General features: G+C 50.8%; 181 protein-coding genes, 2 tRNA genes and 1 pseudogene (2 of these 184 cut by a window edge). 114 read left to right on the top strand and 70 right to left on the bottom strand.

The genetic code is table 11. The annotated features are described in order from the left end of the window. From C7W93_RS10550 to C7W93_RS10540, 3 genes are all read right to left on the bottom strand, one after another. Positions 1-434: the 5' portion of a DUF1993 family protein gene (locus C7W93_RS10550; RefSeq protein WP_108439958.1), read on the bottom strand. 76 nt of this gene lie to the left of the window's left edge; 434 of the gene's 510 nt are visible here — the first part of the coding sequence; it begins with the start codon at positions 432-434; its stop codon lies off the left edge, out of view. A 241-nt stretch (positions 435-675) separates the two neighbouring features. After that, complete coding sequence (locus C7W93_RS10545; protein WP_108439957.1) at positions 676-1,092, bottom strand: hypothetical protein; 417 nt, start codon at positions 1,090-1,092, stop codon at positions 676-678. 333 nt (positions 1,093-1,425) lie between these two features. After that, positions 1,426-3,222, bottom strand: coding sequence for a glutamine--tRNA ligase/YqeY domain fusion protein (locus C7W93_RS10540; protein WP_108439956.1), 1,797 nt, complete (start codon positions 3,220-3,222; stop codon positions 1,426-1,428). A 305-nt stretch (positions 3,223-3,527) separates the two neighbouring features. Here C7W93_RS10540 and C7W93_RS10535 point away from each other — a divergent pair, with 305 nt between their 5' ends. The 9 genes from C7W93_RS10535 (at position 3,528) to C7W93_RS10495 (ending at position 13,992) form a co-directional block, all read left to right on the top strand. Next, a complete protein-coding gene (locus C7W93_RS10535; RefSeq protein ID WP_108439955.1) occupies positions 3,528-4,493 on the top strand; it encodes a hypothetical protein in 966 nt (321 codons plus the stop codon). 78 nt (positions 4,494-4,571) lie between these two features. After that, on the top strand, positions 4,572-5,348 hold the full coding sequence (gene ugpQ / locus C7W93_RS10530) for a glycerophosphodiester phosphodiesterase (RefSeq protein WP_108439954.1): 777 nt from the start codon (positions 4,572-4,574) through the stop codon (positions 5,346-5,348). Positions 5,349-5,623: 275 nt separating this feature from the next. Further along, positions 5,624-5,851, top strand: a complete 228-nt coding sequence (locus tag C7W93_RS10525; RefSeq protein ID WP_108440606.1) for a hypothetical protein — start codon at positions 5,624-5,626, stop codon at positions 5,849-5,851. Positions 5,852-6,091: 240 nt separating this feature from the next. Next, positions 6,092-8,716 carry an alanine--tRNA ligase gene (alaS, locus tag C7W93_RS10520; RefSeq protein ID WP_108439953.1) on the top strand — a complete coding sequence of 875 codons (2,625 nt, stop codon included), beginning with the start codon at positions 6,092-6,094 and terminating at the stop codon, positions 8,714-8,716. Between the two features lie 80 nt (positions 8,717-8,796). Beyond that, entirely contained in the window at positions 8,797-9,324 is a 528-nt protein-coding gene (locus C7W93_RS10515; protein ID WP_108439952.1) for an NUDIX domain-containing protein, read from the top strand. 320 nt (positions 9,325-9,644) lie between these two features. Continuing rightward, positions 9,645-9,878: a sulfurtransferase TusA family protein gene (locus C7W93_RS10510; protein WP_108439951.1), complete on the top strand. Its 234-nt coding sequence runs from the start codon at positions 9,645-9,647 to the stop codon at positions 9,876-9,878. Positions 9,879-10,266: 388 nt separating this feature from the next. After that, on the top strand, positions 10,267-11,016 hold the full coding sequence (locus C7W93_RS10505; protein WP_108439950.1) for an electron transfer flavoprotein subunit beta/FixA family protein: 750 nt from the start codon (positions 10,267-10,269) through the stop codon (positions 11,014-11,016). A 153-nt stretch (positions 11,017-11,169) separates the two neighbouring features. Further along, the gene (locus C7W93_RS10500) at positions 11,170-12,099 is read left to right on the top strand and encodes an electron transfer flavoprotein subunit alpha/FixB family protein (RefSeq protein WP_108439949.1); all 930 of its coding nucleotides are present in this window, start codon (positions 11,170-11,172) and stop codon (positions 12,097-12,099) included. A 102-nt stretch (positions 12,100-12,201) separates the two neighbouring features. Continuing rightward, positions 12,202-13,992: an acyl-CoA dehydrogenase gene (locus tag C7W93_RS10495; protein ID WP_108439948.1), complete on the top strand. Its 1,791-nt coding sequence runs from the start codon at positions 12,202-12,204 to the stop codon at positions 13,990-13,992. A gap of 104 nt (positions 13,993-14,096) precedes the next feature. On the opposite strand, the gene C7W93_RS10490 is transcribed toward C7W93_RS10495, so the two are convergent. Beyond that, positions 14,097-14,513 carry a hypothetical protein gene (locus C7W93_RS10490; protein ID WP_108439947.1) on the bottom strand — a complete coding sequence of 139 codons (417 nt, stop codon included), beginning with the start codon at positions 14,511-14,513 and terminating at the stop codon, positions 14,097-14,099. A 386-nt stretch (positions 14,514-14,899) separates the two neighbouring features. Between C7W93_RS10490 and rpsP the strand changes: the two genes are divergently transcribed. The 14 genes from rpsP (at position 14,900) to C7W93_RS10420 (ending at position 33,027) form a co-directional block, all read left to right on the top strand. Beyond that, entirely contained in the window at positions 14,900-15,154 is a 255-nt protein-coding gene (rpsP, locus tag C7W93_RS10485) for a 30S ribosomal protein S16 (RefSeq protein ID WP_108439946.1), read from the top strand. A gap of 107 nt (positions 15,155-15,261) precedes the next feature. Continuing rightward, positions 15,262-15,777 (top strand): ribosome maturation factor RimM, encoded by a 516-nt coding sequence (gene rimM, locus C7W93_RS10480; protein WP_108440605.1) that lies wholly within the window; start codon positions 15,262-15,264, stop codon positions 15,775-15,777. A gap of 120 nt (positions 15,778-15,897) precedes the next feature. Next, the gene (gene trmD / locus C7W93_RS10475; RefSeq protein ID WP_108440604.1) at positions 15,898-16,653 is read left to right on the top strand and encodes a tRNA (guanosine(37)-N1)-methyltransferase TrmD; all 756 of its coding nucleotides are present in this window, start codon (positions 15,898-15,900) and stop codon (positions 16,651-16,653) included. A gap of 199 nt (positions 16,654-16,852) precedes the next feature. Beyond that, positions 16,853-17,236 (top strand): 50S ribosomal protein L19, encoded by a 384-nt coding sequence (gene rplS / locus C7W93_RS10470; protein ID WP_108439945.1) that lies wholly within the window; start codon positions 16,853-16,855, stop codon positions 17,234-17,236. Positions 17,237-17,430: 194 nt separating this feature from the next. Then, on the top strand, positions 17,431-18,102 hold the full coding sequence (locus C7W93_RS10465) for a CoA pyrophosphatase (protein ID WP_225869803.1): 672 nt from the start codon (positions 17,431-17,433) through the stop codon (positions 18,100-18,102). A 293-nt stretch (positions 18,103-18,395) separates the two neighbouring features. After that, a complete protein-coding gene (locus tag C7W93_RS10460; RefSeq protein ID WP_108439944.1) occupies positions 18,396-19,352 on the top strand; it encodes a CobD/CbiB family protein in 957 nt (318 codons plus the stop codon). A gap of 388 nt (positions 19,353-19,740) precedes the next feature. After that, positions 19,741-20,103: a DUF3579 domain-containing protein gene (locus C7W93_RS10455; protein WP_108439943.1), complete on the top strand. Its 363-nt coding sequence runs from the start codon at positions 19,741-19,743 to the stop codon at positions 20,101-20,103. A 186-nt stretch (positions 20,104-20,289) separates the two neighbouring features. Then, on the top strand, positions 20,290-23,190 hold the full coding sequence (locus tag C7W93_RS10450; protein WP_108439942.1) for an EAL domain-containing protein: 2,901 nt from the start codon (positions 20,290-20,292) through the stop codon (positions 23,188-23,190). Between the two features lie 124 nt (positions 23,191-23,314). Continuing rightward, complete coding sequence (gene fumC, locus C7W93_RS10445; RefSeq protein ID WP_108439941.1) at positions 23,315-24,706, top strand: class II fumarate hydratase; 1,392 nt, start codon at positions 23,315-23,317, stop codon at positions 24,704-24,706. Positions 24,707-25,036: 330 nt separating this feature from the next. Next, positions 25,037-26,827: an autotransporter assembly complex family protein gene (locus C7W93_RS10440; protein ID WP_370446420.1), complete on the top strand. Its 1,791-nt coding sequence runs from the start codon at positions 25,037-25,039 to the stop codon at positions 26,825-26,827. Positions 26,828-26,889: 62 nt separating this feature from the next. Continuing rightward, positions 26,890-30,975: a translocation/assembly module TamB domain-containing protein gene (locus C7W93_RS10435; RefSeq protein ID WP_225869802.1), complete on the top strand. Its 4,086-nt coding sequence runs from the start codon at positions 26,890-26,892 to the stop codon at positions 30,973-30,975. A 109-nt stretch (positions 30,976-31,084) separates the two neighbouring features. Continuing rightward, the gene (locus tag C7W93_RS10430) at positions 31,085-31,609 is read left to right on the top strand and encodes a M48 family metallopeptidase (protein ID WP_108439939.1); all 525 of its coding nucleotides are present in this window, start codon (positions 31,085-31,087) and stop codon (positions 31,607-31,609) included. Positions 31,610-31,751: 142 nt separating this feature from the next. After that, positions 31,752-32,312 carry a TVP38/TMEM64 family protein gene (locus C7W93_RS10425; protein WP_108439938.1) on the top strand — a complete coding sequence of 187 codons (561 nt, stop codon included), beginning with the start codon at positions 31,752-31,754 and terminating at the stop codon, positions 32,310-32,312. A 100-nt stretch (positions 32,313-32,412) separates the two neighbouring features. Continuing rightward, entirely contained in the window at positions 32,413-33,027 is a 615-nt protein-coding gene (locus C7W93_RS10420; RefSeq protein ID WP_108439937.1) for a DUF938 domain-containing protein, read from the top strand. Positions 33,028-33,054: 27 nt separating this feature from the next. Here C7W93_RS10420 and C7W93_RS10415 read toward each other — a convergent pair whose 3' ends face one another. Next, complete coding sequence (locus tag C7W93_RS10415; RefSeq protein ID WP_108439936.1) at positions 33,055-34,446, bottom strand: MFS transporter; 1,392 nt, start codon at positions 34,444-34,446, stop codon at positions 33,055-33,057. 251 nt (positions 34,447-34,697) lie between these two features. Between C7W93_RS10415 and pabB the strand changes: the two genes are divergently transcribed. Beyond that, entirely contained in the window at positions 34,698-36,629 is a 1,932-nt protein-coding gene (gene pabB, locus C7W93_RS10410; RefSeq protein ID WP_108440601.1) for an aminodeoxychorismate synthase component I, read from the top strand. A 72-nt stretch (positions 36,630-36,701) separates the two neighbouring features. Here pabB and C7W93_RS10405 read toward each other — a convergent pair whose 3' ends face one another. Continuing rightward, a complete protein-coding gene (locus tag C7W93_RS10405) occupies positions 36,702-38,066 on the bottom strand; it encodes an MgtC/SapB family protein (RefSeq protein WP_108439935.1) in 1,365 nt (454 codons plus the stop codon). Between the two features lie 336 nt (positions 38,067-38,402). Next, the gene (locus tag C7W93_RS10400) at positions 38,403-39,350 is read right to left on the bottom strand and encodes a LysR family transcriptional regulator (protein ID WP_108439934.1); all 948 of its coding nucleotides are present in this window, start codon (positions 39,348-39,350) and stop codon (positions 38,403-38,405) included. A 222-nt stretch (positions 39,351-39,572) separates the two neighbouring features. Between C7W93_RS10400 and C7W93_RS10395 the strand changes: the two genes are divergently transcribed. Continuing rightward, complete coding sequence (locus C7W93_RS10395; RefSeq protein ID WP_108439933.1) at positions 39,573-40,364, top strand: SDR family NAD(P)-dependent oxidoreductase; 792 nt, start codon at positions 39,573-39,575, stop codon at positions 40,362-40,364. A gap of 35 nt (positions 40,365-40,399) precedes the next feature. Then, positions 40,400-41,299: an SMP-30/gluconolactonase/LRE family protein gene (locus tag C7W93_RS10390; RefSeq protein ID WP_108439932.1), complete on the top strand. Its 900-nt coding sequence runs from the start codon at positions 40,400-40,402 to the stop codon at positions 41,297-41,299. A 76-nt stretch (positions 41,300-41,375) separates the two neighbouring features. Here the strand turns inward: C7W93_RS10390 and C7W93_RS10385 are convergent, their stop codons facing one another. Next, a complete protein-coding gene (locus C7W93_RS10385) occupies positions 41,376-43,541 on the bottom strand; it encodes an FUSC family membrane protein (RefSeq protein ID WP_108439931.1) in 2,166 nt (721 codons plus the stop codon). A gap of 1,014 nt (positions 43,542-44,555) precedes the next feature. On the opposite strand from C7W93_RS10385, the pseudogene C7W93_RS10375 reads away from it, so the two are divergent. Continuing rightward, positions 44,556-45,404, top strand: a pseudogene (locus C7W93_RS10375) (crotonase/enoyl-CoA hydratase family protein); the annotation flags it as partial. 365 nt (positions 45,405-45,769) lie between these two features. Here C7W93_RS10375 and pdeR read toward each other — a convergent pair. After that, on the bottom strand, positions 45,770-47,782 hold the full coding sequence (gene pdeR, locus C7W93_RS10370) for a cyclic di-GMP phosphodiesterase (protein WP_370446449.1): 2,013 nt from the start codon (positions 47,780-47,782) through the stop codon (positions 45,770-45,772). An 827-nt stretch (positions 47,783-48,609) separates the two neighbouring features. On the opposite strand from pdeR, the gene C7W93_RS10355 reads away from it, so the two are divergent. From C7W93_RS10355 to kdpC, 5 genes are all read left to right on the top strand, one after another. Then, positions 48,610-53,847, top strand: a complete 5,238-nt coding sequence (locus tag C7W93_RS10355; protein WP_161539917.1) for a hypothetical protein — start codon at positions 48,610-48,612, stop codon at positions 53,845-53,847. A 246-nt stretch (positions 53,848-54,093) separates the two neighbouring features. Then, positions 54,094-54,183, top strand: coding sequence for a K(+)-transporting ATPase subunit F (gene kdpF, locus C7W93_RS10350; RefSeq protein WP_108439924.1), 90 nt, complete (start codon positions 54,094-54,096; stop codon positions 54,181-54,183). Further along, positions 54,183-56,006, top strand: coding sequence for a potassium-transporting ATPase subunit KdpA (gene kdpA, locus C7W93_RS10345; protein ID WP_108439923.1), 1,824 nt, complete (start codon positions 54,183-54,185; stop codon positions 56,004-56,006). Before kdpF ends, kdpA begins: the two co-directional genes overlap by 1 nt. A 37-nt stretch (positions 56,007-56,043) precedes the next feature. After that, a complete protein-coding gene (gene kdpB / locus C7W93_RS10340; protein WP_108439922.1) occupies positions 56,044-58,134 on the top strand; it encodes a potassium-transporting ATPase subunit KdpB in 2,091 nt (696 codons plus the stop codon). Between the two features lie 102 nt (positions 58,135-58,236). Then, positions 58,237-58,800, top strand: a complete 564-nt coding sequence (kdpC, locus tag C7W93_RS10335) for a potassium-transporting ATPase subunit KdpC (protein ID WP_108440600.1) — start codon at positions 58,237-58,239, stop codon at positions 58,798-58,800. 82 nt (positions 58,801-58,882) lie between these two features. On the opposite strand, the gene C7W93_RS10330 is transcribed toward kdpC, so the two are convergent. After that, entirely contained in the window at positions 58,883-61,951 is a 3,069-nt protein-coding gene (locus C7W93_RS10330; protein WP_161539916.1) for a hypothetical protein, read from the bottom strand. Positions 61,952-63,170: 1,219 nt separating this feature from the next. Here C7W93_RS10330 and C7W93_RS10325 point away from each other — a divergent pair. From C7W93_RS10325 to rpiA, 4 genes are all read left to right on the top strand, one after another. After that, entirely contained in the window at positions 63,171-66,032 is a 2,862-nt protein-coding gene (locus tag C7W93_RS10325) for a DUF4118 domain-containing protein (protein ID WP_108439920.1), read from the top strand. 9 nt (positions 66,033-66,041) lie between these two features. After that, positions 66,042-66,740: a two-component system response regulator KdpE gene (kdpE, locus tag C7W93_RS10320; protein ID WP_108439919.1), complete on the top strand. Its 699-nt coding sequence runs from the start codon at positions 66,042-66,044 to the stop codon at positions 66,738-66,740. Between the two features lie 453 nt (positions 66,741-67,193). Next, positions 67,194-67,442 carry a hypothetical protein gene (locus tag C7W93_RS10315; RefSeq protein WP_108439918.1) on the top strand — a complete coding sequence of 83 codons (249 nt, stop codon included), beginning with the start codon at positions 67,194-67,196 and terminating at the stop codon, positions 67,440-67,442. Positions 67,443-67,626: 184 nt separating this feature from the next. Then, entirely contained in the window at positions 67,627-68,298 is a 672-nt protein-coding gene (gene rpiA, locus C7W93_RS10310) for a ribose-5-phosphate isomerase RpiA (RefSeq protein WP_108440599.1), read from the top strand. A gap of 134 nt (positions 68,299-68,432) precedes the next feature. Here rpiA and C7W93_RS10305 read toward each other — a convergent pair whose 3' ends face one another. From C7W93_RS10305 to argA, 3 genes are all read right to left on the bottom strand, one after another. Continuing rightward, positions 68,433-71,195, bottom strand: a complete 2,763-nt coding sequence (locus C7W93_RS10305) for a M16 family metallopeptidase (RefSeq protein ID WP_370446419.1) — start codon at positions 71,193-71,195, stop codon at positions 68,433-68,435. Between the two features lie 233 nt (positions 71,196-71,428). Continuing rightward, positions 71,429-71,701 (bottom strand): oxidative damage protection protein, encoded by a 273-nt coding sequence (locus C7W93_RS10300; protein WP_108439917.1) that lies wholly within the window; start codon positions 71,699-71,701, stop codon positions 71,429-71,431. 80 nt (positions 71,702-71,781) lie between these two features. Next, a complete protein-coding gene (argA, locus tag C7W93_RS10295; protein WP_108440597.1) occupies positions 71,782-73,092 on the bottom strand; it encodes an amino-acid N-acetyltransferase in 1,311 nt (436 codons plus the stop codon). A 216-nt stretch (positions 73,093-73,308) separates the two neighbouring features. On the opposite strand from argA, the gene C7W93_RS10290 reads away from it, so the two are divergent. From C7W93_RS10290 to dcd, 4 genes are all read left to right on the top strand, one after another. Further along, positions 73,309-74,334 carry an XdhC family protein gene (locus tag C7W93_RS10290; RefSeq protein ID WP_108440596.1) on the top strand — a complete coding sequence of 342 codons (1,026 nt, stop codon included), beginning with the start codon at positions 73,309-73,311 and terminating at the stop codon, positions 74,332-74,334. Between the two features lie 365 nt (positions 74,335-74,699). Continuing rightward, entirely contained in the window at positions 74,700-78,026 is a 3,327-nt protein-coding gene (locus C7W93_RS10285) for a S8 family serine peptidase (RefSeq protein WP_161539915.1), read from the top strand. A gap of 255 nt (positions 78,027-78,281) precedes the next feature. Then, the gene (gene hrpA / locus C7W93_RS10280) at positions 78,282-82,463 is read left to right on the top strand and encodes an ATP-dependent RNA helicase HrpA (RefSeq protein WP_201747187.1); all 4,182 of its coding nucleotides are present in this window, start codon (positions 78,282-78,284) and stop codon (positions 82,461-82,463) included. Positions 82,464-82,601: 138 nt separating this feature from the next. Then, positions 82,602-83,168: a dCTP deaminase gene (dcd, locus tag C7W93_RS10275; RefSeq protein ID WP_108439915.1), complete on the top strand. Its 567-nt coding sequence runs from the start codon at positions 82,602-82,604 to the stop codon at positions 83,166-83,168. Positions 83,169-83,251: 83 nt separating this feature from the next. Here dcd and C7W93_RS10270 read toward each other — a convergent pair whose 3' ends face one another. Beyond that, entirely contained in the window at positions 83,252-85,516 is a 2,265-nt protein-coding gene (locus tag C7W93_RS10270) for an arginine/lysine/ornithine decarboxylase (RefSeq protein WP_108439914.1), read from the bottom strand. A 263-nt stretch (positions 85,517-85,779) separates the two neighbouring features. Then, the gene (locus tag C7W93_RS10265) at positions 85,780-86,289 is read right to left on the bottom strand and encodes a dihydrofolate reductase (protein ID WP_108439913.1); all 510 of its coding nucleotides are present in this window, start codon (positions 86,287-86,289) and stop codon (positions 85,780-85,782) included. 554 nt (positions 86,290-86,843) lie between these two features. Between C7W93_RS10265 and C7W93_RS10260 the strand changes: the two genes are divergently transcribed. From C7W93_RS10260 to C7W93_RS10245, 4 genes are all read left to right on the top strand, one after another. Then, positions 86,844-88,322, top strand: a complete 1,479-nt coding sequence (locus C7W93_RS10260; protein WP_201747186.1) for a glucan biosynthesis protein G — start codon at positions 86,844-86,846, stop codon at positions 88,320-88,322. Further along, positions 88,295-90,979 (top strand): glucans biosynthesis glucosyltransferase MdoH, encoded by a 2,685-nt coding sequence (gene mdoH, locus C7W93_RS10255; RefSeq protein ID WP_370446417.1) that lies wholly within the window; start codon positions 88,295-88,297, stop codon positions 90,977-90,979. The genes C7W93_RS10260 and mdoH overlap by 28 nt, the downstream gene beginning before the upstream one ends. A 382-nt stretch (positions 90,980-91,361) precedes the next feature. After that, complete coding sequence (locus C7W93_RS10250) at positions 91,362-92,789, top strand: efflux RND transporter periplasmic adaptor subunit (RefSeq protein ID WP_225869800.1); 1,428 nt, start codon at positions 91,362-91,364, stop codon at positions 92,787-92,789. Between the two features lie 11 nt (positions 92,790-92,800). Next, the gene (locus tag C7W93_RS10245) at positions 92,801-94,255 is read left to right on the top strand and encodes an efflux transporter outer membrane subunit (protein ID WP_108440592.1); all 1,455 of its coding nucleotides are present in this window, start codon (positions 92,801-92,803) and stop codon (positions 94,253-94,255) included. 106 nt (positions 94,256-94,361) lie between these two features. Here the strand turns inward: C7W93_RS10245 and C7W93_RS10240 are convergent, their stop codons facing one another. Further along, positions 94,362-95,336: a thymidylate synthase gene (locus C7W93_RS10240; RefSeq protein ID WP_108439911.1), complete on the bottom strand. Its 975-nt coding sequence runs from the start codon at positions 95,334-95,336 to the stop codon at positions 94,362-94,364. Positions 95,337-95,870: 534 nt separating this feature from the next. Between C7W93_RS10240 and C7W93_RS10235 the strand changes: the two genes are divergently transcribed. After that, complete coding sequence (locus tag C7W93_RS10235; protein WP_108439910.1) at positions 95,871-96,425, top strand: polymer-forming cytoskeletal protein; 555 nt, start codon at positions 95,871-95,873, stop codon at positions 96,423-96,425. A gap of 229 nt (positions 96,426-96,654) precedes the next feature. Beyond that, entirely contained in the window at positions 96,655-97,524 is an 870-nt protein-coding gene (gene purU, locus C7W93_RS10230) for a formyltetrahydrofolate deformylase (protein ID WP_108440591.1), read from the top strand. A gap of 135 nt (positions 97,525-97,659) precedes the next feature. Here the strand turns inward: purU and C7W93_RS10225 are convergent, their stop codons facing one another. The 5 genes from C7W93_RS10225 to C7W93_RS10205 form a co-directional block, all read right to left on the bottom strand. Next, complete coding sequence (locus C7W93_RS10225; protein ID WP_225869799.1) at positions 97,660-98,031, bottom strand: copper-binding protein; 372 nt, start codon at positions 98,029-98,031, stop codon at positions 97,660-97,662. A 331-nt stretch (positions 98,032-98,362) separates the two neighbouring features. After that, positions 98,363-98,818, bottom strand: coding sequence for a DUF411 domain-containing protein (locus C7W93_RS10220; protein WP_108439909.1), 456 nt, complete (start codon positions 98,816-98,818; stop codon positions 98,363-98,365). 47 nt (positions 98,819-98,865) lie between these two features. After that, positions 98,866-99,366, bottom strand: coding sequence for a plastocyanin/azurin family copper-binding protein (locus C7W93_RS10215; protein WP_225869798.1), 501 nt, complete (start codon positions 99,364-99,366; stop codon positions 98,866-98,868). 56 nt (positions 99,367-99,422) lie between these two features. Continuing rightward, positions 99,423-99,812, bottom strand: a complete 390-nt coding sequence (cueR, locus tag C7W93_RS10210) for a Cu(I)-responsive transcriptional regulator (RefSeq protein ID WP_108440589.1) — start codon at positions 99,810-99,812, stop codon at positions 99,423-99,425. 4 nt (positions 99,813-99,816) lie between these two features. Continuing rightward, on the bottom strand, positions 99,817-102,309 hold the full coding sequence (locus tag C7W93_RS10205) for a heavy metal translocating P-type ATPase (RefSeq protein ID WP_108439907.1): 2,493 nt from the start codon (positions 102,307-102,309) through the stop codon (positions 99,817-99,819). A 159-nt stretch (positions 102,310-102,468) separates the two neighbouring features. Here C7W93_RS10205 and C7W93_RS10200 point away from each other — a divergent pair, with 159 nt between their 5' ends. Continuing rightward, entirely contained in the window at positions 102,469-102,681 is a 213-nt protein-coding gene (locus C7W93_RS10200) for a heavy-metal-associated domain-containing protein (protein ID WP_108439906.1), read from the top strand. Positions 102,682-102,805: 124 nt separating this feature from the next. On the opposite strand, the gene C7W93_RS10195 is transcribed toward C7W93_RS10200, so the two are convergent. Genes C7W93_RS10195 through yjgA form a run of 3 tightly spaced genes read right to left on the bottom strand, consistent with a single transcriptional unit; the run spans position 102,806 to position 104,739 of the window. Beyond that, the gene (locus C7W93_RS10195) at positions 102,806-103,477 is read right to left on the bottom strand and encodes an alpha/beta hydrolase (protein WP_108439905.1); all 672 of its coding nucleotides are present in this window, start codon (positions 103,475-103,477) and stop codon (positions 102,806-102,808) included. A 25-nt stretch (positions 103,478-103,502) separates the two neighbouring features. Further along, the gene (mog, locus tag C7W93_RS10190; RefSeq protein WP_108439904.1) at positions 103,503-104,159 is read right to left on the bottom strand and encodes a molybdopterin adenylyltransferase; all 657 of its coding nucleotides are present in this window, start codon (positions 104,157-104,159) and stop codon (positions 103,503-103,505) included. Beyond that, entirely contained in the window at positions 104,140-104,739 is a 600-nt protein-coding gene (gene yjgA / locus C7W93_RS10185) for a ribosome biogenesis factor YjgA (RefSeq protein WP_108439903.1), read from the bottom strand. Before yjgA ends, mog begins: the two co-directional genes overlap by 20 nt. A gap of 535 nt (positions 104,740-105,274) precedes the next feature. Here yjgA and pmbA point away from each other — a divergent pair. Beyond that, positions 105,275-106,639: a metalloprotease PmbA gene (gene pmbA / locus C7W93_RS10175; protein WP_108439901.1), complete on the top strand. Its 1,365-nt coding sequence runs from the start codon at positions 105,275-105,277 to the stop codon at positions 106,637-106,639. 214 nt (positions 106,640-106,853) lie between these two features. Here the strand turns inward: pmbA and C7W93_RS10170 are convergent, their stop codons facing one another. The 14 genes from C7W93_RS10170 to wrbA form a co-directional block, all read right to left on the bottom strand. Further along, on the bottom strand, positions 106,854-107,576 hold the full coding sequence (locus tag C7W93_RS10170; protein WP_108439900.1) for an ABC transporter ATP-binding protein: 723 nt from the start codon (positions 107,574-107,576) through the stop codon (positions 106,854-106,856). Beyond that, positions 107,576-108,334: an ABC transporter ATP-binding protein gene (locus C7W93_RS10165; RefSeq protein ID WP_108439899.1), complete on the bottom strand. Its 759-nt coding sequence runs from the start codon at positions 108,332-108,334 to the stop codon at positions 107,576-107,578. Before C7W93_RS10165 ends, C7W93_RS10170 begins: the two co-directional genes overlap by 1 nt. Then, positions 108,334-109,221: a branched-chain amino acid ABC transporter permease gene (locus tag C7W93_RS10160; protein ID WP_108439898.1), complete on the bottom strand. Its 888-nt coding sequence runs from the start codon at positions 109,219-109,221 to the stop codon at positions 108,334-108,336. Before C7W93_RS10160 ends, C7W93_RS10165 begins: the two co-directional genes overlap by 1 nt. A gap of 4 nt (positions 109,222-109,225) precedes the next feature. Continuing rightward, the gene (locus tag C7W93_RS10155; RefSeq protein WP_108439897.1) at positions 109,226-110,107 is read right to left on the bottom strand and encodes a branched-chain amino acid ABC transporter permease; all 882 of its coding nucleotides are present in this window, start codon (positions 110,105-110,107) and stop codon (positions 109,226-109,228) included. A 173-nt stretch (positions 110,108-110,280) separates the two neighbouring features. After that, positions 110,281-111,438: an ABC transporter substrate-binding protein gene (locus C7W93_RS10150; protein WP_108439896.1), complete on the bottom strand. Its 1,158-nt coding sequence runs from the start codon at positions 111,436-111,438 to the stop codon at positions 110,281-110,283. A 336-nt stretch (positions 111,439-111,774) separates the two neighbouring features. Then, positions 111,775-114,438 (bottom strand): carboxypeptidase-like regulatory domain-containing protein, encoded by a 2,664-nt coding sequence (locus C7W93_RS10145; protein ID WP_146177542.1) that lies wholly within the window; start codon positions 114,436-114,438, stop codon positions 111,775-111,777. 372 nt (positions 114,439-114,810) lie between these two features. Next, a complete protein-coding gene (gene argH, locus C7W93_RS10140; protein ID WP_108440588.1) occupies positions 114,811-116,205 on the bottom strand; it encodes an argininosuccinate lyase in 1,395 nt (464 codons plus the stop codon). A gap of 386 nt (positions 116,206-116,591) precedes the next feature. Then, positions 116,592-117,065 (bottom strand): hemerythrin domain-containing protein, encoded by a 474-nt coding sequence (locus C7W93_RS10135; protein WP_108439894.1) that lies wholly within the window; start codon positions 117,063-117,065, stop codon positions 116,592-116,594. 41 nt (positions 117,066-117,106) lie between these two features. After that, entirely contained in the window at positions 117,107-119,521 is a 2,415-nt protein-coding gene (locus tag C7W93_RS10130; RefSeq protein WP_108439893.1) for a catalase, read from the bottom strand. A gap of 396 nt (positions 119,522-119,917) precedes the next feature. Beyond that, positions 119,918-121,255 (bottom strand): DUF1501 domain-containing protein, encoded by a 1,338-nt coding sequence (locus C7W93_RS10125; RefSeq protein ID WP_108439892.1) that lies wholly within the window; start codon positions 121,253-121,255, stop codon positions 119,918-119,920. A gap of 17 nt (positions 121,256-121,272) precedes the next feature. Further along, on the bottom strand, positions 121,273-122,724 hold the full coding sequence (locus C7W93_RS10120; protein WP_225869796.1) for a DUF1800 domain-containing protein: 1,452 nt from the start codon (positions 122,722-122,724) through the stop codon (positions 121,273-121,275). Positions 122,725-123,126: 402 nt separating this feature from the next. Further along, the gene (locus C7W93_RS10115; RefSeq protein ID WP_108439890.1) at positions 123,127-124,569 is read right to left on the bottom strand and encodes an FAD-binding oxidoreductase; all 1,443 of its coding nucleotides are present in this window, start codon (positions 124,567-124,569) and stop codon (positions 123,127-123,129) included. Positions 124,570-124,584: 15 nt separating this feature from the next. Beyond that, positions 124,585-125,058, bottom strand: a complete 474-nt coding sequence (locus tag C7W93_RS10110; protein WP_225869795.1) for a DUF2069 domain-containing protein — start codon at positions 125,056-125,058, stop codon at positions 124,585-124,587. Positions 125,059-125,071: 13 nt separating this feature from the next. Next, positions 125,072-125,704 (bottom strand): NAD(P)H:quinone oxidoreductase, encoded by a 633-nt coding sequence (wrbA, locus tag C7W93_RS10105; protein WP_108439889.1) that lies wholly within the window; start codon positions 125,702-125,704, stop codon positions 125,072-125,074. A 399-nt stretch (positions 125,705-126,103) separates the two neighbouring features. Here wrbA and C7W93_RS10100 point away from each other — a divergent pair, with 399 nt between their 5' ends. Next, positions 126,104-127,381, top strand: coding sequence for a YihY family inner membrane protein (locus C7W93_RS10100; RefSeq protein ID WP_108439888.1), 1,278 nt, complete (start codon positions 126,104-126,106; stop codon positions 127,379-127,381). Between the two features lie 130 nt (positions 127,382-127,511). On the opposite strand, the gene C7W93_RS10095 is transcribed toward C7W93_RS10100, so the two are convergent. From C7W93_RS10095 to C7W93_RS10080, 4 genes are all read right to left on the bottom strand, one after another. After that, positions 127,512-127,970, bottom strand: coding sequence for a DUF3761 domain-containing protein (locus C7W93_RS10095; protein WP_108439887.1), 459 nt, complete (start codon positions 127,968-127,970; stop codon positions 127,512-127,514). 286 nt (positions 127,971-128,256) lie between these two features. Continuing rightward, complete coding sequence (locus C7W93_RS10090) at positions 128,257-128,574, bottom strand: DUF962 domain-containing protein (RefSeq protein WP_108439886.1); 318 nt, start codon at positions 128,572-128,574, stop codon at positions 128,257-128,259. Positions 128,575-128,846: 272 nt separating this feature from the next. Then, positions 128,847-129,707: an alpha/beta fold hydrolase gene (locus C7W93_RS10085; RefSeq protein ID WP_108439885.1), complete on the bottom strand. Its 861-nt coding sequence runs from the start codon at positions 129,705-129,707 to the stop codon at positions 128,847-128,849. Between the two features lie 13 nt (positions 129,708-129,720). Further along, positions 129,721-131,040, bottom strand: coding sequence for an O-acetylhomoserine aminocarboxypropyltransferase (locus tag C7W93_RS10080; RefSeq protein ID WP_108439884.1), 1,320 nt, complete (start codon positions 131,038-131,040; stop codon positions 129,721-129,723). Positions 131,041-131,219: 179 nt separating this feature from the next. Between C7W93_RS10080 and C7W93_RS10075 the strand changes: the two genes are divergently transcribed. The 9 genes from C7W93_RS10075 (at position 131,220) to C7W93_RS10035 (ending at position 142,100) form a co-directional block, all read left to right on the top strand. After that, the gene (locus tag C7W93_RS10075) at positions 131,220-131,675 is read left to right on the top strand and encodes a CBS domain-containing protein (protein ID WP_108439883.1); all 456 of its coding nucleotides are present in this window, start codon (positions 131,220-131,222) and stop codon (positions 131,673-131,675) included. 291 nt (positions 131,676-131,966) lie between these two features. Next, positions 131,967-133,862: an MFS transporter gene (locus C7W93_RS10070; protein WP_108439882.1), complete on the top strand. Its 1,896-nt coding sequence runs from the start codon at positions 131,967-131,969 to the stop codon at positions 133,860-133,862. After that, entirely contained in the window at positions 133,862-134,947 is a 1,086-nt protein-coding gene (locus C7W93_RS10065; protein WP_225869875.1) for a DUF2157 domain-containing protein, read from the top strand. Before C7W93_RS10070 ends, C7W93_RS10065 begins: the two co-directional genes overlap by 1 nt. After that, complete coding sequence (locus C7W93_RS10060; RefSeq protein ID WP_161539913.1) at positions 134,944-136,086, top strand: DUF4401 domain-containing protein; 1,143 nt, start codon at positions 134,944-134,946, stop codon at positions 136,084-136,086. The genes C7W93_RS10065 and C7W93_RS10060 overlap by 4 nt, the downstream gene beginning before the upstream one ends. Beyond that, positions 136,079-136,651, top strand: a complete 573-nt coding sequence (locus C7W93_RS10055) for a GDYXXLXY domain-containing protein (protein WP_108439879.1) — start codon at positions 136,079-136,081, stop codon at positions 136,649-136,651. Before C7W93_RS10060 ends, C7W93_RS10055 begins: the two co-directional genes overlap by 8 nt. A 59-nt stretch (positions 136,652-136,710) precedes the next feature. Then, positions 136,711-137,799 carry a chorismate synthase gene (gene aroC / locus C7W93_RS10050; protein WP_108439878.1) on the top strand — a complete coding sequence of 363 codons (1,089 nt, stop codon included), beginning with the start codon at positions 136,711-136,713 and terminating at the stop codon, positions 137,797-137,799. 221 nt (positions 137,800-138,020) lie between these two features. Then, positions 138,021-138,782 (top strand): sulfite exporter TauE/SafE family protein, encoded by a 762-nt coding sequence (locus C7W93_RS10045; RefSeq protein ID WP_108439877.1) that lies wholly within the window; start codon positions 138,021-138,023, stop codon positions 138,780-138,782. A 235-nt stretch (positions 138,783-139,017) separates the two neighbouring features. Beyond that, positions 139,018-139,602, top strand: coding sequence for a DUF4126 domain-containing protein (locus C7W93_RS10040; protein ID WP_108439876.1), 585 nt, complete (start codon positions 139,018-139,020; stop codon positions 139,600-139,602). Beyond that, positions 139,599-142,100, top strand: a complete 2,502-nt coding sequence (locus C7W93_RS10035; protein WP_108439875.1) for an ABC transporter permease — start codon at positions 139,599-139,601, stop codon at positions 142,098-142,100. The genes C7W93_RS10040 and C7W93_RS10035 overlap by 4 nt, the downstream gene beginning before the upstream one ends. Positions 142,101-142,260: 160 nt before the next feature. Here C7W93_RS10035 and C7W93_RS10030 read toward each other — a convergent pair whose 3' ends face one another. The 3 genes from C7W93_RS10030 to C7W93_RS10020 form a co-directional block, all read right to left on the bottom strand. Beyond that, complete coding sequence (locus C7W93_RS10030; RefSeq protein WP_108439874.1) at positions 142,261-142,725, bottom strand: hemerythrin domain-containing protein; 465 nt, start codon at positions 142,723-142,725, stop codon at positions 142,261-142,263. 218 nt (positions 142,726-142,943) lie between these two features. Next, the gene (locus C7W93_RS10025; protein ID WP_108439873.1) at positions 142,944-143,213 is read right to left on the bottom strand and encodes a hypothetical protein; all 270 of its coding nucleotides are present in this window, start codon (positions 143,211-143,213) and stop codon (positions 142,944-142,946) included. A 149-nt stretch (positions 143,214-143,362) separates the two neighbouring features. After that, positions 143,363-143,719: a hypothetical protein gene (locus C7W93_RS10020; protein WP_108439872.1), complete on the bottom strand. Its 357-nt coding sequence runs from the start codon at positions 143,717-143,719 to the stop codon at positions 143,363-143,365. A 332-nt stretch (positions 143,720-144,051) separates the two neighbouring features. Between C7W93_RS10020 and C7W93_RS10015 the strand changes: the two genes are divergently transcribed. Next, positions 144,052-144,474: a group II truncated hemoglobin gene (locus C7W93_RS10015; protein WP_201747244.1), complete on the top strand. Its 423-nt coding sequence runs from the start codon at positions 144,052-144,054 to the stop codon at positions 144,472-144,474. A 77-nt stretch (positions 144,475-144,551) separates the two neighbouring features. After that, positions 144,552-146,030: a DNA recombination protein RmuC gene (locus tag C7W93_RS10010; protein WP_201747185.1), complete on the top strand. Its 1,479-nt coding sequence runs from the start codon at positions 144,552-144,554 to the stop codon at positions 146,028-146,030. 112 nt (positions 146,031-146,142) lie between these two features. Here the strand turns inward: C7W93_RS10010 and glp are convergent, their stop codons facing one another. The 3 genes from glp to moaA form a co-directional block, all read right to left on the bottom strand. Next, positions 146,143-147,489, bottom strand: coding sequence for a gephyrin-like molybdotransferase Glp (gene glp, locus C7W93_RS10005; protein ID WP_108439871.1), 1,347 nt, complete (start codon positions 147,487-147,489; stop codon positions 146,143-146,145). Next, on the bottom strand, positions 147,489-148,097 hold the full coding sequence (gene mobA, locus C7W93_RS10000; RefSeq protein ID WP_201747243.1) for a molybdenum cofactor guanylyltransferase MobA: 609 nt from the start codon (positions 148,095-148,097) through the stop codon (positions 147,489-147,491). Before mobA ends, glp begins: the two co-directional genes overlap by 1 nt. Positions 148,098-148,218: 121 nt before the next feature. Further along, entirely contained in the window at positions 148,219-149,328 is a 1,110-nt protein-coding gene (moaA, locus tag C7W93_RS09995; RefSeq protein WP_108440584.1) for a GTP 3',8-cyclase MoaA, read from the bottom strand. A gap of 30 nt (positions 149,329-149,358) precedes the next feature. Between moaA and C7W93_RS25255 the strand changes: the two genes are divergently transcribed. Next, positions 149,359-149,490: a hypothetical protein gene (locus C7W93_RS25255; RefSeq protein ID WP_255419124.1), complete on the top strand. Its 132-nt coding sequence runs from the start codon at positions 149,359-149,361 to the stop codon at positions 149,488-149,490. Between the two features lie 87 nt (positions 149,491-149,577). Here C7W93_RS25255 and C7W93_RS09990 read toward each other — a convergent pair whose 3' ends face one another. Next, on the bottom strand, positions 149,578-152,844 hold the full coding sequence (locus C7W93_RS09990) for an Rne/Rng family ribonuclease (RefSeq protein WP_108439869.1): 3,267 nt from the start codon (positions 152,842-152,844) through the stop codon (positions 149,578-149,580). Between the two features lie 605 nt (positions 152,845-153,449). Between C7W93_RS09990 and C7W93_RS09985 the strand changes: the two genes are divergently transcribed. From C7W93_RS09985 to C7W93_RS09970, 4 genes are all read left to right on the top strand, one after another. After that, positions 153,450-154,604, top strand: coding sequence for an RluA family pseudouridine synthase (locus C7W93_RS09985; RefSeq protein ID WP_370446416.1), 1,155 nt, complete (start codon positions 153,450-153,452; stop codon positions 154,602-154,604). 105 nt (positions 154,605-154,709) lie between these two features. Continuing rightward, entirely contained in the window at positions 154,710-155,369 is a 660-nt protein-coding gene (locus C7W93_RS09980; RefSeq protein WP_108439868.1) for an HAD-IA family hydrolase, read from the top strand. Positions 155,370-155,392: 23 nt separating this feature from the next. Beyond that, positions 155,393-155,785: a Rieske (2Fe-2S) protein gene (locus C7W93_RS09975; RefSeq protein WP_108439867.1), complete on the top strand. Its 393-nt coding sequence runs from the start codon at positions 155,393-155,395 to the stop codon at positions 155,783-155,785. Positions 155,786-155,850: 65 nt separating this feature from the next. Continuing rightward, the gene (locus tag C7W93_RS09970) at positions 155,851-156,801 is read left to right on the top strand and encodes a S49 family peptidase (RefSeq protein WP_108439866.1); all 951 of its coding nucleotides are present in this window, start codon (positions 155,851-155,853) and stop codon (positions 156,799-156,801) included. Between the two features lie 505 nt (positions 156,802-157,306). Here C7W93_RS09970 and C7W93_RS09965 read toward each other — a convergent pair. Together C7W93_RS09965 and C7W93_RS09960 are read right to left on the bottom strand one after the other, a co-directional pair. Further along, complete coding sequence (locus tag C7W93_RS09965) at positions 157,307-158,059, bottom strand: SAM-dependent methyltransferase (RefSeq protein ID WP_108439865.1); 753 nt, start codon at positions 158,057-158,059, stop codon at positions 157,307-157,309. Between the two features lie 67 nt (positions 158,060-158,126). Further along, positions 158,127-158,786: a Maf-like protein gene (locus C7W93_RS09960; RefSeq protein ID WP_108439864.1), complete on the bottom strand. Its 660-nt coding sequence runs from the start codon at positions 158,784-158,786 to the stop codon at positions 158,127-158,129. A gap of 115 nt (positions 158,787-158,901) precedes the next feature. Here C7W93_RS09960 and C7W93_RS09955 point away from each other — a divergent pair, with 115 nt between their 5' ends. The 28 genes from C7W93_RS09955 (at position 158,902) to C7W93_RS09820 (ending at position 183,924) form a co-directional block, all read left to right on the top strand. Next, positions 158,902-159,396, top strand: coding sequence for a DUF177 domain-containing protein (locus C7W93_RS09955; RefSeq protein WP_108439863.1), 495 nt, complete (start codon positions 158,902-158,904; stop codon positions 159,394-159,396). Between the two features lie 212 nt (positions 159,397-159,608). Then, the gene (rpmF, locus tag C7W93_RS09950) at positions 159,609-159,791 is read left to right on the top strand and encodes a 50S ribosomal protein L32 (RefSeq protein ID WP_014006864.1); all 183 of its coding nucleotides are present in this window, start codon (positions 159,609-159,611) and stop codon (positions 159,789-159,791) included. A 149-nt stretch (positions 159,792-159,940) separates the two neighbouring features. Beyond that, complete coding sequence (gene plsX / locus C7W93_RS09945; protein ID WP_108439862.1) at positions 159,941-161,044, top strand: phosphate acyltransferase PlsX; 1,104 nt, start codon at positions 159,941-159,943, stop codon at positions 161,042-161,044. Further along, a complete protein-coding gene (locus C7W93_RS09940) occupies positions 161,041-162,027 on the top strand; it encodes a beta-ketoacyl-ACP synthase III (protein ID WP_108439861.1) in 987 nt (328 codons plus the stop codon). Before plsX ends, C7W93_RS09940 begins: the two co-directional genes overlap by 4 nt. Before the next feature lie 115 nt (positions 162,028-162,142). Next, on the top strand, positions 162,143-163,075 hold the full coding sequence (gene fabD, locus C7W93_RS09935; protein WP_108439860.1) for an ACP S-malonyltransferase: 933 nt from the start codon (positions 162,143-162,145) through the stop codon (positions 163,073-163,075). A 53-nt stretch (positions 163,076-163,128) separates the two neighbouring features. Next, the gene (gene fabG, locus C7W93_RS09930; RefSeq protein ID WP_370446414.1) at positions 163,129-163,899 is read left to right on the top strand and encodes a 3-oxoacyl-ACP reductase FabG; all 771 of its coding nucleotides are present in this window, start codon (positions 163,129-163,131) and stop codon (positions 163,897-163,899) included. A 214-nt stretch (positions 163,900-164,113) separates the two neighbouring features. Beyond that, a complete protein-coding gene (gene acpP / locus C7W93_RS09925) occupies positions 164,114-164,353 on the top strand; it encodes an acyl carrier protein (protein ID WP_108439859.1) in 240 nt (79 codons plus the stop codon). 30 nt (positions 164,354-164,383) lie between these two features. Continuing rightward, positions 164,384-165,625, top strand: a complete 1,242-nt coding sequence (gene fabF, locus C7W93_RS09920; protein ID WP_108439858.1) for a beta-ketoacyl-ACP synthase II — start codon at positions 164,384-164,386, stop codon at positions 165,623-165,625. Positions 165,626-165,679: 54 nt separating this feature from the next. Beyond that, a complete protein-coding gene (locus C7W93_RS09915; protein WP_146177541.1) occupies positions 165,680-166,240 on the top strand; it encodes a hypothetical protein in 561 nt (186 codons plus the stop codon). 42 nt (positions 166,241-166,282) lie between these two features. Next, positions 166,283-166,912 (top strand): RNA polymerase sigma factor RpoE, encoded by a 630-nt coding sequence (gene rpoE / locus C7W93_RS09910; protein ID WP_108439856.1) that lies wholly within the window; start codon positions 166,283-166,285, stop codon positions 166,910-166,912. 59 nt (positions 166,913-166,971) lie between these two features. Beyond that, the gene (locus tag C7W93_RS09905; RefSeq protein ID WP_108439855.1) at positions 166,972-167,613 is read left to right on the top strand and encodes a sigma-E factor negative regulatory protein; all 642 of its coding nucleotides are present in this window, start codon (positions 166,972-166,974) and stop codon (positions 167,611-167,613) included. Position 167,614: 1 nt separating this feature from the next. Beyond that, positions 167,615-168,637, top strand: a complete 1,023-nt coding sequence (locus tag C7W93_RS09900) for a MucB/RseB C-terminal domain-containing protein (protein ID WP_108439854.1) — start codon at positions 167,615-167,617, stop codon at positions 168,635-168,637. A gap of 16 nt (positions 168,638-168,653) precedes the next feature. Next, entirely contained in the window at positions 168,654-170,147 is a 1,494-nt protein-coding gene (locus C7W93_RS09895) for a DegQ family serine endoprotease (protein ID WP_108440581.1), read from the top strand. A 180-nt stretch (positions 170,148-170,327) separates the two neighbouring features. Next, positions 170,328-170,609 carry a glutaredoxin family protein gene (locus C7W93_RS09890; protein ID WP_108440580.1) on the top strand — a complete coding sequence of 94 codons (282 nt, stop codon included), beginning with the start codon at positions 170,328-170,330 and terminating at the stop codon, positions 170,607-170,609. A 339-nt stretch (positions 170,610-170,948) separates the two neighbouring features. Beyond that, the gene (gene lepA, locus C7W93_RS09885; protein ID WP_108439853.1) at positions 170,949-172,742 is read left to right on the top strand and encodes a translation elongation factor 4; all 1,794 of its coding nucleotides are present in this window, start codon (positions 170,949-170,951) and stop codon (positions 172,740-172,742) included. Next, positions 172,739-173,656 carry a signal peptidase I gene (lepB, locus tag C7W93_RS09880; RefSeq protein ID WP_108439852.1) on the top strand — a complete coding sequence of 306 codons (918 nt, stop codon included), beginning with the start codon at positions 172,739-172,741 and terminating at the stop codon, positions 173,654-173,656. Before lepA ends, lepB begins: the two co-directional genes overlap by 4 nt. 33 nt (positions 173,657-173,689) lie before the next feature. After that, positions 173,690-174,082: a DUF4845 domain-containing protein gene (locus tag C7W93_RS09875; protein ID WP_108439851.1), complete on the top strand. Its 393-nt coding sequence runs from the start codon at positions 173,690-173,692 to the stop codon at positions 174,080-174,082. Positions 174,083-174,102: 20 nt separating this feature from the next. Then, positions 174,103-175,116 carry a ribonuclease III gene (rnc, locus tag C7W93_RS09870; protein ID WP_108439850.1) on the top strand — a complete coding sequence of 338 codons (1,014 nt, stop codon included), beginning with the start codon at positions 174,103-174,105 and terminating at the stop codon, positions 175,114-175,116. A 45-nt stretch (positions 175,117-175,161) separates the two neighbouring features. Beyond that, the gene (era, locus tag C7W93_RS09865; protein ID WP_108439849.1) at positions 175,162-176,073 is read left to right on the top strand and encodes a GTPase Era; all 912 of its coding nucleotides are present in this window, start codon (positions 175,162-175,164) and stop codon (positions 176,071-176,073) included. Positions 176,074-176,161: 88 nt separating this feature from the next. After that, positions 176,162-177,031: a DNA repair protein RecO gene (gene recO, locus C7W93_RS09860; protein ID WP_108440579.1), complete on the top strand. Its 870-nt coding sequence runs from the start codon at positions 176,162-176,164 to the stop codon at positions 177,029-177,031. Positions 177,032-177,213: 182 nt separating this feature from the next. Beyond that, on the top strand, positions 177,214-178,458 hold the full coding sequence (locus tag C7W93_RS09855; protein ID WP_108439848.1) for a benzoate/H(+) symporter BenE family transporter: 1,245 nt from the start codon (positions 177,214-177,216) through the stop codon (positions 178,456-178,458). 216 nt (positions 178,459-178,674) lie between these two features. Next, positions 178,675-179,436, top strand: coding sequence for a pyridoxine 5'-phosphate synthase (gene pdxJ / locus C7W93_RS09850; RefSeq protein WP_108439847.1), 762 nt, complete (start codon positions 178,675-178,677; stop codon positions 179,434-179,436). Between the two features lie 10 nt (positions 179,437-179,446). After that, the gene (gene acpS / locus C7W93_RS09845) at positions 179,447-179,839 is read left to right on the top strand and encodes a holo-ACP synthase (RefSeq protein WP_108439846.1); all 393 of its coding nucleotides are present in this window, start codon (positions 179,447-179,449) and stop codon (positions 179,837-179,839) included. 71 nt (positions 179,840-179,910) lie between these two features. After that, positions 179,911-180,924, top strand: a complete 1,014-nt coding sequence (gene nagZ / locus C7W93_RS09840; protein ID WP_108440578.1) for a beta-N-acetylhexosaminidase — start codon at positions 179,911-179,913, stop codon at positions 180,922-180,924. Positions 180,925-180,970: 46 nt separating this feature from the next. Further along, on the top strand, positions 180,971-182,827 hold the full coding sequence (gene uvrC, locus C7W93_RS09835; RefSeq protein ID WP_108439845.1) for an excinuclease ABC subunit UvrC: 1,857 nt from the start codon (positions 180,971-180,973) through the stop codon (positions 182,825-182,827). 135 nt (positions 182,828-182,962) lie between these two features. Continuing rightward, a complete protein-coding gene (pgsA, locus tag C7W93_RS09830) occupies positions 182,963-183,535 on the top strand; it encodes a CDP-diacylglycerol--glycerol-3-phosphate 3-phosphatidyltransferase (protein ID WP_108439844.1) in 573 nt (190 codons plus the stop codon). 122 nt (positions 183,536-183,657) lie between these two features. Beyond that, positions 183,658-183,733 (top strand) — tRNA-Gly (locus C7W93_RS09825). A gap of 117 nt (positions 183,734-183,850) precedes the next feature. Continuing rightward, positions 183,851-183,924: transfer RNA gene (locus C7W93_RS09820), tRNA-Cys, on the top strand. A gap of 474 nt (positions 183,925-184,398) precedes the next feature. Here the strand turns inward: C7W93_RS09820 and C7W93_RS09815 are convergent. After that, entirely contained in the window at positions 184,399-184,842 is a 444-nt protein-coding gene (locus tag C7W93_RS09815; protein WP_108439843.1) for a hypothetical protein, read from the bottom strand. 397 nt (positions 184,843-185,239) lie between these two features. Here C7W93_RS09815 and C7W93_RS09810 point away from each other — a divergent pair, with 397 nt between their 5' ends. Beyond that, on the top strand, positions 185,240-186,034 hold the full coding sequence (locus C7W93_RS09810) for a MetQ/NlpA family ABC transporter substrate-binding protein (RefSeq protein ID WP_108439842.1): 795 nt from the start codon (positions 185,240-185,242) through the stop codon (positions 186,032-186,034). A 191-nt stretch (positions 186,035-186,225) separates the two neighbouring features. On the opposite strand, the gene C7W93_RS09805 is transcribed toward C7W93_RS09810, so the two are convergent. The 6 genes from C7W93_RS09805 to C7W93_RS09780 all read right to left on the bottom strand — a co-directional run bounded on the left by C7W93_RS09805 (position 186,226) and on the right by C7W93_RS09780 (position 191,015). Further along, positions 186,226-187,803, bottom strand: coding sequence for an IS66 family transposase (locus C7W93_RS09805; protein ID WP_108438190.1), 1,578 nt, complete (start codon positions 187,801-187,803; stop codon positions 186,226-186,228). A 29-nt stretch (positions 187,804-187,832) separates the two neighbouring features. Beyond that, on the bottom strand, positions 187,833-188,180 hold the full coding sequence (gene tnpB / locus C7W93_RS09800; RefSeq protein WP_108438191.1) for an IS66 family insertion sequence element accessory protein TnpB: 348 nt from the start codon (positions 188,178-188,180) through the stop codon (positions 187,833-187,835). Then, positions 188,177-188,572 carry a transposase gene (locus tag C7W93_RS09795; protein ID WP_161539841.1) on the bottom strand — a complete coding sequence of 132 codons (396 nt, stop codon included), beginning with the start codon at positions 188,570-188,572 and terminating at the stop codon, positions 188,177-188,179. The genes tnpB and C7W93_RS09795 overlap by 4 nt, the downstream gene beginning before the upstream one ends. A gap of 63 nt (positions 188,573-188,635) precedes the next feature. Then, the gene (locus C7W93_RS09790; protein WP_108439841.1) at positions 188,636-189,292 is read right to left on the bottom strand and encodes an aspartate/glutamate racemase family protein; all 657 of its coding nucleotides are present in this window, start codon (positions 189,290-189,292) and stop codon (positions 188,636-188,638) included. 56 nt (positions 189,293-189,348) lie between these two features. Beyond that, complete coding sequence (locus C7W93_RS09785; RefSeq protein WP_108439840.1) at positions 189,349-189,864, bottom strand: hypothetical protein; 516 nt, start codon at positions 189,862-189,864, stop codon at positions 189,349-189,351. Positions 189,865-189,902: 38 nt separating this feature from the next. Then, positions 189,903-191,015, bottom strand: coding sequence for an FAD-binding oxidoreductase (locus tag C7W93_RS09780; protein WP_108439839.1), 1,113 nt, complete (start codon positions 191,013-191,015; stop codon positions 189,903-189,905). 495 nt (positions 191,016-191,510) lie between these two features. Between C7W93_RS09780 and C7W93_RS09775 the strand changes: the two genes are divergently transcribed. The 9 genes from C7W93_RS09775 (at position 191,511) to C7W93_RS09735 (ending at position 201,676) form a co-directional block, all read left to right on the top strand. Beyond that, a complete protein-coding gene (locus C7W93_RS09775; protein ID WP_161539912.1) occupies positions 191,511-193,124 on the top strand; it encodes an ABC transporter substrate-binding protein in 1,614 nt (537 codons plus the stop codon). Continuing rightward, complete coding sequence (locus tag C7W93_RS09770) at positions 193,121-194,113, top strand: ABC transporter permease (protein ID WP_108439837.1); 993 nt, start codon at positions 193,121-193,123, stop codon at positions 194,111-194,113. The genes C7W93_RS09775 and C7W93_RS09770 overlap by 4 nt, the downstream gene beginning before the upstream one ends. Further along, the gene (locus tag C7W93_RS09765; protein WP_108439836.1) at positions 194,110-194,955 is read left to right on the top strand and encodes an ABC transporter permease; all 846 of its coding nucleotides are present in this window, start codon (positions 194,110-194,112) and stop codon (positions 194,953-194,955) included. The genes C7W93_RS09770 and C7W93_RS09765 overlap by 4 nt, the downstream gene beginning before the upstream one ends. An 8-nt stretch (positions 194,956-194,963) precedes the next feature. Then, a complete protein-coding gene (locus tag C7W93_RS09760) occupies positions 194,964-195,983 on the top strand; it encodes an ABC transporter ATP-binding protein (RefSeq protein ID WP_108439835.1) in 1,020 nt (339 codons plus the stop codon). Next, the gene (locus C7W93_RS09755; RefSeq protein ID WP_108439834.1) at positions 195,980-196,930 is read left to right on the top strand and encodes an ABC transporter ATP-binding protein; all 951 of its coding nucleotides are present in this window, start codon (positions 195,980-195,982) and stop codon (positions 196,928-196,930) included. Before C7W93_RS09760 ends, C7W93_RS09755 begins: the two co-directional genes overlap by 4 nt. A gap of 55 nt (positions 196,931-196,985) precedes the next feature. Next, positions 196,986-198,320 (top strand): LLM class flavin-dependent oxidoreductase, encoded by a 1,335-nt coding sequence (locus C7W93_RS09750; protein ID WP_108439833.1) that lies wholly within the window; start codon positions 196,986-196,988, stop codon positions 198,318-198,320. Between the two features lie 380 nt (positions 198,321-198,700). Continuing rightward, complete coding sequence (locus C7W93_RS09745; protein WP_225869792.1) at positions 198,701-199,828, top strand: ABC transporter substrate-binding protein; 1,128 nt, start codon at positions 198,701-198,703, stop codon at positions 199,826-199,828. Continuing rightward, positions 199,815-200,852 (top strand): ABC transporter permease, encoded by a 1,038-nt coding sequence (locus C7W93_RS09740; protein ID WP_108440577.1) that lies wholly within the window; start codon positions 199,815-199,817, stop codon positions 200,850-200,852. Before C7W93_RS09745 ends, C7W93_RS09740 begins: the two co-directional genes overlap by 14 nt. Then, positions 200,846-201,676: an ABC transporter ATP-binding protein gene (locus tag C7W93_RS09735; RefSeq protein ID WP_108439832.1), complete on the top strand. Its 831-nt coding sequence runs from the start codon at positions 200,846-200,848 to the stop codon at positions 201,674-201,676. Before C7W93_RS09740 ends, C7W93_RS09735 begins: the two co-directional genes overlap by 7 nt. Positions 201,677-201,725: 49 nt before the next feature. On the opposite strand, the gene C7W93_RS09730 is transcribed toward C7W93_RS09735, so the two are convergent. After that, the gene (locus tag C7W93_RS09730) at positions 201,726-203,390 is read right to left on the bottom strand and encodes an isovaleryl-CoA dehydrogenase (RefSeq protein WP_108439831.1); all 1,665 of its coding nucleotides are present in this window, start codon (positions 203,388-203,390) and stop codon (positions 201,726-201,728) included. Between the two features lie 207 nt (positions 203,391-203,597). Between C7W93_RS09730 and C7W93_RS09725 the strand changes: the two genes are divergently transcribed. The 7 genes from C7W93_RS09725 to C7W93_RS09695 all read left to right on the top strand — a co-directional run bounded on the left by C7W93_RS09725 (position 203,598) and on the right by C7W93_RS09695 (position 210,289). After that, entirely contained in the window at positions 203,598-205,742 is a 2,145-nt protein-coding gene (locus C7W93_RS09725) for a DNA polymerase III subunit gamma/tau (RefSeq protein WP_108439830.1), read from the top strand. Positions 205,743-205,864: 122 nt separating this feature from the next. After that, positions 205,865-206,185 (top strand): YbaB/EbfC family nucleoid-associated protein, encoded by a 321-nt coding sequence (locus tag C7W93_RS09720; RefSeq protein ID WP_108439829.1) that lies wholly within the window; start codon positions 205,865-205,867, stop codon positions 206,183-206,185. 8 nt (positions 206,186-206,193) lie between these two features. Further along, positions 206,194-206,505 carry an antibiotic biosynthesis monooxygenase gene (locus tag C7W93_RS09715; RefSeq protein ID WP_108439828.1) on the top strand — a complete coding sequence of 104 codons (312 nt, stop codon included), beginning with the start codon at positions 206,194-206,196 and terminating at the stop codon, positions 206,503-206,505. 8 nt (positions 206,506-206,513) lie between these two features. After that, complete coding sequence (gene recR, locus C7W93_RS09710) at positions 206,514-207,110, top strand: recombination mediator RecR (protein ID WP_108439827.1); 597 nt, start codon at positions 206,514-206,516, stop codon at positions 207,108-207,110. Positions 207,111-207,277: 167 nt separating this feature from the next. Beyond that, complete coding sequence (locus C7W93_RS09705; RefSeq protein WP_108439826.1) at positions 207,278-208,315, top strand: ABC transporter substrate-binding protein; 1,038 nt, start codon at positions 207,278-207,280, stop codon at positions 208,313-208,315. Positions 208,316-208,504: 189 nt separating this feature from the next. Next, positions 208,505-209,314 carry an ABC transporter ATP-binding protein gene (locus C7W93_RS09700; protein ID WP_108440575.1) on the top strand — a complete coding sequence of 270 codons (810 nt, stop codon included), beginning with the start codon at positions 208,505-208,507 and terminating at the stop codon, positions 209,312-209,314. Between the two features lie 123 nt (positions 209,315-209,437). After that, the gene (locus C7W93_RS09695) at positions 209,438-210,289 is read left to right on the top strand and encodes an ABC transporter permease (RefSeq protein WP_108439825.1); all 852 of its coding nucleotides are present in this window, start codon (positions 209,438-209,440) and stop codon (positions 210,287-210,289) included. A 148-nt stretch (positions 210,290-210,437) separates the two neighbouring features. Here the strand turns inward: C7W93_RS09695 and tal are convergent, their stop codons facing one another. From tal to C7W93_RS09680, 3 genes are all read right to left on the bottom strand, one after another. Further along, a complete protein-coding gene (gene tal / locus C7W93_RS09690) occupies positions 210,438-211,373 on the bottom strand; it encodes a transaldolase (protein WP_108440574.1) in 936 nt (311 codons plus the stop codon). Positions 211,374-211,781: 408 nt separating this feature from the next. Then, positions 211,782-212,918, bottom strand: coding sequence for a porin (locus tag C7W93_RS09685; RefSeq protein WP_108439824.1), 1,137 nt, complete (start codon positions 212,916-212,918; stop codon positions 211,782-211,784). A 156-nt stretch (positions 212,919-213,074) separates the two neighbouring features. Continuing rightward, the gene (locus C7W93_RS09680) at positions 213,075-214,583 is read right to left on the bottom strand and encodes a sodium:solute symporter family protein (RefSeq protein ID WP_108439823.1); all 1,509 of its coding nucleotides are present in this window, start codon (positions 214,581-214,583) and stop codon (positions 213,075-213,077) included. A gap of 613 nt (positions 214,584-215,196) precedes the next feature. Here C7W93_RS09680 and C7W93_RS09675 point away from each other — a divergent pair. Then, positions 215,197-215,895: a FadR/GntR family transcriptional regulator gene (locus tag C7W93_RS09675; protein ID WP_108439822.1), complete on the top strand. Its 699-nt coding sequence runs from the start codon at positions 215,197-215,199 to the stop codon at positions 215,893-215,895. 346 nt (positions 215,896-216,241) lie between these two features. Beyond that, entirely contained in the window at positions 216,242-217,723 is a 1,482-nt protein-coding gene (locus C7W93_RS09670) for a hypothetical protein (protein WP_146177540.1), read from the top strand. Between the two features lie 147 nt (positions 217,724-217,870). On the opposite strand, the gene C7W93_RS09665 is transcribed toward C7W93_RS09670, so the two are convergent. The 4 genes from C7W93_RS09665 to C7W93_RS09650 form a co-directional block, all read right to left on the bottom strand. Beyond that, positions 217,871-219,022 carry an ABC transporter ATP-binding protein gene (locus C7W93_RS09665; protein ID WP_108439820.1) on the bottom strand — a complete coding sequence of 384 codons (1,152 nt, stop codon included), beginning with the start codon at positions 219,020-219,022 and terminating at the stop codon, positions 217,871-217,873. A gap of 98 nt (positions 219,023-219,120) precedes the next feature. After that, positions 219,121-220,014 (bottom strand): carbohydrate ABC transporter permease, encoded by an 894-nt coding sequence (locus tag C7W93_RS09660; protein WP_108439819.1) that lies wholly within the window; start codon positions 220,012-220,014, stop codon positions 219,121-219,123. Beyond that, positions 220,004-220,966, bottom strand: a complete 963-nt coding sequence (locus tag C7W93_RS09655; protein ID WP_108439818.1) for a carbohydrate ABC transporter permease — start codon at positions 220,964-220,966, stop codon at positions 220,004-220,006. The genes C7W93_RS09660 and C7W93_RS09655 overlap by 11 nt, the downstream gene beginning before the upstream one ends. 336 nt (positions 220,967-221,302) lie before the next feature. After that, a complete protein-coding gene (locus C7W93_RS09650) occupies positions 221,303-222,568 on the bottom strand; it encodes an ABC transporter substrate-binding protein (protein ID WP_108439817.1) in 1,266 nt (421 codons plus the stop codon). A 447-nt stretch (positions 222,569-223,015) separates the two neighbouring features. On the opposite strand from C7W93_RS09650, the gene zwf reads away from it, so the two are divergent. Together zwf and C7W93_RS09640 are read left to right on the top strand one after the other, a co-directional pair. After that, complete coding sequence (gene zwf / locus C7W93_RS09645; RefSeq protein ID WP_108439816.1) at positions 223,016-224,491, top strand: glucose-6-phosphate dehydrogenase; 1,476 nt, start codon at positions 223,016-223,018, stop codon at positions 224,489-224,491. Between the two features lie 115 nt (positions 224,492-224,606). Then, the gene (locus C7W93_RS09640) at positions 224,607-226,580 is read left to right on the top strand and encodes a glucokinase (protein WP_108439815.1); all 1,974 of its coding nucleotides are present in this window, start codon (positions 224,607-224,609) and stop codon (positions 226,578-226,580) included. 111 nt (positions 226,581-226,691) lie between these two features. On the opposite strand, the gene C7W93_RS09635 is transcribed toward C7W93_RS09640, so the two are convergent. The 4 genes from C7W93_RS09635 to C7W93_RS09620 all read right to left on the bottom strand — a co-directional run. Beyond that, positions 226,692-227,222 carry a cytochrome b gene (locus C7W93_RS09635; RefSeq protein ID WP_108439814.1) on the bottom strand — a complete coding sequence of 177 codons (531 nt, stop codon included), beginning with the start codon at positions 227,220-227,222 and terminating at the stop codon, positions 226,692-226,694. A gap of 272 nt (positions 227,223-227,494) precedes the next feature. Next, positions 227,495-228,595, bottom strand: a complete 1,101-nt coding sequence (locus C7W93_RS09630) for a porin (protein WP_225869791.1) — start codon at positions 228,593-228,595, stop codon at positions 227,495-227,497. Positions 228,596-229,039: 444 nt separating this feature from the next. Further along, positions 229,040-230,017, bottom strand: a complete 978-nt coding sequence (locus C7W93_RS09625) for a carbohydrate kinase (RefSeq protein WP_108439813.1) — start codon at positions 230,015-230,017, stop codon at positions 229,040-229,042. Positions 230,018-230,074: 57 nt separating this feature from the next. After that, positions 230,075-230,686, bottom strand: the 3' portion of a protein-coding gene (locus tag C7W93_RS09620; RefSeq protein WP_108439812.1) for an AGE family epimerase/isomerase. It continues 600 nt past the right edge of the window; only the last 612 of its 1,212 coding nucleotides appear in the window; its start codon lies beyond the right edge, outside the window — the gene reads right to left on this strand; its stop codon occupies positions 230,075-230,077.

Genomic DNA, 230,686 nt, shown 5'->3' with positions numbered 1-230,686 from the left:
TGGAAAAAGAATTGCGGCAAACCGTATTGCAGCAAATATGCTTGTCCGGTCAGTTTCTTTTCTTTTGGTGTGCCAGGGCGCAGAACGACTTCTAGCGTAGCGCTGCCGTCAATTTGTTCTGCGGTCAAGCCATCGATGAACGCGATTGTTTTGGCGATACGAGCTTGTAATTCAGCAAAAGTTTGTTCGTTGTCTTCGTACGCTGGTACTTCGATACCGGCCAGACGCGATGTCACGCTTTTAGCAAAATCAGCAGCGATTTGAACCTGGCGTGTCAGCGCAAACATGTCTGGAAACAGGCGCGCCTGCAACAACGCATTAGCGTCGATTTTCTTTTCGGTGGCGTGGTTTTCAGCGATAGTCAGAACATTGCTTAAACCAGTGAGGATTTGTTTGAAAACAGGAACGGACGCGCTGTACATGGAAATAGTCATTGAGGGGTCTCTCGTGGTGAAATCAGGGAAAAGTGGCGAAAGTATATACGGTTAGCTGAGTCCATGAAAAATCTCGCCCACTTCTGCTTTCGCCAAAGCTCCTCGCACCTTACCGCAGCGGTTAACCTTCGTATTTCGGGTTTTTTGCTGCGGTAATTAAGCAAAGTAATTGCATTTATCGAGCCGCATAATATTGCCAAATTGCAAGTAATTAATTACGTACCTTCCGAGCGCCTCATCATTATGGACCGTCAGGCACCACTTGTAACCAGCCAGTAGGACATGCATCAACGTCGGGATAATAGCCTGCCGGGTTTCTGCAGTAAAAACTATAGTTGATGCCCGGTTGCGCGTAGATCAATTGATTACCATAGTAGCCGTAGCCATCGTAGAAGAATGGGTCGAAGAAGAAAGGCCCACCTGCTATAAAGATACCGCGACCATGAAAATCACGGAAGTGAGCGCCGCGACGACCAACGAAATCACGATGACCGTGAAATTGTCCGCCGCTTGTTTGCGCGGCATTATTGCCGCGAAAGCCGCCACCGCCTCCATGGAAGCCGCCACCAAAACCACCGCCGTGTTGCGCTATCGCCTGAGTGCATCCAAGCGACAACATGACTGCTGCAAGGCAGACAGAAATTGTTTTGTTACGCATGTCTCCACCTCTTTAAAAGTTGCTTTCAGGTCTATAGTCAGGCCTTTTTTCCTCCTTAATTTCATTCTAGGAAGCGAAAACGAAAGCACTAATACAAGTTGGTAATGCTTGAAACAATTTGTATCAAAAGTGGTGCAAAAATGGGAGTGTCAGAACAACGGAAATGGGTGATGCGGAGATGTGGATGCAGAGTTGCATCAAGGAAATAATTGCGCTAAAAGTACCGCTGCCATGCCATGGCAGCGGTACTTTTTAGCGGTCTGTTAACTCAAGCCAAATGTTGACGTAGTTCGCTAAAGCTGGTTTACATTTTGCGTAAGTCTGAGGCAATAATTACTTGCCCCAACTGTCTTTTAGCGTGACGGTGCGATTGAATACTGGCTTGCCTGCAACCGCATCGACCCGATCCACGACAAAGTAACCGTGCCGTTCAAATTGATAGCGATCATCGGGCATTGCTGTCGCTAAGCCGGGTTCCAGATAGGCCGTGATGACTTCTTTGGAGTGTGGGTTTAGCGCGAGTTTAAAGTCTTTACCGCCAGCATCAGGATGAGGATCGCTGAACAAGCGGTCGTATAAACGCACCTCTGCTTCCAGTGCATGGGCTACGCTGATCCAGTGGATATTGCCTTTGACTTTATAGTTGGCGCTGCCTTCGGTCCCGCTTTTGCTGTCTTCAAAATAGTTGCAATGTACCGCAGTGACGTTGCCGTCTGCATCTTTATCGAAGCCGGTACATTCAACGACATAACCATGGCGCAAGCGAACACGGCTGCCGGGTTTGTCTGCCGTCGGCGGCGTCAGGCGGAAATAGCCTTTGACCGGCGTTTCCATGAAATCTTCGCGTTCAATCCAGACATTTTTACTGATTGGAAAATGGCGTAACGCTGTGGCGTGTTCAGGATGCGCAGGGGGATATACCGGCGCGTGACATGCGACGATGTGGCCGTCTGGGAAATTGTCGATGATCAGTTTTAGCGGGCGCAATACGGCGGTAGCGCGCGGGGCTTTTGGGTCTAGGTCTTCGCGTAAAGCGCCTTCCAGTGAACTCATGTCGATCCAGCCGTCGGATTTGGTCACACCGGTGCGCTCACAAAATAGTTGAATCGCTTCTGGCGTATAGCCGCGCCGACGAATGCCGACTAGCGTGGACATGCGCGGATCATCCCAGCCATCGACAATGCCTTCGTCCACCAGTTGCCGCAATTTGCGCTTGCTGGTGACGACGTAGGTAATATTCAGGCGAGAAAATTCGTATTGACGCGGGACTGGCTTTGCCAGGAAGCCACCATCGCTCAACTTCTCCAGAACCCAGTCGTAAAACGGTCTATGGTCTTGAAATTCCAGCGTACAGATTGAATGCGAGATGTTTTCCAGCGCATCCGAAATCGGATGTGTGTAGTCGTACATCGGATAGATGCACCATTTGTCGCCAGTGCGGTGATGGTGCGCATGGCGGATACGATAGATGGCCGGATCGCGCAGGTTCATGTTGGGCGATGCCATATCGATTTTGGCACGGACGATGTGTGCACCGTCCTTAAATTCTCCGGCTTTCATACGACGGAAGAGGTCTAACGATTCTTCTGGCGAACGTCCGCGAAACGGCGAATCCTTGCCGACTTCGCCAAAATTACCGCGATTGGCGGCCATGTCTTCGGCGCTTTGGCTGTCTACGTAGGCCAGGCCAGCGGTGATCAGATACTCGGCCATTTGATAAAGCTGGTCGAAATAATTACTGGCAAAGTACAAATGATCGCCAGAAGTATCTTTCCAGTCGAAACCCAGCCATTTGACGCTGTCAATAATGGTGTCGACGTATTCTTGCTCTTCTTTTTCAGGATTGGTGTCGTCAAACCGCAGATTGCAACGGCCTGCGTAATCCCGGGCCAGACCAAAATTGACCCAAATCGACTTGGCATGCCCGATATGCAGATAGCCATTTGGCTCAGGCGGAAAACGCGTTATGACCTGCGGCAACGGCTGGCCCTGATTATCTTTACGTTCGGCATACACGCCCGCAGTCATGTCGGCTTCAATGATGGTGCGCAGGAAGTTGGACGGCGCCGGTGCGGGCGTACCGTGGCCATTTGGCACAGTCGGGTTGTTGTTCTTGGAATCGTTGCTCATGAATGGTTTTCTCGCAAAGCGCTTTTTTCAGAATACAAATAAGGTGTCAGGATTTACACAAAATGGGGCCGGCAACCCTTTTTAAAACATCCAGATCAGTCTAGACCACGATGTTTCAGACAGCTGCTATCAGGCGATTTTGGGTTTGTCCTAGTATAGGGATGAAGGGCATTTTACCGTAGCGAGGTGGTTTCTCGTTCGTGCTTCGTTGTTTTTTGTTCGCGCGGCGGTGGTAACGAATAATGTACACGCGCATGCTGAAAATGGCAGACAATTTACCCTCTCCCCCATACAAGGATGCAGGAATGCCCAATGCAACAACGGAAACAACCGATATAACGGAAGCGCGATTAGCCGGAATGCGAACCTTGACGGTGCGTCATGCCGATCATCCAACGATTCCGGTAGCGTTGTTTTACCCGACTAAATCGCCGACGAAAAAAATGCGCTTAGGGCCGTACGCGCCAGTGGTATCTTTTAACGGTGTGCCAGATTTGCCGTTGAAAGGATTGATTTTGCTATCCCACGGTTCCGGCGGCAGCCAGTTGTCGCATGTGAATTTGGCGCTGCGTCTGGCGGAAAGCGGTTATCTGGTAGCCGCGCCACAACATCCTGGCGATAACTGGGATGATCGTTCATTGGTACGCTCTGAGACGTATTTTGCCGAACGTCCGCGACAATTATCGCGTTTGCTGGATACGCTGCTGGCCGATGCGTTGTGGCGAGATCAGATTCCGGCAGGACGAATTGGTGCATTGGGCCACTCGGCAGGCGGTTTTAGCGTGTTGGCGCTGGCGGGAGGGATGGCGGATCGACAACAAGTCTTGCACCATTGCGAGGTGACCGATGACGATCAACTATTTTGCCAGCTGGGCGGTGATCCGGAGGTGTTGGCTGAGGGCGATGCAGCGATCAATTTCGATGTGCAGGATATGCGGGTGGGCGCTGTCTTTGCGATGGCGCCGATAGGCGTTGTGTTCGCGCCGGATTCGCTGAAGCGCATTAGCGTGCCGACGCATGTTGTCACCGCTGAGATAGATGCAGTATTGCCGCCGAAATATCATGGCAACTGGCTACGCGCGCGAGTGCCGCAGGCGGAGTTTGAAGAGGTGCCGTGGGCCGGTCATTTTTCGTTCATGGCACCGCCGCTGGTTCAACTGATGTCCGCCGTTGGCGACCCTGGCGAAGATCCACCGGGCTTTGATCGGGCGCGTTACTTGCTAAGGTTAGAGCAGCAGGTCATCGATTTTTTCGACAAAACTCTCGCTTAAAGTGATTCTTGCCGTTGTCGCGCACAATACCCATTTGTTATCCGTCTTTTGTCTGGCTCAACCGAGAAAGAAATCGTTATGTGGCCTTATCCTAAAATTGTCGCCCATCGCGGAGGTGGAAAGCTTGCACCGGAAAATACATTGGCGGCGATGCGTTGCGGTCTGGCGCACGGTTTTCGTGCGGTGGAATTTGATGTGATGTTATCCGCTGATGGCGTACCGATTTTGATGCACGACCCGGTGCTGGGGCGGACTCTGCCGGGCTTGGGAAGGGTAAGCGATTACACCGCAGCGGAATTGACGGCGATGGACGCGGGCAGTTGGTTTGGCGCGGAATTTATCGGTGAGCCGGTCTGTACTTATCAACAGGCGATGGCTTTTTGTCGGCAGCACGGGATATGGATGAACGTTGAAATCAAGCCGGTCGAAGGGTTTGAGGTGGAGACTGGGCATGTCGTGGCGCAGGCGACGCAGGCTTATTTTGAAGTTGAGGTCGTGGCGCATCTCGCCCAGCCTAGTCTGGAAACGGCCCGCAATTTGCCGTTGCTGTCGTCATTTTCCTCGGCAGCGTTGCGCGCCGCGCAGGTTGCTGCGGTAGGTATTCCGCGCGCCTATCTCACGGATGTGATCGAGGATGACTGGCAGCAGAACTTGCAGGAGCTGGCAGCGGTGGCGCTGCATACCAATCATAAGTATTTAGCGCCGATGCAGGCGGCGGCCATCAAAGACGCGGGGTATGGTTTGTTTTGTTATACGGTAAATACGGTTAAGCGGGCCGGTGAGATATTGGCTTGGGGTGTAGATGGATTTTGTACCGATCGGATTGACTTGATCGGGGCAGATTTTTGCCAGTAAGAGGGCATTGATAGTGCCATTGTGTTGCGCCTGAAGAGACGAATTGTGGCATTTAATGGCATCAAAACTGGCTCTTTTATGTCGGTAAATTATTTTGAAAATTTCTTGTGATCCGTCGTCAACCTGCTTCGATAGCATCGCGTTAAGGTAGTACAGAACAAGTGTCTGTCCGAATTCATAGCAAAAACGCGGGGCTGGCTAACCAAATAATTGCCGGTTTTTCTGCAAAGCTCTGGATATATGATGTTGTCAACGGTGATGAAAAGGAATACAAAATGAAAATCAATAAATTGCTTGCTGCTGTACTCGTCGCTGCTTTCGCTCTGCCGGTCATGGCGCAAAATGCCCCTGCTGCTGCACCGGCCGCACCTGCTCCGGCAGCATCAATGTCCGCTCCGGCAGCTGCGCCGACTGCTAAACCTGCAAAGGCAAAGCACCACAAAAAGCATCGTCGTCATCACGCTAAAAAAGCTAGCACTGGCAAAATCAACACCGGCCATTAATAGTTAGTAGCAGGATGTAGCTTATCGGTGACTTAGGCTCGTCAGAGCGCAAGTTGCCGACAAAAGCCTTAAAAAGCCCCTCAGGAGCGATTCTGACGGGCTTTTTGCACGATGTTTTCCCTGTAATGGTCTCTGATACCATCCTTAGCGCGCCCGGCTAGAGCGAGGGGCTTCTATCACGTATAATCATCGCTTTGCAAAATAACACTTCCCTTGCACGTCTTTTTTCTGCCCAAGAATATGAACTCAGCCGATATCCGCGATAAGTTTCTCAATTTCTTTGAATCCAAAGATCATACCGTTGTGCGCTCATCCAGCCTGGTGCCGGGAAATGATCCGACTTTACTGTTTACCAACTCGGGAATGGTCCAGTTCAAGGACGTTTTTCTGGGGACTGAGAAGCGTAACTACGTCCGCGCCACATCGGTGCAGCGTTGTTTGCGTGCCGGTGGCAAGCATAACGATCTGGAAAACGTTGGCTACACTGCGCGCCATCATACTTTCTTTGAAATGCTGGGAAATTGGTCTTTTGGAGACTATTTCAAGCGCGATTCGCTGAAATGGGCGTTTGAGTTGCTGACCAAAGTATACGGACTGCCAGCTGAAAAACTATGGGCAACGGTCTATGCAACAGATGACGAAGCCTATGATATCTGGGTGAACGAGATCGGTTTGCCGCCAGAACGCGTGGTACGTATTGGCGACAACAAAGGCGCGCCGTTCGCATCGGACAATTTCTGGCAAATGGCGGATACAGGCCCGTGCGGTCCTTGTTCCGAGATTTTTTACGATCACGGCCCGGACGTTTGGGGTGGCCCACCGGGAAGCGCCGATCAAGATGGCGATCGTTACATCGAAATCTGGAATAACGTGTTTATGCAGTTTGATCGTCAAATTGATCCTAAGACCGGCGAGGCGACATTGACGCCATTACCGCTTCAATGCGTCGATACCGGGATGGGGCTGGAACGTCTGGCGGCGATCTTGCAGCATGTGCACAGCAACTATGAAATCGATTTATTCCAAAATCTGATCAAGGCAGCGGCGCGTGAAACCAACGTCACCGACCTGACCAACAATTCGCTGAAAGTGATTGCCGATCATATTCGCGCTTGCGCCTTTTTGATCGTCGACGGCGTTATTCCTGGCAGTGAAGGTCGCGGTTATGTACTGCGTCGCATCATCCGCCGTGCTTTGCGCCATGGACATAAGCTAGAACAAACCAAACCGTTTTTCTACAAACTAGTCAAAGATTTGGTGCTGGAGATGGGCGCTGCCTATCCAGAACTGCCAGAGGCAGCCGAGCGCGTAGAGCAAACTCTGAAGCAGGAAGAAGAACGTTTCGGCGAGACGCTGGAACACGGGATGAAGATCCTGGAAGCCGCATTAGCCAAAAATCCACAGAAACTGGATGGCGATACGGCGTTCACGCTGTATGACACTTTCGGTTTCCCACTCGATTTGACCGCAGATATTTGCCGCGAACGTGAAGTCGAACTCGACGAAGCGGGTTTTGATGTAGCAATGAAGCGTCAGCAAGATGCCAGCCGTGCCGGTGGCAAATTCAAGACTGCATTTGGCGTGGAATACAACGGCGATAAAACACATTTTGTCGGTTACAACGCATTGGTGCATGACGCTAAAGTGTTGGCCTTGTATGTCGATGGCAGCGCGGTACAGAAAATCGATGCCGGTCAAGATGCGATTGTGGTGTTGGATACAACGCCATTTTATGCAGAGTCGGGCGGGCAAGCTGGTGATGCTGGCGTGCTGGAAAGCGCGACCGCCTTGTTTGGCGTGACTGATACGTTAAAAATTCAAGCTGAAGTCTTCGGTCATCATGGCCGTCTGGAAAAAGGCACGATGGCGGTTGGTGACCAACTCGGCGCCAACGTTGATACAGCGCAGCGCGCACGCACTGTGCGGAATCATTCGGCGACGCATTTGATGCATAAGGCATTGCGTGAAGTGTTGGGCGTGCATGTGGCGCAAAAGGGTTCGTTGGTGGATGCTGACAAAACCCGCTTCGATTTTAGTCACAACGCGCCGGTCAACGCAGATCAAATTCGGCGGATTGAAGATATCGTTAACCGTGAAATTCTGGAAAACATCGCCACTAGCGCCAAATTGATGACGTTTGATGACGCGGTTGCCAGCGGTGCGATGGCCCTGTTTGGCGAAAAATACGGCGATGAAGTACGGGTTTTATCGATTGGCTCGTCGACTGAATTGTGTGGCGGTACGCACGTCAATCGTACCGGTGATATTGGTTTGTTCAAGATCGTGGCCGAAGGTGGCGTCGCGGCAGGTATTCGTCGGATTGAGGCAGTTACTGGTCTTGGCGCCTTGGCGCTGATGCAAAACTTGAGCAGCCGTGTAACCGAAGCAGCGGCCGCCTTGAAGGCTCCACCAGAAGAATTGACGCAACGGATTGGTCAAGTACAGGAGCACGTTAAAGCGCTGGAAAAAGAAATGGCGGCTTTGAAGTCGAAACTGGCCGCGAATCAAGGCGATGAACTGGTGAATCAAGCGGTGGATGTGAATGGCATCAAAGTGCTGGCCGCTATGCTGGAAGGTGCCGATAGCGCGACTTTGCGTGAAACTATGGATAAGTTGAAAGACAAATTGAAAACCGCTGCTATTGTGCTGGCCACCGTAAAAGACGGCAAAGTCAGTTTAATCGCCGGTGTGACTGCCGATGCTACGGCTAAAGTTAAAGCCGGTGATCTGGTCAATTTTGTGGCGCAGCAAGTTGGTGGCAAAGGCGGCGGTCGCCCTGACATGGCACAAGCAGGTGGTACTGATCCGAGCGGCTTGGCGGCAGCGTTGCAAGGTGTCGCAGGCTGGGTTGGTGCGCGCGGGTAATCTGCGATCATTGGATGGCTTCGGGCTTATTGACTACTTATTCCTTAAGTAGTCATCGATTGAACTGACGGAATGTCTGCATGAGCGATTTTAAATTTTGTCCGATATGTGCAGCTTCTTTGATAATGCGCGCGGATGATGGCGATACCCGAAAGGTGCGTTTGACTTGTCCGGATGGGCATTGGACGCATTGGGATAATCCGCTGCCCGTATTGGCCGCGCTGGTTGAAATCGATGGAAAAATCCTGTTGGCGCGGAACGCCGCGTGGCAAGACAATATGTTCGCATTGATCACCGGCTTCATGGAACGCGATGAAACGCCAGAGCAGGGCATTGCGCGTGAGTTGAAGGAGGAAACCAATCTTGATGCCGATCAAATTACACTGATTGGCGTGTATGAATTCATGCGCAAGAATGAGCTGATCATTGCCTATCATATAAAAGCATCGGGAACGATTCAGTTGTCGCCGGAGTTGCTTGAGTATCGCTTGTTAGCGCCAGCCAAGTTAAGGCCCTGGCGGGCGGGCACCGGCTATGCGGTTGCCGATTGGATGCGGCAGCGAGACTTGGAAGTAGAGTTTGTGGATAGGCCGATTTTGGCGGATTGATCGCGGCATGGCTGGTGGGTTATCGCAGCCTAATAATGCTTTATAGCATCATTCTGCGCGGGTTCCCATACCATCTGGGAATACGTGCATAATCAAGTGTCGAATATGAAATTGTTGCTACTGTTGGGGGGGCAGACGTTCTTGCATGTCAATATTCATGCTGAATGGTTGTTGCCGATAGTGTGCAATACAGGTCCATTATTATTTTAATGATAATGGTGTTGTAAAAATGGCGGATTTTTGTTGCGTTGCATCAAAATAGAGTTCTTTGGAGTAAAATCTTTAAACGCCGCAAATGTTAAATAATTTTTGATCTACACATGGTTATGGAATTTAATAGAGAACTTGACGCACGTGGTTTGCACTGCCCGCTGCCAATTTTGAAAACAAAAAAAGCGCTGGCGGATATGTTGAGTGGACAAGTATTGCGCGTACTAGCAACCGATTCTGGTTCAGTGCGTGACTTTCAGGCGTTCGCAAAGCAAACGGGCAATGACTTATTGTCGCAAAGTGAAGAAAATCGTGAGTACGTTTTCTTCATGAAACGTAAGTAAATCAACCGTTTTTCGATATTGCTCCAGATTTGTTACGGCTTCATTACAAGCCGTAATAGCAAAGCAGATTGACACAACTTATTGGTGCCGACAGACAGTTTTTCTCGTTGTGCATCCGGATGATTAACGTTCTGTTAATTATTAAATAATCAATATTTCTCAATAATCATCTGTTTATACAAGGCAACATGCTTTTTTTGAATAGCTGTTTCGCCACATTTCTCCGTCTTAATATTGCATTTCTCCCTATGAATAGGCGATTTCCTCTAAAAATTAATAGAACGTTCGTGCTAAATTTTGGTTGCGTGCCGAATTCTCTCTTATAATCGCTTATTCAATTAACGTTAACGTCAACTCGATTCTCATTTTTTAATCAAAAGGCAGACCGATGAAAGTACTAGTACCAGTTAAGCGCGTAGTCGATTACAACGTCAAAGTGCGGGTTAAATCCGATGGCACAGGTGTCGATATCGCCAACGTCAAAATGTCGATGAATCCATTTGATGAGATCGCAGTAGAAGAGGCGACCCGTCTGAAAGAAGGCGGCAAAGTCACCGAAGTGATCGCGATTTCTTGCGGCGTCACGCAATGCCAGGAAACCTTGCGTACGGCAATGGCGATCGGTGCAGATCGCGCCATTTTGGTGGAGTCCGATGCAGATTTGCAACCATTGGCCGTTGCCAAATTGTTGAAGGCAATTGCCGACAAAGAACAACCGCAATTGATCATTTTGGGCAAACAGGCGATTGACGATGATTGCAACCAGACCGGTCAGATGCTGGCTGCGTTGTTAGGCTGGCCGCAAGCGACGTTTGCGTCAAAAGTCGTGCTGGAAGAAGGTAAAGTTCTGGTCACGCGTGAAGTCGATGGCGGTCTGGAAACTCTGGCATTGACGTTGCCCGCGATTATTACTACCGATTTGCGTTTGAATGAGCCACGTTACGTGACGCTGCCGAACATCATGAAAGCGAAAAAGAAAACGCTGGACGTGTTTAAGCCAGCCGATCTGGGTGTCGATGTGACGCCGCGCCTGAAAACGTTGAAAGTCGTCGAGCCTGCCAAACGCAGCGCCGGTATCAAAGTGCCGGACGTCGCCACGCTGGTGGCTAAACTGCGCAACGAAGCCAAGGTTATTTAAGCATTATTAAATGTAGGATAGTCCGTGACTGCAAGGTGAATAAGATGATTCATTTCCATTCCGGCTATTAGCGACCAAACAGATACAGCGGCGCGCCGCACGGATAAAGATTTATGCGCAGGCGACCGCAACACCTCATTCTCAGGAGATACCATGACCGCTCTCGTCATAGCTGAACACGATAACGCCACCTTAAAAGGTAGCACCCTTAACACCATCACCGCCGCCAGCCAATGCGGTGGCGAAGTCCACGTATTGGTCGCCGGTAAAGATTGCGGCGCGGCAGCGCAAGCAGCAGCCAAGGCTAGCGGCGTGACTAAAGTATTGGTGGCTGATGCGGCTTATTTTGCCGATGGTCTGGCAGAAAACATCGCCGAGCAAGTCCTGGCACTGGCTGCCAACTACAGCCATATTCTGGCTCCGGCAACCGCCTACGGCAAAAATATCTTGCCCCGCGTCGCTGCTAAACTCGACGTTGGTCAGATTTCTGAAATCGTCAAAATCGATAGTCCAGATACATTCGAGCGCCCGATCTATGCCGGTAACGCCATCGCAACCGTGCAATCGACTGATGCGATCAAAGTCATCACCGTGCGTACGACGGGCTTTGATGCCGCTGCGGATGGTGGTTCGGCAGCAGTCGAGAACCTTAGTGTGTCTGCCGATTTTGCCAAGTCAGCGTTTATTTCGCGTGAGCTGGCTAAATCGGATCGTCCTGAACTGACGGCTGCCAAAGTGATTGTTTCCGGTGGACGCGGTATGGGTTCGGCAGAAAACTTCAAGATTTTAGAACCATTGGCTGACAAACTCGGTGCCGCAATGGGCGCTTCCCGTGCTGCAGTGGATGCCGGTTTTGTGCCGAATGACTGGCAAGTTGGACAAACCGGCAAAATCGTCGCACCGCAACTGTATATCGCAGTCGGTATTTCGGGCGCGATCCAGCATCTGGCCGGGATGAAAGACTCCAAAACCATTGTGGCGATCAATAAAGATGAAGAAGCGCCGATTTTCTCGGTCGCGGATTACGGCATCGTTGGTGATTTGTTCGAGATCGTGCCGCAACTGGTGGCCGAGCTCGGTTAACTCATCTTTAATTGACAGCTGCAACACAATAATTAGATCGTTTGAAAAAACGCCAGGACAGTATTACGGAAGTGGTACTGTCCATTTTTTTTGGAGTACATGATGAGTTACGTCGCCCCGCTTAAAGATATGTTGTTTGCCATTAACGCGCTAGCTGGCCTGGAGCACGTCAGCCAGCTGCCAGAATGCGCCGATGCGACGCCTGAAACAGTTGAGGCCGTACTGGAGGAACATGCTAGATTTTGTAGCGAAGTGATAGCGCCTTTGAATCGTTCCGGCGATCAGGAGCCAAGCTATTGGCGCGACGGTAATGTCATCACCAGTAAAGGTTTTAAAGAAGCATTCAAGGCGTTTGCAGAGGCGGGATGGCAAGGCATTCAGCATCCGGTCGATTATGGTGGTCAGGGTTTGCCAAAACTAGTGGCGACGCCATGTATTGAGATGCTCAATGCCGCTAACCTGTCGTTCGCGTTATGCCCTTTGCTAAGCGATGGCGCAATCGAGGCGCTGATGACGGCTGGCACCGACGCGCAGAAGCAGATTTATTTGGAAAAGCTCGTGTCAGGCATATGGACCGGCACGATGAATCTGACCGAACCGCAGGCTGGCTCCGATCTGGCGCAGGTACGCACACGCGCTGTGCCACAAGGCGACGGCACATTTAAGATTTTCGGCACAAAAATCTTTATCACTTATGGTGATCACGATATGGCTGAGAATATCGTCCATCTGGTGCTGGCAAGGACGCCTGATGCACCCGAAGGCGTAAAGGGTATTTCTTTATTTGTGGTGCCGAAATTTCTGGTCAATGCCGATGGTTCGCCGGGTGATCGTAATGACGTGCATTGCGTTTCAATTGAGCACAAGCTGGGGATCAAGGCGAGTCCTACGGCGGTATTGCAGTTTGGTGACCACGGCGGCGCAATCGGCACGTTAGTTGGCACCGAAAATCGCGGCCTGGAATACATGTTCATCATGATGAATGCAGCGCGTTTTGCGGTCGGTATGCAAGGCGTAGGTGTGGCGGAACGAGCCTATCAAAAAGCTGTCATTTTTGCGAAAGATCGCACGCAGTCACGTGATTTAAGCGGTTCGGCGGGGCCGGTGGCGATTATTCATCATCCAGATGTGCGCCGGATGTTGATGTCCATGCGTTCGCAGATTGAGGCTGCGCGCGGGCTGGCTTACGTTACTGCGGCGGCGTCCGATATCGGACATCATCATGCCGATGTAGCAACGCGCAAAGCGAGTCAGGCATTTTATGAATTTTTGGTGCCGATAGTGAAGGGATGGTCGACCGAAATGTCGATTGAAGTGGCATCAACTGGCGTACAAATTCATGGCGGCATGGGCTTTATCGAGGAAACCGGCGCTGCGCAGCTTTATCGTGATGCCCGTATCTTGACGATTTATGAAGGTACAACGGCGATTCAGGCTAACGATTTGATCGGTCGAAAAACCGCTCGCGATGGTGGTGCTGTTGCCAAAGACATCATTGCGCAGGTTCAGGCTACCCAGCGGCAACTTGCGGCTAGTGCAGATGCTGATTTGATCGCTATCGGGAAGCAACTTGCTATCGGTGCAGAGGCATTGAATGACGTGGTTGATTTTGTCGTGGCGAATTTGAAAAGCGATATTAAAGGCGTATTTGCCGGTAGCGTAGCCTATTTGAAATTGGCGGGTATTGTTCTGGGCGGCTGGCAAATGGGCCGGGCAGCTTTAATTTCCTCGGAAAAATTAGCCTTGGGCGAAGGCGATGCTCGTTTTTATAAAGCTAAAATCGGTACAGCGCGCTTTTTTGCGGATCATGTGTTGGTACAGGCAGATGCGCTTCGGATCTCGGTGGTGCGCGGTAGTGCAGGGGTGATGGCGTTGAGTGAAGATCAATTTTGATTCACTAAATTATATTTCTTGCATAAAAAAAGCAGCCAAAAGGCTGCTTTTTTTATGGGACTTGGCAAAAATAAGAAGCCCAGTCAGTTGATGCAATTTTGTCCTTACCCGTATAGACCGCCAGTAAATAACAGATCAAAGGTGCGGGCAATCGCGGCTATTAATCCGGTTGCACCCAAGCCAACAGTAAATACCAGAATGACGGCTATCGCCCAAGTTGTGTCCGATTTTTTACCGGAGCCTGCATTGCGTAACGCATCCCATTTTTCGTCTGGCATCAATCCTGTGACCAGCGCTTCAAGCACTGCAATCAGCGCAGAAATCAGTAGAGGTGCAAATAAAAATATATGTTGTTTTTCTGGCCATAATGCTAATGCCAGTAAAGAGAGTGGCAAGGTAATAAAATGCAGCCAGCCCCACATGTCTTTTGCGCCATATAGATAAAACCTGTGAAGTCCGATGCTGCCAAATACGGTCGTGATGAAAGTGGCGAAGGTTTTGTTTTTATGTGCGGTCGTCATGGAGTGAAAGTGATAAGCAATAGGGCGTCGGTTTTCAGGAAATGAGGCATAGAGAGGCGGTTAGCCGCAACCGGATGTCTACTTTCAGTCTATTTGTAGACTACCTATTCGTTCTGATTCCCCAGCAAGGGCGTAGTGTAACGTAACTGTTGCGAAGTTGTTTGATGGGAATTGACGCCGCTGAAGCGGCTTGCATTGTTTACGCATTGAAAGACGTCAGATAAATTCGCGGTCAGGACGGTGTTTTGAGTCCGATAATAGTGCAAATAGCGAGACTTAGATGCTGGTACGCGACACTCTGGGGCAGTCTAAGGTTGCGGGGTTGCTCTAACTTGCGTTATAATTTGCGGCTTTTTCCGTGTTCGACAACACTTTTTGGAATTATTATGGTCGTTATTCGTTTATCTCGTGGTGGCGCTAAGAAGCGCCCGTTTTACAACATCGTAGTTACTGATTCGCGCAATCGTCGCGACGGTCGCTTTATCGAGCGTCTGGGTTTCTATAATCCAGTTGCATCGGGTGCATCGGAAAGCTTCCGTATTGCCCAAGATCGTCTGACCCATTGGGAAGGCGTTGGCGCGCAAATGTCGCCAACCGTTGCTCGTCTGGTAAGCCAGGCTGGTAAAAAAGCTGCAGTTTAATTCTGTAGCTGGCAACTGATTTGTCTACGGTTACTACGGTTGCGCAAGCAACTGATACGACGCAATCGGGAGTCATAACTAGCGTTGTGACCCCTGTCGATTTGATCATGGTCGGTTACATAACCGGTGCCTATGGACTTCAGGGCTGGGTGCGGATTAAACCGTATTCGCCAGACGCTGACGCGTTACTGAATGCCAAGAAATGGTGGCTGGGTAAACCAGACGTGGCAGATCTGCAAGACGTTGAGATGATGCAGGCCAAAAATCACAGTGGTGACATTGTGGCACGTTTGGTCGGCGTGATTGGACGTGATGCCGCTGAAGCGCTGAAAGGCACAGCAGTACATGTTCGTCGTAGCCATTTTCCTCCATTGGATGATGGCGAGTTCTATTGGATCGATTTAATTGGTCTGGCAGTTGAAAATCTGCAAGGCGAACAACTGGGTTCGGTAGTAGACATGATGGACAACGGTGCGCATCCCATTTTACGGATTGCGGTTCCGCTTGTCGCCGGTCAGGAAAAGACGGCACCCGAATTGTTAGTCCCGTTTGTGGACCAATTCGTCAAGACCGTTGATCAGACGGCAAAAAAGATTACGGTGGACTGGGGCCTGGATTATTAGGCAACAATTCACTACGCTGATTTTCCAACCAACTTGGTCGGATATGAAGCTGAAATTTTAAGTTAGAACGCAAGTTTGCTTGGCTAACAATTTCCGGTAGGAGCGATACAGGTGGGCGCTATGCAATTTGATGTCGTCACGCTGTTTCCAGAAATGTTTGCAGCGCTAACGCAGTCTGGTATCACCCGGCGTGCGTTCGAACAAAAAAAATGTGAATTAGCATTGTGGAATCCACGCGATTTCACCGTGGATAACCATCGCACGGTTGATGATCGGCCGTATGGCGGTGGACCCGGCATGGTTATGCTGGCAAAACCACTTGAAGCTGCGATTGATGCAGCTAAAAGTCGTCAGCAAGCACTGGGATCATCTTCTGCGCCGCGTGTCGTCTATTTATCGCCGCAAGGTCGGCCGCTTGAGCATCAGCGCGTTATGCAGTTAAGTGCAGAGCCGGGTTTGGTGTTGTTATGCGGACGTTACGAAGCGATTGATCAGCGTTTGTTGGATCGTTGTGTGGATGAAGAAATCAGCCTCGGCGATTTTGTGTTATCTGGCGGTGAGTTACCGGCAATGGCGCTGATGGATGCCATTATCAGGCAGCTACCCGGCGTGCTAAATGATGGTGCTTCTGCGGTTGAGGACAGTTTTGTCAACGGCTTGCTGGATTGCCCGCATTACACAAGGCCAGAAGAATATGATGGCGTGGCGGTACCTTCCGTTTTAATGGGAGGGCATCACGCTGAGATCGAAAAATGGCGACGTCAGCAAGCGCTTCTGGCGACTGTTACCAAGCGCCCGGATTTGATCCTTAAAGCGCGACAGGCGGGAAGTCTGACTAGCGGCGATGAAAAGTTTTTAAAGGCTGTCCAGGATTAGTCTGGCAAACGGCTAATTAGTCGTTATAAAAGCCTGTGCCCTTTAGTGCATCACCAGTTTGTAGTAAGCAGCAGAAGTATGTAATACCAGATGTTGTAAACCTGTAGTACGAAGCGACCAGCCGGTCGCATGTTTAACCCCATCCTCTACTGAGCAGTGCGTGCACATAGCGTCAGCAAGATGGTATATGGAGCTAAAAATGGATTTGATCCAACAACTTGAGCAAGAAGAAATTGCTCGCCTAGGTAAAGTTATTCCTGAATTCGCCCCTGGCGATACCGTTATTGTTAGCGTCAATGTAGTCGAAGGTACGCGCAAACGTGCTCAGGCTTATGAAGGCGTTGTCATTTCGCGTCGTAACCGTGGTTTGAACTCCAACTTCATCGTCCGTAAGATTTCTTCCGGCGAAGGCGTTGAGCGTACATTCCAGTTGTATTCACCTTTGATCGCTTCGATCGAAGTGAAACGTCGCGGTGATGTACGTCGCGCCAAGCTGTACTATCTGCGTGAGCGTTCGGGTAAATCGGCGCGTATCAAAGAAAAATTGCCACAACGTCGTACTGTCGCTAAAACAGCAGCGTAAGCAGTTACGAGTCAGGCATGTGTATTGCCTACAAAAAAGGGCGCCAGTAGGTGCCCTTTTTTGCTTTCCGTCGATATCCAAGTTTCTTGGCTGCATAGAGTTAAGCGCGATCTGCGGAATATCCATTTGATCTGACCGAATATCTCTATTGGTGCAACAATAGAACACCTTCCGGTGTATTAACAGGAATTGTTTTGGTAAAACTCACTTTCGATCCTTTGATGATCCCGATTGATGCCGTCGCCGGTGAATCGGCGCTTGCGCCAGACCGGATGAACGCGGATTGGTTGCGTCAACGTTTTGCGCAGCCGCCGATTTGGCGTCCTGAACATATGGACCGACAGGTGGGCAGCAAGCCTAAAAACGACAATCCAGTTGCGGCGGCGGTATTGATCCCGTTTATCATGCACGCGACGGGTCCAACTTTATTATTTACCCAGCGCACCGCGCATCTTACCGACCACGCAGGTCAAGTCAGCTTTCCCGGTGGTCGCACTGAGTTGACCGATGCATCGCCGATAGAAACCGCATTGCGTGAGGCCGAAGAAGAGATTGGCCTGCCGCGGAGTGAGGTCGAGGTAATTGGTACTTTACCTGAGTATTTTACTGGTACTGGATATCGCGTCACGCCGGTCGCTGGGCTGATTCGACCGCCAGCAACGCTACGTGCCGACCCCAATGAGGTCGCAGAAATTTTTGAAGTCCCCCTGATTTTTTTAATGAATGGCCTTAATCATCAGTTGCGCACTTTTGATTTGCCGGACGGTTATCGTCGGACGTTCTATGCAATGCCCTACGAGCGTTTTTTTATTTGGGGAGCAACCGCCGCCATGCTGCGTAATTTGTTTCATCTTTTGCGCGCGTAGAAATTGCGATGCCGTGTTCTAAGCTGAGAGATTAATTCTCGCAATTGCGGCGATGGCATTCGAAGTAATATTTCTGTCCTCATTAAAATTGAAGCGTACAAATTCTTCGTCTTCCCGATCAGAATGCTTGTAGCGGTACTGTCGATACGCAAAGTTGCTGATTCCCGTGGCAACCAGAGAATAAATGCTTTAAATGGCGGACAAATTTGATTCTGCCCCTAGCCTGCGTTATCGTATGGTCTATCGCTTTGTTTCTATATAAAACAGGATTTGCTGACTTCTAAGGCTGGTTGATGACTTTTCTCTCTATTCTGTTTGCATTGCTAATAGAACAACTCAAGCCGCTTCGTGCGGATAATCCGGTGTATACCTGGGTCAAGCATTTTGCATTAAGGATGGAAGTCTGGTTCAATGCCGGTCAAGCACGTCATGGTCGTCTTGGCTGGTTTTGCATGATGCTGGCTTTGATGGTCCCCACCGCGCTAATTTATTGGCTATGCATGCACATCGGTGCATGGGCGGCACTTATCTGGAACGTCGTCATTGTTTATTTGACGTTAGGATTCCGGCATTACAGCCATTATTTCACCTCTATCCAACTAGCACTAAATACCGGCGACGATGCTACGGCGCGTAGTTTATTGGCGGAGTGGACCAAGCAAGATACAACCGATATGGAAGTTGGTGAAATTTCTCGTATTGCGGTCGAAAAGGCGTTAATTACCACGCATCGAAACGTGTTCGGCGTATTTTTCTGGTTTTTGATGCCATTAGGCCCTGCTTGCGCAGTGATGTATCGGATTGCTGAGTACTTGGCACGCGCCTGGAATGAGCCGGATCACATGAAAAATGAAGAGTTTGGTAGCTTCGCGGCGCAGGCTTTTTATTGGATCGACTGGATTCCTGCAAGACTGACTGCCGCTGCTTTTGCCGTCGTTGGTAATTTTGAAGACGCGATTTTTGCGTGGCGTAACTTTGCCGATCGTTGGAAAAATGAAACCGATGGCATCATTCTTTCCTCCGGTGGTGGTGCAATGGGCGTGCTGCTAGGAACGCCAGATGAAAATGCCAGTGCTTTTCTCCCCATTGATGCTGCAATTGTTGATTCAACCGGCGTTGAAACCGATAGCCCGCCAGGCGATGCACCTACGCCGCGCGCGTTGCAAAGTACGGTTGGTCTGGTCTGGCGTGCGTTATTGCTATGGATGTTTTTATTGTTGCTTATCTCGGTGGCGGTCTGGTTGGGGTAAATCATCTCCCCAGCATTATTTCTCTGCTTATTTGTTAGTCTTCTATAAGATATAATATGCAAGAATTAGTCCCGTAATCGGGGATTGGATAAATTGTCTGCTTAATTAAATGGTCAAATGACTGATTAATCGCAGCGGGGAACAACCAGGATTGATCTAATCGCCTCCAATTACATAAAACCCTGGCTCTCATCTCACGAGGATGCTGAGCATATGTTTGTAGAATTTACGTAAAGCTGCTTCAGCGGCCTTTATTTTTTCCAGCGATTGCGGCTGCCACGGTGACTCCTGTCACTTGTATTTCCTGGTCGGCATGCTGCAAATGCGTTGTCAGAACGATCTACGTAGATTCTATATTGTAAGAACAAAGAAGAAATGAGCTGTCCGCATGGCCGATATTACTGAACCCTCTAACGCGCCTGCCCGTGAATTTTTTATTCAGGGAATCACTTCCGATGGAAGACAGTTTCGCCCCAGTGACTGGGCGGAGCGATTGTGTGGCGCGATGTCATGTTTTCGTCCCGAAGGAAGTGGCGGACGGAACGCACATTTGCAATATTCTCCCTATGTCCGGCCTGCCTTATTGAATGGCGTCCGTTCGGTCGTGGTAAATGAAGATTTACGCGAGATTGAGCCTTTGGCCTATCATTTTGTCGTTAATTTTGCCAAAGATAATGATTTGCAAATAGTGCACGCATGCTTGCTGCCCGAAGTTGATCAATCCGTTATAGAGCTGCCGAAAACCCCTTGAACTAAGGCTAGTCGCGGTTCAACCGGTTTGATATCTGTCCACACATCGGCTTAATCGCCATCATCCGATCTTCCCGCAGAATCCACAAAAAAATATTCCTGTAGCTTAGCGAAAAAGAAATAGCGATACGACGTTTCCAGACCAAAGTCCGTGTACTATTTCTCAATTGTGCGCTATGGAGTGGAAATGTTTCGAAGTGGCAGGCCATTCTTTTTTCCCTTTGCTGCCGTATCAGGACTGGTACTCGGCCTTGCTATTACGCTCGCTGGATTCGTCGGCGTGCGCTATCTCGAACGTCAAAAAATGCAGTCTGACTTTAGTCAGAGCGCGAACAATCATTTGCGTGCCGTGAAGCAGGGTTTTGAAGGGGTGGTATACAAACTTCGCACAGTGGCACAGCTATTTGCCGTCGTTGATAGTGTCAGCCGCACGCAATTCCATGACTTTGCCGCACCGTTATTAACGCGCTCGTCGTATATTCAGGCACTTAGTTTTCAGCGTTTGATTTCGCCATCTCAACGCGTGGCTTACGAAGTTGAAATGCGCAAGCAGTTTCCCGATTTCTTTATCCGCGAAATGACCGGTACCGATGCAGAACCCGGTTTGGCTAGCATATCCAGCGCATCCGCCGCATTCAATTCCGGCAATACTCCCTATCGTGTAGTTGACTACATCGAGCCGATGTCGGGCAACGAAGCGGCATTCGGTCTTAATATGGCCAATAATCCTGCACAGATAGAGGCCATTGAACGCGCTCGCGATACCGGTCTGCCCTCAGCCACCAACGTTTATAGTCTTGCGCAACCAAGGGCATATAAATGGGGGCTTGCTATTCTGATGCCGATTTATCAACGCGCGGCGATCCTCAACTCGGTGGTGGACAGACGATTAGCCGTCACGGGATACGCCAGTGTAGTTCTGCGTGTCGAGGAGGTAGTTGGAAAGATGCTGGCCAAAGAGGATAACGATGGATCAGAAGGCAAGGTAGTCTTAAATGTCTACGCCAGTGCAACCCCAGATCCCTCGCGTTTGGTTTATCGCAGCGTGAACCAAGATGGTGCGGCTATCTCTGGCAAGTCGGGCAGCATGTTATCAGCGTGGCTTTTTCAGGATCAGTCAGCGTCTATTGCGCACCGTTTCGACATTGCCGGAAAGCCATGGTATATGATCGCCATCACGCCACAGGTTAATGTGGTGAGGGATCACCTCGGATCATTGCTAGTGCTGATCGCGGGCAGTCTATTAAGCTTATTCGGGGCTTCGTACATGTACGTTGTGACGAGGCGGTCATTGCGCATTCAACGATTGATTGCGGTACGCATGCAGCAAGTACAACGGGCGAACGAATTGATGAAAGAAGATAACGTGGCCCGAAAACGTGCAGAGCTCGCTCTGCAATTATGTGAGCGTGCTATTGAGGCCAGCGCACACGCCATTATCATCATCAGCGCGACGCTACCGGATCAGCCGGTCGAGTATGTCAATCCAGCATTTGAGCGCATTACCGGTTACGTGGGCGATGAAGTTATTGGCCGCAATATCTCGATGCTGCATCGCACTGACAGCGATCAGGCAGGGATTCAGGAAATTCGCTCGGCGCTCAAAGAGCACCGCAGCGCCAATGCAATATTTCGTAGTTATCATAAAGACGGCACACTGTTCTGGAATGACATGTACGTCGCGCCAGTCAAAGATGACGCCGATAACGTCAGCCATTTTGTCGTCGCTTTGTATGACATCACGGAGATGAAGCGCTATGAGGCGGAACTGGAGCATCAGGCCCAGTACGATCCTCTGACCGGTCTGGTCAATCGTAACGTCCTGAGTGATCGGCTGAGTCAGGCGATCGCCTACGGCGCACGTTACAACTATCAGGTCTGGGTATTGTTTGTCGATCTGGATCGTTTTAAATTCGTTAATGACACCTTAGGCCATAACGCTGGCGATAAAGTCCTGAAGAAAGTCGCCACGCTGCTTAAAACATTCACGCGTGAAGGCGATACCATTGCGCGCCTTGGCAGCGATGAGTTTGTCTTGATTTTGCCGGAAGGTGACGATGGCGCCCATGGCCTAAGCGTTAAGCTGATACAGCGGATGATGGAAGCGATAGAACGGCCGTTGGAAATTGAAGGAAAAAATTTCTTCCTGACTTGCAGCGTCGGCGTTGCGGTGTATCCGAATGACGGTCAGGAAGCAGAAATTCTGTTGAAACATGCCGATATCGCCATGTATCGCGCCAAGGAACTGGGTAATAACAACTATCAGTTCTACACCGCCAAAATGAATGAGCGTGCGCTGGAAAGGTTGCGCATTGAAGGCGATTTGCGCAGCGCGTTGGATCGCAACGAATTCATCTTGCATTACCAGCCTCAGATCGATTTGCGTACCGGCCAGATTATCGGTATGGAAGCGTTGATTCGCTGGGTGCATCCGACGCTGGGGCTGGTATCTCCTGCACGATTTATCGATCTGGCGGAGGAGACCGGCCTCATCGTACAGATTGGTGCCTGGGTTTTGCGCACAGCTTGCGAATACACCAAAGCTTTACAAAGTCAGGGACTGGGATATTTACGGATATCGGTCAACTTATCGGTTCGTCAGTTTTATCAACACAATCTGGTTGAGTCGGTGGCCAAGATGTTAGATGAAACCGGTCTGGCACCGCGTTATCTGGAGCTTGAGTTAACTGAAAGTCTGGTCATGACCGACGTCCAGTTAGCGGTCAGCATCCTTCAGCATTTGAAATTGGTCGGCGTCAAATTATCGATTGACGATTTTGGGACCGGCTATTCGAGTCTCGCCTATCTAAAGCGTTTCCCCATCGATGCCCTCAAGATCGATCAGTCGTTTGTCCGTGATATCACCCGCGATCAGGACGATGCGGCGATCGTCGCATCGATCATCTCATTAGCGCATAACCTACGCCTGCAAGTCATTGCCGAGGGCGTTGAAACCCGCGAACAACTGTCTTACTTGCAGCTTCACCACTGTGATGAAGTCCAGGGGTATTATTTCAGTCCCGGCATCACTGGCGAAGCCTTTGAAACGATGCTGCGAGAAGGTAAATCGTTATCGTCAATTGCTTAGTGGCAAGTTGCAGCGCCTCTCATTCACTTGTTTTTAAGCATAATGGTGCTGATATCCCGAAGTTATGCTTAGTAACGTCAACAAAAACCAAACGACTTATTTTTACTTTTTTTTGGAGTTTCAGATGACCACCACCAGAACAGAGCGCGATACCTTTGGCAATATTGAGGTGCCATCAGAAAAACTTTGGGGCGCGCAAACGCAGCGCTCTCTCGCCCATTTTCATATTTCCACTGAACGCATGCCAACCGAATTGATCAGGGCGCTAGCCTATGTCAAACAAGCCTGCGCCCGCGTTAATCTGGATCTCGGAAAATTGCCAGCGCCTAAGGCAGACGCTATCGTGCGCGCAGCAGAAGAAGTCATTCTCGGCAAGCACCCGGATGAGTTTCCATTAGCGATCTGGCAGACCGGATCCGGTACGCAAAGCAACATGAACATGAACGAAGTGCTGGCTAATCGCGCTTCCGAATTGCTCGGCGGCGAACGCGGCGAAGCCCGTTTGGTGCATCCAAACGACGCGGTTAATTTGAGTCAATCGTCCAACGATATTTTTCCGACAGCGATGCATGTCGCCGCCGTCATGGGTATTAGCGAAGCGCTGTTGCCTGCGCTGAAAAGTTTGCGCGCGACATTGCAGGAAAAATCGTTAGCGTTCAATGACATCGTCAAAATCGGTCGTACCCATTTGCAAGATGCAACGCCATTGACACTCGGTCAGGAATTTTCGGGCTATGTTGCGCAACTCGATTTTGCAGAGCGCACGATCGTCGCTTCGTTAGATGGCTTATACGCGCTCGCCGCTGGCGGCACAGCCGTCGGCACTGGGATGAACGCGCATCCTGAATTCGGCGCACGTGTGGCCGCAGTTTTGAGTAAAGCGCTCGACGTACCGTTTTCTACCGCCGAGAATAAATTCGCGGCCCTCGCTGCGCACGACGCTTTCGTCTCTGCACACGGCGCCTTAAAAACCCTGGCCGCAGCGCTGATGAAAATCGCCAATGACGTCCGTTGGATGGCCTCGGGACCGCGCTCTGGCTTAGGTGAAATCAGTATTCCAGAGAATGAACCCGGCAGTTCGATCATGCCCGGCAAAGTCAATCCGACCCAGTGCGAAGCGTTGACGATGCTTTGTTGTCAGGTATTCGGCAATGATGTTGCGATTAATTTCGGCGGTGCTTCCGGCAACTTTGAGCTGAATGTGTTTAAACCGCTGATTGCGCATAACTTCTTGCAAAGTGTGCGTCTTTTAGCAGATGGCATGGCGAGTTTTGATCATCATTGCGCCAGCGGCATCAGCGCTAATGAAGATCGGATTGCCGAATTAATGGCGCGCTCGTTGATGCTGGTGACTGCTCTGGCCCCGCACATTGGCTATGACAAGGCGGCAAAAATCGCCAAGCATGCGCATCACGATGGCACTACTTTGAAGGAAGCGGCATTAGCGCTGGGATACGTCACCGAGCAGGAATTCGCGGAATGGGTGCAGCCTTCTAAAATGACATATCCGGAATAAAAGGCGCCGCATAATTACTTCAGCAAGATATTTGTAACCGACATCTTGCGTGAGTTATCCGCAGGCAACGTGAAATAAGGTGAAATTTTCCGGATTTCACGCTGCCTCGCTCCAAGCTTTCCTTATAATGGTGCACTTCACCGTTAGTGCTTTGGCAATTCTGCAAATTTTCCTGGTCATTCAGCTAGCAAGTTTGAGAGCCGTCCTCGCAGCCTGCTTTTTTAGCTTATTTTTAGCCTAATCTCGAAAATCTATGTTTCTAGCCTTTTTATCCCTCAATCCTTGGGTCGATAGCGCATCGATCAGACCTTCCGTTCAGGGCTATTAAGTATGACGCCAACTCCACGCAAGCCTGCAATGTGGTTGATCTACCCAATCTACGGCATTGTTTGTGGCCTGTTTGCTGTGCAAACTACCGATGCTTTCGCCACCTATAAAGTCGACATTGAAGCACCGAAAGCAATCAGCGCTCTGCTAAAAGAACATCTCGATCTGGTCCGCTATAAAGATCGCGATGATCTTAGCGACGATCAATTGAAATTCATGCTCGATACCGTTAACGATCAAGTCGCTCAACTTGCCTCGACTGAAGGTTATTTTTTGCCAACGACCAAGGTGACCGTAGATGAGGGAAAAGTCAAAGTCATCCATCTGAAAGTTGATGCGCACCAGCGCACGATGGTGTCGCAGGCAACGATTGACGTGACCGGTAAAGTCGTGAGCGAGGTGCCCGAACGGATTGGGCGGATACAGCGTAACTGGCGCTTGGCTGTCGGTGAGCCATTTCGTCAAAGCGACTGGGACGCCGCTAAAGAGCATAGTTTGCAACTTCTGCAATACAAGGGTTTTCCATCCGCCAAGATTGTCCATTCCGAAGCCAGAATCGAACCTGATAATAACCAGGCGCAGTTATCGGTTGAGTACGATAGCGGCCCGTCATTCACCTTGGGTCCGGTAGAAATCAGTGGCACGAAGCGCTATCCGCAAAGCATCATCCAGAATATCAATCCGCTGAATGTTGGCGAAAATTACGACCTCGATCGCCTGCTTTATTTGCAGCGTCAAATACAAAGTACCGGCTATTTCGGGAATGTGATTGTTGGGATAGACGATGATCCTGCGCATCCGACGTTGACGCCAGTGAAGGTGCAAGTCACAGAATTTCCGACGCAACGCGTGCGTGCCGGGGTCGGCTATGGCACGGATACCGGTGCGCAGGTGCAGGGGCGCTATTCGAATTACAACGTATTTGGAAAGGCGTGGGTATTTGATAGTCAGGCCAAGATTGAGCAACGGCGGCAGTACGGATTGCTTGAGCTAGATATGCCGCCGGATCAACGTGGTTTCGTCAACGGTATTAATACGTCGTATGACCGGACTACCTTAGAGGGCGTAGATTTGCGCAGCCAACGGATTGGATTGAAGCGCTCACGTACGTTGGAAAATTACGATACTACACTGACGCTCGATTATTATCGTGATTCACTACAGCAAACCGATGGTGCAGTATTACCTTCTAATACGGTCATTTTGCCGGGCCAGCATCAAGCCGTGGTGCCCGGATTTAGCTGGACCCGACGCGACGTCGATGACCAGATTTTCCCTACAGAAGGCCATATATTTTCAGTACAAACCGGGGTTGCTTTAAAAGGCGTATTGACCGATCAGAGTTTTTTTCGCGCCTACTTGCGTTACAAACAATATGTTCCCGCAGCGAAACGCGACATCATGATATTTCGCGTAGAGGGCGGTGCGGTATTTACCAAAGGCGCCAGTGCCGAAGTCCCTGCATCGCTGTTATTCCGTGCCGGTGGAAATGAATCGGTACGTGGCTATAGCTATCAAGGAATCGGTAATACGCAAAACGGCACCGTCTATCCGACTAAATATCTGGTGACGGCCAGCGCCGAGTATCAACACTGGTTTAATCACACCTGGGGCGCGGCCGTGTTCTACGATATCGGGGCAGCGACCAATAGCTGGGCCGATAAAGAAATCAAGGTCGGTACCGGTTTCGGCGCACGCTGGCGCAGCCCGGTTGGTCCGGTCGATGTTGATTTGGCGTATGGCGTGCAAGACAAACGTATCCGGCCCCATATTTCGTTAGGCATCGCTTTTTGATCATTGCTGACGAGAATATTTTGTATAGCTCCCACCTTTAATATCACCACAAGATATAGCGCATGACCAAAGCAATCGCACCAACATCCCAGCAACCGGATCCGACGCCTTCTCCCAAGAAGGCGCGTCCTAAAAACAAGTCGCCATTTGTTCGCAGAATATTGGCTGGCTTGTTAATGCTGATGTTAGTGATCGTGCTGGCAATCGTCGCGGTATTAATAGGCGTGCGTTCCGAGTCCGGGACGAAAGCAATCTGGACAACGGCAACTTGGTTATCGCAAAAACATCTCAGCGGAGAACTGATAGGCGGGACCCTGGCAGAAGGTGTGCGCTTGAAAAATGTTGTGTATCAAGATGCTACGCAGCAGTTTGCTATCGATAAAATTGATGGACGCTGGCAACTGACGCTGTCGCCGCTGAAATTCAGCGTAAGTCATTTACATATCGGCACAGTCGAAGCGCGGATGCAGCCAAAGCCGTCTACACCGATGACGTTGCCAACCCGTTTAACCTCGCCGCTGGCATTGTCGCTGGAAAATATTACACTCGACAAATTCTCTTTGCAGCAAGGAATACCCGCAGTGGGGAAACCGACCGAGTTGCGCAATTTATCTCTGCATGGACAATCTGACCGAGTCCAACACACGTTGGTGATAGAGGGATTGGATACCGCATTCGGCAATGTTAACGCCACGCTGCATCTGCAGGGAGAGGCACCGTTTACCCTTCAGGGCGGCGCGCAATTGCAGGGTGCTTACGAACAGGAAAAATATCAAATCGATGCCAATGTATCTGGCACATTATCGGCACTGAATCTCGAAGTGCATGGCAATGGCGATAAATTACGCGCCACTGCAAACATCGCAGCGACACCTTTTGCAACGATCCCGTTTCAGCGGATACAGCTCAGCGCCAGCAATGTTAATCCCAAACTCTTCAGCGCTGGTGCGCCTTTCGCTGACTTGAATATTCAAGCCGATTTGGTGCCTGTGCCAGTTTCATCGGCTGAGAAAAATATCGCGTTAGAAACGCTGGCCGTAAGCGGCCCACTGCGCATCAATAATGCGTCGCCCGGTGCCATTGATAAAGATCGTTTGCCATTGATTTCTGCGCAAGCTGAGCTGCGTCTCGATTCAAAACATCAACAGTTATCCGGTTTGCAGATCAAGCTAGTGGATAACGCCAGCATTAGTGGAACCGGTGAGTATCATAGCGACGGGGAAGAGAAAAATACTGGCAAATTTAACCTCAATGTTGAACGGCTTGATTTGCATGCCTTGCATGGGCAATTACAACCGACCCAGTTGCAAGGACCGATCAATCTCGCTCTAACGCCGGATACGCAAGAAATCTCATTGAAACTGGCTGATAAAAATATCTCGGCCAAGATCGACGCGGTGATTGATCCGAAGAAAGTCGATGTGCGTCTGGCGCAATTAACCGCCGGTCCTGCATTGCTGGATGCCACTGCAAGCATGGCGCGTGATGGCGAAGCTCCCTTTGTAGTAAAGGGTAAATTACGTGATGTTGATCCTGCTTTATGGATAAAAACTACTGCGCCAAAAAGCACATCAGCTAAAAAAACCAGCGCAGAAAAAATCGCCAAGCCGGTTTCCGCCCGCATCAATATGGATATCGACGCTGCTGGTAAGTTAACCCCAGCACTCCAGCTAAAACTGAAATTCAATGTCCTCGACAGCGTTTATGACAACTTGCCGATGACAGGCAACGGCACCATTAATTTGGCTGGAAAGCGTTTGTTGCCAAGTGATGCACACTTGTCGGTGGCGGGTAACGACGCGCAATTAAACGGCAGTTTTGGTGTCGTCGGCGACCGCCTCAATGTCAAAATTGACGCCGGACAATTGCAGCGATTGGGCTTCGGCTTATCCGGTGCATTGCATCTGGATGGACAAGTAACGGGCAGCATGCAACGGCCGGCCATCAAGGCGAGTTACCGGGCAGAGAAATTACAATTTGGACAGCATCAGGTTGACGATTTATCCGGCCAGGCCGATATTCAAACCGATCTCAGTGCCAAGTTATCTGCTGCTGGCAACAAGCTGCAACTGAGTGTTGAAGCGCGCGGCTATCGCGGCCCTGAGGTGGTGCTGAATAAAGTCAGCGCGAACCTTTCCGGTACTTTCGCTAGCCACGCCTTAAAGCTGGAAAGCACAGGCACGGTGCGTGAAAAGCCTTTGGCGCTGACCCTTGCTGCGCAGGGAAAATTGATAGAAAGTACGAGCGGCTATGGCTGGCAGGGTACCTTAAGTGAGCTGAAAAATCAGGGCATTCCACGAATCGCGCTTGATGGTCCCTTATCGATTAGCGCAGCGGCGGATAAGGTCGTTTTAGGGGCAACGCGCCTGACCATTGCCGATGCCGTTATCGCGCTGAAAAACCTGAGTTTCGACCATGGGCGCGTCCAGTCTGCGGGTGCGATTAATGCACTGAAAGTGAATAGCGTACTGGACCTGATTCACGAATTTACGGGAAATACGCCGCCATTAAAAACAGATTTGGTTCTTGATAGCCGATGGGATTTCGGATTAACAGACCGTGCCACCGGCTTTTTTGAGGTTAACCGTCGTAGTGGCGATCTGCGTGTGAATGCAGGGCGCGGCGATACAGCGCTTGGTTTGTCCGAACTGCGGGTTCGGGCCGACTTTCAGGGAACGCAGGTTAATCTGGATGCAGCGGTAGCGGCAGCGCGCATCGGGACTGCTAACGCGCAAGTGCAGGTCGGCTTAATCGCACTCGGAAACGGGCTGACCGTGAATGATAACGCTGCGTTATCCGGGGCAATTAAAGCCAACGTTCCGCAATTGAAAACAGTCGGTGGACTGATTGGGCCGCAAGTCGGTTTGGACGGTAGCCTGGCGATGGATGTGAAACTGGCTGGCACGTTGGCGCAACCAACATTGTCGGGTGCAGTTGCTGGCGACAAGCTCGCCGTGACGCTATACGATCAGGGCATAAAATTGCGCGATGGTATCGCCCGTCTTACGTTGGAAAAAAATGTTATTGCGCTCAAGCAGCTTGAGTTTCATGGCGGAGATGGCACGTTGCGCGCAAGCGGGCAGCTACAGTTGGGTAAATCGAATCCTGATATTTCGGCTACGGTCGTGGCTGATCGTCTGCAACTTTTTGCTAGCCCGGATCGGCAATTAATGTTGTCAGGCCAAGCCAAGGTCGCCAACGTGAATGACCAGTTGCATGTCGATGGAAAATTTACAGTCGATAAGGCCTTGTTCGATTTGCCCAAGAATACCGCTCCATCTCTCGGTGATGATGTGGTGATTGTGCGGAGTAACGGCAAGTCGTCTACGACGCTTTTGTCAGAAAAAGCAAAACTCACCAGGACGGCAGAAAAGCCTGCGGGCAGCATGACGCCAATCATGAATATCGACGTCGATTTCGGTAACGATTTCCGTTTCCGTGGCAGCGGCGCAGATTTGCGTTTGGGTGGAACCATGACTGTGCATAGTGAGCCATTTTCACCGCTGCGCGCTAGTGGCACTATTCGGGTTACTGATGGGACGTATGAAGTATTCGGGCGTAAGCTGGCTATTGAACGCGGGTTGATTAACTTCAGAGGACCGATCAATAATCCCAATATTAATATTCTGGCGATGCGTCGCAATCAGGATGTTGAGGCGGGCGCGGAGATCAGCGGCTATGCTTCATCACCGCGGGTCAAACTGGTATCTGAGCCGAATGTGTCCGATGAAGAAAAACTTTCGTGGTTGATGTTTGGTCACGGCAGCGATAGCAGTGCGCTCGGCCAACGTCAAGCCGCAGGTCAGGCGTTGGCGTTGTTGGGTAATTACGGTGGTAAAAAAATTGCACAGGGCGTTGGGCTTGATGAGTTTTCTATCGGTTCGAGCGAATCCGGTTTGGTGAATGACCAAGTGGTGAATATCGGCAAAGCGATTACTGAGAAAATCAATCTGGGCTATGAGCAAAGTCTGACCGGTGCGGCCAGCGTATTGAAACTAACGTGGCAGTTTTCACGTCGTTGGTCGATGGTATTGCGGGGCGGGACTATTAGTGGGTTGGATGTGTTATTTAATCGACGGTTTGATCAGTTCCGGACGGATAAAAATCCGAAAAATCCGGTTTCACAGCCAGAGGAGAAAGCGCCATAAGATGGCTATAAATCACTCATTCATTTATCAATCATTGATTGATGACCTATGAAATGGTGTCTATTGATTGTTCTCAGCATTTAATTTTTTCTATTAGCTTTGCAGTTTTATGATTCTACTCAAATATCTTCAGGCTTATCCGTCGTCATTGCAGGACCAGATACGCGTGCTTATTGAACAGAATCGTTTGGGCGAATATTTGCTTAAACGGTATCCGGGGAAGCATGCGGTTCAAAATGATAAAGCGTTATATAGCTATACGTTGGGGTTGAAGCAGGCGCATTTGAAAAATGCACCTAATATCGATAAAGTGCTGTACGACAGTCGGCTTGATTTGACGCATAAAGCCTTGGGGTTGCATACCGCTATTTCCCGGATTCAGGGTGGGAAGTTGAAGGCTAAGAAGGAAATTCGTGTTGCAGCGTTATTTAAAGAGGCGGCGCCAGAGTTTTTGCAGATGATTGTGGTGCATGAGTTGGCGCATCTTAAAGAGCAGGATCATAACAAGGCATTTTACAAGCTTTGTGAGTATATGTTGCCGGAGTATCATCAGTTGGAGTTTGATTTGAGGGTGTTTTTGACTTATCGGGAGTTGGTTAAAAGTGGGGGAGGGATTGTCGATAAGGTTGTTTGATACGGGGAGAGCTGAAACGGAGCACAACCGGCCGGGCAGTTACACAGAATTACTTACGGGCTCGACACGGAGCACAACCGGTTTAAATTACCTTCAAACCGTCCCTCATCAACGCACCAAAAATCACTAAAAATACGCCCTCATGCGCCACACAAAACGATTATTAATAGTCATCCTATTCCTGGTAATCCTACTAGCACTATTCCAATTTTCCGGTCTAAGAGAACATTTCAACCTGGAATTCCTACGCCAGCAAATCGTAGACAACAAAGTCAACGGTCTATTAATATTCGTCCTGCTATTCTGCATGGGTAACCTAATCCAAGTACCCGGCTGGATATTTCTGGCAGCGGCAGTCCTGGCGCTAGGCAAAACCTGGGGCGGCATAGCAACCTATATAGCCGCAACCATCTCCTGCATCTTCACATTCCTCACGATTCGCTTCATCGGCGGCGACGCCATCCGCGGCCTAAAAAATCGCACTGCACTAAAAATACTCCACAGCCTCGATGCACATCCAATCAAAAGCATCGCATTATTAAGAATATTATTTCAAACCGTCCCTGCCCTAAATTACGCCCTGGCGTTATCTGGCGTAAAGTTCCACAAATACTTAATTGGCACAATGATAGGTTTACCCTTGCCAATCATGGTCTATTGCCTATTCTTTGACTACATTGGCAAGGCGCTGCACATCCATTGACGGACGGCATCTAGATTAAGTGTTGGAAAGAAACGAATCCGGCATTCACGCTCAGCGATCACAGCGACCATAGCGATCAATTAATTGGAATCCCTAAACCATGAACAAACAATTTTCAACCGCTTGCGAACGCAATAGCCACCCTATTGCCACAGTTCTGGCAACCCAATTCACAGCATCCGCAACGACCCCACAACGTGTACTAGAAATTGGCAGCGGAACCGGGCAACATGCGGTCTATTTCGCCCAGCAATTTCCACATCTGATCTGGCAAACCAGTGACCTCGCGGCCAATCACGACAGCATTCTTGCCTGGCAGGAAGATGCAGCACTGGCAAACGTTTTACCACCGCTAACATTAGATATGGCCGATCCAGCATGGTCGCAAACCATCGCCACAACCTACGATGCAGTGTTTACAGCCAATACCTGCCACATCATGTCGTGGCCGCAGGTCAGAAATATGTTTTTAGGTGTAGGGAGAGTACTAACATCCGGCGGCCGCTTTTGGACCTATGGACCGTTTAATGTCGATGGACAATTTACCAGCACCAGCAATGCCGCCTTCGATGCCAGTTTGAAAGAATACGCAGCGCATATGGGCATACGCGATATGGCCGAATTAATCGTGCTGGCTGCTGAGAACCGTCTGATATTGCGAGAAGATCATCCCATGCCAGCAAATAACCGCCTGCTGGAATGGGAACATGTTTGACGCTTTAAACGCTTGATCTAACTAAACTTAACTGCGCCGCCCGGTCATTTCTTCCCCTGCATCCGGCCGCAATTTTAATGCAAATGGCAGTGCGCCCATGGCGATAATCCCGATAATCAAGAATGTCGGCCAAAAGTCCGCGCTGACGATAGTGGCATGACCTTGAACCTGGTTCGATATTTGCAGCACGAAACCGCCGACCGTAACCCCCATACCGATGGCGAGTTGTTGGGCTACGCTGGTTAAACTGGTGGCCTGACTCATTTGGTGCGGACTAATATCGGCATAGGCAATGGCGTTCAAACTGGTGAACTGCATCGAACGCACACAACCCCCGATTAATAACAAAGCGCCGACCAGCACGTGCGGCGTATCGGCGGCAAGCGCACCGAACGCCGCCATCGACGCCGCACCGAATAACGTGTTGTAAATGAGGACAGTGCGAAAACCATAGCGTTTTAAAACCACGCTCGTGATGGTTTTAACAAACATCGCTCCCATAGACGACACACAGGTCAGCAAGCCGGACTGGAAGGGCGACATCCCGAATCCAAGCTGAAATAATAACGGCAGCAAAAACGGTAGCGCGCCAATCCCAATCCGAAACAGTGAACCGCCGTAGATGTTCATCCGTAGTGTCGGAATCGACAGCAGGCGCAGATTTAATAGTGGGTGCTCACAATGGAAAGCGTGCCAGACATACGCCAGTAGCGACGTCAGACCGATAGCGATACAGATCAGCGAAATATCGCTATCGACCAAATGGCGGCCTGCGCTGGCAAGTCCAAACATCAGGCAGGAGCAACCAATTGCCGATAGCAAAAAGCCGATCCAGTCTAGCGGCACGGTTTGTTCTTCGCGCAAATTTTGAATGTAACGATTGGCAAGATAGATGCCGACGATACTGATCGGGATATTGATAAAAAATATCCAACGCCAATGAAAATAAGTGGTGATGAAGCCGCCCAACGGTGGCCCGATCACCGGCCCTAGCAAAGCAGGAATTGTCAGATAGCTCAGCGCTTTCACCAAATCCGCCTTTGAGACCGTTCGCAAAATTACTAGTCGGCCCACCGGCACCATCATCGCGCCACCGATCCCCTGCAAAAAACGAGCGGCCACAAATTCAGCAAGTGTGTGCGACATGCCGCATAAGATAGAGCCGAACATGAATACGCCGATAGCAGTTCGAAATACGGTGCGTGCCCCAAAACGATCTGCCATCCAGCCGCTAATCGGGATAAACACCGCCAGACTGACTAGATAAGAGGTCATCGCCAGTTTCAGCGCAATTGGACTTTCGCCCATGTCGAGCGCCATAGCCGGTAACGAGGTCGCAATCACGGTCGCATCCATATTCTCCATAAAGAGAGCACAGGCGACAATCAAAGGAGTAAGAAAAACGCGAGAAATTGCCATGAGCGAAGGGGAGAGCCAAGCTGCCCAGGCACCATGGAGCGGTGCTAAAGAGCTGGATATTAAAGCGCACTAGTATAGCGCTTTGGCGCTTCCTTCGCCGATCGGTTAGCATACCCGCTTCTACGTATTTTTTAGCGATTTATGCAGGCATGCCGGGCGCAGTGCCCTTTATGGATGCTATTTTAGTAAAAAATACGACCGCAACCCCTTACAACGCATCAGCTATGACTTCTGGCCTTCATTCCGACGCAATGCTTGCACCATCGATCAATTCTGGCGTTACTACTTTTGGTGCCGATGCAAGATGTTTTGCCTTATTTGACGATCGTAGTGTCGAGCAAACCGGGGCCAACTCGCGTTTATATACCGGCTATCAGCGGACGCTGCAATGCCATGACGCCGGGCAATTCCCGCAATTGCTGGATCAAATGCAGCAGGCTTTGCGAGATGGTTTGCAGGTTGTCACGCTATTGCGCTATGAACTCGGCGCGGCGTTGCACAGCGTGCCATTGGATTCGGCGGGATTGATGGGCGCTATCGAGCCTCTGGCGGAGGTATTACTTTTCGCGCATTGTCAAAAAATGACACCAACCGAGGTCGACGATTGGTTGCAACAGCGCGCCGATGCGGAAATGTATCCTGATCAGCATAGCGAAACGGCCACCAGTACAGCGACCGCGCCCGTGTCAGGAATTGCGAATATCCGCCCCAACATTACCGCCACCGAATTTGACGCTGCCATTGCCCGCATCCATGCTTATATCGAAGCTGGTGATACCTATCAGGTGAATTACACTTACCGACTGCATTTCGACGCCTACGGCAGCCCTTTGTCCCTGTATCGCCGATTGCGAGAGCGTCAGCCAGTACCTTACGGGGCATTGATCGTGCTGCCGGACGATCGTGCCGTCTTATCGTTGTCGCCGGAATTGTTCGTCCGTCATGAGCAGGGCGTGTTGACTGCGCGACCGATGAAAGGCACAGCCGCCGCAAGCAGCGACCCGGCGCTGAATCAGCAAACTGCACTGGCATTGGCCGCCGATCCTAAAAATCGTGCAGAGAATTTAATGATTGTTGACCTGTTACGCAATGACGTGGGTCGCGTTGCGCGTTCCGGATCGGTGCAGGTGCCAAAGCTATTTGAAGTCAGCCGCTTTAACACGGTGTTGCAAATGACTTCCACCGTGCAGGCGCAATTACGCAGCGATGTCAGTCTGACCGAATTGATGGTGGCGCTATACCCCTGCGGCTCGATTACCGGTGCGCCGAAGTTGCGCACGATGCACATCATCGCAGAGTTGGAAGCCGCGCCGAGACGTTTGTATACCGGTGCGATCGGCTGGTTTGAGGCACCCGTGGGGGAATGTGCAATCGGTGATTTTTGTCTTTCCGTACCAATACGGACGTTGCTGCTGGAGGCCGAAACGAGCGATGGTGTGCAGGTACGACGGGGAGAGATGGGCGTGGGGGCCGGCATCGTCTATGACAGTATTGCAGCGGATGAATTCGTTGAATGCGCATTGAAAGCACAATTCCTGACCGGCCTGCGCGGGGATTTTTCCTTGTTTGAAACCATTTATGCGACGAAAGAAGAGGGTTGTCGCCATCTGGCATTGCATTTGGCAAGGCTGCGATCATCAGCAGACTATTTTGGCCTTGCATTTGATGCGACGCAAATAGATGCGCGTTTGAAGGAACATTGCGCCAGCTTCTCCGATAGCGGCGCTTACCGACTGCGGCTGAGTCTGGACGCGGATGGCACAATTTCTTTGACTAGTGCGCCGCTGGCGGCGTTGTCTCAGCCGGTCAAGGTTTTGATCGCCCCTGCGCCGACGCAAGCAAGCGATCTTTTTCTGCGCCACAAGACTACGCAACGAAGTCGCTACGATCAGGCGTGGAAATTCGCTGAGCAGAATGGTGCTTTCGATATGCTGTTTTTTAATCAGGCAGGTGAGTTGACCGAAGGTGGCCGAAGCAGCGTATTTGTCAAGCTGGCAGGGCGCTGGTATACGCCGCCGTTGGCCTGTGGTGTGCTGCCGGGGGTGATGCGGAGTGTGATTCTTAGCGATCCCGAATGGAACGCCTCAGAACGAAAACTGACGCGAGAAGATCTTCTGGCTGCTGAGCAGATTATGGTCTGTAATGCTCTGCGCGGCGCTTTACTGGCAGAAGTTGCTTTGTAAGTTGGCCGGAAATTACCTTTAAATTGACTATAAAGTCGGCCGCAGAGAATGCGGCCGACGATGCGGTTAATCTCAATAAAATTGCGCCAGCACCGGGAATTCTTTGATCAGCAAAGGAATGACTCGGGCAGAGGTCAGCGCGCCGACAATCCCCACTACCGAAATCGATAGCATTGCCAGCGTCAATCTCACTGTCAAGCCGCGATTACGGGCACGTAATACCAGTGGAAGATTGATCAATACGCTGGATAACGAAGCGATTACCGCACCGGTCGAGACGACGTGCGCAGATATCGCATTGTTGGTCAGCAAACTGGCCGCAGCCGCCACTGCACTGGCGCTGGAGACGATCCCGCCGATCAGACTAACGGCATAAAAGCCAAGCTCACCAAACGAGTTTTGAGTCACGACGCCCGCGATGTGCAAGATCAGAAACAGCAAGCCATATTTGAGTGCTGCAGTGACCGAAAATGGCAGTGGCAAATCGACTGGTTCGGCTTGGCTATCGTCAGTGGTGCGATGCGAATTGCGGTCCATGAAGAACCAGCCTGCGTTGACCAGTAACATCAAAAAGAACGGCACGGCGGCGGTGAGAGCGGCTTCTGGCGCAAGAATAAATAACAGGCAGGCGTTACGTATCGTCATCGCTGAGGTTGCCAGCAGAATGCCGCGATAGGCAGCGCTGACCGTTTCGGGATGGTTGTCTTTGGCACGCGATGCCATTTCGTTGACGGTGACGCTGCTGTTGACCAGTCCGCCCAGAAATCCTGCCAGCGCAATGCCGCGTGTGCCGTATATTTTCCAGAGTACGTAGTTGATAAAACCGATGCCAGCAATCAGGATCACAGTGACCCATGCGGCGCGTGGTTCGATCAGGTTCCAAGGGCCGATGGCGCCCATCGGTAGCGCGGGATAAATCACGATGGCGAGAATTGCCAGCATCAATGCGGAGCGCATTTCGGCTTCAGTCAGGCCGACGCTGAATCCAGCAAGACGATCTTTCCATGCCAATAGGGCGGTGACAATCACCATGACGGAAGCTGGGGTGGCGGTGTGGCCTTTGCCGCAGAGGATGCCGATGACGCAGGTAATCAGCATCGCGGCGGAGGTGGTGAGTTCAGTGCTGACGTGGGTGCGAAGGCGTTGCAGGTTTAGGAATACGGTTAAACCGCCGGTCATGAATAGAATTAAATAGGCGTAGGTGTCGCCAAGGATGCCGCCCATGCCGCCTAGCAACGCAACTAAGCCGAAGGTGCGGAGCCCCGCTTCTTTGCCGCGGCGTTCGCGTTCTAATCCGATTAGCAAGCCTAATGCTAGCGCCAGACCTAGACGGGTCAGACTGATTAAATAGGGCCATTTTACTTCTGGCAGGGACATGCCTATCTGGATCAGTGGTTGGGCGGCTATGTTTAGGGTATTGGGATCGAGAGTTGTCATGACCTGTTGTTTTTTGTGTTCGGTTAGTCGGTGTTTGAAACGGGTGTTTCTCCGTGGTTAGTTCGCCGGGAGTAGCCCGGCAGCTAGTTACTTTTTCTTGCTTAGGCTAGGCGCCCCCGGCTTGCTTCCACGGAGAAAAACCCGTTTCAATTACAACCCAACCTAATAACCGCAACGCTCCCGCACCTAATCCAAATCTAAAACAACTTCTTTCAGAGGAAACTATAAACGCAACGCTATATCTTTGCTTAAATCAAACCGCTTCCATGACCTCAACTCGCAAAATCAGCTAAAACAAAACGATCTAAGCCCTCCGCAACCGCGGATTACCCAAACTTAATAAATAGTCTTAGCCGCTTCCCGAATAGCCTGCTGCAAAATCTTCGCCCCCGGCGATAAAATCTGATTACGCCGCGTAATAATGCCAAACCCATCCATCTTGCACGGCAACTCAATTGGCAAAATCGCCAACACATTCAACTGCGCATAAAACCGCGACACCTCAACCGGCATCACATGTAAAAAATCCGTCTGCTGCAACAAACTAATAATCGCCAACGCAGCAGTGGTATCAACAACATTAGTCGGCGGCGGCAAGCCATTCTTATGAAACATCATATCGCTGCGATGCCGCAAAATACTACCGCGCGGCGACAGTATCCACCCAGCCCCCGCAATATCTTTTAGTTGCAAATTGGAAACATTCCGCAAAGGATGATCAATCCGGGCAACCGCACATACCGGCTCATCAGCCAGCTCCTCATACTCCAGATCCAGATTCCCGTTATCCTCAGCATCCAAAATCCGCGCCACCATAAAATCCAGCGACCCGCGCTGCATCCGCTCTAGCAGGATATTGCTACTCTCGATTTCAATCCCGATCCGCAACATCGGCGAATGCTGCTTCACACTCGCAATCGCCGCAGGTACCAAATTCATCCCCGGCGTCAGAATCGCTCCCACATCAACCTGCCCCGACAAACCGGACTTCAACGCTGTGATGTCATCATGCGCTTGCGACAGACTAGTCAGCGCCATACGCGAATGACGAATCATCGCCTCGCCATAAATAGTCGGACGCATACCACGTGGCAAACGTTCAAATAATTGCACGTCCAGCATGTCTTCCAAATCCTTCAATTGCTTGGAAGCCGCCGGTTGTGTCATGTTCAACGCCTCGGCTGCCCGATGGATATTGCGCTCTTCGTCTAGCGCGATTAACAGCAAAAGCTGACGTGTTTTGAGGCGCGCGCGGAGAAACCAGTTGTTATCGCTATTTGACATTCTCGTCCCGGATGGTTTTATTATCGTTTTTCAACTAGGGTTCAACGGCTGTTCAGCCATCGCCTAACTGTACCCTCATTAGGCCAAAATGATACCAAATTCAGTATTGAAACGGCATAAAAATTCATTAGAAAGATATCGCAGCACTCTTTACACTATGCTTATAATTTCGGCGATCAGTCTGTCCGCGCCGCCCTACACACCGTAAAAGGATCCCACAGCATGACAAACCTGAACACAACTTTCGCCAGCTATCCAAGTCTGACTGACCGCACCGTACTGATTAGTGGCGGTACAACCGGGATCGGCGCTGATATGGTGGCGCAATTTGTCGCGCAAGGGGCCAAAGTCAGTTTTCTTGGCCGCAATCAAGAGGCCGCAGAGCAGCTAATCGCCGCCATTGCCGCGGAAGGCGCAGGTCAGAAATGCCATGTACCGCTCTTTTTGCCATGCGATGTCTGCGATATCCCCGCGCTACAAGCTGCGATCAGCACTGCGCGTGATCATTTCGGTCCGATTTCAATCCTGGTCAACAACGCTGCCAACGATCATCGCCATAGCATTGCCGAGACCACCGTCGCGAGTTGGGACAACGGCATGGCGGTCAATTTGCGGCACCAGTTTTTTGCAGCGCAAGCCGTGATGGACGATATGCAAAAACTCGGCGGCGGTTCGATCATCAATCTGGGATCCATTAGCTGGAAAAATAAAACCGGCGGCATGCCAGCCTACACGACCTCTAAAGCGGCGATTCAAGGTTTGACGCGCTCTTTGGCGCGTGATCTGGGTCCTCACAATATCCGTGTTAATACGTTGGTGCCGGGTTGGGTAATGACCGAGAAGCAGATCAAACTTTGGCTGGATGACGCTGGCGAACGTGAGATCGATCAAATGCAATGTCTGAAAGCGCGTCTGGATTCTGGGGATATTTCGCGCATGGCGCTGTTTTTGGCGGCCGATGACAGCAAAATGTGTACCGCGCAAGATTTCATAGTTGATGGCGGCTGGGTTTAATCCGATAACGCTGAGGGGCAAAGATGATAAACGCGATGAAAACTGCCAGCTTGCTGTTGGATGGCCAGCATTTACTCGGCGAAGGCGTGCTGTGGTGTGAGCGCAGCGGACGCTTGCTGTGGACCGATATTCTGGCATCGCGTCTGTGGTGTCATACGCCCGTTAGCGGCGAGACGGAAAGCTGGGCAATGCCCGAAATGCTGGCAACGTTTGCGCTCACGGCAAATGATGACCGGTTGTTACTAGGGTTGGCATCGCAATTAGCCTGGTTTAATTTTTCCAGCGGCGCGGTGACGCCGATTGTGACGGTGGAGGCAGAGCTGTTGACTACGCGCATCAATGATGGCCGCTGCGACCGTCAGGGGCGCTTTGTATTCGGCACCAAAACCGATGCGCTGGATCGCGCTGCCACTTGCAGTTTCTATCGTCTCAATACCGATTTAACGCTGGAACGCTTGCCGCTGGCGCCGGTGGCAATCAGCAATAGCATCTGTTTTAGCCCAGACGGCGCAACCATGTATTACTGCGACACGATCAGCAATACGATACGCTGCTGCGACTATGAAGCATTGGATGGCGCTGCGCCGGTAGTTGCTTTCGGCAATGACCGTTTGTTTACGGATATGGTCGATCAGCCGGGCTCGCCTGACGGCTCAACGATCGACAGCGAGGGTTATCTGTGGAACGCGCAGTGGGGCGGCTATCGGGTGGTGCGCTTTGCTCCTGATGGCAGCGTAGACCGGATCGTTACGATTCCGGTTTCACAACCCAGTTGCGTAGCTTTCGGCAGTGCGGGATTGTCGACCTTGTTTGTGACTACTGCACGAGAAGATTTATCGGCTGAAGCATTGCTGCTTCAGCCGCATTCCGGGGGTATCTTTAGCGTGGTATTGGAAGATGTACGGGGTTTGCCGGAAGGACGTTTTCTGGTTTGATGGTTTGCTATCCTACTGAAAAATCGATGATGAATTCAGCGTGGCAGGCCTGATTTCATCATCCATACATGCGAAATTAATTCAAAATCCGTCCAATGTCAGCGCTGCGCAAGGAAATCTTGTCAGCATCCTGATACAGCAATTCAATCCGTTTTTGCAATGGCCACCAGCCCGCCCACAAGGTTGTCTCTGCGGTTATCTCGACGGTCTCAACGATCGGTTCATCGGCAGGTGAGGGCGATGCAGCCTTTGGATTAAGCACCTGCTCAGCATGCGTCAGCGATAAACATACATGCGTCGTAGCCTGTTGCAACAGCGCATTCACCGCGGTTTGCGGCACACTGTCCTGATTCCGCTTCAGCAGCAAGCGTAGCGCAGCGATGTGCGCCATTATCAGATAATTTTGGACGATAAATTGATTGAGTTCTTCTGCGGCCCGCTGTTTGCTGACGGGTTCATCCAACATTCTGACTAGTGTAGACACCAGATCAGCAATACTATCCAGAAACCGCTTGCGACAAACCCGATAAATAAAATCGTCAGGGGTTTTTGCCTGCAGCATGTTATTTGCCGCTTCCAGATACTTCTGATTACTCGCCAGCACGCGGCGAATCAATTGCGGCAACGTGCGATATTCCCAACTTGGCAGCACGAAGCTGAAAGCCGTCGCGATGGCCGCGCCGATTATGGTGTCAATCAGGCGTTCGCCGATGACATGGCCGCTGCTCGGCAGCACCAGATTGATCTGTAGCAGTATCTGCATACTGGCAGCAATCGCCGTGTAGCGATATTTAACGTAAATGAAGGCGGGCGCAGCCACCGTCGCCAAAAACAAAAATCCCAGCAGCGCGACTGGTTCGTGGACGAAATGCAGAATCAGCGCTGTTGCTACGCAGCCGATCAAGGTCCCCAGCAGACGATCTCCGCGGCGTTGTTTGGTTTGGCTGAATGTGGGCTTCATGATGATCGCAATCGTCAGCACTATCCAATAACCGTGCGATGTGTAGGGCAGATGCGCGGCGATCACCAAACCAAGCGTAATCGCCATCGCAACGCGTATCGCAAAACGAAATACCGGCGATTGCCAGCGTAAGTTCGATACCAACACACCCAGTTGATACTTTTGCTGCGTCAGGAACGGCGTCATGTCCGAGCCCAGCATTTCTGGCAATTCGCCATGCGTGCCCTGCGTGGCGCGGTGCAATTCGTCGATCATGTCGACGGTATCGCGGATTTTATTATACGTAACGCGCAATAACGCCATCGCTTCTTCCGGCATTTTTCCGGCCAGACTATCTTGCTGTAGCTGTTGCAGCTCTATTTCAATTGCGCGCAATTCAGCCTTGTAGCTCACCGTGCGGAAAGATGCGCGCTTGCGGGTAATCGCGTAGGCGATGGTTTCGATATCCTTGGCGGCCTTGTTAATCAAGTCGCGGAAATACGTCAGAATATCTGCATCGGCAAAGTGCTGGCGTAGCTGGAGATAGTCAGTATGGGTAGAGAGAATATGTTCATACAGATCGAACATACCGAAATGTACTTGCACCAGAATTGCGTTTTGCTGACTTTTGGGGCCGCGCAAAATCAGATCGCGGGATGCTTGTTGTTTCTCCGCCAGTACAATTTGCTGGCGCACCAGGCGGTTGAACTGATTGCCAAGTTCAACGTGCATGTCGTAAAAATCGGCCTTGATATCCAGATAGCGTGCCAGCTCGAACAACGCCTCCGCCAAGACTTGTTGCTTAATGCGACGCCGCAGAAACCACGACACCACCATCGAATACGTCAGGTAAACCAAACCGCCTGCCAGAAACACGCCAGTATGTAAAAAAGCCCCCGCGATAGAGGCGGTATTGCCCATCGACAGCGTCATTGCAAACAACGCGGCGAACTGTAGTGGCATCGCTTTTTTGCCATACACGACCATCATGCAAGCCAAAAACGTCACCAACACCAGCATAACGCTGAGTAAATAAGGAAAAGGTTCGCATAAACTAATAATCAGCGTCACCGCTGTACATAGCAGAACGCTGGACAGCATTTCATTGAATTTGTGCCGCAAAGGACTAGGCAAATCCATCAGGCTAGTCGATAGTGCGCCTATACAAATCGTCATTGCGGTCGGCAAATCGGTGAACGGCAGCACCAACATTGTTAACCCGACCACCCCTGTAGCAATTCGCAGCCCTGTGTAAAAATAGTGACTAAATATAAACGTTCGAAGATCGAGTGCGTAGTGCATATGTAGTTTCTATGACAATGGCGGCAACGAGAAAGTGTACCGCGTTTGATGGGCTTAAATCAGGGTAAATACCATCGTTTCATTGCCATGAAGAAAATAAAAAATGCAGCGAAAACACACGTGGGTGGCTTAGTAGGGTTGAATGTCTGATGTTTGTTAGAGTATTTCTACAGTATGAGTTTATGAACATGCGATGACGTTAATCATCGTTGCGGATCCGGTAAGGTTTTCGATAAACAGCGCATTTGATGCGTCGATAAAGTGTTTAATTTTGAGGCTCGACCGGCGACAGGAGAGGGTATTAATCGTGCCTGCGCTTGAGTAAGGGGGCGGTTTTGGGTCCCGCTCGCAGTTTGTGGTATTAGCGATCTGATTTATATATTCACGATTTTTTGAATGTAATTTCTATTTAGAAATGTTGTAAAATAAAAATCGTTGAAAAATGGCGAGCATCGTTGTACAGCATGATTGAAAGAGCGTACGCGTAGAAATCGCCTAAAAAAATCTGGTCGTATTTGGTTGTCATAACACTGCTAAGATTACTGATATTTCTGACAATGCGCTTAGGTGCAATGTCTCTCGTAAAGGTTCTATAAAAAAAGATTTACGCGTCCGCATTTTGCTGCGTGGAAAATCTGATGTGCGCACGGCGTTGGTTTTTTGCTTTGTTTCCCTAGGCGATGTAATTTTGAGCGATGATGCAGCAATATACGCGCGACGCCCTGCCTGTTTTCGGACGTTAAGCGCTACTTGCCGCTGTTGTGCCATTTCCTATCTATCTAAATTTTCATGCAACATCGCCTATTCAAAGCCTCCCAGCTAATACTACTAATATTATGAACTTCACCAGCGTCGCCAGTGGCATCATCGGTAGAGATAGTCATAGGAGGCGATCCGATTCTTCCTGAGTTTAGGGCAGGGGAGATGCGGAAAATTTGATTTGTTATGTTTCACCCATATCAGTATTGGCCACTACTTTGCGACTTGTATCTCCTTTATTAGATTAGTTTCTGAATGCCATTACTCAATCATCCTAAAACCCGACGTTTTATCGAAGCCGGTACGCTTTCCCAAATGTCCGCGTGGTACGAAGCCGAACGCAATGTGATGTGGATGATGTTGCATGCCCATCCACGGCCTTGCTTCAATCCGGAGCTTTTGAGAGATATCTCGAACCTGACGCGCGCTGCCCGCGCCTTTCATTTGCCGATCGATTTTTGGGTCACAGGTTCGACTGTGCCGGGGTTGTATAACGTTGGTGGCGATTTGTCCTATTTTGCGCATCACATTCGCTCTGGCGAACGTGCGCCTTTGATGGCCTATGCGCGCGCCTGTGTGGATGCCGTATACGAGGCAATGAACGGCTTTGGCGTGGGCGCCATCACGATTGCGATGGTCGAGGGTACTGCGCTGGGCGGTGGCTTCGAAGCGGCGCTGGCGCACGAATACGTACTGGCGCAGAAAGATGCGAAATTGGGTTTTCCGGAAATCGCCTTTAATTTATATCCCGGCATGGGAGCTTATTCGTTGGTCGCGCGCAAAGCGCACATGCGACTTGCCGAGCAGTTGATTAGCACCGGCGAGGCGCATAGCGCAGTTTGGCACCACGAAAAAGGCTTGGTTGATCGCTTGTTTGATGAGGGAGAGGCCTACAAGGCGACGCGTACCTTTATTGATGGCGTACGGCCAAAACTCAACGGTATTCGTGCAATGTTGCGTACCCGTCGCCGTGTTTTGCCTATTACGAAAACTGAATTGCTGGATATTACGGAAGATTGGGCCGAATCCGCATTCCAGTTGCAAGAGAAAGATCTTGCCTACATGGAACGGTTGGTACTGCTGCAAAATAAGCGGGGCAGTAAATCCCCGGCAGCGGCCACTGCGAGTAAAGATGTTCTAACGCCGTCAAGTTCTGCTCCTTTGGGACCGATAGGCACTATTAGTCCGATACTATCCGTCGTACCGCCCCCAAACAACTAATTGCAATATGCGGAATTCAAAAAGCCGACGTTGACAATTTTTCCTTCGCCTATCGCCTCTTTCATAGCACCATCGATCAGATATTGACGTGACGACATACAACGCAAAAAAGCCTCGGAAAGTCACTGACTTCCGGGGCTTTTAAACGATCATGGTGATTTTTGGTATCTCACCAAAATGGCGAGAGAAATATGCCTAAGAAATATGTCTAAAAAATATGCCTAAAAAATAGACAGTTTCTGTAGCGATCAGCTTACGCGCTTGGTAATCAGACGAACTACTTTGCTCGACGATGCCGGCATCCAGGCGTTAAAGTCCGATAGCTTCATTGGTTTCGCGAACAGATAACCTTGCGCGTAATCGATTCCGATATTACGCAAGAAATCTGCTTGCTCAGGGGTTTCGACACATTCTGCGACTATTTTCAGGCTCAATTCATGACCGACTGCGACCATCGAACGCACCAGCGCTTGTGCTTTCGCATCTGTATGAATTGACTGAATAAAACTGCCATCGAGTTTGATCACATCCAGCGGCAAACGGGCCAGTTGCGACAGCGAAGAGTAGCCCGTACCAAAGTCATCCAGATGTACTTGCGCACCAAGTTCGCGGAACATGCGGATCAACCGATGCGCCAATTTCTCATCTTCTATCAGACAGCTTTCAGTCAATTCAATGTCGACCATTGAAGGCGACAGATCATTCGACAAAATTGCCTTCGTAAAGTCTTCAATGATGGTGGGGATACGCAGTTGCCGCGCCGATATATTGATGGCAACACGCAAGTTTAGTCCCTGTTTTTTCCAAATGCCGGCTTGCTTCGCCGCAGTGTCCATTACCCAGCGTCCTAACGGCACAATCAGGCCTGATTCCTCTGCATACGGAATAAATGTACCCGGCAGAATGAAGCCGCGCTTCGGGTGGTTCCAGCGAAGCAATGCTTCGACGCTATCTACTTTTCCGGTCAGAAGCGATACTTTCGGCTGGTAATACAATTCGAATTGATTTTCCGCCAGCGCATTGCGCATGTTGGTGTCGAGCCAGACATATTCGCTGACTTTTTTGTTCATCTCGGCCGAGAACACGCAATACGTGCGTTTGCCTTCGTCTTTTGCGACATACATTGCAGTATCCGCGCTACGTACCAATTCTTCGAGATTTGCCCCATGTTCGGGGAACATGGCAATCCCGAGCGAGCATCCGGAATAAACCTCTGCGCGCTGAAGTTGGAAGGGTAGTTTCATCCGCTCAAGAATGCGTTGAGCGGTGGCTTCTACGGCAGCCTGCGAGCGGTTGGCGACCATAATCAAGAATTCATCGCCACCCAGGCGCGCCAGCACATCGTTTTCGCTGAGACAGCCACCTAAGGCGACGGAGACGGCTTTAATCAGTGTATCGCCAGTGATATGGCCGTAGTGGTCATTCACTTTTTTGAAATTATCGAGATCGAGGAATATCAGCCCGAAGGAGTCGGCATTAGGTGCACTGACTGCCGCGCTGATTTTGTCCTGAATTGCGTTGCGGTTTGGCAGCCCGGTCAAAACGTCGGTATTGGCCATCTCGACCAGCCGCTCTTGCGCCCGCAGTTCTTCGGTCACATCGGTGCCGGAACAAACCAGGTATTTCTCGGGTACGCCGCTGCCGGACTCAATAATCGTGTTGCGCCATCTAATGGTGCGCACACCTTTTTTGGTATTGATCGGACGGAATGTTTCGTAGGTTTTTTCTTTGCGGAAGAAGTCACCGACGCTAGAGCGTGTGTCTTCCCGCTGCTTCTCGTTAACAAAGAGATCTAATGCGTTCTTGCCGACGACATCGGATTCCATGACGCCGGTAACTTCTTCGCAGAGCCGATTGAAGCGTTTGATTTTTCCGCCGCTGTCGATGATGACAACCAGCGAATTTACTTCAGAGACGACTTGCTCGGCAAAGGTCAGGCTGCTTTCCAGATCCTTCGCTACCGCGTCAGTGTCGCCATAGTGTGCTGCAGTCCCGCCCCATAGCCAAGTATCGATTTTTCGCCCCACCAGATGAAGTCTTATAGGATTGCCGAAAATTGCCACAGAAAGCGCCAGGCTAGAAGTGACGCCCGTCATCGATCTTACTTCCATGGCTTGACCGGCGGAGAGTTCGATGGCGACGGTCACCATGTCTTTGTCGCCTGATAATTCCAGCGCATCACTATCAGTGGTTAACTTCCAGCAAGGACTGGGAGTACCGAAATGCGTAAACAGCTGTGGGTTATCGATGTCTTCTTCAATATTAAGCATGGCGACTCTCTCGTGTCAGGCGCGTGAAGGCGTGATCCATTAGATTGCTTCTGCTATGCAACATTACGCCAATAGCATTTTTACGGCTACAAAAACCCAAACTTTTAACGGGCGGCAACACTGTATAGCGATACATCATGGGAAATCCCTAGTTAAGCGTGCCTAAACACCGTTGTTTTTTAGCAAAGCACATGGCGATAATGTTGCTGGCCAGTATGCAAGCTATAGATGATGCGCTTGTATTGTTTGATCCAAAAGCAGGTCGAAAAGCGGTGTCGCTATGCTGCGTCCCTTGCTGTCGGTTGTCTGGATCGCAATGCGTAGAAAGCCCATGCAACAGCACCGCTCTGGAAAAAAATGTGGTGATATTTTCAAAGAAAATAAAGTCGGGCATGGTGTTTTACATGGGTTCAGTAAGCGTAATACTTTCCTTTGCGCAAGCAGCGATTGAGCCTATCACAAAATGAGCAAAAAAGTATTGGAATGGCGGCAATATTTGATGCAAATTTAGCCATAATAATTATTTTCTCAAGAGCAACTTCCCTAGGAAAATTTTTTCTCCTGCGGTAGATTTTTGGGTAAAAAATTGCGCTCTCCCTAGCTAAGTCTGTCGATGATTTACTCTGCTGAAGAAAAATAGACATCTGTTAAAGGTTTATTTAGCAAGCCTGCTCTGTGATGACAAAAATGTGAAAGTTTCTTTTTTGAAAATCCTATATACAGTTTGCTCGATGCTTCCAGGGAGTCCAAATAATGTATGTTCTGTTACCTTCATTTGCTATTCGGCAACTTAGGCTTTTCCCCGGTAAGAGACAATTTTGCCGCGTGTAAAAGAAGGGACGCCGTTTCGCCCGGCGCAGATAAACGGTCCCTTGTCCGAGATCACTGGCAAGTCTGGCAATACGCAACGAAAAAGAGAGGGTTTCAAAACGTCATTTCACGGTGCCCACCAAGATTCTGTGGCGCTGCCCGCGCCCGCGCCCGCACCCGCACCCGCACCACCGACACCCGCGGCGCGGGTGTCGGTGGTGCGGGTGCGGGTGCGGGCACCGGTTGCGGTTGCGCGGGCAGCGGCAGCGGCAGCGGTGGTGGTGGTGGCGGCAGCAGCAGCGGCGGCGGTGCCAGTGCCCGCTCGGGCCGCGCCATCGATTTCGGGTACACCGCAAAAACGTCCGGCATTCCGTGCGTCAAATACATCGATTAGAGCGGCGGCGGGTGCGCAGCAAACAGGTCTTTTGACTCAGACGCAATACCAGCGCAACCATAGCTTCCATTCCAGTAACAATAAGTTCCTAAAAAATAAGGCGTCCCGGCAGCCGACAATCGGGCACATGACTGAACGTCCGGTCAGTGCGCTACAGCCCTTGCCGACGGCATTGCGTGCAATGGACAACGTATCGCAGCCCGTCAAAAAAATAGACGATGCTGTTAAGTTAAGTCCAAAAAAATCCATCGGGCCGCAAAAAATAACACCTGATTCCCAGGGAAAAAATGCACTATCGCGCCAGCCACAGTCAATGGGGCGCAAGTCCGCGCAACGCCACACGACTAGCTATTATCTGGACCATTATGTGCATCATGATGTTGGCCATTCTGAATATGATTCCGATGATAGTTTTGACGCCGATGCGCGGGGTTTTTCATCACATATTTCTGCCAAAAAAAACGCAGTATCAAATAAGGGAATACCTGCAACGCAAGTTCCGGACAGTCTGCGTGGCAGGCGCAACATTGCAAGTGGCTTCGACTCGAAACATGGACTTTCAAGAACAGAAAATCAGCGTGACGAGCACCCATTGCAAGTCCGAATACCGGGTATGCGGATACAGGAAGAGCCCTATGAGGTGCTGCTTGGCAATGAAATCCCGAATACAGCGATGCCTGTAACGATGTATCCAATTCCCATCCTGCCAGAGCTGACATCGACAGTTTTTGCAGCGCCTGTGCTCGCACCATTTATCATCCGTCCACTGACTAAAATGCGGGTGTACGAGGCGGTATTGGTGTTGATGCTGGAAGGCGTCCACGATTGCAGCAGAGAGACTGCGCAACGCGCTGTCGCGGACCTGAATACCAACCTATATGACGTCTGGCGTAACGTGACGAGCGCTGAAGAAATCAATCGCATTTGGGGCGATAATTTTGTATTTGATCGGGACATGGCGATGGCATTGCACGACATCATGGCCTGGCTGGGCGACGATGCCTGGCGCTTATACATCGATGGCGAGCACGACGGTGCAATCAATTTAGGCATAGGGAAATATCACCACCGCGAATTCATCGATTATGTTGGCCGAGGTGAGCCGATCTATTGTGAAATGCTAACGCGTCTGAATGTCGAAACGATAGATATGCAGCAGCTTAGTCGGGAAGGTTTCGCATCGTTGAATTTACTGAAAGTAGTCTGTACGCAACATAAACAACCACTGCCGTTAGCCGTAGTTCTGACGCGTGAACCGGGGCAAACTTACAATATTTTGATCGATCAGGCGGCACTCCTCGCGCAAGCGGTCCAAAAAAATAACCTTAATGCAGAACCGCTATCTGAGGTGCCGCCTTCGATGCCGGATATTCAGGCCATGTTCTTGCTGGATCTTCTGGACGATCTGGAGGATCGGCAGATCGCCCAGTTACGTCTGCCTTCCACTCAAATTCCCCTTGCGTATGGCAAATTCTGGTACAGCGGAAGTGCGATCAATGGGGCAATTGGGTTGAATGCAGACGGTCTTGCTAAAGTGTTATTCAATAGCCCGTACCTGCCCGATTCAACGGTCGTCATGCAAATAATTCCGCAGACGCCCGGTGTGCTCCCAGCAATCTCAGCGGAGGCGTTAGAAACGCTTAGAAATCAATCCAGCGCCGTGTTGTCATTGCCCGAATACGCCCGCCGCCGTTACCCGCAGCGCAGTGAGGCCGTCGCTTGCGGTGAGCTATGGCTGACGTTGGCAGACTATAAAACCATCGTCTCAAAAATGATGTCTGACTGGATGCTCGATAGGGTATGGCCGATTGGCAGCCCACATCATTCCATCGCCACCATCATCCAGCGTGAGGGGCCAGCTTATGGACTACCTCTGCGTGCTAACGCCAATTTGGAATTGCTGATAGAAGACTTACTCGGGTTGAATGCCGCTTGGTCAAATGAATCCAAAAATGCGATCTCGCCTGTCGTACTGGCGGCCTTGCATCGGGCGACCGCCCTGCGGATGCCGATGCTGGACCTGGACGCAGGCGATACGCGTGCGCGCCAGACCGCCAGACTGGTTGAGCATCGTTACGCGCCATTGTTAGTGGGTGAAGCAGTTCGCGACTGGTTACATCTCTTTTTGCCGAGGCTGGAGCAATCGATGTTGCCGCTTCAGATACCCGGCCCGGACTCGATTTTGCCGTTGCTGGGAAGCATTATTAAATATTATGGCGACTGCATGAAAGCGCCCGAAGTGTTGCGCTATACCGGTCCGGATGATTTTATCGTTAGGCTTCAAGCCTGGTTTTATGACGGCCTGAGGGCGTATCAAAAGCCGCCTAAATATAGCCAGAATGCGGAAATACGCCGACTGATGCAAAGAAACGGTCTCACGAATGTCGAGATTGATACGCGTAAGCTAGTGACTATCCCACCTTCGGAGCAATTCGATTACAGACAGCGGCATTTTTACTTATCGCCGTTTGAAGAATTCAAGTTAAAAGATCAGCTTAATTTGCGCGACATGATCCTGAAGGGACGCATCATTGACGTCCAGAAAGAAGTAAAGGAAATCGCCACAGGATTTAAAACCTATCTGTTGGACCATCCTGTGGTGCGCAGCAGAGTCAGGGAAAGTCTGCGCATGAGCGGAATCATTTATAACGATGCCGACTTCGATAGTCTGCTGAAATTTCAAGTATTGCAAATGGTCGGTGTCGCTCCCGAGAGTCTGACCGAAGTCTTATATAACACTTTGAGCAAGCATGTGATCGGTTCTTCTATCGGCCATTTTATACTCGCAGGTATTCTTAGCGGAGACTTACGTGGTATCGAAGAACTGGTGCCATTTTTGGAAGGAACGATCGACATAGTGCACGGCCTGGTTAAGGGAAACGGCACCGAAGCGATCGAAGGTGCACTCGATATCAGCGAGGATGCATTAGGGATATTAATGTTTGGATTGGCCGAAGGGATTGTGCGTCGCGGGATGCTCAAAATTGCTGGCTCAGCGAGCTGGAACGCGATACGTCAGGCTGCCGAAACGGCATTGCTGACAGTGGAGAGTAAGCTTTTCGAAAGCGCACAGAGGATGTCGTCAAGGGAAGCCGCGAATATTGCGCTACTGAAAGAAGCCAGCATCCCGCTGCCGGGGTTAGCGCAGGATATTGTTTCTAATGCTCGCAAGGTAATGTTAAATCAGGATCCCCATAATGTCGCTTTCAGCCCCTTTATCAGCACCAACAGTTTTGCCGCATTGGCACCGCGCGTATTAAAAGGCGAGCAACTAAACTTTATGACGCCCACCAAGGACGTTTTACGTATGGTGGACCTAGGAGGCGGACGAGTAGGAGTGGTGCATCCCGCCATATTTTGTGTGGTGCAGTGTAATCTGGCCGGTGAAAAAATACTCGATGCGCGGCCGATTTTTGTCACCAATACTGCCTCTAATAGGATGGAAGTTAGCGCGGGTTTGCCAGGCGGCAGCGCGGGCGTTTCCAGAGCCGAATTAGCGCAACGTCTCAGTGTCAAGCCTGTCGTCGATTATCTGGAAAAAATTAAAGGAACACCGGGCCTGAATGATTGGAATCCCGATTTTCTCGATCTTTTTTTAAGTCTCTTCAGATTTGAAAATCCTGGTCATCCCGAGGCGCGTGAGTTTGAAAAATATATGGCAACCCTATATGAAAGATCGCCGCTGATGCGGGTGATCGCCAATTATGCCGAACAAACAAATAAAGGAAAATTTTTTAAGATTGTGTTTGATGCAGAAAGCGCCAGAGCCGATGGCCGCACGCTGACTTTTATCAATGCAGAAAAATTGAAGAAAGTCCACTTCATGTCAGAGACCGGGCCGGCGCCGATCACGCGTGAGGACATGTGGTTGCATGAAGGACTGCATGCACTCACCGATCTGGAGGATGTGCCTGCGCGGCTGGGTCGCAGCAATCGTGGTCCCACAGTAGTTCTCGCCGACTGGATTCAGCGCGAGGCAGCATTAGGTCCGGAATTGATTAACCAACGGATCTGGTACGAGAAAGCGTTTCTGGATGGCCCGCCCGGAAAGCTCGTCAGCATGGCTCCGGAACAAACCAATGCTATCGGTGTTGGCGTCGATAATATGGATGCCGAGGATAACTATCTGGGTGAGATGATCAGAAAGATCACCTTTCCTGCTGGCCATCCAGACGTGGGCCTTAGCATTGCAGAGCCGCGCATTACGATTCTCGAAATGCAGAAATTGGATGTGTTGTTGGCGCTCAATCCTGGTCGCTCCCGCTGGCCGGTAGAGTCGATACTGCGCACGCGATTGGACAATATGGCGGCCCTGGCTGACACGGAAGGTCTGCGCACAATCATTAACAATATCAGTGAAACTCTTATCGAAGACAAACGCTTTAACGCTCTCTATTCGCCGTGGATAGAAAATAATCATGTCACTCCGGTGAAGATAAAATTTTCGGCCCTGAAGCAGGGCAGCGGCCCGCTGGCGGCATATCAAATTGACCGAGGCGGCGAACTGACCACACTGATCCTTAACGCAAAGCCGGTCTACTATTTTGATGCCCACGGGGCTAAGTTAATGAGCGACCGGCGCAAATTGATTGGTGCTCTCGTCGATCTGATATCGCCGGAAGAGCTCGATGCTATTGAGGCGGGACACGTTATCGATCCCTATCGTGATCGGGGTCAAAAAGTGCTGTTGGAAAACGCACTCATGCAAACGATGAATAAAAAGCCGCTGCCGCAACGGATCTGTAAAGCGCTGACTTCTCGCTCCGATGGCTGGCTTGCCCGAAAGAGTGGTGTAGCGCAATCGGCCCAGGATGAAGATCATGTGCTTGCCGCGTTGGCACTGAACAGGTAAGAACGAGCGGTCAATTAAATTGGTTCTAGCGCAATTTTTCGCCAATTTTTACACTTTGTTTACACCTCGCTCCAGACTCTTTACACCATTTTTAGTTCCTTTTCCGTAGTCTGTCATTGTTGAAACAACTTGTATGAGGACAATGATGGCATTGTTAATGGACGGACTTTATGTCGCCGCAATTCTGGTATTTTTTGCGGTGACATGGGCCTTGGCAGTAGGCTGCAAAAAGCTGGAGGACCGGAAATGAACCCGTTCTACATACTTGGTGCAGTCGTCACCATTGCGCTGCTGGTGTATTTGATCTTGGCATTGTTGAACGCGGAGGATTTCTGATGACTTCCCAATCGACATTGCTACTCGTCGCCTTTTTAGTGGTTTTGCTGGTCCTGAGCTATCCGTTAGGTAAATGGATAGTCAGCATTGCGGGCGACGACCGTGTGCCCGGCCTGGGCTGGATGGCGCGCTTTGAGCACGGCCTGTATCGCGCCGCCGGTATCACCTCCAAAGATGAAATGAGTTGGAAGAGCTATGCGCTGGCGTTGATGATTTTCAACACGCTAGGTGCGCTCGTCACCTATTTAATCCAGCGCGTGCAATTGTGGCTGCCATTGAATCCACAACATTTTGCTAATGTATCGACAGATTCGTCTTTCAACACCGCAGTCAGTTTCATTACCAATACCAACTGGCAAGGCTACAGCGGCGAAAGCACGATGAGCTATTTGACGCAAATGTTGGCGTTGGCTACGCAAAACTTCTTTTCTGCCGCTACCGGGATTGCGGTCGCCTTTGCGCTGATTCGTGGCTTTTCACGTCATTCGTCGCAATCGGTCGGTAATTTCTGGCGCGATATGACGCGCTCAACGCTGTATCTGTTATTGCCGTTATCGCTGATTTTTTCGATATTGCTGATGGGGCAGGGCGTCATTCAGAATTTTGACTCCTATAAAGATGTGTCGTTGACGCAATCGTTGACTTACCAACAGCCTAAGGTCGATGCTGATGGTCAGCCGATCAAAGATGCCAGCGGTAGTCCAGTTTTGGAAACGTTGACCACGCCAACGCAAACATTGGCTATGGGCCCGGTCGCATCGCAAGAAGCGATCAAAATGATCGGAACCAATGGTGGCGGTTTCTTCAACGCCAATTCCGCCCATCCTTATGAAAATCCAACGCCGCTGGCGAACTTCATGCAGATGCTGGCGATTTTCCTGATTCCTGCGGCGCTATGTTTTGTTTTCGGTCGCATGGTCGGCGATATCCGGCAGGGCTGGGCGGTGCTGGCGGCGATGACGGTGATCTTTGTCATAGCGGCTATCGTTGTCATGATCGCCGAACAACAGTCGCATCCTGGTCTGAGTGCATTGGGGATCGATCAAGCGCAAAGTCTGTTGCAGTCAGGCGGCAATATGGAAGGTAAAGAAACCCGCTTCGGCATCAGTGCTTCGGCCTTATTTGCCGCGATCACGACAGCCGCTTCCTGCGGTGCAGTCAACGCCATGCATGATTCATTTACCGCACTTGGCGGCATGGTTCCGCTGGCATTGATTCAAATGGGCGAAGTGGTGTTTGGTGGTGTTGGTTCTGGTCTTTACGGGATGTTGGTGTTTGCAATCATGGCCGTGTTTATTGCAGGTTTGATGATCGGTCGTACACCTGAATATCTGGGCAAGAAGATTCAATCGTTTGAAATGAAAATGACAGCGATTGCGATTCTGGCGGTGCCATTGCTGGTGCTTGGCGGTACAGCCATCGCGCTGATGGCGCCTGCGGGGATAGCGGGCATTTTTAATCCCGGTGCGCATGGCTTCTCTGAGGTTCTGTATGCCTTTAGTTCTGCAGCCAACAATAACGGCAGCGCGTTCGGTGGCTTGTCAGCCAACACGCCGTTCTACAACGTCATGCTGGCTATTGCAATGTGGTTTGGGCGCTTTGTCATCATCATCGCGATTCTGGCGATTGCAGGTTCGCTTGCCGCTAAGAAACGACTGGAACCGAACGCCGGAACCATGCCTACCCACGGCCCGTTGTTTGTGGTGTTGCTGATCGGTATCGTCGTGCTGGTGGGGGTATTGAACTACGTACCGGCGCTGGCCCTTGGACCAGTTGTTGAACATCTGCAAATGAGTGCACCCGCTGTGCTGGCACCGCAGTAAGCCATCGCAGCAAGCCATATTGATAAGAAGGAACACCATGTCTTCCACTAGTTCTCGTAAAAAATTAACGCTGTTTGATTCGGCGCTATTGGGTCCTGCGATCGTCGCATCGTTTCAAAAGTTGACGCCGCGCACCCAGTTACGTAATCCAGTCATGTTCGTCGTTTATGTCGGTAGTATTTTGACCACGCTGCTATTTTTTCAAGCGTGGTTCGGCAAAGGCGAAGCCAGCCCCGCTTTTATTCTGGCGATCTCGGTCTGGCTCTGGTTTACGGTCCTGTTTGCCAACTTCGCCGAGGCATTGGCAGAAGGCCGTAGCAAAGCGCAAGCCGAATCCTTGCGTGCGCTAAAGCAAACTGTCAGCGCTAAAAAACTGGATCATCCGACCAAGTTCAAAGGCTTGCTCAGTGAATGGACATCGGCTTCTGCCAGCGACTTGCGCAAAGGCGATGTCGTGTTGGTAGTCGCGGGCGATGTGGTGCCGGTCGACGGCGAAGTGATCGAAGGCGTGGCATCGGTTGACGAAAGCGCCATCACTGGTGAATCAGCACCCGTTATTCGTGAATCCGGTGGCGATTTTTCTGCCGTCACAGGCGGTACGCGGGTATTGTCCGATTGGTTAGTAGTGCGGGTCTCGGTGAATCCCGGCGAAGCATTTCTGGATCGTATGATTGCGATGGTTGAGGGCGCAAAACGTCAAAAAACGCCGAATGAAATTGCGCTGACGATTCTGCTGGTTGCGTTGACTATCGTGTTTTTGCTAGTGACCGTGACATTATTGCCGTTCTCGCTGTTCAGCGTGACAGCGGCTAAAGTCGGCGTACCGATTACGATTACGGTTCTGATTGCATTGCTGGTATGTTTGATTCCTACCACCATCGGTGGGCTACTTTCCGCCATCGGTGTTGCCGGGATGAGCCGCATGATGCAAGCCAATGTGATTGCGACATCCGGCCGTGCAGTCGAAGCTGCAGGTGACGTTGACGTGTTGCTGCTGGATAAAACCGGCACTATCACACTGGGCAATCGTCAGGCCGCCAGCTTTATCCCAGCACCGGGCGTGACTGAGCAGCAATTGGCCGACGTCGCTCAACTCGCATCGCTGGCCGACGAAACGCCAGAAGGCCGCAGTATCGTCGTGTTGGCCAAGCAGCGTTTCAATATCCGTGAACGTGAAATGAGTTCGTTGCACGCAGTGTTTGTGCCGTTCACCGCACAAACGCGAATGAGCGGCGTAGATATCGGCGAGCGCTTAATTCGTAAAGGCTCATCCGAAGCGCTGCAAAAGTACGTCGCTTCACTCGGTCAACCATTTCCTGCCGAAGTTGCGCATAGCGTCGATGACGTAGCCCGCCGCGGCAGCACGCCTCTGGTCGTGGTTGACGGTGGCGTCGTCATGGGCATCGTGGAACTCAAGGATATCGTCAAGGGCGGGATCAAAGAGCGTTTTGCCGAGTTGCGTCGGATGGGCATCAAAACCGTCATGATCACTGGCGACAACCGATTGACTGCCGCAGCGATTGCCGCCGAAGCGGGCGTTGACGATTTTCTGGCCGAAGCCACGCCGGAAGACAAGCTCAAGCTAATCCGCTCGTATCAATCGCAAGGTCGTCTGGTCGCGATGACCGGTGACGGTACGAACGATGCACCGGCATTGGCGCAAGCTGACGTAGCGGTGGCGATGAACAGCGGCACACAAGCAGCAAAAGAAGCGGGCAACATGGTCGATCTGGATTCCAATCCAACCAAGTTATTGGAAATCGTTGAGATTGGCAAACAGATGTTGATGACACGCGGTGCGTTGTCAACGTTCTCAATCTCGAACGACATTGCCAAGTATTTCGCGATTATTCCAGCAGCGTTTGTGACGACTTATCCGCAACTTTCTGCGTTGAATATTATGCATCTGGCCAGTCCTTCATCGGCCATTATGTCGGCGGTTATTTTTAACGCCTTGATCATCGTAGCGTTAATCCCGCTGGCATTAAAAGGCGTGAAATACCGCGCTGTCGGTGCAGCTTCATTGCTACGTCAGAACTTATTGATCTACGGCCTGGGTGGGATCATCGTGCCGTTCGTCGGGATCAAACTGATCGACCTGTTGTTGTCGGCACTTAATCTGGTGTAGGAGAAAAAAATGAAATCCAATATGACACTCGAACAAAAGCTTGAACAAAACCGCGCACCTACACTCAGCGCAAAAATAGCAGCCCCCGTCGTTTCACCTCCAATGCTGCGTCCGGCATTGGTGTTGTTTGCCTCGCTGACGCTGGTCTGCGGAATTTTATATCCTGTCGTCGTCACCGGCATCGGCAAGGTGGCGTTTGCCGACAAGGCGGCGGGCAGTTTAATTGTGCAGAACGGCAAAGTGGTTGGTTCAAGTCTGATCGGACAAGAGTTTTCAGCGCCTAAATATTTCTGGGGTCGTCTGTCAGCCACCAGTCCTATGCCCTATAACGCGACCTCTTCCGGCGGTTCGAATTTTGGCCCAAGTAATCCAGCGTTGATCGATGCAGTCAAAGGCCGCATTACCGCGTTGAAAGCAGCCGATCCTGGCAATACGCTGCCGATTCCAGTCGATTTGGTGACCGCATCCGGTAGTGGCCTCGATCCGGAAATTAGTCTGGCGGCGGCCTACTATCAGGTTGGGCGGATTGCGCGTGAACGTTCGCTGACTACCGATGTTGTTCGCAGCATGATTGACGCCAACCAATTAACACGTACTCTGGGATTCTTCGGTGAACCGCGGGTTAACGTGCTGGCACTTAATCTGGCGTTGGATCAGAAGCATTAATGGCTTTACACGGCAATAATTGAAATGGCGGCTACCCTGTGATCTGCTGATTGGGGTAGCCTCTCCAAAGATCGAAACCTTCTCAATTACGACGCCAGAATGTCGCTACCGTTGCCAGTTCTCTCTGAATCAATGTGTTTTCATCAAACGTGTATTGACGGGCAGCCATTTGATTTTTCGCTAACCGCAAAATACGATTGACATCCAATGCATCGACCGTAGCCCCCATCGTCGCCGGAACGCTACCATCCAGATTATCACTGAGGCAAAGATCCGCCATCGCAACAATTTCGCCGCGATGAAGGCACGATTCTTCAGCACTTAACGGCGTTGCGCCGGTCAGTATTTCCAGCATGATGTAAAGCGCCTGTCGTTTCGAATTAAGCGGTGCCAAGCCATTCGCTGTCATGTAATAGAAGGTATATTTTCCAGTGTCGTATAAAGATACTGTTCTTTTCTCATGATCGACGTGATGGCTTTGCAGTATCTCTGTTGGCGTCATGCGGTCCAGATAAATATAGCGCCATGGCGTATCGCTTAGTAATTGGAGTATATGTTGCTGCACCAGCCTTGCGAAAAGCGCTTCGTCGTTATATAGCATGTGATAAATCGTCGTCAGGTGACGCTGACTATCCACATTGGCGGCGACGGTAATCGCTTTGGATAGCAGAAAGGAATAGGGCAATACGTCTTGCGGTAACGTCGCTAGGTAATTTAGCGTATTTTTTACGGTAATGTGTTCGCTAGCGTTCTGACAAAAAACCGCGCCATCAAAGGCTGCTGGCGCCAGTTCGGCGATTTGCGCTTCAAGATATTGATTGGCCCATTGCATTACGCGAAACTGTTCAAAGCGCTTTTCCAATGGTAATAATTTTGGTGGCTGATAGTAAGATAGGCGTTCGGTAGACATCAATCCGACGTGCTGCAAAATACAATTTACCAATGCAACGATTAATCCCTGATCTTCCAAATTATTAGAAGGAGGATCATTTTGTTGTAAAAAAATATGCAGCCATTCATGCACCAACACGCGTTGGGCAGAATGGCCGTGTTTGTTTCCAGTCATGTCGTAACTGCGAGGTATTTTTCCCAATTGGTCGTCGCGCAGCATCGACATACGGTTGGTGTCGTGATCGGTATACACATCATCGCCATAGACGATCTTCCATGGCCCGACGTACAATCTGCCCTCGTTGACGATGGCGCGGAACAACCAGCAGCGAGTGTATATGTCAATGAAAACTGCGCGCGGGTCGCAACTACTGAGATCAATATCTCTTTTATTAATGACAAAAATATTATCAAATACTTCTGCTGCATTTCTATCAGAGAAATCTTCTAGTACGCTGAAAATAGTCGTCACTTTGTGGATAGTTGGAATCTCGCTTAGACGCCGCCTGCCAATCATGATCTGATTGGGATTTGGGTTGTCGGCCGTCGGCCAGCTGGAATATAAGCGCCCATCAAGGATGTTTTCGGCGAACATTTGGGCGAAGCTAAATCCTGCTTTTGCATGCCAATGATCATCCAGCAATTGGCCGTTATGTCTTACAACAGTGGTCATTCGTGTTTCGTTATGGATAGCTTTTACGGGAAAGACGATATCGTTTTTTTGCACATTGATATTACGGTGGCCGCTGCGTGCCAGCTGGGCCAGAGAGTAATAAATTGCGGGGATATCACGCTCATCGGCTGAACTAATATCCGCTGCCATCGGCGGATCGTTGTCGATGATGTCCGATACTGTCAGCCCTAAAGTTATACCGTCAGGCCAGCCGACTATTTGAGCTGCATAGGCGAGTGTGGTGGCGTCGCTGTATTTTTTGTTTAGCGTGGGATGGGCAAGGCCCGCAGGATAGGTAAACGAATTGTTGAGTATTTGTTCAGAGTGTTTGCCTTGTAACCAAAGGTTCCATGCTTGCATCGATGCTGGCAGTGTTTCATTCTCTAATTGGGATGTTAAATAATTATCCAATGACCAGACAACTTCTTTCCAGTTTTCACCGCCGTAAACAGCTGTAGTAATACGTGTTTCGACCATTTTTTTTGCATAATTTATGAGCTCTGCTGTTATGTTCCGGCTTGGTATTGCATTAGCAATTTTCCGCATGCTGTTGATAATCGTGGCGACAATCATGGGGCCGATAGCGCCGGACGTCGTTAATAATTGGTGGTCTAGCCATACAAGAAGGCCCGGCACTTTTTTGTGTGCAGCGACAAGCTCTGACCATAAAGCTTTGGCGGTAACATGATTGATTTTTATGGCGTCATTAGACTTAGCCAGATACAAGGCCAGCAACAGATTGAACAAATCATCATTACTGCCAGGAAAACCTGCCGCGTTTAGGCCTGCACCGCGCGGGAAGCGCGTCAGCATCGTATCGACCGCTTCGGCTAAGGTGCCCGATTGATAGCGAGTCGAGACACCGATTTTCAGTTGTACATAATGCATTAGAGCTTGTTGTTGCGTTTCGTCCAAGGCCAAAAAAATCGGTATTTCAGTAAGTTTCTTGCGATTTTCAAGAGTATGAAAATGTGGGCCCACTATCCCATCGTAGTGAAGTAATTTTAATATTGCAGGGGTTTCGTGTTGGCAAGCTCGCTCAAAACCGATGGCCCTTTTAAACGTTTTTCGCAGCAATACAATGTCCGTGGAATTGTTGTGCGGCGATTGGGACTCTTCTCTGATGAGGTAATGATGAAGTAGCACCGCGGAGTCGAAGGCTTGTGGGTTCTGTAACCCATTTTTTTGGTAATTATTGAAAAAAAGATCTGCGTCTTTTGATGATTCTGCGCTTAGTAAGATCCGCAACGCGTCCGATGGACTGGTACGCATTGTTCTGGCCATCACGGCATTGCTGGCCAGATCCGCTATTTGTAAAACATCAATGTACAGGCGTAAGAAGGTGGCCGGGTTTGGCGGCAATGCATAACACCCTGTAGCAAAAATAAGCGTTTCATTACGTTGGAGATTATCGTCTGCTTCTTCAAGCGCATATTGCACATCAACCAGTCGACGTGCTGAATCGGTCAACTTATTCCAATCGATTTCCGGTTGATTGGAGCGGTCAAAAACGTTGGTTATAGCGTCCTCGTAATTTTGAAAAACAGCAGTGGCGGCTTCAATGGAAATGTTTCCGCTGGCCGCCAATACAGCGATTAATGTCAGGTTGTTTCTTTGCACCTGATCCAGTACATACCGGTGTGGAAGGACTGTTTCTTGCAACGGTAATCGCGGAAAATGATCGTCGCTAAAAATCGGGGGCGATGCGGGTGCGACATGGTGTGTCACTAATTCGCCTATCTGCTGACCTGCAATGGTTTCAGGCTTCGAACGGGCACCACGGAGTGGTGTCGGATCAATGGATAGGTCGCGTGTATCAGGATGCGACCAGAACGCTAGTTCTTCGCGATCGCTGTGTTTTTCTTGGCGTTGTTTGTTTGGTGTTGGTAAAAACCTTTTTGTATTATCCGAAGCGTGTATTTTTTCGTTTCGGGGTGTCGCTTTCGATGGAATTTTCTTTTGTGTGCCAAGTGGAGATTCTGCGTCGGCGTGATAGTTTTTTCGTTCGCGAATGCTGGACGTCGTGCCGAACAATTTTGCAGATGGTGTTCGCGTGCTGTTGGATGCAGATGGTGCAAATGGAGACTTCCTGTTTGTGGCGTTACGGGATGGCAATTGACGACTGTGTCTGGCTGTCACCGCAACATGGATGCCGTGTTGAGATTGACTATTTTTGTGGGGACGACCTGGGTAATCTGCGTTGCGTGTTTCGTTGGTGCGAATTGTGTGATTGGTATTCACCATCGCGCTGAGCGATTTATTAGTTCTGGTTGATTCCGTTTGTGAGGAGGGGATTAGTTGGGTCGCTATCGTACATTTAATTAGTAACTTGGTGAGGTTATGCGTCTGGTGCGGGGCTGGCTTCAAATTTGCGGAGCAATTATGGATACGATTAATTTCGGCGCATCTGGCGTTTTTCTTAGCGGTTTTACGGGCTTTTCCTGCTGTTGTGTTGCTGTAGTCAGAATGATCAATGTAAGTGGCGGAATATGTTGAGATGGCGCCTGGCATTTTTTCCTTATTTGTTTTTGAGGACGGTAATTGGTCGCCGGTCCTCAATGTTGTGGGGGATGTCGATAGTTTATGTGAAGGGTATTGCACAACTATCAGCGTAGTTAAGATTGGATCAAAGTAGTTTGGTTCGTTTTAATTCCTGAATAGCCGACACGCTCCAATATGCCGCTCCGATGTTTTTACCCAACACAAATTTCACAATTAAAAACTCCCTAAAACTAAGTAAGAAAAACCTGCAATTTAACTCTACAATTGATATTACTAACCCTAGTAAAAAACGCCCAAAAATCAAATGTCCTCCAACCATCCCGGCAACGATCAGCGTCCCGATCCTGACGCCTTGCTAGCGCGCATGCAAGCCGCACAAAATCTCGCAACGCGTGGCAAATTACGGATTTATTTCGGTGCATCCGCCGGAGTAGGAAAAACCTACGCCATGCTGACCGCCGCCCATAAACTCCAAGCCGAAGGGCGAGAAGTATTAGCAGGGGTCATTGAAAGCCACGGCAGAGTCGATACCGCCGGACTTCTCACCGGTCTGACGACTTTGCCGCTAAAACAGCTTTCTTATCGTGATAAACAATTACCCGAATTTGATCTCGATGCCGCGCTGGAACGTAAGCCGTCGTTAATATTGGTCGATGAACTGGCGCATTCCAACGCACCCGGTTCACGCCATCCCAAGCGCTGGCAGGATGTCGAAGAATTGCTCAGCGCAGGCATCGACGTATTTACCACTCTTAACGTTCAGCATCTGGAAAGCCTGAACGATGTCGTCGGCGGCATCACTGGTATTCGCGTTGCCGAAACCCTGCCCGATACTGTCTTCGATGCCGCCGACGAAGTGGTGCAAGTCGACGTTCCTGCCGATGAATTGCTGGCCCGATTACGGCTAGGAAAAGTCTATAAGCAGCCGCAAGCAGAACGCGCGTCTCGCAATTTTTTTCGCAAAGGCAATTTGATTGCATTGCGAGAATTGGCTTTGCGCCGTACCGCCGATCGCTTGCAAGGCGATGTGCAGGCCTATCGCATTGAAAAATCAATCGGCACCGTCTGGCAAACCGACGCCGCATTGCTTGCCTGCATCGGCCCGACGATTAACGCCGAGCATGTGATTCGCAGTACCGCGCGGCTGGCGACCCAATTGAATACCGAATGGCGCGCTGTGTATGTCGAAACACCGCGCTTGCAGCGGCTGCCATCGGCGCGGCGCGAGGCAATTTTAGAAACGCTTAAATTGGCACAGGCGCTGGGGGCAACGACGGCGGTGTTGTCGGGGGGCGATGTCGCCAAGGTGATTACGGATTTTGCCCGCAGTAATAATATTTCTAAAATCATCGTCGGACGTAGTCAGCATTACGGCCAATGGCGCTGGCAGGCGCTCTGGTCTTCGCAAAGCAATTTCGCGGCAAAACTGGCTGCCGAGGCCAAGGATATCGATCTGATCGAAATCGGTCAGCCGGCGATCCGTGCGGTGGGCAAGGGCGGTTCTGTCACTGCCTCGACCGAGCGTTATTCTGTCAAGCCAAAGCAGCTACTTGGTAAGGCCGGGGTATGGGGCTATGGGTGGGCAATTGCGGCCACTATTTTGGTGACGTTATTGGCGACGCCGATATTGCCCTACTTCGATTTGGCGAATATCGTAATGCTGTATTTGTTGGCAGAAATATTGATCGCGGTGCGCTTTGGACGCGGCCCGGCGATGACCGTGGCATTTTTAAGTATTGCGTCGTTTGATTTCTTTTTTGTGCCGCCGCGATTCTCATTTGCGGTCAGTGATTTTCAGTATTTGATGACGTTTGGCGTGATGCTGGCGGTGGGTTTGATCATCACGCATTTAACAACCGGTTTGCGGTATCAGGCCCGTGTCGCGTCGCATCGGGAGGCACGCTCGCGGGCATTGTTTGAGTTCTCTCGGGAGCTAGCCGGGGCGCTGCAAACTGAGCAGGTATTTGAGACTAGTCGAACATTTTTGCAACGCACTTTTAATGCGCAGACGCTGTTGCTGGTCCCGGATATGGACGGGCGTTTACAGGTGGCTGGCACGCAAAATGACATTCGTTCTGATGATAGCGATCATCAATCTTTAGATATCGGTATTGCGCAATGGGCGTTTGATAATGCGAAGAATGCGGGGATTGGGACCGATACATTACCGGCTAGTAATTATCTTTATTTGCCATTGATTGCGCCGATGCGCACGCGTGGCGTGTTGGCGATTTTGCCGCATAGTCGTCGCTGGATTTTGATTCCCGAGCAGCAGCAGCAACTGTATACTTTTGGCGCATTGGCAGCGATCGCGTTAGAGCGTGTGCATTATGTCGAGGTGGCGCAGGATGCGTTGATCAAGATGGAATCGGAGCGTTTGCGGAACTCATTATTGTCAGCGTTGTCGCATGATTTGCGCACGCCGTTGACGGCGTTGATTGGCTTGTCGGAGTCGTTGGTGTTGGCTAAGCCGCCGTTGCAAAGCGCACAGCAGGGCCTGGCAATTGCGTTGCATGATGAGACGTTGCGGATGAGCGCGTTGGTGACGAATTTGCTGGATATGGCGCGGATACAAAGTGGGGAAGTGAAGTTGAATTTGCAGTGGCAGCCGTTTGAAGAAGTCGTGGGTAGCGCGTTGCGCGCCAGCGCTTCTGCATTGGGTGGACATACTGTGGAGACGCACGTTGCGCATACGTTGCCGCTGGTTCGGTTTGATGCTGTGCTGATTGAGCGGGTGTTGTGTAATTTGCTGGAAAATGCAGCAAAATATGCGCCGCTTTCTTTCTCGCCGTTGGCGGGTACGATTGATTTATCAGCGGTGGTGACGGGGCGGTTTTTGTCGGTGACTGTTTCGGATCATGGGCCGGGATTGCCGGTCGGCATGGAGGAGGCGATATTCGATAAGTTCACCCGTGGTGAACGTGAATCCGCCAAGCCGGGGGTTGGGTTGGGGTTGGCGATTTGCCGCGCCATTGTGGAGGCGCATGGTGGGACTATTCATGCGCGTGGGGGGGGAAGTTTGCATCCTGATTTGCATGCCGCTGCTGGTGCGGATGCTGATGCAAATACGGGCGCTGCATTTACCTTTACCATTCCGTTGGGTGTGCCGCCTAGCATGCCGGAGCCGGAAGAAGGTGAGTTTAATCCGGTTGATTTATCTAACTAACTATTTATCATGAGTGCATCTCAGCCTGTTGCTATTTTGGTCGAAGACGAGCCGCAAATTCGTCGTTTTGTGCGTGCTGCCCTGGAGGATGAGGGGTGGCAAATTTATGAGGCGGATACGATGCACCGGGGGTTGATTGATACCGGGACGCGGAAGCCTAATTTAATTATTTTGGATCTTGGTTTGCCGGATGGCGATGGGATCGATTTTATTCTTGATGTTAGAAAATGGTCGAAGGTGCCGATTATTGTGTTGTCTGCTCGGGTGAGCGAGACTGACAAAATCAAGGCGCTTGATGCGGGTGCGGATGATTATTTGAGCAAGCCATTCGGCGTGGGGGAGTTGTTGGCACGGGTGCGGGCTACTTTGCGGCGGCAGCATCAGCCGTTGGGGGATGCTGATGGATTGATTCGGTTTGGGGATGTGGTGTTGGATCAGCAGGCTCGGCTGGTGACTAAAGGTGGGCAGATTGTGCATTTGACGCCTACTGAATATCGGTTGTTGACTGTGTTGGTGGCTAATGCAGGGAGGGTTGTGACTAATCCGCAATTGTTGCGGGAAGTGTGGGGGCCTTCTCACTCTGAGAGTGGGCATTACTTGCGGATTTATATGGGGCATTTGCGGCAGAAGCTGGAGGATGATCCAGCGCAGCCTAAGCATTTGTTGACCGAGACTGCGGTTGGGTATCGGATTATGTTGGCGGTGTAAAGTTGGTTTCGGTTGGTTTCAGCTACAAACCATAAGTATTAATCCATAAAATCTCAAATCAAAAAATTACCGATTGACCTCAGTTTTCAACGGGGGGTAAGGTGACAGCGTTCCTCACAAGGAAGTGCAGGTTTGACAGCCTGGTGCAAAAAATCCTGGGCCACGTAATGCGGTCTGGGCCCTAAGTCCGTCCGTCTCTGGGCGGCAGTGCCGGGAAAGCCTTCGGGCTTGCTGGTTTTGATTTTTTGCCCAGTCTGTCAATCCCGTTATTTGCCGCCCACCCGTTATCCAACGGGTGGCATTAACTTGACTAAGGACCGGCTGATGTCGGATATCAATCCTACCAAACAATCTCCAAAATCCGCTCAGCCAAACGTTGAGTTATCAGATCAACTTGATTCAGTAACAAAGTATTCTTAAGACTACTTCCTCCACGAATTCGTGGAACCAGGAATGGGAGCCTGTGACGGAATCTCCAGCTGTCTCGACATCGTCGAAAAAGGCACCTCCATCAGCCTAAAACCCTCCCCAAAAGCAGAAGAAGCCTTCTGCGCTCTCCACTCCGAAAAACTACTAAAACTCGCCATGACCTCAGCCCGACTGCTCGGCGAGTACGCTACAAAACACATCGCCTGGATCAACGACGACAGCCCACCACCCAGCCAAGTAATGGAGGAAGCCCAAAACAAACGCTTCAAATAACTGACGGTAAAAAGTCCTGCTAGTCGACAAATAACCGGCCAATTAACAAAAACCAGCCACCGGTCTGCCCACCGGCACCCATCCCCTACTACAACAGTATTAACATCTCCGAATTAACTACCTTCCCGCATGATTGGTTAAAATAGCGTTTTTAATCCCACCAAGAAAATCCCCAATGGCCGCTATGACGCAGGACGAACTTAAACAAGCTGTTGCTCGTGAAGCAATAAAATACGTCGTGGAACGTGATATTGTCGGCGTCGGCACCGGCTCCACCGCGAATTTCTTCATCGACGAACTTGCCAAAATCAAACACCTCATCAAAGGCGCAGTCGCCTCATCCGAAGCCACCGCAGCACGCTTGCGCAGCCACGACATCGAAGTGTTTGACCTCAATCAAGTCCTCTCCATGCCCGTCTACATCGACGGCGCAGATGAAGTAAACGCCCAAGGCGCGATGATCAAAGGCGGTGGCGCCGCATTGACACGCGAAAAAATCGTTGCCTCTGTTGCCGAAAAATTCATCTGCATCGCCGACGGCTCCAAACTCGTCAATGTGCTGGGCAAGTTCCCATTACCAGTAGAAGTCATCCCAATGGCGCAAGCCGTCGTAGCCCGCAAATTGGCAAAATTGGGCGGCGAACCCCGTTTGCGCTTCAAAGACGGCATCCCATTAATCACCGACAACGGCTGCGTCATCATCGACATGCATGGCCTGAAAATCGTTGACCCAATCGCAATGGAAGCCGAAATCAATCAGATCACCGGCGTAGTCTCCGTCGGCCTGTTCGCAAAACAAGGCGCGAATGTATGCTTGCTGGGAATGCCTGAAGGCGTCAAAACATTGAAGTTTTAAACGCTAGGTAAAATCGGTCCGGATCGATGGCCCAAATAAAAAGCCTGCAACTGAATAAGTTGCAGGCTTTTTATTTTTACATCAACAACTGTTGAAGCGACGGGCTGAAGAAGTGCAACCGCACACCATAGAGTTTATGGCTTACCCACCACCGGATTATTAACTTTCGTTTCATCACGGGCAATCACGATGCTTAATTGCGCCGGATCGATCCGATTGCGGAACGCTGCATTCACCTGATCCAGCGTCAATGCGCTGATCTTATCTTCCAGCTGCTTACTCCAGCTAAAGGTCCGATCCAAGTCCAGTAAGCGTACCCAACCAGCGCTGAGGGCGTTGTCTTGTGCCCGTGCCTGCATATTTTCTTGCAGGATACCGGACTTGGCGCGGGCCAGTTCTTCAGCGGTGAAACCGTCTTTGCGGGCGCGTGCCAATTCTTCTCTGACACCCAGATCGACGCGGGCCAGATTTTGTGGGGCGGCGATGGCCTGAATGTTGAAACTGGCGGCGCGGCTAATGGCGTTCATGCCAAGGCCTGAGCCTACGGTATACGACAGGCCGTCTTTTTGACGTATCCGATCTGCCAGACGGGATTTCAGACTGCCGCCGCCGAACAGATAATTTGCCACCAACAGCGCGGGATAATCTGCGGCATCGTCGCGCATATCCAGATTCATGCGCGCGATGTAGACGCCATTTTCTTTATCTGGCGTGTTGATCGTTTCTTGCACCGGGGTCACGTCAAAATTTTTCCGGATCACGCGTTCATAGGGGACCGCACTTTTCCACGTCCCAAATTCGGCCTCGATCACTTTGGTGGTGGCGACCGGATCAAAATCTCCTACGACTGCCATTTCACCGTGCGATGCGCCATAAAACGCCGCATGGAAAGCAACGACATCAGCTAGCTTGACTGCCTTGATATTGGCGATTTGCTGATCGATATTCGGTGCCGATAACCAATGTCCTTGCGGATACAGATTGAAGTGTTGCGACAACGCTTCTGCTGCACGGGTATTCGGATCGTTGCGGGTTGCTTCCAGACCGACCAGCGCCTCTTTCCGCAGAAGCTCAAACTCGGCGGGGTCAAAACGCGGGTCTTTCAGCGCGTTGGCAACCAAAGTCAGCGCGGCGGCCAGATTACTGCGCGTGGTCTGAAAACCATACAAGCCGCCATTGATTTTGAGTTTTGAAAACGCGTCTGCCAATTGCTGGCGATTCAGCGCGGTGGTACCACGGCTGAGCATCGCGTTGGTCATATCCGATACAGTATTCTTGCCGAACAAGTTTTTTTCATCGCCCCAAGCTAATTTCAGTTGGACCGATACAGTTTCCCCACGAGTCTTTTTTGGCAGCAAGGCTAATTTGATTCCGCCCACTGTTAGTCGTTGTGTCCGGGCATTGATATTCGCCTGTGTAGGATCAAATATTTCGCCGCCTGCCAATGCTTGTTGCGGTTTGTATTCCTTCAACACGTCGGCGAGCGCCGGTGCTGCGGGTACTTCGGCACGCTGCGGTTGATCGTCCGGCTGAAAAATGCCAACGGTACGATTATCGCGTTTGAAATAATGTGCCGCGGCGTTGGTGACCTGCGCCGCCGTTACTTTTGCCGATTGATCGCGGCCTAAAAACAGTAAGCGCCAATCGCCTAAAGCAATCGCGCTAGACATGGCGATGCCGATTTGTTGCGGATCGTTCATCAGGCTTTCGTAGTCATTGGCGTTGCTGCGCTTTATCCGATCCATTTCTTCGGCGGTGGGCGGGGTTGCCGAGAATTTTTCAATCGCATCGACCAACGCGGCGCGTACCGGTTCTATCGGTTCATTTTTTTTGACGATGGCACCGATAATTAACAGGCCGGGCGCGTAGCCGCTCATTTGATACTGAAACACGGCGGTGGCCTTGCCGGTTTCGACCATGGCTTTATAGAGGCGTCCGTTGGGTGTGTCGGCCAGAATATTAGCGGCGAAGGATAGGGCGTCGCTGTCTGGGTGCAGTTCACTTGGGATTTTATAGGCGACGGCGACGATTTGTATATCGCCCTGACGATGGATCACAAAACTGCGCTCGCCATCCTGAGTTGGTTCTACGGTCCAGAATTCCGGTAGTTTTCGGGTCGGTTTTGGCATGGCACCAAAGGCCTGATTAACCCAATTCAGGGTTTTCTCAGCATCGAATTTACCTGCGATCAGCAGGACGGCATTGTCTGGCTGGTAATACATCCGATAAAAAGCTTGCAGGTTTTCTATCTTGACGTTTTCAACATCGCTGCGATTGCCGATGGTTGGCTTACCGTAGCTGTGCCAGTCAAAGGCGACGCCTTGCATCCGTTTGAATAGGACGCTGGTGGGCGAATTTTCACCTTTTTCAAATTCATTGCGGACCACCGTCATCTCGCTATCGAGATCTTTTCTGGCGATGAAGGAATGCAGCATCCGGTCCGCTTCCAAATCGATAGCCCACTTCAGATTGTCATCGCTGGCGCGCGAGATCTCATAATAGTTGGTGCGATCAAGCGAGGTGGTGCCATTGAATGTCATGCCGCGTTGACCGAAATCCTGCGGAATCGCCGGGTGGGTTGGCGTGCCTTTGAACATCAGATGTTCCAGCAAATGGGCCATCCCGGTTTCGCCGTAATTTTCAAAACGCGAGCCGACCAGATACGTCATATTGACGGTGACGGTGGGCTTGGTATCGTCGGGCAGCAACAGGACTTTGAAACCATTGTTAAAGCGATATTCGGTGATGCCTTCGGCGGATGGGCCTTTGATGACGCCCGCCGGCAGAGTTTGCGCATCGACGGTATAGGGCGCAAACATCAGCACGCTGGTCAATACGCCAGTGAGTAGTGTCGCCAGTAACGCGCGGGGGTGACGAATTTTGCTGAGTAATTGCATGAAGGTTCCGATCAGTGAAGGCCCTGACAGCAGGACCGCGGCGAGACCTATTATGCGGTCAGGAGACGTGACCGTGGAAGGGGCAAGACAGAATTGCGGAAATTTTTTGAGGATGGAGGAGCGAAATTGGATGCTACCACTTGCTCGGATCGGTTGATCTTTTGCAAGTGGTCGTCGGGAAGGGATTGCCAAACTGTTACTGCTGGCGATCTGCGCTGGGCGCTGATCAGTGATTATTCAGTCGGCGGGACGTAGCCGGTAGCAGCATCTGCGCCACTGCCGAAGAAATGATTTTCCATTTGGGTTGCCAGATATTTACGGGCACGAATGTCAGCCAGATTCAGGCGGTTTTCATTGACCAGCATGGTTTGATGCTTCAACCATCCGGCCCACGCTTCTTTGGAGACGCTTTCGTAAATCCGCTTGCCCAGTTCGCCCGGATACGGTGGAAAATCCAGTCCTTCAGCTTCTTTGTCGAGTTTGATGCAATGAATAGTGCGGGCCATGATTTTTCCTTTAGCGACTTATGGGGATGCGCGTCGGCTTTGTGGCGTGACGCGGCGTGTTGAAAGAGGTGACATTAAATTTATAGTTGTTTGATCAGTACCAGCGATTTACGTTGCCAGTTATACATGTGTTGCCGATTCTTCGGTAGATCATCGACGGTTGCATGGACAAAACCGCGCCGCAAGAACCAATGTGAAGTCCGCGTAGTGAGGACAAATAATTTCGTCAAACCGGCAGAGCGTGCCCGGCTTTCCATATGCTTCAGAATCTTCTCACCGTCGCCTTGCGCCTGTACATCCGGGTTCACCGTCAGACATGCCATCTCGCCCATTTTTTCGTCAGGGAACGGATACAGTGCCGCGCAACCGAACAACACGCCATCATGGTCGATGACAGAGAAATAATGGATTTCGCGCTCAATCAGTTCGCGCCCACGTTTCACCAGCGTGCCATCGGCTTCCAGCGGTTCGATCAATTTCAGAATACCGCCGACATCTTCAATCGTTGCTTCGCGCAGGCTTTCCAGATTCTCATACGTAATCATGGTGCCGATACCGTCATGCGTAAATAATTCTAGCAATGCCGAACCGTCTGTCGCAAACGGGACGATGTGCGCCCGTGGTACGCCGGCGTTGCAGGATTTAATCGCATGTTGCAGGTAGAAGGCAGAATCGGACGGCAAACAACCGCTTTCGAGCACCGCTTGCGCCTGATGTGATGATAATTCACGGATTTCAACATCGCCAGCATCTTTCAATAGCGGCGTTTCGCTGATAAAGATCAGTTTTTCCGCTCGTAATGAAATCGCCGCCGCGACGGCAACGTCTTCCATCGTCAGATTGAATGCTTCGCCAGTCGGTGAAAAACCTAGCGGGGAGAGCAATACCAGATTGCCCGCATTCAGAATCGGATGGATAGTTTCGTAGGCGATTTTACGCACTACGCCAGTCAATTGCAGGTCGGCTCCATCAATCACGCCGAGCGGTCGGGCGGTGACGAAATTACCGGAAATGATGCGGATTGCAGCGTGTGCCATGGGCGTGTTCGGCAAACCCTGGCTGAAGGCGGCTTCGATATCCAGACGCAATTCGCCAGCGGCTTCTTTGGCACATTCCAGGGCAGCGATGTCGGTGATGCGCAGGCCGTTGTGGAAGCGGGTTTCAACATTTCGCAGCGCCAATTGTTCTTCAACTTGCGGTCGCGAGCCGTGCACAATCACGATTTTGATGCCTAACGCGTGCAGCAGTGACAGATCTTGCGCCAGAACGGGCAGAGCGCCCGCCATGACTAATTCGCCGGGAAAGGCGATGACAAAGGTCTTACCGCGAAAGGCATGGATGTAGGGCGCGACTGAGCGCAGCCACTGGACGAATTCTGAGGTGTTTTCCATGGTGAGCATTATATACATGACCATGCAAGACGGTACTAACGACTGCTGAAGATGCGCCCTCTAATTAATCGGGCGTGCCAGGTGCGCAACGCTAATCATTGCTATGATGGCAATAACTCCGGCGCGGAACAAAAATGTTTGATTGAGAGCCCATGGCGCAATAGCGGCGCTATGGGCTTTTTCAAACGCAACACTTGCAAAAAAATTGAGGCAAAAATGAATGCGGTCGATTATCAGGTTTTAAATAGCGCAGACAATTGGTTGCGGCAAGGCAAGCAGGTGGTACTGGTGACGGTAGTGCGCACGTGGGGTTCTGCGCCGCGTCCGCTGGGTTCGTTGTTTGCGATTACGGCGGATGGCGATTTTACCGGTTCGGTATCTGGCGGTTGTGTTGAGGATGACTTGATGCTGCGTTTTGGCGCGGCATTCCCGGACAAAATTGAGATGGTTCAGTATGGGATTACCGCCGAACAGGTGCGCCGTTTTGGTTTGCCGTGCGGCGGTACGCTGGAATTGCTGGTGCAACCGCTGACAGATCGGACAGCGTTGACCGCATTGCTAGAGGCGATCGCTGCGCGCCGTTTGGTGCAACGCCGCTTGAATTTGCATAGTGGAGAGACGCTGATTGAATCGGCAACGGGTGACGTTAACATGCGGTTGAACAGTGATGAGCTGATACAGGTATTTGGTCCGCGCTGGCGCTTGTTGATTATTGGTGCGGGTCAGGTTTCAGAATATTTGGCGCAGATGGCCCCGGCGCTGGATTTCTCGGTCTATCTGAACGATCCGCGGGAAGAGCAACGGCGTAACTGGCAACTCAACGGACGTGGCAATAATCAAAGCAATATGCCAGCGAATATTGCCGATGCTGTTGAATGGCTAGAAGGTATGCCGGACGATGCCGTGCGCGCCTTCGCACCCGATCAGCGCACCGTAATTGTCGCGCTGAGTCATGATCCCAAGGTTGACGATATGGCGCTGATGGAGGCGTTGAAGACTGATGCGTTTTATGTTGGCGCGATTGGTTCTATGGCAAGTACTAACGCACGTAAAGAACGTTTATTGACGCTGGATGTGACGCAGGCTGAGGTTGATCGTTTACACGCGCCGATTGGTCTACCGATTTTTAGCCGTTCACCAGCTGAGATCGCGGTCTCAGTACTGGCAGAATTGATCGCGTTGCGTAATCATGGGGTCGTATCTGGCAACGCGTCTACTTGTGCGGTGGGTGCAGCGGTGTAATACTTTTGGGCTGCCTGCGCATTTAATGCCAGCGCAGACCAATTCTGCTTAACTTGCTTGCAATAGATCCCCCGTTACATGCTTTTGCTTAGCTTTTGGCTAATGCAGTCCGCATAGCGTCACTCCTCTTTCCCACTCCTTTCTATCAACGCCAACCTTTGCCATTAACGGGATGTGTGCGTCTGTTCATTTTCTGAAGATAACCTGCTTATTTATAGAACATTCTCGCGTAGAAATAGTGGATCTCTCATAGTACGATTTGTCCTTTTCGGTGACCATTCTTGTTCTTCGTCGATAGAGGAAATAGCGCACATCTATTTTCAGCTATCGATTTTTTGGGCCGAACACTAGTCGGAATGTTTAATATGAAAATTAAGAAATCCCTTTGGGCAGTTCTTGGCGCTATCGCGTGTCTGGGAACTTCTTCTCTTGTCATGGCGCAGGATTCTTTAAAAAAAGAATATGTTGATTTGGTAGTCCGTCTTAAAAGCAATGTGGAAGATAAAAAAAATCTTACACGTAGCATGACCGATAATCTCTCGCAGTTAAAAAATACCGCTCCTTCTTTGAACAGCTTGTTTACCTTTCCGGCAGTACGGTCTGCGGAAGAAAACGCGAAACTGGCGCTTTATCGGTTAAGCCGCTATTACCACGTCGATATCAGTAACCAATCCGTGGAGCAGGCCGAGGCCTTGCTGAAAGAAATTCAAAAAAATCCATTGGTAGAAGAAGCTTATCTTGAAGGAAAAGCTGTTGCCCCTGCGCCTTCGATGATGGTCAATGACGTAAATAAAGCCATCAAAAACATTGGCGATGTAAGTTCTTTTCCCGACTATCAAGGACGCCAATATTATTTGCAGGATAGCCGCGCACCGCTTGTCACTGCCGACTATAAAATCGGTGGCGTGAATGCACTTGCGGCCTGGGATATTCCCGGCGGTGATGGGAAGAATAGTCGGATTGTCCTCAGCGAGCCCGGCCATTGGTCGCTTACCCATGACGATCTGCCGCAACCTTTTTTGAAGCATTGGAACCTTTCTGCACATCATCCTGCCGAGCATGCGACTAACTCCGCCGGCATCATGGTGTCGCAGCGTAATGGTTTTGGTACGACCGGGATCGCTTACGCCGCAGACATGGGTTACTCCCGAGCTCGTGGACCGGCCCAGTTGTTCGATCTGGGCAAGTTTTTGGTGCGGGGCGATTTGATTCAGATGAGTCTGCAAATGGGCGCTTATAACTTGTCCGCAGTGCCGGGTTGTTACAATACTTGTTTAGTACCGATTGAATATCATGCTGCCACGCGCGACGTGTTGAAATATCTGACGCATGAAAAAGGTATTCATGTGGTCATCGCTGCGGGAAATGGCGGGATTAATCTTGATGCGCCGGGGTTTTATGGGGTATTTGATCGTAACCACTTTGATTCCGGTGCAATTTATGTGGGAGCGGTTGATCCACGCACCGGTAATCGGATTGGAACTTCCAACTATGGCAGCCGGGTCGATACATTTAGCTGGGGTAGTGAAATTGTGACTACCGGTTATTTGGAGTCGGGAAAACTCAACGGCTATACGTTTAAATTCGGCGGCACGTCCGGTGCTAGTCCCATCGTGGCAGGCGCGGCAGCCGTATTGCAAAGTGTCGCGATTGAACATGGGATGCAGCCGATCGGTCCAATCGGCTTGCGAAACCTGCTGACGAAATCAGGTTATTCGACGGTCGATGGTAACCAATTGATTGGTGTGCAGCCTGATTTGAACGTCGCCATCAAACATATTCTCGATCCTGACAGCCCGCTGGCGCCAGTGGCCCACGTTGACGGCAGCAAGGAAGTGCTTGCAGGTCAGACTTTGATGCTCAGTGCCGGTTTGTCCAGCAATGCAAACGGTTCCAAAGACGGCGTGACGTATCAATGGCGGACTTCAGCTGGCACGATTCTGGTCGATCCGACAGATCACGCGCAAGTCCAATTTATTGCGCCTACAGATGTTACTGTTCCTGTAATGGTGACGATTACACTTGAAGTCAGCAATGCGCACGCATCCGATATCCGCACGCATACAGTGAATGTTAAGCCACAAAATGGCCAAATGGCACCCTTGACGGCGCGTATCGGTGGTGAAAACAGGGTCATTGCTGGCAGTTATGTGCCTTTGTCGGCGATTCAATCCACGGGTCCAGAAGGCGCTGTATTGTCCTATGACTGGAGCGGTCAAGGCCTGCCGGAAAAAAATATCATGAGTAATCCGACCACGGGCGGACAAAACATGTTGTTCATTGTGCCTTATGCTGATGTCGGCACTTCTTACACGCTGACTGTTAACGTCAGCGATGGCGAGAGAACCAGCGTTGCGCATCACACAATGACGGTTGTCGAGGATTTCGACGCGCCGGTCGCCGCACTGAATGGTCCTGCCACGGCTAAAGCGAATGACAATATCGTGCTGACTGCCGAGGCCTCGAAAGATCCTGATGGGAAACCATTGACATATGAATGGCAAATCCCTGCCGGTATTCAAGCTGAGAAAAAAGGGCCATTACTGCGCTTTGTTGCGCCAGCATTGAATGCCGATCAAACGTTTCTGTTCGGTGTCAAAGTCAGCAATGGTGCTACCGATGCAACGGTTATGCATACCGTGAAAGTCTTCAAGAAGGATGCCGGGGTTGTTGAAATCAAACCGCTGCCAGGGACGCCACCGCAAGCGATTGTGGGCGGCAATATTACTGTCGTGACGACAACTAGTTCTGGTTTTGCGTATAAGCTCGATGGCAGTAAAAGTCTGCGTGCGGCCAAGTACGAATGGAAGAAATTAAGCGGCCCATTTAGTTTGCGCAATGCTGATAAAGCCATTGCAGAAGCGATAGTGGGGAAAAATCAAACTGGCGTCAGCGTCTATCAACTGACGGTCACTGACAAAGATGGCAAGCAGCATAGTTCGACTGTTAACGTTTCTGCCGTCGCTACCAATGCCACCATTTCCGGCCCAGCTTCGATTGTTGAAGGACAGACAGCGGACCTGAAAGCGCAGGCAAACTTTGCCGGTGTTGGCGGCAGTGCTCCCGCCTATAGCTGGAAAGTACGCAACGCTAGCGGTGTTGAAGTCCTGCAAGGTTCTCAGCAGCACTTAAGCTTGTCAGGCTTGAGGGCAGGAAATTATCAGGCCACGGTTGATGTATCCAGTCCACATGGCGGACGTAAAGCGACAGCGCAGCGCAGTATTGTTGTGGAAAAGAAAGCTGAAATCACGCCGCCAGTCGCCGTAGTAACCGGCCCCCGGTCAGTCGAGGCGGGTGCTTCTGTGACGCTGAGTGCTGCGGGCTCAAGCGCTAGTGGCGGCGGAGCTTTGCGGTATGACTGGAAAGTGTCACCGCAATTGCCCTTCAATGCCAATGGCGCGAAAGTGATGTTCACCGCACCGAAATCGCCGCTGGATAAGATCTATACCTTTACGGTTTCTGTGAGGGAAGGCAATCTGATGGCTGAGAAAAGTCATTCTGTGCTGGTGCATAAAGTGGTCGAAACCGCGTGCAATATTCCGCAATGGGAGGCTAAATCCTATAAAGGTGGTATCGAGATTCAAAGAAACGGGCGCAGTTATACAGCGAAATGGTATGCGGAAAGCCATCACGTGCCAGGTTCCAGCGGCTGGACTGGCGAGCCGTGGAAGGATAACGGTGTTTGTAAATAAGTCTGCGATACGTAGCAGCAACGCGTCGTAACTTGACGATGCGTTGAGACAGGAACGGAGGGGAATGCACGCATGCATTCCCCTTTTTTGTGTTTGTTTAGATAATATGTCGGCTGAAATTATGCTTTTGTAGCAGGCAGCACGTGTTTATTCTATAAAGCATGTATAACTTATAACTGTTTTAGGGCATTCGTCCTCGTCTTTCCTGTCCCAGTAGCGGCGTGACCCTGCTGCGCTCTGTATAATTCTTTCCCCATGTCAGAACCAGAATCCAAACTACCATCAGGCCCCGCAGATGCGGGCCAACCGCCGTCTTCAGAGGCCGCGCCGCGCACGGAAAAACCTGCCCGGCAGGAGCCGTCGCGCCAGCCACGCCAGCCGCACCCACCACGCGATGCGGCGCAGAATGATCGGCGCCCGGCGAACGCAGCGCGATCCGCTGCGGCTTCAACCCCTTCGGGGCGGGCTGATGGGCGTACGCCGCGCACTTCCAGACCACGTTTGCCGCCTGAACGTAATCCGTTGCCGCCAATTGTATTTCCCGAAGATTTGCCGGTATCTGGCAGACGTAATGAAATTGCCAAAGCGTTGCAAGCCAATCAGGTCATCATTGTCTGCGGTGAAACCGGTTCAGGCAAAACCACGCAATTACCCAAAATCTGCCTCGAATTAGGACGTGGTCTGAATGGCTTGATCGGTCATACCCAGCCGCGCCGGATCGCTGCATCGTCCACTGCCAAGCGGATTGCGCAAGAGCTGGGATCGCCGCTGGGGGAGCATGTCGGGTTTAAAGTACGTTTTAACGACACGCTGACCAAGGGTGCCTGGGTCAAGTTGATGACCGACGGGATTTTGCTGGCCGAAACCCAGACCGATCCGATGTTATGGCAATACGACACGATCATCATCGATGAGGCGCACGAGCGCAGTCTGAACATCGATTTTTTGCTGGGCTATCTGAAGCAGTTGTTGCCCAAGCGGCCTGATTTAAAGCTGATTATCACCTCCGCGACGATCGATGCAGATCGCTTCGCCCGGCATTTTGGCGAGGGCGGAAAACTCGCGCCGGTGATCGAAGTCTCGGGACGCTTATACGAAGTTGAAGTGCGTTACCGCCCAGTGGATAACGCGGATCGCAGTGGTATTAATCCCGCAACGCCATCGGTAAGCAAGCCCGCGAATGCGCCGAATGCAGCCCAGAGAGATCGCGATCAGCGCGATTTGATGGACGCTGTGGTGGATGCCGTGGATGAGCTGGCGCGAGTCGGTTCGGGCGATGTGCTGGTGTTTTTGCCCGGTGAACGCGAGATTCGTGACGCCGCTGAAGCCTTGCGTAAACATCATCCGCCGCATGTCGAGATTTTGCCGTTATTTGCGCGCTTGTCGGCGCAAGAACAAGAGCGGGTATTCAAGACATCGAATGCGCGCCGAATTGTGTTGGCGACCAACGTTGCCGAGACCTCGCTGACGGTGCCGGGGATTCGTTATGTGGTCGATGCCGGTCTCGCCCGCGTTAAGCGTTATAGCTATCGGAATAAGGTTGAACAGTTACAAATAGAGCCGATTGCGCAATCGGCTGCCAACCAACGCGCAGGGCGTTGCGGCCGGGTTGCGGCGGGTGTGTGTATCCGCTTATACGACGAAAAAGATTATTTGCAACGGCCCAAATTTACCGAGCCGGAAATCATGCGTTCGTCACTGGCGTCGGTCATTTTGCGGATGAAATCGCTACATTTGACGGACGTGGAGACGTTTCCTTTTATCGAGCCACCGCCGGGACGGGCGATTGCCGACGGCTATCAATTGCTGCAAGAGTTGGGTGCGGTTGACGATAATAATCAGCTGACTAAAACCGGTCGGGAATTGGCTAAACTGCCGCTTGATCCGCGTGTCGGTCGCATGATTTTGGCCGCGCTGGAAAACGTTTGCCTGACCGAAATGCTGATTATTGCTGCTGCTGTATCGGTGCAAGATCCGCGTGACCGGCCGATGGATGCGCAGAGTGCGGCAGATTTGGCGCACAAGAAATTTGCCGATGAAAAATCGGAATTTCAAAGTTATTTAAAAATCTGGAAATGGTTTGAAGACGCGATTGAGCATAAGAAAACCAATCGTCAGTTGCAAGATAATTGTCGCGCTAATTTCTTGTCGCAATTACGTTTGCGCGAATGGCGGGATGTGCATTCGCAATTGCTGACGATTGTTCGCGAGCAGGGCTGGCGGTTGAATGAAGCGCCAGCGACTTACGAGAATCTGCATAATGCGTTGCTGACGGGTCTGCTTGGCAACGTTGGTTTTAAAGCTGATGACGAGCCGCATTATCTGGGCGCACGTGGCATCAAGTTTCATATCTGGCCCGGATCGTCGTTGTCAAAGAAAGCGGGCAAGTGGGTAATGGCGGCAGAGTTGGTCGATACGACGCGTTTGTATGCGCGTTGCGTTGCCCAGATTCAGCCGGAATGGCTGGAAAAAGTCGGTGCCCATTTACTCAAAAAAACTTATGGTGAACCGCGCTGGGAAAAGCGCACGGCGCAGGTTTCTGCATCAGAGCGCGCTACGTTATACGGTCTGGTGGTGTATAGCCAGCGCCGTATCAATTTCGGTTTGATCAATCCGACCGAAGCGCGGGAAATTTTTATTCGCGATGCGTTGGTGGGCGGTGAATACGATACCCGTTCGCCGTTTTTTGCACACAATCAAAAACTGATTCGCGAGATTGAAAATCTCGAACATAAATCGCGGCGGCTGGATGTGCTGGTTGATGAAGAATTGATTGCAGCGTTTTACGATAAGTTGATTCCGCCGACGATTTGCAATGGCATTACTTTTGAAAAATGGTTGAAGGATACGCTGCCAAAAAATCCGACATTGCTGTATCTGAATCGTGATGATTTGATGCGGCATGAGGCGGCTGGCGTGACGACGGAATTGTTTCCAAAAGTCATGCGCGTGGCCGGTATCGAGATGGGTTTGTCGTATCACTTTGAGCCGGGCACGCCGCGTGATGGCGTTACACTGACGGTGCCGTTGTACGCGCTCAATCAAGTCTACGTGGATCGTTGCGAATGGCTGGTAACGGGGATGTTGAAAGAAAAAGTCCATTTGTTACTGAAATCGTTACCGCAAAAAATACGTCGAAATTGCGTGCCTTTGCCGGACTACGCGGCCGGTTTTTGTGAGCGGATCCAGGCGCGCAACGTGTTTGGTCACGGTAATTTGCTGGATGCATTGATTGCCGATGTGCGATCAGAAACAACGGTAGCGGTGCGGATACCCGACTTCAAACTGGAAACCTTGCCAGCGCATCATTCGATGAACTTTAAGGTGATCGATGAGCATGGTCGTCAACTCGATATGGGGCGCAACCTTGCCGTGTTACAGGCTGAGTTGGGCGGCCAGGCGCGGGAAAGTTTCCAGAAACTGGCGGAAAAAACAGGCGCTGTCGCCAATGAAATAGCAACGGTGCAAGGAGCGGTCCCTCATCGCCCGTCTGCATCCCTTGCGCCCGGTAAATTGGTCACTGCTAATACTGGCAATACGCCAGGACAATCTATTCGCAGTGCTAGCAGCGTGGGCGCAAATAGCAATTTGTGTAATCTGACGAGCTGGACGTTTGGCGAGTTGCCGGAGCTGTTAGAAATTCAACAGGGTAAGCAAACGTTGATCGGTTTTCCGGCACTAGTCGATAAGACCACTTATTGCGATCTGGAAGTTTTTGACGATCCGAACGAGGCGGCACGGATACATCGGCTGGGTTTGCGGCGGTTGTTTGCGCTGCAATTAAAAGAACAGTTGAAATTTTTGGAAAAAAATATTCCCGGTCTACAGCAAATGGGGATGCAGTTCATGGCGCTGGGCTCGCAGGAAGAGTTGCGGGATCAGATTATTTCTGCGGGTTTGGAGCGGGCCTGTTTGCAAGCGCCGTTGCCAACGAATGCTGCGCAATTCAATCAACGCAAGGACGAAGGCAAGTCGCGTTTAGGTTTGCTGTGTAACGAATTGGCAAGATTGGCGGCGTTGATATTGGCGGAATATCATGGTCTGCCGAAGAAGTTGCAGGGCGCTAAGGCGCAGACGGCAGCGGTGGCGGATATTCAGACGCAAATGTCGGGCTTGGTCAGCAAACGCTTTATTGCCGAAAACGATTATGCCAATCTGACGCATTTCCCGCGTTATCTGAAGGCAATCAACGTCCGGTTGGAAAAAATGCGTGCCGAGCCGAGTCGCGATGTGCGCTCTCTGGCAGAGTGGACATTGGTGGCGACGCCATGGCAACGTTCGCAAAAAGATCGTCACGGCAAAGGCGATCCAAAGATGCAGGAATTTCGCTGGTTGCTAGAAGAGCTGAGAGTGTCGTTGTTTGCGCAGGAGCTTAAGACGCCGATGCCGGTATCGGTTAAGCGGTTGCAGAAAGTGTGGGAGACGATGCAGCGCTAAACCGCTATAAGGCTGGTATAGACAAATCTCTTGGTTTGTCTTGCCAGTGCAGTTTGTCTGCTAAGACCCGAGTCGATTCGCGTAAAATTGCGCAAATCCCGTTTTATTTGCATTCCCCTTTACGAAGAAGAGAACACTATGGCTATCAAATCCGATAAATGGATCCGTCGTATGGCGCAGGAAACCGGCATGATTGAGCCATTTTCACCCGGTCAGGTGCGTGAAGAAAATGGCAACAAAATTGTGTCTTACGGCACCTCGTCCTACGGCTACGATATTCGTTGCGCCAACGAATTTAAGATTTTTACCAATATCAATTCGACCATTGTTGACCCAAAGAACTTTGACGAAAAGTCATTCGTCGATTTTAAGGGCGATGTCTGCATCATCCCGCCAAACTCTTTCGCACTGGCTCGCACGATGGAATATTTCCGTATTCCACGCAGCGTATTGACTATCTGCCTGGGTAAATCGACTTACGCCCGCTGCGGGATTATTGTCAATGTGACGCCGTTTGAGCCAGAGTGGGAAGGCTATGTAACGCTGGAATTCTCGAATACCACGCCCTTGCCGGCAAAAATTTACGCCGGTGAAGGCTGTGCGCAAGTGCTGTTCTTTGAAAGCGATGAGGTTTGCGAAACTTCGTATAAAGACCGTGGCGGTAAGTATCAGGGACAGCAGGGCGTGACTTTGCCTAAGGCTTAAGATTCGGATTGACATAAAAATGCCCTGTAAGTCATCACGACTACAGGGCATTTTATTTACATTAACGAGTTTGCAACGATCTATTATTGCCGCACGCAATCAACAAAGTAATCACGTTTGCCATTCACTTCCCGTTTCACCAATCCATGTACATCTGTTTCAAAGCCGGGGAATTTCTCATTGAAATTACGGGCAAATTTCAGGTAATCAACGATAGTCTTGTTGAAACGTTCGCCTGGAATCAGCAATGGGATGCCCGGTGGATAAGGGGTTAGCAGGATGGACGTAACGCGGCCTTCCAGTTGGTCAATCGGTACACGATCGATTTCCCGATGGGCCATTTTGGCGAATGCGTCCGATGGCTTCATCGCCGGTTGCATGGCTGAAAGATACATTTCAGTTGTCAGACGTGCAATGTCGTAGGCTTTGTAGGTTTCATGAATTTGCTGGCATAAATCGCGCAATCCCAAGCGTTCGTAGCGGGAATTCTTGCCGTTATTCGCGCGCGCGAATTCGGGCAGGATGCGCCAGATTGGTTGGTTTTTGTCGTAATCGTCTTTAAATTGCTGCAATGCTGTCAGCAATGTATTCCAGCGGCCTTTGGTAATGCCGATGGTGAACATGATAAAGAACGAATACAGGCCGCATTTTTCAACGATAACGCCGTGTTCTGCCAGATATTTAGTCACGATCGATGCGGGAATACCGCTATCACTGAATTTGCCTTCTAGCGATAAACCGGGCGTGACGATGGTGGCTTTGATCGGGTCCAGCATGTTGAAGTTGGGGGCCAGATTGCCGAAGCCATGCCAGTCGTCTTCTGCTTTGATGACCCAGTCTTCACGTGAGCCGATGCCATCTTCCGAGAACGAGTTTGGTCCCCAGACCTGAAACCACCAGTCTTTGCCCCATTCCTGATCGATTTTCTTCATGGCGCGGCGGAAATCCAGCGCTTCCAGAATGCTTTCTTCTACTAATGCAGTGCCGCCCGGCGCTTCCATCATTGCGGCTGCGACATCGCAAGAGGCGATGATGGAGTATTGCGGCGAGGTTGAAGTGTGCATCAGATACGCTTCGTTGAAGGCATCCTGATCGAGTTGCACTGTTTCCGATTCGCGCACCAGCACTTGCGACGCTTGCGACAGGCCAGCTAGCAATTTGTGCGTGGATTGGGTCGAGAAAATCATCGATTTCTTGGCACGCGGACGGTCTTTTCCGATGGCGTGCATGTCTTTGTAGAAGTCATGGAATGTGGCGTGCGGCAGCCATGCTTCATCAAAATGCAGCGTATCGATTTCGCCGTCGAGCATGTTTTGCAAGGTTTCAACGTTATAAAGCACACCGTCGTAAGTCGATTGAGTAATCGTCAGAATGCGTGGTTTTTTGTTGAGTGCTTCCCGCGCAAATGGATTGGCTTCGATTTTTCTACGGATGCTTTCCATCGTGAATTCTTCCAGCGGAATCGGGCCGATGATACCGAGGTGATTGCGGGTCGGCATCAGAAACACGGGAATTGCGCCAGTCATGATGATGGAATGCAGGATCGATTTGTGGCAATTACGATCGACGACAACGATATCGCCCGGGGCAACCGTCGAATGCCAGACCATTTTGTTCGACGTTGAGGTGCCGTTGGTGACGAAATAGCAGTGATCAGCGTTGTAGATGCGGGCTGCATTGCGTTCGGATTCGGCGATGGGGCCGGTATGGTCGAGTAATTGACCGAGCTCTTCGACCGCGTTGCAGACGTCAGCGCGCAACATGTTTTCACCAAAGAATTGATGAAACATCTGGCCGATAGGCGATTTTAAGAAGGCAACGCCGCCAGAGTGGCCGGGGCAGTGCCACGAATAAGAGCCGTCTTGCGCGTAATGGACCAGGGCGCGGAAGAACGGCGGCGAGAGACCGTCCAGATAGGCTTTTGCTTCGCGGATGATATGACGCGCCACGAACTCCGGCGTGTCTTCAAACATGTGAATAAAGCCATGCAATTCGCGCAAGATATCGTTGGGGATATGGCGCGAAGTGCGGGTTTCACCGTATAAATAAATTGGGATATCGGCGTTTTTATAGCGAATTTCTTCGACAAAAGCGCGCAGCGATTTCAGCGCATGGTCGGTCTCTTCAAAAGAGCCCGCGCCGAATTCTTCATCGTCTATCGATAAAATAAACGCCGACGCGCGCGATTGCTGCTGCGCGAATTGGGACAGGTCACCGTAACTGGTGACGCCCAGAACTTCCATGCCTTCCTTTTCCATTGCATCGGCGAGTGCGCGGATGCCGAGGCCGGAGGTGTTTTCTGAGCGGAAATCTTCGTCAATGATGACGATCGGGAAGCGGAATTTCATGCGGTCTCCAAGAGACGGGGAGGTGGATAACAAGAACAACCAGCAATACGCCCCGCATTTTGGGGCGCTTGCTGGCTAATCAATGGCATTTTTATGACATGTCAATGACAACAATCAGGCGTTCTACTTTGAGCATAGGTCAAATGAATTGCACCAAAAGTAGAAAGTCGAATTCTCGCAGATATGCGGAAATTGGTGGCGAAAATGGTCTAAAACTTGCTTAATACATTTGCTGATTACAACAGGTTTTGGCTGGACTAATGTTAGCGTCTTTGATACACGACAAAAGCATAGGCAAAATTGTGGGTACTGGAATGGTGGGATGCGCGTGATATTTCTTGCCATTGTTGCGGATCGCGGGCGGGAAAGAAAGCATCGCAGTCAAAGATTTTATCGATCTCGGTGACGATCATGCGGTTACACAGGGGCAGGGCGGTAGTATAAATTTCTGCACCGCCGATGATGAAGGCTTCTTTTTCACCATCAGTGGGATTTTCGCTGCCGTTGATTAATGCCGCCGCCGCTTCGACTGAGGTCACCGTTTCTACGCCTTCGTGCTGCCAATCGGGATTGCGAGTGATGACAATATTGCGGCGATTCGGTAATGGCCGACCTATGGATTCGAATGTTTTGCGCCCCATAATGATCGGATGACCCGAAGTGGTGCGCTTGAAATGTGCCAGATCTTCCGGCAAATGCCAGGGCAAGGTATTGCGGATGCCGATGCCATTGTTGGCGTCCGTGGCGACAATGATAGTAAGAATCGAAGGCATAAGGTGCAGTTTGTTATCAATTAACGGACGTTAGATGAAGTATAGGATGGGCGATGGCAGGAATGCAATGTCACCGCTTGCAGCATGCTTAACCTTACGATGTGTTCCAGGTGGTATAAAAGTCGCCGTATTTCCGCCCTATTCCGACGTTCAAAAAATGCGGTCATCCGGAAAGTCGGTAATCTTACTATAAATGGGGAGAGGAACTTTGCTTGCTGTCACTGTTCTTAACCCAGTCAATTCGCAATTCAGAAATTTCTATCCTAAGAATAACTCCCCTGTAATAGCTGTATTTAGGAATATTCTTGTCATCAACGATGACATCTCGATAGAATTTCTCGTTTTAGCGTGGAAATGTTTCTTTAGGCAACTAACAATAGCGCATGTAAAGTAGGGCGATAAGTGGGAAGGTAAGACGAACTATCGTTACTATTGTCAAATTCGCACATCAAGCAGTATTAACTGGGAATCCAATGTTATTAAAGGCTTTTTATTCGGTGAGATATTTTATTTCGACGTCAGCCCGTCCTCTTTTAGCGCCCTTCTTAGTGGCGATGGCTTGTTTGCTCACTAGCGTGCAGGCGTCTGCATTTGGTTTTAATGATGTTGCGCAGCGTGCTAAAGAATTATCTGGCAAGGCATTCGTTAAACCGGCTAGCAATTTACCGAAAGAGATTGATGATCTGACTTTCGAGCAATATAAAGATATTCGATTTAAACCTGAAAAATCTCCTTGGCGAAATGCTAAGTTACCCTACGATCTGGCCTTCTTTCACGAAGGCCATCTATTTGATCAGCCCGTGAAAATGCACGAAATCGTTGGCGATAGTGTGCGCGATCTTCGTTTCGATCCGAATGATTTCAACTATGGCGCGAATAAAATTGATCCGCGTAAGATGCGCACGCTTGGATTTGCCGGATTTCGGGTGCATTATCCGCTCAACAGTAGTAGTTACAAGGATGAGGTGCTGTCGTTTTTGGGCGCTAGTTACTTCCGTGGTTTAGGCAAAGATCAGCAATATGGCTTGTCTGCGCGTGGGCTGGCGGTGGATACGGCATTGAATTCGGGTGAAGAATTCCCGCAATTTGTGGAGTTCTGGATAGACCGGCCAAAAGCGGGCGACAAACAGATCACGATTTACGCTTTGCTCAATTCGCGACGTGTGACTGGGGCGTATAGTTTTATCATGAAGCCTGGCGTTGATACGGCAGTCGAAGTAAAAGCGCAGCTATATTTGCGTGAGAACGTGACTAAATTGGGCATCGCACCGCTGACTAGTATGTTTTTCTATGGTAAAAATCAACGCTCGCAAACCGAAGATTATCGTCCTGAAGTGCATGATTCAGACGGCTTGTTGGTCGCGTCCGGGACGGGGGAATGGATTTGGCGACCGCTAGTGAATCCAAAACGCTTGCTGGTAACGTCTTACACGACGAGCAATCCGGTTGGTTTTGGTTTGATGCAGCGTGAGCGAAATTTCGCCAGTTATCAGGATCTGGATGCGCGTTACGAGAAGCGGCCGAGTGCCTGGGTTCAGCCGAAAGGGCGTTGGGGTGCAGGACGCGTAGAGTTGGTGCAAATCCCGACGCCGGATGAAACAAATGACAATATCGTCGCTTATTGGGTGCCCGATACGCCGCCGAAAGTGGGGCAACCGTTTAATATCGCGTACACATTGTTATGGCAAAAGGATGGCGAAAAGAGTTCGCCGTTGTCGTCTGTAACACAGACCCGTCGTGGTAGCGGTTTTCAACTCAAGCCGGACGACAGTATCAATTTATTGGTAGATTTCGAAGGCCCGGTGTTTAAGAAATTAGCATCCACTATGAAGCTCGATGCGATTGTCAGTGTGGACGATAACGCTAAACTGTTGAGTAGCGATGCGGTCCGCAATGAAGCGACCGGCGGTTGGCGCATGCATATCAAATTGCGTCGCAATGAGGATAATAAACCAGTCGAACTGCGTGGTTTCTTGCGCGGTGGCAATACAACCTTATCTGAAACGTGGAGTTACATATTACCGCCCAACTAGCGCACAAACCGGTCTCGCCGGCGTTTGATGATCCGACGCCGGGTGACTGTTATCTAGAGCGCCTTCCTCTGTCATCGCGGCAGCGTGCGTTGCTGTCCGAAAGGATGCAGGGCGAGGTAATTACCAACTCGGCCGAGGAGATGGCGGCTTTGCATCTGGCTCTGGCTGAAATTGATGATGCCGTGGATGATGAGTTTGCCCGCGAGAATCCTGCCTACGCATCGATTGCAAATCGTCTGCAATTGGTTTACGGGATGCCGCCGGATGGCAATCCTGCACCAGCTGATGCGCGTGCAGCTAATAGCGCTAGCATCAGCAATATCAGCAGCCATAGCAGTCATACTGCCGGCGCTACTCCCGAGATTGTTAAAGACGCCAGCGGGCGTACCCGCATCAGCATTGCCACGCCGTTAAACCGTACGCCTATCGTTGCGCGGCCTTGGGGCACGCTGAATCCGTTGGTGCGCTGGATTGAAAATGCCAATCACGCCTTTGATCGTCGGCCTAGCCTTAAATCGCGAAGACGCAAGAGCGCGCAGGAAAGTGCGCAACAGAATAGTGTTGAGCAGCATGTTAAGCCAACCGACGCGCATGATCCGCGTGGCATCTGGCGGCACAATGGCAATTTGCGGCGTATCGTCCTGATCACGCTGATGCTTGCACAGACGGTGCTGGCGACCTATTTCATGAGTACGGTGTTGCCTTATCACGGTGCTAAACCGATGGAAATGCTGACATTGGCGCTGTTTGCGATCCTGTTTTGCTGGGTTTCGGCGGGATTCTGGACGGCGATGGCGGGGTTTCTGGTGTTGATGCGCGGCACGGATCGCTATGTGATTTCGCGTGAAGATGCGGCCCCCGGCCCGATTCCGGCCAACGCCAGAACGGCGATCGTGATGCCGATCTGTAATGAAGACGTGACACGGGTATTTGCCGGTTTGCGGGCGACGTATGAATCTGTGATGCAAAGCGGTGAGCTGGGACGTTTTGATTTTTTTGTGTTGAGCGACAGCGGCGATCCTGATATCTGCACGGCGGAGCTGGATGCGTGGGTCAATTTGTCGCGCACGCTGGGCGCGTTTGGACGTATTTTTTATCGGCACCGTCGGCGTCGGGTCAAGCGCAAAAGCGGCAATATCGACGATTTCTGTCGGCGTTGGGGTGCCAACTACGACTATATGATCGTGTTGGATGCCGATAGCGTGATGAGCGGCACTTGCCTGACGACGCTAGTGCGCTTGATGGAAGCCAATCCCAGCGCTGGCATTATTCAGACTGCGCCGCGTGCGGCTGGTCGCGATACTTTATATGCGCGCATTCAACAGTTTTCGACACGGGTCTACGGTCCGTTATTTACTGCCGGTTTGCATTACTGGCAACTGGGAGAATCGCATTATTGGGGGCACAACGCGATTATTCGACTGGCCCCTTTTATGGAGCATTGCGCCTTGGCACCGTTACCGGGCGAAGGCTCGCTTGCAGGCGAAATTCTGTCGCATGACTTTGTCGAAGCGGCGCTGATGCGAAGGGCTGGCTGGGGCGTCTGGATTGCTTACGATCTGGCGGGAAGTTTTGAGGAAATGCCGCCTAATTTACTGGACGAACTGAAGCGTGATCGGCGCTGGTGTCAGGGCAATCTGATGAATTTCCGGTTGTTCCTTGCGCGGGGCATGCACGGTGTCCATCGTGCGGTGTTTGTGACCGGTGTGATGGCCTATATATCGGCGCCGCTGTGGTTCGGATTTTTAGTGTTATCGACAGTGTTGCTGGCGATGCACACGTTGATGGTGCCGGAGTATTTTGTAAGGCCGGGCCAGTTATTTCCAGTGTGGCCGGAATGGCATCCGGAACAGGCCTTGGCGTTATTCAGCGCCACGGCGACTTTATTGTTTTTGCCAAAAATTCTGAGCGTTATCTTGATCTGGGCCAAAGGTGCGCGTGAATTTGGCGGTGCCATGCGGCTTACTATTAGCATGCTGATCGAATTGTTATTTTCGATGTTGCTGGCACCGGTCAGAATGTTATTTCATACCCGTTTTGTGATCGGCGCATTTCTGGGTTGGGCGATTAGCTGGAAATCGCCGCCGCGTGAAGATACCGAAACAACTTGGGAAGAAGCCTGTCGGCGTCACGGCTGGCATACCGTTTTGGGTTTGGGATGGGGTACTGGTGTGTTTTTGCTGGAACCTGCATTCCTGTGGTGGTTGCTGCCGATTGTCGGTTCGCTGGTGTTGTCGATTCCTTTGTCGGTATTTTCCAGTCGGGTGTCGTTGGGTCGTAGCTTTCGTCATGCCCGCTTATTCGTTATTCCGGAAGAGGTGGATTTGCCGCCTGAACTGGCTGCGACGACTGCTTATAACGAAGCCGGTAAACGTTTAGCTGGCTTTGTCGAGGCGGTGGTCGATCCGACTATCAATGCGCTGGTATGCGCCTCGGTAACCGCCCGTCCGGCGGTTCCTGCTGCGAGTTTGACGGCGCATGCCGCGTTGGTGCGCACAGCATTAACAGACGGTCCTGATAACTTATCGCCAAAGCAGAAAAGTGCCTTGTTGGACAATCCGCTGATGTTGTCGCAATTGCATTTGGCGGTATGGAGTTCGCCCGATGCCAATCGGCAATGGCAAGCGTTTGTGGTCCCTGGCACAGCTATTGGCTAATAGTTAATAGTTTTCTGTAGTCTCGATGAAGATGCGTGGTCGGTTGTTGGTGTGTCAATTACATTGGCGATGATCAGGACTGCACATTCAGATATCCACAGCCCATAATTTCATGGCTAGCATTTAATTGTGGGCTTGGTAACAACTGTTACCAATCTATTCTGCTGCACTGCAGAGTAATTCTGTTATTCCGTCTAAAATACAGCCTATGTTTTTAAATGGCGGCGGGTTGTTGCTTAAATAATTGCCTGATACTTGATTAAGTACCAAGGTTTGCAAAAATATAGTTTAGCCAGAGATTTGTCCCACTCAATTGATCGCTTAGTGCTGCTGTCCGCATCAAGTGCTTGAAGCGATCCGAACACGCTGTTTATGTTTGCTTATGTTTGTTTATTTTCGACGTGCTATCCCGATGACCGTAGATCAGATTAAATCGCCCCCCCCCGTGCCGAAAGCTGCGTCCCGCACATTTCGGCGTACCGGCGCAGCTGCCGCTGTATTGCTGCTGATCGTCCTCAGCGCAGGTGTTGTTCTTGCGCAAGTATTGCAGCAACCGAAATCGCCAGCGAGCGGATCGCCGGAAATGGTTGGGCCGCCTGCGCCAATTAAATTCGATACCGTGACCGTTCAGCGCGGCGATATCCAACAGACCGTTGATGCTGCCGGAAAATTGCAACTGTATAAATATGCGGATGCGAACGCGCAGGTAATTGGGCAAATCAAGGATGTTTTGGTGAGCGTTGGCGATACTGTCAAGGCTGGAAAAATGGTGGTTGAAATTGAACCAACGTTGCAGCCCGCGAAGGTGGAAACCAATCGGGCGCAAATGGCGCGCTTGCAGGCGGAACTGGCAGACCAGCGCGCGCAAATGGATTTTGCAGAGTTGCAATTCAAACGGCAAACGCAACTAAAAGCGCAAAACGCCACCCGCGAAGAATCCTTTGAATCCAGCCGTATGAGTATGTCTTCTGCCAGTGCGCGGGTGGACGCGATTAATGCACAAATTCGGCAGGTTGAAGCAACCTTGAAATTGGACGATGAAAGTCGTCAGCACACGCAAGTATTAGCGCCAATTTCGGGCACTGTGGTGGCGCTGAATGCGCGTCCCGGTCAAATGGTAGGGACCACGCAACCGGCCTTGTCGTTGATGCGCATTGCCGATTTGTCAAAAATGACTGTGCAAGCGCGTGTCGCCGAAATTGACGTGACCCGATTGCGGCGCGGCATGGTCGCCAATTTCACCACGCCCGGTTATCCCGGCAAACAATGGTCTGGAAAATTGCGTCAGGTTATTCCGGTGCCAGCGGATGGTACTGGCGAGCAAGGCAAGCAGACTTTTTATAACGTTTTGTTCGAAGTCGACAATGCAGAACAAGAGTTGATGAGCGGCATGAGCACGCAAGTGCAGTTTATTGTGGCGCAGGCACAAGACGCGGTATTGTTGCCGATAAAGCTATTGGGCAGACCTGACGCGGACGGTTTATACAGCGTCAATGTGCTGGATGCGCAGCAGCAACTCAGTCAACGTAAGCTGAAAATTGGCATACGCGATGACAAACAAGTACAAGTTTTATCTGGCCTGAAAGTGGGCGAGCAATTACTGGTGGGATCTGTGCCAGCGGTATTACTCAAGCCACCAACTCCAGTGGCGGCCGCCGCAGAAACCGTTGCCAGTACGCCAGCCGCCAAGCCAGCGCCGGTCGTCACCCCGGCAGCGGCAGCATTTTCAACCTTGCTGCCGCCTGCTAAAAGTGCCGCTCCTTCCGGTGGCGCAGCGGGCAGCGCTAACGCAGCATCGGTAACGCGCTAATGGGACGTTACATGCGCCGTTTATCTGTTTTTTCCTCCCCGAAATTGTTATCGCGTTCATCCTCCTCTTCACTAGCCCTCGGCCTGATTTGTCTGGCCTTAGCCGGGTGTGCGCACAAAATCCCTATATCGGAACCACCGCCAGTAGTGGACATGCCTGCTGGCTGGACCTTAAGCGGCAAAGCAGGTAATCAGGAATGGCCTGATAACGATTGGTGGCAGCGTTTTGGTAGTAGCGAATTGACCGGGTTGGTAGACGAAGGTCAGAAGAGCAATCTTGAAATCGCGGCGGCATTGTCTCGGGTGCGACAGGCTGAGGCGCAGGCAAGGATTGCTGGCGCGCCGCTGTTACCGACTGCCGATTTTTCTACAGGCGGCAATCGCGATGTGCCATTGGGTCGTAACGGCACAGCGAATACCTCTGCCAGCGGCTTGTTGCAGGTGAGCTATGAGATTGATTTTTGGGGTAAGAATAAGGCTAGTCTGGCTGCCGCGGAAGCTTCGTTAAAAGCGAATATTTACGATCGTCAAACCGTTGCATTGACAGTGACCAGCGGCATCGTGTCGACCTATTTACAAGTGCTGTCGCTGCATGATCGTCTTAACATCGCCCGTGAAAACGTGGCAAATGCAGAGCGCGTGCTGGCGTTGGTTGAGGCGCAAAGCAGTGCCGGTGCCGCATCGCCGCTGGATCTGGCGCGTCAACGTTCGGCCGTCGCCGGGCAGAAAGCGTCGCTCCCGGATTTAATGCAGCAAGAGCGGGAAGCGCAGTCCGCATTGGCCATTTTGCTGGGACGATCATCCCAAAACTTTAAGGTCGGCAACCACGGGTTGGATACGATCAGCTTGCCGGATGTGACGCCGGGCTTACCGTCTGAGTTGTTGTCACGGCGACCTGATATTCGACGCGCTGAGGCGCAACTCGCTGCTGCCAATGCGAATGTTGCGGTAGCACGTGCGGCCTTGTTTCCGAGTATCCGATTGACCGGTTCGACTGGCGCGCAAAGTAGTGCTTTGCTGTCTTTATTTAATGGCCCGAATTTACTCGCGAACGTCGGCGCATCGCTTGTTGCACCGATTTTTGACGCTGGTCTGTTAAAAAGTCAGCGTGATTACGCCATCGCACAAAAGCAAGAGTTAGTGCAGGTCTACCGCTCGACTGTGATTGCAGCGTTGTCTGAAGTCGATACCGTGTTGGGCCAGATTCGCAGTCTGGATGAGCAGCGGGTATTGAAAACGACGGAGATGGAACAGGCGCGTTTTGCGTTTAATTTGTCCGAAATACGTTATAAGGTCGGCGCTGAAGATTTGATGACGGTGCTGGATACGCAGCGTGCGTTATCGGACGTGCAGAACGAATTGGGTAAGCTGAAATTGAAGCGTTTGCAGGCCACGGTATCGTTATATAAAGCGCTTGGCGGCGGCTGGCAGGATGATGCTAGCCGGAAGACTGCTAAGGGTGGTTAAATGTTAGCTTGAGCTGCTGGCCTGGGTTTGATAAAAAAAGCGTCGACGTGAAATACGTCGACGCTTTTTTTTGCCTGCGCTTACCGCGCAAAATCGATCAATCCTGTTATACCGCCATCGGCGCAGTTAGTGGCGCGTGATGTTGGTAATCTTCTAATGAGAAATCACTCGGTTCGATTTTCTCCAGCCATTCCGGTGCGTACACGCCGGTTTTTGCATAGTCGGGAATGCGATCCGACAAACGCAATTGCGGGGCAGGATAGGGCGCGCGTTTTACTTGCTCTTCCAGCATGCTGAGATGGTTCTCATAAATATGCGCGTCGCCAATAAAATACGTAAACCAGCGTGGCGTATAACCAGTCAGACGCGCCACTAGATGCAGCAGTGCAGCACCCTCGGCCAGATTGAACGGCGTGCCTAAACCGACATCGTTGCTTCTGATGTACAGACAAAGCGAGATTTCTTTGGTCGATGCATTCGGCAGAAACTGGTACAAAAGATGGCATGCCGGAAGCGCAATTGCGTCCAGTTCGGCGCAATTCCAACCATGAAATAATATCCGCCGACTCCCCGGATTTTCCATGATGGTATCCAGGCATTCGCGCAATTGGTCGATGGCTTTGTAGAGAAGCACTTTCTCTTTGCCATCGTCATCCACGGTCGATATCAGTTTAAATCCGCGCTCCTGCGCATCTTTGATTTGCGCGCTCTGGTGCGTTTCAAGCAACTTGTAGGCCGGCCATGCGCGCCATTGGACGCCATATACCGGACCTAAATCGTCTTCGCCCAATCGATACGGATTGGCACGCCATGCAGCGTTTTCATTGGCATTTTGATCCCATACTTTGCAGCCCAACGCCCGAAAATCAGCAGCACTGCGGGATGCGCGCAAAAAACCGACCAGCTCGCCGACGACTGATTTAAAGGCCAGTCTTTTAGTAGTCACGGCAGGAAAGCCGTCTTTCTGAAGGTCAAAGCGCATCATTGCGCCGGGCATGCTAATGGTTCTGATGCCGGTCCGATTTTCTTGCCAGCTTCCGTTGTCAAGGACCATCTTTACGAGGTCGAGATATTGCTTCATGGTAGTTTCGCTCCGGCTCACTACATGGCTAAAAGTGCCGTGCAGCCTCTATTTTATGGGGATCGCTCAGTATAGCGACTGAAGCAAATTTAAGTTCGTTAAACTCGTCATTGTTGCGATAAATGCGCGTCTACTATCGATGTGAGATGGGGATGTTGGCCAACCGATAATTAAAAATTGCGTATTCAATGCAAAATGAGAATACGCAAGCGGTAAGCGCGTGCTAAATTGAGATTAGCGGAGAATACTTAAGCTACTGTTACAAATGAATGCCTGAAAACATGAACTTTTTAGGAATTTTCCCTATCTCAAGCAAGCATCTTTTGACCCGGCAAATTATTTCGACATTCAAAAAGTTGACTTTTTATAATGAGTTGGCCGGATGAAAACGAAGTACCTTACGCGGCATCAAGCATAGTTAACGTCTGTTTGTTGTTCCCTCCGGTGACTGGATCAATCGAGTTTTATTATTTTTTTATCAGTACGCCATTACACGCGTAAAGCGTATAGTGCGTACCATCTTCAGGAGATACCATGCTTCGTTCAGAAACGCTTTTTGGTAAGCGCGAAACACCAACACCGAATTCACCTCTTTCCGCAAGCAACAGTTTGTCGTCGAATAGCCCTTCCAGCTTTCCTAAACCAGGCAGTCAAAATATCTCATCTGGCAATTCAGGTCTTTCTTCCCAAAATGCAAACATATCCAGCACTACCGAAGGCGGCAGCAAATTGATAGTCGGTCCAAATATAAAGCTCAAAGGCGTTGAAATTACCGATTGCGACACGTTAGTTGTCGAAGGCCGTGTTGAAGCGACGATGAATTCACGGGTTATTCATATTGCCGAAAAGGGTACTTTTAAAGGCTCTGCAGAAATCGACAAAGCTGAAATTCATGGTAATTTCGAAGGTAATTTGACTGTACGCGAAACCCTGATCATTCACGCAACAGGCGTCGTAACTGGCAAGATTCGTTATGGCAAACTGGTGGTCGAAGAAGGCGGTCAATTGGTCGGCGAAGTCCAGGTCGGCGGTAAGCCTGCAGCAGTAGTCGCGCCACCGGTAGCGGTCGCTGCATCTACCAGCGTTTAAATAGCGGGTTGAAGTGCTGGTAACTTTCGATTTATTTCTAGTTGCCATCCAGCATATCTCGGATTGATCCTGCACATCACCAGCAATGCTTTACATCTTATAAAACCCGGCCATACCTTAAAGTATGGCCGGGTTTTGTTTGTCTGCTGAAGGCATGCGACAATGGCTGTTTTCGCCTAAAGCCAATGTCGGTTTGGTGCGGACCGATGCCCATCCCAACAAAAAAATCATGAGTCATCCAGAATATATTCTTACTTTGTCATGCCTCGATCAACGCGGTATTGTCCATCGCGTATCGGGTTTTCTAGCCGAATATGGCTGCAATATTATTGACTCGGCGCAGTTTGGCGATGCGCAGTCAAACCTGTTTTTTATGCGGGTACACTTTGCTGCCGAAAATCCCACTTTTCCCGATGACGTGTTGCGCGCTGCATTTACCGCGCTAGCAGGCACGATGCAAATGACCTGGCAACTGAATGACGCAGCCAAGAAACCGCGCATGTTGTTGATGGTTTCCAAGATCGGTCATTGCCTTAATGATTTGTTGTTCCGCTATAAGAGTGGTTTGTTGGCGGTCGATATTCCGGCGATTGTGTCGAATCACACCGATTTCTATCAGTTAGCGGCCAGCTACAACATTCCTTTTCATCATTTGCCGTTGGTGAATGGCGCATCGGCCGACGCCAAGCTGGCGCAAGAAGCACGTATTCTGGAGATCATCGAAGCAAATAACATCGATTTGGTCGTGCTGGCGCGTTATATGCAGATTTTGTCGCCAACGTTGTGCACGGCGCTAAAGGGACGGGCGATTAATATTCACCACTCATTTCTGCCTAGTTTTAAAGGTGCCAAGCCTTACTATCAGGCGCATGATCGCGGGGTGAAGTTAATCGGTGCGACGGCGCATTTTGTGACCGGGGATTTGGATGAAGGTCCGATTATTGAGCAGGATGTGGCGCGCGTCGATCATGCGATGGGGCCAGACTCTTTGACCGCAATCGGTCGTGATGTTGAGTCGGTTGTATTAGCGCGTGCGGTGAAATGGTTTGTAGAACATCGCATTTTGCTTAACGGTCATAAAACAGTGGTTTTCAAATAAGCGGCGCAGAAGGCGTGGTTTATTCCGGCGCTGCGATACGATGATTGATTCCCGATCAGATTCTCGGGAGACGACAGATAAAAAAATAGGAACACATTGTGTTCCTGTTTTTTTCTATTAGAGCATAACAATTCTTTACGAATTCATTTCCAAACTCATAATGGTCAGTGCGCCATTGCATTTGCTGATTGAAAATTTAACAGCATCGCCAGCCTTAAACTGATGAAGCATTTCGGTATCACTGACATTAAATGCCATCGTCATCGCAGGCATACCAAAATTGGGGATTTGATTATGTTTAATGGTAATGGCATTTACTAATGGATCGACTTTAACGATCTCGCCATCAACTAAAGGTAATTCATAGTTGTCATTTGGTTCAGTGAATTCTGTTTTGCTATCCGATGTATCTACTTTGGTGCTGGCCATGCTGCTTAATGGCACGCCTATGAGTAACGTCGTTACAATCACCATTAAATTGCTTAATAGATATAGGTGGCTCATCATTAAAGTTCCTTTCTATGAGAGGGCAATGCCGGTGTTGTCCGATGCAAGCATCCATTGCCATCTGTTGTATAAATTTATATGTTGCGACTTTCGTGATTTTCGGTAACGCTATAAATATTGTTAAGTTATCGATATTCGGTTACTCACGAGAAAAAATATACCGTTTTTACAGCTCGTTACGTAATATCGACAACATTAAACTATTCACAATTATTTCTGCGAGGGAAGAGTTTTAAATCAATGACAACTACTACTTATTAATGCCCACTTATTAAAACCCTATACTTAATGGCGCGTTATTAATAAATGCACACAGCGTATTTCTATTGAATCAACTACCTGCATAGTGATGATAGACCGTCTGCTTGCCATCAGTTTTTACCAGAATGACGTCATAGGCCATTTTGCGCGGCCCTTCCATCCCCGGCGAACCGGCAGGCATTCCCGGCACCGCTAATCCAATCGCCTGAGGACGTTCTTTTAATAACCGCTGGATATCTTGCGCAGGAACATGGCCTTCGATGGAATAGCCGCCCACAGTTGCGGTGTGGCACGATCCCAATGCATCTGGTATCTGGAATTTTTTACGATAGGTTGATGTATCGGCGACATTGGTGGCGTTGACGGAGAAACCGTTGTCCTGCAGATGTTTGATCCAGCCAGTACAGCAGCCGCAATTTGCATCTTTGAATACGTCAATGACAGGTTTTGCGGCAAATACCGGGGCGCTGATACCGACGGTTAGCAATAACATTGCAAGGGATGAGAGGGCATGGCGACGATGCATTGGATTTTCCTTGATTGAAATGAATGAATTGGTGCGCAATGCACTACTTATTTGCCAGTAGCGGCTTTATTTGACTTCACCACGCTGACGCTTCCTTTCATTCCAGCTTCAAAATGTCCCGGCTCAAGACAGGCAAAATCAACGGTCATCGCTTTGCTAAAACGCCACAGCAATTCGGCACTTTTGCCGGGTTCGACCGTGACTTGATTAGCATCTTGATGTTGCATTCCCGGCATTTGCCGCATAGCCTCAGCATGCTTCGCCAACTCTGCTGCGCTGCCAATCACCATTTCATGTTTCAGTTTGCCATTGTTGGCAACGATGAATTTGATCGTCTCGCCTTGCTTGACGGTGACGTTCGCAGGGCTAAAACGCATGTCGTCGCCCATCGCAATATTGATAGTGCGAGTGATCGCGCTAGCCTTGCCCGGTGCGCCTGCTGTTGCTGTGGCGTCCGCGTGCTGATGGGCGCCATCTGCATGCACGAGGCCGGTCATCGTCAGCGCGCTGAGTAGTAATGCGGGCAATATAAAGCGTGCAGTTTTCATGAGATTCCTGATGATTTAATAAGGGCTACAAAATTTTAGAGTGTGAACGGATGCGCTCAATGTTGCGCCAAGCCATCCAGAATTGGACATTCAGGTCGTGCATCGCCATGGCAACTATTCGCTAGCCGTTCAAGCGTTATCTTCATGGCCTGCAATTCATTGATCCTCTCATCGAGTTCACGTAAATGCTCCTGCGCCAGTAGCTTAACTTTGCTACTTGGACGGGATTGGTCCAGCCATAGACCGATGAGTGCGGTGATTTGTTTCATTGAAAATCCCAACACCCGGCTTTGTCGAATAAAGCGCAGCAAATGCACATCGCGTTCGCTGTAAGTGCGATAGCCTGCATCGGTGCGGCTGGCTGGTGGAATCAGGCCGATTTCTTCGTAATGCCGGATCATTTTGGCGGAGACGCCTGACGCTTGCGCAGCGCTCCCGATATTGATGCGCTCAGTGTGCATGTGGTGGCCTTTCTGATGCGTTGAGGGGCGGTGTTTGTTCAGGTTTCCAGCGGCGTAACAGCAGGGCATTGCTGACGACGCTGACGCTGCTAAATGCCATCGCCGCACCCGCCAGCACAGGGTTTAAAAATCCGAGTGCTGCCAGCGGAATACCGACCACATTATAGACAAATGCCCAGAACAGATTTTGTCGGATTTTATGATACGTCCGACGTGAAATAGTGATCGCATCTGCCACCAGGGCCGGATCGCCGCGCATCAGCGTGATTCCGGCTGTATGCATCGCGACATCAGTGCCGGTGGACATGGCGATCCCGACATCGGCTGCGGCCAGCGCGGGTGCGTCGTTGATCCCATCGCCGACCATCGCCACCGTAGCGCCATCTTTTTGCAGATCGTTGATTGTTTTGGCTTTGTCTGCGGGCAGAATTTCGGCATGTATTTCAGCGATGTTCAATTGTTTGCCAATGGCATTCGCGCTGCCCCAATTGTCGCCGCTTAACATGGCGACGCGGATAGATAGCTGTTGCAAGCGTTCAATTACCAACTTGGCGGAAGGTTTTACGCTATCCCCGAATGCCAGCAAGCCACGGATAACCGGCGTACCCGCCGCCTCAAGCGGTGCAGTTGCCAGCCACGAAATGGTGCGGCCATCGGCTTCCAGGGCAAGCGCCCGAGCCGCGAGAAGACCCAGATCAGCGCCAAGTTCGCGCATCCAGCGAGAGCTGCCGAGATAGCAAATTTGTTGCGCGACATTGGCTTGTATCCCGCGACCTGCCACGGTGTTTACTTCGGTCGCAAAGGGAAACTCGCATTTTTTCTCAGTGATCGCATTGATGATTGCCCTTGCTAATGGATGCTCACTATTGCGTTGAACGGCGGCGGCTAGCGCCAGCAATCCATCATCAGTGAGGCTGTTTTTATCGGCCTCAGCATTAGGATCATCAGCGCTAGCCTGACAAGCGACCAGCGTTGGCTGGCCAATAGTCAGTGTGCCGGTTTTATCGAACGCAATTACGTTAATGCGATGCGCCATTTCAAGCGCCTCCGCATCTTTTATCAGAATCCCATAGCGCGCTGCCACGCCGGTACCGACCATGATGGCGGTGGGCGTTGCCAATCCCAGTGCGCAGGGGCAGGCGATGACCAACACGGCGACAGCGTTCAGGATTGCCTGCTCCCAATTGCCGTTCGCCAGACCCCAGCCTAGCAAAGTCAATAAAGCGATCAGTAATACAACCGGCACAAAGACCGCGCTGACTTTATCGACCAAACGTTGGATGGGTGCCTTTGCTGCCTGTGCGTGTTCGACCATCCGGATGATGCGCGCCAACGTGGTTTCAGCGCCGGTGGCAGTCGTGTTGATCAACAACAGGCCTTCGCCATTGATGGCCCCTGCGCTGACGTGATCGTCCTGCTGTTTTGCTACGGGCAGACTTTCGCCGGTCAACATTGACTCATCAACGTGGCTGCGTCCTTCCAGCACTTTGCCATCGACCGCGATACGTTCACCTGCGCTGACGACGACGATGTCATGCATCCGCAGTGCGTCGATCCCGACTTGATGATCGATGCCGTCGCGTCGCACGGTCGCATGTTCCGGACGCAATGCGTTTAATGCATTAATCGCGTCTGCAGTCTGGCGTTTGGCCCGTGTTTCCAACCATTTTCCGAGCAGCACCAAGGTGATGACCGCTGCCGAGGCCTCAAAATAAAAGTGACCCATAGCATGGGCATTGGGTACAAATAATTGATATAGCGATAAGCCGAAGGCCGCGCTAGTCCCCAGTGCCACCAGCAAATCCATATTGCCGGTTCTGGCTTTCAATGCACGCCAGCCAGCGCGATAGAAGCGTCCGCCCAGCCAGAATTGCACAGGCGTTGCAAGCGCCAATTGCCACCAGCCGGACAACTGCCATTCGCTGCCAAACACCATTAGCAGCATCGGCAAGACTAACGGGATGGTGAGTAACGCAGCCACAGCGACTGGCCACCAACTAGGCCACCGTGGGCTAGGCGTTGCGTTGGCGTTCGACGCTTGGGCGGCTGGCAATGTCGCCGCATAACCGGCTGCAACAACGGCTGCTATGAGTTGTTCGGCTGGAATCGCGCCGACGGTCTCGATTGTTGCCAATTCGGTCGCCAGATTGACCGAAACGGCCTGTACGCCAGCAACTTTCAGAAGCGCTTTTTCCACTCTGCCGCTGCACGAGGCGCAACTCATCCCAGTGATGACTAGCGTGATTTCCCGATGCTTAACCTGATAGCCAGCTTTTTCTACCGCCGCCACTAAGGTGGCGACGGCGGTCGTTTGATCGGATGAAATAGTCGCTAATTCTGTCGCCAGATTGACGCTGACGTGTTTGACGCCAGCGACCTTAGCCAATGCTTTTTCCACATGGGTCACACACGAAGCGCAACTCATGCCCTCAATCGGCAGTTGGAATTCGCTGAGACTCGTAATGCTAATGGTGCTGCTCATAGTGAAAGTCCGCTGAAACACTGGGAATGACTAGATAATGCACCTTCCTATCATGGTAAGGTCAAGATAAATTTCTCAGCAAATTTTTATTGAGCAGGACTTGACCTTCCCATGGTGGGATGGGGCATAGTGCAAGGGTTCACACTAGAAAGGCTAAAGATGACTGAATTGAATGTACGCAAATTTAATGTGCAAGATATGACCTGTGGTCATTGCGTCGGACGTATCACCGAGGCGATCAATGCACTTGATCCGCAGGCCAAAGTAGAGACTAGCGTTCCCGACAGAAAGGTCTCGATTCAGAGTGGGATGGGAGTTGAAAAGCTGGTTGCGGCGATGCTGGATGCCGGTTATAGCCCTGTTCTAGCCTAGAAAAGTAGAAAGACTAACGAAAAATCGCACGCTGGTGACAGCGTGCGATTTTGTTTTTGGATAAGACTTACAACAATAAAACTTACGGTAATAAAGCCTACAACTAAGTTGACGGCAATAAATCTTAAGACAAGACCTTGCGCAGCCAATTACCGATATCCGCGACTTCTTCTGCGCAGACTGAATGCTGCATCCGATATTCATGCCATTCAACGTCGTAACCAAGCTGTTTCAATACTTCACGCGAGTGCTGTGCCCGACTCAGTACCACTACCGGGTCCGCGCTGCCGTGCGCCATAAAAATCGGCGTGTTTTGATTGGCGCTGGAACGTTCAGCTTCTGTCTTTTCGCTCAGCGGTAAATAACCCGACAAACACATCAAGCCGGCTAGTTTTTCCGGATAACGCAAACCGGTTTGCAGCGCCATGGCGCAACCTTGCGAGAATCCGGCGATGACGATTTTATTGGCGGGAACGCCACGCGCAATTTCTTGCGCAATTAACAGATCGATTTGCGCTTGTGACTTGCGCAGACCGGCTTCGTCCTCGCGTTTCACCAGATCAGGCGTAAAAATATCGTACCAGGCTGGCATCACATGGCCATTATTAATGGTCACCGGGATAGTCGGTGCATCTGGGAACACGAAGCGAATGCCGGGGCAGCCACTCAGGTCGAGTTCTTTAACGATCGGCACAAAATCTGAGCCGTCTGCGCCCAGACCATGCATCCAAATGACGCTGGCAGCAGGTGTGGCCGAAGTTGTAATTTCTTGCGTAGGTAACAGGGCAGTGGTCATAGTGCGGAAAGTGAAGTTGGAGTAATCAGGCGACAGGCGGACGAATGGCCGATTTTGGTCGAAATACCTTACAAACAGCGGCGTCGGTCTCGATATACGGACCGCCGATCAGATCGATACAGTAGGGGACGGCTGCGAAAATGCCGGAGACTATTTGCGCACCATCGGCGTCTTTTAGCCCTTCCAGCGTTTCTTTGATCGATTTCGGTTGTCCCGGCAGGTTCAGAATGAGCGCAGCGTGATTGTCGGTTTCGCGGATGACGGCGACCTGGCGCGACAGAATCGCGGTGGGGACAAATTGCAGGCTGATTTGCCGCATTTGTTCACCAAAACCTGGCATTTCCTTGGTTGCCACAGCCATCGTCGCTTCGGGCGTTACATCGCGCCGCGCCGGGCCAGTTCCGCCTGTGGTAAGCACCAGATCGCAATGATGTTGATCTACCAACGCAATCAGGGTTTGTTCGATAATGCTTTGCTCGTCTGCTATCAGGCGGGTTTCGATTTCCCACGGACTGGTCAGCGCAGCGCTAAACCAGCCTTGCAAAGCCGGAATTCCCTGATCCTGATACACGCCAGTGCTGGCCCGATCCGAGATTGATACCAGCCCTATTTTTAATGGGCGTGGAACGGCTGCAACCTCAGCATCAATCTGAGTGGCGGTATTAGAAGTCGTCACGCTCATCGTCTTCGTCGCTATCTTCATGATCGCCTTCATCGGCGCTCGGTTTTTGCAATTGCTTCAGCAGTTGGAAAATCTCCCGATAAGCTTTTGGTGGCTTGTTTTCCGCTTGTTCTTTGCGTGCATTCCGAATCAATGTGCGGGTATGTTGCACATCCAGATCAGGATGCAGCGCCAGCAAGCTGGTCAGCGCATTGTCGTCTTTCAGCAAGCGATCGCGATGACGTTCCAGCGCGTGCATGGCCGCGGTATCGGCTTTCGACAAACCTCTCCAGCTATCCAGAGTTTTCTGAATATCGGCAATTTCGTGCGGTTCCAGCGTGCGCATTTTTTTGCCGACATATTGGGTCTGGCGACGGCGGCCTTCATGATCTTTGATTTGCTGACATTCCAGGATGGCATCGCGCACATCTTCTGGCATCGGCACGCGCTTAACGCGGTCGCGCGATTCGGCGATCAATTCTTCTCCGAGCTTTTGCAGCGCAGTCATTTCACGCTTTAGCTGGGACTTGGACGGGCGGTCGTATTCTTGTTCGAACTCGGTGGACTGGAAGCCACAAGAGCCGCGATTTGGATTTGGCATGATGTAGGGGTGAAACCATTCTCTTTAAACGATTGCTATGATAACCGTTTTAGCCTCAGGCGTTGTCGCTCATTCGCCTGTTTTGTGGGCAGATACATACCACAAACATCGGCTAAGCCTTTGAATTGTCGGGAATTTCCTTGAATTTTAGCCTGCAGGCTAGCGCCAGGCTGCCGGGCTTATCGCTTATCCCGGTACATCGACAAGATTTAGTTCTTGTCTTTTTCGTTCTTGATAACGGTGCATTGCTGTCGTTATTGAAAATTAGTGACTAAATGTTGTAAATTGATAACAAAAGTATAAATGGTTATGTCGATTTCAATCGCCGTTTTATCGACGATGGATAGAAGTGACTGAAAATGCCAGCAAATAAGACGGTCCGCATCGTCTTTTGAATCGACTTTTTCACGCTGTAGATTAGTTATCGGAAAGAGTGAGTTAAACTTAGGCCTTGCGCAAAACTGCCCCCCGGCGGTATGCCTGCTAGCTGCATCGGCGTTCTCCAACCACCACCGTTCACTAAAGAAAATCGCACATGAGCGCATCCGTATTTATCCATACTCAGGACCAATTACAACAACTTGCGCAGGATGTTTTGCGTTATGCCCGCGAAAAAGGCGCTTCTAACGCCGCGGTCGATATCAGCGAAGGCAGCGGCTTGTCTGTCGGTGTACGCAAAGGCAGCATCGAAACTATCGAACAAAATAAAGACAAGGGCATGGGCGTTACCGTGTACTTGGGCGAGGAACGGCATACGCGACGCGGCAACGCCAGCACCTCTGATTTCTCGGCGCAGTCGCTGAAAGATACGGTCGATGCGGCATATAACATTGCGCGTTTTACGGCGGAAGATGATTGCGCCGGATTGCCGGATGAAGACATGCTGGAAATGAATCCGCTAGATCTGCAATTATGTACGCCATGGTTGATCTCAGCCGAGGAAGCAGTAGCGCTGGCGAAGCGTTGTGAAGCGGCAGCGTTTGCGGTCGACAAGCGCATTACTAACAGCGAGGGTGCTGGCGTCTATGTGCAGCAATCGCATTTTGTCAGCGCCAATTCGCGTGGTTTTATGGGTGGTTATCCGTTCTCGCGTCATACGTTATCGGTGTCGCCTATCGCTGGTAAAGGCGGAAAAATGCAGCGCGACAGCTGGTATTCATCGGTACGCGATGCTGCGAAATTAGCGAAGCCGGAAGCCATTGGTCGTTACGCTGCCGAGCGCGCATTGGCGCGTTTAAACGCACGCCAGCTGGATACGCGTAAATGCCCGGTGTTGTTTGAAGCGCCTTTGGCGACAGGTTTGCTGGGTGCTTTTGTGCAGGCCGTGTCGGGCGGAGCGCTGTATCGCAAGTCGACTTTCTTGCTAGATACGTTAGGTAAATCTGTATTTGCGCCGCACATTCAGATTGTCGAAGATCCGCATGTAGTTGGTGCGGTTGGCTCAGCGCCATTTGATGATGAAGGCGTCAAAACACAGCGGCGCGATGTCGTGAAGGATGGCGTTGTGCAGGGATATTTCTTGTCGACTTATTCTGCCCGCAAGTTAGGAATGACGACTACCGGCAATGCAGGTGGTGCGCATAATTTAAAGATTGTTTCTTCGTTGACGCAAGCGACCGATGACTTTAATGCGATGTTGAAAAAGCTGGATACAGGGCTATTAGTCACTGAATTGATGGGGCAAGGCGTCAATTACGTCACTGGCGATTATTCGCGCGGCGCTTCGGGATATTGGGTAGAGAAGGGCGTGATTCAGTATCCGGTGGAAGAAATTACGATTGCCGGGAATATGAAAGATATGTTGGCGCAGATTGTGGCAATTGGCGCGGACACGTTGACGCGAGGGACTGCGCAGACCGGGTCGATTTTGATTGAGAGTATGACTGTGGCGGGGAATTAACTAATTAATTAGTCTGTTGGTTTGTAGAAACTAAAATGCCGTTAGCGTCGAGAATGGAACGTCCATTTTCGACGCTAACGGCATTTAATCTTTCTTAGTCTAAAATCGCCTGAAGACGCGCAAGCGCATCATCTAAATGTATCTACATTGCAGAAACTATTTTTGGATTGTTAAGAGTTAATTGTAGATACAAAGTATCTACTTTTTTGGTTGATCAACCGCCTAAATAAGCTTCCAATACCTTTGGATTGTGCAGCAAATTAACCCCAGTATCAGCCAGTACAATTTTTCCCGTTTCCAGCACATATCCACGTTGCGCAATCCGCAATGCCTGCCGTACGTTCTGTTCAACTAGCAAGATCGTTAAGCCAGTGCGGTTGATTTCCTGGACTATGCGAAAAATTTCTTGAATCATCAATGGGGCGAGGCCCATCGAGGGTTCGTCCAGCAGCAGGACGCGTGGTTTTGCCATTAATGCGCGGCCGATGGCTAGCATTTGTTGCTCGCCGCCGGAGAGGTTTCCTGCCAAACCTTCTTTGCGCTGCCCTAATACTGGAAAGAGCGAATAGACCCATTCCAGATCCTTGGCGACTTGTGTTTTATCGTTGCGGGTGTACGCGCCTAACGCCAGGTTTTCTGCGATGGTCAGGGTGGTCAAAATAGCGCGGCCTTCAGCTACCTGAACTACGCCGCTCTGGACGATTTTGTGCGGCGATAATTTGGTCAGGTCGCGGTCGTCCAGCAATACTTTACCGCGAGTCGGTTTTAGCAAGCCGGAGATGGCTAGCAGTGCGGTACTTTTGCCAGCGCCATTGGCACCGACCAAGGCGGTAATTTCGCCTTCGTTGAGGCTCAGGGTGATGCCTTTGACGGCTTCGATATGTCCGTACGACACTGCCAGATCTTGCACGCTTAAGATGGGATTGCTGGGCTTCATTACGCTTCTTCCTTGCCTAGATACGCTTCGATCACTTCCTGATTATTTTTGATTTGATCCGGCGTGCCTTCGGCGATGATGCGGCCGAAGTTCAGTACCGCGATGCGGTCGCACAGGCCCATTACAAAACGCATATCGTGCTCGATCATGAAAATACTGAAGCCGCGTTCCTTGATGTTCAAAATTTCACGCATCAATTCAGTTTTCTCGGAAGGATTCATCCCGGCCACTGGCTCATCGAGCAATAATAATTTTGGTTTGGTGGCAAGTGCGCGGGCAAATTCCAACTTGCGTTGTTCGCCGTAGGACAAGCTATCTGCCAGAAATTGGGCTTTGTGATCCAGGCGGACCCATGAGAGTAATTCCAGTGCGCGTTCGCGTGCTTTTGCTTCTATATTACGATAGCTGGGCAGGTTCAGCAGCAGTCCGGCGAGGCTGTAGTTCATATGATCGTGCATACCGACCACGACGTTTTCCAACAGCGTCATTTCCTTGAATACCCGGATGTTCTGGAAAGTACGGGCGATTCCACGCTCGGTAATTTTATGCGGTGCGACTTTGCCGATATCCTGATCATTGAAGGCGATGCTGCCGCCAGAGGCGCGCAGCAAGCCGGTAATGAGATTAAATACCGTCGTTTTGCCAGCGCCGTTAGGGCCGATCAGGCCGAAAATCCCACCCTGTGGGACGTTTAGATTCACGTCTTGCAATACTTGCAGGCCGCCAAAGTTTTTGCTGAGATTGGTAAGTTTTAACATCAGCCCACCTTTCCTGTCTGCTGAGATTGTTTCTTTTTCCCGAATAATTGGCGTATCCGTCTTGGGTCCCAAATGCCCTTAGGCAAATAGAGAATCACCAGCACCAGAATGATCCCGTTAGCCGCTAACCGGAAGTCCTTAAAGTGACGCAGCACTTCGGGCAATAATGTCAACAAAGTCGCCCCGATAGTTGGTCCAATCAGATTGCTGGTGCCGCCGAAAACCGCCATGGTGAGGATGTCTACGGCATTTTCGAAAGCGTAATTTCCCGGTCCGATCGTAAAGGTGTAATGCGCGTTTAATGCACCCGCTACGCCAGCGATGGTTGCGCCGATGACGAACGCCAGCAATTTATAACCGGCGACATTCACACCCATCAGGCGTGCGGCGATTTCATCTTCTTTGATAGCCTCAAAGGCACGGCCGATTTTAGAGCGTCTGATGCGCGCTAAAACATATAGCGTGATCGCCAGCAGCAGTACGATATGCCACCATTCTGTAATTGGCGGAATACCATTGAGTCCCATCGGGCCGCCGGTAATGTCCATATTCAGCACGACGACACGGACCACCTCGCCAAAGCCCAGTGTGGCCATCGCCAGATAAACGCCCGACAAGCGCAGCGTTGGAATCCCGATAATCAGCGCAACCAGCGCTGGTAATGCACCGCCAACTGCCAGCGCCACCGGAAACGGTAAGCCGGTATTCATACTAATCAGGGCTGCGGCATAAGCGCCGATTCCCATGAACGCGGCATTCGCCAGCGACAGCAAGCCGCACGACAGCGTGACGTAAATCGATAGGGCCAGCATGGCGTTGACGCCGATACTGAAAACGACGGTGTTATAGGTTGCCCAAAATCCATCCCACCACTCCATGAATCCCATCTGATTACGCCTTTCTTTCCAGCACTTTGCCGAACATGCCTGACGGCTTGACTAGCAATATCAAAAATAGCAAACCGAATCCAACCGCATCGCGGAAATCACTCGAAATATAGGCCACCGTCAATACCTCGGCGAACCCTAAAAACAGACCGGCGATCATGGCGCCACGAATATCGCCCATGCCGCCTAAAATAATGACGGCGATACCTTTGTGCAGCATCGGTTGTCCCATAAACGGCGTAATCGCGTTGAATGACAGGCCGACCAGCACGCCCGCTGCGCCGCCCAGGGCTGCGGCGGCAAATGAGGTCAGATAAAACAAACCTTCAACATTAATGCCAAGCAGATATGCGGCTTTTGGCGATTCAGCAATTGCGCGTAATGCGCGTCCTAATTGCGTACGGCGCATGACCGCCAGCAATACCAGCATCAATACAAATGAAATCACGACGATGCCGATCTGGACCGCGGTGATATGGATGCTACCGAAGGTAAAACTATTTTCGGGAATGATCCCTTGTGGAAAACGTTTGTTTTCTGCGCCAAATAAACCTTGCGCCAGATTGGTCAAAATAATTGCTACGCCAATGGTGGCAATCATGGGGGCCAGATGCGGCGCGTTGCGCTTGCGCAGAGGTCGCAGGACCAGATAGTCGACCGCCAGACCGATCGCGCCCGAGGCCAGCATTGCCACCAGCATCGCCAGCCAAAGCGGCAGCGCTAACTGTTCGACCAGCATTAACGCGACATAGCTGCCGAGCATGAAAATCGCACCGTGCGATAAATTGATCACGCCCAATACGCCGAATACCAGCGTGAAACCTAACGCAAACAGGGCGTACACACTGCCTAGCGTGAGGGCGTTAATAAGTTGTTGTTCGAGCATAGGGAAAACTCTTTATGTGGAACCGACTGCAAAATGAGAATCAAAAGGTAAGCCGAAGCTAAAGCTAAAGCGAAAGGCACGCCGATGATTTATCGGTGTGCCTTTGGAGTTTAACGCTTCCTTGTTTTGCCGCACGTTCACGCAAAATTGCATCGAATGTGCAGCGGACTAATTTACTTCAGCAGAACGAATTTGCCGCCTTTAGCAATGTTCACAATCGCTTCTTGTTGCGCATCATAGCCGACTGGCTTGCCGCCAGCTTCCGGTGCTTTGCGGAAAGTGAAATCGCCGGTTGCACCTTCAATTTTGACTGCTGGCAATGCATCGCGCAAAGCGACGCGGTCAGCCGGTAACGCGCCAGTCAATTTGACCGTTTTAAGTGCGGCTGCGACGATGTACAACGCGTCGTAAGCTTGCGCGGCAAACTGATCTGGATCGCTACCAAACTTAGCTTTGTATGCGGCAATGAAAGCTTTGTTGGCAGGCGTCAGATTTTCCGCCGACCAAGGGCTGCCCATGATGGTGTCGTCACCGGCATTTTTAGCAATCTCAAACAGCTTTGGCGAATTCAAACCATTGCCGCCGATGAACGGTTGCTTCATGCCCAGTGTACGGGTTTGCAGAATGATATTCGCGGCTTCTTCTGTGAGGCAAGAGCAGACGATAGCATCCGGATTGGACGCTTTAATTTTGGTCAGCTGCGCCTTGAAATCCACGTCGCCTTTGGCATACGCTTCAGTGGTCGTTACAGGGATGTTCTGTTTAGCAAGCGTAGCTTTGAAAACGTCGTAACCGCTTTTGGTGAACGCATCGTCGTTACCATAAATAATGGCGACTTTCTTGATGCCGAAATGCTTCACCGCAGCGCGTGTCGTGACTGGTAAAACGTCCGCTTCCATGACCGAGTTACGGAAAGTGAAAGGGCCCATTGCAGTGATACCGTCAGCAGTATTACTCGTACCAAAAGCCACAACTTTCGCTGCATTGGCAATCGGATCAGCGGCAAAAGCAGAATTCGACAACGTTGGGCCGAATACCAGCAACGCTTTATCTTGGAAAATTAGTTTTTTGAAGACGTTAATCGCGTCTTCTTTTTTGCCTTGCTCGTCTTCAACCATCAGCACTAGCTTGTTACCGTTAACACCTCCCTTGGCGTTGACTTCTTCAGTTGCTAGCGTAAAACCGTTTTTGATGGCGACGCCATATTTGGCGGCTGGACCGGTAAGAGCGGCAGCCAAGCCAAGTTTGACGTCTGCGGCTAATGCAGATTGCGCTAATGTCGCGGCTAGTACCAGTGCCGTCATTGTTGTCAGCGTGGATGAAAATTTCATTCTGAGTTCTCCCTTATGATGCTAATTTTTAAACTTTTTTACGTATAAGTTCCATGGTTGCAATAAGATTTTTCCACGGTGGGAGGATTATAAAGGACTTTTCCTTAAGTTTATGAACAACAGTGGGCCGAGGGCGGCCATGCTGGGACGAAGGTTCAAAGGTAGCGGAGAGATACAAATGATAATAAGAATTAGCGTATTTTTTGCGTTTTACACATGACAACCAGACCTTTCAGGGAGTGGCCGAACTTTTATCTGGCCACGCCAGATAGCAGCAATCACCAACTTAGCTGGCCAGTTTTTTCAAAATCAATTGAAATAGCTATTTCAGCATGACTAACGGCAAAATGCGTCCGCTATCAGCGACATGTGCCAATGGCTGTAGTGCAGGTTTGCTTTACTTAGTGTCGTTGGTTTTTTCCAGGCAGGTACGCCGGGAATCGGCGTGCTGTCGCTAAACTGACCTTTGCTAATAAGATTATCCATCCAGGTCACACCGATATAGACGACACGCACATGGGGAGCATTGGCTTCGGTCGTTAACATGGCACGATTTCTAGCAATCCAGTTGCGGAGTTTTTCCAGGTTTAGCTTTGCTTCCAGATTGGTAGTGACTTCTTTTTTGGCGGCAATCGCGAGTTTCTTAATCGCTGCACCATCGCCTTGTCCATTTAACGCGCCGGTGTAGTTACCTGTCCCGTCGTCATAGCGTAAATCTATCTGCTGCCCGTCGCTGTGGCCGGTATGGCCGAGCGCTGAGTTATTTTTTCCATTTTGCGGGATATGCAGCCCTGAAATGTCATCGAAGTAAAACGGTTTGCTGAGTAGCCAATTGATAGTGCCTGCCATGGCCCAGGCATCTCCACCCAAGTCGCGCATACCATAGCGTCGTCTGGTTAAGTGGGGAGCGATGGTGGCGGCTAAATACAGTGGTTTGAAATTTTTAATACCAGAGGCTTTCATTGCCATAAAGTTGGATTCCCCGGCATTGTCGCCATTTTTTCCTTTGAGCATGAACTGAATTTGCACGGGGTTACAACCAGGAGGTAAGGAGGCGGTGGGGAGTTTTAAATCTGCAAAATTTATTTCTCCAGCTGTTGTAGTGCTGGCTTGATCGATCAGGTTGCCGGGAAGCGTGAATATATTGTCGTTGAGGACGATTTGCGCATGGACGGCCTCGATCACGGCATCCTCAGGTTCATACTTTATGTCAACAGGAAAACCCCACGCAGCATGGGATGCTGCCGTACCCGCATGTGGCAAACTAATGTACGAGCCACGCCGATTGGTCAGTTCATTTGTGCCAATTTTTCTGGGATGAAAAATTTTGTGTTTTTTTGCATTTTCGGTTTTTGCTGTGATCTCGGTGATGCGTATATCGCCGCAACCGTTTTTAAAACGCGCACTGACTCGGGTCGGCCTGATTTCACCGCCGATGTTGGTGGTAGTGAGTTTTCCCGTAATAGACAACGGGCCGTCACGGGTTTGCGGGCTAATATTGATACATTGACTGCGGGTTATTTCTGTTCTGCCAACATGCGTATTGTTGACGTTACCACTGGCGGACCAGTTTTCTGGCAAGCCATGTAATTCATACGCCCAATAATCATTGAATGGGCTTTGTCTACCGGTCCAGTAGAGTGCTTCATCACTTTGTACTGTGACATCTATCTGGACTGACGCCACACCTTGCGGTACCTGGTAGGCGATAGTGCAAATAGACGGAACGTTTTGTTTGCCGCCCACGGCCATGATGGTGCTGCCATCGGCTGCCCGTGTGCATTGCGGGGCGGCCTGTCTGGATGCGTTGCGTGCTCTGCGTTCTTGTTCATCACGTTCTTCCTGGATCACTTTGAGAATGCCACCGGTGTTGCCTCTGGTGCTACTTTCTATGGGTTTGCCTTTGTAAGTAACGGGGCCGGTGAGTGCTTGAGGGAGAACCAGATCAACGTGGATGTCGCCTGAGTCTTCTCCTATGATCAGCGAATAGTCAGGTTTTTGCTGGGTCGGGTGATTAAAATCGACGAGAGAAAGCGTGTATTCATCGGCAGGCAATAGCGGAAAGATGAATTCTCCGTTTACGTCCACAGTAGATAGTTGGCGAATGTCGCTTTCCAGGCCGCTAATGCTGACTTGCCGGTCGGACAGGTTGGTGAGAGTGTAGCCTGCTTCGTCTAGCAGACGACCGGTGACGTGGGCGCTGGCTTTTTGAAAAATAAAATTAAAGTGCCCGGCAAATTGACCCTTAGCATCGTCGCCATTTAAGGTGAGCGTTAATGGATCACCTGGAAGACGGTCGTAAAACTCCTTGAATTTTTCTGGTTTGGTGGTCAAGCGGTTACGTTTTGGGTCGTAATCAAAATACTCAAAGAAAAATTGATTGAACACCCGATCATTCAGGATTTGAATGTTCGTATCCTCTTTGCGCATTGATAACACTGGCGCATTATGTAGCGTGATGCTGATTTCAGTGACATCCGGGGTCCACAAATGCCCGGGACTTAAGCCCTCTAACGTGGCATACGCTTCAGGATAAAACACTTGCTGTTCGTCTGAATCCAGCTCTTCATCGGTGTAGCCGTTTTCTAGCCAAAATGCGCGTTCGTCATGCGGTACAGGTGCTTCGCCTTTCATGCTGGAGGGGACTTCTGTTAATCGTGCCGGACCGATATAACGCCGGGTTTCTATGCGTAATGGCAGGGTGTAATGATGCCCATTGCCGTTGAGAGAGAGTTCGGCCTCGCGACCGTTATCCGCTTCTTGCGCCAAGACGTAGACATCACCATTCTTGATAGTCGTTTGTAACGGTGGGCCAGAGAGTTGGTGTACCTCCAGAAGCCGGGCGATGTCATCAGGTATGTCAAACAGGGTGATGGTGTTAATTTCTCCTGTGGTGATGGTGCTTTCCCTGATTTGGGTGGCTTGTGCTGGCGAGGTGACGACCATCGTCAGCATGCAGAGAGAAAACAGCGCGTGCAGAAAATTTCTTGACGGCTTCAATGGATATTCCTTAAATTTATAGCTATAGAGCAATAATTGTAGGGATCATCCGGTGTAAAGAAAATTGGGGAAATCCTTAAATGATAAGGAGTGCGTCAACGGTTTTTAAGTCAACAACGGCTTTATTCATAGCGTAGAAATTGTCGAGCGCAATCAACCGCGCATCGTCGAAATGTTATGAGGATGGATTTGTTTTGAAAAATGCAGAGGCTTGCGGGGGAAGGGGCGGTAAGGATTGGTTTGAGGGATTGGTTTTAAAAACCGCCAGCGCTGTGGCGGTTTTCATTAGGATTGTTGGCAGACACAAAAATGCAAATGGCATGCGCTTACCTGCACAACAACCTTATTTAAAAAAAATGCTATTGCACATGTTTAACCCAATTGCTCCCGCAAATGGGCAATTGCCAATCGCACCTGTCGCGGCGCGGTGCCGCCGATATGATCGCGTGCCGCGACTGAGCCTTCCAGCGTCAACACCTCAAATACATCGGCCTCGATCAAACTGGAAAACGCTTGTAGTTGCTCTAATGACATGTCGCTTAAGTCGTAACCCTGATCGACGCAATGACGCACGGTCAACGCCACGGCTTCGTGCGCGTCACGGAACGGCAAGCCTTTTTTTACCAGATAATCGGCCAGATCGGTTGCCGTGGCATAGCCCTGCAACGCAGCAGCGCGCATCGCTTCTGGCTTAACGGTGATGCCGCCTGCCATGTCAGCGAAGATGCGCAGCGTGTCGGTCAGTGTATCGACGGTGTCGAACAACGGTTCTTTGTCTTCCTGATTGTCTTTGTTGTAGGCCAATGGCTGGCCTTTCATCAAGGTCAGCAGGGCGATCAAATGGCCGTTGACGCGGCCGGTTTTGCCGCGTGCCAGCTCTGGCACGTCAGGGTTTTTCTTTTGCGGCATGATCGACGAGCCGGTGCAGAAGCGGTCGGCGATATCGATAAAGCCGACACGTGGGCTCATCCAGATGACCAATTCTTCCGACATGCGCGAGATATGCGTCATCACCAGCGCAGCAGCGGCGCAGAATTCAATGGCGAAATCGCGATCCGAGACCGCATCCAGTGAATTACGGCAAACGTCATCAAAGCCTAACGTCGTGGCGACGCGTTGACGATCAATCGGGAATGTCGTGCCAGCCAGAGCGGCAGCGCCCAGCGGCAAGCGGTTCACGCGTTTGCGGCAATCCTGCATGCGTTCGGTGTCGCGTCCAAACATTTCGACATACGCCAGCACGTGGTGACCGAAAGTGATCGGCTGCGCTACTTGCATGTGGGTGAAGCCGGGCAAAATGGTGTCGGCGTGTTGCTCTGCCAGTGTCAGCAACGCTAAGCGCAGGTCGCGCAGCAGGCCGCAAATGTCATCAATCGCGCCGCGCAAATACAGGCGGATGTCGGTGGCAACCTGATCGTTGCGTGAGCGGCCGGTGTGCAAGCGCTTACCGGCGTCACCGACCAACTCGGTCAGACGCTTTTCGATATTCAGATGCACGTCTTCCAGATCCAGCAACCATTCAAATTTGCCAGCAGTGATTTCTTCTTGAATTTGCGTCATGCCTTTTTGAATCGCGGCATGATCGTCGGCGCTGATAATGTTTTGGTGCGCCAGCATCTCTGCATGGGCGAGCGAGCCTTGAATATCGACTTCTGCCAGACGTTTATCGAAAAATACCGAGGCGGTATAACGTTTAACCAGGTCGGAAACCGGTTCCGAAAAGCGGGCTGACCACGCTTCGGCCTTCTTAGAAAATTGTTCTGTCATGGTAATAAGCTCGGTGATGGGAGTAACAATGCGGGCAATAACGGGGAAACAAAAAAAGCACAAAACAGGTGTAACACTGTCTTTACGCATTAATTCCCGTTGAATTAACGCTAGATTATAAAACAAGCCTGCGTTTTGCCCTTGATTGGCTTGCATCGATCTTGCATTTTTGTAGTGACTTTTAACTGCGATGGGGTTTTTGTTGTTAATTTAGCTTTATTTGGGGAAGTAGGAATGCTGTCTAAAGCAAGCTGGGCAACACGATTAGTTGCGGGAGGAGATCAAACGAACTTGCTTAAAGTAAATTTGGACAAGGTTGGTTACTTTCTCATAGAAACATAGAAAATAACCAACCTCGTTGTAAATTGCGCTCTGTATTAACTTTGTCATAAGTTTTCTGTGCTTAGCGTACGTTTTCGTTCCACCATTTCGTCACGCAGCGCAATCAAATCCAAGCCCGAACTGCGGACTTTAGGAAACATTTCCTGTTCCTCCTCTTTAACATGCTGTGCAATTTCTTCCGATAATTTCATCACAGTCTCGTTTAGATTTTCATCATCGGGGGCCATCGCTTTAAGTTGCGCAATCAATTCTTTCGCACCGGCATGTTCTGCCAGCGCTTCCTTGATCATCGCAGGACCGTCCTCCGCCTGACGTTTGACGGCGGGATAGAAAATGTCTTCTTCGATCATCGTGTGGATGGTTAATTCGGTACAGATTGCATCCGCCAGTTTCTTCTTGCCGATACGGGCGCGATTTCCCATGGCTTCGAATTCTTTAAATTTTGCCTTAACGCTGTCGTGATCGTGGATCAGCAGCGTAGTGGCATCCTTGAATCGCGATGAAACTTTGGTATCCATGTTGACTCCTCCTCAGTTGAACGAAAAGTACGGCCAAAAAATCATTCGGGCATTGGCTGCGGATCGGTTTCACGCATCAGCATGCGATGTCCTGCCAGCGCTGATTTGAATGCCGCCAATGCACGCTCCAAGGTTTTATTCTCAGTATCAATCACGCCGGGATCGGCTTGTTCTGGTGCAATCGTAATGCCCGCTTTTTCAAGCAACGCTGCGCCGCTTTCAAACATCAGCATTGGCTTGCAATGCCGGTATTGATCTCGCAAGAAATCCAGCGCCTGATTGTTGCGCAACCATCCAGTTGTCGTCGCGGAACAGTCCGGCACGACTACCGCGTCATACAGCGCTGACGGTGCGGCTTCCAGCGATATTTCCACATCGAGTGAACCGCCATCGCTAGTGGCGACCTTGCCGAGCTGTGCGCCCACTAAGCGTGGCACCGCGCCGTCGGTCAGTAATGAAGCGTAGATCGCTTGCACCGTTGCGCCATCAACGCCAGAGGCAACCAACACCGCGACACGACGCGTGCGGATGCCGGTTTCGCCCGGACGAAACATTATTGAAAGCGTGGGTGAGGGCGCATATTCTGGCATGAGCAAATCAGATGCCAGCGGCATTGCCGGAGGAATTTCCAGCCCCAATCCCTGCGCCACATCCGCAGCAAGCAACGGGTCGACATTGACCAGCATGGATAGCACTCGAATACGCACAGCGGGGGTTTGCACGCGGGTCAGCTCAAAGCGAAATGCCGAGGCGATATGGCCTTGCTCGGCAGGGCTTTGGCTGTTCCAAAACAAGCGTGCTTGCGAGTAATGATCGGCGAATAGTTCCGGTTTTCCGCGCACCATATCGGCCGCAATTTGCTGTGGGAAACTGGTGTAGCCCTGTGTGCCAGCCTGAAATGGACAACCACCTCCTAGCGAGTTTGGTTCGTAGCTGGCGCGGCCACGGTGAATAGCCTGCCGATGCATGCCATCGCGCTGATTGTTGTAGACCCCAGCGACGGGAGAGTTGATCGGGATTTCATGGAAATTTGGACCGCCTAAACGGCTGATCTGGGTATCGAGATAAGAGTGAATGCGACCTTGCAGCAGTGGGTCATTAGTGAAGTCGATACCGGGTATGACGTGGGCTGTGCAGAAGGCGACTTGCTCGGTTTCTGCGAAGAAATTATCAGGATTACGATTCAGCGTCATTTTACCGACAGGGATGACTTCTACCATTTCTTCAGGAACAAGTTTAGTCGGGTCCAGCACGTCGAAGCCAAATTTGTCGGCGTCTGCTTCACTGAAAACTTGCAGGCCGAGTTCCCATTCGGGGTATGCGCCAGCCTCAATTGCTTCCCATAAATCGCGCCGATGGAAATCGCAGTCGGCGCCTGCGATCTTTACCGCCTCATCCCAGATTAGAGAGTGCGTTCCGGCGACGGGATGCCAGTGGAATTTGCAGAACATCGACTCGCCCTCGGTATTGACCAGCCGGAACGTATGCACGCCAAAACCTTGCATCATCCGCAGACTACGTGGGATCGCCCGATCGGACATTAGCCACATCAGCATATGTGTTGATTCGGGGGTTAACGAGACAAAATCCCAAAAGGTATCGTGTGCGCTGGAGGCTTGGGGAATGGCGTTATGGGCTTCCGGTTTGACGGCATGAATCAAGTCAGGAAATTTCATTGCATCCTGAATGAAAAAGACCGGCATGTTATTCCCGACCAGATCCCAGTTGCCTTCGTCAGTATAAAACTTGACCGCAAAACCGCGTACGTCGCGCACGGTGTCGGCTGATCCACGTTCGCCTGCGACGGTGGAAAAGCGTACGAAAACGGGCGTGCGTTTGCCAGCTTGGGCGAACGGCGCGGCGCGGGTCAGTTCACTTAAATCTTTGTAGGATTCGAAATAGCCGTGGGCTGCGGAACCTCTTGCATGGACGACGCGTTCGGGAATGCGTTCATGATCGAAGTGGGAAATTTTTTCGCGCAGGATGAAGTCTTCCATTGCGGTTGGGCCGCGCAGTCCGACCTTTAGCGAACTTTGGTTGTCGGCGACTTGGACGCCTTGGTTGGTGGTGAGGGTTTGGTCGCTGGCGTCTACGCGCACGCGGTCGAGTGGGCCGACGGTAGGGTTTCCGCCGATGATTGGTTGGCCGTCGCCTACTTTGGGTGATGCGTTGGTTTCGGTTGCGGTGCTGGCTGTGGCTAATTCGGTGGCGGGTTTGCCAGTTGCGCCGGGTTCGGGGGTGGGACTGGTGTCGCCGTATTCGCTGGCTTTGGTGGGGTTGTGAGGCATTTGGGCGGAGAGGGCCTGGCCGCCGACTACTTTTTCTAACAGTTGCGTGGGGGCAATTTCTTTAGTTCCCATGCTGTCTGGGGGCGCTGCATTGGAGGGCCCTGAGACTGTGCTTAAAACAGATCCTGCACCATCAATCGCGGATGGGGTTTTTTTGCGTGTTGCCATGGGGAGACCTCGCATTGTTATGTTTGGGAATGAGGGGAGTGCAAGTGATGCTGGCATTGCGGATGCAGCCGACCGACGTTGTTGTTGCCGTCGGTGCGTTCAGTTCGCTTATTTGAGATGTTGAACGCTGATCGGTCAAAGCAGCTTAGACGTTTTGAGGGAAATGGATATCAGAAGAAACCTGATTTCTATGTAGGAAAGGGAGGGGGATTTCTTTTGGGGAAGGTTTAACTTCTGTAGGTAATTGCAACGGTTTGTGCTCCGTTGAGGCAAGCCGGGAGCGGGCCCGGCTTGCCTCAACGGAGAAAATCCGACAGGCTCATACGGTTTAAATAACGACAGCCTAAACCAATTTCAAAACCAGCCGGCATCTAGTAAAAAAACCTACAAAAAATCCTAAATTAAAAAATTCAACTTTTGATTACCACTCCCCGCAAATTGCGGAAACACTTTCTGCAACGCAGCATCCCCAACCCGCATATGTTTCTCGGCCAGCGTCGCTAACACCGTCCGAAAATCCGTAGTCACAGCAAGGTCACGACCTTCATTAAGCGACTTATCATCTATCCCCGGCCAATGCCCATAAATAGCCCCTCCCCGAACATTACCTCCCAGCAGCCACATAGCATTGCCATGCCCATGGTCAGTCCCCCCATTACCATTTTCCCGAAAAGTCCTCCCAAACTCCGACATCACAACAATCACCGTATCGTTAAACGCCGGACCAAGTTCTCGTGCCAACGCCGTCAACCCATCCGCCAGCGGCCGCAACCGATTAGCTAACTGGCCCGCACCATTCCCCTGATTGGCATGCGTATCCCACCCACCCACAGCGACAAACCCCAACCGAATCGCCGGATTGCTCCGCATCAATTGCCCCAACCGAGTAGTATCAATCGATAACCCATTTGGCAGCGCCGCGCCATTATTCGCCGCCCGTTGCTCCGTGCTAGTCAGATCCATCAACATCTCTTTGCGCGCCGCCATGCCATCCCGAAAAGCTTTCCCCAAAGTCGGATCCTGCTGATACAACGCATTAAAAGCCACATTAATATCCGGCCGATCAATCTGCGTCGGCCGCGTCGCATTGCGTCCGGTAGACATATTCGCGACCACCGCTTTGCCAGTCAGAATCCGCGGCACCGATTCGCCCAGCGTCAACGCCTGCATAGGCGCTTCACTCGCTGGCATCGTCGTCAGCAAACGATTCATCCACCCATCGGCAGTGTTGTGCTGGCCGGGCGTGCCCGTTTCCATATAATCTTGCGCCTCGAAATGCGAGCGCGACATATCCGGTGAGCCAGACGCATGAATAAAAGCCAACTGACCATTATCCCAATAGGCTTTCAGCGGCTGTAAGGCTGGATGCAGACCGAAATAACCGGTCAGGTCAATCGCCCCATTGTTCGCCCCCGGACGTGCCACGGCAATCGTCGGACGCGCTTGATAATAATGATGATCGCCATGCGGAACGACGACATTTAAACCATCCACCGCACCGCGCAGAAACACTACAATCATGCGCGGCGTGCCATCACCCGCCAGACGCGCACGTTTTAACGGTGTGCCATAAGCGAGCGGTGCATCGGCATTTCCGCCCATCGGTCGCGTGGCTGCGTTAGGCTTGGTAGTCGGGGCGACCACACAGCCAGACAATCCCACCGGAATCAGAATCGCACCGCTTCCAATGAGCCCAAGATTGCGCATATTGCGGATAAAATCGCGGCGCTTCATGATATTGCTTTCATGGCTTACCTTTTCATAAAATCAGGACCACCCAAAATCATGCTGGCTTGCAAATTGGGCGGTGCTTTTGCGATGGTGTCGGTACTGGTTGGGTTTAGCATCGGCGACAGTGTTTTAATCAACTGCTGTGGATCTAACGCGGCGAAAGTTGCGGGCGGGGCGGCCATACTAATCGGCGATTTACCATTGCTCAAGCTGCTGGAAAAATTAATCCGGCGTAGTAGCCCATCTGGATTCAGCCATGCTTCTTCTGAGAATTTATACCCTTCAGGCGTCAGCCAGCCATATAAAGGCTGGCCGAGCTGATTCAACGCGTTATCGACTGATTTGACATTCACGACCGGGATTGCGCTGGCACGCAAGGCCGAAACTACAAACTGATATGGCGTTTTAAATTGGGTTTGATAATTAGCGCGAGACCAGAATTGCTGACTATCGAATAAAGTACGCAGTACCGCTTTGATATCGCCATTGCTGCTTAAAAAACGTTGCGCCATTTTTTCGACCAGCACCGGATCGGGTTTGTCGCTGACAAAATACTGTACTAATTTTGTGGAGACAAAACGCGCTGTAGCCGGTTGCCGGGCGACGATGTCGAGTGCTTGTTCACCTTCTTGTTCGCCAGCAGGACCAGCAAGACCTTTGATCGTCTGGCCGAGGAAAACTTTGTCGCCAGTATCATGACGACGTGGATTAAAAATGAAGGTTGGTTGCTCGCCACCGCCACCGCCACCGTTTTTCATGTCTTTTACATTGATGGTCCAGCCACTTAATATGCGCGCCAGTGCGATGACATCCGCTTGGGTATAACCGCCATTCACGCCGAGCGTATGGAGCTCAAGCAGTTCACGGCCATAATTTTCGTTTAAGCCTTTGAAGCGACCTTTGGCTTCTTGCGTGTTGACGCCGCTGCTTAGCCAGTTATCGAGGTAATACAGCATCGCGGGATGATGCGCGACCGAACCCAAAAGCTGGCGGAAATTACCGAGCGCGTTGGGGCGCAGAACATTTTTTTCATATTCACCGTTCCAATATCTGACCCATTCTTTTCCTTCAAAAACGTTGAAGTGATTGAACCAGAATTCGGTCATGACTTCCTGCAATTGACGTGGACTTTCGGTCGCTTGCCAGAGCCGGGCTTCATGCGTTTGCAGCGTGATTTCGTTGTTGGCACGCTGGCGGGCGAGATTTTTTTCTTCCGGTGTTGCAGTGTTGGGCGGGAAAGAGGGTGGGCCATATTGTTGATACAACTGCGTTGTCGAGAGTTGATAGCTAGGCAAATCGGCAAGCTGGACGACTAACGATGGCGGCAGCGGAATGCTATCGGGATTCAGCTGTTGATCGATATAGTGTTTGACGCCAATTTGTTGGACCGCCTCGATATCGCCCGGACGTGGGCCATAGGCAAGTCGGTTCAGCACATGCAGCGCTTTTTCATTGTCCGATAATGGCTGCATAGTTGAGGCCGCTATTGCGCTCACTGGCGCAAGCAGACACAGTAACGTGCAGCACAAAAGGGGCATCGCAAGAAGTGTTGAGGTCAGACGAGATTTTTGTGTGATCGACATCTTATTCCGGGCATGGTTAAGAGGCGTGTAGTAACAAAGACCATCGGAATCAGAACTGGATCGACGGCGTGTATTGTGAGGTTAACGTACCTGACCGTGTTTGGTAGACAAACGCTATGTAACGTAGTGTAAAAGGAAGGGGTACAAAAGAGGGAGGTGAAATCGCAGGCGTTAATTAAATTGCCATCATTCGTACCGGTCCAAGTCCCACCAAAATCCATTTCTTCAAGATTTTGGTCTTAAAAAGTGACTTTGTATTTGGGGCAAGGACCGGTTGTCTTCAGGATGCCATCAGATGACTTTTCCTGGATTCATTAAATTTAATGGGTCCAATGCTTGTTTGATCGTCCGCATCAGTTGCATTTCGACGGCAGATTTGTAGCGTAGTAATTCTTCTCTTTTCAACGAACCAATGCCGTGCTCGGCAGAGATCGAGCCACCGAAGGCATGTACGCTGTCATGCACCACCAGATTGATGGCGGTTTGCTGATCGAGAAACGCTTCCACGGATGCGCCAATTGCGGGGGAGACGTTGTAATGTAAATTACCGTCGCCCAAATGACCAAAAGTCACGTTGCGGCAACCGGGAAATTGCTGCTGTAATAAGCCGTCTGTCACGCTGATAAATTCGGCAATGCGAGAAATTGGAATCGAGACGTCATGTTTGATATTCTTGCCTTCCTTGGCCTGTGCCGAAGAAATGCTTTCTCGCAGTTGCCACAGCGTTTTCGATTGCGCTGAGGATGTTGCCAGCACCGCATCCTGACAAATGTCCTCTTCCAGAGCCATCGCCAGCACCGCTTCTAGCAGGTTGCTGGCATGGGCTTCGGATTCGCTGTCGGAGATTTCCATTAATACGTAATAGGGATAATGCGCAGAAAACGGAAACGTTAACTGCGGCATGTGCTTAGCCACCAATTGCAGGCACAAATCCGACATCAACTCAAACCCGGTCAATGCAGCGCCGCAGCGTCCTTGTGCCAACGTCAGTAATTGCAGCGCCTGATCCGGCGTTTGCAACGCGACGAGGGCCGTTAGCTGGGCTTTCGGCAGCGGAAATATCTTCATTACGGCAGCGGTGATGATGCCGAGCGTGCCTTCTGCGCCGATGAACAAGTCGCGTAAATCGTAGCCGGTATTGTCCTTGCGCAAGCCGCGCAGGCCATGCATGATGTCGCCTTGCGCGGTCACGACTTCCAATCCCAAACACAACTCACGGGTATTGCCGTAGCGCAGTACCGCTGTGCCCCCGGCATTCGTGGCGAGATTGCCGCCGATGGTGCAACTGCCTTCTGCGGCTAACGATAACGGCAACAAACGATCGGCTGCGAAAGCGGCCTCTTGAACGTTCTGCAAGATGCAGCCAGCTTCGACTGTAATGGTATGGTTGATCGGGTCAATGGCGCGGACCTGATTGAGGCGAGCTAAGGACAACACAATCGCATTGCCTCTGCTGTCCGGTACGCTGCCCAAAACGAGGCCGGTGTTGCCTCCTTGCGGGACCAGCGGAACCTTGAATTGATTGCATAGCTTCACGATGGCGGCAACTTCTGCGGTGTTGCCGGGTTTGACTACTGCGATGGCAGCGCCAGTGAAACGCTGGCGCTGGTCGGTTAAAAATGCAGATTTGTCGGCGGCATTGGTAAGGACATTTGGGCTACCGACAACCTTTTCGCAGCCTTGCAGAAAATCAGTTACGTCAGCTAAGTGTGTTGCGTCAATTGAAATAGTCATAGAGGAAAATAGTCATTATCTTGAGCGGGAGGCTTTTTCAATTGCTTCTTTAGTCGCTGCTTTGGCGGCCTTTTTATAGGGCTGTAAATACATGATCGAACACACAAAGTAGATACAGGTTAACGCTACTTCACCCCATCCGAGCATGGCGGACAGATGATTGCTGTCGCTAGTAGCGCGCACGATGCCTTCGGCGAAATAGATCAATATCAGCATCGACGACCATTGCATCGTATAAATATCGCGTTTCAACACCCCGCGTAACGGCAGCAGCAACGGCAATACTTTTAGCACCATCCACGATCCTCCCGGACGCAATGGTGCCAGAAATAATTCCCAGGCGACGCATAGAACAATCAGCGCCAACAAACTACCGGCCGCGCCGAAATAGAGCCAGAGCGGCGGTTTTGGGCGAACCGGAACCTGGGTCTTGAACGCGGTTGGTGTGGATGTATTGGCAGCCATCTTTTTTATCCCGTCTTTTTTCATCTCATTTCCCCTTTTATACAGCTTGGAGTTTGCGTGCGGTTTCGGCCAGGCGCTTGCCCTGGGCGATGGCGAGTGTGCGGCTTTCGGCTGAGATCGGATGGCTGCCGTTCATGCCCGACCAGTGGCTGGCACCGTACGGTGTGCCGCCGCTGCTGGTGGTCATCAGTTCCGGTAAGGTATATGGCAAGCCCATGACTAACATACCGTGATGCAGCATTGGCGTCATCATTGACATCAGTGTAGTCTCCTGACCGCCATGCAGACTGCCGGTGGACGTAAATACACAGCCCGGTTTACCAGCCAGTGCGCCGCCCAGCCATTGCGCAGTGGTGCCGTCCCAAAAATACTTGAGCGCTGAGGCCATATTGCCGAAACGGGTTGGAGAGCCCAGCGCTAATCCTGCGCATTCTTCTAAATCCTCTAATTCGACGTAGGGCGCACCCTCTGTCGGGATAGTTGCTTCAGTCGCTTCGGTAACGGCAGATACAGCCGGAACGGTGCGTAAACGGGCTTCGCAGCCGGGGGTAGCGTCGATCCCTTGCGCGATCAGTTCGGCAAGTTTTCGGGTTGATCCATGGCGCGAATAATACAAAACCAAAATGATGATTTTGGCGGTGCTTTTGTGGGATTGGGAAGATAGGCTCATAGGTTGTTATTATAGGGCGCTTTAGCCTCACTTTACGTGGTGCTTTTAGCAGCTAAAAGCATGTACGAAGTTTGTCTATTTTTTTATCGCGATCATCCAGACCAAAACCGGGAAGCCACAGATGACTGTCCCGTTGGCCTCATTAGTCGTCATCTCGGCCGCGCTGCAGAGAGAAACTGACCTTGTCGGCACGCCGTGCCAAGTTCCTTGTTGCAACTATTTTGCATAAGCCTTGTCAGTAAGCCCTCGCAGTAAGTAAAGTCCGCATAACTGTTTAGTCGTCATTGCCGCTCCTTGCCAACTGGTCCTGCTGTCTGGATCAGGGAGGTTGGTTAAAAAAGTTATGCCGTCTTGCTTAAGCTTCATAAATTTAAGCTTTATAAGCCACAAAATAAAAATATGTTTTCATTTAAATTTTCCCGTTTGCGTGGTTTGTCATGGACTGAACTGGGCGACCTGTTTCGTTTTGCCGGACGTCGCCTGAGCGAAGAGCGCTTGCCGCAAGTCGCTGGCAGTTTGACTTTCATGACGATTTTGGCGCTGGTGCCGATGGTAACTATTGCGCTGGCGATTTTTACCGCGTTCCCGCTGTTCAGTACTTTTCGGGCATCGCTAGAGGCTTACTTCGTGCATAACCTGATGCCGAAGGGGATCGCCAACACTATTCTCGATAATTTGAATCAATTTGCTAGTAAATCAGCGCGATTGTCGGCTGTTGGCGGTGTCGCGCTGATCGTCACGACTGGCATGACAATGTCGACCGTGGATCAGGTGTTTAATAGTATTTGGCGGGTAAAAACCCAACGGCCATTGATTCAACGTGCGTTGGTGTATTGGTCGCTGGTGACATTGGGACCGTTGTTAATCGGTATCTCGATTTCAGTGACTTCGTATCTGACCGAGGCCACCAACGGGCTAGTCATCAGCTGGCTGGGTAGCTGGTTTTATACGGCGGTGTCGGTGTCGTTGACGACGGCGGCATTTACGTTGCTGTATATCGTGGTGCCGAATCGATTGGTTGATTGGCGCGACGCGATCTGGGGTGGTCTGCTGGCGGGTATTGCATTTGAAGTTGCCAAGCGGTTTTTTGCGGCCTATGTCATTAAATTTCCAACTTATACCGTTATTTACGGGGCCTTAGCTGCATTGCCAATTTTTTTGTTGTGGATTTACATGTTGTGGATGATCACACTGGTGGGGGCGTTGGTGGTCGCCGCGCTGCCGGTCATTAAGTATGAGCGCTGGTGGCATTTGCCTACCCCCGGTAGTGCGTTCGTCGATGCGATGGCGGTTTTGCGGGTTTTGCATAAGGCGCGTCACGCTGATGCCTCTTCTGCTGTCAGTGCGAACCAGATTCGACGGGCGACGCGGCTGGGGTTTGATGAGTCAGAAAATTTACTCCAGCAAATGTTGGACGTCGGTTGGGTTGGTCGCATAACAACCGTGCTACCAAAACGCTTGCGCTGGAACCGCCACGCGATATCCAATATGGATCGATGGACTTTGCTGGTGAATCCCGATAATTTGAAATTGGCCGAGATTTATCGTCTGTTTGTGTTTAATACGGCGGCAAACGCGATTGAAGTGTCGCCTCTGGCGAAGCAGGTAGAAGAAGTCATTGAAACGGGATTGGACCAATCGCTGGCAATGTATTTAAGCCAGACTCAGCCAACATAAATCAGCCCAGTATCACTGAATAAGCTGAGTAAGTCGCTTCAAGCGGCTTAGCCGACGCGACTAGTCGAATGTAAAAGCGCCCCGACATGCGGGGCGCTTTTTTGGATCAACTTATGAATTTCAAAGCAAATTAAGAGCAAGCCTTGCCATGATCAGCATGGTTGCCTGCGGTTTTGGCCGCAGCTTCTGTCATGTATTCGCCAGCTTTAGTTTTTCCGTACCATTTCGAGCCGCTGCAATGGTAAGTCTTTGAGCTGGTGTTGACCCATACTTTGCCAGCACCGCCGCCTGCGGCTTGTTTTGCGGCAGGCGTTTCAGCAGGGGCTTTCATGGCTGAAACCGAAGCTGCTGGCGCGGCTGCGGCTGGTGCAGCAGCAGGGGCTGCCGCTGCTGCTTTGCCGTACCAATCTTTCACGCCGCCATGTTTTGAGCAAGCGCCCTTATTTGTTGCAGCTGAGGAGTAAGAGCCATCCTTACAAACTCCAGTTGACCCTGCCGGTGCTGCAGCGGGCGCCGCAGTTTGTGCAAACCCGCTGGCAGAAAAGGTGAGTCCTGCAGCCAAAGCGATCATCGCGAGTGTAATTTTCATCGTATTTCTCCAGAAGTTGTTGGAATGCCAATCAAAATAATATTGCTACAGGACATACATTGATAGAACGTAAGTACAACGCTAATTGCAGGTGATGCAGTATCGTTTTCGGTTATTTTGCGGATAACTGCGCCTACCTAGCCCTTAACGACTATCAGCGCAGTTTGGAGGACGGGAATAATGAAAAAAAAACAATTTATTTTATGCATTGGCTTAAATACGCGATTTTTCAGCGGATTAGCGCCTCATTTCATCTTTATTTGGACGCAAACAGCTGGTTTTTCGCTCAAAAAGATATTTTTCCTTCGAGCATTTGTTTATACATCATCCAATCTCCCATCAGCGAATAGAGCGGCTGTTGAAAGGTCGCTGGCCGATTTTTTTCATAGACAAAATGGCCGACCCACGCAAAACCGTAGCCGCAAAGAATCGCGGCTAAGAGCCACCAAAAATTACCGGTCAATACCAGCATGATCAGCGCTAAAAGGGCCAATGTTGATCCGATGAAATGCAGGCGACGGCAAGTGCGATTGGCGTGTTGGGCTAGATAGGTGGGATAAAACTCAGCGAAGGAAGCGACTTTTTTTCCTGTTTGGGTAGACATTCACATCTCCTCAAGGCGTTTATTCTTTCGGCTTTTAACTGTGCTGGCGAAGAGTTTAGTGCGTTTTAAGCGCCACGCGTTTTAAATATTGCATGACCGCACCAATCCAGGCGCTGGCAGCACGCGATATGACGTTAGGCGATCGCTAGCGCATGCTGGCTTGATCGGGCTAAAGACGATATGGCCCATGATGCAGCAAAGATGGGCCAGATGTAAAAATGATTGCAATACTGCAATCATTTTTTGTGCGGTCCACGCTGTGTTTATTTTGCTTATTCAATGCTGGTCGCGAAACTGAATAAATGATCCAACACCGCATCGGGTTGCTCTGCCATTAACGCATGGCCGCTATCGATCAGCGTGACTTTTGCTTCTGGCATGGCGTTAATCAACGTAGTAGCCGCTTTTGGAGGCGTCATGACATCACGCTTTCCTAGCAGGAATAGTGTCGGACAACGGATCCTCTGGGCTGCAGCCTCACCACTCTGATAGGTATTACAGGCCACAAAATCGCTATGAAAAACGCTGTCTGCATTTGCCTGCTTTGCCGGATTGTGCTGATCTAATTGCGTCAAACGCGCCATCAGACGTTGACTGCCGCCTAATACGTAGAAACCGGGGCCGGGGCTGGATGGTTTTTGGACGAAACCGGTATGCGACCATTTATTCACCATCGCGATGGCGGCCGGTTGATCGTAGTTGGCGGCATCCAGCAGCGCCTCGGATACTTTCATCGGATAGGCGCTGCCGACCATCGCTATGCCGCTAATGGTGATATCCGTGCTATCGGTCAGCGAACTATAGGTGCGGGCGGCGGTTTCCAATGCGATTAGCGAACCCATGCTGTGGCCGATCAACAGCGCCTTGCTGACACCCGCAGCAAAGAGCAGGGCTAGCAGCCAGCCAGACATCGCTTCCACTGTCTGTAGCGGCGCGCCCTGACTGCGTCCATGGCCCGGCAAATCGACCGCGAGGACGCTAAATCCATGGTGCGCAAAATAGCGTGTTTGCAAAATCCAGACTGAATGGTCATTTTGTGCGCCGTGGATAAATACCACCGTTGGAAGCGTGATGTCGAAAGGTTTGCCACCGGTATAGCAATAGGCATCATGGCCTTGAACGTTCACTAGCATTGTGAGCCTCCTTTTAGGCTGATTTTGGAGCGCGTTGGGCCATTTTTAAGCCGTAAGCCAAATCTTCAATCAGATCGGCCACATTTTCTAGTCCTACTGATAAGCGCAGCGTACCTTCGCCTATTCCCGAGGCGGCAAGTTGATCTGCTGGCACGCGGAAATGGGTGGTCGAAGCAGGGTGAATGACCAGCGATTTGGCATCGCCAACGTTGGCCAGATGAGAAAATATTTTTAACGATTCGACCATGCGTATACCTGCTGCGCGATCTCCTTTCAAATTGAAGGAGAACACCGCCCCGCAGCCTTTGGGAAGCAGGTGTTTGGCTAGCGCATAGTCGGGATGGGAGGACAGTTCCGGGTAAGAAACCGATTCTACCGCGTCGTGCTGCATCAAAAAATCGACGACGGCGCGCGCGTTGGCGACATGCTTTTCCATCCGCAGGGCCAAGGTTTCGACCCCTTGCAAAATGGCAAAGGCATTATGCGGACTCATGGCTGCGCCAAAGTCGCGTAAGCCTTCTCGACGGGCTCGCAAGGAAAACGCGGCAACGGTCGATTCCTCAGCAAAAACCATCCCATGAAAGCCGTCATAGGGCGCGCATAATTCGCCGAAATGACCGGTTTTATCGAAAGCTTGTTGCCAATCGAAAGTGCCGCCATCCACCAGCAGGCCGCCGATAGCGGTGCCGTGGCCGCAGAGAAATTTGGTTGCTGAGTGATAGACCAGATCTGCGCCATGATCGAACGGGCGCAGCAAATACGGCGTGGTGAAGGTGGAATCGACGAATAGCGGCAAATAGTGCTCATGTGCCAGTGCTGCGATGCTGGGAATATCCAGTACGTCGAGGCCGGGATTGCCCAGCGTCTCGCCAAATAAGACTTTGGTATTCGGTTGAATCGCCGCACGCCAGGCATCCAGATCGCGAGGATCGACGAAGGTGGTGCTGATGCCGAAGCGTTTTAAGGTATAAGCCAGCAGGTTGTGCGAACCGCCGTACAGTGCCCGCGACGCGACGATATGCGATCCGGCCCCGGCAATGGTCGCCAGTCCCAGATGCAGCGCGGCCTGACCACTGGCAACCGCAATCCCCGCCACGCCGCCTTCGAGCGCGGCGATACGTTCTTCTAATACGGCGTTGGTCGGGTTTGAGATGCGCGAATAGACGTGACCGGCGCGCTCCATATTAAATAGCGACGCGGCATGGTCGGAATCTTTGAATACGAAGGCTGAACTGAGATAAATCGGTGTCGCTCTGGCCCCTGTGGTGGGATCGGGGACAGCGCCAGCGTGGAGTGATAAAGTATCAAAACCGGGGGATTTTGGCGTGCTCATGAAGACGGTTTCTCCTATCAATCGGCGTGGTTTAATATTGGATGAGAACGGTTTCTTAAGGTTGATGCAACAGTCTGTGTAAATGTTGAATTTCCCGTGGGGCAGTCAGTGCTAGATTTTTCGACTGGCTTAAGCTACATTCTAGATACAAGCATAACAAGCAAAGGCAGGATGACCCAATGAAAGTTTCTGAGATACTTAAAGTCAAAGGCAACATCCTCTATACGGTGACACCGGAAACGCCGCTATTAGACGCTACGAATGTGATGGCCGAAAAAGATATCGGGTCGCTGGTCGTAATGGAATTTGGCACGTTGGTCGGGATGTTGACTTTCCGTGAGGTGTTGAAGGCGGTGCATGAGAATGGTGGGGTGGTGGGGACTAACACTGTTCGTAAGCATATGGACGATAGTCCGATTACGATTACGCCGGATACTGAGGTTAATGAAGTACGGCGGATTATGCTGGAACGCCATGCGCGGTATGTGCCTGTAATGGATGCTAAAACGTTGCTTGGTGTGATGTCGTTTTATGATGTTGCTAAGGCTGTTTTGGATGCGCAGGGGTTTGAGAATAAGATGTTGAAGGCGTATATTCGGGATTGGCCTTCTAGTAGCGCATCGCCAGACGATTAAGTCGGTTTTTTTGTGGTGGTGCGATGTTTGCTGGGGGAGTGCTGAGATTAAGACCGTTTGTGGCAAATATTTGCTGTGAGCGGTTTTTTTATATATGTTGCGTTGGTTAGGGTTGTTGTTAGTTGAAACGGGTTTTTCTCCGTAGAGGCTTTATCGGGCTACCTCCGACAAAGCCTCTACGGAGCACAAACCGTTTCAATTACAAACAAACCGAACTACACCAAACAAACCAAAATCCACCCTCTTTTCTCGTACAATTGCCAACGTCGTAATCTCCCCACCCCGACCCTCATGCAACCATCCAGCCGACCAAATCAATTCTCGCTCCTGCGCCAACGCCGCTTCGCGCCATTTTTCTGGACGCAATTTTTCGGCGCTTTCAACGACAATGTCTTCAAGACAGCACTGTTAACAATCCTGACCTATGACGCACTAAGCTGGACCACAATGGACCCCGGCTTCCTGAATAATCTGATTCCCGGTTTGTTTATATTGCCATTCGTATTGTTCTCCGCGACATCCGGCCAATTCGCCGACAAATTCGAAAAATCCCGCATTGCCCGTTACGTAAAAGTGCTGGAAATCGCCATCATGTCAATGGCAGCGCTAGGTTGGATGACGCACACCCTCTGGCTGCTGATTGCCGCAGTAGTCGGCACGGGACTACATTCAACCCTATTCGGCCCGGTGAAATACGCCTATCTCCCGCAACAACTACACAAAGACGAACTGATCGGTGGCAATGGCGTGATCGAAATGGGTACTTTCGTCGGCATTCTGCTCGGCGAAATTCTAGGCGCCGTGTTAGTCGTACACAAACCATGGGGAATCGAATTGGTTGCAGGCGGCACGATTTTTATCGCCATCGTTGGCTGGTTTTTTAGCCGTGGCATACCCCTAACACCCGCACCCGAACCAACTTTAAAAATCAATTGGAATCCGATTACTGAAACTGCCCGAAATCTACGTTTCTCGCGCCAAAATCGGCCAGTATTTCTGGCAATGTTAGGCAATTCCTGGTTCTGGTTTTATGGTGCCATTATGCTGGCCCAGTTTCCCCTCTACGCAAAAAACTATCTACACGGCGATCACAGTGTTTTTGTTCTCTTGCTGACGATATTTTCACTCGGCGTCGGTGTCGGATCGCTGCTGTGTGAACGCCTATCGGGCCACAAAGTGGAAATTGGACTAGTCCCGTTTGGGGCGATTGGGTTGTCGGTATTTGGAGTTGAGTTGTTTCTGGCAAGTCAAAGCTATACCAACACGACGATGGTGGATTTTTTAGGCTTTTTTGCGCAGCACGGTAGCGGACGAATTTTGTTTGCCTGCCTAATGATCGGCTTATTCGGAGGTTTGTATATCGTTCCGTTATTCGCCGTCATTCAGACCCGTTCCGATCCTGCGCATCTGTCGCGCACGATTGCCGGGATGAATATCATGAACGCTTTGTTCATGGTGGTCGCTGCGTTGGTGGCGATGGTGTTGCTAAAAATGGGCCTTACGATTCCGCAGATTTTTATGGTCACGGCAATTCTGAACGCCATCGTCGCCATCTATATTTTCTCCGTCGTACCAGAATATCTGGTGCGGTTTATGGCCTGGATATTGATACATACCATTCACCGCATCCGGACAGTTGATATCAGCAGAATTCCAGAAACAGGCGCTGCGGTGCTGGTGTGCAATCACGTCAGCTACGTCGATGCGATCGTCATCATGGCAGCTAGCCCTCGACCGATCCGGTTTGTCATGGATCACCGAATTTTTAAGATACCTGTGCTGGCGTGGTTGTTTAGAAACAGCAAAGCCATCCCGATTGCTACAGCGAAAGAAAATCCTGCGTTGATGGAAAAAGGCTTTGCCGACATCGCGGCGGCGCTGGAAGATGGCGATTTGGTGTGTATCTTCCCAGAAGGAAAATTGACGGTTAACGGTGACATTAGCGCTTTCCGCAGTGGAATCAAAAAGATTGTCGAGCGCACGCCAGTGCCGGTTATTCCGATGGCATTGCGGGGTCTCTGGGGCAGCATGTTGACGCATAGCGATGGCAATCCTTTTGGCCGCTCATTCAGACGTGGACCGCTATCGGTGCTGGAGTTGGCCGTAGGGAAATCGGTCGCCCCAGCGGATGCAACGCCGGAATACTTACAGCAGAGAGTTCAGGATTTACGCGGTGAATGGAAGTGATGATGCCGTTAGCGGGTCAGAGTGAACAAACGCCTTTAGCTAGCCAGTCGCCCGTCGCGTCATCGTTACGTCCGGTGATTACGCATTGGCTGCAAGAAAAGCAGCTATCGCCTAGCGCCGCCGAACGCGCATTGCAGTTGTCGGGGGATTTGCCGACCAGCGCAGATTGGAAGCGGTTTCTGACGACCGTTTTTTTGTTTAGCGGCGCCTTGTTTCTGGTCGCTGGCGTGATATTTTTCTTCGCGTTTAACTGGCAGGCATTGCCGCGCATCGCTAAATTTAGTTTGCTGCAAGGCGTTTTGATTATCGCTGCATTGCTAGCCCGCCATTTCACGCTCGACACTTTGAAGGGACAGGTCGCTTTGCTGGCGGCGATGCTGTTATGCGGCGCATTGCTGGCCTATTTCGGTCAGACCTATCAAACCGGTGCCGACCCTTATCAACTATTTGTGACATGGAGTATTTTGATTTTTCCGTGGGTACTCGTCTCACGGCTTAATACGGCGTGGTGTCTTTGGTTAGGGTTGCTGAATCTGGGATTACTGCTTTATCTGGAGCGCGTAACGCTCGGATTTTTCGATCTGCTGGAGCTTGGTAACCGTTTGCCATTGTCGCTATTTGGACTCAATCTGGTGGTATGGGGAGGTGCGGAAATCATCTTGCATCGTAGCCATCCGCGGTCAGAAGTTGCAGCCAATCTCAACAGATATCGCCACTTTATTCGTTTCGCCGGATTGCTTTTGTTGGCGGTGCTGACGGTCGGTATTTTATCGTTCATTATTTTGCCGAAATACTTCGCTGATCGCTCAATCATGCCGCGCGTAAGTTCTATCGCGATGCTGGTCGTGTTGGCAGGATTTTTCTTGCTATATCGCAGGCGTCGCGATTTATTGCTATTGACGGGCAGTTGTCTGGCATTGATCACGATAGGCGCAGCGCAATTGATTGTCATGTTTTTTTCCGGCGGGTTTAACTGGCTTGTCGGCTTCATGATTGTTGGTTTGTTTTTAGTCAGCGCGTCTACTGCTGCGGCGCTGTGGTTGCGCAACCTGCAACGTGGATGGCAAAAAGAAGGCTTGGCATGAAGAACGAAGCGACCTTGCAAAAAGGACCTATAAGTGCCGTTGCGCGTGAGGGACCATCTTTGCTATGGCAACAACTACATGCAGACGGTTATGTCGATGCGGAACATGCGCCGCCCTCAGTCATAGAGGCGGCGGCTTCGCCCTGGTATGTGCGCGTGATGTTAGGTATTTGCGGTGGCGTCGGCGCTTTATTTTTGTTGGCTTTTTTTAGTATTTTTTTAGTCGATCATTTGATGCGCGAAGATGCCACTTTGATCACCGCCGGACTGATTTTGGTCGGATGCGCGGCGCTCATCTATCGACTGAGTACAAAGGGCGCAGCGCAAGACTTGCGGCAACAATTTGCGCTGGCCCTCAGTCTGGCCGGACAAGGCATGGCGGGTTTCTGGCTATTTGCAACGTATGGCGGCAATGTCGCGTGGCCTTTCTTCGGCATCGCGCTATGTCAGTTGTTGTTGATTGTGCTGGTGCCAAATTTTTTACACAGAGTGCTAAGCACGGTCTTTTCATTGCTGGCATTACATATTGGCTGCCTGATGTTGCTGGGGCCTAGCCCGGCGCTGCCGATTTGCGCCGGTTTGGCAGCATTATTCTGGTTGGATGAGTCCAACTTGCAAAGGCGATTGCCGCAGGCATTTTTGCCGATTGCAGTGGGGTTGACGCTGGCGCTGCTCTCTCTGGCGCTGACGTCGGTCTGGTTCCCCTATTCTTTGCTGGTGGAAGTCGGCGCTGATCATCGCTCTGATGGTTTGGGCGATAGTCTGTATCGCTGGCTATATTTGCTCGATCCGGTGGTGGTCGGCTTGATATTTTTGTCGCTGGTGCTGCAGTTGACATCATCATTGACGTTTGGGCGGCGCTGCGCAGCGTTGGTCGTTGCCCTGATATTGGCTGTTCTTGGCGGATGGGTTATCGGGCTGGTGCTGGGGGCGATGTTGATGCTGCTGGGATTTGCCCGTGGGCGGCACATGTTAACGTCGCTTGGCATTGTTGCGTCGTTAGGGTATTTGTCGTGGTTTTATTACGCGTTGGAATGGACTTTGCTGATTAAATCAATTGGGTTGATGCTGTTGGGGGCTGCTTTATTGTCAGGCTATTTCATCCTTGGTCGCCTGTCTACGGAGATCAAACATGCTTGATCGCAGCACGGTAAAACATAATCGCGGCGGCTTGATCGTTATTGGCTTAATGCTGATTCTGGCGGCGATTAATCAAGCTATCTGGCATAAAGAACAGGTTCTCTCCACTGGCCGCAGCGTATCGCTGGCGATGGCGCCGGTCGATCCGCGCTCGTTGATGCAGGGCGATTACATGGCGCTGGATTGGCAATTGTCGCGCGATATTCAAGCGGCTAGCGAGACTTTGCCAGAGTCGGGCAAGGCGGTATTGTCGGTGCCAGACAATTCGCCAGCAACATTTCTGCGCCTTGACAATGGAAAGCCGTTGGCAGCGGACGAAGCGCTGATCGAATATCGGGTGCGCAACGGTCGCATAAAAGTGGTTTCCGATGCGTATTTCTTTCAGGAAGGTCAGGGAGGGGCGTTTGAAGCGGCGCGTTATGGCCAGTTTCGGGTTGCGCCCGATGGGCAGGCATTATTGATCGGTTTGCAGGATGAACAGATGAAGAGCATCCAGCCAAGCGATGTATCGATAAAAACCTCGCCAAAAATGATGGAAAAGGCCCCAGAACCGGTCCCCGACTAACTGTAGCCCGACGTGCACTGGTAAAATTGCTGCTTCCCGCCTATTTAATCAGGATCATCATGCCCGGCAATACCTTTGGCTCGCTATTTACCGTTACCAATTTTGGCGAATCCCACGGCCCGGCGATTGGCTGCGTCGTAGATGGATGTCCTCCCGGTCTGGAATTATCGGAAGCCGATATTCAGCCGGATCTGGATCGCCGCAAGCCCGGCACATCCCGCCACGTTACGCAGCGGCAAGAACCGGACACGGTGGAGATTCTGTCCGGCGTCTATGAAGGCAAGACTACCGGCACGCCAATTATGTTGTTGATTCGCAATCAAGATCAACGCAGCAAGGATTACGGCAATATTGTCGAGACTTTCCGTCCCGGTCACGCCGATTACACGTATTGGCAAAAATACGGTATTCGCGATCCACGCGGCGGCGGTCGTTCTTCGGCACGTTTGACGGCGCCGACAGTGGCGGCGGCAGCGATTGCCAAAAAATGGTTATTACAGCAATACGGCACGACTTTTTATGGTGGTATGGGCCAGCTTGGTGAAATTCCGATTGCGTTCGAATCGTGGGAACACGTCCGCGAAAACCCGTTTTTTGCCCCGAATACCAGCCAAATCGCCGAATTGGAAGCGTATATGGATGCGTTACGCAAAGACGGCGATTCGTGCGGTGCGCGGATTAATGTCGTCGCCACCAATGTGCCGGTCGGACTGGGTGAGCCGTTGTATGACCGACTCGACGCTGATATTGCCTACGCAATGATGGGTATCAATGCTGTCAAAGCGGTTGAAATCGGTGCCGGTTTCGAGTCAGTAGTGCAAAAAGGCTCGGTCCATGGCGATGAAATCACGCCAGAAGGATTCTTGACGAATAACGCTGGCGGTATTTTGGGTGGAATTTCGACAGGACAGGATATTACGGTGACGATTGCCATCAAGCCGACCTCCAGCATCCGCACGCCACGCAAGTCTATCGACAAGCAAGGCACGCCGACTATCGTAGAAACATTTGGTCGTCACGATCCTTGCGTGGGTATTCGGGCGACGCCGATTGCCGAGGCAATGCTGGCCTTGGTGCTGATGGATCACGCATTACGCCATCGTGCCCAATGTGGCGATGTGAAAGTGGCGCGGCTGGTTGCTCCGTAGTAATTATTGTTATTAGTGGATTATTCTGGTCGGCGTTGCAGATTTTTTGGCAACGCCGCTATTTATTGCACTGCAAATGCGCTGATGCCCGCGTCATCGACGCTGATCTGACCTGCTAATATGTGCAGGGCGTTTCCTGCCCCATTCTTCACAGTCGTAGCTTTCATTGCCTTCGCTGTATCTCATTCCCACGCTATTGTTTTTACGAATCGGCGCGCCACATGTTTGATGTCATTCTGTTTTTTTGCGGCAATGTGCTGCTCGGCGCTGTTTTAGGTGCATTTGGTGGTTTGTTTGGCATCGGTGGCGGCTTAATCGCGATTCCGGTGCTGGGTATGTTGTATGGCATGGATCAACAGTTAGCGCAGGGCACCGCGTTGGTGATGATCGCGCCTAACGTTTTGATCGGCTTTTGGCGCTATCGCCAACGTAATAGTCTGGATTTGCGCGCTGCCAGTGTGCTCGGCGGTTCTGCCGTATTCGTGACGTATTTAAGCGCATGGTATGCGACGGTAATCAGCGCCGGTACGCTGCATTTTGCCTTCAATCTGTTTATGGAAGTATTGGGCTGTTATTTATTGTGGAATGTATTGCGCCGTAAGTCGCTAAAGCCAGCACGAGCCCCATTGGGGCAACGTTACTTGCCGGTAGTTGGCGTGGTGGGCGGCGCAGTGTCCGGCTTTTTTGGTGTCGGCGGCGGAGTGATCGCACCGCCTGCGTTGGTCGGGTTTTTCGGTATGACGCAAACGGCTGCGCAAGGCATGGCGTTGGCGCTAGTATCGCCGGGTGCGGTGATCGCCTTATTTACGTATGCATACGCTGGGCATGTGGATTGGAAAATCGGGATTCCGCTGGCGATTGGCGGCATATTCAGCGTTTCTGCGGGCGTGGCATTGGCACATAAATTACCGGAACGGCGTTTGAGGTTATGCTTCAGCATTGCATTGATTGTGCTAGCAGCGTGGTTGTTGTTGCGTGGTTAATGTGGATGGGCTCGACAATCCCATTGATGTCGCTATGCGATGCCAATTTACGACGATTGTATATGCCATCTTCACAGAGTTCGAAGCAGTTCTTGCTGGCCTGCGGATGTTGGCCTATCGTATATATACCGTATCTATTAGTTAAGTTTTTTGCTCGACAGGTAACACCTTATCGGGTGCTAAAGTAAACGTTTAGCGCGCTAGTCAGATGTCCCCGTTGTAGCTAGGAGACGACATGATCGAATCACTTTCGACTGCAGCGATGGCAGCTGGTTTGTCCTGGGCCAGTGGCATTCGTTTATATATGGCGTTGTTCGTCGCTGGTTTGTTCGCCAATTTAGGATGGATTACGCTTCCCCATGCGCTGAATGTTTTGCAGTCGCCCTGGGTACTTGGCGTCACGGGCTTATTGACGGCGATTGAGTTTTTAGCCGATAAAATTCCCGGTCTGGATTCAGTCTGGGATGCGGTTCAGACCTTTATCAGGATTCCTGCCGGTGCGGTTCTCAGTGCGGCTGCGATGGGACATATGGACCCGGCGTGGACGACTGTGGCGGCGCTGATCGGCGGGACTTTTGCCGCCAGCGCGCATGCTACCAAGGCTGGCAGCCGGGCGATGATCAATACTTCACCCGAACCTTTAAGCAACTGGGCCGCTTCATTCACAGAAGATTTGACCGTGCTGGGCGCATTATGGGCAGCGTTTTATCACCCGTTGCTGCTGTTTGGATTTTTGCTGGTATTCTTTATTTTTGCAATCTGGTTGTTGCCCAAGTTGTGGCGTAGTCTGCGCTGGGTTTTTCAAAGGCTTAGTACATGATTCAGCAGTCTCTACGCATGACCCAACGCGATTGGCGGGCGGGTGAATTACGGTTTTTATTAGTAGCATTGATTGTGGCGGTAGCGGCCTTATCCTCGGTCGGATTTTTTGTAGACCGGATGCGGGCTGGATTAACCCGCGATGCGCATCAATTACTCGGTGCCGATTTACTGATTGCTGCCGACCAACCGGTCAACCCCAGTTGGCGTGCCGAAGCACAACGGCGCGGTCTGACAATTGCCGACACGATCGTATTTCCCAGCATGGCCTTGGCTGGTGAGGGCGACGATGCGCGTTCTCAATTAGCATCGTTGAAGGCCGTTTCCAACGGTTATCCCTTGCGCGGCAATCTGCGTATCGCTGATAAGCCTGACAATAATGGCGTCCTTACGCGCACTGTTCCTGCCAAGGGCACAGTATGGGTCGATCAGAATATCCTCACTGCATTAAACCTGCCGATCGGCGCGTCGCTCAAACTCGGCGATAGTAGTTTTACGATTGCCCATATTCTGGCAGTTGAGCCGGATCGTGGCAGCGGCTTCGTCAATTTTTCGCCACGCGTAATGTTATCGATGGCCGATCTGGTAGCGACCCATTTGGTGCAAGACGGTTCACGCGTTACTTATCGTTTGCTGCTGGCGGGGGCTGCGCCTGCAACGCAGGCATTTCAGGATTGGGTAGAGACCGCGATTGCACGCGATAACGTCAAAGGTGTGCGGATAGAATCACTGGAAAATGGTCGTCCCGAGATGCGGTCTACATTGGATCGGGGCGAGCAGTTTCTGTCTTTGGTAAGCTTGTTATCCGCAATGCTGGCGGCGGTTGCCATTACGATGGCGGCGCGGCGTTTTATGCTTCGTCACTTGGATGCTTGCGCGATGTTGCGCTGTCTGGGTTTGACCCAGAATCAGGTCACGCAGCTCTATCTGTATGAGTTTTTATTGATCGGCTTGGTTGGCAGCATTCTTGGTGCGCTGGTGGGTTTTGGGGCGCATTTTGTGTTGCTGGAATGGCTGGGAAAATTTGTATCGCATGATTTGCCTGCTGCCAGCGTCATCCCCGGATTGCAGGGCATTGCTACCGGCTTGCTGTTGCTGCTGGGGTTTGCGCTGCCGCCGATTTTGCAGCTTCGCAATGTCCCGCACAATCGTGTGATCCGGCGCGAGCAAGATGCACCGCAAGCGATGGTGCTGGCCACCTATGGCTTAGGCACACTGACCTTTATCGGGTTGCTGTTATGGCAAGCGGGCGACGTTAAATTAGGCTTGCTGACAGCGCTTGGATTTTTGGGTGGGTTTGCGGCCTTTGCGTTGATTTCCTGGCTGGCATTGAAGTCATTACGGTATTTGCGTGGCGCACTAAAACATCCTAGCTGGCGCTTTGCGCTGACCGGTTTGCAACGGCGTCCGGGCGCGACCATCGTCCAGATCGTCGCATTAGCGCTAGGCCTGATGGCGCTGTTATTGCTGACGGTGATCCGTGGGGACCTGATCGGAGCGTGGCGTCAGGCGACCCCGCCAGATGCGCCAAATCGCTTCGTGATTAATATTCAGCCGGAACAGGAGAAGGACGTTAACCAGCGGTTGATTGCTGGCGGCGTGCCGCAGCCGAATATGTATCCGATGATTCGTGGCCGCCTGACCGAAATCAATGACAAGGCTATCACCGCTGCAACTTACACTGAAGATCGGGCGCAGCGTTTGGTGGAGCGTGAATTTAACTTGTCGACGATGGCCGATGTTCCGCCAAAAAATAACCTCGTCGCGGGCACCTGGTATAAGGATGATCAACCAGAGGCGTCGGTGGAAGAAGGGTTGGCAAAGACCTTAAATCTAAAACTCGGCGATAAATTGACCTTTGATATCGCCGGACAAACGGTCAGCGCACCGATTACCAGCTTGCGTAAATTGGAGTGGGGCTCGATGCAGGTGAATTTCTTCGTGATTCTGAATCCTAAGGCGATGGTGGATATGCCAAGGACCTGGATTACGGCGTTCCATTTGCCGCCTGCGCATAGCAATCTCGGGAATCAATTGACGCGTGACTTTCCGAACCTGACGGTGGTGGATATCGGCAGCATCATCAAGCAATTGCAAGACGTAATCGATCAGGTTGTTGCTGCGGTGGAGTTTCTGTTTTTGTTTACGTTGGCCTCGGGTGGACTGGTGTTGTATGCAGCGTTGTTGAGTTCGCAAGGGGAACGCACGCGCGAAGCCGGATTGCTGCGCGCTTTGGGCGCGACCAGAAAACAGTTATCGCATGCGCAATGGATTGAGTTTGCATTGATTGGTTGTCTGGCCGGGTTTTTGGCGGCTAGCGGTGCGGCTGCGACAGGATGGGCGTTGGCGCATTACGTGTTCAGCTTTACCTGGACTTTCAGTCCGTGGATTTGGATTGCCGGCATGGCGATCGGCGCGGCTTGTACGTTTATTGGCGGCTGGATAGGATTGCGCAGCGTGCTGTCGCGACCGCCTTTGGAGACCTTACGCGAGGCTTGAATCTGTCTGTAATCGAGCTGTAATCCGTTACCGTTGAAAGCAATAAAAACGGCCCGTTCTGGTCCGTTTTTATTACTTAAGAATTCGGTAGGTTACAGACGAATCGTAGAATCCTCGCCGCAAATGTCACGCTGAATGATTGTCATTCTTTTGCATACTATTAAAGCGCTTCGCCCTGTAAATCTGCTTTGAGAGCGCTCATTTCTTCTCCCAGTTCGACCAGGTCAAGCTTGCTTTTTTTGGCTTTAGGAAACATGTCGGTTTCTTCTTCCTCGACATGGTGTTCAATTTGTTCTGACAAGACGTGGACTTTTGCATCGTAAAGATCGTCGCCCGGATCCATCATTTCAATTTCTGCGATCAAGTCCTTGGCGCTGGCATGTTCTACCAGCGCCTCATCCATCAGATCATCCTCTCCAATCGCTTTTCGCACCGCAGGATAGAAAATCTTTTCCTCTATCTGCGTATGTAATGTCAGCGCCTCGCAAATCTGATCGGCGAGTTGTTTTTTCTTGGCCTTTGATCGATCTGTCAGATCTTCGAATTGTTTGAACATCGCTTTAACGTCTTTATGGTCTTTGACCAGCATACTGACGGCATCTTTTGCGGAGTTTGCGTTTTTCATAGCCTATCCTTTCAAAGGGACGAAGAGCACTATTTTTCAAGGGTCCGGGGGCCAGGCAGGGAACGGAGCACACGGAGTTGTCGCGTGTCGTGTCGATTGCCTAAAACCTGCCTAAGTAAGATTAAAAACCAGATGTAGATGAGATACGGCACAGGCCGCGTCCATGCATTCCGGAAGCGACCTTTAGCCTGAAGAAATGTGATGCACCTAACTTCTTATTAATGCTTGGTATCAACTTTTTCAGTGCCGTCCGGATTCAGCGTTGATTGGGACATATTGTTTTTTTGCATTTTTTTCTTCATATGCTTTTTCTTGGTCATATCGCTTTTGCTCATGCTGCTGCCGGTGCTTGCGTCGTCAGTGGCGGTTTTGCCCATACCGCTGCTTGGCATGGATTGAGCATCCGGTTGCGTCGTGTTTTGCGCAAACGTCGGAAGAGTCGTGCTAGCGACCAGGGCGGCGAAGGACAGCATTAAGATTTTCTTCATTTGTTGCTCCTATTAAATAGTGTAAATAATGCACGCGGCGAGGTGCTAATCGTCGATAAGTCAACGCTGTGATGCGTTATCGAAAAATTATCTGCTCCATGTTAAGGAGCAGATGGACGGAGATGTGCCTGCAGAAACAGTGAGTTCAGTTAGTTCTCACTGCGATTGAATAGCTTTGCGAGAACGTAGCCTAAAGCTAACGCTAATCCGATAGAAACGGCCGGGCTCTCACGTACATAGCGGCGGCCAGTTTCTGCGTAACGTTGATAAGTTTCGGTTAATTCGTGCGTGCGCTGGGCTAATTTTTCAGTAGCCACGGTGAGCGCGCTGGACACTTGATCGACGCCGGTATGCGCATTGGCAGCAAGATTGTCAACGGCGGGTTTAGCGTTTTCGGCGGCTTTGTCAATGCCATGGTGCAAGTCATCGCTTTTGTCTTTGATGCGGGATGCTACGCCATCGCGTAGTTGGTTAACATTCCCTTCGCTGTCTGATATTGAATTCATGATCAATTTCCTTTCGAAGAAAATTTGGGTACTTTTGAGTAGATTTCTTTGCTCGGCTGGCTTGCCAAGAAACGTTGCCGTGCTTCTAACAACTGAGATAGTAAATATGACTACTTGCAGCAATACTTGCGATACTGAGGTTGAGTAAATAGTAGTAGATGCATGCGGCCGGAACTATCAGTGAAATGCTTGTCTTCCCGTAGGAAACAATAACGTGTGCTGGTTTTTTTGACCTACAAGAGGATATTGGAGAGGGGGATGTGGGCTGTCCGAATATTTCAACGCGGGTTGCGTTATCATTCCGTTCTATGACTATTGATAAAAATTCCTCTATTACCGACCTTACCGCAGAGTCGGCACAACCGCCTTCTCTGTATGCGCTAATCGGCGGCGGCGAACGTTTGCGTGAACTAGTTGATCGCTTTTACGATTTAATGGATCTGGAACCTGATTTTGCCGGTATTCGGGTATTGCATCCGACTTCGCTGGATGGTTCTCGGGATAAATTCTTTTGGTTTTTGTCGGGCTGGAGTGGCGGCCCCGATTTATTTGTTGAGCGGTTTGGTCATCCTCGATTGCGCGCGCGCCATTTACCGTATGCGATTGCCACGCCAGAGCGGGATCAATGGCTGCGTTGTATGGCATTGGCGATGCAGGACGTCGGAATGGATGAGGGATTGCAGCAGCGTTTGCTGGCCTCTTTTTTTGATACTGCGGATTGGATGCGCAACAAAGCCGATAAGGTCGAGGCTTAAATCTCGTGCTCTCGTGCTGAGTCAGCATATTTTTTCAACGGGTTGCCGATGCAGCCCCTTTTTTTTGAATCGACCCCATGACGTCAACTGCGTTAATTGTTTTATTTATTCTTGCGATCATCATCGTCGCGCTGCAAGTGTTTACCATTTTCCGCAGCAATCGCAGCGGTGCCGATGCCGATTCTCATCTGCTGCAATTGACGCAGTTAAAAGATGATTTGCTGCGTCGCCAGCAAGATATCGCCGAGCGCAATGAACGCGAACTGCGTGATCAGGTGCAAACCAGTGCGCAGGGTACGCGTCAGGAAATCGGCGCAAGTTTTGGACAATTGCAACAGACGCTGGTGGCGCAAATGACCAGCGTCGCCACACTACAAAATAGTCAAATCGATGCTTTCGCGCAGCAACTAGTCCGACTCAATGAAACGAATGCACAGCAACTCGACAGCATGCGGCTGGCGATGCATCAGCAAGCGCAGACCAGTCGTGAAGAGCAGGCTTTGTCGTTGCAGCGTTTTGGTGAGACGTTAAATCAGACTTTGGCGACACTGACTGAATCGAATGCCCAACGCATGTCCGAAATCCGAACGACGCTTGAAGCTAAAATTAAAGACTTGCAAAATGACAACGGTTTGCGGTTGGAAGAAATGCGTAAGACGGTGGATGAGAAACTCCACGCCACCCTAGAAAAACGGCTGGGAGAATCGTTCCAGATCGTCTCTGACCGTTTGGAAAAAGTACATCAGGGTTTAGGTGAAATGCAGCAATTGGCGATTGGTGTCGGCGATTTAAAGCGGGTTCTGACGAACGTCAAAACCCGTGGAACGTGGGGTGAAGTTCAGCTTGAAATGCTGTTGGAGCAGGTCTTGACGCCAGAGCAATATGCGAAAAATGTCGAGACTGTTCCGGGCAGCGGAGAGCGGGTTGAGTTCGCGATCAAATTGCCAGGAAGCGATGATGGCAATACGCCTGTTTGGATGCCGATTGATGCCAAATTTCCGAAGGAGCAGTACGAGCGTCTATCGGAGGCGGCTGATCGTGCGGATGCGGAAGGCGTCGCCTTGGCTGGACGTGAGTTAGAGCGCGCGGTGCGCGGTGAAGCTAAAACCATCGCTGAAAAATATCTGTCGCCGCCGCTTACTACTGATTTTGCAATTCTCTTTTTGCCGACTGAAGGTTTGTATGCAGAAGTCATGCGGCGTCCCGGTTTGTCCGACGATTTGCAGCGCATTCATCGTATCAGCATCGCTGGCCCATCGACGTTATCGGCGCTGCTGAACAGTTTGCAGATGGGATTCAGAACGTTGGCGTTAGAGAAGCGTTCGTCGGAAGTCTGGCAAGTATTGGGTGCGGTTAAGACCGAATTCAGTAAATTTGGCGACGTCTTGGCCGCAACCAAATTGACCCTTGAGCGCGCTGCAAAAAATATCGATCAGGCTGAAGTGCGTAGTCGGCAAATGGCGCGTAAATTGAAATCGGTGGAGGCAATGCCGAGCGAAGCCGCACAAATATTGCTAGGTAAGGACACCGCGCAATTGCAAGACGAAGAAATTTGATTCGAGGAATTTTGATCTTTGCACTGCCGTCAATGCTGTCACGACAGTGCAAAGTAAACATTCAGCGTATTCAGCCTGACTTAAGTCACATCGAGTACAAGCGAAGTGTGATTTAAATCAAGCCATCAAACAAAATCACATCTACCTGATCACCAATTCCAACATCGCTTTGATTATGCGCTAAAACGATCATGCAATTGGCTTCGGCCATTGAGCGCAGAATCCCTGAACCCTGGGCGCCTGTTGGTTTGACCGACCATTCACCGTTGGTTTGACGTGACAATATGCCGCGCTGATATTCGGTACGTCCCGGCTTTTTTCGTATGGCCGATGCAGACGATACTTGCATGAGTGGCAGAGGTGCAGGATGCGCTCCCATCAAGTGATGTAAGGCATCGCGTGCAAAAAAATAAAACGACACCATCACGGCGACCGGATTGCCGGGAAGACCAAAAAAAACTGCCGGTTTGCCAGAGCTGTTAATGGTGCCAAACGCCAGCGGGCGACCGGGGCGCATGCCGATTTTCCAGAATGCGACCTCACCTAATTTGGCCATCATTTGCCGCGTGTGGTCTGCATCGCCAACGGAGACGCCGCCGGAAGTAATAATCGCATCGGCATTTTCAGCGGCGTTAATGAATGCCGCTTCCAAAGCAGCCGGATCGTCAGCTACGACGCCGATATCGATGATGTCGCAGCCTAAGCGGGTCAGCATGCCGTACAGCGTGTAGCGATTGGAGTCATAGACACAGCCGGGATCGAGCACTTCACCGACCGACCGCAATTCATCCCCAGTGGAAAAGAAAGCGACGCGCAAACGTCGTTGAACGGGGATTTCAGCGATCCCTAATGAGGCTAACAGGCCAAGATCGGCCGGACGCAAAATGCGTCCCTTTTTTAATGCCGCAGCGCCGACTTGCAAGTCTTCTCCGGCCAGACGGCGGTTGGCGCCAGCCTTCACCGCACCGAACGCAATCGTGATTGCTTTGGAAGACGTAGCATCGCTAGCGTGGTCGATGACGCTGACAAACTCCTGAGGAATCACCGTATCGAGACCCACCGGCATTAATGCCCCTGTCATGATGCGTATCGCCTGACCGTTGCCGACTGTGCCTTCATAGGCCCATCCTGCGTGCGCCGTACCGATGACTTCTAATACCGTGGCACCTTCTGCGCGCAAATCCTCGCCGTGAAACGCGTAGCCATCCATGGCCGAATTATCGTGCGCGGGGACATTGATAGGCGAAATAATATCGGTAGCAAGTACCCGATCAAGTGCGCTGCGGATGGCCACCTTTTCCATCGCATTGATGGGGCTGATGCAGTTGCGGATAATGGCTTGCGCGTGGGTGACTTGTAATGCTTCCGGATCGTAATCGGAAACGCAACTGATCGCCTGCGTTAATGCTGATGCTGGAGGAGGTGTCGCCGGAGTATCGGATGGGATGCGCTTTGTCATTAGTTGTTATCTGCTTCACGTAATTCATCGGGCGTATTGATATTGCGAAATGCCAGTGCATCGGCGAATAGCACTTCTGTGTAATGCTGACGTCGATACCAGGTTTCGATTTTACGTCCCCCTTCATCTAAAAACTGTGTCAAATCGGTAATTAATGCCGACTTTAACAACATGAACACTGGTTGTGCTTGTTTTTTATCGCCATGTTGGTCGACGACAGTGGTTGCGGCGACAGCAAGATCAGCATCGGCACTTTCAAATGCTGCCGATAATTGCGACACCAGATCCACAGGTAAGAAGGGCGAGTCGCAGGGAGCTATAACCAAATAAGGCGTTTGACAGTGGCGCAGCCCAGCCTGTATTCCGGCCAAAGGACCGGAAAAATCGGTATTTTCATCAGGCAAAACCGGCACGCCGAAGGCAGCATAGGCATCTAGATTACGGTTGGCGTTGATCATCAGCGCGCCGACTTGCGGCGTTAATTTGGAGATCACGTGCGCGACCATCGTCATGCCGTTGAGTGTTTGCAATCCTTTGTCGACACCGCCCATGCGACTGCCGCGGCCACCGGCGAGAATAAGTCCTGTGATCTGATCGGGCTGCATAATGGCGGTGGTCCGGATAGAGGCTATGAATGAAGACGCGAGGACGCGTCAGTTTAAAGTCTGGGTAGAGGCTAAGGTCTGAGATAGAGATGACCAAAGTTGGTCGAACGGAGGTTACTTGGAATTATCCGCCGATGTACGACATTTCTACTTTTTTTCTTGGCGGAGCCAGTCCGTCAGTGTTTAGAGTGCGTAGTTCTGAGTAGCGGTCATTTCTGACGCGCCATAGTTGGCCGATGACGGTCGAGAGTTCTGCATCGCTGCCATTGCCACGCAATAAGGCCCGTAAATCGTGCCCCTCAGTGGCGAATAAACAAGTGTACAACTTACCTTCGGTCGATAATCGCGCACGACTGCAATCGCTACAGAAGGCTTGCGTGACGCTGGAAATCAAGCCGATTTCACCGTCACCGTCTTGATAGCGCCAGCGTTGGGCGGTTTCGCCGGTGTAATTGGCGGCTAACGGCGCCATCGGGAAAACGTTTTGCAGACGTTGGATGACTTCTGCGGAAGGCACGACCTCGTCCATTTTCCAACCATTTGAAGTACCAACATCCATGTATTCGATAAATCGCAGAATGAATGGCGATGTCTTGAAATAACGTGCCATCGGCAAAATTTCCTGATCGTTGACACCACGCTTAACGACCATATTGACTTTAATCGGTCCAAGTCCAACCTGATGCGCCATGTCGAGTCCATGCAATACGTCAGCTACAGGGAAATCGGCATCGTTCATCTTTTTAAAGATGTTTTCGTCGATTGCATCCAGCGACACAGTGACACGATTTAGTCCGGCATCCTTGAGCGACTGTGCCTTTTTTGCCAGCAGCGAACCATTGGTGGTAAGCGTCAGATCGATATCTTTTCCGTCTGGCGTTCTTAGTGCACTGAGCTTCTCGATTAACTTTTCGATATGTTTACGTAGCAATGGCTCGCCGCCGGTCAGGCGGATTTTCTGAACGCCATGCGCGACAAAAAGACTCGCTAAACGGGTAATTTCTTCGAATGACAGAAGATCCGTGTGCGGTAGGAATGTGTAATTTTTATCAAAAACTTCTCGTGGCATGCAATACACGCAGCGGAAATTGCAGCGATCGGTCACTGAGATGCGCAAGTCATGCAAGGGCCGTCCTGAAACATCCGTTATCAAACCGGTAGGGGTTTCAAGGGTGGTCGGAAGACCGGGAGGAAGCAGTCGTTGATCGATCAGCGGGATGACTTTTTTAGTCATAGTGTCTATCTGAAAAATACTGGAAATGGCATGCAACTTTACCTCTTTGCGCTATGGATAGATCTTTACGCAAGATACCACGGTGGCAAATTCTTGGTGCTCGGCGACGAAATTCTGGACGATAAAAAAGGGAGTTTTTCTACTCCCTCTTTGTCTTTCTAACGCAGATTTAGTCAGTGGGGAAGAGCGTTGCCTACCCGCCCTTATCATCCCACTAATTAATCGATCTTCTGCACGTTCATATGCAACTTATTGCCGATGCTCGGTTTCGATCTGGACCAATGGTTCATCCACTAACACTGGTTGCGGTTTGCGTTCACGTGGAGCACGCGGTGCAACCACGATGTTAGCTGCTGCTTCCTGCGCTGCACGTAATTTAGCTGGATCGGTCGCTGCCAATGTCAAACCGGCAGAGGCCAATACGCTTTGCAAATCATCGACTGGAGATGACGTTGATGAAACGGCTGCTGGCGCTGGGGTCGGTGCTGAAGGAACCGGTTGTGCCACAGCGGCAATTACTGGTTCTGGTTCGACTGCAACCGGTGCAACTGTGGCTGGTGCTGCGGCAGTCGGCGCTGTCGCAACCGGCTCTGCTGCCACTTCTTCAACGACCGCAGGCGCGTGAACTGTTTCGCTTACTTCGTTTACTTCGCTTAACGAAGTTGCTTCAGTTACCTTAGGTGCTTCAATGACTTCTTCCTTTGGTGTCTGGAAAGAAGGCGTTTCAGCAACTTCTGGCAACGCGGCAATGACAGGTGCAGCTGGTATGTCGGCAACTGGTTCAGGAGCATTGACTGCCTCTGCTTCTGCTTCTGTTACTGGGGTTGCCGGCGCTACCGGCGCAGCGAATATTTCTTTCGCGGCTTCTACCTCAGGCTGTGTGTCGATCACTTCAGCAACGGGTGCAACATGCTGCGGAGCGGTTGGTGCAGCGACAGCAACTGTGAGCGGGCTTGGGACAATTGGCGCTGACGCTACAGTTGTTGCAGCCGTTTCGTGCGCTGCTTCTTCCGTACGCTCTTGAGCCGTCACAACATGGGCTAACACTGGCGTTGCAATCAATGCTGCTGCCGCTGTTACTGTGGCGACGGTAGCAACGGTGCTAACTTCTTCATTGGCGGCAACGGCATGGCTAACTTCAATGGTGTTGTTTTCAACAGCATCACCATTCTCGTCTAGCAAGCTTTCGCTACCTTCAACACCGGTCTCGTTCGTATCGCGATCTCTGCGGTTACGGTTGCGGCCACCGCGACGACGACGACGACGTGGTTCTTCGCCTTCTGCTGCTTCGCCTTCGGCACGTGGAGCGCTTGCATCGAACGCTTCGATGTCAGCAGTTTTCGCCGCGACAACTTCTGCTGCAACCAATGGTGTTTCAACAATTGGTGTGCTTGGCAGTGCTTCTTCCTTCTTGACTTCGCTCACAACTTCTTTGCGCTCTTCCCGTGGAGGACGCGGCGCGCGCTCGGCACGTTGGCGACCTTCTGGACGGGCTTCACTAGGCTCGCGTGGCTCTTTTGGTTCACGTGGTGGGCGCGCTTGACGTTGCTGTGCTTTGGCCTCTGCGGCGGCAGCAATTGCGACGTCTGCTACTGCGATTGGCTTTTTAGCACTGTTGGCATTTTCTTCACGTACTTCAACCGGTGCGCCTTCTTCGTCACGATCACGATTACGGCCGCCGCGGCTGCGACCACGCTGGCCACGGCCATTGCGATCGTTGCCACGTTCGGTGCGGTCACGCGCTTGAGGCGGTTTAGCGGCTGTTACAGTTGGTGTAGCAACAACTGTTGTTGCCGGTTTCTTGGTGAAGAACGCGATGATCTTGGCAATCAAACCTTCGCCGGTGTTGGCAATCGTTGGTGCCACGGCCGGTGCGACAGTCACTGGTTTGCGTTCAACGATAGGTGCTGGTTGGTCAGGGGTAATGCCCTTGACGACGGCTTCCTGACGCGGTTTGCCTTCTTCTTTTTGACGCTTGCTGTAACCGATATCGGTGTCAGCTTGCTCTGCCATGTTGTAGCTGGCCTGAGTTTCTTCCAAACGCGGATCGTCATGCTTCAGACGTTCCAGTTTGTAATGAGGGGTTTCCAGATGTTTGTTCGGGATCAAAATCACGGCAACGCGGTGACGTGTTTCGATTTTGAGAATCTCGCCACGCTTTTCATTGAGCAAGAAACCTGCAACATCGACTGGCGCCTGAACATGAATGGCGGCCGAGTTTTCTTTCATTGCTTCTTCCTGGATGATGCGCAGGACTTGCAAGGCGGACGATTCGATATCGCGGATGTGACCCGTACCGTTACAACGTGGGCAGGTTACATGGCTGCCTTCGGATAACGAAGGACGCAGGCGCTGACGGGACAATTCCATCAAGCCGAAGCGTGAAATCTTGCCCATTTGTACACGAGCACGATCGTAGCGCAGCGCATCTTTCAGGCGTGTTTCGACTTCACGCTGGTTCTTCGAATTCTCCATGTCGATGAAGTCGATGACGATCAAACCACCCAAATCGCGTAAACGCAATTGGCGGGCGACTTCTTCAGCCGCTTCGCAGTTGGTGTTAAAGGCCGTGGTTTCGATGTCACTGCCGCGGGTTGCGCGGGCTGAGTTGACGTCGACTGATACCAGGGCTTCGGTGTGATCGATCACAATCGCGCCGCCGGATGGCAATGGCACAGTGCGGGAATAGGCTGTTTCGATCTGATGTTCGATCTGGAAACGCGAAAACAGTGGCACGTCATCGTGGTAGCGCTTGACGCGGTGAACCATGTCCGGCATCACGTGCGCCATGAATTGCTGTGCTTGTTCGTGAATTTCGTCGGTGTCGATCAGGATTTCGCCGATATCCGGTTGGAAATAGTCGCGGATAGCGCGGATGACCAATGACGATTCTTGATAAATCAGGAAAGCGCCGTTACCTTGCGTGCCAGCGCCTTCGATTGCGCGCCAAAGCTGCATCAGGTAATTCAAATCCCATTGTAGTTCGTCAACATTACGGCCAATACCGGCGGTACGGGCAATGACTGACATACCTGATGGCAGGTCCAGCTTGTCCATCGTCTCGCGCAGTTCCTGGCGGTCTTCACCTTCAACGCGACGGGAAACCCCACCACCACGTGGGTTATTAGGCATTAATACCAGGTAGCGACCGGCCAGTGAGACGAAAGAGGTCAGGGCGGCGCCTTTGTTGCCGCGCTCTTCCTTTTCGACCTGGACCATGATTTCCTGGCCTTCGCGCAGGGCTTCTTTAATCGAAGCGCTGCGGACATCGACGCCTTCTTTAAAATAGGTGCGGGCAACTTCTTTGAACGGTAAGAAACCGTGGCGTTCTTCGCCGTAATTGACGAAGCAGGCTTCCAGCGACGGCTCGATACGGGTAATCACACCTTTGTAAATATTGGACTTGCGTTGTTCGCGTCCGGTGGTTTCGATATCGATGTCGATGAGCTTTTGCCCGTCAACAATCGCTACGCGCAATTCTTCTTGCTGCGTAGCATTAAACAACATGCGTTTCATTTTTTCACTCCGTGACCCTGGGGCCATTTTGATGCCGCTTAATATTGCAAAAAAGCAATACTTCCAGCGGCAGAATACAGGGATGTACGCAAGGATGGAGTGTTTGGGAGGCGGGAATTGCCTTGGTGTGTCAGCGCAACGATGTCGCTGAGGGCACAACGGGGCGCGTATGCAGTGACGCCGTATGCTGAACATTACCAGCGCTCACCGTGTCAGTGTCGTGCATAGTGCAATTACACATTGCGAGCATGATATCTGGGGGTGGGCGGCTTGGCAGGTTTAAAAAAAACATTTGTTCAGCAAAAACGGCGTTATGTTCACTACACTTACTAGCGAGCCCGTCACTTACCGCCTCAAACTCTGAGACGTGTGCCGGGCTCGCCAGACTTTATCCTATTCATCCAAACATACTGTCCAACAACCGTGCGCGTTATCCGATGACAACTACGGTGCGACCTTGACTCGCGCAGGGGTGATGCGTACACATTTTTCCATCAAATTTGCAAATTGGCGAGGCTGGTGGAGACGCCCCTGTGTAGAATGGTCTTTTTATTCTTACACCAACAGCCGTTTTGTAACAGCTGTGAAACAATTATATATTCAAAATGAAGGACTTAGCGAGATTTTCTGGCGTAAGGGCTGAGGGGCGCCGTGATGGGCGAACTCAGGGCAAGGCACAGGCGCGGAACCCAGCCGCGACCAAGTATAAAACCGTCCCTCAAAGTAAAGTCATTGAGGCGCCTAATGTGATTAAGAAAGTTGCCGTCGCACCCGCTCCACCCGCCGTTCCAGTCATTGCTCCACAGGTGCAATTCGTTACTATTTCAGACGAAGAAGCAGGTCAGCGGATTGATAACTATTTATTACGTGTTTGCAAGGGCGTGCCGAAAAGTCATATTTATCGGGTACTGCGCTCAGGCGAGGTACGGGTAAATAAAGGCCGGATTGATCAAATGTATCGATTAATGGCTGGCGATATTTTGCGCGTTCCCCCAATTCGTATCGCGGAGAAAGCCGAGAAAACCGCACCGGGCGCAGAATTTAAAATATTGCTCGAAGATAACCATTTGCTTGTCATCGATAAGCCAGCGGGCGTCGCCGTTCATGGCGGCTCCGGCGTCAGTTATGGGGTCATCGAGCAACTTAGGGCCTCGCGTCCCGATGCCAAATTTCTGGAATTGGTGCACCGGCTGGATCGTGATACGTCGGGTATTTTGTTGTTGGCAAAGAAACGTTCTGCGTTGACTAATTTGCATGAGCAGATGCGCGATGGCGATACAGATAAGCGCTATCTCGTGTTGGTGCAGGGTGATTGGAAAAACGCCCGTCAACATGTAAAGTTGCCTTTACATAAATATACCGCTGCGGACGGCGAACGCCGCGTAAGGGTGCAGGAAGGCGGTCAGGAGTCGCACACCATTTTTAATCTGATCCGACGGTATGGCGATTTTGCCTTGCTTGAGGCGGAATTGAAGACCGGGCGCACGCATCAGATTCGGGTGCATCTTGCCTCTAGCGGTTTTGCGATAGCGGGCGATGACAAATACGGTGATTTTGCGTTAAATCGCGCTTTGCAAAAAGCCGAGGGCGACCGAATTGCATTGAAGCGGATGTTTTTACATGCCTATCAGATAACATTTACGCACCCCGAAAGCGGTAAAGCCGTGACGTTGAAAGCCAAGTTGCCACCGGAGTGTGAACGTTTCCTGAAAAGTTTACCCCAAGTAAGCGTCGCAGCAGAGCAGGCTGAGGGCGATTAAAATGGCGGGCACAGGGCGATCAGGCATTAAGAGTTATTTTGCCGCATCGCCCAAAACCAATTTTCTATAGATTTATAAGGAGCTGGCAAGTTAACTGCCAGAAATATGGCGCGAAAAAGTTTTGATTTAATTGTGTTCGACTGGGACGGCACGTTGATGGACAGCACGGCCACGATCGTCAAATGTATTCAGGCAGCCGCAAAAGATTTAGGCTTATTGGTGCCTGACCGTAAAGCGGCTTCGCATGTGATTGGTCTTGGATTAGCTGAGGCCTTGCAGATGGCATTGCCTGGCTTGGAAGCGCATCTTTATCCTCGCGTAGTTGAGCGTTACCGCTACCATTATCTGGCCCAGGATCAGGATTTAACGCTTTTTGATGGCGTCCGTGAAATGTTGGCCGATCTCTCTCAGCAAGGTTATTTTCTGGCTGTGGCGACGGGCAAAAGCCGGGTTGGATTAAATCGTGCGTTACATGCGACTAATTTGTTGTCGGTATTCGATGCAACGCGATGCGCTGACGAGACTTTTTCCAAGCCGCATCCAGCGATGCTGCAAGAACTAACGCGTGAATTGGGGCAGGATTTGAAGCGTACAGTCATGATCGGGGATACCACGCATGATTTGCAAATGGCTATCAATGCAGGAGCAACGCCGTTAGCTGTCGATTACGGCGCGCATCCGATAATCGAGCTCAATGCCTTGCAACCTGTGTTCACTGCCAGTTCAGTTGTGCAATTACATGCTTGGCTAAATGACAATGGCTAATTGATTGCAGATTGCAGGTTGATATGACAACTAATTTGATACCCATCTGTTCTTCGTCTGAACTGGTTGAGCGTGGTCGGGGAGTGCGCTTCGCGGTCCGTGTGGATGGGCAAGCGGCCACTGCCTTTGTGGTGCGATATGACAACATGGCCCATGGTTATTTGAATCGTTGTGCGCATGTGCCGATAGAATTGGATTGGAACGAGGGCGATTTTTTTGAGTCCAGCGGCTTATATATAATGTGCGCCACACACGGCGCCGTGTACACGCCTGATAAAGGTAAGTGTGTTGGTGGCCCTTGCAAAGGCGCTAGTTTGCGTAAGCTGGCGGTTGAAGAAAACGATAATCAGGTATTCTGGCGTCCTGACGACTATGTCAATGCACCCGAAGGGCAGCCGTTTCCTGAAGCAATCTGATTATTCCGACAACATAATTTCTCGGAATGAGCGTAATAACAATTTGTAAAAGCGATATTTAAAATATGGAAAATGCAAAAAAAGAAGGCTGGGAACGGGATTTACTAGAAAAATTGGCAACGGCATCTTTGCGTGAGCAACGTGCGCGTCGCCGCTGGGGAATTTTCTTTAAGCTGGCAACTTTTTGTCTGATCGGCTTTGGTTTTTGGTACGCCGCGCATTACGAGAGCGCCGACACTCCAACAGTTGGCCGACATACCGCGTTGGTTAAACTGAATGGCACTATCGATGCAGATGGCAACGGCTCGGCGAATGTACTGATTCCCGCGCTTGATAATGCATTTGCGGCAAGTGATTCAGTGGGTGTCATTTTACGTATTAATAGTCCTGGCGGTAGTCCTGTGCAGGCGGGAATCATCAATGATGAAATCGGTCGGCTACGCAAAGAATATCCAAAAAAACCGCTCTACGTTGTAGTAGATGAAATGTGCGCTTCTGGTGGTTATTACATCGCTGCCGCTGCTGACAAGATTTATGTCAACAAGGCCAGTATTGTTGGTTCTATAGGCGTCCTGATGGATGGCTTCGGTTTTACTGGCTTGATGGAAAAACTGGGTGTGGAGCGGCGCTTGTTAACGGCTGGCGAGAACAAAGGATTTCTCGATCCATTTAGTCCAATGAGCGAGACACAGAAGGGCTATGCGAAAGAAATGCTGGGCGAAATTCATCAGCAATTTATCGACGTTGTGCGTAAAGGTCGTGGCACGCGTTTGAAAGAAACACCGGAAACATTTTCGGGCTTATTTTGGACCGGCAGCAAGGCTGTTGATATGGGATTGGCAGATGGATTCGGTACTGTCGAAAGCGTCTCCCGCGATATTCTTAAAGCGGAAGATGTTGTCGATTACACGAAGAGTGAAGGTTTGCCTGAGCGCGTGTTGAAGAAGTTTGGCGTAGCGGTTGGCGCAGGTGTTGTCGAGTCAATGATGAGTTCGCAGAAGCCTGTGTTACGTTAATATTATGATAATTGTTTAGTTAATTAAAGACGACTTAGCGAATAAGTCGTCTTGCACTTTCGTAATACTGTCTTATAGTGAAGGTACATTCAGAACAGTTACTTCGGGAGGCGAATATAGAGACCACACTATCGTTAGCCATTCAACAGTAATTTTTTCCGGTACTAAATTGACGGCTCCAAAGCGATACACCCCTTGCGATGGAATGACAATTTGAAGACTGGATACACACTGCATTTAGATGCGGCCCCGAGAAGTTTTCGACTTCTCAAGATTATGTCTTTCGAGACAAGCAAATCCGGCGACAGCGCAATACTGTCGCCGTTTTTCATTTTGTTTGAAGTATCTTGATGTTGATGGGATGCTGATTTTTTCGGTTTGGACGCATGGCCGAGTCTGTTGATTCCCCGCAAAAAAATAAAGCGAAAAACGTTTCGCGCAGAGTCGATTTTCTTGCGCGCATTCCTTCATTAGAATTAATGGCACGCGGAGTAATAATGGCTAATTATTCTGCCAATATTAAAAATACAGTCGGTTTTTTATGAAAATTCGGTGCTTTCTGTGCGTTGATATCGGCTTTCCAGCGTGCTGCACTTTGGGTTTTAATTGTCTCTGACGGCAAAGTCAGATCCGTTGCTACCGAAATTAATGTGTTGGGCTGGCAATGAGTGCTTAGGGCTTCTAACAAAGCAGCGTTGCGATAGGGTGTTTCGATGAAAAGCTGGGTTTGTTTTTCTTGACGAGAGCGTAACTCCAACGCTTTAATGCGCTTGCTCCGCTGTTCGACATCAATCGGCAGATAACCATTAAATGCAAAACTTTGACCATTTAAACCGCTGCTCATTACGGCAAGCAGTAATGATGAGGGGCCGACTAGTGGCCGTACTTGAATACCATGCTCATGCGCCATCCGCACTAAATTTGCGCCGGGATCGGCCACAGCGGGAACGCCCGCTTCCGATACCAGGCCCGCATCTTGTCCGGCCAGAAGCGGTGCTAATAATGCGGGCAGCGCAGAGGCTGGGGTATTGATATTGAGTTCGGCAATACTAATGCTTTGCAATGGTTGGGCCAGCGGATGCGCGACATTAATCAGCTTTAGAAATGCCCTTGCCGTTTTAGCATTTTCTGCGATGAAGTAGCCAAGTTTTGCCGTAATGGCCTGGACGTCAACCGGGATGACAGAGGTCAGTGGATCGCCAACCTCACCGTCGGTTTGTCCTAGCGTATTTGGAATTAAATATAAGATGCCTGCCATGCTAACCTTTGTTTTTAATGAGGTGGGTTGGTGTGCAACGACTATGCGCTGATTGGTGTAGCGCTATTTAAGTTGCAAAAAAAGACACGCCTGCACGACGTAGCATTCCAGTGAGGGCGATTAAGGGAAGTCCAGTAAGAGCGGTAGGATCGGTGCTCTCAATTTTTTCGAGTATGGCAATGCCTAGCCCTTCATTTTTTGCACTGCCGGCGCAATCGTAAGGCTGCTCAATACGTAGATAAGCATCCAGTTCTGCGTCGGGCAAGTGTCTAAATGTGACGAAGGTTTGAATATTTTCAAGCTGCGCAGTCTCCGCGGGTTGGGCTGAACGGCTATCCCACAAACAGAGGGCGGTGTGGAAAATCACGCGTTGCCCGCGCATTTTTTGTAGCTGCCTTAGTGCATTCTCGTGGTTGCCGGGTTTGCCGATTTGCTCACCGTTCAAAGTGGCGATCTGGTCCGAGCCGATAATCAAAGCGCCGGGCGCAATGCGGGCCACGGCCATGGCTTTTTCTTTTGCCAGTCGCAGGGCGGTCATTTCTGGCGTTTCGCCAGCGTGGGCAGTCTCGTCAATGTCAGGGACCAATATATCAAAAGGAAGATGCAAACGAGACAACAATTCCTTACGGTATTGAGAACTTGATGCCAAAATCAGACGCGTTTCAGAGCTTGAGTGTGGTGCGAGGTAGGGCTGCGTGGCCTTGGGAGGTTGTTGCGTAGAGGACATAGGTGCAATGTTTAGCGTTTTTTTTGAATGGTTACTCAATAAAAGCGCGCTAACACTTTGACGAATAAGGGAAAAGGCTGTTATTATCGCAGGTTTTCAGGGTTCGGCTTGGCCTATGAGTGCATTTGTTATCGACGCGTTTGAGTTTTCTCGTCTTAAAGAACGTCGTGAAGGTGCGATACCAGTAACTGATTTGACGCGATTGGCGGACGAATTGGCCGACAGCTCCGGGACTTTACATTGGACGCTGACGGGTGGTGCAAACCACACTGATCATGCGCAATTAACGTTAGCTGTGACCGGACAACTTCAGATCACGTGTCAACGCTGCCTGACCCCTTTTGCTTTTGATATCGATTCAGAGTCGGTATTGATTCTGGCAAGAGACGAGGCTGCAGCAGACGAAATCGATGCTTTATTAGATGATGACCAGATTGATGTGATTGTCGGGACTAAAACACTCGATATTCTTCAGTTGGTCGAGGATGAGGCGCTGCTAGCAATGCCGCTTTCCCCTAAGCATGCAGTTTGCCCTGATACATCGGCACTCGAAGCGCTAAAAAGCGGAAAAAAAGAGTCGCCTTTTGCGATGCTCAAGAATTTGAAGTAGTTGCAGTAGTAATGTTGTAGTTCCAGATTGCGGTAACGTTGTCGCGCTAAGTGTCACGGTAGTGATGTTATGTCGTACCGAACGTGACGGAGTGTGGCATTAAGTGTGGCAATGAGTAGGGATCCGCGCCCAAACGCGGCAGGAAATTCTGAATTTTCAGTGGTGGAAATTCAGATATGTTAAAATTTTAGATCTTAGATTCAGGAGTTATCATGGCTGTTCAGCAAAATAAAAAGACCCCATCCAAGCGCGGCATGCACCGTGCCCACGATTTTCTAGTCGCGCCTCCGCTGGCAATTGAGCCAACAACTGGCGAAACACATCTGCGTCACCATATCAGCCCAAATGGCTTTTATCGTGGCCGTAAGGTTTTGAAGACTAAGAACGACGAGTAATTTTGCTATTGTTTCAAGTTAAAAAGCGGCACCATTGAGCTTCTCGATGGTGCCGCTTTTCTTTTGCGATAAAAAATTGCACGAGGTGATTTTGAAGCTAGCCAAATCTGCTCCATAATGTTGGTTGGAAACGGCAATGAATCAAAATAATGACAATTAAAATCTCTATTGACTGCATGGGTGGTGATCATGGCCCATCTGTTACGGTTCCTGCAGCCATTTCATTTGCTAACCGCGAACCAGAGGCTGAATTGGTGTTGGTTGGACTTGAAGAACAAATTCAGGCCGAATTAAAAAAACATAAAGCGCAGTCGCATCCTCGCCTTTCTGTTGTGCACGCGGAGGAAGCGATAACGATGGATGACTCTATCGAAACCGCCTTGCGTCGCAAGAAGAAATCGTCGATGCGCATTGCCATTGAAATGGTTAAGGATGAGCAGGTGCGCGCTTGCGTTTCTGCGGGTAATACGGGTGCGCTGATGGCGGTTTCGCGTTACCTGCTGAAGACTATCCCCGGCGTTGATCGTCCGGCGATTTGTACTATTCTTCCGAATCAAAAAGATGGTCCTACCTACATGCTCGACTTGGGTGCGAATGTAGATTGCGAGCCTCAGCATTTGCATCAGTTCGCATTGATGGGCTCAGCGCTCGTCGCGGCGATGGAGGGGAAGCCTAAACCCACCGTTGGTTTGCTGAATGTCGGTGAGGAAGATATCAAGGGCAATGAAATGGTGAAGCAAACGGCCGAGTTGTTACGCGCCGATCATGAAAGAGGCATCCTAAATTTTTATGGCAATGTCGAAGGTAACGATATCTTTGAAGGAACCACCGACATTGTTGTGTGCGATGGTTTTGTCGGCAACGTTACGCTGAAGGCCTCGGAAGGATTGGGGCGGCTTGTTAAAAGTGTATTGACGACAGAATTTAAAAGCAGCATCCTAAATATGATTGGCGCTTTGATAGCGCGTGGTGCGATTAAGGCAATCTCGCGTCGCCTCAACCCATCGCGCTACAATGGCGCAAGTTTGCTCGGTTTGCGTGGCTTGGTGTTCAAGAGCCACGGCGGCGCGGATGCTTATGGGTACGAATGGGCGATCCAGCGTGCATTCGATGCAGCGAAGTACGATGTGCTGTCGCGTATTACGACGACCATTGCAGAGTTGATGCCGCAGTCCGAAGTAGTTTCGGCCCCGGTCGAAGGAGTCGCCAATGCGGCCATCAATATTGAGTCACCCCAACAGAAAACAGCATGACTATCTATAGCAAAATTGTAGGTACTGGCAGTTATTTGCCACCAAAACGCGTTACGAATCAAGACCTGACGGCGCAGTTGGCTGAGAAGGGTATAGAGACCTCCGACGAATGGATATTTTCGCGCAGCGGTATCTCTGCGCGTCATTATGCCGAACCTGACGTTCAGTCCAGTGATCTCGCCGTTGCCGCATCAAAGCACGCTTTGGAAATGGCTGGAATGGTCCCCGCCGACATTGATCTGATCATTGTCGCGACCTCGACGCCGGACCATTTTGGTGGATTTCCCAGCACAGCATGTGTAGTACAGCAAAAACTTGGGATCATTACCGGCGGCGCAGCGTTTGATGTGCAGGCAGTCTGTAGCGGCTTTGTCTATGCTGTTTCGATCGCTGATGCCTTTATTAAAGCAGGCACGCACAAGAACGTACTCGTCATCGGCACTGAAGTATTCTCGCGCATCCTGAATTTTGAAGATCGTACCACTTGTGTGTTGTTTGGTGACGGCGCTGGCGCAGTGGTGATGACTGCTTCGAAAGAGCCGGGAATTTTAGCTACTAAACTGCATGCCGATGGGCGCTATGCGAATATTCTGTGCGTTCCCGGCAAAGTGGCTAGTGGTGTAGTGGAAGGAAGTGCTTTTTTATACATGGACGGTCAGGCGGTATTTAAGCTAGCCGTGTCTGTGCTGGAGAAGGTCGCCAATGAGGCACTGGAGATTGCTGGCCTGCAGGCGTTAGAAATAGATTGGCTGATTCCCCATCAAGCCAATATTCGTATTATGCAAAGTACAGGCCGCAAACTTGGTCTGCCGCCAGAACGGATGGTGGTGACAGTCGATCAGCATGGCAATACATCAGCAGCATCCATTCCACTTGCACTCGATAAAGCCGTACGTGACGGTCGGGTCAAGGCTGGGCAGAATATATTGATGGAAGGCGTTGGCGGTGGTTTTACCTGGGGTGCGATCATTGCAAAGATGTAAGCTGCGCATAGGTCGGGCGCGCCATCATGATGTGATGCCTTCTCCAGGAAAATCTCATCATTTTTCTTATTTCTGATATCGACTTCATTAATTTAATAAAATCACATAAATACGTATGATTAAATTTGCTTTTGTTTTTCCTGGGCAGGGCTCACAAGCGATCGGTATGTTGAACGGTTTTGCTGACAATCAAATTGTGCGTGATACCGTTGCCGAGGCATCCGACGCGCTCGAATTTGATTTGGCGAAGTTAATCGCCGAAGGCCCAAAAGAAGCGCTGGATCTGACTACCAATACGCAGCCTGTCATGCTCACTGCCGCGGTGGCGTTTTATCGGGCCTGGATTGCTGCGGGTGGGCAAGTCCCCGCAATAGTGGCTGGGCATAGCTTGGGCGAGTATTCGGCCTTGGTCGCTGCGGGCGTGATTAATTTTAAGGATGCTGTACCGCTGGTGCGTTTTCGTGCATTGGCAATGCAGGAGGCTGTGCCAGTTGGTCAAGGCGGCATGGCTGCAATTTTAGGATTGTCCGACGAGGATGTGCTCGCAGTGTGCGTCGAAGCAGCGCAGCGCGAAGTGGTTGAGGCGGTTAACTTTAATGCGCCTGCGCAGGTTGTGATCGCGGGTCACAAGGCCGCAGTAGAACGTGCTTGCGAGGCCGCTAAATTGAAAGGTGCAAAACGTGCCTTGTCATTGCCGGTTTCGGCACCATTTCACTCTTCATTGCTTGTGCCTGCATCGAATAGGTTGCGTGAATATATGGCGCCGTTGGTTTTTGCAACGCCTGGAATTACCTTAATTAATAATGTTGATGTCGCCAGCCCTACTGACGCTGCTGCTATCAAAGATGCATTGGTGCGGCAAGCTGCCAGTCCTGTGCGCTGGGTTGAAACAGTCCAGAAAATTGCGAGCGAAGGTACAACGCACATTATTGAGTGTGGTCCGGGCAAGGTTCTTGCTGGATTGACCAAGCGTATTAATGGCGAATTGACGGGCGATGCTATCGTCGATCAGGCGTCTTTGGACAGAGTATTGGCGCTACTTAATTAAGTTGCCGGAACTGCATAAACGAGTTATTTGAACGCGTCACCTAAATAAATATAATGCATATGCAAAATTTGGATCCACAGAATTTAGAAGGCCAGGTTGCTCTGGTAACTGGCGCTTCACGCGGTATAGGCCGGGCAATTGCATTGGAATTGGCGCGTCGCGGTGCGAAAGTCGTCGGCACTGCTACCTCAGAGGCTGGAGCTGATGCAATCACTGCTTACCTGAATGCGGAGCAGCCTAACGGTGGCAAAGGCGTGGTGTTGAATGTAAATGATGCGCCTGCTTGTGCGGCTGTGGTTGAGTTGGTGCAAAAGGAGTTCGGTACGCTCTCCATTTTGGTGAATAACGCCGGGATCACGCACGACCAGCTAGCGATGCGGATGAAGGATGAGGAATGGGATTCTGTGATTTCAACCAATCTGACGTCAGTTGCCCGGCTATCGCGCGCAGTCTTGCGTGGAATGATGAAGGCTAAGCACGGCCGTATTATTAATATTACGTCGGTTGTTGGCTCGACTGGTAATCCCGGGCAAATGAATTATGCAGCCGCCAAAGCTGGTGTCTCAGGAATGAGTCGGGCTTTAGCGCGTGAGATAGGCAGCCGTAACATTACCGTGAATTGTGTAGCGCCTGGTTTTATCGATACAGATATGACTAAAGCGCTGAGTGAGCAGCAAACGGCTGGATTGTTGCAGCAAATTCCACTGGGCCGATTAGGTGCCGCAGAGGATATTGCGGCCGCTGTCAGTTTCCTGGCGTCGGCGCAAGCTGGGTATATCACCGGCACCACGCTGCACGTAAATGGCGGCATGTATATGAGTTGATGTAGTTGAATGTATGCTGCGGTTTGGTTGTAGCGTTCGAAATGAACTGCCTATAGCCATACTTAGGCTTGAGAAGTAAAGTACGTAGTAATAATTTAAGCGCTTTTGGCAGTAGTTGGCTAATTCTTAACCGCCGATGCTAAAAGTGAATTTTCTCTGCGCAAACCTGCTAAAATGCGCGCACTTTCTGTAACCTAATAACTGGAGGCATCACATGTCTGATATCGAACAACGCGTAAAAAAAATCGTCGCTGAACAACTGGGCGTCGCCGAAGCTGACATCAAAATTGAATCTTCGTTTGTTGATGATCTTGGTGCTGATTCACTCGACACCGTAGAATTGGTAATGGCTTTGGAGGACGAGTTCGGCATGGAAATTCCTGACGAACAAGCCGAAAAAATTACTACTGTGCAACAAGCAATTGACTACGCCAAGGCGAATGTCAAAGTATAAATCAGCTTTGAGCGCATCCAGGAGAATCGTTTGAGCCCCTCACGTGAACGCCGTGTTGTGATAACTGGCTTGGGTTGCATTTCACCGGTCGGCAATACTATTGCCGACGCCTGGAATGCAGTCACATCAGGGAAAACTGGTATTGCAACCATCACCAAGTTTGATGCTTCAGCTTTTTCCACGCATTTTGCCGGAGAAGTAAAGGGCTTTAATGTCGAGGAATATATGCCGGCCAAAGAGGCGCGGCATATGGATACCTTTATCCATTTTGGGATGGCAGCAGGGATTCAGGCGATGCAGGACAGCGGCCTGGAAGTTACTGATGAAAATGCCGAACGTATCGGCGTTATTATCGGATCCGGTATCGGTGGCTTGCCACTGATCGAAGATACCCATGCCGAATTGACTAGTCGCGGTCCACGTCGTATTAGTCCTTTCTTTATCCCGGCATCAATCATTAATATGATTTCCGGCAATCTGTCGATTAGATATGGTCTGAAAGGGCCTAACCTAGCGATAGTAACGGCTTGTACTACTGGTCTGCATTGTATTGGTCAGGCAGGACGCATGATTCAATACGGCGATGCCGATGTCATGATTGCTGGCGGCGCAGAGGCAAGTATTTCTCCATTAGGCCTTGGTGGATTTGCTTCGGCACGTGCTTTGTCGACGCGCAATGATGATCCTGCGACTGCATCGCGGCCTTGGGATAAGGATCGCGACGGTTTTGTTTTGGGTGAGGGTGCCGGGGTATTGGTACTCGAAGAATATGAGCACGCCAAAGCGCGTGGCGCCAAGATTTATGCAGAGCTACTTGGTTTTGGGATGAGCGGTGATGCTTATCACATTACTGCGCCGGATCTTGATGGCCCACGTCGTTGCGTTGCTTCAGCATTGCGTGATGCGGGGATAAATGGCGATCAGGTGCAATATTTGAACGCACATGGTACATCGACGCCGCTAGGTGATCAGAATGAGACCAATGCGATTAAAGCCGCCTTTGGTGATCATGCTTATAAGCTGGTCGTTAATTCGACTAAGTCAATGACTGGTCATTTATTGGGTGGCGCGGGTGGTTTGGAGTCAGTCTTTACCATATTGGCTTTGCATCATCAGGTATCGCCACCGACTATTAATATTTTCAATCAAGATCCAGAGTGCGATCTTGATTACTGTGCAAATACGGCGCGGGATATGAAAATTAATATTGCGGTTAAGAACTCATTTGGCTTCGGCGGGACTAACGGTACGCTAGTTTTTGGTAAAGTCTAAGCAGGTCCGTATATACTCAGTCGAACATCAAGTGATGTTTGGCTGAGTATGCTAATGAATCTCCCCACATCTAGCTTGACGCCCCCTAATCCCATGATCTCGGTTGCGATATCGGCACGAGTTGCGCCGTCCGCAAGTTTGTTTGCTATGGTCACTTTGCAAGCTATTGCCGTAGCCTCGATTGGTATGCTGTTAATCGTTGGCGAGATTGGGCATTTTGTGCCTGTTATTGGGGTAGTACTTGGATTGGTGAGTGTATTAATAAGCGTTTGGGGGTGGTTGGGTTATCGACGAACACGTCGTCCGATCCGCATTGTGATTACTGGCAATGGTCAGATTAGCATCGCAGAATTGGCGACTAATACCGTTGTTGGTGCCGATGCTGCCTTTCATGCCCCGGTTATAGCGCATTTGCTTAGTGGTTCTACACTCTGGGCTCATTTATTGTTATTGCGTTTTCAGTTAGGTAACGGGCGGATTAAGTCCGTCGTTATACTGCCTGATTGTATCCCTGAGGATGTATTTAGGGCCCTGTCTGTAGCGTGTCGCTGGATTGCTTCTCGCGGACGTTCAGAGGGCTCAGAGAAAGTGGTATATGAACAGCCAATTGGTTGAACTTATTGCATTGCACTTTGTCCATGCTTCGATCATGCGCGTATGTTGCAAAAGCAAAGGGAATGGGGATTGACGACAGAACGCGAAATTGATCAACTGCTCGTCGAGCGCGTGCAGCGTGGCGACAAAAAGGCGTTTGAGCTTTTGGTAATCAAATACCAACGCAAGCTGATGCGTCTTGTGTCGCGGCTTGTGCGCGATCAGGCAGAAGCTGAGGATGTAGTACAGGAAGCGTTTATAAAAGCTTATCGTGCGCTGCCTCAGTTCAGAGGTGACTCTGCGTTTTATACATGGTTATACCGGATTGGTATTAACACGGCTAAAAATTATTTAGTCACGCAAGGACGTAGGGCGCCGACATCAACTGAATCAAATTCTGAAGAAGCAGAAACTTTTGACGACGGCGAGCAACTAAGAGATATAAATACTCCAGAGTCTTTACTGGCAACTAAGCAGATAGCGCAAACGGTGAACGTTGCGATGGAAGCTTTGCCCGAGGAATTGCGCACTGCAATCACCTTGCGTGAGATCGAGGGGCTGAGCTATGACGAAATCGCAGAAGCTATGGGATGCCCGATTGGCACAGTACGTAGCAGAATATTTAGAGCAAGAGAAGCTATCGCAGAAAAGTTGAGGCCATTGTTGGGTACGGCGATCGACAAACGTTGGTAAAAGCGAAATAGCGGTTTTTCGGGAACGAAGGGGTTGGCCAGGTTTTAACTAGGTGACTTATGAATACCAAAGAAATACCCCAAGAGCAGATCTCTGCCTTGGCCGATAGTGAGTTGTCTAATGCCTATGTGGATATGGCATTGGCAGCGCTACGCAATAATGAAGGCCGTGCAACTTGGGATGTTTATCATCAAATTGGTGACATCTTGCGTTCGGACGACATGGCGTTAACGCTGAGTTCTGATTTTACTTCACGTATGTTTGAACGGCTTAGTGCTGAACCTGCGATGATAGTTGCGCCATTGGCGGTTGTGCCGGTTGCTGCTGAGCACATTGCTGTAAGCAATGTTTCAGCTGCAACCGGCACACGTTCCATGAGACGGTTTGCGCTGCCAAGTATGGCAGCAGCGGCAGCGGTAGCAGCGGTGGCATTTATAGCTGTTCCGCATATGATGAGCACCGATAATCAATCGATGAATCCGGCGATGCTTGCTGCTGCGCAAACGACGCTGGCTTCTGCTTCTAATATTAACGTCGGTTATGGATCCCAAGCGGTCGCAACCACTGCTGGCGATAATGAAGTACTCCGTGATTCGCGGATCGACGAGTATTTATCGGCACACCAACGTTTTTCTCCTTCGCTTTACAGCACTGCGCAATACGCACGCTCCGCCACATTTGCCATAGATGCTGATAATTAATATGCGGCAGACTAAGGTTCTGCTTCGGGTTGCTGTTATTTTTTCGACCTTACTCGCCCTTTCCGCGCAAGCGGAAGGTGGTGCCACGGAGAAACTTTATGACAATCACGAAGCACAGACTCTTTTAAAAAGAATTCAGGCGGCGGCGCAAAAGCTTAATTACTCGGGCACCTTCGTGTATCAACAAGCGAATCAGATGCGCACTTCGCGCATCACGCATATGTTGGAAGGGCGAAATGAAATCGAGAAGCTGGAAGTTCTGGATGGCAAGCCTCGTGAGTATATTCGTCACAACGAGGATGTCACTTGTTACATCCCCGAAACTAAGACGTTGTTGGTTGAAAAACGCGTCACGCAGGATGTATTTCCAGCAATTTTAGCTTCCATTCCGAGTGATTTAACTGATTATTATAATGTGAAGCTGGGCGAAGTTGGCCGGGTTGCCGGACAGGACTGTCAGGCCGTGCTTCTTGAGCCTAAAGATAAAATGCGTTATGGCTATAAGCTTTGGGCCGAGAAAAATTCTGGTCTGCTGCTGCGCGCGCAAACCCTGAATAGTAAAAATGAGATTGTTGAGCAAATTTCATTTACGCAAATCGCTATCGGTAACATCGCCCGCAGTCGGGTCAAGTCGAGCTTTGGTAATACGAGCGGTTGGCATGTAGAGCATACTGCAATGAGTCCGGCTAATTTAAACGATTGGGTCGTCACTGGTATGCCACCGGGTTTCAAAAAGGTAAGGGAATTAAAGCGCGTTGTTATCGACAATCCTCCTGCACAGAACACGACTGGATCAACGCCTGTTCGGCGCGAAGTTTCGCAAATTGTCTTTTCCGATGGTCTCGCTGCCATTTCAGTATTTATTGAACCCGGTAGCCAAAGTCGTACAGAAGGCTCTATGCAACAAGGCGCGTTAAATATCGTCGGTAAACGCCAAGGTGATTTTTGGCTTACGATTGTCGGTGAAGTGCCTGCGGTGGCAATTCGTCAGGTTGCCAATTCGATTGAACTCAAAAATAAATAAGACTGTCATTATGAAAATGGTCCGTATTGCACGTCATGTTTTGTCGACACTTATAGTAGGTGCGACGGTAACGTTTATTGCTCCAGTTTTGGTCAATATGACGCCAGCAGCAATTGCAGCGCCTATGGTTGGATTGCCCGACTTTACTGAGATTGTTGAAAAAGCTGGCCCGGCAGTAGTCAATATTCGCACCACCGAAAAGGTGAAGGCCGATACCGCCACTGGCCAGCCAAACGACGAAGAAATGCAAGAATTTTTGCGTCGGTTCTTTGGTGTTCCGCCAAACGGTGCAGGCAAGCCGCAAATCCCTGCGCCAAAAGGGCGTAAGCCAGGTGGTAAAGCGGCGCAGCAAGAAGAAGTCCCGCGCGGTGTTGGCTCTGGTTTCATCATTTCGGCAGACGGCTATATCATGACGAACGCGCATGTGGTCGACGGAGCCAGCGAAGTGTATGTAAAGTTAACGGATAAGCGTGAATTTAAAGCCAAGGTCATCGGTGCCGATACCCGTACTGATGTGGCGTTGCTTAAGATCGAAGGCACGAATTTGCCGCGTCTGACGATGGGTGATTCAGACAAAATCAAAGCGGGTGAATGGGTGTTGGCAATAGGCTCACCTTTTGATCTGGAAAATACCGTTACCTCTGGCATTATTTCCGCCAAAGCACGTGACACTGGTGATTATTTGCCGCTGATTCAAACCGACGTTGCAGTCAATCCGGGTAACTCGGGCGGTCCACTGATTAACATGCGTGGCGAAGTAGTTGGCATCAACTCGCAAATATATAGTCGTTCGGGTGGTTTTATGGGAATTTCATTTGCCGTCCCGATTGATGAGGCGATGCGTGTTTCGGATCAACTGAAAACCTCAGGCAAAGTAACGCGCGGTCGTATTGGCGTCCAAATTGGTGAGGTTACCAAAGAGGTCGCTGAATCTCTCGGATTGCCGAAAGCACAAGGCGCACAAGTTGAGCGGGTTGAAACTGATGGCCCTGCAGCTAAAGCAGGTGTTCAGGCTGGCGATATTATCTTGAAATTTAATAGCACCATCATCGAGAAAGCCAACGATCTTCCTCGCATTGTGGGCAATGTTAAGCCTGGCACGCGTGGCGTTCTGACCGTATGGCGTAAAGGTGCAAGTCGTGATATTCCGCTGACGATTACGGAAATGAAAGCGGATAAAGCAGAAGATGCGGCGGCGACTGACGACAAGCCAGATACCAAACCTGCTCAAGCAGCCAATGCGCTGGGTTTAATTGTCAGTGATCTGACCCCTGCTAAAAAGAAAGAATTGCAAGTTGATGCCGGAGTGCTGGTCGACTCAGTGGAGGGAAGCGCGGCACGCGTAGGATTGCAGATTGGCGACATCATTCAGCGTTTGAATAACACGGATATTAAAGATGCTAAGCAATTTAACGCTTTGGTTGCCAAATTAGAGTCTAAAAAAATGGCAGTAGTATTGGTCCGTCGTGGCGAATCGTCGCAGTTTGTCCCGCTACGGCCTGCTAGTTAATCACGCTTTGCGGGTGTCGATTGTATTTGGCTGTTTAGACTAGCAAGGCGAATAAAGCTGCAGACCTTTAGGTTTGCAGCTTTTTATTTTATGTATTTATTATTTCCACGTGCATGTTTGTAAGGCGAAGGATGATCTTCCTAGCCTCCATCGGCAGAATAAATGTGCGGTGAGTTATTTATGTCAAAAATCGACTTTACGTTATATGGACGTTCTTATTGTCATTTATGCGACGATATGTTCCAGGCGTTGCTGGCGCTTTGCACAGATGAGCAGGCAAACGGTTTGTTTCATGGCAAATATGAGATCAAGCAAGTCGATGTTGATAGTGATCAAGAATTGGTCGCCTTTTATGACGAATTGGTCCCGGTGCTGATCGGCCAGAAAGAAGGGCAATCGCCGGTACAGTTATGTCACTATTTTTTAGATGTCCTACAGGTAAAAGCTTTTTTGATAACATAATTATCGGTTAAGTCATCAATATAAGTGGTGACTTTCAAGTATTTACGTTGCTCCGCTTTAATCTTGTGGATGTGAACTTCATATCGTATGGATTGCCGGGACAACGACGTTTTATAGGGTTTGGCTTAAGTAGAAAGCAAACCTGTTGGCATATATTAGAGCGTGGTTTATTGCTATTGGGTCAGCTAGAACGTGACCCCGTCTGATTTGTCGGCTTTCCCCTCTGAAATCCGGTAAAATGGCGCCATTGAATAACCTGTCATAGAAGGCGCTCGCCTGGGCGACAACAGCCCGGCTCTGAGCGCTTTTTTTGTAATTGCATCACCTCGACGAACATTAATGAACAACATTCGTAATTTTTCCATCATTGCCCACATTGACCACGGTAAATCTACTTTGGCTGATCGTATCATTCAGTTTTGTGGCGGCTTGTCTGATCGTGAAATGGAGGCCCAGGTACTTGACTCAATGGATATTGAGCGCGAACGTGGTATCACCATCAAGGCACAAACTGCTGCGCTATCCTATAAAGCGTTAGACGGACAAATCTATAATCTGAACCTGATTGATACGCCGGGACACGTCGATTTTAGCTACGAAGTAAGTCGCTCGCTGTCTGCCTGCGAAGGTGCGTTATTGGTCGTTGATGCATCACAGGGCGTAGAAGCGCAAACCGTAGCCAATTGTTATACCGCGCTCGACCTCGGTCTGGAAGTCGTACCTGTTCTTAATAAGATTGACTTACCTTCCGCTGATCCAGAGAACGCCAAGTCTGAAATCGAAGATGTCATCGGTATTGATGCCACAGATGCAGTCCAATGTTCGGCCAAAACTGGTCTGGGTGTCCGTGAAATTCTGGAAACCATCATTGTCCGCGTGCCTGCGCCGAAGGGCAATGTAGATGCGCCTCTGCAAGCCTTAATCGTCGACTCCTGGTTCGATAATTACGTTGGCGTAGTCATGCTGGTGCGTATCGTTAACGGTACTTTGCGTCCTAAAGACAAAATTCAATTGATGGCTGCGGGTTCGCAACATCTGACTGAAAGCATCGGGGTATTTACACCGAAATTGCAGGTCCGCGAAACATTGTCTGCCGGGCAGGTGGGCTTCATCATTGCCGGTATTAAAGAACTGAAGGCAGCCAAGGTCGGTGATACTGTGACGCTAGCAAACCGGCCAGCCACAGAAGCATTGCCTGGTTTTAAAGAAGTTCAGCCCCAGGTTTTCGCTGGTTTGTTCCCAGTCGAATCAAATCAATATGATGCGCTGCGTGACTCGCTCGAAAAGCTGAAGCTTAACGACGCCGCATTGCAATATGAGCCGGAAGTGTCACAGGCGCTGGGCTTTGGCTTTCGCTGTGGTTTTTTAGGTCTGCTGCACATGGAAATCGTGCAGGAGCGACTCGAGCGTGAGTTCGATATGGACTTGATTACCACTGCGCCGACCGTCATCTACGAAGTCGTATTGCGTGATGGCTCTATCCTCATGGTCGACAATCCGTCAAAAATGCCGGAACCGAGCAAGATCGAAGAAATTCGTGAGCCGATTGTTACCGTAAATTTGTACATGCCTCAGGAATACGTCGGTGCAGTGATCACGCTATGCACCTCTAAGCGCGGTGTGCAAATCGACATGAATTATCATGGCAAGCAAGTTAAGTTAATTTATGAAATGCCGATGGCCGAAATCGTACTGGATTTCTTTGATCGTCTGAAATCAACTTCGCGTGGTTATGCGTCGATGGATTACGAATTTAAGGAATACCGTTCAGCTGATGTGGTCAAAGTCGATATGCTGATTAATAGCGAAAGAGTCGATGCTTTGGCGATTATCGTGCATCGATCCAATAGTAATTATCGGGGTCGTGCAGTGGCTGCCAAGATGCGTGAATTGATTCCTCGTCAGATGTTTGATGTGGCGATTCAAGCGGCAATTGGCGTCAATATTATTTCGCGTGAAAATGTTAAAGCACTGCGTAAAAACGTCTTGGCGAAATGCTATGGCGGCGACATTAGTCGTAAGCGCAAATTGCTAGAGAAGCAAAAAGCAGGTAAGAAACGCATGAAGCAGGTTGGCTCTGTGGAAATTCCACAAGAAGCATTCCTCGCAATTTTACAAGTGGATGACAAATGACATTGCAATCAATTTTAGGAAATTTCGCGTTAATTCTGTTCGTGTTGATGGTCGTAACAGGAATTATTTGGTTTTTGGATCGGTTTTACTTGCGTGCGCAACGACGCGCCAAAGCCGATGCGGCGCTAGCCGCCTTTGATGCCCGTAACGTTAAATTACGTGCAGAAGGTATTAAACTTGAGAGTAGTGGCCGTGCTGAGCTTGAGGCCAACATACTGCGTCAGCCAACCTGGGTTGAGTATTCCGGTAGTTTTTTCCCGGTTATCGCGATGGTGTTTTTCTTGCGTTCATTTCTGTATGAGCCATTTAAAATCCCATCCAGTTCGATGGTGCCGACATTGCTGGTCGGGGACTTGATACTGGTAAATAAGTTTACCTATGGCATACGTTTGCCCATCCTCAATAAAAAAGTGATCGACATAAGCAATCCGCAACGCGGCGATGTGATGGTGTTCAAGTACCCTAAAGATCTGTCGTTAGACTACATCAAACGTGTTATTGGCGTTCCCGGTGATAAAATAGTGTACAAAAACAAGCGCTTAAGCGTCAATGGAACGCCGCTTACCTATGCGCCTTTGCCTGATTATTTAAATGAAGATAGCTTAAGCTACTCCAAGCAGTTTGAAGAAAATATGGCTGGTGTGCCGCATAAAATTGCAGTGGTGGATCAAGCGTCCACAATTAATTTAAGCGGCGTTCAGGATTTTCCCTATAAAGAAAATTGCTCTTACAACCCGGATGGCTTCGCCTGCACAGTTCCGACTGGACAGTATTTCATGATGGGGGATAATCGGGATAACAGCGAAGATAGTCGTTACTGGGGTTTTGTACCGGATCAAAATATTGTCGGAAAAGCATTTTTGGTCTGGATGAACCTAGGTAATTTGAAGCGTATTGGCACATTTTTTAACTAAAATGGTCCAAGAACCAAGACGGAGAGCTGGTGAATGAGCAGAATTTCCAGGAAATCGTGGAAGCAGCAACAGGGTATTACGTTGTTTGGTTTAATTTTTTGGGTCGCGATTCTTGGATTTATTGCGATGATTGCCGCAAAAGTCGTTCCAACAGTTATTGAATATACATCCGTCAAGAAAGCGATTTCCGCGGTTAAGTTAAAAGGTGGGACTGTCGCAGAAATGCGGTATGCATTTGATCGTCAGGCGGAGGTTGGCTATATCGATGTCATACAGGGCAAAGATCTGGGCATCACGAAAAACGGCGATGATGTCGAAATCAGTTTTGCGTATCAGAAAAAAATTCCGCTTGTTGCAGCCGTCAGTTTATTGATTGACTACTCTGGTACAACCGCCACCTTATCTAGTAAAAAAACCATCGATTGATGGAGTAAGTCACATACCCAATGGACGTAATATTATTGCAAAATCGGCTAGGCCACCTCTTCAAGGACGCTACGTTGTTGCAGCAGGCCTTGACGCATCGTAGCCACAGCACTTTGCATAATGAACGGCTAGAGTTCTTAGGCGATTCGATATTGAATTGCGTCGTTGCCTCATTACTGTTTGACCGCTACAGCAAGATTGACGAAGGTGATTTGTCGCGGGTACGTGCAAATTTGGTTAAACAACAATCTTTATATGAAATTGCGCAACGTCTTGAGTTGTCGCAATTTTTACGTTTGGGCGAAGGTGAACTGAAGTCCGGTGGTTTCCGCCGTCCGTCGATTCTGGCAGATACGCTGGAAGCATTGTTTGGCGCCATCTTCCTTGATGCTGGTTTTAACGTTGCACGCGATGTTATTCGCTCGCTGTATATCCCGATTTTGGATACAGTCGATCCAAAGACATTGGGCAAAGACGCCAAAACGCTGTTGCAGGAATACCTGCAGGGAAAAAAAATAGCGCTGCCGCAATACAATGTGGTCGCTACGCATGGCGCGGCGCACAATCAGGAATTTGAAATTGAATGCCTGGTGCCCAAATTAGAAATTCAGGTATTCGGTACAGGCGGCAGCCGTCGCGCAGGCGAACAGGCAGCGGCAAAATTAGCACTGGAAGCAGTCCAGTTGGCTTTCGTAAAAGCACCGGGAGCGGCGCGTAAAAGTAAGCCCCGCACCTCGCAATTAAAACTTGCCGGAATAGCGACGATCCAGCCCGATGCGCCTGCCGAAGAAGTCCGCGCAGTGAAGCAGCCATCGGTTAAGGACAGTAGTAAAAGTGAAACAGCGAAGCATGCAGCACATTCTGCTAAGGCCGCATCATTGGCATCTGGCGCGGCGCGCAGTATTGCTGAGTCCGAAACGCAGACTGTGCCCGTCGCTGCTAATTCCACGGGCACGACCAAAGCCGCGACAGCGACGCCATCTACAGAGGTGGCAGCGACAACGCCTAAAGTTATTATCGCTGCGCGTCATTAGCAACCCCAAAACATCACCCCTTACCGCGAGTAAATCGACAACCGCATGACAGATTCCGTATCCCAGGCTCCCGCAACTGATTTTCGTTGCGGCTACATTGCCATTGTAGGCCGTCCCAACGTCGGTAAATCGACGTTGATGAACGAGCTTATCGGTGCAAAAGTGAGCATTACTTCACGCAAGGCGCAAACTACGCGTCACCGCATCACCGGCATTCAAACTTTGCCGGACACGCAGTTTGTGTATGTTGATACGCCCGGTTTTCAGACGCGTCATTCCAACGCGCTAAACAAAACGCTGAACCGCACCGTAACGACAACTTTGACCGCGTCGGACGTTATCTTATTTGTGATCGAGGCGGGTACTTTTGGGCCAGCCGATCAACAAGTCCTTGAGCTGTTGCCGACTAACGTGCCGTGCATTTTAGTGATCAATAAATCTGATCGGGTCAAAGACAAAGCCGTATTGCTGCCGTTTGCGCAAAAAATTGCGGCATTACGCGATTTCGCTGCAGTCGTCCCGGTATCGGCAAAATTACGTTTTCAGCTAGAAAATTTGCAGGACGAAACACGCAAATATCTGCCGCAAAATCCACCTATGTTCGGTGAGGACGATATTACCGATCGTAGTGAGAAGTTTTTAGCAGCTGAAATCGTTCGTGAAAAATTGTTTCGGTTTGTTGGCGATGAATTGCCGTATACCAGCACAGTGCTGATCGAAAAATTTGAAATTGAGGGTGATTTGCGACGCGTATTTGCTGCGATTCTGGTTGAGCGCAATACGCATAAATCAATGGTCATCGGTCAAAAGGGCGCACGTCTGAAAGATATTTCGACACAATCTCGACTGGATATGGAGCGTCTGTTCGGCGGTCCGGTTTATTTGGAAATTTGGGTCAAAGTAAAATCCGGCTGGGCCGATAATGAAGCCGGATTACGCGCCTACGGTTACGAATAAAGCCAACATGAATGCCCTCACTGTCGATGCGGCCATCGATGCAGTTTCCGCACCCGCGGTCCAACCGTCCGCAGTGTTGAGTTCTGAAATGCACATCGTCGCCGAGATTGATCAGGACGATCAGCAACTACCTATTTCCCCAGTTATTATTCGCAGTGCTGCCGCTCCCAAAGGCAGTAAGGCCGCTTCCAACGCATCTAATTCAACATCCGCAAGCAGTGTTAAACGTAGCTCGCGCGCAGCCGTAGATTCACGGATTGCGGCGCAACCGGGCTTTGTTCTGCATAGTTACCCCCATCGTGAAACCAGTCTGATTCTGGACGTATTTACCCGTGATTACGGCCGTATCGCGCTAGTTGCCAAAGGTGCCAAGCGCCCCTTGTCCAAATTGCGCGGCGTCTTGCAAACTTTTCAGCCCCTGTCGCTGAGCTGGAGCGGAAAATCCGAAATCCGTACATTAACCGATGCCGAATGGGTAGGCGGGATGTTGCCTTTAGAAAAGTCAGCATTATTATGTGGTTTTTACCTTAACGAGTTGTTGGTCAAATTATTGGCTCGTGACGATCCGCATCCGAGTTTATTTAATCACTACGTTGCTACGCTGAACAAGTTGGCACATCAGGAACCCGCCCCGATAGTTTTGCGTCAATTCGAACGCGCGCTGCTCAAAGAAACCGGTGTTTCCGGCGATTTTACGATTTGCACCAGTAGTCGGCAGCCGGTCGAGCCGGGTTTGATGTATGTAGTTGACCCTGAGCGCGGCCCACGGGCGGCACGCGTGTCAGATAAATGGCCCGCAGTCAGTGGCAAGACGTTGCTGGACATGGCGCGGGAGGATTACAGCGATCCGAACACGCAGGCGCAGAGCAAAGTATTGATGCGTTTTTTGCTCGCTTATCATTTGGGCGGTGCGCCGTTGAATACGCGCCAGATACTGATTGATTTGATGCAATTGTAAGAGGGGCGCAAAATTATTCCTACGAGTAACCCCCAACCCTTAGAGAAAAAGTTCTTCGAATCAGCGCTCTGACTGCACTGATTTATCGGCTAGTTGAAACGACGTACGAACTATCTCCGCAAGCCTTAGTAAGTTTATTGCCAGAACAATGTTGCGTAAGTCCCTATAAGAAAACAAAGCGAATGAAAAATTTCTCATGGTCTTCTCTGGCTGCCGGTTTTGTCACAGTATTGGTCGGCATTACCAGTTCAGCAGTCATCATTTTTCAAGCCGCCGCAGCTGCGGGGGCGACGCCAGCAGAAATTAGTTCATGGATGTTAGCGCTTGGCATAGGCATGGGCGTGACGTGCATAGGCTTGTCATTGCGCTATAAAACGCCCATCGTCACCGCCTGGTCAACTCCAGGCGCAGCGTTATTGGTGACCAGTCTGGCGGGTGTCTCGATGTCTGCCGCGATTGGCGCTTTTTTGTTTTCTGCGGCGCTGATTACATTATTTGGCGTGACCGGCTGGTTCGAGAGGGTCATGGATAAAATTCCGCTATCGATTGCCGCGGCGATGCTGGCGGGCATACTCGTACGTTTCGGTATGAATGTTTTTGTTGCCATGCAATCGCAATTTTGGCTGGTCTTCGCCATGTTTGTAGTTTACCTTTTATGCAAACGCTGGATACCGCGCTACGCGATTATTCTCGTCTTGCTAGTCGGGGTCGCAGTGGCGGCAACGCAGGGTCTATTGCATTTCGAAAATTTTCATCTAGCCGTTGCCAAGCCCGTATTCACGATGCCGACATTTTCCTGGGCAACGCTGATAGGCGTCGGGATTCCCTTGTTTGTCGTTACCATGGCATCGCAAAATGCACCCGGCGTGGCGGTGTTACGTGCCTCTGGTTATAACACGCCCATTTCACCGCTGATCACCTGGACTGGGCTGACTAATTTAGTGCTGGCACCGTTTGGATGTTTTGCGCTGAATCTGGCGGCGATTACTGCCGCAATTTGTACCGGTAAAGAAGCCCATGAAGATCCGGCTAAACGCTATTGGGCCGGTGTTGTGGCAGGTGTTTTTTATCTGTTGGTAGGCATATTCGGCGCTACGGTAGGCGCACTTTTCGCCGCTTTTCCAAAAGAACTTGTATTTGGAATCGCTGGATTAGCGTTATTCGGCACGATTGCCAGCGGACTGACGGTAGCGATGTCGAACGATCGCCAGCGCGAAGCTGCATTAATTACTTTTTTAGTCACCGCCTCGGGCGTTTCATTATTAGGCATAGGTGCGGCATTCTGGGGACTGCTAGCGGGCGCGCTGGCGTTGTTCGTATTGCGGTCGCGCGCCGCTCCCCAAACACCAACTGGTGGCACGATCAACCCGACGCCGCTCGCAACGCCGTCTTCATCGGTGCAAACTTCGTTGCCTCAAAGTAAATGATAACGCCAACCGAATAAATCAGAGATTCATCAAAAAATTGATCGAAAAATGACAGTACTTGCCGCTAGGTGTACCTTTGAATCTTCTTTCCATTTTTTTGCGCGTTTATTGCTAACTTATTTGCCTGCGTAATTGCCAACTATTTGCCGACTTAATTGTTCACCTTGTTGCCGAATTGATCCCTTAATTTAAACTTATCTACAACACCAACATCTGATGAGCTATCTCAATCCCACACCCACCGTCATCGACCTCGGCATCAATATCGACCACGTTGCGACACTACGCAATGCGCGTGGCACGACCTATCCAGACCCGTTGCGCGCCGCCTTAGAAGCTGAGGAGGCCGGTGCCGATGCGATTACCTTGCATCTGCGCGAAGATCGTCGTCATATCAAGGACGCGGACGTTGAAATTATTCGTCCGTTGTTGCGCACGCGGATGAATCTGGAGTCTGCAGTGACCCAGGAAATGATTGATTTTTCCTGCAAAATTAAGCCCCACGATTCTTGTCTGGTGCCAGAGCGTCGGGAAGAATTAACGACGGAGGGCGGTCTTGATGTTGTGAAATATTTCACCCAAGTCCAGGCCGCAGTGCGTCAATTGCAAGCCGAGGGAATCCGCGTTAGTCTTTTCATCGATCCTGATGCAGATCAAATTCAGGCCGCAGCTGAAATGGGTGCGCCAGTCATAGAACTTCATACCGGGCGCTATGCCGAAGCGCACACGCCAAAAGAGCAGCGTGCCGAGCTGGAACGCGTTCAGCGCGCCGTCCAAGAGGGCGTCATGCGCGGTCTAAAAGTAAATGCCGGTCATGGTTTGCATTACACCAACGCGCAGGCGATTGCTGCAATTCCTGATATTGCCGAGTTAAATATCGGCCATGCGATTGTTGCCCATGCAGTGTTTGTCGGTTGGAAAGCTGCCGTTGGTGAAATGAAAGCATTGATGGTTAAAGCGCGTCTGAACAAAATTTAAAAAGAATCCTATGATTTATGGCATCGGCACTGACATCATCCAGATTCCGCGTATTGAAGCAGCGCTGTCGCGTCATGGCGATCGCTTTGCGGAAAGAATTCTCGGGCCGCAGGAACTGGTGAAATACCATCATCGAAAAACTAAGATAGAAGCGCGCGGCATTCGATTTTTGGCGACCCGTTTTGCGGCAAAAGAAGCTTTTTCCAAAGCTATCGGGATTGGCCTGAGAATGCCGATGACCTGGCGCGCGATGCAAACACTGAACGCTCCCAGCGGTAAGCCGATTGTCGTCACCAGCGGTGTGTTAGAAGAATTCATGCTCGCGCATGGTTTAACCGCCCAGGTCTCGATTACCGATGAGGTTGAGTATGCTGTCGCTTTTGTCATCGTAGAGAAAATATAATTAACCCATTAAATATGCATAACCACGTCCCCAATAACAGCAGTGCGCATTTGCAACAATTAGGTCCAGTCATGCTTGACGTCGTCGGCACCACTCTGACTGATGAAGATATTCGACGGATTCAGCATCCGTTGACGGGCGGTATCATCCTGTTCACGCGCAATTTTCAGGACCGCGCACAACTGACCGCATTAACTGCGGCAATCCGTGCAGCAAGACCGAATATACTCATCGCCGTGGATCACGAAGGCGGCCGCGTGCAGCGCTTCAGAACCGATGGTTTTACCCGATTACCGGCAATGCGATTGCTCGGTAATTTATGGGATAGCGATGTACTGGCCTCCACAAAAGCGGCTACAGCAGTAGGTTTTGTACTGGCGATGGAATTGCGCGCCTGTGGTATCGATTTATCTTTCACGCCGGTGCTTGATCTCGATTTCGGCGGATCAACGGTGATTGGAGAACGCGCCTTTCATCGCGATCCGCGTGTCGTCACTTTGTTGGCCAAGAGTTTAAGCCACGGCCTCAAGCTTGCCGGAATGGCAAACTGCGGAAAACATTTTCCAGGCCATGGTTTTGTCGAGGGCGATTCGCATCTCTCGATTCCTCTTGATCTGCGCACCTTGCAGCAGATTATGGATGAGGACGTGAAGCCCTACGACTGGCTTGGTATGAGTTTGTCGGCCGTGATGCCTGCCCACGTTATTTATCCTGAGGTTGATAAGCATTCAGCCGGATTTTCAAAAAAATGGCTGACTATTTTGCGTGAAGAGATTGGCTTTAACGGCGTCATTTTTAGCGATGATTTAAGCATGGCTGGCGCTAGTTCTGCCGGTACTGTGCTAGATGGCGCGAATGCCGCATTGGCAGCCGGTTGCGATGTGGTCATGATCTGTAACTCTCCCGATAAAGCGGATCAACTTCTGTCCGGATTGACCATTCCCAACTCTGCCTCCGCTGATACCAGCGCAGCACGATTGGCTGCGCTGATGCCGCAGAGTGCCGCGCCGGACTGGGAAGCATTGCAAAAAAATGCAGACTATCTGGCGGCAAAGAAAATTGTCGCCACGCTGATCGTGGCTTGAAGCGCGGAATTATTGCTATGTTAAATACTGTTAAATACTGTAAAAAATGACTGACCCCGCTGCTCCCGATCCACTCGCGATAGTGCTGGAAACCGTCGCCAAATTGCCGAATTTACCCGGCGTGTATCGCTATTTCGATGCTGCTGATAATATTTTGTACGTTGGTAAAGCACGTGAATTAAAGAAGCGTGTCTCTAGTTATTTTCAAAAAAATCTCGCCAGTCCGCGCACGGCGATGATGGTCCAGAAAATTGCGCGACTTGAAACTACCGTCACGCGCAGTGAGGCGGAAGCGTTGATACTTGAAAATAATTTAATCAAGTCTTTACAGCCTCGCTACAACATTCTTTTTCGCGACGATAAATCGTATCCGTATCTCAAACTGAGCGGTCAGGAATACCCGCGCATGGGATATTACCGTGGCGGTGTCGATAAAAAAAATCAGTATTTCGGCCCTTTTCCGAGTGCGTGGGCGGTCAAGGAATCGATGCAGATATTGCAGAAAGTATTCCTGCTAAGAACCTGTGAAGATTCGGTATTTTCCAATCGGACGCGGCCTTGTTTGCTACATCAAATCCAACGTTGCAGCGCCCCTTGTGTGAATCTGATTAGCCGCGAAGATTACGCAGTTGATGTTGATAACGCCGCTAAATTTTTACGCGGTCGTCAAACTGAAGTAATGGCCGCGCTCGAACAAAAAATGCATGCATTCGCCGCAGATTTGAAGTTTGAGCAGGCAGTCGTAGTGCGCAATCAAATCAGCGCTTTATCGCGTGTATTGCATCAGCAGAGCATGGAAATTGTTGGCGATAGCGACATCGATATTATTGCTGCGATCGTGCAGGGCGGCCGCGTCTGCGTCAATCTGGCGATGGTGCGTGGTGGTCGTCATTTGGGTGACCGCGCCTATTTTCCTACGCATGTCGATAGCGCATTGACCAGTGCTGACGAACCCATCGATATTGCCGTTATGAAGGCATTTTTGGCGCAGCATTACATCGATACGTTTATTCCCGGCACGCTGATTTTGAATATGGATATCGATGAACCGGCATTGATGCTGGCGTTGATGGCGCAGTGCGGACATCGGATCAATCTAGTGTTTCAACCACAGGGACAGCGTCGCCAATGGCTGGATATGGCGCAGAAGGGCGCAGAGATTTCGTTGACGCGATTGTTGTCGGAGCAAGGCTCGCAGCAGGCGCGCACACGGGCGCTGGTGGACGTTTTGGCGTTGGATATTGCGGATATCGACAGCCTGCGCGCAGAGTGTTTCGATATCAGTCACACCTCTGGCGAGGCAACGCAGGCTTCGTGCGTCGTGTTCCATCATCATGCGATGCAAAATGGCGAATACCGACGTTACAACATCAAAGACATTACTCCTGGCGATGACTATGCAGCAATGCGTCAGGTACTGATGCGTCGCTATGAAAAAGTCGCCAACGGCGGCGGTACGATGCCTGATATCGTCTTGATCGATGGCGGTAAAGGACAAGTTGAAATGGCCCGTCAGGTCTTGACCGAACTCGGTCTGGATATCGGCTTGATCGTCGGTGTTGCCAAAGGAGAGGGGCGCAAAGTTGGTCTTGAAACGCTGATTTTTGCGGATGAACGTGCACCGCGTGAACTGGGTAAAGAGTCAGCCGCGTTGATGCTCATCGCACAGATTCGGGATGAGGCCCATCGTTTTGCCATCACCGGCATGCGTGCCAGACGTGCCAAGACGCGTCAGAGCTCGCGGCTGGAAGAAATCGAGGGTGTCGGTGCCAAACGTCGTCAAAAGCTGCTGGCGCGTTTTGGTGGCTTGCGGGCAGTATCTGATGCCAGCATTGAAGATTTGGCCTCTGTTGAGGGTATTTCACGCCAATTGGCAGAAGAGATTTATCGCCAATTACATTGATCGGGTGCCTCAGAATGTTGCAGGAAAGCGGATTGCGGCAGAATGACGGCGTTTTTGCGTGTTTTATTTCCCAACTCAACCATACTCCTAGATAATCAGCATTTGGTCACTGAGCAATAACATCACATTACATCTATGCCATTTAATATTCCTATTCTTCTGACTTGGCTACGCGTTGCTCTGATTCCGTTAGTCGTGGGCGTGTTTTATCTCCCCGATCTGGGATTTTCTCGTACCGATATCGGACTCGCCTCCGCCATCGTGTTTATCGTGGCCGCTGTCACAGACTGGTTCGATGGTTTTCTTGCACGGCGCTGGAATCAAACCTCGGCATTCGGCGCTTTTTTAGATCCTGTTGCAGACAAGTTAATGGTCGCTGGTGCATTGCTGGTGCTGGTCAATCTCGATAGAGTCAGCCCAGTCATCGCCTTTATCATCATCGGCCGCGAAATCACCATCAGCGCATTGCGCGAATGGATGGCGCAAATCGGCGCGTCGAAATCGGTCGCGGTCAGTTCTTTAGGAAAAATTAAAACCGCAGCCCAAATGACGGCGATACCAGTTTTGCTATATTCAGGCGAAATAGTCGGCATCGATATCCGCTTGTTGGGCCACTTATTAATGTTGGTGGCGACGGTGCTCACGGTCTGGTCGATGTTTTATTATCTGCGTAAGGCATGGCCATTGATCAAAGAAAAAGCACAGTAGTCATGCCGTGGCGATTTTTTTTCAATGTGTTTTGTAAAACGCTTGACATCATTTTTAGACCATCTATAATGGCGTCTCTCTAGTTGATGTCGCAAAGCAACGCAGCGGATACAACAGAAAATGCGGGAGTAGCTCAGTTGGTAGAGCGATACCTTGCCAAGGTATAGGTCGAGAGTTCGAGCCTCTTCTCCCGCTCCAAATTCAAAAAAGGAAGCTCCAAAGGCTTCCTTTTTTAATGTCCGGCCTAGCATCTCTCATCAGGTTAAGAGATGCAAAAGTAGACAACCTGAGTTTTAGCGGTACAATACGCTCCGCGGCGGGGTAGCAAAGTGGTTATGCAGCGGCCTGCAAAGCCGTAGACGCCGGTTCGATCCCGACCCCCGCCTCCAGTTTTTGTAATGAATTTAGTCACAATAAATAAATTCAGCAATAATAAAAAGAATCTATAGCCAGCCTCCGCGCTGGCTATTTTTTTGTCCCTGCCGCCCGCGATATCCTCCGAACTCCTTCATCAATTATTTTCGATAGATTTCACAGCGTTGCACACTATCGCATCATCTTAAGCACGCTGCCAAACAAGCGCTCTACGCAAGCCGATAAAATGGAAAGGCATCGGACGCTGTTTGGCATTAAGTGCGATTCTATTGCACCGTAAGCTGTATGCAGATCCACACAACGAGACGGGCTCAAATAAGGCGGCTGCAAGCCAATAAAAAATCCTCTCTGCCGTTAAACGGCAAAGAGGATGGTGGTATCTTAAACAGACGTAATAATCTTACCGAACACCGAACACCGAACACCGAACACCGAACACCGAACACCGAACACCAATCTCGCACGAGTGCGATTTTAAAAGAGTTCTCTTATTTTCTAATCCAGGCATCTTGCCAGGCTGAACCTGTACCTGGCGCGTAATACGACTTGGCTTGACCACACCAGCCGCTGTTAGGGTAGGACTTGCACTCATAGACACCACCTGCGCTGTTGACCGTATCTCCGCCTTTGTAGATCGTGCCCTCGCTGTATTCTGGATAGGCTGGTGAAAGTGCATTACACACCATTGCATAATCCGCACCTTCGCCACGGATGCGTAAGCGGGCAACATCGCGATCAAGCTCTGCCCATAATTTCAGCGGAGCCGCGTTGTCTCCGCTTGCGGTATGGCCAAGGCGAAAACTCAGATAGCTATAGGCCGATGCATCGACGGCAGACAATTTTGGTGACAGTGTTAACTTCGCCGGATTGGTGGACGTCTGCCCGTTTACTTGCAGGAACGTATTCCCATGTGGAAACCGTACACCATGCATGCTGTAAGGGAACTGCACTAAGCTTATTTTTCATTACGTCTTCTTAAATTAGGGAGAGTTTGAGCTTTAATTCAAGCAAAGTATTAAGACGTAATTTTGCTAGCTTAAATCGATAGAAAACAGAGGAATGCAGTGATGGAATAAGCAGAAAAAACAAGGAGTTTATCAAGATAATTCTGATGATATAAGGGCAGAGAAATCAATCAATGCGAGGAGATAATATTTTTATCTCTGTTTGTTGCATGGTGAAAGTTTCATTTCTTCAAAAATAGGGGAGTAAAACCCATAAATAAAGTCACGCTCAAAATCCGCATATTCAAGTGCAAAAAACGACGTTAATAATTCACTACCTCCACTGTTAGAATTAATTTTCAAACAAAAATGGACGGCATAGAAAGTGTTTACATCCGGATTATTGCGCAAGACGTTGATCGTTGCCGCACTTGCTTTTTCAGTTTCTATCGTTCATGCCGCAGACGCGCCTTTACGCGTTGGCGCATCGCCCGGACCATTCAGTGATTTTTTGCAAGAAGCAGCAAAGCTTGCCAATGCGCAGGGCTTTCCGGTGAAGGTGATTGAGTTCACCGAGCCGACGCAGATTAACGAAGCAACGCAGTCAGGCGACATTGATCTGAATAACTTTCAGCATGTGCCTTACATGGAAAAGCAAAACGCGTCGCGGGGCTATAAGATCGTCTCGATCAAGCCTAGCTTTGTCGCCCCTGCGGGTATTTATTCTGTAAAGCACACTTCGATACAAAGCTTTCCGCAAGGCGCAAAAATCGGTATTCCGAATGACCCTGCAAATGAAGCACGTGCGCTGTATTTATTGCAAAAAGCTGGCTTGATTAAACTCAAGCTCAACACCGGTTTAAATGCCAGCGTCACCGATATCGCCGAGAATCCTAAAAAGTTAAAGATTGTATTGCTCGATGAAGTTCAGTTGCCGCGTGTTTTGACTGATATCGATGCAGGTGTGATCACGCTTAATAAAGGTGTTCTGGCTGGGCTGAATCCAAAGGATGCATTGCTGCTGGAAGACAAGACTTCGCAGTGGGCGATCATCTGGGCGGCGCGCGCTGATCGAAAAGATGATCCACGGATTCAGCGTTTCATTAAGATATTTGAATCGGATTCCGTCAAACAATTCATCATTAGTAAGTTTAATGGTGCAGTGATTCCCGCCTGGTAATTTATTGGCAAAAAAAAGCGTGGTGAACACGCTTTTTTTATACCATTATTCCGGCGCATAACGCCGTGGTCGTAAGCCTGCGTGAAACCAATTGACCAAAGATACCGTGTCGTAAATTGGCAAACCGAATGTCGCCTGAATATCCGTAAGCGTCGTTCAAAGGCCGTATTGACAGCCCCGCATTTCAGCGGCTATTGCTTTGGCGCAGATATGATCGCCAGCCTAGATGCCAGATTCCAAGGCAGGAAGTCATCAATTTGATTGACGGGATGATCGGCAATATGCGTCAGGACGTAGCGCAACCATGCTGCCGGATCGACGCCATTGAGTTTAGCCGTCCCAATGAGCGAGTAGATAGCGGCGGCACGTTCGCCGCCATTGTCGGAGCCTGCAAACAGATAATTACGTCGTCCAATGGCGATACCGCGCAATGCGCGTTCGGCGGCCGAATTATCGATCTCGATGCTGCCATCGTCGCAATAGCGGGTTAATGCTGGCCATAAATTGAGGGCGTACAGGATCGCCGCAGTAGTATCGGATTTGCGCGACAGCGTCAACAAACTTGCCCGCAGCCAGCTTTCCAACGCATCAATGAGCGGGCGCGACTGCGCCTGGCGCACTGCCTGTCTTACCTGTGGCGGTTTGCCACGTATGCTTGCTTCGATCTCATACAATGCGCCGATGCGGCGCAAGGCTTCAGTGGTGATTGGCGAGGCCCGTGCTGCATGCAAGTCGAAGAATTTGCGTCGCGCGTGCGCCCAGCACGCAGCCTCCTGTACACGACCGGTTGCATAAATCGCGTTGAATCCGGCATACGCATCGGCCTGCAGAACGCCGGCGAATTTCGCCAGATGGGTCTGAGGATGGATACCTTTGCGGTCCGGCGTGTAAGCGAACCAGACTGCCGGGGCATCGGTTGATCCCGATGGCCGGTCGTCGCGGACATACGTCCACAGTCTGGCTGTTTTGGTCTTGCCATTGCCGGGTGCCAGTACCGGGATCGGGGTGTCGTCGGCATGTAATTTGGTCGTTGCCATCACATGACGGCGTACCGCATCGACCAGCGGTCGCAGCAGGCTGCTGGCAGCACCGACCCAGTCTGCCAATAATCCCCGATCCAGTTCCACACCTTCCCGGGCATAGATGACCGATTGCCGGTAGAGCGGAAGATGATCAGCGAACTTGCTCACCAGAATATGGGCGAGTAATCCGGGCCCCGCCAGACCGCGTGCAATCGGACGGCTGGGTGCCGGCGCCTGGACGATGCAGTCGCAGCAGGTGCAAGCGAGTTTGGGACGCACATGCCGGATGACCCGAAAGCTGGCCGGGACGAATTCAAGTTGCTCGGCAACGTCACTGCCGAGATGACGCAAATCGCCACCGCAATCGGGGCAGGCGGCATGCTCTGGCGTATAGATCTTCTCGTCCCGGGGCAAATGGGGCGGTAGCGGTTTGCGTGGTATCTTCGGACGCACTGGCTTCGTTGCCGGGGCAGCGCTGGCAACGTCACTTTCTTCTGTCTGCAAATCTTCTAACCGTAATTCGAGTTGTTCAATTTGCCGGTCCAGCTTCTCGGATTTGCGGCCGAACTGCAGCCGTTTGAGTTTGGCGATGAAGAGCTTGAGGTGTTCGATTTCGATGCGATGTGAGGACAGTGCGTCCTGTAGCTGCGCCACCGTTTCCCCGTGCAACGCAATGACCGCATCACGATCGGTAATCATCGCTTTTAAAGCGCTGATATCGTCGGGAAGGTGGGGCGGCGTTGACATGCCCGTAGTTTACCGAATGACGTCGATGTTTACAAGCCTGACAGGGGCCGTTGCGTGCGCTCGGGACGTCGCCAATCGATCCCTTCCAGCAACATTGACAGTTGCGCTTGCGACAGACAAACCGCGCCTTCGCTTGCCTGCGGCCAGATGAAGCGGCCGCGTTCCAGCCGTTTGGCCAGCAGACACAGCCCGTCGCCGGTCCACCACAAGATCTTCAAAATATCGCCACGTCGGCCACGAAACACGAAGACGTGACCGCTAAACGGGTCATCGGCCAATGCCGTTTGCACCTTGGCTGCCAACCCATTAAAACCGCAACGCATATCGGTCACGCCTGCTGCGATCCAGATCCGCGTTCCTGCTGGCAAACCGATCATGCCAGCAACCGGGCCAGCACCATGGAAAGCATAGACGGATCCACCACGCCCTCGACTCGAAGTCGCGCCTTACCTATTTCCAGGACCATCACGCCGGTCGGTGTAACGGCCGTGGTGAAGACTGGCTTGGCAGGGGATGGTTGCCGAGGGTCGCCAAGAACTACTGGCAGCAATTTGACGGACTTGCCTGAGGCAATCTCATAGGCTCCTGCACGAAACAATTTACGCCAGGTAAATACCTGGTTCGCATTCACATCGTGGGCCCGCGCCACCCGCGACACCGAGGCCCCAGCCATCAAGGATTGTTCGACCACCATGCGTTTGAAATCAATCGAATGTTGCCGATAACCACTGCGCTTAGAGGGAGTAACCGACTCAATATTTGTGTCCATAATTTGAAGTTGTGGGCACAATCGATTTGTACCCTCCAACGCAATCATGCGGACATTTGAGGATTAGGTATAGACGGTTTTGAGCGCACGCTTACGAATATCCGCAGTAAATGGCGCGAGATTAGTACACTCCGAAACGATAGCGCCAATGCTTGGATTTTCACGCAACATGCGCGCAGTCAAATCCAGCACTTCCCGACGCAGCACCGCATACGGGACCGAATCATCTCCTTCGCGAATCGAGCGTACAAATTCCGAATCCTGTGGCATGCCATATACCGGCGTATCCGGCGCAATGTCGACGGCTTCCAGATACTTTCCGCCGAGCGATTCGCTGTTGTAGGTCAAGATGCCTACCTTCTTATTCGATGCAATAATGCGCGCCACCATCGGCACTTGCAGCAAACTGCTGGTCGCCACCGGTATGCCGCAAAAGTCGGTCAACTCCTTTTGATAAATCGACAGAAAGCCGCAGGTAGTCGTGATCCCATCGACGCCAGCATCGATCAATTCTTGCGCCGCTTTTTTGAATGGCTCTAGCAAACTGACATTATGGAGATCCGTCATCTTGGCAGGGACCGCATCCTCCACAATCCGATATTGCACCGGGAACGGCCAAGTTCCAGCATGGCCAATATCACCCAGATAACGACGGAAATGGGTCTTCACCATCAGAATCCCGACCGACACACCGTAATATGTTTTCTTACACGTAGACATCTTTACTTCCTTTTTTCAGAGCGTTGCCATCAGCGAACGCTATTTGAAGTTAACAATTACTGGTCCAGCAGATAGTCGTCTAACTCGACTTCCAGAATGCTGTTGAATATATTCGTTGCCACCATCGTCCCGCCGAACGCGATCAAATTCACGATGGCTGTTTCGTCATAGCGTTCTTTTAGCCTGCGCCACAAATCCTCATCCAGTGCAGTGGCACGGCCGCCGATGGTGCTGCCGACATCGATTAGCAATTGCTCTTCCTCGGTCGGATTAAAATCGGCCGGAGAAATATTTTCTGCGGCGAGTTGGCGACGGAAAAAGGTTGAACATAACAGGCAAGCAGAGGCTGATGAGATTGCATGCGCATAGATGCTAAACCCGCGCTTTCCCAGCAACTTAATCAGCTCCGCCTTGATGAGGTAAGAGCCGTGATAGGCCTGATGCGCCGCGAGCGAATGCAAAATCGTCTGCTTCATGTTGGTGACCAAACCGACGCGTGCGATTTCATCGTCGTAGGCCTGACGGCGTTCATCGTCTAATGTGTCGCGATTGACGTGATTTATTCTTGCCATAAATACTTTCTGTAGTGATGTTATTTCAATCGAATTGTTTAACGTGATTGGCTTGCAAATCGGCTGGGCCGAAAGCTTTCCAATTCTGACCGGATAGCTTTATTTAATAGTTCATCCGCTACTGCTAGCCCGATATACGGCGCGAGTGTCACTCCGCTATGCGTGACGGCGACGTAATAACCATCGACGTCTGGTATCGGTCCAATCGCCGGAAATTGATCTGCGGGGATGGCGCGAATACCCACTCGTACCGCCTCGGCCTCAACGCCAGCCAACGCCGGTAAGACCTTGGTCGCGGCTTGCAGCAATGCACTTACTTGTGGACTATCGATCGATGGCGTCGTCCCCGAAGACAGACTCAGATCCAGATCGTTGCGGCAAATTAATAACCGGCCTGCACCGTCCGGGCGGATATGCACGTTCGGTGAAAAAATAACCCGGCTGACATTGCTCGCAACCGGAGGTGTAAATACCATCAACCCTGCTGAGGGCGCTAGCGGTACGCGCAGGGAAGTTGGGAAGCTGGTTTGATCCGCCCAGCGTCCCGTGCAGTTAATGACCATATCCGCTGCATGCGTTGTGCCATCCTCGGTTACCGTGCCGGTCACGCGCTGTCGCGTCATAGTAAGGCTGCTAACGCGTGTGTTCAGCTTAACCTTAGCGCCAAATTTTTTTGCCGCAGAGATAAGCGCCTGACAATAAACCACGGGATCGATCCAGCCATCATCAGGAAAATACGCCACCGGCGCATCACCGACTGCTGTCAGATCGATATCCGGCTCCAACGCCAGTAACTGTCGATGGTCCAGCCATTCTGCGGCGTAGTCCCAAGACTGTAGCAAGGCCACCTTTTGACGATATTTAATATGGTCGTCCTCAGTGCCGCCTTCCCATTCAATCGTTCCGCCGCCATGCCACCACGGTGCATCGCCGAAAACCTCTCGCAACTCGCGATGCGCCTGCATCCCCGCGAAATTGAGATCGTGGTATGCACGCGGTGTCTTATGATGCGAATTGACCCAGGCAAAACTTGTGCTGGATGTACCGCCGCCGATGCGACCCGCATCCAGCAACGTGACCGCAGCACCAGCGCTGGCGAGCCGATACGCAACAGACGCGCCAATAACCCCAGCACCGATCACGATAATCATTCCGACTTCCTTCTTTATTTACTTAAAAAAGTGCTCCCGATCTGGCGCACTTTGGACCACGGGAAACGCTTATTAATGTGCTTTGTTTGATGCCGAGGAAAAATCGCTAAGGCCATCCGGATAGCAAGTATACGAACCCGGTCGATTTATTTCCAAAGAAGATAATCGACTTTATTAAGTTGAAAACTGCATAAGCAATCTTTACCGTGATGATGCGTCGAACCTTCTCTACATGCGCCCTTAGTATTAGCAAACGCGAATTCATTCGTTTGAGAATGCTTGTTGCGCTTCCTACAATGACCCTCTTGGTGTGAGTGCGAATCGCACTATCTTTTTGCCAAAAATCACACCTATCGCTATCAAGCATCAGTCATCAGTCATGCAATGCGTATTTCAATGACTGTGCGCCAGCGCGATTTTCCCGAGGAAAAAATACGCACATGGTGCACATCAGCGACGCAATACACAGCATCAATAAAAATTAAAGGGAATGGAATGAAGCGTCGTGATTTATTAGTGGGTGCGGGTAACCTCGGCATATTGGCCGCAATGGGAATGGGGGTGCCAGGCATTAGCGGCGCGCAGGCGTTACCTCAGCCAGCGCCAGTCAAAGGTGGCATTCTGAATATGACGATTCCCAGCGAACCGACTACGCTGGTCTCTGCCTTCAATTCCACGATGCAGATTGGCATGGTATCGAGCAAGATACTGGAAGGCTTAGTCACTTACGACGGCGGCCTGAACCCCGTTCCAGCGCTAGCTAAATCCTGGACGGTCAGTCCTGATGGTTTGACGATTCGCTTTGTTTTGCGTGAAAACGTGAAATGGCATGATGGCAAAGATTTTACTTCAGCAGACGTTGAATTTACGTTGCTTAAAGTGTGGAAAGTACTGCATCCATTTGGCCGTGCGGTGTACGCCAACGTCAACAAAGTCGACACTCCAGATCGTCACACGGTGATCCTGCATTTATCAGCGCCAGCGCAATATATTTTCTCTTACATCAATACTTACGGCTCGCAAATACTGCCCAAGCATATTTATGACGGTACGGACATTTTGACCAATCCGGCGAACGCAGCGCCGATAGGCACGGGGCCTTTTGTTTTCAAAGAATGGCAGCGCGGCAGCCATGTACGATTGGAACGCAATGCAAACTATTGGGATCCGGGTCGCCCTTATCTGGACGGCATTGTCATCCGTTTCATTCCCGATGCAGCGGCCAGAACCGTCGCGCTAGAAGCTGGTGAAATACAGTTAGCGGTAACATCTATTCCGATTCCCAATCTAACGCGTTTTGCCGATCGCAAAAAATACAAAATTAATCTCGATGAAGGTAAATTTTTATCGTCGATTTTTCTGCTGCAGTTCAATGTGCGCAGGCCAAATTTGTCGGACAAACGCGTGCGTCAGGCAGCGTTGCATGCAATTGACAGAGAGGCGTTGGTGCGGCTGGTCTGGCGCGGCTATGGCAAACCGGCCACGGGTCCGATTCCATCTTCGGTAAAAAAATATTACAACGGCCAAACCAAGCAATATCCTTATGATCCTAAAAAAGCGGAGCAGTTATTAGATGCAGCCGGATTGAAACGCGGTGCTGATGGCATACGTCTTAAAGTCACGCTCGACTATGGCGCAAGTTCGCTGGAAGAAGAACGCGCCTGCCAGTTCATCAAACAATATCTCGGCAAAGTCGGGATACAGATCGAATTGCGCAGCAGCGATGCGGCAACTTATTTGCGCCGTATTTTCACGGATGTCGATTACGATTTGATGGTATCGAGTTTGCACATGCTGCCAGACCCAACCTTAGGCGTGCAGCGACTTTATTGGACTAAAAATATCGTCAAAGCGCCATGGACCAATGGTTCCGGCTATTCCAATCCAACGCTTGATCGCATCATGGAAGCGGCAGGCAAAGAGGCTGATGACGGCAAGCGCAAAGAGCTGTTCCGCCAGTGGCAAGAGATTGCGCAAGAAGATTTACCGATCCTCGATCTGGTCGAGCTAACCTGGGTGAATGTCTCCACCGCCAGAATGCATAAAGTCAACCCGCAGGGGGATGGTTTGTTTGCCTCGTTCTCGGATGTATTTTTGACGCCGCCATGACCTCAGAAACACTGTCGTTTATCTGGCGTCGCTTGCTACAAGTGATTCCGGTCGTGATCGGAATTGCTTGCCTGAATTTTCTGATTTTGCAGCTTGCGCCCGGCGATGTAGTCGATGTACTTGCTGGCGATGCAGGTGGTTCATCACCGGAATATATGGCCGAATTACGGCGTTCTTTTGGTCTGGATCAAGCGGTATATATTCAGTTTTATCGCTATCTGAGCAATTTGGTGCAATTCAATCTGGGTTTCTCGTTTCGGCAAAATATGCCGGTATTGGAACTGGTCATGGGCCGCTTACCTGCAACTATTTTATTAATGGTCGCAGCGTTGGTCATCGCACTGGGCGTAGGGTGCGCTTTAGGCGTGTTGGCGGCGTCCAGAGTACGCACGGCAGTGGATAATTTGATCTCGGTGTTTGTGCTGTTATCGCACGCAATGCCGACGTTCTGGTTTGGCTTGATGGCGATTGTGCTGTTTTCGGCCAAGCTGGGTTGGCTACCTTCGGGCGGTATGATTTCACTCGATAAACAGTACACCGGCTGGGCGCATATTCGTGATGTCGCAGCGCATTTAATTTTGCCTGCATTGACGCTTTCGACCTTTTATCTAGCTGTGTATACGCGATTGACACGCGCGGCAATGCTGGAGCTTTACGGTGCGGATTTTGTTCGTACTGCCCGCGCCAAAGGGGCGTCCGAATCGCGGGTGGTGCTGGTCCATGCTCTCAGAAATGCGCTGCTGCCTATGGTGACTATGCTAGGGCTGCAAGTTGCTGCGATGCTCAGCGGCGCGGTATTGGTTGAATCGGTATTCGGCTGGCCGGGATTGGGGCGGCTGGCATTTGAAGCGATCATCGCCAGAGACTTAAATTTGCTGCTGGGAATACTTTTTCTCAGTGCGATTTTGGTGACGTTAATTAATGTGCTTGTGGATATCGTGTATCGCTTGCTAGACCCGCGTGTCGAACTCGGAAATCGTCAGACATGAAGTCACAACGCTGGGAATTTCTATATCAATTAAGCCGCAATCGATCGGCGCTGCTCGGCATTGCATGCTTGTTGGCGTTGCTGTCGATTGCGATTATCGGTCCTTGGTTTTACCGCGATAGCCCCTGGGATATGGTGGCTTCGCCGCTATTGTGGCCGGGTGAGGATAGTCATTATCTGCTTGGCACGGATATCATGGGGCGCGATCTTGCCAGCGGCATTGTATCTGGCGCACGGGTCTCGTTGCTGATCGGATTGGTCAGCGCCACGATCGCTGCCGTATGCGGGATCACTATCGGCGCTTTGGGCGGCTATTACGGCGGCAAATGCGATAACGTACTGATGCGCCTGACTGAAATCTTTCAAACGATTCCCAATTTCGTCTTGGCTGTCGTGCTGGTGGCGATCTTCAAACCGTCGGTCGCTACCATCGTGCTGTCAATCGGCATCGTGTCATGGCCGGCCACAGCACGGTTGGTGCGAGCGCAATTCATGAGCTTGCGTGAACGCGAATTTGTGCTGGCAGGACGGGCCATGGGCATGAGCGATATACGTCTGATTTTTACGCAGATATTGCCAAACGCACTTCCGCCGGTCATCGTGCTCTCCACCATGACCGTGGCAAGCGCCATTCAAACAGAAGCGGCGCTGGCGTTTCTGGGATTGGGCGATCCCAATGTGATGAGTTGGGGCACCATCATCGGCGGTGGCCGTGAACAATTAATCGACGCCTGGTACATCTGTGGCTTCCCCGGTCTCGCGATCATGGTGGCGGTATTGGGCTTTAATCTGCTAGGCGAAAGTTTCAATGACGCCTTCAATCCGCGCTTGCGGGAACGCTAAGGAGCCGCATGTCGCTACTCGAAATTAAAGGTCTTCAGACTTGGTTTTATAGCCGCGCCGGTATCGCAAAAGCGGTCGATGGCGTGGATCTGAAAGTTGCGCGCGGAGAAACGCTGGCGTTGGTCGGCGAAAGCGGCAGCGGCAAATCCGTCACTGCCTATTCCATCTTGAAATTGATCCCGGCCCCGGCAGGACGCATCGTAGGCGGGCAGGTATTGTTTGATGGCGTCGATTTATTGAAACTTGATGCGCTTGAAATGCAGCGTTATCGTGGCAATCGGATTGCAATGATTTTTCAGGAACCGATGACGGCGCTTAATCCTGTATTCACGATAGGCAGTCAGATTGCAGAAGCTATTCGCCTGCATCAACCGTTAAGCCGTAAGCAGGCTTGGGAACGGGCGATTGCGCTGTTGGATTTGGTACAAATTTCCTCCCCGCGTCAACGTGCAAATGAGTTTCCGCACCGTTTGTCCGGCGGCATGCGGCAACGGGTTGTGATTGCGATGGCGCTGGCGTGCGAACCGGATTTGCTAATCGCAGATGAGCCGACGACGGCACTAGACGTCACCACTCAAGCGCAAATTCTGGCATTGATCAAACGTATCCAGCAACAAATGGGGATGGGCATTATCTTGATCACGCATGATCTGGGCGTGGTTGCGGAAGTCGCGGATCGGGCGGCAATTATGTACGCCGGGAAAGTGGTGGAAGAGGGCACAGTACAACGTATTTTTGACGATCCGTGGCACCCATACACGCAAGGTTTGCTAGCTTCATTGCAAATTGAAGACGCACAGCCGGGTCATCGTCTGCCAGAAATCGCAGGGACCGTGCCGTCTTTGCTAGACATGCCACGCGGCTGCGCTTTTGCACCGCGCTGCTCACAAGCTACGTCATCCTGTCTACAAACCTCACCACGCTTATTGGAATGGCCGGAGTCTGGCCCAGATGGGCGTAAAGTCGCCTGCTATGCAGCGCCGATGATTGGTTTCGACGTCTTGGAACCGGAGCTTAAATACGCATGACCCAGCCACTTTTACATCTACAGGGTGTCAGCAAGAAATTTACGACCGGTCGTCAGGTTGTCCATGCACTTGATAGCGTTGATTTGCAAGTGGCGCGTGCGGAGACGCTCGGCCTGGTCGGTGAAAGCGGCTGCGGTAAATCAACGCTGGGCAAGGCCGCAATGCAATTACTGCCGATTAGTGCTGGCGCCATTGCATTCGATGGCGTTGATTTGAATACGGTCTCGCCGAATGATCGGCTGCAACAACGCGCCCGTATGCAGATGGTATTTCAAGATCCGGTGGCCTCGCTTAATCCGCGTTCGACTGTTGGCCGCATATTGGAAGAACCATTGATCGTGCATCGACGCGGGAATGCAAGCGAACGCAAGGAACTGGTTGCATCGACAATGGCGCGGGTCGGTTTGCGGCCCGAGATGGCGCAACGTTATCCCGACGAATTTTCTGGCGGACAGCGTCAGCGGATTGGCATTGCACGTGCGCTGATGTTGCGTCCTGAATTGATTATTTGCGATGAGGCGGTATCGGCGCTGGATGTCTCGATTCGTGCGCAGGTGCTGAATTTGCTGTTGGACCTGCGCGAAGAATTCGGTGTTTCTTACCTATTTATTTCGCACGATTTGTCGGTGGTCAAACATTTGGCGGATCGGGTTGCGGTGATGTATTTGGGCAGCGTGGTCGAACAGGCTGATCGCCAAAGCCTGTGGCAGGAACCACTACATCCTTACACCCGTGCGTTGCTGGCGGCGGTGCCGTCGACCAATCCTCGATTGGCACATAAGCGTAAACATGTCGTCTTGCAAGGCGATCTGCCTAGCCCGTTGCATCCGCCCGGTGGCTGCAAATTTCATCCTCGCTGTCCTTACGCGACAGACCGCTGCAAAACCGAAGCGCCGGTTTTGCGTCCGATCAGTGCAACGCGATTAGTTGCCTGTCATTTGGTGTAGGCCGTATCCGCACTTGTTTCCTTTAGCTTTAGATTCAGTTCATCGAGAAATTATTATGTCTGTGCAAAAACCGAAAATTAAATTAGCTGCTTACATGAGCGGTTCCGGCGTCACTGGTGACAGTTGGCGACATCCCGACGTGGCGAACGATGCGGTGCAGGATTTTGCGCGTTATCAGTCATACGCGCAAACGTTGGAACGCGGCAAATTCGATGCGCTGTTTTTCTTTGATAACGTGATTACCCCAACGGACCCGATCCTGCTGGCGCATGGTGCGCAAACGCCGCGCTGGGATCCGATGGTTATTTTGCCAGCACTGGCATTGGTGACGCGCAATATTGGTTTGATTGCTTCGGTCAGTACCAGTTATAACGAGCCATTTAACGTCGCCCGAAAGTTCGCCTCGCTTGATCATTTAAGTGGCGGTAGGGCGGGTTGGAATTTGGTGACATCTACCGGAGGCGGTGAGAATTTTAATCTCGATGCGCATTTGGATCATGCTGATCGATATGCGCGGGCTAATGAATTTTATGACGTAGTTACCGGGTTGTGGGATAGCTGGGCGGACGATGCGTTTGTGCAGAATAAAGAAACTGGGGTTTGGCTTGATGTTGCCAAAATGCGCGAGCTGAATCATAAGGGTAAGCATTTTTCTGTAAGAGGTCCGCTGAACGCGCCGCGTCCGGTTCAGGGTTATCCGGTGATTGCCCAGGCTGGCTCGTCGGAAGACGGCAAAGAGATCGCAGCCCGTGTGGGTGAGATGTTGTATACCGCGGAACAGGATATCGCGCAGGCACGGTTGTTTTACGCTGATATTAAGTCACGCGTTGTGAAGTATGGCCGTGCGCCGGAGCATTGCAAAATTATGCCGGGGGTGTCGCCGATTGTTGGTCGCACGCAGAGTGAGGCTGAGGATAAATATGATCAGCTATTACGTTATCGGGATCCGGTGCTGACGTTGCGGTCGTTGTCGCAATACGCTAGTTTGGGGATCGATTTTTCGGCGTATTCGTTGGATGATTTGGTGCCGCTGCCGGATGAGGTTCCGGTGACTAACTCCCATAAAAGTCGGCAGAAATTGTTGGTTGACTGGATACGGAGAGAGCAGCCGACTGTGCGGGAGTTGTACAAGAAATTTACTGGAGGAGGGCATCGGGTTTTGGTTGGTACGCCGCAGACTATTGCGGATGATTTTGAGGAATGGTTTACTGGCGGTGCTGCTGATGGATTTAATATTATGTTTTCTTCTGCGCCGGTTGGGATTGAGGATTTTGTGGATTTGGTTGTGCCGGAATTGCAGCGTAGGGGGTTGTTTCGTACTGAGTACGAGGGGAAGACTTTGAGGGATAATCTTGGGTTGCCGTATGTTGCGAATCGGTATTTTAGTTGAGTTGAGGGTGGGTGGTTACACAGAATTATTTACAGCCTCAAATTCTTTTACAGTCTCAATGACACGGGCTTGCATCCACGAAGAAAAGCCCGTTTTAATCAACAACTAATCGAACTTAAACCACCACCAATCCCCTGATCCTAAAAAATATTTCCGCATATTAATATGCATCATCCAGTCTTCCCCCGGCAGCCAAGGGGAGCCTCCTCAAAAACTCCAATTTCCCTATTAGCAAGCACAGAAATATTATTTTGAAAATAATATATATGCATCAATAATCGGCTCACATTGCTAGCGTTACCAACGCCATCAAACAAAACCAACATCATCGCTAACTGCAACCGCAGCAAGCGTTTCATCGAGCCGAATAGGGAGAAACTGTGAGTCAGGACCAAGAATATCTGCGTGACGAATTAAAGCTTATCGCACGACGTAAGCTATTGCGCCGCTTCGGTGTAGCCGGAGCAGCAGCCGTCGCTGCACCACTCGGCTTCCTCGGATTCTCCACAAGACCAACAGACGACATCTGCCGCACCAACGCCAGCGCGCGCTCCATATTCGATGTGTTCGGCTCATCTGCCTACGCCGCCGATGCACCACCTGTCGCAACCACGCCACCCAAAGCCATCAAACTGGCGTGGAACGCCACCGCGCCCTGCCTCGCACCAGTTGCCCTGGCCCTCCAAGAAGGCATTTTCACCAAACATAATCTCAACGTAGAATTGATCAATTTTGGCGGATCAACCGAACAATTACTCGAAGCGATCGCCACTCGCAAAGCCGATGCAGGCGTAGGCATGGCGCTGCGCTGGCTGAAACCTCTGGAGCAAGGTTTCGATGTCAAACTAACCGGCGGTACCCGTGGCGGCTGCTTGCGACTAGTCAGCAGCAAAGCCAGCGGCCTTACCGATCTGGCCCAGCTACGCGGCAAAACCATCGGCGTCAGCGACATGGCGAGTCCGGCTAAAAATTTCTTCGCCATCATGTTAGCCAAGCGCGGCATCGACCCAGTCAAAGATGTCGAATGGCGTCAATTTCCGCCCGATTTGCTAAAAATTGCTTTGCAAAAAGGCGAAGCGCAGGCCATTGCCGATGGCGATCCAAGATTGTTTCTATCCACTAAAGATACAAATTTAGTAGAAATCGCCACCAACTTATCCGGCGAGTATAAAAACCGTGCTTGCTGCGTCATCGGCATTCGTGGCAGTCTGATTCGTGAAGATAAACCAACTGCACGTGCGCTCACTCAAGCGCTGCTGGAAGCGCAAATGCGTACCAGCATGCAGCCGGAAGCTGCCGCAAAAGCATTTGCGAAATTTGCCAAGGCAACCCCAGAAGAAGTCACCGCCATGTTGCAAAGCCACACCCACGGTCACAATCCGGTCGGTTCCGATTTTAAAACCGAACTGAGACTCTATGCAGAAGAACTCAAACTGGTTTCTGTCCTGAAACCAAGTACCGATCCAAGTAAATTTGCGGAGCGTGTGTATGCCAATGTCCTTAGCTAGTACGGAATATTCATTAGATCATCACACGCAGCCATCTTCACTATTCGCCCGCACTAAACTAGAGGAGCCATTTTTCTGGATTGGTGGGGTAGTCGCCGCATTGGCGTGGTTTTTGGCCGCTGGCGTAGTTGCTTTCTGGCCGGATGCCGCAGATGAATGGCCGCAGACCATCGAATTAGCGTGGTTGCTGACGGCGGGCGGCGCGGTATTCGGTTTACTCGGTCTTTTCGGACGGCGATTGCTGGTCCCCGGCGCACGCTTGCATCGATTGCAACGCACCGCGCCATGGCTGGTGGTGTTGGCGGTGCTGCTGATTGCGTGGGAATTGGTTACGGCTAAGCTAGCCTGGCTGCCGGTGCCATTTTTTGCCCCACCGCAAGCGTTGCTGGAAGTATTTGTTGATGACTGGTCGCGCATCGGCATCAGCCTGTTGTATTCGTTGCGCTTGCTGGCGACCGGTTACCTGCTGGGCGCTATTGCAGGTTTCGTTACCGGAGTCTCGATTGGCTGGTCGCAGGCGGTTGGTTATTGGGTCCATCCGGTATTGCGTTTGCTGGGACCGTTGCCTGCTACAGCGTGGTTGCCGTTCGCCTTTTTTGCTTTTCCATCTAGCAGCAGCGCCAGCACTTTTCTGATTGCACTGGCAACCTGGTTCCCGGTCACGGTATTGACTTGGTCCGGTGTGGCGGCTGTGGATAGCGCTTATTACGATGTCGCCCGCACGCTGGGTGCAAAAAGCCGTTTCTTGATTCTGAAAGTAGCAGTGCCTGCCGCGATGCCGAGTGTGTTCGTCGGTCTGTTCATGGGCTTGGGTGCCTCTTTTTCTGTGCTGGTTGTGGCCGAGATGTTGGGCGTGAAGGCCGGTTTGGGATGGTATCTGCAATGGGCACAGGGGTGGGCCGCTTACGCCAACATGTATGCATTATTGCTGGTGATGGCTGTGGTTTTTTCCAGCATTATTACGTTGCTTTTCGTGGTGCGAGATCGGACGTTGGCTTGGCAAAAAGGAGCGGTTAAATGGTAGCTTCAGCGGTACTTGAAGAAGTAGAAACGCGCGCCACCAACGCGCAGCCATCGCAAGTAACGCCATCCGCAGGCGTGAAGCTGGCGGTGCGCAATGTCAATCATCATTTCCAGTTGAAAGGCAGCGCGTTGCCGGTGCTGGACCAAGTCAGCTTTACGGCTGAGGCGGGTGAATTTGTCGCGCTGCTGGGTCCGAGCGGTTGCGGAAAATCAACGTTGTTGCGACTGGTCGCAGGATTAGATTTGCCTAGCAGTGGAGCGCTGACGGTGGATGATGCGCTTATTGATGGCCCAGATCCATCGCGGGTAGTTGTGTTTCAGGACCCGACGCTATATCCATGGCGCACCGTCTGGGATAACGCAGCGTTGGGATTAGAAGCCCGTGGGTTGTTGCCGAAGTTGCGGCATCGGGTAGACGATGCGCTAAAACTGGTTGGTTTATCAGGCTTTGCGGAGGCCTATCCGCATCAGTTGTCTGGCGGCATGGCGCAGCGTGCGGCGCTGGCACGTGCTTTGGTCAATGAACCCAAGTTGTTGATCATGGATGAGCCATTGGGGAAGCTCGATTCGTTGACGCGACTAACGATGCAAGGGGAGTTGGTGGCGTTGTGGCAGCGTGCCGGGTTCACCGCTTTGCTGGTGACGCATGATGTGGAAGAGGCGCTATTGTTGGCGACGCGGGTGATTGTTTTCAGCGAACGTCCGGCCCGCATTAAGGCAGAACTGGTGATTGACCGGCCTTATCCACGGCATCGCGACGATCCTCATTTGGTTGAGCTACGGCGTGAAATTCTCGGCTTGCTGGGAATGGAGTCCAGTTGGTAAACACTGTTTGAATGTGAATGTCTGAAAAGGGTGGCGATGAGGATAGACCTCATTGCACAACCCTTTGCAGGATTTCTTTCTGCGCCTCTGCACTGATCAAGCTGCTTAAAGTGCCGTACACGCGGCCATTCTCGGCATCGCAACGGCTGCTGACAAAGGCATCGGCAATCGTTTGTGGCGCAGTTTGCACCATCAATGCTGCTTGTATCGTCAGGACTAGTTTTTGGACGAAATAGCGTGCGATTCTTTCGTGTTGTTCTGGTGGAGTGGATAGGGTATTTTTTAGACTATCGACCATTTTGCTTAAACCGGCATGACTGGCTGCGATGCTGCTGAGATGTTCTAGTAACAATGCAAAACTTTCCGGTTCACGCGTGATGGCGCGCAAGACGTCCAGACACATGACATTGCCGGAGCCTTCCCAGATCGAGTTGACCGGCGCTTCGCGGTAAAAACGCGCCATCGGGCCGGTTTCGACGTAGCCGTTGCCACCCCAGATTTCCATGCATTCTCCGGTGAATTCCAGTGCGCGTTTGCATATCCAGAATTTTGCGGCAGGCGTAACGATGCGTCGCCAAGCTTTTTGTAAAGGATCATTTGGCGCATCGAAAGCGCTGGCGAGTTGTAGCATCAACAGCGTTGCGGCCTCACTTTCTAGTGCCAGATCGGCCAGGACATTTTGCATCAGCGCTTGCTCAGCCAGCATTGCGCCGAAAGCACTGCGATGGCGCGCATAATGCAGCGCTTGCACCAGCGCCTGACGCATCAAGGCCGCGCTGCCGATCACGCAATCAAGCCGGGTGTGGTTTGCCATTTCGATAATGGTGGCGATCCCGCGGCCTTCGTCGCCGACCATAATGCCGAAAGCAGCATCAAATTCGACTTCGCTGCTAGAGTTGGAGCGATTGCCGAGTTTGTCCTTTAACCTTTGGACCAGCAACGTATTCTTGCTGCCGTCCGGCCGCCAGCGCGGTACAAAAAAACAACTCAGCCCCAACTCTGTGCGCGCTAATACCATGTGCGCGTCGCACATCGGCGCGGAAAAAAACCATTTATGGCCCGTTAGCGTGTAATCCGCACCGCGTCCGCCGCCGCCGGGAATAGGCGTCGCCAGCGTGGTATTGGAGCGCACGTCGGAGCCGCCTTGCTTTTCGGTCATCCCCATACCGATCAGCATGGCGGTTTTTTGCGCCAGCGGCAGGTCGCGGCTATCGTGGTCGCAGGCATACAATTTGGCTTGCAAGGCGGCGAATAAGGCCGGTTCCTGTTGTAGAACTGGAATTGAGGCGAAGGTCATGGTGGTGGGGCACAGCGATCCGGATTCAACCTGTGCATGCAAAAAATAGCCTGCTGCACGCGCTACATGGCTACCGGTTTTAGGTGTGGACCACGGCAACGCATGCAAATTCTCGCGCCGCAGCATGCCTAGCAGGGTATGCCAGGCAGGATGAAATTCGACTACATCGATGCGATTTCCGGCGCGGTCGTAACGTTGCAATTCTGGCGCGTGGCGATTTGCTAATTCGGCAAGATTCCACACTTCCTTGCTGCCCAATTCTGCGCCATAGCGCGCTAATTCAGCAGCGTGCCAACCGGCGTGGTGCCGTTGTACCCCGGCCATTAACACCGAATCGTCGGCGTAGAGATTATTGTCGGTCAGCTCGGGGACCTGATTGTTGGCGTGTAGTTCGGCTTGCGGCGTTGACGCTTGCATGGAAATCTCCTGACTGACGACTGTATTTGTCGCTGGTGAGTTGCAACGATTGTGCTGCTAGCGTAGACCGAATTTGGCTTGCGTGCCAGTCTCCGGATGATGTGATTTGCCGTAGATTCGGGCAGCTTTCTTAAAAACCTTATGCGCGCTTCCTCTAAGGTAAAATGCTGGTTGTATTTAACTGCCAGCAACGAGCGCCCGCTACCTATGTCATATCAAGTCCTTGCCCGTAAATATCGCCCAAGAAGTTTCGAGACGCTGGTTGGTCAGGAACACGTCGTCCGGGCGTTGACACATGCGCTGGAACAACAGCGCTTGCATCATGCTTATCTGTTCACAGGCACACGTGGTGTAGGCAAAACCACGCTGTCGCGGATTCTTGCCAAGGCGTTAAATTGTCAGGGTATCGATGGCAACGGCGGCATTACTGCGCAACCATGCGGCGTATGCGACGCTTGCGTAGCGATCGATGCCGGACGTTTTGTCGATTACATTGAAATGGATGCCGCTTCTAATCGCGGCGTCGATGAAATGGCCCAGTTGCTGGAGCAGGCGGTGTACGCGCCATCAAATGCCCGCTTTAAGGTCTACATGATCGATGAAGTCCACATGCTGACCAATCATGCCTTCAATTCGATGCTGAAAACGCTGGAAGAGCCGCCCGAACATGTGAAGTTCATCCTGGCAACCACCGATCCGCAAAAAATCCCCGTTACCGTGCTGTCGCGTTGTCTGCAATTTAATCTGAAACAGATGCCGCCCGGCCACATCATCAGCCACCTCGACAATATCCTTGGGCAGGAACAAATTGCTTTTGAGACACCTGCTTTACGGTTGCTGGCGCAGGGTGCGCATGGCTCGATGCGCGACGCTTTATCGTTGACCGATCAGGCGATTGCGTATGCGGCTGGCAAGGTAACTTTGGAAGCAGTGCAGGGCATGTTGGGATCGCTTGATCAGACTTATTTGATCCGCGTACTGGATGCTCTGGCGGCGAATGATGGCGCTGGTTTACTGGCCGTTGCCGACGAAATGGCGATTCGCAGCTTGTCTTATAGTGCAGCGTTGCAAGATCTGGGCACTTTATTACATCGGATTGCATTGGCCCAAAGTGTTCCCGCAGCACTAGCAGAAGATTTGCCGGAGCGCGAAGACGTGATGCGCCTTGCTTCGGCCTTTGATGCAGAAGAAATTCAGTTGTTTTATCAAATTGTGGTGCATGGCCGCAATGAGTTGGGTCTGGCACCGGATGAGTACGCCGGATTTTCGATGACATTGTTGCGTATGTTGGCGTTTCGGCCGCAGCCAGGTTCAGGGCCGGGTGAAAATGCCGTCGCTGCGCCAGTGCAAGCGCGTCAAGTTGCCCCATCGCGGCCATCCGCACCAGCGTCTATGGCTGAGAGAGCGCCGACTTCTATAGCGCCATCGCCACCGGCAGCCCGTTTAAGCAGTCTTCCGCAAGTTGCCTCTGCCAGCGCTCCGGTTGCGCGTGCAGATGAGACGCTTAGCCCGCGCATGGCAGCATTAGCCGCTGCCCGCGGTGGCGTTGCTAGCAAACGTCCGATGGCGACTCCGGCAGCGCAACCTGCACCGGTAGCTGTCGTTGCGCCGGTCAGCAAGCCTGCAATGGTTGTCAGACCGCAGCCAGAGATCGTCAAACCAGAGGTTAAGTTACCGCCTGCACCAGCACCAAAAGCGTCGGCATCCAGTGCATCGCCGCCGCCGTGGGAGGAGGAAATTCCGCTGCCGATGGACTTGCCTGACGATGATTTTTCTGATTCTGGCTATGACAGTACGCCAAAAATGCGCTCGGAAGCCCGCCCTGCAGCACGAACAGCGCCGCCGACCGAGATGCGTACACCGTCTGCGCCAGCCAAGCCCATCGCCGTGCTCAGTATCGATACACCGGCACCATCGCAGCCAGCGCCCGCAGATGCATTTATTTATGTTCCTGATGCATCCTTGAACTGGGATGGTAATTGGCCGTCGTTGGCGGCAACGTTGCCGGTCCGTGGCGTAGCGCATCAACTCGCGCAGCAAAGCGAATTACTGCGATTCGATAGCAGCGGTCCTACTATTCAGGCGCATTTGCGGATTCCGCTGGAAACTTTGCGTTTGTCCGGTAACGTTGAAAAATTGGCTGCGGCATTGTCCGAGCGGTTTGGGCGTCCGGTACGGGTCGAAACAGAAATTGGGGTGGTGCACCACACCGCCAACGTCAGGGCACAAGCGGAGCAAGCAGAGCGCCAGCGACTAGCTGAAGAGACGGCAAAAAACGATCCCTTCATTCAAAGCATGGTGCGCGAATTCGGCGCAATGATTGTGCCGGGATCGATTAAACCGCTGACGTAAGACGGATAAAGCCGGGTTCTGGTAAATTGCCGACCTAATGCAATATTGATAATATTAACGACTACACCGTACTTAAGCATTTGCCTAAGCACGACACTGATTAACTTAACAGGAGAAATACCATGATGAAAGGCCAACTGGCAGGCTTGATGAAGCAAGCACAAGCGATGCAAGATAATATGAAAAAAGCGCAGGATCAACTGGCTTTGATCGAAGTTGAAGGCGAATCTGGCGGCGGTCTCGTCAAAGTCCTGATGACCTGTAAAAATGCGGTCAAGCGTGTCACTATCGATCCGTCATTGCTGGCAGATGATAAAGATATGCTGGAAGATCTGGTTGCAGCGGCTTTCAACGATGCAGTCCGTAAGGCAGAAGAAACTTCAGCAGAAAAAATGTCAGGCCTGACGGCTGGCATGCCAGCTGGTTTCAAATTGCCGTTTTAAACTCTGCAATGATTCTTGATGTTGCTACGTTAGATATTATTCCAGGACAGGAAGCCGCGTTTGAAACGGCTTTCATGGAGGCGAAGAAAATTCTCACCTCCATGCCTGGTTGTATTTCGCACGATTTACAGCGTTGTCTGGAGCAGCCAAACCGGTATATTTTATTTGTTCGCTGGCAAACGCTGGAGCATCACACAGTCGGTTTTTTGCAATCGTTTCAATATCAGCAATGGTGCAGATTATTGCAGCATTTTTGTGACCCTTTTCCGCCCACTCTTCACTATGCCCCGGTGGGCCGTAAGATTTATCGTGGTTTCTAAGGTCTGATGTGAAAACCCCTAATAGTCTGGCTTTTTTAACAGAAGCATTGCGTCATCTGCCCGGCGTCGGTCCTAAATCGGCACAGCGCATGGCATATCACTTGCTGCAGCATGACCGTGATGGCGCAGCATTGCTCGGCCGTGCGCTGGTCCAGGCAGTCGAGAAAATTCAGCACTGTTCCATGTGCAATACATTCACTGAAAACGAACTGTGCGAAGTCTGCCTCGATCCCGAGCGCGACGCCAGATTGCTATGCGTTGTCGAAACACCGACAGATCAGTTAATGATTGAGCAGACGCTGACTTTCAAGGGACTGTATTTTGTTTTGATGGGCCGTTTGTCACCGCTAGACGGTATCGGTCCTAAAGATTTGCAGTTAGAAAAATTGATTGTTCGCGCAACTAACGGTGTGGTTAAAGAAGTTGTATTGGCGACTAACTTTACCAATGAAGGCGAAGCGACGGCGCATTACATCAGCGAAACCATGAAAGCACGCGGTCTGCAAGTCAGCCGTCTGGCGCGTGGCGTGCCGGTTGGGGGCGAGCTGGAATACGTGGATGCAGGCACTATCGCCCGCGCGATGTTGGATCGTCGCGCAACCTAATGCGTATAACCTGATGCGGATATTGCGCCGCAGCATATTTTTTGGCATGTGACCGCTATCACCCTGCGGTATTATGTGGACAGATTTCTACCGGAATCACAATAAGAACGAGTCCGTCGTATCCATCGACGGATGACAGTCGTAAGTAAAATTGACGAGGAGACAACATGAAATTTAACTGGAAACAGTTCGGTATTGCGCTTTGCTTATTCTTGGCTGGTTACGCAACATTCAACAGTAAATTGTTCGCGCAGACACTGGAAAAACCAAAAGTATCGATCGCGGTAGGCGGCAAAAATTTATTTTATTACCTGCCATTAACAGTCGCCGATCAACTTGGCTATTTCAAGGATGAAGGCCTGACGGTAGAGATTTCCGATTTCGCCGGTGGTGCAAAAGCGTTGCAGGCATTGATTGGCGGTAGTGCAGATGTGGTCTCGGGTGCGTTCGAACACACGATCAGCATGCAAGCCAAAAATCAGATCATCACCGCTTTCGTGTTGCAAGGCCGGGCACCGCAAATCGTGATGGCGGTCTCTAACAAGACTATGCCTAACTACAAAACCATTGCTGATCTAAAAGGTAAAAAAATCGGCGTGACTGCGCCCGGTTCTTCAACCAGCATGATGAGTAACTTTGTATTGGCCAAAGGCGGTTTGAAGCCGACCGACGTATCGTATATCGGCGTTGGCGCAACTGCTGGTGCATTGTCGGCATTACGTTCAGGCCAGATTGACGCTATCGCCAATCTTGATCCGCTCATCACGATGATGGAACAGAAAAATGAAATCCGGATTATTTCCGATACGCGCACGATGAAAGAAACGAACGCCGTATTCGGTGGACCAATGCCAGCGGCGACCTTGTATGCCTCAGCAGATTTCATCAAGAAATACCCTAACACTACGCAAGCGTTGACCAACGCCATGGTGCGGGCGTTGCGATGGTTGCAAAAAGCCGGTCCGTCAGACATTGTTAAAGCCGTCCCAGAAAGCTATTTGCTCGGCGATCGCGCCTTGTATATTGATGCCTTCTTGAAAGTCCGTGAGGCAATCTCGCCGGACGGCGTATTCCCTGAAGCCGGCCCAGCGACTGCGCTACGCACGTTGCAAACATTTGATCCGACCTTGGCTGATAAGAAAATCGATCTGTCCAAAACTTATACCAATGCGTTTGTAAAAAAAGCAGATCTCAAATACAAGTAAGCGAAAAGACCATAGCTTAACGGAGCTTTGACTACCGCTTAGAACAAATTTCGCCCTGCACCGCTAGGAACGCAGGGCGATTTATTTTGTTCAAATACGCTGAGGCGTGCCGCTGTGTTGCGCATTTGCGGCTTTTCTTTTATAGCAATTCTTTCGGCTTGCGCCATTTTTCTTATGACTACAGCACCACTGACGCCAGCGTTGTTTCTGGATAATATTAGTTGCACCTTTATTTCAAAAGATGATCGTTCACAGCGTTATACCGCTGTCGCCGATACGACTCTGTCCATCGCACCGGGTGAGTTTGTGTCGGTTGTGGGACCGACTGGTTGCGGCAAGTCAACCTTGCTGAATGTTGGCGCGGGTTTGTTGCAGCCATCTACCGGCAGCGTCAAAGTGTTTGGCGAAGAGTTGACCAGCATCAATCAACGCGCTGGTTATATGTTTCAGTCGGAAGCATTAATGCCGTGGCGCAGCGCGCTACAAAATGTGATTGCCGGTTTGCAGTATCGCGGAATGGAAGATGCAGAAGCAAAAAAGCTCGGCGAAGAATGGTTGGCGCGAGTCGGCTTGCAAGGTTTTGGCGACCGTTATCCACATCAATTATCGGGCGGTATGCGCAAGCGGGTGGCGTTGGCGCAAACGTTGATTCTTGATCCGGACATCATCTTGATGGATGAGCCATTTTCGGCGCTCGATATCCAGACCCGTCAATTGATGGAAAACGAAGTGCTGGCATTGTGGAATGCAAAAAAGAAAGCCGTTTTGTTTATCACGCATGATTTGGATGAGGCGATTGCCATGTCGGATCGTGTGATTGTGTTGTCGGCTGGCCCGGGAACGCATCCGATTGGCGAGTTTGTGATCGACCTGCCGCGTCCACGCGATGTGGCCGAAATTCGCACTGATCCACGTTTTGTCGAACTGCATCAGCAAATCTGGAGCGTACTCAGAGATGAAGTGTTGAAGGGCTATCAGCAACAGAAAAAAATTGCCTGAGGATAAATAGGCCGTTGTATTTTTAGCTATGTTTTTAGCTTATTCATAGCTGTATTTTTAGCCAATCATCCCAACAGTTTCTTGTGGCTTCTACCAACAAAAAAACAGAAAGAGCACGACATCATGTGGCAAGCAATTAAACCTAATTATAAAAATATGCGCGTCTATCAGGCGCTGGTGCTGGTCTTATTTTTTGCGATCTGGCATCTGGCAACGCGTAATGAACAAACGGCATTTTTCTTCGGCGAACCAGCAAAAGTATTGGTCCGGGTCTGGCAATGGTTTACCGTCGGTAGCGGCAGCCTGGATGTCGGCTTTGGCGATTCGACCTGGTTCACGCTGACCTTTCCGGGAGAAATTTATTCTCATCTTCTGGTGACGCTGACGGAGACGATGCTCGCTTTCGGTATCGGTACTGTTTTAGGTTTGGGCGTCGGACTATGGCTGGCTTTGTCGCCATTGACTTCGGCCATACTTGATCCGTATATCAAAGCATCGAACGCGATGCCGCGGGTTATTTTGGCACCGATTTTTGCAATGTGGTTTGGCCTTGGCATTTGGTCCAAAGTCGCATTGGCGGTGACATTGGTATTTTTTATTGTCTTCTTCAATGTCTATCAGGGCGTCAAGGAAGTCAGTCCGGTTGTATTGTCGAATGCCCGCATGTTGGGTGCCAATCAACGTCAATTGTTGCGTACTGTGTATTTGCCGTCGGCAACGTCATGGGTTTTTTCCAGTCTGCATACATCGGTCGGTCTGGCTTTTGTCGGCGTCATTGTTGGTGAGTATTTGGGTTCTGCACGCGGTGTTGGTTATCTGATTTTGCAAGCGGAAGGCGCTTTCGATATCAACACGGTATTTGCCGGTATTTTGGTGCTGACCGCATTTGCATTAATACTCGATTCGATAGTCGGCTTGATTGAGAGTCGCCTGATGAAATGGCAACCGAAGACCGGCGATACTGAGCGTTTGTAATTCTCGCCTGATGAGATCGTAGCGGTAAATCTGGCGAAAAAAAAAAGGCACTATGCAGACATATTTCAGTGTCTGCATAGTGCCTTTTTTGTTATCGCCAGCTTGTTAACGCAAGGGCGATGGACCACCCAAAACTATCAACGCAACATTAACGCAATGCATCGATGAGTTTTTCTAGCTTGACTGCATCGGCACTGAATTGACGGATACCTTCAGCTAGTTTTTCGGTCGCCATCGCATCGTCGTTGAGCATGTTTCGAAATGCGGATTCGTTCAAACTAATTTTTTGAATGTCGGCTTCTTTCGATGCTTCCGGGCTCAATTTACGGGAAACCGGATCGTTACTCTCTGCAAGCTTTTGCAGCAACTCTGGACTGATCGTGAGCAGATCGCAGCCAGCTAATTCGATAATTTGCGAGGTATTCCGGAAGCTTGCTCCCATCACTTCAGTGGCGTAACCGAATTTGCGGAAATAGCTGTAGACCTGCTTGACCGACTGCACGCCCGGGTCATCGGCACCGGTATATTCCAGACCAGTCGATTTTTTATACCAGTCATAAATACGACCCACGAATGGTGAAATCAACTGTACTTTTGCTTCTGCACAAGCAATGGCTTGCGGCAACGAAAACAGCAACGTCAGATTGCAATGGATGCCTTCTTTTTCCAGAACTTCAGCAGCCCGGATGCCTTCCCATGTCGATGCAATTTTGATCAAGATGCGCTGGCGATCAATCCCGGCGGCTTCATACAGTCCGATTAATTTTCGGCCTTTCTCGATGGTTCCTTGCGTGTCAAACGACAGGCGTGCATCGGTCTCGGTGGAGACGCGGCCCGGAATGAGTTTGAGGATTTCAAGGCCGAAAACGATCAATAGCTGATCAATAATATCGTCCGTCGATAAGCTGGCGTGATCGCTTACTGCACGCTGCATCAGCGGTTGATATTCCGCTTTTTGCACAGCTTTTAGAATGAGGGAAGGATTAGTCGTCGCGTCGCGGGGTGCGAACGCTTTCATTGCCTGAAAATCACCTGTGTCGGCAACAATGGTAGTGAACTGTTTAAGTTGTTCTAGTTGGTTCATGGCGGTTGTGGTCACGGTAACGGGTTGATCGAAAATATCCTGCAATCATTCTACGCAAGATTTGGAAGCAAACCAAAGCGTGAACAATATTAAGACGTGCTATTTGGTCTGATCGCCGTGTTGTTTGGCGACTTCATTTTGACGATAAGACCGTTTGATGGCGATTCAGTGAATCGGTTCGTTTTAAGGCAGATTTGGCGGTAGGCGAAAAGCTGCTCTGTAGCATAGGCCAAGCTTAATTATTAAGAAGGCATTATTGCAAAAGATGGCCGAACCAAGGTATTTAGGGGATAAAACGAAAAAATGACCGTAGCGCTATGGGCGCGGCGGTCATTACTTGCAACCAACGCATCATCGGTTCAGATGGTGATGCGGCTCTCGATTTCTGAATTCTGGTTCGGTGCCCGATTAGAAAAAGTGCGAGATACCAAAACCTGCTTGCAGAAAATTAAAGTCTTTGTTGCCTGACATGGATTTGTTCGCCATCGAATCCGAAAAAGCCATATTTAGTGCAGTCCGCTTCGACAAATCGTAGGTATATCCCACGCTGGCAATACGGCGGCCATACGCAGCGCCCTGACTTTGGGAGGCATTCCGCGATTGCAAGGACAGCATGATGCGTCCCGAAGTAGTCGGAATTGTCATACCGACATCGGCAAAAGTAGCATCCGAGACAGCCTGTTCGACGGCAGTACTGAACAAGAACTCACCCCTTTCCTTACCGGCCAAAAAGTGTAGTTTCATCACTTTAAAATCATAGACTGCACCGATTTGTAACGCCGTCTGCGCTGGCTTGCCTGTGATCGGGTTATTGATATGATCGTAGCTGACCATGGCAAACAACGGTCCATGGTCATAGCTCAGACCCAGACCGATGACGCTGGCATTTGCAGAGTTTCCGCCCGGCAGTTCCGCGCCATCCCGTTGGAATGAGTACAGTCCCGCAAAGGTAAGACCCTTCATGTTAGGCGAGCGGTACATTATCGAATTATCGCCGCGCAATGGCAGTGCCATCACGTTGCTGGTGTTGGCCCATCCTGCTGCGCCATAGCCCAGATAAAATGGATCAATTGCCTTCGGTCCATTGGTCATGTTATACGGGCCGGTGCCAGAGCCGGGCGTGCCGAGACGTCCGAATGCAAGAGAGCCGAGCGAAGTATTAATACCGACTTGCGAGGTGCGTCCGAATAGACGGCCACCTTGTTGCAGCGCGCCGGTGTCCGAGCCGAAGCCCATTTCTAGTTGATAGAAAGCTTTCATGCCGTCGCCGAGGTCTTCGGTGCCTTTGAAGCCCAATCGGGATGCCGCAAAATAGCCGCTGGTCATTTCGGTGCGGGTTTGGCCGGATGGTCCTTTGCCCCAAGTCGTTTGGATGGCGTTGTCGACTACGCCGTAAATCTGGACATTGCTCTGCGCTTCAGCCTTGCCTGCTATAAGTGCCATCCCGACCAAAAGGCCGACGGATGAGATGCGTAAGGTTTTGCGCAATGCAGACGAAAAGCGCACAGAGTTGACGTTAGAACGATCAGCAGACTTGATAAACATAATAGCTCTTCCTTTTTTTTTTGCGAAATGAGGGCCTACCAAGGAGCGTTGAGGCTCTATGGTATGGCGATTTACATTGCGGAAAATAGTTGGAATCGATGGCTGGCTCCACGCTGGCGTAAGGTGTGGACGCTGCCATCAATTCAATACTTCAGGTTATTTAGCAGCAGCGGGACCATCGTCGGCAAGAGAGTCGATAAGCCGGTCAACCACAGCGGATTCAACCGGTCTCAACCATCCGACCAGAATGAATATGATGATGGAGCAGGCAACCGGGCCAGCCACGGTGAAGGTCGTCACCCAATTCGGATGCAGCGTTGCGATGGTTGTATTGAACACATATTTGACGAGGATAAAGACGACGATACCGGCGCTCCATGATGCCAGCGCTGCATTCGGTCCGCAGCGGCGGAACATGGGCAGCATGCCGAACAGCATTGGAATCGCAATCGGGCCAATCAACGCGCCGTACCACAACAAAATCAGACCGATCACGCCGCCGAAAGATTTGGCGCTCAATGCGATCAGCATGCTGATGGCGATAAAGGCAAACACAAAAATCCGACCATTGAGCAATTCCTGTTTGTCGCTGAAACCGGTAACGCGCTTCCACACCACAGGCAAGATATCCCGGGTGATGACGGCGGCCACAGCGTTAGCGTCGGATGAAGTCATTGCCATGGTGTGCGCAAACAATCCTGCAAGTACTAGTCCGATCAGACCGGTAGGCAACAGATGCTGTGTCAACAAAGCATAGGATTGGCTAGGATCGGCCAGATTAGGCAGGATGAGAGGTGCGGCCCACATCGGGAAGAACAAAATCAGCGGCCAGATCAAATACAGCGCGGCGGAAAGTAACGCCGCTTTTTTTGCGTCAGATCCATTTGGCGAAGCGATAAAGCGCTGTGCAAGGCTCCAGGTGCCGCCGTTGTACGACAAGGTGTTGACCAGCAAGAAAACGATGGCGAATATCGGTGTGTATTGACCATTGAACATTTGCGAATGGCTAGGCGGTAATTGGTCCCAGATAGTCCACAGCGACGACACGCCGCCCAGATGCATCATCGCGGCGACAAACATCGCAACGCCTGCCAGCAACTGAATGATAAATTGGCTGAAATCAGTCATCGCGTCAGCCCACAGGCCACCAAACACTGAGTAAATCAACGTCACGCCGCCGGTCAACAGAATCCCCAGGCCAATTGGTACTTGCGCAAAAACGTATAGCAAAATCGCGGTAGCAGTCCATTTCGCGCCGACATCAAACAGTTTGAGTGCCGATCCGCTCCAGGCCAATACCTGCTGCGTTGGCAAACCATATCGGGTAGCGAGATATTCGGTAGGGGAGATGATATTCAAGCGCTGTCGCAACCGCGACCAGCGTGGGGCAAAGGTAAATGCGCCAATGACCATTGCGGTACAAATGGAAAGTGCCCACCAGATGTATAAGTTGAAACCGGTGGTGTAGGCGATGGCTGCGTAACCCACAAATACGGCGGAACTGTAGCCGGACATGTGATGCGAGATGCCAGACAACCACCATGGCATATTGCCGCCAGCGGTAAAAAAGTCCGCGGCGCTTTTAACTTTCTTACGTGCATAGACCCCAACTACGATCATCAGCACGAAGTATGCGTTTAATACAACCCAATCCAATGTAGACAAAACTGTTCTCCCCTGCAGGCCCTGCGGCGCTAGTATTATTAAAAACGTTAAATTGTCGATGCGCATCCTAATGAACATCTGTGATGACTTAAAAAAACGACGAACATCACGAATCGCAATTTAACACCAAAATTGGTATGGCGGCATGGCGGCCGGACCAATTTTTATTAAAGCATTTACCGTGCCTGCACTAAAAATCGATGAAAAAAATCGCTAAGTCATTGAGATAATGGCGTTTTTTTCGTCAACGCAGCTTTATGCCATAGACTGATCGAAAGCACATAAACTGTGCGCTCGCCCCGAAATGTAGCGGCGTCACAACAAGAAAGTGCGAAGACGGCAGTGTTTGTCGCGCCAGACTATGCGTATTTGCACGGTTGATGATGATCATAATAGTGTTGCGTTTCGACAAACATGGGGTTTGGGAATGCGACGGCTAAAGGGGGATTGCCGTTTAAAAGCGCGAGGTGATAGTAAAATACGGTAGTTGGTCGGGCCAATAAAAATATCGCCATTATCGATCAACCGACGCCGTCGTCGCACGCCAGCAAATACGCCTGGCAACTGCCGGTTACTGCGCGAAAATCCTCATTTTCCTATCCTGAAAAGTTTTATGGCTACCTTACCTATTGTCAAAGTTCAGCGTTTATACCGTCAAATTTCGGATTTGTTGATCCAAAAATTCAAAAGTCGCGAGTTTGAACCGGGTACGGCCTTGCCAGCCGAACGCGATCTGGCCCAACAGCTAGGCGTCAGTCGATCTTCCGTGCGGGAAGCGTTGATTGCGCTGGAAATTGCTGGCTGGGTCGATATCAAAACCGGTCACGGCGTGTTTGTCTGCGACCGATCACCGCAATCAGCAGCAAGTAATCAGCCCGGTTCCGCCAGCGTGGAAGAGTTACTGAAAGCGCGTGAACTGATTGGAGGCGAAACCGCAAGTTTAGCGGCGGAAAATGCCAGCGAAGAGCAGTTGGTGCGGCTCGCGACGATCATGGATGCCATGAACGGGCTATCGGAAAAGAAAGTTCCTTTTCTGACGCTGGATGAACAATTTCATCAACTGATTGCGGAGATGGCGAACAATTTTGTATTCGCGGAATTTGTGAGTACTTTATGGAATAACCAGCGCTACGACCAACTTTTTGTCAGCTTCGAAAATCATTATGGCAATGATGAATCGGAAGTGTGGAACGTCGACCATCGCGCCATTTGTGCCGCGATTACCGCCAAAGATCCGCTTCGCGCCAAAGCTGCAATGCGAGAACATATACGGCATGTGCATGCGAGTTTCTTTGCCGGCGAGGCGTTATGACGGGGCACGGACTGACTTGAAATGTGCGCGCAGTTGTATGGATACATGCGCGAAAATATTTAGATAAATCTTGGTCTATTTTCAGACTATTCTGGTTTCATTGGGTATGGCTAATATCGATAATGACCGGACATAGAATTTATGTCCTCTCCCCGAAGAGTCAATTTCGACGGGAAATTCATTTATCGCCATCATGAATATGCCATTCAAAAAAACGTTTTTGCTAACCTGCCTTGCGTGGGGTTCTGTTGCAGCCGCATCCCAACCCGCCTCCTTCAATATTACGTCCTCTTTTTCAAATCCCTCGGATGCCCTTCATAACGGTCATTCTTCCCGTACCGTTTTTATGCCACCCGAATGCGTTCCCGGCGTTGGTAAAGAACCTGCTTGGGCCGATGAGGAAATCCGCCAGCAGCCTTGGTATCAGGCGTGGCTAACAACCACAGCGACGTTATGTGTCAACCTCAAAAATGCGTTAGCCGATAACGAAAATCACGAAAATTACAATGTTGACGCCATCGTGTGGCGCACCGATCAGCGCTGGTTATTCAGAAGTGTGAGCGGCGCATACGATCCTATTGAAAAAGTTTTTAAGCACGGACTTTTGCCACGGATGCCGAATGGTGGCAATCTTAAAATCCGACCCGGCATGCCTGCCAATTCCGGTATCACCAGCAGCGCCTATGGGCCAGCATCTACGCAAGCATTTGGCGATCATCTCTATATTCTGGACACCCCCGGCGGCGGTATTGCAGTGGAAGAATCCATTGGCGAAATCCTCGGGACAGGCGAGGATGAAGTCGCATTTCCGGGCGGTGTTAAAGCTGCGAATATCAAAGGCGCATTGGTCCGAAAAAATGGGGGAATGTCGTACTCGGCTAATCCGAATTATGGTGATTACAAAATCGTAGCGCCGGGCAGCGTCGAGCTGATCGCCGTCGCTTCGGGTGTAGCAGGGCAGCAGATCGTGATAGACGTTGACGGTGAGCGCAATGACAGTGGCGTTCACCGATTTTCTGACAAAGCCGTGAGGACGCTGACCGCCATCGACCGACGTACTGGAAAGCCGCGTGATGTTACCTGGTGGGTCAACGGCTTGATGAACGCTGATCCAGCTCCTTCTTCTTGTCTGGAGTTGCCAGCCGCGCTTCAGATTGATCGACAAATTTTGCTGGATGTTAGGACCGGTCGAAATCCGGAGCACGCAGGAGTAATACCGTCCGTCAATCGTGCTTGTGGGCGCTTTAGAGAGTTTCCGATGAGGGATGGCAAGTTGTTGCAAGAGAAGATCGTCAATGCGATGGCGCATCCTAAATCTGCGGGCGAAACATTCGGTGGTTGGCGCGCCACGCAACCGGTGCGCTTGATGGCGAATTTTGTGTTGGGAATGGGGCGGAATGCGCAGGCCGTAGATTTACATGGCCAGGTAGACTGGTTGGGTGCGCCCGGTGTTCCGGGTGGCTTTGAGCAGGATATTTATATCCTTCGTGGGCAAGAGTTGCGGATTGCGTTTCGGGCAGGAAAAAATGCTACACCGCGCTGTGCGCTGGATAGTCGTCAATCGCCATTCTTTAAAGGGGATCAGACGTTTAAAGTTCAAATCGTTAATCCAGACGATGAAGTCGTGATCGAGAAGGCGATAAACCTCGGCGTCGCAAGCGAGTTACGCAGCACTGGCTACATGAATCCGGAGTGGCAAAGCGAAAGTATCCGCTACTTTAACAACGCAAGAAATGAGGACTTCCGCTTGCGTTTTATCTCTACCAGCGAAGAGGGAAAAGCCTGCGGCGCGATGATCACCAACGTCGAAGCCTGGGATCAGGATTGATATAGATCGTCATTTTTTTGAGATGTTAAAAAGCCTGCAACTGTTTAAATAGTCGCAGGCTTTTTATTTTTTTTACATCACGTTATTATTTTGTTACGGTCGGCCTTTTCTTTAGGATTAACACAACGGCACCGCACCGTAAATGCTTTAGCTGATCCGTTGTTCCGATGCAGGATCAAATAACACCGCCTTGGATAAATCGAAAGCCAGTTGCATTTGCTCTTTTGGTTTTGCTGCGGCGCGTGGGTGCGTGCGGCAGGTGATGCGCGCATCGTTAAAATGCGTAAATACCAGCGTGTCCGGCCCCGTCGGCTCTGTTAGTTCGATGGTGCAGGATACTTCGCTTGGGCGATAGTCGCCGTGCGAACCATCTAATTCCGAACCACGGGCGCTGAGAGCATCGGTGACATGCTCAGGACGAATGCCCAGAACGATTTCGCGACCGATCCATTTTGCGATTCCCGGTGTTTCAGTATGGGAGGCTGGTAGCGGGACTAATGTATTTTGTCCTGCATGTTCCAGATTAAACGCGGCGCCACCATTACTGCCGTGGGCAACCAGTTTTCCACGTAAAAAATTCATCGAAGGAGAGCCAATAAAGCCTGCGACGAACAAGTTTTGCGGATTATCGTAAATTTCTTGCGGACTGCCAAATTGTTGTACGACGCCGTCTTTCATAACCGCGATTTTATCGCCTAGCGTCATGGCTTCGATCTGATCATGCGTGACATAGACGATGGTGCTGCCCAGACGCTGATGCATCAGTTTGATTTCTGCGCGCATTTCTACGCGTAATTTGGCGTCCAGATTGGATAGCGGCTCGTCGAACAAAAACAGCGATGGATCGCGTGCAATCGCACGGCCCATGGCGACGCGTTGACGTTGACCACCCGATAGCAGGGCAGGCTTGCGATCCAGCAGGTGGGTAATTTGTAAGGTTTGCGCGACCCGTTCAACGATTTTCTTTTGTTCGGCTTTTGGTACTTTACGAATACCGAGACCGAACGAGATATTTTCACGCACGGTCATGGTTGGATACAGCGCGTAAGACTGGAACACCATCGCGATATCGCGGGATTTTGGCGGGACATCATTGACGACGCGGTCACCGATCATGATTTCGCCTTCGGAGACTGTTTCCAGTCCGGCGATCATGTTGAGTAGCGTTGATTTTCCGCAACCGGAACCGCCTACCAAAATCAGGAATTGGCCGTCCTCAATCTCCAGATCGATTCCTTTCAGAACTTCATTGCCATTCGGATACACTTTGCGCACATTGCGAATTGATAAGCTAGCCATCTTTACACCATCTCCTGATCGATCTTTGCAACCGACTTCTTGAGGTCGGTTGCAGCAAATAATGGGGTGAAATCCCCGAGTAGTTTTACGTCAGGGCGTTAACCTTTAACGGCCCCGGCAGTCAGTCCACGAACAAAATATTTTCCAGCCAACAGATAGACGATTAGCGTTGGCAACGCCGCGATGATAGCCGCCGCCATGTTGACGTTATATTCCGTGACACCGGTGGATGTGTTGACCAGATTATTCAGCGCGACCGTGACCGGCTTCGCATCCGAACCGCCAAACACCACGCCGAACAAAAAGTCATTCCAGATTTGCGTGAATTGCCAGATGAAGCACACCATGAAAATCGGCAGTGATAACGGGAAAATGATTTTCCGATACGTCATGAAGAAACCCGCGCCATCAATCCTTGCTGCCTTCACCAATTCTTCTGGCACCGTGACGTAGTAATTACGGAAGAACAGCGTGGTGAACGCGATCCCGTACACGATATGAACAAATACGAGTCCGGGTGTGGTATTGGATAAATTCACCATTCCCAGCAACCGTGCCATAGGCAAAATCACGACTTGAAATGGAATAAAGCAACCGACCATGAGTGCAGTAAATACGATCTCCGAACCGCGAAAGCGCCAATGCGCCAGCACGTAACCGTTGAGCGAGCCGACCAAAGTAGAAATAAGAACTGCCGGAATCGCCATTCTGAGCGAGTTCCAGAAGAATGGCGCCAGGCCATCGCAATCGACGCCGGTACAGGCGTTGCCCCAAGCCTTCACCCAGGCTGCGCCGGTAGGAGAATGCGGCAACGACAATAGATTTCCGGTGCGTATTTCTTCCAGCGTTTTTACCGAAGTGCTGAGCATTACATACAGCGGTGCCAGATAATACAGCGCGCAAAATACGAGCAAGATGTAGATGGCGACGCGGCCAATCGTCAGTTTACTGCCGTCGTGATGGACGGTACTGCCATTACTGTTAGCGGCCATTGCGCGCTCCTTTGGTTTCCAGGTACATCAACGGCACTAGCACTGCCAGTACGGTCGCCAGCATCATCATGGCCGAAGCTGCGCCCAGTCCGAGCTGTCCACGCGAGAAGGAATATTGGTACATAAAGATTGCTGGTACATCCGACGATGTACCAGGGCCGCCAGCGGTTAACGCCATCACTAAGTCAAAGCTTTTGATCGCAATGTGTGCCAATACCAATATCACGCTAAAAAATACCGGGCGCAAAGCAGGAATCACAATTCGGCGATAAATCGTCGGCAGGCTGGCACCATCGACTTGCGCTGCTTTAATGACGCTGTCATCAATACCACGCAGACCAGCCAGAAACAGCGCCATCACAAAGCCGGACGACTGCCAGACACCGGCAATGACGACCGTATAAATTGAAAAGTCTGAATTGACCAGCCAGTCAAAGGTGAAATGGGTAAAGCCCCAGTCATGCATCATTTTTTCGAGACCAAGACCGGGATTCAAAATCCATTTCCAGGCTGCGCCGGTAACGATGAAAGATAGCGCCATCGGATACAGATAAATCGCGCGCAGAGCGCCTTCGGCACGAATTTTCTGATCCAGCAAAATTGCCATGAACAGGCCAATTGCCAGGCAGAAAAAGATAAACAAACCACCGAAAATACCCAGATTGGCGGCGGCAGTCCACCAACGGTCAAGACCAAATAAGTCGGTGTACTGATGGAACCCAACCAGCGTGTAGTTGGGCATCATGCGCGAATCGGTCAGCGAAATCCATGCGGTCAACGCAATGAATCCGTAGACGAAGACGAGTGAAATAATAATGGTCGGTGATAAGACCAGTCGCGGCAGCCAATTATCGGCAATGGCGGCAAAGCGTCCTCGCGGCGCCAGATTTTTTGAGGCTTTAACTGTGCTCCCAGAGGGTACAGTCGTATAAGGGAGGGTTTGATCGGACATACAAGTCTCCTGATGCAGGATCATAGCCGGGTCATCGATGCTCGCACAATAGCAGGCATTCAGACCGGGCGGATGCCAGCGCAGCATGTGTTACTACGTAACAATTATGTAGTAACAGGGTAATAACCGCGTCGACATCCCGTTCTAATTTACATACTTATTTACATCACTTGGATCGCTAACTTACTTCGTCAGCTTTGTACGCGAGCTTATGTATATGTAACGTTTGAGATGTTAATGCGTTTTCAAATAAGTCACCTCTGAAAACCTGCGTTGGCCTTTAGGGCTGTTTGCGACGGTATTTAGAGGCGCTGATTATCTACGGCATCAACCGGATTACTTCGTCTTTGCTGCTTTTGCCAACGCTTGCGCTGCCGCTTGCGATGTCATGTTCGAGTTCATAAACTTGGCAATCACATCCAGCATCGCACCTTGCACAGCTGAACTGACCGCCATGCCATGCGCCATACTTGGTTCCAATGTATTGGCTTTGTTTGCTGCTGCCATGTCATTCATTGATTCAATCGCGCAGCTGTCAAACTTGCCACGTGGGATATCCGGACGGACTGGAATTGATCCCTTGTTCAAGTTGAAAATTTCCTGAAATTGCGGGCTCATGATGGCAGTTGCCAACAACAACTGATCTTTTTGCTCTTCTGGATTTTTCACTTTAAACATCGCGATTGAATCGATGTTGTAAGTATAAGACTTGGCAGTATCAGGTGCAGGCACGCACAAGAAATCCTTGCCTGGAACTTTGCCTGCAGCAGTAAATTCGCCCTTAGCCCAGTCGCCCATGAACTGCATACCGGCTTTGCCATTGATGACCATCGCGGTCGCCAGATTCCAGTCACGGCCCGGTGCGTTCTTATCGATGTAGGTTTTTATTTTACCCAGTGTGTCAAAAGTCTTGATCATGGTTGGGCCTGTGAGTGCCGCCTGATCCAGTTTTACCAACGCTTTATTGTAGAAATCGGCACCGCCGACACCTAGCGCAGTGGTTTCGAAGACAGTTGCATCTTGCCAAGGCTGGCCGCCGTGGGCAATTGCTATAAAGCCTGCTTTTTGAATTTTGTCAGCTGCATCAAAGAATTCCGGCCACGTGGTCGGTGTTTTTGCGCCCGCTTTTTTCAATACTTCCGGGTTGATCCAGAGCCAGTTGACACGATGCACGTTGACCGGTGCCGCAACATAATGGCCTTGATACTTCATAGTGTTGGAGACGACTTTAGGCAACAAGGAATCCCACTTGCCAGCAGTGGCAGCGGAATCGATATTTGCCAGTACGCCTTCTTGGCCCCATTCCTGAATCGATGGGCCCTTGATCTGCGCTGCAGTCGGAGGGCTACCGGCGATGACGCGTGCTTTCAATGCGGTGGTGGCGTTTTCGCCCGCGCCGCCAGCAACTGCGAAGTCTTTCCAGGTAACGCCCTGGGCTTCCATGATTTTTTTCAGTTCTGCGACTGATTTGGCTTCGCCACCGGAAGTCCAGTAGTGCAGCACTTCGACTTGCGCGGCCATCACTGCTGGGGATGCCGACAGCATTGCGGTGGCGGCTATTGTCGTGACCATTGTTGATTTAATGAGTTGCTGCAGTTTCATACTTGTCTCCTGTATTAAAAACGCTAAATAAGGTGCTTGTTATTTTCAATCCGTGGCTGCTGACTGCTAGGTTGCTTATGCAAACTGAAAAACACCTATCACTATCGGTGCGTTGGCGCTGCACCGCTTGCTGCTGAAAATGTGCCGCATATTTCCAGATGACAATATTTTTTTGTATTGCCGTTTAATTCAGACCGACCTACGCGTGCTCCGGTCATTTTTGTTAATGTTATTGCTACTAGAGCCTGGCTATTTATTGCCGTTGATGTCGGTTTTTGTTCCCTCACAACTAATAAGATATTTCTTAAACAACATCGAGCTAGTAAAACTACATGCAAAAATGATTTAAACCGATAATACCCGTAAATCAGGCCTTTCATCGCTTGTAATTGTAGTAATGCTACATTAATATTGCAATATAAGTTTTTTATTTATTACAAAATAGTGATGCAAACTCAACCTCCCTTTGTCTTTACGTTGTTTGGCGCTACCGGCGATTTGTCGATGCGGAAGATTCTTCCTGCGCTTTTTGTCGCCCACAGAGAGGCTAAGCTGCATCCGGATGGCCGCATTATCTGTGTCTCAAAGCAGGCGTTTACCCGAGATGACTATCTGGATTGGGTCAGTCAAAACGCCGCACAATTTGTCAAAGGCACCACGCCGGTAGATCCGGATGATCCGGTCTGGACAAGTTTTTTGGCCCGCATTGATTATCTGGCGCTGGATTTGATCGAGCCGACCGGCTACTTGCGGTTAGCTGAAATGTTGCTCGATTGTAAGGTTGGCCTGGTGTTTTATTTGGCGACTTCACCGTTATTGTTCGAGCGGATTTGCGCCAATCTGGCAAGTAGTACTATCAATTTGGCGCAAGCGCGGGTTGTGTTGGAGAAGCCGCTTGGTCATGATTTGCTTTCTTCTCATGCGATTAATGATGCCGTTGCGCGGGTTTTTTCTGAAGACCAGATTTATCGGATCGATCACTATTTAGGTAAGGAATCAGTACAGAATTTGATGGCTTTGCGCTTTGCCAATAGCCTGTTCGAGCCACTCTGGCGGCGAGAATCGATTGCCCATGTGCAACTAACGATTGCTGAACAGTTAGGGGTGGAAGGGCGTGGCGAGTTTTACGATGGCACCGGGGCATTGCGCGACATGGTGCAAAATCATCTGTTGCAGCTGTTGTGCATGGTGGCCATGGAACCGCCGATTTCATTCGATGCAAACGCAGTCCGCGATGAAAAAGTCCGTGTATTACGGTCTTTAAAACCGTTCACCGCTGAAGATCTGGAGCTGCGCGCAGTGCGCGGTCAATATGTTTCGGGTGCGGTCAACGGACAGTCTGTGCCGGGATATTTGCAAGAACCCGGCATCGGTGCCAAGTCGCAGACCGAAACCTTTGTGGCGTTGCATGCTGAGATTAATAACTGGCGCTGGGCAGGCGTACCATTTTTTCTACGTACCGGAAAGCGCTTGGCGCAACGGACCGCAGAAATTATTATTACGTTTAAGCCGATTCCCCACGCGATTTTACCGATGCCATTTGGGCCGAGCGGTGCCATGAGCAATCGTTTGGTGATTCGTTTGCAGCCGGATGAGTCGATCCAATTACATTGTCTGGCTAAGCAGCCGGGCGATGGCATGATTGTGCAGCCGGTAGCGCTGGATCTGGCGTTTGACCAAGCCTTTGATCAACGCCGCGCAGAAGCTTACGAGCGCCTTTTGCTAGATGCAATTCGTGGTAATTTATCGCTGTTTGTGCGTCGGGATGAGCAAGAAGCGGCCTGGAAATGGGTAGAGCCTTTATTGCATCATTGGCAAACTAACGCCTCGCCGGTCAAGCCTTATATGGCTGGCAGTTGGGGGCCGACGGCGTCATTTGCGATGATGGCCAGGGCCGGGGCGCAATGGCCTGAAGATCGCTAAAGCTGCAGATGTGAACCGATACGCGACGCATTTTGAATGTCTTGTCTGCGTGATGAATCGGCTGTGATCTTTTTTGTTAATTAAATCTAGCGTTATAAGTGAAAGTTTTTACCTCATGTCTTCATCTTCTGTCATACATGCTGGCGCAGTCCAAACCGATGGTTATTTAGACGGACCGCGTTTGCTGGCAGATGTCGGCGGTACAAATGCCCGCTTTGCGCTAGAAAGCGCACCCGGTCAAATTGATGCCATACAGACGTTGCGCTGTGCTGACTATGCCGAGTTTGTGTTGGCGGTTGAAGCTTATCTGGCGAGCAATCCGCACCCGCAAATACGTCATGCCGCCATCGCCATTGCGAATCCGGTGGATGGTGATGAAATCAAAATGACGAATCATTCGTGGGCTTTTTCGATTGAAGCCACGCGGCGGCGGCTCAATTTGGATACTTTACTGATCGTCAATGATTTCACTGCGCTATCGATGGCGTTGCCGCATCTGGAGCAATCGCATTGCGTCCAAATTGGCGGCGGCAGGCCTTTGGCGGGCGGGGTGGTTGGGCTGGTTGGAGCCGGAACTGGATTGGGCGTGGGCGCATTGATCCCCACGGAAGGTCGTTGGATTGCCTTAGGTAGCGAAGGCGGTCATGTCAGATTTGCGCCCGGCGATGAGCGTGAGGCGGCTGTATTGGCGTATTGCTGGCGCACTTATTCACACGTTTCTGCCGAACGTATGGTATCCGGGCCGGGGATTGAAATCACTTATCAGGCCTTGGCTGACTTGCGCGGTATTGCCAATCCTGAAGCATTGCATACCGCTCAAATCGTTGAGCGTGCGCTGAATGGCAGCGACCCTTTATGCGTTGAAGTGCTGGATTGTTTTTGCGCAATGCTGGGCACCGTTGCATCCGACGTGGCGGTAACGCTAGGCACATTGGGCGGTATTTATATAGGCGGCGGTGTGGTGCCGCGTCTGGGCGAATATTTTGCCAATTCGTCATTCCGTGCGCGCTTTGAAAACAAAGGCCGGTTCGCCTCGTACATGGCGAAAATTCCTACCTATGTGATTACCGCGCCTTATCCTGCGTTTGTTGGTGTCGCCGCTATTTTGGCAGAACATCTGGGCGGCGGAAATGCCGTACCGATTCTGGAGCGTATCCGTAAAGCACGGTCCCAGTTTTCACCTGCAGAACAAAAAGTGGCCAGTTTGATTTTGGCGCATCCGCGTGCCGTGATGAGCGAGCCGATTTCTGAAATCGCCCGTCGTGCAGAGGTTAGTCAGCCGACCGTTATTCGATTTTGCCGCACCATGGGTTGTCAGGGCCTTGCCGATTTTAAGTTAAAACTGGCTTCGGGCGTGACCGGTACTGTGCCAGTAGCGCACAGTCAGGTACATGTCGGCGATTCGGCGCTGGACGTCGGGGTTAAAGTCGTCGACAACACTATTTCTGCGATGATGGAAGTCCGTGACAATTTGAATGCCGACACTTTAACCAAGGTCATCGATATTCTGAGTCAGGCTTCTCGGGTGGAGTTTTATGGTTTTGGCAGTTGCGGTCTGGTGGCGGAGGACGCACAGCAAAAATTCTTCCGTTTGGGGATTCCTGCATCGGCTTACACAGACCCGCAATTGCAGGAAATTTCAGCTTCTTTGCTCAAGAGTACCGATGTTGCGGTAATTATCTCTAACTCCGGCCGCTTGCGTCATCTAGCGCCAGCGGTAGAAGTTGCGGTGAATTCCGGTGCGACGATTATTGCGCTGGCACCGAGCAATTCGCAACTGGCGAAACGTGCCGATTACACCTTGGCGGTGGAGCATGACGAAGGCAGCAACATGCACATTCCGATGGTCTCGCGGATATTGTTATTGCTATTAATTGACGTGTTGGCGGTGGGAATTTCGATGAACCGCTCCAGTCCGTTTGCAGAGCTTCAGCGGCAGGCAAAACGCGGTATTTTGGCGCATATCGCTTCGAATCAGGATGATGGCACCAGCGACAAAGTTGCCGCCAGAGACGGATCGCCTACATCTTCTGCGCAATCTGCTGACGATACGCCTTTAGCGCCGAATCTGATTTCCCATACTAAGTAATATTCTCATCCTCTTTGATTCCTATTCACGACGCTGATCGACTATTCGGTCAGCGACGCTGAGCAAATCCAGCGAATCGACCGTCCCCTGATTGTCAGCCTGCGCCATGCTTTATAGCATCCGGCGCAGTGTGTTATCGCGTTTCACAAAGTGATGCCATAGCGCTGCCAGCGCATGCAGACCAATCACAAAGTAGAAAGCATTCCCTAGCGTTTCATGTAGCCATTTAACCGTATCGCGCAGATCGTGGTTAGGGCTAACGATGGTGAACGAGCCTAGTCCTGCTAACGTCACAGGATGTCCGCCAAAGTTAATTGTCAAGATGCCGAGTATGGGTTGGGCGATGATAAATATATATAGCATCAGATGCGTCACTTTTGCGAGGAAAAGCAGGATGGCGGTATCTGGCTCTGGTGCTGGAGGGGGCTGATAAAACCGCCAGCACAGCCGGATAACGGATAACGCCAGGACACTAATGCCAGCCCAATAATGGGTTGCGCTCCAGAATATCCGCGATGCACTGCCTTTAGGGCCGCGAACTTCAATCGCGAGGTAGGCCAGGGCGACCAGTAAAAAAATGGCCCAATGTAAAAATTGTGCGGGACGTGAGAAGCGCTGCGGTGGGAAAGCTGCGGTCTGCATAATCTTGTCCGATAAATTTCCAGGAAAGTTATTTTGACACAGGGCAGCACGCGTGGCGAGGATGGGTTTTGGGAGGCTTCTGCATCGTCAAATACGTTGGCGTTTAGATAGTTGACTTGCCCATAAAAAATGCCCACTCACGTACGAATGGGCAAAATCTGGGGATACCCCAGGGTCGTCTGCTGCTGCCACTAATCGGCAAGTAAAAGATAAGAAGGACCTATCGTGCCGAGCTCAAGCGACACGACCAATCCTGCTTACCCGGGTATTGCTTAGAACGAGTGACTTACACCTGTGTAGAACGCGTTCTGGTTTTGACCTGTCAAACCTGTGCCATCGCCTGTTTCAACTTGGAAATTGGTGTTAGCGCCGTTACGTACAGTACCGATGCTTGCGTACAGCAGAGTGCGTTTTGACAAGCTGTAGTTGGTGCCCAGCATGAATAAATTGGCGCTGCCGACATTTTGGTTCAGCTTGACGTGATACGCAGCTGCGATCAGTGTCAGTGCGGGTGTCAACTGATAGTTGGCGCCGACCCAGAAATGGTTTGCTTTATCAGGACCAGCAACAGTTTGCGGTGCTGACAGATTTTGGTAGGCCGCATACAGTTTCAGTTTGTCGATATTCACAGTACCGCCGATCGTCAATTCTTTCGAATTGGTGAACAGGGTAGAGTATTGACCGTTGTTGTCATTTGCAACGTCATACATTGCTACCAATGAATAGGCCGGTTGTACGAACGATAGCGCAACACCGCTGCTGCTCTTAGGTTTTGTTGCGCCCGCAACTTCACCGAAGCCATATGCGCCTTGAGCAGTGAAACCACCGAAACTTGGTGAGATGTATTGGACTTGATTGCTAGTTTGTGGCCAGCTGCGTCCTTTTACTAACGTTGCTGAACTTAGCGCTTGTTGACCAGTTGGATCCAGGCCCCAGACGATGTCACTTGGCAGTGTCAAGTCACGACCGATTTTTACAGTACCGAAATCGCCTGACAGACCAACAAACGAACGACGTGACCAAAGTGTTGATCCGCCACCGTTAGTTTGGCCGTTGCCTGCATTAAAACCGTTTTCCAGTGTGAAGATGGCTTTCAGTCCGCCGCCCAGATCTTCAGTACCTTTGAAGCCGAACATGCTAGTGCCCCAGCTGTTACCGCCCGTGCCCCATTGTCCGCCGCGAGTGTTGTTGGCTGCGTTGAATTGGTTACTTTGATAATCAATACCGGCGTCAACACGACCGTAAATAGTGACATTAGTTTGTGCTTGTGCTTGACCGGCGCAAGTGGCGGCAAGAAGGATCGCTACTGCTAGTGGTTTTACCATTGGCAGGCGGGCACCCGCGCGCAGAGTCTTTAAAACTGGTTTGCTCATCTTATCTCCTAAGTAAAAATATGGTGTTATCCACCGTTTTTCGAGTCTTGTTAGCTCGAAATTCATGAAGCTTGCGATTGCAACTGGTGTGCAATGCAGGCTTGCTTTGTTGAAACCGATGGTAAACGTAATTAGATAATTTTTGTTTTATTTATGTAGTTTTACTATATCTGTGTTGCTAAAAAGCCGCATATTCCTATTTACTTAGGTTCGGGGTTCAATCAAAAATGTGATCGATAGACGAGAAATGGTTATCGGTAGAGGTATAAAGCCTTTTTTTTCGTGATAAATCACGGCGATATGTATTTTTACTACAAGTAGCTTTGGTACATTTTGAGGGAAATTTTGGATGAGACTGTCCAAGCGATACTAGCCGCCCTCCTTCCGCGCTTCGCAGACGGTCAGAATGGCGGCTTGATGCTGTTTAGTTAAGAATTTATAGCTTTAGATGCTGGAGAGCAGAGAAACTGCTTGCGCGAGTTGTGGGGGCTTGGCACCCGCGGTCATGCAGGCGGCTGATCCGCAGGCGACCGAAAATCGCAGGTGTTGGTGCCAGTCAATTTCGGTAGATGGTGTAGTTGCGTCTTGAGACTCTTGTATAAGTGCATAAATAAGTCCTGCGATCCCGGCATCGCCCGCACCGACTGTATCGACAATCTGAATCGCGGGCGGCATAACGTGCCATTCTTGCTCGCCGACCAACATCGTTGCGCCTTGCGCACCCAAAGTCAAAAGAATCGCGGCTTCTGGATTGAAGCTGCGCAATGTAGCCAGCGCGGCATCCTGATCGTCGGTACGGAACAGGCCGCATAAATCTTCATCGGAAACCTTGATGACGTCGGCCAGTTGCGCCATGCGTTTCAGCACCGGATCGTATTGCGGCGTCATCACATTGCGGAAGTTAGGGTCGTAACTGATTTTTACGCCAGCCTGTTTAAGCTCTTCCGCCAGCGCGATCAATTTCTCAGCAAGCGGTGTGCGGGTCAGGCTGATACCGCCAAAATGCGCCCATTTCGCAGCAGATTGCCAATTCGCAGGCAATAATGTCGGATCAAAGGCGAGGTCTGCGCTGTTCTCGCCGATGAAGTTATATTGCGGCGGGGTGGTTTCATAGACGATGGCGAGCAAGGGCGAACGGGCGACGCGTTGTAAAAACCGCAGATCGAGATTGGCTTCCTGACTTGCTGCAAATAAGGCGTCGCCGAACCAATCCTGGCTAATGGCGCCAGCAAATCCTGTCGAGACTCCAAGGCTGGCCATTGCGCGGGCCACATTCCAGACAGAGCCGCCAGTTTTACTTAGCCACTGATCGTCATCGGTGCGAATTAAATCGGTGAGCGCTTCACCCGCGCTAATAAACAAAGGTAGCGGTAATGGTGACGCGTCTACATTAACTGAGTTGCTGGCAGGTCGGTTAGTCATGATGTTCGGGCAACTTTGGTCAAGGTTATAAAGAGTGATTTATTTTGTATCTGCGATTTAGGCAAGCGCACAACCAACGGCGTGCAAGGATTCCAGGCAGGCTCCCATTGGATGATAGAAATCTGTTTTGCCATGCGGCGGTTTTTCCGGGCCATAGCGAGTGTTGTCCCGATGCAAAATCCGATACCAGCCGCCTTGCTGCGGATCGATCAAATGGTCGACGCTGTACTGCCATAATTTGTTATACCAATCCCAGTATTCCGCGTTGCCCGATCGTTGCGCCAATAGCGCCGCCGTCGCCAGTGATTCCGCTTGCACCCAAAAATATTTATCGTCGTCGCAAGCCGTGCCGTCCGGCGCTAATCCATAGTGCAGTCCGCCGTATTGTGCATCCCACGCAAGCGGCATTGTCACATCAAACAACGCTTGCGCTCGTGGCAGGAGCCAATCGCCATCGTGTTGCAGATGGGCGCGATGACGTTCCAGCAGTAATAACAACTTTGACCATTCGGTCATGTGACCGGGTTGATAGCCCCAAGGGCGAAACATGTTGCTGCTATCGTGACGGTTATATTCCCAATCGACTTGCCAGTCGGAGTGATAGTGCTCCCAAATCCAGCCTTTGCCGAGCGCGGCCTGACGTAGCGTGATGTTGCGCGCCAGCAGCTC

This window comes from Glaciimonas sp. PCH181, assembly GCF_003056055.1.
In the GTDB taxonomy this organism is placed as follows: domain Bacteria; phylum Pseudomonadota; class Gammaproteobacteria; order Burkholderiales; family Burkholderiaceae_D; genus Glaciimonas.
Note: the sequence above shows the minus strand (reverse complement) of the source record. Positions and strands in the feature narration are given on the sequence as shown.

Excerpts from the sequence above, each read along its gene's own strand:
- C7W93_RS10545 (WP_108439957.1), bottom strand. The coding sequence starts at position 1,092 with ATGCGTAACAAAACAATTTCTGTCTGCCTTGCAGCAGTCATGTTGTCG.
- C7W93_RS10540 (WP_108439956.1), bottom strand. The coding sequence starts at position 3,222 with ATGAGCAACGATTCCAAGAACAACAACCCGACTGTGCCAAATGGCCAC.
- C7W93_RS10535 (WP_108439955.1), top strand. The coding sequence starts at position 3,528 with ATGCCCAATGCAACAACGGAAACAACCGATATAACGGAAGCGCGATTA.
- ugpQ (WP_108439954.1), top strand. The coding sequence starts at position 4,572 with ATGTGGCCTTATCCTAAAATTGTCGCCCATCGCGGAGGTGGAAAGCTT.
- C7W93_RS10525 (WP_108440606.1), top strand. The coding sequence starts at position 5,624 with ATGAAAATCAATAAATTGCTTGCTGCTGTACTCGTCGCTGCTTTCGCT.
- alaS (WP_108439953.1), top strand. The coding sequence starts at position 6,092 with ATGAACTCAGCCGATATCCGCGATAAGTTTCTCAATTTCTTTGAATCC.
- C7W93_RS10515 (WP_108439952.1), top strand. The coding sequence starts at position 8,797 with ATGAGCGATTTTAAATTTTGTCCGATATGTGCAGCTTCTTTGATAATG.
- C7W93_RS10510 (WP_108439951.1), top strand. The coding sequence starts at position 9,645 with ATGGTTATGGAATTTAATAGAGAACTTGACGCACGTGGTTTGCACTGC.
- C7W93_RS10505 (WP_108439950.1), top strand. The coding sequence starts at position 10,267 with ATGAAAGTACTAGTACCAGTTAAGCGCGTAGTCGATTACAACGTCAAA.
- C7W93_RS10500 (WP_108439949.1), top strand. The coding sequence starts at position 11,170 with ATGACCGCTCTCGTCATAGCTGAACACGATAACGCCACCTTAAAAGGT.
- C7W93_RS10495 (WP_108439948.1), top strand. The coding sequence starts at position 12,202 with ATGAGTTACGTCGCCCCGCTTAAAGATATGTTGTTTGCCATTAACGCG.
- C7W93_RS10490 (WP_108439947.1), bottom strand. The coding sequence starts at position 14,513 with ATGACGACCGCACATAAAAACAAAACCTTCGCCACTTTCATCACGACC.
- rpsP (WP_108439946.1), top strand. The coding sequence starts at position 14,900 with ATGGTCGTTATTCGTTTATCTCGTGGTGGCGCTAAGAAGCGCCCGTTT.
- rimM (WP_108440605.1), top strand. The coding sequence starts at position 15,262 with ATGGTCGGTTACATAACCGGTGCCTATGGACTTCAGGGCTGGGTGCGG.
- trmD (WP_108440604.1), top strand. The coding sequence starts at position 15,898 with ATGCAATTTGATGTCGTCACGCTGTTTCCAGAAATGTTTGCAGCGCTA.
- rplS (WP_108439945.1), top strand. The coding sequence starts at position 16,853 with ATGGATTTGATCCAACAACTTGAGCAAGAAGAAATTGCTCGCCTAGGT.
- C7W93_RS10460 (WP_108439944.1), top strand. The coding sequence starts at position 18,396 with ATGACTTTTCTCTCTATTCTGTTTGCATTGCTAATAGAACAACTCAAG.
- C7W93_RS10455 (WP_108439943.1), top strand. The coding sequence starts at position 19,741 with ATGGCCGATATTACTGAACCCTCTAACGCGCCTGCCCGTGAATTTTTT.
- C7W93_RS10450 (WP_108439942.1), top strand. The coding sequence starts at position 20,290 with ATGTTTCGAAGTGGCAGGCCATTCTTTTTTCCCTTTGCTGCCGTATCA.
- fumC (WP_108439941.1), top strand. The coding sequence starts at position 23,315 with ATGACCACCACCAGAACAGAGCGCGATACCTTTGGCAATATTGAGGTG.
- C7W93_RS10440 (WP_370446420.1), top strand. The coding sequence starts at position 25,037 with ATGACGCCAACTCCACGCAAGCCTGCAATGTGGTTGATCTACCCAATC.
- C7W93_RS10435 (WP_225869802.1), top strand. The coding sequence starts at position 26,890 with ATGACCAAAGCAATCGCACCAACATCCCAGCAACCGGATCCGACGCCT.
- C7W93_RS10430 (WP_108439939.1), top strand. The coding sequence starts at position 31,085 with ATGATTCTACTCAAATATCTTCAGGCTTATCCGTCGTCATTGCAGGAC.
- C7W93_RS10425 (WP_108439938.1), top strand. The coding sequence starts at position 31,752 with ATGCGCCACACAAAACGATTATTAATAGTCATCCTATTCCTGGTAATC.
- C7W93_RS10420 (WP_108439937.1), top strand. The coding sequence starts at position 32,413 with ATGAACAAACAATTTTCAACCGCTTGCGAACGCAATAGCCACCCTATT.
- C7W93_RS10415 (WP_108439936.1), bottom strand. The coding sequence starts at position 34,446 with ATGGCAATTTCTCGCGTTTTTCTTACTCCTTTGATTGTCGCCTGTGCT.
- pabB (WP_108440601.1), top strand. The coding sequence starts at position 34,698 with ATGCTTGCACCATCGATCAATTCTGGCGTTACTACTTTTGGTGCCGAT.
- C7W93_RS10405 (WP_108439935.1), bottom strand. The coding sequence starts at position 38,066 with ATGACAACTCTCGATCCCAATACCCTAAACATAGCCGCCCAACCACTG.
- C7W93_RS10400 (WP_108439934.1), bottom strand. The coding sequence starts at position 39,350 with ATGTCAAATAGCGATAACAACTGGTTTCTCCGCGCGCGCCTCAAAACA.
- C7W93_RS10395 (WP_108439933.1), top strand. The coding sequence starts at position 39,573 with ATGACAAACCTGAACACAACTTTCGCCAGCTATCCAAGTCTGACTGAC.
- C7W93_RS10390 (WP_108439932.1), top strand. The coding sequence starts at position 40,400 with ATGAAAACTGCCAGCTTGCTGTTGGATGGCCAGCATTTACTCGGCGAA.
- C7W93_RS10385 (WP_108439931.1), bottom strand. The coding sequence starts at position 43,541 with ATGCACTACGCACTCGATCTTCGAACGTTTATATTTAGTCACTATTTT.
- kdpF (WP_108439924.1), top strand. The coding sequence starts at position 54,094 with ATGAACCCGTTCTACATACTTGGTGCAGTCGTCACCATTGCGCTGCTG.
- kdpA (WP_108439923.1), top strand. The coding sequence starts at position 54,183 with ATGACTTCCCAATCGACATTGCTACTCGTCGCCTTTTTAGTGGTTTTG.
- kdpB (WP_108439922.1), top strand. The coding sequence starts at position 56,044 with ATGTCTTCCACTAGTTCTCGTAAAAAATTAACGCTGTTTGATTCGGCG.
- kdpC (WP_108440600.1), top strand. The coding sequence starts at position 58,237 with ATGCTGCGTCCGGCATTGGTGTTGTTTGCCTCGCTGACGCTGGTCTGC.
- C7W93_RS10325 (WP_108439920.1), top strand. The coding sequence starts at position 63,171 with ATGTCCTCCAACCATCCCGGCAACGATCAGCGTCCCGATCCTGACGCC.
- kdpE (WP_108439919.1), top strand. The coding sequence starts at position 66,042 with ATGAGTGCATCTCAGCCTGTTGCTATTTTGGTCGAAGACGAGCCGCAA.
- C7W93_RS10315 (WP_108439918.1), top strand. The coding sequence starts at position 67,194 with ATGGGAGCCTGTGACGGAATCTCCAGCTGTCTCGACATCGTCGAAAAA.
- rpiA (WP_108440599.1), top strand. The coding sequence starts at position 67,627 with ATGACGCAGGACGAACTTAAACAAGCTGTTGCTCGTGAAGCAATAAAA.
- C7W93_RS10305 (WP_370446419.1), bottom strand. The coding sequence starts at position 71,195 with ATGCAATTACTCAGCAAAATTCGTCACCCCCGCGCGTTACTGGCGACA.
- C7W93_RS10300 (WP_108439917.1), bottom strand. The coding sequence starts at position 71,701 with ATGGCCCGCACTATTCATTGCATCAAACTCGACAAAGAAGCTGAAGGA.
- argA (WP_108440597.1), bottom strand. The coding sequence starts at position 73,092 with ATGGAAAACACCTCAGAATTCGTCCAGTGGCTGCGCTCAGTCGCGCCC.
- C7W93_RS10290 (WP_108440596.1), top strand. The coding sequence starts at position 73,309 with ATGAATGCGGTCGATTATCAGGTTTTAAATAGCGCAGACAATTGGTTG.
- C7W93_RS10285 (WP_161539915.1), top strand. The coding sequence starts at position 74,700 with ATGAAAATTAAGAAATCCCTTTGGGCAGTTCTTGGCGCTATCGCGTGT.
- hrpA (WP_201747187.1), top strand. The coding sequence starts at position 78,282 with ATGTCAGAACCAGAATCCAAACTACCATCAGGCCCCGCAGATGCGGGC.
- dcd (WP_108439915.1), top strand. The coding sequence starts at position 82,602 with ATGGCTATCAAATCCGATAAATGGATCCGTCGTATGGCGCAGGAAACC.
- C7W93_RS10270 (WP_108439914.1), bottom strand. The coding sequence starts at position 85,516 with ATGAAATTCCGCTTCCCGATCGTCATCATTGACGAAGATTTCCGCTCA.
- C7W93_RS10265 (WP_108439913.1), bottom strand. The coding sequence starts at position 86,289 with ATGCCTTCGATTCTTACTATCATTGTCGCCACGGACGCCAACAATGGC.
- C7W93_RS10260 (WP_201747186.1), top strand. The coding sequence starts at position 86,844 with ATGGCTTGTTTGCTCACTAGCGTGCAGGCGTCTGCATTTGGTTTTAAT.
- C7W93_RS10250 (WP_225869800.1), top strand. The coding sequence starts at position 91,362 with ATGTTTGTTTATTTTCGACGTGCTATCCCGATGACCGTAGATCAGATT.
- C7W93_RS10245 (WP_108440592.1), top strand. The coding sequence starts at position 92,801 with ATGCGCCGTTTATCTGTTTTTTCCTCCCCGAAATTGTTATCGCGTTCA.
- C7W93_RS10240 (WP_108439911.1), bottom strand. The coding sequence starts at position 95,336 with ATGAAGCAATATCTCGACCTCGTAAAGATGGTCCTTGACAACGGAAGC.
- C7W93_RS10235 (WP_108439910.1), top strand. The coding sequence starts at position 95,871 with ATGCTTCGTTCAGAAACGCTTTTTGGTAAGCGCGAAACACCAACACCG.
- purU (WP_108440591.1), top strand. The coding sequence starts at position 96,655 with ATGAGTCATCCAGAATATATTCTTACTTTGTCATGCCTCGATCAACGC.
- C7W93_RS10225 (WP_225869799.1), bottom strand. The coding sequence starts at position 98,031 with ATGATGAGCCACCTATATCTATTAAGCAATTTAATGGTGATTGTAACG.
- C7W93_RS10220 (WP_108439909.1), bottom strand. The coding sequence starts at position 98,818 with ATGCATCGTCGCCATGCCCTCTCATCCCTTGCAATGTTATTGCTAACC.
- C7W93_RS10215 (WP_225869798.1), bottom strand. The coding sequence starts at position 99,366 with ATGAAAACTGCACGCTTTATATTGCCCGCATTACTACTCAGCGCGCTG.
- C7W93_RS10205 (WP_108439907.1), bottom strand. The coding sequence starts at position 102,309 with ATGAGCAGCACCATTAGCATTACGAGTCTCAGCGAATTCCAACTGCCG.
- C7W93_RS10200 (WP_108439906.1), top strand. The coding sequence starts at position 102,469 with ATGACTGAATTGAATGTACGCAAATTTAATGTGCAAGATATGACCTGT.
- C7W93_RS10195 (WP_108439905.1), bottom strand. The coding sequence starts at position 103,477 with ATGACCACTGCCCTGTTACCTACGCAAGAAATTACAACTTCGGCCACA.
- mog (WP_108439904.1), bottom strand. The coding sequence starts at position 104,159 with ATGAGCGTGACGACTTCTAATACCGCCACTCAGATTGATGCTGAGGTT.
- yjgA (WP_108439903.1), bottom strand. The coding sequence starts at position 104,739 with ATGCCAAATCCAAATCGCGGCTCTTGTGGCTTCCAGTCCACCGAGTTC.
- pmbA (WP_108439901.1), top strand. The coding sequence starts at position 105,275 with ATGAGCGCATCCGTATTTATCCATACTCAGGACCAATTACAACAACTT.
- C7W93_RS10170 (WP_108439900.1), bottom strand. The coding sequence starts at position 107,576 with ATGAAGCCCAGCAATCCCATCTTAAGCGTGCAAGATCTGGCAGTGTCG.
- C7W93_RS10165 (WP_108439899.1), bottom strand. The coding sequence starts at position 108,334 with ATGTTAAAACTTACCAATCTCAGCAAAAACTTTGGCGGCCTGCAAGTA.
- C7W93_RS10160 (WP_108439898.1), bottom strand. The coding sequence starts at position 109,221 with ATGGGATTCATGGAGTGGTGGGATGGATTTTGGGCAACCTATAACACC.
- C7W93_RS10155 (WP_108439897.1), bottom strand. The coding sequence starts at position 110,107 with ATGCTCGAACAACAACTTATTAACGCCCTCACGCTAGGCAGTGTGTAC.
- C7W93_RS10150 (WP_108439896.1), bottom strand. The coding sequence starts at position 111,438 with ATGAAATTTTCATCCACGCTGACAACAATGACGGCACTGGTACTAGCC.
- argH (WP_108440588.1), bottom strand. The coding sequence starts at position 116,205 with ATGACAGAACAATTTTCTAAGAAGGCCGAAGCGTGGTCAGCCCGCTTT.
- C7W93_RS10135 (WP_108439894.1), bottom strand. The coding sequence starts at position 117,065 with ATGGATACCAAAGTTTCATCGCGATTCAAGGATGCCACTACGCTGCTG.
- C7W93_RS10130 (WP_108439893.1), bottom strand. The coding sequence starts at position 119,521 with ATGGCAACACGCAAAAAAACCCCATCCGCGATTGATGGTGCAGGATCT.
- C7W93_RS10125 (WP_108439892.1), bottom strand. The coding sequence starts at position 121,255 with ATGAAGCGCCGCGATTTTATCCGCAATATGCGCAATCTTGGGCTCATT.
- C7W93_RS10120 (WP_225869796.1), bottom strand. The coding sequence starts at position 122,724 with ATGCAGCCATTATCGGACAATGAAAAAGCGCTGCATGTGCTGAACCGA.
- C7W93_RS10115 (WP_108439890.1), bottom strand. The coding sequence starts at position 124,569 with ATGACTATTTCAATTGACGCAACACACTTAGCTGACGTAACTGATTTT.
- C7W93_RS10110 (WP_225869795.1), bottom strand. The coding sequence starts at position 125,058 with ATGAAAAAAGACGGGATAAAAAAGATGGCTGCCAATACATCCACACCA.
- wrbA (WP_108439889.1), bottom strand. The coding sequence starts at position 125,704 with ATGAGCCTATCTTCCCAATCCCACAAAAGCACCGCCAAAATCATCATT.
- C7W93_RS10100 (WP_108439888.1), top strand. The coding sequence starts at position 126,104 with ATGTTTTCATTTAAATTTTCCCGTTTGCGTGGTTTGTCATGGACTGAA.
- C7W93_RS10095 (WP_108439887.1), bottom strand. The coding sequence starts at position 127,970 with ATGAAAATTACACTCGCGATGATCGCTTTGGCTGCAGGACTCACCTTT.
- C7W93_RS10090 (WP_108439886.1), bottom strand. The coding sequence starts at position 128,574 with ATGTCTACCCAAACAGGAAAAAAAGTCGCTTCCTTCGCTGAGTTTTAT.
- C7W93_RS10085 (WP_108439885.1), bottom strand. The coding sequence starts at position 129,707 with ATGCTAGTGAACGTTCAAGGCCATGATGCCTATTGCTATACCGGTGGC.
- C7W93_RS10080 (WP_108439884.1), bottom strand. The coding sequence starts at position 131,040 with ATGAGCACGCCAAAATCCCCCGGTTTTGATACTTTATCACTCCACGCT.
- C7W93_RS10075 (WP_108439883.1), top strand. The coding sequence starts at position 131,220 with ATGAAAGTTTCTGAGATACTTAAAGTCAAAGGCAACATCCTCTATACG.
- C7W93_RS10070 (WP_108439882.1), top strand. The coding sequence starts at position 131,967 with ATGCAACCATCCAGCCGACCAAATCAATTCTCGCTCCTGCGCCAACGC.
- C7W93_RS10065 (WP_225869875.1), top strand. The coding sequence starts at position 133,862 with ATGATGCCGTTAGCGGGTCAGAGTGAACAAACGCCTTTAGCTAGCCAG.
- C7W93_RS10060 (WP_161539913.1), top strand. The coding sequence starts at position 134,944 with ATGAAGAACGAAGCGACCTTGCAAAAAGGACCTATAAGTGCCGTTGCG.
- C7W93_RS10055 (WP_108439879.1), top strand. The coding sequence starts at position 136,079 with ATGCTTGATCGCAGCACGGTAAAACATAATCGCGGCGGCTTGATCGTT.
- aroC (WP_108439878.1), top strand. The coding sequence starts at position 136,711 with ATGCCCGGCAATACCTTTGGCTCGCTATTTACCGTTACCAATTTTGGC.
- C7W93_RS10045 (WP_108439877.1), top strand. The coding sequence starts at position 138,021 with ATGTTTGATGTCATTCTGTTTTTTTGCGGCAATGTGCTGCTCGGCGCT.
- C7W93_RS10040 (WP_108439876.1), top strand. The coding sequence starts at position 139,018 with ATGATCGAATCACTTTCGACTGCAGCGATGGCAGCTGGTTTGTCCTGG.
- C7W93_RS10035 (WP_108439875.1), top strand. The coding sequence starts at position 139,599 with ATGATTCAGCAGTCTCTACGCATGACCCAACGCGATTGGCGGGCGGGT.
- C7W93_RS10030 (WP_108439874.1), bottom strand. The coding sequence starts at position 142,725 with ATGAAAAACGCAAACTCCGCAAAAGATGCCGTCAGTATGCTGGTCAAA.
- C7W93_RS10025 (WP_108439873.1), bottom strand. The coding sequence starts at position 143,213 with ATGAAGAAAATCTTAATGCTGTCCTTCGCCGCCCTGGTCGCTAGCACG.
- C7W93_RS10020 (WP_108439872.1), bottom strand. The coding sequence starts at position 143,719 with ATGAATTCAATATCAGACAGCGAAGGGAATGTTAACCAACTACGCGAT.
- C7W93_RS10010 (WP_201747185.1), top strand. The coding sequence starts at position 144,552 with ATGACGTCAACTGCGTTAATTGTTTTATTTATTCTTGCGATCATCATC.
- glp (WP_108439871.1), bottom strand. The coding sequence starts at position 147,489 with ATGACAAAGCGCATCCCATCCGATACTCCGGCGACACCTCCTCCAGCA.
- moaA (WP_108440584.1), bottom strand. The coding sequence starts at position 149,328 with ATGACTAAAAAAGTCATCCCGCTGATCGATCAACGACTGCTTCCTCCC.
- C7W93_RS25255 (WP_255419124.1), top strand. The coding sequence starts at position 149,359 with ATGCAACTTTACCTCTTTGCGCTATGGATAGATCTTTACGCAAGATAC.
- C7W93_RS09990 (WP_108439869.1), bottom strand. The coding sequence starts at position 152,844 with ATGAAACGCATGTTGTTTAATGCTACGCAGCAAGAAGAATTGCGCGTA.
- C7W93_RS09985 (WP_370446416.1), top strand. The coding sequence starts at position 153,450 with ATGAAGGACTTAGCGAGATTTTCTGGCGTAAGGGCTGAGGGGCGCCGT.
- C7W93_RS09980 (WP_108439868.1), top strand. The coding sequence starts at position 154,710 with ATGGCGCGAAAAAGTTTTGATTTAATTGTGTTCGACTGGGACGGCACG.
- C7W93_RS09975 (WP_108439867.1), top strand. The coding sequence starts at position 155,393 with ATGACAACTAATTTGATACCCATCTGTTCTTCGTCTGAACTGGTTGAG.
- C7W93_RS09970 (WP_108439866.1), top strand. The coding sequence starts at position 155,851 with ATGGAAAATGCAAAAAAAGAAGGCTGGGAACGGGATTTACTAGAAAAA.
- C7W93_RS09965 (WP_108439865.1), bottom strand. The coding sequence starts at position 158,059 with ATGGCAGGCATCTTATATTTAATTCCAAATACGCTAGGACAAACCGAC.
- C7W93_RS09960 (WP_108439864.1), bottom strand. The coding sequence starts at position 158,786 with ATGTCCTCTACGCAACAACCTCCCAAGGCCACGCAGCCCTACCTCGCA.
- C7W93_RS09955 (WP_108439863.1), top strand. The coding sequence starts at position 158,902 with ATGAGTGCATTTGTTATCGACGCGTTTGAGTTTTCTCGTCTTAAAGAA.
- rpmF (WP_014006864.1), top strand. The coding sequence starts at position 159,609 with ATGGCTGTTCAGCAAAATAAAAAGACCCCATCCAAGCGCGGCATGCAC.
- plsX (WP_108439862.1), top strand. The coding sequence starts at position 159,941 with ATGACAATTAAAATCTCTATTGACTGCATGGGTGGTGATCATGGCCCA.
- C7W93_RS09940 (WP_108439861.1), top strand. The coding sequence starts at position 161,041 with ATGACTATCTATAGCAAAATTGTAGGTACTGGCAGTTATTTGCCACCA.
- fabD (WP_108439860.1), top strand. The coding sequence starts at position 162,143 with ATGATTAAATTTGCTTTTGTTTTTCCTGGGCAGGGCTCACAAGCGATC.
- fabG (WP_370446414.1), top strand. The coding sequence starts at position 163,129 with ATGCATATGCAAAATTTGGATCCACAGAATTTAGAAGGCCAGGTTGCT.
- acpP (WP_108439859.1), top strand. The coding sequence starts at position 164,114 with ATGTCTGATATCGAACAACGCGTAAAAAAAATCGTCGCTGAACAACTG.
- C7W93_RS09915 (WP_146177541.1), top strand. The coding sequence starts at position 165,680 with ATGAATCTCCCCACATCTAGCTTGACGCCCCCTAATCCCATGATCTCG.
- rpoE (WP_108439856.1), top strand. The coding sequence starts at position 166,283 with ATGTTGCAAAAGCAAAGGGAATGGGGATTGACGACAGAACGCGAAATT.
- C7W93_RS09905 (WP_108439855.1), top strand. The coding sequence starts at position 166,972 with ATGAATACCAAAGAAATACCCCAAGAGCAGATCTCTGCCTTGGCCGAT.
- C7W93_RS09900 (WP_108439854.1), top strand. The coding sequence starts at position 167,615 with ATGCGGCAGACTAAGGTTCTGCTTCGGGTTGCTGTTATTTTTTCGACC.
- C7W93_RS09895 (WP_108440581.1), top strand. The coding sequence starts at position 168,654 with ATGGTCCGTATTGCACGTCATGTTTTGTCGACACTTATAGTAGGTGCG.
- C7W93_RS09890 (WP_108440580.1), top strand. The coding sequence starts at position 170,328 with ATGTCAAAAATCGACTTTACGTTATATGGACGTTCTTATTGTCATTTA.
- lepA (WP_108439853.1), top strand. The coding sequence starts at position 170,949 with ATGAACAACATTCGTAATTTTTCCATCATTGCCCACATTGACCACGGT.
- lepB (WP_108439852.1), top strand. The coding sequence starts at position 172,739 with ATGACATTGCAATCAATTTTAGGAAATTTCGCGTTAATTCTGTTCGTG.
- C7W93_RS09875 (WP_108439851.1), top strand. The coding sequence starts at position 173,690 with ATGAGCAGAATTTCCAGGAAATCGTGGAAGCAGCAACAGGGTATTACG.
- rnc (WP_108439850.1), top strand. The coding sequence starts at position 174,103 with ATGGACGTAATATTATTGCAAAATCGGCTAGGCCACCTCTTCAAGGAC.
- era (WP_108439849.1), top strand. The coding sequence starts at position 175,162 with ATGACAGATTCCGTATCCCAGGCTCCCGCAACTGATTTTCGTTGCGGC.
- recO (WP_108440579.1), top strand. The coding sequence starts at position 176,162 with ATGCACATCGTCGCCGAGATTGATCAGGACGATCAGCAACTACCTATT.
- C7W93_RS09855 (WP_108439848.1), top strand. The coding sequence starts at position 177,214 with ATGAAAAATTTCTCATGGTCTTCTCTGGCTGCCGGTTTTGTCACAGTA.
- pdxJ (WP_108439847.1), top strand. The coding sequence starts at position 178,675 with ATGAGCTATCTCAATCCCACACCCACCGTCATCGACCTCGGCATCAAT.
- acpS (WP_108439846.1), top strand. The coding sequence starts at position 179,447 with ATGATTTATGGCATCGGCACTGACATCATCCAGATTCCGCGTATTGAA.
- nagZ (WP_108440578.1), top strand. The coding sequence starts at position 179,911 with ATGCTTGACGTCGTCGGCACCACTCTGACTGATGAAGATATTCGACGG.
- uvrC (WP_108439845.1), top strand. The coding sequence starts at position 180,971 with ATGACTGACCCCGCTGCTCCCGATCCACTCGCGATAGTGCTGGAAACC.
- pgsA (WP_108439844.1), top strand. The coding sequence starts at position 182,963 with ATGCCATTTAATATTCCTATTCTTCTGACTTGGCTACGCGTTGCTCTG.
- C7W93_RS09815 (WP_108439843.1), bottom strand. The coding sequence starts at position 184,842 with ATGCATGGTGTACGGTTTCCACATGGGAATACGTTCCTGCAAGTAAAC.
- C7W93_RS09805 (WP_108438190.1), bottom strand. The coding sequence starts at position 187,803 with ATGTCAACGCCGCCCCACCTTCCCGACGATATCAGCGCTTTAAAAGCG.
- tnpB (WP_108438191.1), bottom strand. The coding sequence starts at position 188,180 with ATGATCGGTTTGCCAGCAGGAACGCGGATCTGGATCGCAGCAGGCGTG.
- C7W93_RS09795 (WP_161539841.1), bottom strand. The coding sequence starts at position 188,572 with ATGGACACAAATATTGAGTCGGTTACTCCCTCTAAGCGCAGTGGTTAT.
- C7W93_RS09790 (WP_108439841.1), bottom strand. The coding sequence starts at position 189,292 with ATGTCTACGTGTAAGAAAACATATTACGGTGTGTCGGTCGGGATTCTG.
- C7W93_RS09785 (WP_108439840.1), bottom strand. The coding sequence starts at position 189,864 with ATGGCAAGAATAAATCACGTCAATCGCGACACATTAGACGATGAACGC.
- C7W93_RS09780 (WP_108439839.1), bottom strand. The coding sequence starts at position 191,015 with ATGATTATCGTGATCGGTGCTGGGGTTATTGGCGCGTCTGTTGCGTAT.
- C7W93_RS09775 (WP_161539912.1), top strand. The coding sequence starts at position 191,511 with ATGAAGCGTCGTGATTTATTAGTGGGTGCGGGTAACCTCGGCATATTG.
- C7W93_RS09770 (WP_108439837.1), top strand. The coding sequence starts at position 193,121 with ATGACCTCAGAAACACTGTCGTTTATCTGGCGTCGCTTGCTACAAGTG.
- C7W93_RS09765 (WP_108439836.1), top strand. The coding sequence starts at position 194,110 with ATGAAGTCACAACGCTGGGAATTTCTATATCAATTAAGCCGCAATCGA.
- C7W93_RS09760 (WP_108439835.1), top strand. The coding sequence starts at position 194,964 with ATGTCGCTACTCGAAATTAAAGGTCTTCAGACTTGGTTTTATAGCCGC.
- C7W93_RS09755 (WP_108439834.1), top strand. The coding sequence starts at position 195,980 with ATGACCCAGCCACTTTTACATCTACAGGGTGTCAGCAAGAAATTTACG.
- C7W93_RS09750 (WP_108439833.1), top strand. The coding sequence starts at position 196,986 with ATGTCTGTGCAAAAACCGAAAATTAAATTAGCTGCTTACATGAGCGGT.
- C7W93_RS09740 (WP_108440577.1), top strand. The coding sequence starts at position 199,815 with ATGTCCTTAGCTAGTACGGAATATTCATTAGATCATCACACGCAGCCA.
- C7W93_RS09735 (WP_108439832.1), top strand. The coding sequence starts at position 200,846 with ATGGTAGCTTCAGCGGTACTTGAAGAAGTAGAAACGCGCGCCACCAAC.
- C7W93_RS09730 (WP_108439831.1), bottom strand. The coding sequence starts at position 203,390 with ATGCAAGCGTCAACGCCGCAAGCCGAACTACACGCCAACAATCAGGTC.
- C7W93_RS09725 (WP_108439830.1), top strand. The coding sequence starts at position 203,598 with ATGTCATATCAAGTCCTTGCCCGTAAATATCGCCCAAGAAGTTTCGAG.
- C7W93_RS09720 (WP_108439829.1), top strand. The coding sequence starts at position 205,865 with ATGATGAAAGGCCAACTGGCAGGCTTGATGAAGCAAGCACAAGCGATG.
- C7W93_RS09715 (WP_108439828.1), top strand. The coding sequence starts at position 206,194 with ATGATTCTTGATGTTGCTACGTTAGATATTATTCCAGGACAGGAAGCC.
- C7W93_RS09705 (WP_108439826.1), top strand. The coding sequence starts at position 207,278 with ATGAAATTTAACTGGAAACAGTTCGGTATTGCGCTTTGCTTATTCTTG.
- C7W93_RS09695 (WP_108439825.1), top strand. The coding sequence starts at position 209,438 with ATGTGGCAAGCAATTAAACCTAATTATAAAAATATGCGCGTCTATCAG.
- tal (WP_108440574.1), bottom strand. The coding sequence starts at position 211,373 with ATGAACCAACTAGAACAACTTAAACAGTTCACTACCATTGTTGCCGAC.
- C7W93_RS09685 (WP_108439824.1), bottom strand. The coding sequence starts at position 212,918 with ATGTTTATCAAGTCTGCTGATCGTTCTAACGTCAACTCTGTGCGCTTT.
- C7W93_RS09675 (WP_108439822.1), top strand. The coding sequence starts at position 215,197 with ATGGCTACCTTACCTATTGTCAAAGTTCAGCGTTTATACCGTCAAATT.
- C7W93_RS09670 (WP_146177540.1), top strand. The coding sequence starts at position 216,242 with ATGCCACCCGAATGCGTTCCCGGCGTTGGTAAAGAACCTGCTTGGGCC.
- C7W93_RS09665 (WP_108439820.1), bottom strand. The coding sequence starts at position 219,022 with ATGGCTAGCTTATCAATTCGCAATGTGCGCAAAGTGTATCCGAATGGC.
- C7W93_RS09660 (WP_108439819.1), bottom strand. The coding sequence starts at position 220,014 with ATGGCCGCTAACAGTAATGGCAGTACCGTCCATCACGACGGCAGTAAA.
- C7W93_RS09655 (WP_108439818.1), bottom strand. The coding sequence starts at position 220,966 with ATGTCCGATCAAACCCTCCCTTATACGACTGTACCCTCTGGGAGCACA.
- C7W93_RS09650 (WP_108439817.1), bottom strand. The coding sequence starts at position 222,568 with ATGAAACTGCAGCAACTCATTAAATCAACAATGGTCACGACAATAGCC.
- zwf (WP_108439816.1), top strand. The coding sequence starts at position 223,016 with ATGCAAACTCAACCTCCCTTTGTCTTTACGTTGTTTGGCGCTACCGGC.
- C7W93_RS09640 (WP_108439815.1), top strand. The coding sequence starts at position 224,607 with ATGTCTTCATCTTCTGTCATACATGCTGGCGCAGTCCAAACCGATGGT.
- C7W93_RS09635 (WP_108439814.1), bottom strand. The coding sequence starts at position 227,222 with ATGCAGACCGCAGCTTTCCCACCGCAGCGCTTCTCACGTCCCGCACAA.
- C7W93_RS09630 (WP_225869791.1), bottom strand. The coding sequence starts at position 228,595 with ATGAGCAAACCAGTTTTAAAGACTCTGCGCGCGGGTGCCCGCCTGCCA.
- C7W93_RS09625 (WP_108439813.1), bottom strand. The coding sequence starts at position 230,017 with ATGACTAACCGACCTGCCAGCAACTCAGTTAATGTAGACGCGTCACCA.